This is a genomic window from Zwartia panacis, from assembly GCF_030410395.1.
GTDB lineage: Bacteria > Pseudomonadota > Gammaproteobacteria > Burkholderiales > Burkholderiaceae_B > Zwartia > Zwartia panacis.
Window position 1 is genome coordinate 57,672 of sequence record NZ_JAUHHF010000003.1, and the last position, 230,686, is coordinate 288,357.

Here is a 230,686-nt window from a genome sequence, read left to right on the forward strand (position 1 = left end):
CTGCGCCCACAAGCGCCCTCCCTGCTCTTACTCGTGATTCATCACTTCGCGATCGATGGCGTGTCCTGGCGCATCCTGATGGAGGATCTCGCGACCTGCACGCTCACACCCGGCGCGTCCCTGCCCGCGCGGACTATGTCCCTGCGGGCCTGGGCCGAGTCGCTCGTGCGCCAAGGCGCCGAAGGCGCACGCCGCAGCGAACAGTCACTTTGGCTCTCACAGCTCCAGGGTGCGCAAGACCTGCCCTGCGACCGCATCATCGAGCCCAGTCAAAACACCCTGGGCAGCTCCGCGCATGTGGGTGGACAGCTCAGTCAGGCCGACACGCAACGTTTATTGCGCGCACCCGCCGTCTATCACGGCGCCATCAACGACGTGCTGCTCACCGCCCTTGGCATGGCGCTTTGCCAGTGGAGTCAACAGCGTTACCAGCGCGCGCTCGGTGATCCACTGGTCGCCCTCGAGGGCCACGGGCGCGAGACCGACGAGGATCTGACACGCACGCTCGGCTGGCTCACCAGCCTGTTCCCCCTGCGCTTGCGAGTCGGTCAGCTCGACTGGTCCACGCCTGAAGCCCCCGGTCACGCCCTGCGACAGATCAAGGAGGATCTGCGCGCCCTCCCGGACAAAGGGATCGGCTATGGCGTGCTGCGTCACTTTGATCCGGAAACCAAACACCTGTTCGACGGATGCCCGCAGCCTCAGATCGTGCTCAACTATCTGGGACAGTTCAATGAAGAGAACAAAAACGATCATGAAGGATCCTCACGCAAACAACAAAAACAATGGATATTTGACCAAGGTGGATTGACCGCCTGCCAGGACGACGATGATCGTCAACGCATGCAGTTACTCGATATCAACGCAATGGTCGATCCACAGGGTTGTCTGCGGTTGAGTGTTGCATACTGCAAACACGCGCATGATGAGTCGACAATTCAGGCGTTGATTCATGCGTATACACAAGCGCTGATCACGTTGACCCGGCATTGCCTGGAAGATCCTCTCTTTAATCGTCACACACCCTCTGATTTCGAACTGATGGGACAGTCGTTGACGCAAAGCGCGCTTGATATCCTCATCAGAAAGTACCCAACGCTTGAGGACATCGTACCGCTCACGACGCTGCAGCAGGGCCTCGCATTCGAGAGCTTGTCTCGCGAGAAAAACTCAATCGATCCCTACCACGTACAGATGGTCTTCACCTTTAGTGGGGATTTTGATCTGGCGGCGATGCAACGCGCCTATCGACTTCTGATCGAGAGGCATAAGATTTTGAGGCTCGTTGTGGCACCGCCATCGACACTCGAAGCAGCAGGCGTCATCTTGGACGGATCGACCTTCAAGTGCACGATCGCGGAGTTGAATGGATCCAAAGAAGATCGCCTCGCACAGCTTCGTCAGCTCGACATCGATGCGCCCTTTGACCTGACGACCGGACCGTTATTCCGGATGCGCTTAGCCAAACTGGATAACAGAAACACAGCGCTCTTAATCTCTAACCATCACATGGTGCTCGATGGTTGGTCGACACCGCTGATGCTAAAAGACCTCGCTCGCTTTTATGAGGCCGAGCTCAAAGGCTCACCCATTCAGCTTGCCCGCGCGTTCGACTGGAAAGACCATCTTAAGTGGCTCAAACAGCAACCCGAAGACGCTGCAATCGCTTATTGGAAACAGCACCTGGCGGCAGCGGAGGATGCCGGTCAGCTCATGCTACCTCACCCGGCTTCACCAAAACCTGGGATGGGCGATCTCAGGTTACATCTGGATGCTCTGACCACCCGTGAGTTCGAAAAAACAGCACGTGATCATGGTTTGACACCAGCCTCTGCACTCCAAGGTCTTTTTGGTCTATTGATGGCGAAGATCAGTCGCACAGACGGACTTGTCATCGGGAGTGTTCGTAACGGACGTGGCAGTCAGCTCACTCAAATCGATCAAGCGATCGGACTATTTATCGAAACTTTACCATTGTGCCTGACACTCACGCCTGAGCAATCTCTGATTGACTGGCTGCGCACACAGCAAGACGAACAGGCTCAGCAAGATGCACACGGCCATCTGGGTCTGGCTCGTATTCAAAAACTTGCTGGTCACAGTCAGTCGAACGGACCATCGTTATTTGAAGCGCTCTTCATTTTTGAAAATTACAATTCAGGCAATCTCGGCGTCGGCGAAGAGTCAACACAAAATGGCACGCTGACCCAGACAGACTCGCAAGGTATCGATGGTACTCACTACCCGGTCTCACTGATCGCAGTTCCAGGGCAAGAGCTTCTTTTGAGACTGACCTATGACGAGAAACGTCTGGATCAGCCTAATGCTCATTGGATCATCGAACGCATTGCGTATCTTGTTCAAAGTTTCGCGCAACATAAAAATCTCGCTCTAGCCAACATTCCTTTGCTTAGCGCAGATGAAAATGCAGCCTTGCTCAAACGTTGCGTTCAACACATTGGCTTGGCGCCTCGCGACAAAACCTCACCCGTGCTGTTTGCGGATCGTTTAGCTGAGCTAGCCGTTCGATACGCCACGCAAACAGCGCTGATTAATCAACAACAATCCAGGGAAGATACATTCAGTTATGCCGAGCTCTTGGGGAAATCAGCGCAACTTGCACGGATATTGATTGAGCAAGGTATTGGCCCAGGCTCTCTTGTTGCGATTTTGCTCAGTCGCAGCCCACAGATGCTGACCACTTTGCTGGCGGTTCAACAGACTGGTGCCGCCTATTTACCACTTGATCCAGAATACCCCGCAGCTCGCTTGCAGTATATGTTGGCGGATAGTCAGGCAGAGTGTCTGGTCACGACAACGAAATTGTCGGAGTCGGAATCCTTCAAAGGCCATTTGAATTGCCCACTCACCATACTGCTGGATCAGCCGATGTTGATGACAAGAATGTCTCGACAATCGATCCAACCCATTACACAACAAGAGCGTACAGTCCCTGTCGATCCAGATCATCTGGCCTACGTCATCTACACTTCGGGCAGCACAGGCAAACCGAAGGGCGTCGGTCTGACGCACCGAAATTTGGCGATCTTTTTAGAGTCTGCCCAGCGTGTCACGCCAATTTCCAATTCGGACAGATTACTGGCCATCACGACGATCGGTTTTGACATTGCAGCTCTGGAGCTCTATTTGCCCTTATTGCATGGCGCAACCATTGTTTTACTCAGTCCGGAGGAAACCAAAAATCCAGCGGCGCTTCGTCAAGCGATCGATCACCATGCCGTCACCATGATGCAAGCCACCCCTTCTCTTTGGGATCTTGTCGTCAGTGAAACTAAGGAACAACATCCCGCACTGAGAATGCTGGTCGGCGGTGAGGCCCTTTCGTACCGGCTGGCACAAACGATGCTCAGGTTTGGGCATTCTGTCACCAACATGTACGGTCCGACCGAGGCGACAGTCTGGGCGAGTACACAAAAGGTTTCCCTCGAAGTATTCAGATCTCAAACATCACCGGCACCTATTGGTCAACCCATGAACAACTATGCCATGTTTGTTCTGGATGACAGCCTCGCTTTGGTGCCCGATCGCGTAGTGGGAGAGCTTTACATTGCAGGGCCTGCGCTTGCCCAGGGGTACGTCAACCGACCCGGGCTGACTGCGGAACGCTTTATCGCCAATCCTTTCGGTCCCGAAGGAACCAGAATGTATCGCACAGGCGATTTGGCCCGATGGGGAAGCGATGGCAATATCGAATACATCCGTCGTGCGGACCAACAAATCAAGATTCGCGGCTTCAGGATCGAGCTCGGTGAAATTGAAAACGCCCTATCCACGATTGAAGGGGTCAGCCAGGCAAGCGTTCAAGTCAAGGAAGTCTCTGGGGAAAAGCGACTCGTTGCTTACGTTGTCAGAGGTCAGACTTCGACGATTGACAAAGAAATCACACAATCGAACCAAGAACAACTTGAGAACTTTAATACAGTTTGGGATGCGATTTATCGGGACAAGGCTGGACCCAACTCAGCAGAATATGACTTTTCCGGATGGCTCAGTAGCTATGATGGTCAGCCTATTGATCCCGTCGAAATGCATGAATGGCGAAACCTGACGGAACGCAGGATTCGTGAACTGGAGCCGCGCCATATTTTTGAAATCGGCTGCGGTGCAGGCCTGCTTTTGCTGCCTATCTCGCGTGCGATTGATCATTACACGGCGATTGATTTCTCGAGCGTGACCATCGCGGCGCTTGAAAAGCAGCTTGCTCCTTTAGGTCTCAAGAATGTCTCATTGCATCATCAGTCTGCCGACATTCCCTTCCCTAAATTCAAACAGCCCGTCGATACGATCGTCATCAACTCTGTGGCCCAATATTTTCCGAATGTCGACTATTTCCTAGAAGTTCTTGGTCGATGCGTGCACGAACTCAGCAATGGCGGTCAGATCTTTGTCGGCGACGTATGCATGCTGAATCTGCTCGAATTAAGGACCGCTTCAGTTGAGTACTTCAAAGCGGATTCCGAAGTGACTGTTCATGTGTTGAGGGATCAAGTGCAACGCCGCCTTGAAGCGGAAGAGGAGTTGTTACTCGATCCTGCGCTCTTTGCGAAACTCAAGCATCGCTTCTCGGAAATCAGCGACGTAGAATTCACCTTGAAACGCAGCATCTACGCCAACGAGATGTCCCTTTTTCGCTGCGATGTAGTCATTCACGTGAATCAACGTTCACCCCATCGCGATATACCCTCAAACGAACAGACGCTTGATGCGCGAATGACACCACTCGGCATTGAAGATTTCGCCAAACTTCTGGAGGGACGACCCGACCGCTTATGGGTCAAAGGCATCTCAAATGGAAAATTGGTGCGAGACCTGAATATTGTGTCTCGACTCAGGGATCGCCAAGAGCAGGATACTGTCCTCAAAAAATCCAGCATGCTTCACGATATTGAGCTTGCGTCTCAAGGAGCACTACTGCCCGAAGCGCTCTATGAGCTGGCTGAAAAGCTAGGCTATTGGGCAGGACTCATGTTCTCCTCGTCCAATCCCGAACAATGCTTTGATGCTTATTTTGTCAAGCATAGTCTTGCACCAGGGTTAACCGGCATTCCTTGCAATATGCTCTATGCAGGCGACCAATTGGCGCAGCGCCCATGGACAGAGCTCGCCAACCAACCCACTGTTCGCGATATGAATCGTCTATTCATCGCGCATCTGAAAGACACACTTTCGGCCTCCTTGCCAGATTACATGGTGCCGTCCAATTTTGTCGTGTTAAGCCGTATGCCTGTGACCCCCAATGGCAAACTCGATGCGCGCGCCCTTCCGGACCCGGAAATCGCAGGATCCGAAACCTATCAAGCGCCTCAGAGTGATACGGAAATCATCCTGTGTGAATTGTTCTCGGGATTGACCGGCGCGAACCGAGTGGGTATCCATGACAACTTCTTCGCACTGGGTGGACACTCGCTTTTAGCGATGCGATTGGTTTCTAAAGTCCGTGAGGCCTGCGGTGTAGAGCTGCCGATGCGTGCACTCTTTGAGCACCCCACACCTGGACAACTCGCACACGTCATCGAAACCGGACAAACACGCCCCTACACTCCCTTGGTGCCTTTACGTAAAACCGGCTCACAGCCCGTGCTGTTTTGCGTACACCCAGCAGGAGGCAGTGCCAGCGTTTACGGTAACCTAGCTCAGGCGCTGGGGGCTGACCAACCCGTCTGGGCGCTGCAAGCCAAAGGATTGGAAGCGGGTGAAACACCGCACACTTCGATGCAAGAGGTCGTCAAAGTTTATGTCGCAGCCCTACGTGAAGTCAGTCCGCATGGACCTTACCGACTGCTTGGCACTTCTCTCGGAGGGACGATCGCGCACGCGATGGCAGCAGAACTCGAACGCCAGGGATGCCTCGTCGACAAACTGATTCTTGTCGACACCGCCACAATCTCCAGCAGTACCCTCAGCGCGGATCCAGACGAACGGGCGCGCCAAATTGTGAGCGCAATCGCACAAGATGCGGGCATCGAACAAGCCGCATTCGCTTCTGAAGAGGGTTTACTCTTGCAAATCAGAGACCATATGGCCTCAGTCAACATGATTCCCGACGAAATGCCCCTGGACTGGTTCAAACGAATGCTTGATCACTCCGTTCAAGCAAGCAGTCTGACCGCGCATCACGTCCTGCCAGTCGTTCAGGCACCCATCTTGCTGGTGAAGGCCACCCTCGAGGTCCCGCCTGAAAATCCAGCAGTTTTCGACTGGTCGCCTTATACGACAAATCAGGCTCAAACCGTCGATATTCCCGCCAGTCACTCGGATATTCTGTGGCGACAAGAGACGCTGGTTTCGCTTGCAACGGCAATTAATCGCTACCTTTCCAACCCTTAGACCCGCTTTGTTCAAAGCATTTTTAGGAAGATCGGCTGACGCACCCAAAATGTATCAGCCGATCGTTCGCAAGCCCTTGTTTTGCAAGTAATTGAGAGGTGTCCCGGCGGATTAATCATTAAGCTCTAGGCTCTCGACGACGGATACTGATGTTTATGTCTAGCCAAAAAGATTTGGTCGCACCAGCTGACCCATTGAATTTAGAAAACTATCAGCCTGAGCGTCCTGACTGGACGATTGATCAGGGATGGGAACGATATACGGACCAAGAGCATGCGACCTGGCGAACGCTCTATCAGCGCATGACCAAGCTCATGAAAGGACGTGCCTGCGAGCTGTTTGAGCGTGGCATCAAAGAGCTGCCGATGGATTCAGAACAAATCCCCAATTTTGTCGAACTCTCCGAGCGTCTGTACAAGCATTCTGGCTGGACAGTTGTGGCTGTTCCGGGGCTCGTGCCTGACAATGTGTTCTTTGAACATCTGGCTAACCGTCGATTCCCCTCTGGATGCTACATCCGTAGACCACACGAAATGGATTACCAGGAATATCCGGATGTTTTTCACGATATTTTTGGTCATATCCCGCTGTTGATGTACCCCCTGATGGGCGATTTCATCCAAAGCTGCGGCAAAGCCGCCGTTAAAGCTCACCAGCTGAATCAAACTGATCTGCTCGAGCGCATCGCTAGGCTCTACTGGTACATCGTCGAAGTCGGGCTGGTGCAAGAAGAAGATGGCCTTCGTAGTTTCGGTGCAGCCATCGCCTCTTCCGAAAAAGAAATTCTCTTTGCTCTCGAAGACCGATCACCCAATTTAGTCAAGTTTGATGCAAGACGCGTCATGCGCTCTGAGTTCTGGATTTACGATTTGCAGCAAACATATTTTGTCCTGAACAACATGAATGATCTTATCCATATTGCACAGCTTAATCTTGAGTCGCTCGCCGCTGAGTTAGCCGGCACACCAGACATCGAGTTAGGTGAGATCACCGATGAGGATGCAGTCATCCAATGCGGCACATTGCATTATCACGAACAAAAACAACCTCAAGCAACCGCCGCCTGAGTAGACACGTCCAATAGACTGGATTACGAAATCATGACACTGACAGCCAATCAAATTGACGCCTACGAGCGGGACGGATACTTTGTCCAGCGCGATGCGCTCAGCCAAGAAGAGGTAGAAAACCTTCTTGCATGCACGCTGGAGTTTCAGACTCAGTCCTACCCTGGGCATGTCCTGGAAAAAGACGGCAAAACATATCGCGCCTTTCATGGCTGCCATCTTTACGATGAAACCTACAGTGACTTGATACGCGCGCCTCAGTTTCTGACGCCTGCAAAACAGCTCCTGAAAGATGAAGTCTACATTCATCAACTTAAAGTAAACGTCAAGCAGGCCTTTTCCGGAGAAATGTGGCCGTGGCACCAGGACTATATCTACTGGAGAAACGAGGACAACATCCCGACAGCCAACATTGTCAGCGTCATGATTTTTCTGGATGACATTGATGAATTCAACGGACCACTATTTTTCATTCCTGGCTCTCATCTCATTGGCTGTGTCGATACTCCCAAAGCCCCTGATGCACCCGCAGGCTGGGAAGGCAACGTCAGCGCATCTCTTACTTATCAAATTGATGCGCCTCTCGTTACGAAGCTTGTTGAAAGAGGTGGCTTGTTTTCAGCGACCGGAAAAAAAGGGACCGCGGTTTGGTTCCACGGAAATCTTGTGCATGCTTCCCCGCCAAACATTTCACCGCGAAACCGCCGAATTGCGATTCTCACCTACAACGCAGTCAGCAATACACCTATCACGCAGCCTAAAAATCTCAGACCAGAATTCCTCAACGGACGCGACTACCGCCCCCTTGTGGCACTAAACACCGAACAACTCGCCGTACCCGCTTGAGAAATATGATTCATCCTCCACAAAGTTTTGCACATTCAAGGCACGATTCCATCGAGCGTATTTCGGTCAATTACCTCACGCCTGAGATATTTTTCAACGAGTTTCAGCGTCAGAATAAACCTGTGATCCTGACCGATGCGTTCAGTGACTCAGTCCCAGTCGATGCCGAGAAATTAATGTCTCTCGTAGGCAGTATGGAAGTGCCTGTGCGGGTCTATGGTCCTGATCGCTTTCAGACACCCAAAGCAGAATGGAAAAGCTATTGCGAAATCCGCAAGATGACCGTCAGCGAATATTGCGAACTTCTCAAAAATGGCATTGCAAAACGCGACAGTATTTATCTTGCGATGATCGATATGGGCAAGACCCCCTTCCGACGGGTAGTCGGACCAGGCATCGATTTGATCGCTGAAAAGACCGGTCTGCGCCGACAACTGCCCAACGACGTGAACGTTTGGGTTGGACCGGGTGGGCACGTCGAGCCCTTGCACTACGATGGCCAAGATGGCACCCTGTCACAATTTCGTGGCACCAAACGTGTTTCATTATTTCCCCCTAGCATTCAAGAGGGGCTGTACCCTTTCGAGATGTCACATGGCGGACTGACACCAAATTTTAGTCAGGTATATATTGATCGTCCGGATTTTGACCAATTTCCCCGTCTGCGTGCGGCACTTGCAGAACGACGCATGGTTGACTTAGCGGAAGGTGAAACGCTTTATATGCCAGTGGGTTGGTGGCATGAAATCGAAGCGCTAGGCAACGACTACATCTGTTCAGTCAATCGCTTCTGGAAAGTTGATCCCATATGGCGTTACAAAGAAGCCCCTCAAGCGGCATATCTGTACGGAATGTCGCACCTGTTCCGCCTCAAACAGCGGATCAAGCGCTTCTTCAACTAATAATTATGCTGGCAGCGTGACGTCCGCGCTGCCAAACAAACGTTCAGCCTGCAAACCCAGATCCCGACATGCGTCGACGAGCATCCTTGCGTTCACAGCGGGCACTGTATCCTCCGAAGGATCAATACTTGTTATGTATTGAAGCCACGGTTCAGCCCCCATCGCATAAACATAAACGCGTTGGCTACCCAAACTTTTAACAACTTTGACCCCACGTTCTGCATCTGACCCGTTAAGGCGTCGAGTCTGATCTTTTTTACGATCAACTGCTACTGGAAGTAAAGGTCCATAAATCCAACTGAAAGGTGCACCCTGACACTCCTGACCAATGAACAAAGTCTCGATGGGACCAAAGATCTGTTTGAGATGTTCATACATCAGGGGTTCGAGGTTGTTGCTATCGGCTGCAAAAAGCAAATTTTGCGTGCCAGCTCTAACCAACCAAGCTGCTTTGGAACGAATATCAAGATCTCCGTGCTCCCCAAGAAACGGCAAGGCTGTGATTTGCATTTTGCCGCTTTCAACACTATCTAAGGAATCAAGTTCGATTACTTTTTTAAATCCAATAGACTCAAGCATGAGTTTTAACGATGGGTCTGCAAGCCCTCCACCAGCACGAGGGACAATAATCGTATCGATCTTGTAGCGCAAAGCTAACAGAGTCTCCAATAGGACATGGTCAGCATGATTGTGTGTCAGCACAACAAAATCAATACGGCTTGGCAGGTCTCTCAACACTAAACGTTCAATGCCGCCATTCGTGTCGTAAGCAACAATTGGGTCCACAAGTACATTCGTTCCATCATCTGCTTCGACCAGTACGCAGGCATGTCCAAAGTAGCGCCAACGGGTCCCGCCCTCATGCTTGCGTTCGACAACGTCAGGCACCTGATTCGTCAGAAAATCCAGAAACTTCTTATCAGTAACCCCTGCTCGCGCCAAACGCTCCATCACTGAGTCAAGAGGTTGTGGCGTAATACGCAAAGCCGCCAGATAGTCGTATATTTCGTCACTAAAAGGTTGTATCAGTTCTACGGCATCAGAACGTGACAAGCGCGGTGTGCTGAACACGAAGGCGCGATTATCTCCGTTCGCCTGATAAATCAGGGCAGACTGCGAGGCAGGATTGTAGGCTGGACTCTTGTAGAGCAGCGGCTCAATCACACGCAAATCAGGATGACCTCCCAAGGTGTAATACAACTCGACGTACCCCCTGACCGGTGCGGGCAAAGTTTCATAAAACTTCTCGATACTGAATCCGTCAGCTTGCTTTAAAAGGTTGCGGTAAGCAGTACGTAACGCTTCGCCAAACTCGATCTGCTGAGCCTGACGCTCTTTGGTTCGGGCAATCAAATCACGCACTTCATCAACAGCGCTTGCCGGAAGATCGACAAAAGGCCCACCACGCAGGTTTGGGTTTTGACAAGCCGCAGCATGAACGTCCGGAGCGTTGACAAAAGACTCGAGTAAAGTCAAATGCCTATAGGGAACATTCAACGCAGCGGTCGCAGGTGAAATCAGATGCGACCAGGCATACCACCTCTCAACCAAAGGCTCGATCACCACATCCGCTTTTAAGATCACTAATTCAGACATTCTTTTTCCATTCAAAAATTCAGGGTTCAATATCCACTGCGATACAAAGTTGATATCCCACGCCCCAGACTGATTTGAGCGCAACATCCGAGCCTGGCTCAGAGATCTCGCCAAGCTTGCGCCTCAAGCGACTCACCAGACTTTCCAACGCACGCTTTCCCATGTCTTCAGATCCGGAGCGCTGACTGAGAATTTCAACAATGACTTCATTTTCCAGCGTATGGTTGGGCGCCTGAATGAGCCCCACCATCAACACTTTTTCGCTGTTGGTCAGTATGGCGCGCTGCCATTCAGCGGGCCCCGTGATCGATCTGTCTTTGAGTCTGAGCTTCCAGCGTTTATTCAGCACACCCATATTGAGCCGACGCATCAGACTATGGAGGCCAGCGGTCAGCTCCTCGGGTGAGACAGGTTTATAAAGGTAAATATCCGCGCCAGACTCATAGCCCTTGACCCGATCGGCAGTCGAGCCACGTGCAGTCATCATGACAATCCCAACCTTGGGAATACTGTGACGAATCCGTCTGGCAATGCTCAGTCCGTCTTCACCTGGAAGCGTCAGATCAAGAATGAATATATCGATGGGTTCCGTGATGAGCAATTCATCGAGGGACTTTCCGTTTGCGACACCAAACACCTGGAAACCCGTCTCTTTGAGATGATAGAAAATCTCCTTGCGTAGCAAGGGATCATCTTCAACCAAAGCGATGCGGACATCGTAATTAGACTGACTCATTGTGTGCCGGACGAGGGTGTATCCAAGTCCAGCATTCTAATTGTCAGGATCGTATTTCCAATGCAAACCTCTCGCAGAAGCTCTCACTGAAGGATCATGACCAGTATCGACGCCATGATCATCGCAATCAGGCCACCTCCTACATAGAGGCCATAGAGTCGTCCGCCACTCACGAAAGCCAGCACGGCCTTGGCAAGTGAGGCCGAAGCCAGCACGATCCATACACCCCATTGAGCCGCTTGGGGTTCAAGCCCTCCGGTCGAACTCAACTGAGCAATGCTTGCCGCAGCAGCCTGAAGCTCGACCAAAGCGACTAAACCTGCCGAGATCAGTGCTCCGGCTTCACCCAGAAACTCGCGTAACCCAGCCGTCATGACAATCACCAAGGCGATGATGGCGGCGATTGATATGGCATGCGTCAGCTTGAACGCACGGGCACTCACTGCTTCGGGCAACACCACGCGATGACCGTCTTTTAATAGGCACAGCAAAGCTGCCACGATCAGCACACCCGCACTCACGGCGAGGACGATGAGCATGTCATTCAAGAGCTCGGGCGCGGCCGCAAAAAGAACAGCCGCCATCAAGAGTAGCGACGCCAGATTCGCCAACAACGCCCCCGCGCTGGTAACAGCCGTCAGCACAGGAGCTTCTTTGGCCTGCATACCAAACGACGCAACGGCCAAAGTCGAGGAAACAAAACCAGAAAAAAATCCAGCGATAGGCAACCCGAGCTGGGCCCCAGCAGCACGTTGCGCAATGTGTCCAATCATGCCGACCGCCATGACGAGCACAACCAGTCTCCAGACCATATGCAAGTCCAGTACGCCCCAGGGATCGAGTGGCTGTTGCGGCAATAAAGGCCACACCACCACCGCAGCTGCCGCAAGCATCAAGGCATCTTCAAGCTCATGATCAGTGATGAGCTCTCGTGTCAGATGCTGTAACGGCTTTTTGACATACAACAAGATGGCAACCACAACGCCGAGCGCAGAAGCCAGGACGCGCTGATCCCTCGCTAGGCCGCCCAGTACAAAAGTCAGGACGATGGCGACCTCACCCGTCATGCCTGGGTCCGCATCCGAAGTTTTAAGATAACCAATCACTGCCAGCGCACCAATCGCAAGCAAGGCGGCGACAAACGCCCATGAACCCAAACCCCAGGTCACCGCTCCCAGCAGTGCGATCAGGGCATGCGTTCGCGTCCCGGCTTTGGCCACTGTCAGCAAATGAGCGCGCTCTCGCACGACACCGATTAACATTCCCAGACCGAGTGCAGTCACCAGACCTCTTAGTGCCTCATCCCAGTCCATACAACACCTTTATCAGCGTTATTTGGGATCGCAAGCGTAATTTTTTAAATTTTGTTCGACACTTCTTGGATTGATCGGCTGCCATTGGCTATAGACCTTTTCAGTCTTGACGATTTCACCGCTTGCCATGCGCTCTTCGTGAAAATCGATTGTGTAAGTCCGCACCCGATTGTCGCGGCAATTGTATTGAGCACGAATCAGCACAGATTGAAAAACGACGCCTTGCTGATCACGCATTTTCTGCTTGTAATCCAAGAGCTCAGCGACGTTGACGAAAATATCGGTGCGAACAATTTCACCTCGCTCTGTGTAGGTCACCATTGAGGTGTCTTCGTGCAAACTCAGCCATTGGGCCTGAGCGGCACCTGCAAGGAAACCAAGCCCCAACAGGGCGTATTTGAAAAATGGCTTCAAACCAGGAATGTTCATCATTGGCACCTGCCCCTATGGGCGTTGATCCGAATTCGATTCTTTGATTTGAAGTCTTTTTATGATCGACCCGGGGAGTAACCCCTGTCAAAGAATGGCATTACCAAGCCATTCTTATATCACGACCAGTATGTTCTCAGACAGCCTTGGACTTGAGGACCGTTTTTTGCTGCATGCCTCTTTGAACCACCATGAGGTGCGAGGGCAAGAATAACTGCTTGAAGTCGGCGCAAAATGAGATCCATGCCATCACTCCTTCAATCAAACAAACACTCTTCGATTCTAACTGCCATCACGCAAAACATATATATATTCCAACGAATATCTGCACCATAAAACTATTAAAATTCTTTCAAATGGTAACAATTAGTTTTGACAAACCAATTTGCTTGGTACGCATCTACAAGATCAATGACTCGAGGGGACTAAATATATGAACCAACATGACTCAAACCAAAGTACCGATCAGCAACGTTTCAAACGAATCCATCTCGATGAGATGACGCCTGATCAAAAAATCTATTTCAATGGCCTGATGTCTGGCCCTGTTTCTGGAACAGGCAGCAAGGGCGTCGTTCAAGGTGCGACAAGTCTGGGCGCACCATTCAATGTGCTTTTACGGAGTCCTGTACTCGCTGAGCGTTTGCGCAAAGTGGGTGAATATCTCCGCTTTGAAAGCAGCATCCCCAAACGGCTCAACGAATTTGCCATTCTCGTCACTGCACGTACATGGACCGCACAATACGAATGGTACGCACATCTTCGCCTAGCCATCAAGGAAGGTTTAAACCCGGAGCTCGCCACAGATCTTGCACAAGGAAAGCGTCCTAAAAATATGCAACCGGACGAAGAAGCTGTCTACAACTTCTGTCACGAACTACACACCACGCATCAAGTCAGCGACGCACATTACAAAGCCGTTCTTGACTTGTTTGGCGAACAAGGCGTTGTGGATTTAATGGTTGTCAGCGGCTATTACGTGATGGTGTCGATGGTGCTGAACGTCAACCGCACGCCATTACCAGATGGCGCGGTGCCGATCCCGGAGCTCTAAAGACCAGCAAGTATCCCAATTGCTCTCATTTAACGTGATCTACAGGGAAACCTGCATTGAGCTACACGTTATTTTGGGTTATCTTCGATCAACATGACTCTAACCGTGAAAAGGATCGTGATGAACCTTTCGGTTAGAGACTCAAGAAAAAACGTTTCGGAGATGTCAATGAAGCTTATTAAAACTCTTGCCCTGAGTTTTGCAGTGGTTTGCGCCGGTGCTGCGCATGCACAAAATTACTCGATCGCGACTGGCGGAACTGGCGGCGTCTACTACCCCATGGGCGGCGGTCTGGCATCCGTACTGACCAAGAAAGTACCCGGCATGTCTGCCACAGCGGAAGTCACTGGCGGTTCCGTCGACAACTTGAAGCTGATCGGCTCAGGCAAACCTTACATGGCCTTCACCATGTCCGATGCGGCCAAAGACGCACTCGATGGCAAAGACAAGTTCTCCGGTCGTAAAGTCGACGTCAAAACACTCCTCGTCCTGTACCCCAACCGCATGCATGTTGTGACCACAGAAGCCAGTGGCATCAAGACAATGAAGGACCTCAAAGGCAAGCGCGTCAGTACTGGCAGTCCAGGAAGCGCCACAGAAGTGATGGCTTTCCGTTTGCTCGAAGCATCAGGGCTGGATAAAGATAAAGACGTGAAACGCGAGCGTCTTGGGGTCGCAGAATCCGTCAACGCTGTTAAAGACCGCAAGATCGACGCGTTTTTCTGGGTCGGTGGTCTGCCCACCGCCGCAGTGACTGATTTGGCGAACACCCCCGGCACGAAAATCGTCATGATTGACCATGCTGATGCCGTGGACGCCATGAACAAGAAATATGGCAACCTGTACTTTAAAGACACCATACCTCAGTCGACCTACTCAGGCATGGCAGGTGATAACAAAAACGCTTCAGTTTCAAACATCTTGGTCGTCAACGGTCAGATGCCCGAGGAAGAAGCCTACAAAATCACCAAAGCCGTTTTTGATAACAAAGAAGAATTGGTTCGCACACACCGCGAGTATGAAAGCGTGAAACTGGAAAATCAGAAAGCTGCGGCTACGCCTCTGCCTTTCCATCCTGGTGCATTGAAATATTTCCAGGAAAAGGGTCAGAACGTCAACTAAAGATGTTCTATTAAGACCTAATGCCCTCCCTTCAGCAAGTACGTGATCGCGCGTACTTGCTGAAATTTTTTATCCAACACAACTATAAATAGAACCAGGTAGAACCATGAGTGAGTCGTCCATCGATCGCGCCACCCAACAAAAACTAGATGAACTCATCCGCCAGGAAGAAGGCGATGCAAATGATTATCGAGGCTGGCTCGCGATATTTTTAACGCTTTGCGCAGTTGGCATGTCGGTCTTTCATTTGTACGCTGCGTACGAGATCGTGCCCACACAAGTATTGCGTACGATTCACCTTGCAATGGTTTTATTTTTAGTCTTCCTGACTTTTCCTATCACCGCGCGTTTTAAAAATCGGCTGATGTGGTGGGACTTGATCATCGCCTGTTTTTCGATCTTTGTGGCGTTTTATATTTTGAACGGTGGCGACGACTTTACTGATCGCAATACCGAACCCCTGCCTCTCGATATCGCAATCGGCATTGGTTTGATTCTGATGATTCTTGAAGGCTTGCGTCGCACCAACGGCATGGTTCTCGTGACCGTGACAGTCCTCTTCATACTTTATGCGTTGTTCGGCAATTACCTTCCCGCCCCCTGGACGCATAAAGGTTACGACATCGGTCGCTTTGTCGGTTTCATGTACATGACCCTCGAGGGCATCTATGGGACGGCGCTGGATGTTTCAGCCACGCTCATCATTCTGTTCACTATCTTCGGCGCATTTTTACAGTTCACTGGCGCGGGAAAATTTTTCATCGACTTTTCCTTTGCCGCCATGGGTGGCAAATCTTCAGGAGTGGGTCGCACGATTGTGCTCTCATCGTTCTTGCTAGGCGGTCCCTCGGGCTCGGGGGTCGCCACGACTGTGACAGTGGGCTCTGTCGCCGCACCGATGCTGGACAAGGTGGGATACGACAAAAATGCCGCGGGTGGCTTGCTCGCCGCAGGCGGCTTGGGCGCCATCATCTCCCCTCCAGTCTTGGGAGCTGCCGCTTTCCTGATTGCTGACTTCCTTAAGATCTCCTACCTTGATGTCTTGTTGATGGCGTGTATTCCGACCATCTTGTTCTACCTTGGTTTGTTCATCATGGTGGAAATCGACGTGCGCAAATATGGCATGAAAAAAATGTCATTTGCTGCAACAGAAAGCGCATGGTCTCTCACCAAAAAATATTGGTTCCATTTCTTTTCGCTCATCTCGATCGTCGTCTTCATGATGATCGGCTTCTCGCCCATCATGTCCGTTTTTTGGGCCACGATCGTCTCTGCTGCCACCAGCATGCTCAGACGCGATACGGCGATTATTTCTTATGACTGGTTGCGTGGTCGCGAACCTTTTTTCAAAGGCTTCTATCAATCCAATCTCGTGAAAGCGCTCGCGAATGGTTCGACTGGCGTGTTGTCCATCGCGGTTACATGCGCAGGCGCAGGCTTGATCGTCGGCACCGTCACCCTGACTGGCCTTGGCTTGAAATTCAGCTCGATCGTCATCGAGTACGCAGGGGGCTCCTTGCTCTTGACGGCGATCTTCACGGGACTAGTCGTGTGGGTGGTTGGTCTGGCCGTGCCTGTGACCGCTTCATACATCATCTGCGCGGTGATCGCGGCCCCTGCACTGATCAACTTGGGCGTACCGGATTTTGCCGCGCATATGTTCATCTTTTATTACGCGGTGTTATCCGAAGTTTCGCCTCCGACCGCACTGTCGCCTTTCGCAGCGGCAGCCATCTGCAAAGGGGATCCTTACAAAACCACACTACAGACATGGAAATACGTTGCCCCTGCGATTCTGGTGCCTTTCATGTTTGTGCTGGGCGATGAAGGTACCAGTCTCTTATTGATGGGCTCCACCAAAGCGCTGGCCAATGCCGACTGGATGCAAATTGGGTGGATCACGTTCACAGCAGCCGTAGGTGTGGTGTGTCTGGCAGGCGGTCTGCAGGGCTGGTTCATCGAAAAGACGCACATGCTTGAGCGCACCATCATGGTCATCGCAGGCGTTGCCCTGACCTATCCAGACAACTGGGCGGACTTGGTGGGTTTTGCCGGCTTTATCCTAGTGTTGATCACCCAGGTGATGAGACATAGAAAAAATGAGCGGCTAGCGCCTAGCTGATCTGCTGGGTGAGCATCCCGCTCAACTCAAGCCTAAAGTACGCTCGACGCCCCGGACTAAATTCAATAGCCGGGGCGCAAATTTTTCAGTCAGTGTTTTCTCATCCATTTCGTATGTCGCCACGGTTAAGTTGAACGCAAGTGGCACACCGTTGTAACGCGATGCCAAAGGCACTGCCACAGCAGCCAAGGTAGGCTGCCACTCACCCACAACGGTACAAAAACCAGACTGTTTCATCTGTTTGATCGCCTGCTCGGTGGGAGCAAGGCATTTCTCATAGTCCTGAGGATGGACAGATTTCAGTCCACTGTAAATATACGCACGTTCCTGTTGAGTATGACCGTAGAGCAGTGCGCGTCCCATGGCAGTTCTGAGCAGAGGTCTAGTCGATCCGATTCCTGGCTTAGTGAAATTACTTTCATGACCCACCACCGTCTCCACATACACCACCTGCAAGCGGTCACGCATCCCCATCGACACGGGACCATTTGCCAGACACGCCAGTTCCATCATTTCCGGGCCGGCTATCTGACGGATTGCCATTTGAGACAACAGTGGATACCCGAGCGATAAGACAGCCGCTCCCAGAGCATACTTACCGGAAGCTTTATCCCGCCTCAAGTAGCCCAGCCCCATGAGGGTATAGGTCAGGCGCGTAATCGTAGGCCGCGCGAGAGACAGCCGCTCAGAGAGCTCCTTATTACCCAATAAGGCCTCGCCCTGTCCAAAACAGCCCAATACGGCGAGACCATTAGCAAGCGTAGAAGCAAATTGCGGCTGCTGTTGCAGCATTTCCATATCCAAAAAACCTGGATCACGGCTCTCAAGGGTTTCTTTGGGGCTTCTCATCCGTATTCATCATTTGAAAATCATTTTTCTCATTGACATTGTATCTTTGTATAAACATAATTAATTACAACTATTCGGTTATTAATTCAACTATTTGGAATTAAAGATGCATAAGAAAATTCGTCCTGTTGGATCCACTGAACCACTCTTCTCCTTCGTTGTCGTTGCGGACACGCATGTCAACGAGAGTGACAACGTCTGTAGTTCGCCTTTTGAGACGAATCATCTGGCCAACGAACGCGCCCGCTTTGTGTTCGAGGATATCGCGCAGATGGAGCCTCAACCGAAGTTCGTGATCCACCTTGGCGACATCGTTCACCCCATGCCTGCCTTACCTACATTCATGCAAGCCGTCGATCAATTCAAACAGATCAGCAGCCAATTACGCTGCCCTCTGCATGTCCTGCCCGGCAATCACGATGTGGGAGACAAACGTATCGACTGGATGCCTGCAGACCAGATCTGCGAGCCTCATCTCGAGGCCTATAGAAAAGCATTTGGCAAAGACTATTACAGCGTCGATGTGGAAAATATCCGCTGTGTGCTGATCAACTCACTCTTGATTAACTCTGGTCTGGCCGCTGAAGAAGAACAAAAAGCATGGCTTGAGGAGCAAGTCAATTCCGCACAAGGCAAAAGAGTGTTTCTGTTCATGCACTACCCACCTTTTGTTTATAGCGAAACCGAACATGGGAGTTATGACAACCTGGATGAGCCTGGACGGTCTTGGCTGGTGAATCTGATGAAAAAGTCCAATGTCGAAGCCTCTTTTGCCGGACATGTCCACAACTTCTGGTACGAACAGCTCAATGATTCAAGCTTTTACATGCTGCCCTCCACCGCCTTTCTTCGTCACGACTACTCAGAGTTTTATCGCATTAAACCCGAGGTTGAATTTGGTCGCGGTGATGTCGCAAAATTTGGCTACTTCATCGTAGATGTGTTCGCTGATTGCCATATCGCTTACCCAGTCCGCACCATGGGCGTTCGTACGAGTGCCTCAACGCAAGACAAGAAAAGCTCCATTCAATACCTGACCAACCCCAAAAGTTCACACTTTAACAACGTAGGTGTCGAACTCCGCCACACATGGACTGAGGTCGCACAGATTCCCGCAACAGGCGGCGTGCAAGAGTTTGGTCGAAAATCCGCACGTAACGACTACCCCTTACTCGCCCTTTGGGAAATGGGTGCCAGACTGTCAAAAGTAACCGATCAAGATGCTCTTGATATTCAAACGAATCGCCGCATGCAACTACTGGCGAAAATGGGACATCGTTTTTTGCTCACAGCGTTAGGCACACCCAAGACAAGCCTGATAAGCGCGAATCTCGAAGCGGCGGGCGTGACTGGGATCGAAACCAATCTGAGCACAGCCAGGTTCCAGAGTGATCTGGAGAGGCTCAAGGCCTTTAAAGATAAAACAAACATAGACATTTACTGGTGCAAGATACACACATACGATGACTCTCATTATGACGGCAAGCATTTCAGCCATTTCGTTAAATCTGGATTCACCATAGGCGACCTCACGACTCAGGCTTCGCTCATCAAGGCAGCGCTTACCACCAAAATAATCAATGGCATTACCGTACGCGTCGAGCACGACCAGGACCTGTTAACAGTCGCCCCCTTACTGAACACTTTTGCAAAAGAGTATCAATGCAAGATTGTTGCTTCGCTCAAACTCAGCGGACCGAGTATCGCTCAATCAAACGATGATGAGGCAGCATTGATAGAAAAAGTCTGCCTCGCAATGCTGTATTCAAAAGGCCCAGAAGCGATTCAATACATCTTCGACACATTCATGGATGTCGACAGAGGCTACTACCCAAGACGCGCGTTCATCGACAGACAATTTAACCCTAACGTTGCAGCACATGTCTTTGCGCATATCAACTCAATTTTTTCCAACACCAGAAAAATCAGCATCGATACTTCTCGCTCTAAAACTGGCTCGCATATTGTTTTTAAGGCGGATGATCAAGAGCACCAGATTCATTTTGGCGATGCAAGCACACTCGCTGCAACACGCAGTCAGCTCAAGAATGTGACAAACGTCATCGATCTCACTGCAAACGGCAGAGAGCAAATATCCACGCTCGAAGATACAACCACCTCGCTGAATTCAATCCAGACTCATCCTGAAATTAATGCTGTGTTGTTTAGCCTCAAATAACCAACAATTGGAGTATTAGCATGAAACTGCGCCTCTCCCTCCTGAATTTACTGCTGACTATCACAGCACTATGTATCGTCCCGCATGCATTTGCAGCTTATCCCGATAAACCCGTCAAGCTGCTGGTTGGTTATGGTCCGGGCGGCGCAACTGACATCATCGCCAGAGTGCTGTCAAAGTACCTTTCCGACAAATGGGGTCAGGCCGTTGTCGTTGAAAACAAGCCCGGCGCGAGCGGCATGATCGCAGCCAGCGAAGTTGTTCGAGCAAGCCCCGATGGCTACACCTTGTTGCTTGGTTACACGCCAGAGGTGTCTATCAACCAACTCGTTTTCTCTAACATGCGTTACGATCCAATCAAGGATCTCACACCGATCTCACTCGCAGCCGAAGCACCTCTCGTTCTAGCTGTGGGTGCAAAGCTTCCAGCAAAGTCCCTTAATGAAATACTGGATAAAGGCAAAAGTTCGACGCCTCTAACATATGGCTCACCGGGAGTCGGTGGTCAACAGCACATGGCTGGAGAAATGCTCGGCGGCGCTACAAAAATCTCGCTGACGCACATTCCCTACAAGGGAACCGGACCGGCTGTCGCGGCACTTGTCGGCGGACAGATCGATCTCTTTTTTGCAACCACGCCACCCCTTTTAGGTCAAATCCGGGCCGGCAAGGTCACTCCCATCGCCGTTGCAGGAAGCCAGCGCGAAAAATTACTTCCGGATGTGCCAACCTTTGTTGAACTGGGCTACCCCACAATACAGCTCACGAACTGGTTTGGTGTCTTTGGACCACGTCAACTGCCTTCACCCGTTCTTGAAAAAATCACAGCAGATGTGACTGCAGCATTGAAAGACCCCGCTGTGGTTAAGCAACTTGAGGATCAAGGTCTGACACCACGCCCCATCTCTGGCTCCGAATTCGCTCAGTTTATCGCCTCAGAAATGAGCAAGTACGCTCCAATCATCAAATCGGCCAATATTCAGGCTGAATAGGCTGAGTGAGGATTTTCTGTGGGGCACCAGATAAGCCTGTAGAACGGCTAAACTAGGTGAAATTTTGGAAATGGCGTTAAGTTGCCTTTTCCACCGCCCCACAGAAACACACCCATTGCAGCCTTTTGAAGAATAAAACCCCTACCAGCACCTCTGAAATCCATGCCTTGAGTGCCGTCGAGCAAGACGAAGCACCAGACTCGCTGGAACAGGCGGAGTTTGAACTCCTGATCGAACAAGGCAAGACACTCGCAGCCAAGCTCGAGGCGCTTAAAGTCCTCATTGATCAGCATCGTCGTCTCTACAACAGTACTGTTCCCGTTTTACAAAAGAAACAAGATAGCTTGCGTCGCGCGATGGTCTTATGGTTGGATCAGCGTTTAAAAGGCGAAGGCTTGACTGCCCGTCACGAACGTCAGATCAAACGCTTGATCTGCCATATCGCCATGGAGTTCGCACTGGCCGGGGATCGCGTCATGCGCGCCCTGCATGACGTTCATAGCGAGGAGTCTTTGGCGGATATTGAACGTGCTCAGGCCGCCGAGGCGCAAGCCTATCTCAAAGAGGCGATGGGCGAAGAGTTTGGCGAAGATCAGGTTTTTGAAAATCTGGACGACGTCCTGCATGCGAAATTCGACTTTATGCGCAAAGAAGCCGAGGCACGCGCACGCAATCGTGAGGCGCGTCGGGCTAAAAAGAAAAAAATGTCGCTGGCTGATATGCAGGCAGCCGATGATGTCGAAAGCGCCTTGCGCAGCCTTTACCGTAAATTGGCCAGCGCCCTGCATCCGGACCGAGAGAGCGACGAAGAAGCTCGATCCTATAAAACCAAATTGATGAGCGAAGCGAATACGGCTTACGAACGTCGGGACCTTCTGGCGCTCTTGGAGTTGCAAACAAAAGCCCAGCTTCCGGAGGCTACGCTGACCTCGGCGCTGGCACGTAAAAAACTCGCCGCCCTAACCGATTTGATGCGGGAACGCTTGACCGCCCTGCATCGCGAAATTCGGGACATTGAGCTGCAAGCCACGGCAGAGTTTGTCTTACCTGCCTCCATGACTATTCATGAGGCCTCACTCAAACACCATCTCAATAGCCGCAAACGCGAAATGCTGCTTGAGCTCAGACGCTTGAATGAAGAGCTGACAAGCGTTAAAACAGACGCTGGCCTCAAACGCTGGCTAAAAGAACAAACATCAGACTTAAAAGACTAAAGGAGTCGAGACATGTCCTTGCAGTTTTATTACTCTCCCCTGAGCTGCTCATTGGCCACCCACATCGTGCTCGAGCACCTTGGCGCGGATTACGAGGCCCACCGACTCAACTTGCGTGATAACGATCAAAACAAGCCCGAATATCTGGCGATCAATCCAAAAGGACGTGTACCAGCTCTGATCACCGACCGAGGGATCCTAACAGAGACCCCTGCATTGCTTTTGTATCTGGCGCAGCTCTACCCCGCCGCCAAGCTCGCCCCGCTTGACGATCCGTTTGCTCTAGCTCAAATGCAGTCCATCAATAGCTGGTTTTGCTCAACCGTTCACGTGCACCACGCCCATGGCGCGCGTGGTCGCCGCTGGTCCGATGACCTCGACGCGCAAAAATCCATGAAAGCCAAAGTCGCCCAAAACATGACCGATTGCGCGACCCTGATCGAACGCGAGATATTGCGAGGTCCCTGGGTGATGGGCGAGCAATTCACTGTCGCTGATCCCTATCTGTTCACCATGACGAGCTGGATGGCTGGCGATGGCGTGGACATGAGCCAGTTTCCAAAGCTATCTGATCACCACAAACGGATGCTGGAGATCCCGGCTGTGAAAAAAATCGCGCCATTGCACGGGATTTAAACCAGTCTCCTAGCGATTATTCTGTTTTTTCCAGACCTCAAAATCTTGCATCGTTTGGGGATCTGTTGCGGGATACAACCCCAAAATTGAACGGCCCGAGGCAACGGCTGCGGTCACGAAATCCTCGAACTTTGTCATTTCCCAGGCCTGCTCAGCAAGCTCGTCGGCAAGATGGGCAGGCAAGACAATCACCCCGTCACCATCACCGACAATCACGTCACCCGGAAACACAGGAGCATCTCCACAACCGATCGGGACGTTGATGTCGATCGCCTCATGATGCGTCAAGTTTGTCGGAGCAGAAGGTCGCTGGTGATAAGCGGGTATCCCCAGCACCGCAATCTCAGCAGAGTCTCTAAAGCCCCCGTCCGTCACAACGCCCGCGGCACCCTTCGCCATCAAGCGTCCGACAAGGATACCGCCGGCCGATGCCGCACGCGCGTCTTTGCGACTATCGATCACCAATACAGCCCCCTTTGGGCACTCCTCGATCGCTTTGCGTTGTGGATGGGCGCGATTCTGAAACACCTCGATGCCGTTGCGATCCTCCCGCGCAGGCATATAGCGAAGCGTAAAAGCCTCCCCCACCATATTTTGAGTCGACACCGATAAGCGCTGCACATTTTGAATGAACTGGTTACGCAATCCTCGCTTAAAGAGCAGCGTGGCCAGCGTGGCCGTGCTGACACCCATCAATTTTTCTCGGGTTGAAGCTTTCAGATTCGACATGAACTATCCCTGTTAGTACTAACGATAGGTTGTTTGATGCAAACTGACCCATTACTATAACACTAATATATTAGTGTTATAGCCATGCCTAACACCATTCAACTTGATCGCTATCGTCAGGCAGCCCCTCAACTCTACGAGGTGCTCAGGGCGCAAATCATTTCAACTGAACTCAAACCCGGAGATGCCCTCTCACGCGCTGAGCTGGCGAAACAGTTTGGTGTCAGCCAGACACCTGTGCGCGATGCGCTGATGAGGCTTGAGCAAGAAGACCTCGTCAACGTCTATCCGCAAGCCGCTACCCGTGTCAGCAAAATCGATCTGCATTCGGCGAGACAGGCGCACTTTCTGCGCAAAGCCGTTGAGCTCGAACTCGTGCATGAATATGCGATTCAAAAAAATGCGGAGGTCCTCGCAGACCTCAAAGAAGCGCTGAGCCGATTGAAGCAATGCGCACACACACAGCAAGTCGAAGGTTTCATTCAGGCTGATCACGACTTCCACTACACCCTCTATGCCCACGCCGACCTGCTTGAGACTTGGTCGCTTTTACGAGCGCAAAGCGGACACATTGACCGCCTCAGACGCTTGCATTTACCCGAGGGCGGCAAAATGCAACAAGTCATAGATGATCATCAAGAGATCGTCTCCGCGATTCAGTCAAGCGATCCCGTTCGTGCTCAGCAAGCAGTTCGCCACCATCTGAGTGGCACACTCAAGCACGCCGAGCAAATCAAGCAAGCTCATCCCGATTACTTCTAAGTATCGACTCTATTATCCAGAGCGCTTCATGAAAAAAACCGCAACAGAAAAAGATTTGATCAGAGCGGATTACACCGCTCTCACTGAACTGACTCAGAGGCTATTTGAATGCGTGGGTCTGAAAGCCGATCGCGCCGAGTCAGTCGCGCGACTACTGACACTCACGGACATGATGGGACGCCCGACACATGGGTTGACACAATGCAAGGCCTATCTCAATGAGTTAGAAAAAGGGGGCATGTCGACCCATGCTGAAATTGAAGTCGTGCGCGATACGGGTTCGACCATGGTCTGGGATGGTCACTACCTGCCCGGTCTATGGCTGGTCGAGCAAGCCATGAATCTCGCATGCCAGCGTGTCAAGCAACATGGCGTCGTGACACTCTCCATCCGAAAAAGTCACCACATCGGCTGCCTGGCTGTTCTGATCAAACAGGCTGTGGACAAGGGGTATTTCGTCACACTCGCCTCTTCGGGTCCACACGGAAAATATGCCGCACCTTTTGGTGGCACACAATCCCTACTGAGTCCGAACCCGATCGCCTGGGGCATTCCCTCTCGACGCGAACCCGTCCTAATCGATATGACCGCCTCGGTGACGACTGTCTCAATGACGCGTGAAAAGGCGCAAGCAGGTGAACTGTTGGATCACCCATGGCTGCTGGACAGTGAAGGAAAACCGACTCGTGACCCACGTGTCATGGAAATGGTAAAACCCGCCGGCAGTCTGATGTGGCTCGGAGGTATGGAAAGTGGCCACAAAGGTTTTGGGCTCGCGCTCATGGTCGAAGCATTGACGCAAGCGTTGAGTGGCCACGGCCGCATGGATGCCCCGAAGCGCTGGGGCGCCAGCGTCTATCTTCAACTAATCGATCCCAATGCATTTGCAGGACATCACGCGTTTTGCGATCAGATGGATTTTTTAATTGATGCCTGCCACGCAAACACGCCAGCCAATCCCGAAATGCCGGTTCGCTTACCCGGAGAACTCGCCAATCAACGCATTCAACAGGCGATGGAGCTCGGGGTTCCGATTACACGCCAAACCCTCGAGCAACTTCTTGCTGCCGCAACGAATTATCACCTCAGCACTGCAGGACTTTCCCAGCCTTAGTATCAAAACAACAAGGAGCAACAAGCATGTCAACCGTCCAAGAAATCGCACGCGCTCAACACCCAGCCCGGCGTGCCGTGCTGTCTGGCGCGCTCAAGGCCGTCACACTCCTCAGCGCGCTGCTTGCTTCAGGTTTGAGTTTGCCCGCAGCTGCTCAAAACAATGCCGCTGCGGCCTTTCCAGATAAAACCGTCCGCATCATCGTTCCATTTCCTGCCGGTGGCGCCTCAGATATTCTGGCGCGCCTTGTTGGCAAGGAGCTCGGAGATCTTTGGAAACAACCCGTGGTGATTGAAAACAAACCCGGCGCATCGGGACATGTCGGAGGTCAGCAAGTCGCGACCGCCAAGCCAGATGGCTATACCCTTCTCGTTGCGGACATGAGCATTTTCACCATGACGCCCAGCCTGATGGACAAAATGACTTACAACCCGGCCAAAGATCTGGCCCCCGTGGCCATCATCGCTTATTCGCCTCACATCCTAGTCGTCAGAAACACGCTGCCTGTCAAAAATTTTGACGAATTCATCGAGTACGCAAAAAAGAATAAAACGCCATTAAGTCTAGGTGTCACGCTGGGCACATCCACCCACCTAGCGGGGATCGTGATGAGTAAAAATCTTGGCTTTGATTTGAACTTTATCGGCTACAAAGGCGGCGCACAAGTTGTTGCTGACCTGGCGGGGGGACAAATTGATTCAACGCTCAACAGTTTCCTGGCGACTTATCCCATGGTGAAGGCAGAAAAATTCAAACTGATCGCTGTGGCCAGCCCCAAGCGATTCGGTCAAATTCCGGACACGATGACCATTGCCGAAAAAACGGCCGGATTTGTGACGGGTTCTTTCCAAGGCATGATGACTACAGCAGGAACCCCTCAAGCCGTGATCGATAAAATCAATGCCGACGTTCAAAAAGTGATTGCCTCGCCCGTCTTGCAAAAAAGATTCGAGGAACTCGGCTCCGAACCAGTGCCCTACTCTGCGCCAGAGGTATCGAAATGGCTCACCGAGCAGACAGCTTTTTGGAGCAAAGTCATCAAGGACAACGACGTAAAACTGCAATAATCATTTAAAACAATTTTCGGAGACTTACACATGAGCCACACAAACCGTCGAAACATCCTGCTCGGAGGCGCGGCACTCGCAGCCACGAGTATTTTTCCAAAACTCGCACTCGCTCAGTCCAACAACTATCCTACGCGCCCCATCACGTTCATCGTGCCTTGGCCTCCCGGCGGCACAGCAGACGCCACGATGCGCGCCCTCGCCCAGGCCTTGACGCGCGAACTCGGTCAAACTGTTGTTGTGGAAAACAAAGCAGGCGCGGCAGGCATGATCGGCGCAAAAGCACTTGCGACGGCCAAACCCGATGGCTATACGATTGGTCAGATTCCTCTCTCGATCACACGCTTTTCGCAACTCGGTTCGGCTCAAATTGATCCCGCAAAAGACTACACCTATCTGGCCAGAACCTCAGGCCAGACCTTTGGTATCGTCGTGCGCCCTGAGTCGCCTTTTAAATCGCTGAAAGAACTCGTCGAGTTCGCTAAAAAGAACCCTGATCAACTGACCTATGCGACCTCAGGCATCGCCGGGCAGACACATGTCGGCATGGAAGAATTCGCCATGGCGGCAGGCATTCAATTACGTCACATCCCCTACAAAGGCGGCGCACCCGCACTGCAGGCATTGTTAGGCGGCCAAGTCGACATGCTCGCGGACTCGAGTGCCTGGGCACCTCAAGTCGAGGCCGGTAAGCTTCGACTTTTGGCCACCTGGGGAGAGGATCGTCTCAAACGCTTCCCAAACGTCCCCACCCTCAAAGATCTTGGCTACCCCGTGGTCACAGACGCTCCCAACGGTGTGGGTGCTCCAGCCGGACTGGATCCCGCAATTGCCAAAAAGCTCGGAGAAGCGCTCGCCAAGGCAGTCCAGAGCAAAGAGTTTCAAGAGGCCTGTGATCGAATTGATGCGCCCGTGCTCTATTTGAATCCCGAACAATATCGCGCCTACATTATGGAAATATATAAAAAAGAGGGCATCTTGATCGAGAAACTCCAACTCAAGAAACTTCTGGCGGGTTAATCACATGACTGCATCACCCTCTTCTTTGATCCGCTTACATCCCTCGGACAACGTCCTGATCGCCCGTGAACCCCTGACCCTTGGCGCACAAATCGCGCACAATGACCAGACATTCAGACTTCGGGCCCAGGTACCCGCAGGACACAAAATCGCGGCATGTGCCATCGCAAAAGGTGAGACTGTACGCAAGTACGACACACCCATAGGCGTGGCGACGCGTGACATCGAGGCGGGTGATCATGTGCATAGCCACAATATTGCTTTGAGTGATTTTGGACATACCCATGAGTTCGGGCGCGATGTCATCCCCGTGGACTATGTGCCCGAGAGACAGCGTGCGACTTTTATGGGCATCAAACGTCCCGATGGTCGTATTGCCACACGCAACTTTATTGGCATCCTATCCTCGGTCAATTGCTCTGCCACTGCGATCCGCAAAATCGCTGAGTGGTTTACACCTGAGCGGCTGGCGCCATTCCCCAATGTCGATGGTGTAGTCGCCTTTCCACAAACAACAGGCTGTGGGATGTCTTCGCCAAGCCTTCATTTTGATGTCTTACGCCGGACGCTAGCGGGCTACGCGCGTCATCCCAACCTGGCGGGTGTCTTGATCGTCGGTCTTGGCTGTGAGCGAAACCAGGTCGCCGATCTGGTTGGCTCGCAGCAACTCGACATCGGACCGACTCTCCAGACTCTCGTCATGCAAGAGGTTGGCGGCACCCGCGTCACCATCGAAGCAGGTATCCAAGCTATTCAAGCAATGCTGCCTCAAGCAAATGCCGTCAAACGCGAGCCTTGCAGTGCCAGCCATATCAAAGTCGGTCTCGAGTGCGGCGGATCGGATGGCTTCTCGAGCATCACCGCCAATCCCGCACTCGGCGCAGCCATGGATATCCTCGTCAGGCATGGTGGCACTGCCATTCTCTCCGAAACGCCCGAGATCCATGGCGTGGAGCACATGCTGACACGTCGCGCGGTATCGCCCGCCGTCGGACAAAAACTCCTCGATCGCATCTCTTGGTGGGAAGAATACACACGCGGACAAAATGGACAGTTCAATGGTGTAGTTGCCCCAGGAAATATGCAGGGTGGTTTGGCCAATATTTTTGAAAAGTCCCTTGGGTCCGCCATGAAAGGCGGCAGCACCCCCCTGCAGCAGGTCTACGAATACGCCGAACCCATCGATCAATCCGGCTTTGTCTTTATGGATTCTCCCGGTTACGATCCCTGTGCCGTCACTGGCCAGATCGCCAGCGGCGCCAATATCATCTGCTTCACGACCGGCCGAGGATCAATGTTTGGCTCCAAGCCCTCACCGACGATCAAGCTTGCAACGAACACGCCGATGTTCAAACGACTCGAAGAAGACATGGACATCAACTGTGGCCGTATTCTCGATGGTGAGCTCTCTGTGCAGGAAATGGGCCAAGTCATTTTTGAGCATATTCTGGCGACCGCCTCTGGAGAAAAATCCAAGAGTGAGTTGTTAGGTCTGGGTGATAATGAGTTTGTCCCCTGGCACCTGGGGATTGTGAGCTAAAAGTACTGCTAAGCAACTGAAAACTCAGACTGAGGACATAACAATGATGCAATTAACCCGTCAGTGGTGGTCTTCAATTCTCCTGAGTCTGGGAGCTTTGTTTTTAGGCACTGCCCAGGCAGAGGTCACTGTTGTCATGATCAGACATGCGGAAAAACCTGCCGAAGATCTCGGTCAACTCGAGTGCAAAGGACTCAATAGAGCGTTAAAACTCGGCCCCTTGCTCACCTCGCGTTTTGGCAAAGCCGATATCGTGCTCGCACCTAATCCTGCCGTCAAAATGACAAAGGGCTCATCCGCCTGGAATTACGTTCGACCACTCGCCACCATTGAACCATACGCAATTAGAAATGGACTCCCCGTCAATACAGAATTTGGCTGGAATGACCCCGCGGCTGTCGTGAATTTTTTACTGGCGCGCCAGCAAGGTCTTGTGGTCGCGGCGTGGGAGCATCACATCATTGGTGAAATCGCCAATCAGCTCGTGAAACGGCTGGGCAGCGATCAAAAAATACCTGAATGGCACGGCGATGACTTTGACTCGATCTTTGTCTTTAAGATTGATGCCTCAACATCGCCAAAACCGACGCTGATCTCCTTTGCAAAACTACAGCAAGGGTTGAATGGTCAATCATCGAGCTGTCCGCAATAACTAACAGTCATTCTGCTGTATCAGCAGCAGCCGCTCATCAATTTTTGATGGCGACGCCCATTGTTGCAAAATACTTTTTGTACCATTCGGTTTCAGCTTTCAGCTGAGCGGCCAGCGCCTTGCTATCCTTGAAATCGAACGGCAAGTAGTTGCGTTTGAGCATTGCTTTGAACTCATCAGACTGTACAACTTGAGTGAAGGTATCCTCAAGTTTTTTGAATACATCGGGAGGCAAGCCTTTGGGTACCGCGACAAAAATTCCCACATCAGGCGGATAGTCCCAGTCGCAACCGATATCTTTGAGCCTCGGAACATTGGGGAAATTTTGATCTTTCTCGCGTTGAAAAATAACGAGTTCGCGTAAGACGCCATCGTTGACGAGTGGTAAATGAGAGCCCGAACCTGCGGTGAAATCAACGTGATTACCCATCAGCATGGTGTTAGCCTTGGATCCTCCTTGCGTCGGGATCATCTTGAAATCGAGTCCCTTGCATTTCATGAGTGCCGCCACACCCATTTGCTGTGAACCCACCGCGATGCCCCCTGCTCCCGCCACCGCATATGACATACCTGGCTTGGACTTAGCATGCGCGATGAACTCATCGATTGTTTTCCAGGGTGAATTGCTATTCACAACAATCGAACCATTATGGAAATAGCTGTACTGCAACATACCGACGACATTCTTCGGATCGTAGGAGACCTTCATGATCATCGGACGGCTGGTGATCGCAGCCGTAGAACCAACCAAAACGGTATAACCATCCGGCTTTTTCGATGCCAGCAAACCGGTCGAAACCGTACCGCCACCACCCCCTTTATTTTCCACAGTGATCGGTACACCAAGAATTTTTTCCGCGCCAGCCGCCAATGTTCGCGCAGAAATGTCTGTGGTTGCACCCGCCGCATAGGAAACAATCATCGTGATGGGTTTGTCGGGAAACGTCTGAGCCTGAACAAGCCCCGTCGTGACAGTGGATAGGATGAATGCACCCAAGCCCATGGTTTGCCTGATAGTCATTGAAGTCTCCTGATAATTTTTATAAGAAGTAATCAAGCTTTGACCTACTGTAGAACAAGCTGCCCTCTGCGACAAGCATAAGTCATGCAGATGGATTAGCATTGAACAAAATTCAAACAACACCTTCGGAGACGTCATGAAAGCATTCGAGTTGCGTTACAAATTATGCAAATTACTTAGCTTTTCTGCGCTGTTATTTACCCTGTTACCTGCGTCCTCACATGCACAGCCTCAGCCTCAAATCAACAAACCCATCCGTTTGATTGTCCCCTACGCGCCTGGTGGAGCAACGGATGCGCTCGCGCGTTTGGTCGCACCCTATGTTGGAGAGGAGTTCGGCCAACAAGTGGTGATCGAAAATCGCCCAGGCGGCGGCAGCACGATCGGTACATTGGCCGTGGCTAAAGCCGAGCCAGATGGTTTGACGATCGGCATGATTGATGCCGCCTTCATCACCAACCCAAGCCTGATTGCCAAGCTCCCTTATGACACGCTTAAGGATTTCGCACCGATTGTGTTTGTCGCGACATCGCCGCTTGTGCTGGTGGTGAACCCCTCAATACCCGCCCAAAACGTTAAAGAGTTTGTGGCTTATGCCAAAGCCAATCCTGACAAGGTCACCTTCGGCTCTGCGGGTCAGGGCACTGGTGTGCACCTTGCCGCCGAACAGTTCCGGGCACATGCTGGCGTACCGATGCTTCACGTACCATTCAAAGGAACCGGCGAAGCGGTCACGCAACTTGTAGGCGGTCAGATCACGGCGATTTTCTCGACACAAACAGGCGCAAAATCCATGATCGATGCCGGTCGCTTGCGAGCGCTCGCCATCACGAGCCAGAAACGCAGTGACCTGCTGCCAAATGTGCCGACATTCGCCGAGTCTGGCTACAAAGACGTTGATGCCAGCACGATCAACGGTCTAATCGCACCCAAAGGTACACCTGACGCATATATCCAGCGTGTGAATGCCGCCATTAATCGGGCGCTTAAAAATCCGGCTTTGATTGCAAGACTCGACCAACAAGGATTCGTGATTGCGGGTGGAACGCCCCAACAATTTGCCGAATGGATTCCGAAGGAAATCGGCAAGTGGGGGAAAATCATCAAAGACGCCAACATCCAAGCTCAATAGGCACATATTATGACCATACGCAGTGTTGATACGATCGCCTTGAATCTCCCTTTTGAAATCTACGGTCCACGCCCTAAATTTGCAGGGCTGGATCGTTCGATGGAAATCCTTTTAGTACGTGTCGAAACAGACTCCGGTATCGTGGGTTGGGGAGAAGCGTTTGGCTACGGCATCTGGCCCGCCACGCGCGCAGCGATTCATGCCATGGTCGCACCCCTGGCAATCGGTCGTGACGAACGCGATATCGGCGCACTCATGAACGACTTGAATCGTAAACTGCATATCGTCGGACGCACAGGCCCGCTGGTCTATGCACTCGCAGGCCTGGACATCGCACTGTGGGATATTGCCGGCAAGGCTGCCAATCAACCTTTGCATGCCCTATTGGGCGGTGCGCACCATCACAAACTCCCCTGCTACGCGAGCTTGATGCGCTATACGGATCCAGCGCTCGTCGCTGAGAACTCTGCCCGCGTCGTCGAGCGCGGCTATGGTGCGGTCAAACTTCATGAGCTTGGTGTCGAGCATATTCAAGCCGCGCGCAATGCGATCGGACCTCGTATCGGTCTGATGATGGATGTGAATTGTCCATGGACGATCGACGAGGCGCTTAAAGTTGCCGAGGCCGTTCGTCCCTACGATTTGATGTGGTTTGAGGAGCCGATCTGGCCTCCAGAGGACTTTGAAAGCTTGGCCCAGGTGCGTCAACGCAGTGGACTCAAAATTGCTGCGGGAGAAAATACAATGAGTCCAAAGAACTTTGAGCAAATGTTCAAGGCTGGTGCAGTCGATATCGCTCAGCCAAGTGTCACTAAAATTGGTGGTGTCTCAGCCATGATGGAAGTCATCGGTTTGGCCCGCAAACATGGGGTGTCGATTGCACCGCACTGTCCGTACTTTGGGCCTGGATTACTGGCCAGTATGCACATCACCGCCACCCTGGCCGAGCCCACCATGATCGAATATTCATTTGCTGACCTGGGTGCCAATCCACTGGGCGACGCCATCGAGGTCAAGAATGGCTTTTTAGATGTCCCGACAGGACCAGGACTTGGCAGGGATCCAGATCCGGAGATCCTTAAACGTTTCAGTGTTTAAAGGCGTAAAAAAAGAAACCTGCTCTCGCAGGTTTCTCTTCACTTAAAAAGTCGCTACCAGATAGCAGCAATTAATTTACTCAACTTTTGCGCCAGAGGCTTCAACAACTTTTGACCACTTGGCTGTTTCCGCGGCAATGACTTTTCCGAAATCCTGAGGTGTTCCAGGAATTGGCACACCCCCCAATTCAGCCAAACGTTGCTGCATTTTTGGATCTGCTAAAAGTTTGTTCACAGCGGCATTAATTTTGTCGATCGCAGCCTGAGGTGTATTTTTAGGCATACCGATACCAAACCAAGCTGTTGCTTCGTAGCCAGGAACGGTAGCGCCCACAGTTGGAAGATCAGGCATGGAAGGCTCGGCGGCAGCAGAAGTCACTGCCAGCGCACGAATACGGTTGCTCTTGATGTGTGGAACCGATGATGGCAAATTATCGAACAGCACATCAACCTGACCCGCAGTCAAATCAATCAATGCCGGACCCGCGCCTTTGTATGGCACGTGCAGCATATTGCAGCCGGTCATGAATTTGAAGAGCTCACCGGACAAGTGCACCGAGGTGCCGCTACCCGAAGAGGCCATATTCACCTTGCCAGGATTGGCTTTGCAATAAGCAATAAACTCAGCCACAGTTTTCGCCGGGACAGAGTTGGAAACGACCATCACGTTCGGCGTGCGAATCAGACCTGCAACAGGCGCGATATCGCGAATGAAGTTATACGAAAGTTTCTTGTAAAGCGATGCGTTGATTCCGTTTGCGGGATTCACCAGCAACATCGTATAGCCGTCTGCGGGGGAGTTGATCACAAACTCAGTACCGATATTGTTTCCGCCGCCTGGCTTGTTTTCCACGATCACTTGTTGACCAAGGGACTCTGACAAACTCGCCGCGATGATGCGAGCCAACACGTCAGTTGTTCCACCTGGTGGATAAGGGACAACCCAACGGATGGGCTTGTTTGGATATTCCTGCGCGAAGCTCACGCCGCAAGCTCCGGCGAAAATGACACCAATCATGGCAAAGATACGAGCAATACGAAGCATTCAGATCTCCTGTGATTTTTATGAGCGAATGGATACGCCGTGCAACATCGTACTGGGTTTTTATCAATTTGAGACCCTTTAAAACTAAATTTTTCTTATTCAGATCACATACCCCTACTCAACACACACCATTCAACGAAATATCCCCACCCTCAATCATCCCTTCGCAAAATACGAAGACCTCCGTCCAAACAACAAATGGACGGCCCCGCCCAAGCTCGGTAAATTTTGAGCATGGAAAATATTCAAACTTCGCACACCACTGCTGCCCCAACAAGCGCAGGACCACTCGTCGGGGTCAAAGTCCTCGAACTGGGACAACTGATCGCCGGACCCTTCGCAGGCAAAACACTTGCGGATTTCGGCGCCGAAATCATTAAAGTCGAATCACCCGAAGCGGGAGACCCCTTGCGTAAATGGCGCCTCCTGAAAGAGGGAACCTCGATTTGGTGGCAGGTACAGTCACGCAACAAGCGCTCCCTAGCGTTGGATTTGAGAAGCCAGGAAGGCCAGGATATCGTGCGCCGTCTGGCCAGCGAAGCCGACGTGCTCATTGAAAACTTTCGACCTGGCGCCATGGAAGGATGGGGACTCGATCCCGAGGATCTGTTGAAAGCAAATCCTGGACTGATTGTGCTGCGCGTCAGTGGTTACGGTCAGACTGGCCCCTACAAAAATCGACCCGGCTTTGGCGTCGTGGCCGAGGCCATGGGTGGCTTGAGGCATCTAACCGGAGAACCCGGCCGCGTACCCGTCCGGGTCGGCGTCAGCATCGGCGACACCCTGGCAGCTTTGCATGGCGTGATCGGTATCCTGCTCGCGCTGCATCACAAAAAGAATACCGGCGAGGGACAAATCATCGATGTTGCCCTCTACGAAGCAGTCTTTAACTGCATGGAAAGTTTGCTTCCCGAATACAGCGCCTTTAACGCCATCAGAGGCGCGGCTGGAAGTGCTCTGCCAGGCATCGCCCCGACCAACGCCTATCTGTGTCGTGATGGTGGTTACGCACTGATCGCAGGCAATGGCGACAGTATTTTTCGTCGTCTGATGATCATGATCGGACGTCCCGATTTAGCGCAGGATCCATCTTTGGCTAATAACGATGGTCGCGTGGCCCGGGTACAAGAGCTCGATGAAGTGATCGGCGCATGGACGATCCAGCGCACCGTGGACGAAGTCCTTCAGGCGCTCGAGGACGTCAGTGTGCCCTCAGGTCGTATTTACACCATTGAAGATATCGCCAAAGACCCTCATTACCTGGCTCGTGGCATGCTCGAATCGATCGAACTCAACGATGGCAGCAAAGTTCTGGTGCCGGGCATTGTCCCCAAACTCTCGAAAACGCCCGGTCAACGTCACCGTCTCGCCCCCTCTCTGGGTCAAGACTCAGAAACCATCCTCAAAGAAGTCGGTCTGACGGACCACCAGATTCAGCAACTGATCGAGCGTGGCGTCGTCAAGGGAACAAGCTAAGGGAGAAAAAGCGAAGAGAACAACCAAAGAGAACAGGTAGAATGAATCTTAACAAGACATTCTTCATACGGACGGAGCATGAAAAATCCTCCTGCGAACCCTGCAAATCGAGCGCTCTCGTCCGTCTCCTTTAATCTCACCCGCTTTGATTTACTCTCCATTCGACTGGCCGTTTCTTGCGCCCAACATGGCAGCCTGACCGTCGCGGCACGCGAATGCAACATCGCACTTGCCGCAGCGAGCCGTCGCATCAAAGAACTCGAAGCAGGCCTGGGCCTTCCTCTCTTTGAACGCCGTCCGACAGGACTGATTCACACTTCAGCCACAAGTCCTTTTCTCAAGCACGCCTGGGAAATGCTGGGTGCCCTCTATGGCTTGGAATCTGAACTTTCTGATCTCAAGGAGGGAATTTCAAGACATATCAAAATTTGCGCGAGCTCAGCCGCGATCAACCAGTTTTTACCCCCGTTGTTGGCGAACTGGCAAAAAAATCATCCTCAAGTCCAAATCGATATTGAAGAGCAAGTTTCTGCTGCCGTTCTGATGCGTGTCCTTGAAGGACGCGCCGAAGTTGGCGTATTTGTCGAAGGCCCTGAGACACACGGTCTGCGTACCTGGCCATTTCGCGAGGATGAACTGGTTGTGGTCTGTTCACGCGCCCATCCTCTGGCTGCCACGCCTGCACGCACGCGTCTGGATTTTGATTCATTGCTGAGCGAGCAATGGATCAGCTTGGGTTCGGGTGCCGCGATGCTCCACGAGCAACAGCGAGCCGCCATGACGCTGGGTAAACCCCTGAAGATTCGCATGTATCTGCGCAGCTTCGATTCGATCTGCCACATGGTCGAAGCCAATCTCGGTATCGCATTACTGCCCAAAACAGCCGTGGAGCCAAATCTTAAAACGATGAAACTCGCGTGGAGAAAGCTTAACGATCCGTGGGCAAAAAGAAAGATGCTGTTGGCGACCGCTCCCGGACCACAAACACCAATCGTGCAACGGTTGATCGAGTTTTTAGGTGAGTCCGCACCATGAGGTCAAAAAGCTGTAGGAGCAAAAGCAGCAATAGCAGCAATAGCAGCAGCAGGCTTGCGGCTCTCGTACTTGCCTCTGTCCTTTTCACCCTCGCCCTTCTGCCAGTGCTGACTCGTGCGCAGTCATCAAATACATCATCCTGGCAAAACATCACTCAACCTTTGGGCACTCTACTCATCAACCCACCCCAAACCGCTCTGCAAGTCAATCAGTACCTCAGCAGTCTGGATCCTAACATTACCCCTGCCACTTATCCTTTTGACGCAAGTACTGATGTCACCAAAATCCAGACGAGTCAGATGCTTTATTTTGTGCGGGTCTACAACGAAGCGTCCGGCTCCTATCCTGTCGGCAGCTGGATCATGCGCGCCTCGCAAGCCAGAGGACTGACACCCGCTCAAATCCGCAACATTCAGGCTCTCCCTGCGCTCCCGGCCAAATTCACACTCGTCAAAGTACCCGCCGGCATCATCATGTACACGGGCGTAGCCGCTCCTATCGCAGGCTGGGGCGATGGCGGCGCGACTCAATCCAAAATGATGGGACCGCCTTTTGTACCCCGATCCAATTTCATCAACCAGCAATTGATTGGCGATTGTTTTCTCTGCTATCGAACGCTGGCACCCACCGGAAATGCCCATCAGATCGGTGCCGCACTCGATCGCGGAACACCCCAACCCTATTCGAATCTCGATACGCTCTACGATAATCTGGATCTCCTCTACGCACCTGAGACTGCCGGACAATTTCGTACTGCGCTCAACGCGCTCTCGGGCGAAGCCGCCACCGCGACCCAAAACATCGCGCTGGGCAACACTTCATCCTTTGTCGACGCGATCCGTCAAAATACGTTCAACTGGCTCTTGCGACCGACCGGCACAGACAACATGCTCAGCACATCAAACTCTGCTCTGTGGGTGAACTTAAAAGCAAACAGCTCGCTACTCAGAGGCGACAATGACACTGCGAGCGTCAACGCCTCTGGTGTCAGTCTGCAAGTCGGTCTCAACCGAAAAATTAGCCAAAATTTTTTGGCGGGCGTTGCTTTGGGTGGCTCTAACTCGAGCTTCTCAGTCAACGAACGTGCGAGTCATGGAACGCTCAACGCCTTCAATGCCGCGATCTACGGCATCGCAAAAAGTGACAATGTCTACGTCTCGGGCACACTCGCCTACGCATTTTCCGGTAACGATCTCAATCGGGACGTGATCGTCAACGAACTCTTCAATCAACTCAAGGGTAGCTTTAACAGCCAAATCCTGAGCGCACGCCTTGAAGCTGGATACCTTGCCCGACTCGAAAATATCAATGTGACACCCTATGCGGCCATCGAACCGGGTTGGCTCTGGCAAGGCAGTTTTAACGAAAGTACGCGCGGCACTCAAACGCCAACGGTGAATCTTGGTCTGAACTATCAGTCTCAACAAATCACGTCCGTGCCCTTAACCCTCGGCCTACAACTCGACTCTGCACACGTTTTGAACAACGGCTGGACCCTGCGCCCGTCCATGCTCGTCGCCTGGATTCACAATCTCAACCCAACACGGCAGGTCGATGCGTCCTTGCAAATGCTTCCCGCACAGAGCTTCACCGTCTATGGGGCCTCAGCGCCTAAAAATGTCGGACGTTTGGTACTTGGACTTTCGGGCACTCATCAGGCAGGCGTGACAAGCTATCTTGCTCTCGAAGCAAACGTTTCCAACCAAGGCCAAGCGCTCGGCATCAAAGCGGGCGTGAACGTGCGGTTTTAATTTTCCGAATTAATACGCCTAATACGCCTAATATGCCTAATACGCCTGCTCCAACAATGCCTCATACAAGTCCACCGTCATGACACGCGGGTTGGTCTTGTTCGCGTTATCCAGCATCGCCGCATGCGCAATTCCTTTCAGCCTGTCTCGGGTTAATCCAAGATCTCGCAAACGTGGTGGTATGCCAAGCTCACTCACCAAGCCGGAGATTTTTTCTGGCAAGTGTGCGACTGACGAGGCTCCACACAATTCAGCGATCTTGTGGGCTTTATCACCCAAAGACTCAAGATTCAAACGCAACACATGCGGCAGCAAAATCGCATTCAAGGTTCCATGGTGATAACCCAACGCCCCTAAAGGATGCGCGCAAGCATGCACAGCGCCCATGCCTTTTTGAAAACACAATGCCCCCTCTAGAGAGCCCATCATCATGTGCCAGCGCGCTTGCCGATCATCACCGTGTTTCACCGCCTGACGAATATTGGAAAATATCCTTTGCATACCATCGACCGCGATCGCATCCGCAGGTGGATTCACCGTTGCTGAACAATAGGTTTCCACACAATGCGCTAACGCATCCATGCCCGTTGTCGCTGTCACGAGCGGCGGCAGGCCGAGCGTCAACTCCGGATCGCATAACGCCGCAGTCACGATGGCGGGACAGCGAACACCCGCTTTGATGCCATGATCAAAAATGATCACCGCAGATCGCCCGACCTCGCTACCCGTTCCTGATGTCGTAGGTATCAAAATCAAAGGTGGTGTTGGACCCAGTGGCAACTCATCGGGATTACGGTTTGAATAATTCCACAAGGGTGGTGCATGCGTGGCCAATATCGCAATTGCTTTGGCCAAATCCAATGCCGCGCCACCACCAATACCGACGACGCCATCACATCTATAGGCATGAAAAGCCCGGGCACCCGCAATCGCAGAAGCTTCGGTTGGATTGGGCGGAACTTCACTAAACAAAGCCTGCGTCAAACCGGGCTCAAGCGACTCTGTCGCCTGCGCGAATACGCCCGCTGCGATGACGCCGCGATCAGTGACAAATAACGGTTTTGAACATTGCGCTGTCGCCATGACCTGCGGTAACAGCTTGCGTGCGCCAAAATCAAAATGAACAGGGGGACCAAATAGAATCAGGCTCATACAATGCGCACAATCTGTTTGCCAACGTTGGCGCCGTTGAGCATGTCAATAAAAGCTTGCGGAGCATTTTCCAGCCCCTCTGCAACCGTCTCGAGATGTTTCAGTTTCCCGGCACTGTAAGCCTCCTGAATTTCCCTGGTGGCCTCGGGCCACAGATCACGATGGTCGGACAAGACAAATCCATGTAACGACACCCGCTTGTTAAAAAACTCGCGATAGTTTTTGATCCCGTAAAGTTCAGTCGCGTTGTATTGCGATACCGTGCCACACAATGCCACACGGGCTCTTAAATTCAGCAAGGTCAATACATAATCGGTAATGGGGCCACCCACATTATCAAAATAAACATCGACACCACCAGGGAGGGCTTGAGCAAGATTTTTCTCAAACTCCGGGCTCTTGTAGTCGATACAGGCATCGAATCCCAGTTCTTTCACTACGATTTCACACTTGCGCGCTCCGCCTGCGATACCAACCGCCCGACAACCCCTCAACTTGGCTAACTGACCGACCACACTCCCAACAGCTCCCGAAGCCACCGAGACTAAAACAGTCTCACCGGCGACAGGTTTACCAAACGCCATCAATCCTACCCAGGCAGTCAACCCAGTCGAACCCAGAGCACCGAGAAAAGCGCTCAGTGGTTTAAAGCTTGGATCGATCTTCTGTAGCTCTTTCACGGGGGCCGCACTGACATCCTCCCAACTCATGCGGCCAACGACCCAGTCACCCACCTGAAGGCTATTGTCCAGACTTTGCACAACCTGACCAATGGTACGGCCCACCATCTTTTCACCAATTTGCATCACAGGTGCATAGGAGTCTTTGGCCTCCATCCGCATCCTGATGTAGGGATCAACGGACAGGTAGTAGTTGCGGATCAGGACTTCGCCTGTTTTGATCGTTGGAATCGGACCCGACTCGAGCTTGAAACAATCAAGAGTCGGCATGCCCTCCGGACGCTTTGCATAAAGAATTTGACGATTCACTGCCGGAAGAGATGACATGACGTGTGCTTAACCCAGAGAAATATTGGCTGTACGGATGAGTTTTTCAAGAGAGGTTCTTTGCGCTTCGAGCCAGCTGGAAAACTGTGCAGGCGTGTTGACAACCAAAACCATCCCTCGGGAATCGATTGTTTTAATCACCGCAGGTGATTGTGCTGCTTTGGTTGTGGCAGCTTGCAAACCATCAATCGCCTGAACAGGCGTTCCTTTCGCGGCAAAGAATCCAAACCAGTCATCCATATCAAAGCCGGGATAACCTTGCTCGGCAATCGTAGGGATATCCGGATAACTCTTTGTCCGCTCCAGACTGGTCAAACCAAGAATGCGCGCCTTGCCTGCCTGAACTGCACTGATTGCTGTGGACAACGTCAATAAGGTCGAATCAATCTGTCCGCCCATCAGGTCACGTAAGGCATCCGCACCACCCCGGTATGGGGTGTGAATCAGCTCAATACCCGCAACCTGTTGAAACATCGCAATCGCCAAATGACCCATGCCACCTGATGGAGGTGTGCCACAGGTCACTTTTTTAGGATTGGCTTTCGCATACGCAACAAACTCTTTGAGGTTCTTAGCGGGAAAATTCTCCCTGACTGCTAGCACCTGCGGAACGCGTACCGCCAGGGACACAGGCACAAAAGACGTTTTATAATCAAAGGCGATGTTCTTGAGCAAAACGGGATTGGTCAATTGATTGGCGGCATCCCATAAAAAGGTATAACCATCCGCAGGCGCCTGAAGCACAGCTTGCGCGGCGATCATCGCGTTCCCGCCGGTTCGGTTTTCGACGATCACGGATTGCCCGATCACCTCGCCCAATGCAGCACAGATTGCTCTGGCCGAAGTATCCGCTGCACCTCCTGCTGAAAAAGGGACAATGACTCGGATACTTTTGTTGGGCCAGGCCCCCTGGGCAAAGACGTTTGCTCCAACCAATGGCGCAGCGATGGCGCCGAGACCAGCCTTTAGGATCGCCCTGCGCTTAAACAAGTTTCGACGACCCAAATCACTCAAGATTTTTTTCACTATTGTCTCCAGATTAAACGATGGCGATCTAACGTCGCCTGTTTGATCCGGATACTACTACAAGGTGTTAACTCAACACCACAGGTCGATTCGATAGCTCGTTTTGATCCCCGTCTTTAATCGGAAAATGTTCCAGCAAGTGCCGTGTCACCGCTTGAATACCACTGAGCACACCGCCACGAAAATCATTCCCTCTAAAAGCAGCTTCCATCTGATGGCAGATCCGCGTCCACTCGGCATCCCCAACTTTGGCATGAATGCCGCGATCGGCGACAATCTCAACCGCGCGATCAGCCAGCAGCACGTAAATCAACAACCCGCAATTATGTTCGGTATCCCAGATCCGAAGGTTTGAAAATAAACCGACAGCACGCGCGCGTGGCGACTCGCCTCTGAACACCTGCACCGGGTCAAGTGCAGCCTCAACCGCAAATCGCAACTCACCCGAATGTCTGGTTTCACTTGCCTGGATAGCGGACTCGATCTCGCGCAACACGGCTTTAGGAAAGGCCTGCTTCAGTTGCAGCTTGGTGGTGAAAATATGCTTGAGTAAACGTTTCGTTCGCATCGCTACCATCTCCCCGAGGCGCCACCACCACCAAAACCACCTCCGCCACCTCCGAAGCCACCTCCTCCAAAGCCGCCACCAGATCCACCTCCAAACCCACCATGACTTGAACTGCGTCCAGAGCCGCGTCCTGCACCGCCACCACCGTAATAGCCGGATCCCAAGCCGCCCAAACCACCTCCCAGCAATGTCACGATGAACGCGATGACACCACCCAAAATTGCCGTCAAAAGCGCGCCAGCGATGAACCAGCCAATGATCGATACCGCGACAGCCGTCACACCTGCCCCCAAACCTCGACCGAGAATACTTCGTAAAAAGCCCCCCAGCACTAAGGCGATCACGAACAGCACAGACAGTGAGGACAAAGTGCCCTCTTGGTCAGCCACCAGCTGTCGAGCTGGGACTGGGGCAGGCAATATCTCCCCATCAATGACCCGCCCGATTTGATCCACGCCGGCGAGGATGCCCCCATAAAAATCCTGCTGCTTAAACCGCGGGATAATGGCCCCATCGATGATCCGCTTGCTCATGGCGTCGGTCAACGCACCCTCAAGGCCATAACCAACCTCGATCCGCACAGCACGGTCATTTTTAGCGATTAGCAATATGACCCCGTCATCCACCTTTTTTCGACCGAGCTTCCATTTGTCTGCGACACGAATCGCGTACTGCTCGATCTCCTCGGGTTTGGTGGTCGGCACCATCAACACAGCCACCTGACTCCCCTTGCGGGCTTCGATTTCACGAAGCTTTTGATCAAGGGTACGCAGCTGCTCTGACGTGAGTGTTTTCGTTTGATCAATCACTCGGCCCGACAGAGCAGGCACAGCGATCTCGGCCGAAACCTGCCAAGGCAGTAAAGCAGCCCACACCAACAGCAAGACGCTGCAAACACGCGCGAATCTCATCCTCCAACCGACGCGGTTCTCTTGAGAGTCGTACATTACTTTGCTGGTGCTTTATCGAAATTCACAGCTGGCGCCTTGGAAATTTCGGCTTCATTTTCAACAGTGAAGCTTGCTTTGGGTTTGTAGCCAAAAATCATCGCCGTGATATTCGAAGGGAATGAACGCACTGCGATGTTGTATTCCTGTACAGCCTGGATGAATCGATTACGCGCAACTGTGATCCGATTTTCAGTTCCCTCAAGCTGAGCACGAAGCTCCTGGAAACTTTGATTCGATTTCAATGAAGGATAGTTTTCCACCACCACCATCAAACGGCTCAGCGCACTGGTCAACTGACCTTGCGCAGCCTGAAACTTTTGAAACGCTTCGGGATCGTTGACCAGCTCAGGCGTCGCCTGAATCCCCGTTGCCCGGGCACGGGCCTCAACGACTCGCGTCAGGGTGTCTTGCTCAAACCCAGCTTCGCCCTTGACCGTGTTGACCAAATTTGGCACCAGATCCGCACGTCGTTGGTACTGATTGAGCACCTCAGCCCACGCAGCCTTGACCTTTTCATCGGCTGTTTGAAACGTGTTGTAGCCACAGCCCGACAGACTCAATGTTGCAAACAACATCAGGAGAGAAAAATATTTACGCATGATAAATCCAGTATTAAATGACACGATCGTGCCAGTTTAGACCCTCAGTCAAAAACGTCAATGACGTACACAGGTGATTGGCGTACGCTCAAGCGTTGACAGACTGCGGCAAAGGTAGATACTCCGCGTCGAGATGGCCCGTTTTCACATAAATCAGCGCACCCTCGGATTGGGTGAACGGTGCGTGCTGGCTGTAGCGAGGACTCCTGATCCACGCACCCGCCGGATAGCTTCCATGCTCGTCGTGAAACACGCCGTCGAGCACAAATATCTCCTCACCTCCCGGATGAACGTGTCGATTGAAAACAGTATCAGGCGCCCACCGCACGAGAGCTGTATTCACTCCATTAAACTCGTGCAAAGGCAGCACTTTCAGACCTGGAACCATCCCCTGGTACCACTGTGCTGTGCACGTGTCGATCCGAACGGACTGATGATCTCCCGGACAAAACTGCCAAAGCTTGACCAAGAGCAAACAACCCGTTTGGGAAGCAGGACTATGCTTACTGCCAGGGGGATTGCGCAAATACGTTCCTGCCGGGTATTTGGCATGTTCATCAGAAAAGACCCCATCCAGCACCAGGATCTCTTCACCACCGCCATGCTCATGCGCCGCAAATGCGGCGCCTGGCGCATAACGCACCACTGAGGTGGCACGTGCGACCTCACCCCCCACGCGATCCAGCATCTTGCGTTGCACGCCGGCTGCCGGCGAACCCACCCAATCCATTTGAGGGGTATGCAATACAACTCTTTGGGTGATGTCGTCGTTGATGTTCATCCTTAATATTCCACCGTTGACTTAAGTCGCAGGATATAAATTCGAAAATATACCTAACTAAATCCAGAGGAAATCCAATGCAATCAGCTGTGATTTGAGCGAAATTGGTTCTTAAACATCTTTAAGACCCCTATCATCCTTTAACTCCGCAAACTTCGCCGCCATCGTCGGATTACCCTTTGTCAACTTTTTAATCGTCACATCCTGCGCCTTGTCATTCGCAAGGCGCAGATTCCGATCCGTTCCAAGTAGAGCCTCTTTGGTCTTTTGCAGATGATCGATTGACTTATCGATCTCGTCGATTGCCTTTTGAAACTTCTGAGACGCTAAATCATAGTTTCTGGCAAAAGCGCTCTTGAAAGTCTCCAACTCGTTTTCAAAATTCGTGATGTCGACGTTCTGTGCTTTAACCAGTGCGAGCTCAGTCTTGTACTTCAGTGAGTTCATCGCAGCATTACGCAACAAAGTGATCATGGGGATGAAAAACTGGGGACGAACAATGTACATCTTGGGGTAGCGATGAAACATGTCCACAATGCCCGTGTTGTAAAACTCATTATCTGGCTCTAGAAGGGAGACTAATACCGCATATTCGCAGCCCTTTTCATTTCGATCCTTATCGAGCTCCTTCAGAAAATCCTCGTTCTTGCTTTTTGTCGCGGTACGATCACTCTCGTTTTTCATCTCGAACATAATCGAGACTATTTCAGTCCCGGACTCATCCGAATCACGAAAAATAAAGTCGCCCTTACTGCCAGTCCGCGCATCGTTATCTTTCTCGAAATACGCTCGCGGGAATGCCGTAGCGCGAATTCGGTTGAATTCCGTCTCACAGTGCTGCTCGAGTGTCTCTCCCACCATCTTCGTTGATAGGCGAGCCTTCATGTCACGCAGACGCTCGATGGCTTCATCGCGATCCTTGAGCTGCGTTTCGTATTTATCCTTGAGCGACTTTTCTGCGAGTGCCTTCTCGAGTTGCGCACGCGCCAAGCCGCTCCTGAGCTCATCGCGCTCTTTCTCGACGCTACTGAGCGCTTGGACAATTGCAAGTTGCTGGGCCATCGCACCTGCCTCGAGCTTTGATTTCAGCGTCTGGATTTCTGCCTCCTTGGCTGCTGCCGCTTGTTGCGATGCATTCAACAACTTGGCCTCGGCCAGCGCAATCGCGTTACGCTTGTCCTGCTCGGCCATCTCGAGCCGCTCATGCAACTGCTGCTCAAACTCGCCATCGCGAACTTGTTTCAAAATATCGGCGTAGCCCGCCTCATCGATTTTGAACGCCTTGCTGCAGTGGGGACAGATAATTTCATGCATAAAAAAAAGCCTTTTACTAGCTTTGAATTGTTTTTAATAACTGCTGCTCGAAGGCACGGATATCTGAGAGACCAAGCAAATCATTCGTTTGTTCTAAAGACGCCATCTGATTGACCCAGTCTCTGGAGTCACCCTTTGCCTGCAAGTCTTTTAAGAATCTCCCAAGAACACCAATCGTCAGTCTTACAGTACTGCTCGGAAAAAGCGCGATGGCATAACCCATTTGTTCTAGCTCTTGAGCAGAATGGAGAGGGGTTAAACCTGTCTCCGACATGTTGGCAATTAAGGGTCCGGGTAAAGTGCGACCAATCAGTTCGAGCTCCTCAGTAGACTGAGGACCATCGACAAACAATATATCCGCACCTGCATCCTTAAAAGCCCGACAACGCTCAAGAGCCTCATTCATACCCATCGGACCTCTCGCATCGGTTCTCGCCACGATGAGAGTATCCGCATTCTCGCGAGCAAGCACAGCAGCCTTGACCTTTCTAATGGCGATATCTCGAGGTTCAACAATCTTGTTATCCATATGACCGCATTTCTTTGGCCATGCCTGATCCTCAATCTGTATAGCAGCCACACCCAGCAACTCCATACCTCGGACGGTACGGACAACGTTCGCAACGTCACCATATCCAGTGTCACAATCCACAATGAGAGGGATGCTAGTCACCCTTCGCATCGACAGAACTGCCTGCTCCACATCTGCGTAAGCAATCAAACCAATATCCGGCTCAGCGTAACGGGATGCTGCTGTGGCATACCCACTGACATAACCGGCCTCGAAACCTTGAGCCTCAATTAACCTGAGCTCAAGCGGAGAGCCGCCACCTGGCACCACCAAAATCTTAGATTGGGAAAGTCTGTTTCGGAGTGTTCGCGCTGACATTTTTAAGATTCCTGAATGATTTTTTTAAAAGTGTACAACACTTATGTTGTATATTATTGTCTAAACATTGATACAGCGCCTTCACTTAATGTCCTCCACTCCCACCCTCATTCGAACAGGCAAAACGATCAGTCGCGTTGTGTCCACACTCAAGGAGCAAATCCTGGATGGTCGGCTTGCTCCCGGCCAGAGATTGATTGCAAACGACCTACTTGAGGAACTCGGAGTTAGCCGTGGCTCCTTGCGTGAGGCTTTTCGTCAACTAGATGCCGAGAGACTCATTAATCTGACCCCAAACAAAGGGGCGATTGTGCGCAAACTCAATATCGCCGAGGTCAACAAGCTTTTTGAGATCAGAATTGCACTCGAGGGTTTCGCTGCCAGATTAGCAGCCGAAAAAATTGACCTGAAAGATAATCGCAAACTTTTTATCGACGTACTCGAGAGAGGACGCAGACATCAACACAATCCGATTTTTTCAGAATTCGTGATCGACAATCGCGATTTCCATCAAGCGATTGTGAACATTTGCGAAAACGATGAGCTCGGCAAACTCATCGACAAATACCAACTCCCTGTATTCATGTTGCAACTCAGACAAGTCATGAGCAAAGAACAAATTATTAAAAACGCACTCAGTGAACACGAAGAAATTGCCAGTGCCATCCTCTCCTCCTCGCCAGAAGCTGCCTATGAAGCCATGAAAAAGCATCTTTTGCATTCATCGCAACTCATTCTTGGATCCTTATGAGCCAATCACACCCTACGCCTGCAGCATTGACGATGACTGAAAAAATCTATGCTGCCCATAGCAACGATAAAAATGTGCGTGCTGGTGACATTGCGATCATCGTGCCAGACGTTGTCCTTCTTAATGATACAAGCGGGACGATTACCACGGCTCAGCTGAAGATGATGGGCATTAAACAGATCGCGAATCCGGACCAGGTTGTTGTAGTAACGGATCATTTTTATCCACCCAAGGATGTCACGAGTGCAAATTCAGTACGCATGCTTAAAAATCTCTCGCACGATATGGGAATCAAACACCTATATGATTCAGGACGTGGTGGAATCGAACATGCTCTCCTTCCTGAGATCGGTTTAATTGGACCAGGAGGTCTAGTCTTTGGCGCAGATTCGCATACCTGCACTGCGGGTGCTTTAAATGCATCAGGCATGGGCTTTGGATCGACTGACCTCGCAGCAGTCTTAGCCACTGGAGAGCTATGGGTCAAGGTTCCTCCTTCCATCCGTATTGAACTGACTGGCAAACCCAATCCATTCGTGACAGGTAAAGACATCATTTTGTCGATCATTGGACAGATTGGTTGCGATGGTGCGTTGAACGCCGCACTAGAGTTTGGCGGTGCAGGCCTCTTTCATCTAAATATTGACGAGCGCTTTGCAATCGCAAATATGGCCGTGGAAGCAGGTGCGGAAACTTGCGTATTTGAATTTGACGAACAAGTTCAGGCATATATTGAATGTTCTGGGTGGCAAGAACATTCACCTGTTTATCCGGATAAAGGAGCCAGTTACCAATCCGTCATATCGATTGCGCTAGAGACAATCCAACCTGTACTCGCAGCCCCACCCTCTCCTGATCATTGCAAACAGCTCAAGGATCTGCTTGGTACAAAAGTCAACCAAGTCTATATCGGCAACTGCTCAAACGGCACAATGACAGATCTCAGGCAGGCAGCAAGCATTCTTCGCCATCATGACGTTAAGGCCGAGGTCAGACTCATCATCGTTCCCGCCACTAACAAAATATATCGTCAAGCGGCCCAGGAAGGGCTACTGGATATCTTTGCCAGAGCAGGTGCATTTGTCTCCATGCCGACATGTGGGGCTTGCTTTGGAGGACACATGGGAATTTTGGCGGCTGGCGAAACGGCCATCGCAACCACCAATCGAAATTTTCGAGGAAGAATGGGCCATATAGATTCGCAAGTATTTTTAGCTAATGCATGGATTGCTGCGGCTGCAGCAGTCAAAGGAGAGATTTACGATCCGGCTCGCCTTTTGAAGGAGGTGTCAATATGACTCAGACCGCAACGGTTCATCGTTATGGAAATGACATCAATACCGACTTGATTTTGCCCGGACAATATCTCAATCTATACAAGCCTGAAGATCTGAAACCACATTGTCTCGAGGGAATCGATCCTGATTTCAAAACCCGTGTAAAAGTTGGCGACATTATCGTCGCAGGTAAAAACTTTGGCACAGGATCGTCCCGTGAACATGCACCGATCGCCATTAAAGCATCAGGAATTGCGTGCATTGTCGCCACAAGTTTCGCAAGAATTTTTTACCGCAATGCTATTAATATTGGATTGCCCGTATTTGAATGTCCGGAACTTGTTGATTACGTAAAAATGGGTGACAACATCACTTATGACATATCAAAAAGTGTTTTCATCAAAGATACGCAATGTTTTCAAGCTAGACCATTTCCCTCCATCATTCATGAAATTCTTAAGGCAGGGGGATTAGTGCCTTACATCAGTCAAAGATCTATTCAATAATCGCTTCAACATATCAATGATTTAGCAGCATCCATTTTAAAAGTTCGCAATCAATGCGGCCCACTCAAGGAGACATCCATGCTGAACCCACTCATCAAGAAAACACTTCAGAGTCTGACACTTGCAATCGGAATGACCATGATGGTAGCAAGCAGTCACGCGCAATCTCAAGGTAACTTTCCTAACAAACCGATTCGACTAATCGTACCCTTTACACCAGGTGGAGTGACTGATACGAGTGGCCGCTTGATCGCTGATCAATTATCCAAACGCATTGGTCAACAGGTGATCGTAGAAAACAAACCAGGCGCCACAGGTAACATAGGTTCTGCCCTAGTTGCTAATTCAGAACCTGACGGATACACCCTTGTTTATGGTTTTGACGGCACGATGGTTGTTAATCCCCATATCGCTACCAGTATGCCCTTTGATCCCATCAAAGACTTCACGCCAATCGGGAAAATTGGAGAGACAGTACTAATTCTTGTGTCCTATCCAAAGTTTGAAGCGCAGACTCTCAAAGATATTATTGAGCTCTCCAAACAACCCGGTAAAACAGTGACATTTGGTTCGTCTGGAATTGGCAGTCCGCAACATGTTGGAATCGAACTCTTAAATCAAAAAACCGGTGCAAAACTTGTTCACGTTCCTTACAAAGGAGGTGGCCAGGCAATGATTGATGTCCAAGGCGGCAACATACCCCTTGTCTTTACTGCCGTAGCGGGTGCCTATCCTCACATCAAAGCGGGTCGTATCAAAGCCGTTGCTGTTTCAAGTGAGAAGCGAGCCCCGTCATTACCAGACGTTCCAACTTTTATCGAAAGTGGAGTGCCTGATTTTGTTGTAAGCGGATGGGTCGCAATATTTGCACCCGCAAAAACGCCTAAATCCGTGGTCACCTACCTAAATAACGAACTCAATGCTGTATTGAAAATGCCCGATGTAGTTGCCAAACTTGAACAAATGGGAATTACTCCGACACCTTGGACACCCGAAAAATTCGCAGCCGAGGTCAAAGCGGACTATGAACGCTATGGAAAGGTCATCAAAGAAGCCGGGATTAAGGCCAACTAAATAATCGGACAATCTCTCTATGAAACATTCACTACGCAAACGACTGACTGAGCCAGGCCTGATCACTGCCCCTGGCGTCTATGAAATGGTATCTCTCAGGCTTGCTGACCAATTTGGTTTTGATGCCCTTTACATGACTGGATTTGGTACCGTTGCTTCATACCTCGGCTTGCCGGACGCTGGACTGGCTACCTACACCGATATGCACAACAGAGTTTCAGCAATGGCCAGCATGGCATCGGCCCCTCTTATTGCTGATGGTGATACAGGTTATGGAGGCTTATTAAATGTTCAGCATACTGTGAGAGGATATGAATCGGCAGGAGCAGCGGCTATACAGCTTGAGGATCAGGAATTTCCAAAAAAATGTGGTCATACTCCCGGAAGACGCGTGATACCCATGAAGGATATGGCGCAAAAAATTAAAGTCGCCTCAGAAGCTCGTCAAAATAAAGACTTCCTGATCATTGCTCGTACAGATGCGAGGACCACTCTTGGGCTTGACGAAGCACTCAGGCGAGCAGAGGCTTATGCGAATGCTGGTGCAGACCTGCTGTTTGTAGAATCGCCAGAGTCACTCGAAGAAATGCGCATCATCGGTGAAAGATTTGACTTACCGTTAGTCGCAAATATGGTCGAAAAAGGAAAAACACCTATCCTGTCGAAAAAGGAACTCGAATCTCTGGGTTTCAAACTCGCCATATTTCCTGTGACAGCCTTACTGGCTTGTGTACAAACGATGACAAATGTATATCAACAATTCAAAACAGATGGTTCATCTAAAAATGGGACAACTGAGCTCGCAGATTTTTCAGATCTCACCAAGCTGATGGGTTTTGAATCAGTATGGGATTTTGATCGCAAACATCAAGAATAAAATATTAAGCTTTCACCGGTAATTCAAACCAAGTCTGCCCTTCGTCACAATGAATCGTGATTTTGGGTGGGCGTCCATGCGGGACTTGAGGGCTATGGCCCTCATCACTGCCTGCAAGAGAGATTCGAATTCGACTTCCCTCTTCGAATCTCCAGGAAATCGGTAACAAAGCAAAATGTAAAATCGCCTTTTCACCGGGCTTCAGTAGCCGTTTGGATTGACGGTCAAAAGAACCATAAGGCCAACTGGCCTGATAGTTAGGATCCCGACCCACACCGTCTCGATGCAATACGCGCATGATTCCTTCCGTGACATATCGCGCGGTCCCATCTGACAACACTTCAGACACATACAAATAAATCGCTGCATCACTCTCCGATGCAGTGAGACTCAAGTGCGCTGTGACATGCCCCGTCAACTCGTAGGCACGCTCCAGAGGCTGTGTTGTAAAAGCAAGCATGTCCGACTGACGCTGAGTCCAATCAGGATAGTAGTCCTCGACACCCACTGCGCCCAATCTCTCATAGCGCGTGTTGGAACCTGTCGAGACAGAGAAATCAACCTGATAACTCTCCTGACCATTGGTTTGGGTCACATCTTGCGTCAAGACCCCGCCTTGGCTGGCGAAAAGCCTCTGAGTTGACGCGTACGCAGGCCAGCTGTCACTCTGCTGCCACTGCTCCGCGTGCATCGTAAAGTAATGCACAGGCGCCTCAAACTCCAGACCCGTAGCCATTCCACATAAGTAATGATCAAAGAAACGCAACACTTCGGCCAACACAGGAAACTGCGCTTGAGCCTGTTCGCGCCAAGGTGAAACATTCGAGCGCGCGCCGTGATCCCATGGTCCTAGCAGCAAGCGGTGCGGCTGCCGTGTCAGCGTCAAATATCGACTAATTGCCGAATTGCTGTACCCTGCTCCATCTAGCCAACCCGAGATGGAATAGATGGCAACATCTTCCGGGATCAACTCTGAGTAAAAGGCGGGGCTACAAACCTCAAGGCTCAGTTCAGGGTCATGCAAAAAAGCATCATCCCTGAAAGGGACTTCTCTGGCCATTTCACCCAAATCACAATTACTTTTATGTTGCGTGATTGCCTGCGCAAGAGCAGTGCCATCCACGTCATTATCAACCGCTTGCGGTCCAGCCAAGAGCGGACTGCCATAATAGGCAAACTTGCTCAGCGTCTGGCGATCATCCTGATCCAGACTCAGCATCAGCTCGTTATAACGTCCCGCCCAAATTGAAGACAGCACTCCGCCAACGTAGAGTTGGTCTTTGTAGATATCACTGACAGCAAACAATGGCGCAATCGCTTTGACAGCTGGATGCCGGGTACTCGCTAAAAAGATCGCGGCTGCGCCCAGATATGAGATACCGGTTGAGCCAATCACCCCATTACTCCAGGACTGCTCGACGATCCACTGGGCGATTTCATAGCTGTCGTCGCGCTCTTTGGGAGAGCGCAACGCATCGCGCGTACCAAAGCTCGCCCCTGTTCCTCTCACGTCAACTACGACCAATGCATAGCCTCTTGGAACAAACATATCACGATATTTTCCACAGTTCGGACTGGGATCGACGTCAGACTGTTTTGTCACGAATCGACGATAGTAAGGCGTGAAAATGACGATCGTCGGCCATGTCGAACCGGTACGCCCCGAATCCTCTTTGATCTGTGGGAGATACACATCCACGGCAAGTCGGCAGCCATCCCTCATCTCGACATATTGTGAAAATGGTTTTGTGGGTATACCGAACAGAGCTGGGCGTTGTTGAAGGTACTTGCTGGGGCTTAGACGCCACGCCGCGGTTTGAAGATCGTGATCAGACATGACTTTCCAGAAAAAAAGGGGCACTTGCGCGCCCCTTTGATCAAATGCGCGGGTTAAGCGCCAGCTTTAAATGACTTGTTCCAGTAATCTAGGCAAGCCACTTTGCCATCCACAAGATTTTTCGAATCATAGGCAAATACGCGCTTGAGCTCACTATCCGTAAAGCTCACGCGATCGCGCAAATCAGGTGGCATTTCAGCATTGCGAACAGTCGGTGCGTAGCCCATTGCCTTGGCAAACTCAACCTGACCCTTTGGATTGAGCATCGTATTCAAATAATTGAATGCACCAGGTTTGTTGCGCGCGTTTTTAGGGACTGCACCTTCAAACGTTACAGCGACTGCGCCTTCTTTGGGAATCACAAAACCTAGTGGAATACCGGCATCTTGCCATTGCAAGGCACGTGCTTTCCACATACAAGTCATCCAGATTTCACCAGACTTCAACGCGGCTGCAACGGCCTCGTTTGATGGGAAAATCTTTGGGTCGTTTTTCTTGATCTCGGCTAAAAACTTCATACCGGGCTCAAAGCTTGAGGTATTTCCTTTGTTAGCCAATCCGGCAAACAGTGTGTTCGCGACAAACAAAATATCCGAGAAACCGACGCGACCCCGGTATTTTGGATCCGTCGCAACACTAAAGCTATCGGGAGGAGTAGGAATTTTTTCCTTGTTGTAAACAAGAACCATGGCACTGAAGATATGTGGAATCGAGTAGCCCGTGTTGAATTGCTCGAAAATGTTGGCCAGATTAGGAATCGATTTGGTGGAAACTGGCTCCAGGACATCCATCAGAGACACGTCATACATATCGACATCCTGCAGCAAACACACATCCATCGAACCACGACGCGAGGCGCGTTCAGCGCGGACCTTGGTTGCTCGGGCGACGGCGTTGCCCGTATCAAAAACCACTTTTGAATCCGTTAAGGGATTGACGATTTTTTGCAGCAGGTTTTGATAGTCACCACCCCAAGTACCCACCACGACGCTATTGTCTTGGGCGAACACATTGCTACTCACCAGCGGCATCGCGGGTGCCAGCATGAGTCCGGAGGCTGTTTTTAGAAAAGTGCGTCGTTTTGCATTAGGATTTTGCATGAGTACTCCTTTGGGTAAAAAGACGAGATGAAGCAGGAACTCCGAACTTTCGTTCCGAGGGTGCGATCAATGACTGCAAATTAACATACGGATGAGGTAACTGCGAAGCAAGATCCTCAGCGTTTAAATCTCTGGTGATCACGACGATAATATTCGGAGATTGTCTGTGCTGTGGCATTCTGCGTGGCATGCCATAGGTTGTCCCCACGCTTTGCACCAAAATAGGATCTTCACAATCCTCGACGTGCACAAGCGCCTTGACACGCAGCAAACTCTCGCCGCAGACCCCCGCCAGATCATCGAGCCAAGAGGAGAAATCCTCCCAGTCGATCGCCTCGACGATACTGGCCCGCATGACATGAATCCTCGCATGCGCAGCCTCAGGCTTGTAAAGACTGAGCGCGCGCACAGTCATATCGAGCAAGTCCGAGCGATCGGAACCACCCGAGGAAGCATCCTGCGAGATCAATGCCTCGCTCACTAATATCTGGCGATCACGTCCAGACACAATACGGGCAAGCGGATTAAGCGCCTGGGCTCGATGCTCTGCGTCCTTGAGCGCCTCGTCGTTTAGCAAGTCAGACTTGGTCACCACAATGCGCTGTGCTGCCGTCAACTGCGCCGCTGCTTCTTCGAAATTATCCTCATGCAAATTGTCCTGGCTTGCATCGTAAGTCGAGACCACACACACGCGTAGATTACGTGTGGATAACGCAGGATCGGCAAGCGAGGCCAAAATCGGCCCGGGACGAGAAATCCCACTCGTTTCTAAAATGACGCGTCTGAGAGGCGGCGCACCCAAGGGACGAGGGGCATCGAGCAGCTCTGCCACCGTAATCACCAGGCTACTGCGCAGCGAACAACACACACAGCCATTGGATAAAAGCATCGTACTGCTTGCGTCACCCGCATCCGCGATCAACGCGCCATCCAGACCGATCTCGCCGGCCTCGTTGACGATGACCGCCGTGTCTTTGAGAGACTCTTGCTTGAGCAAGTCCACCAGCAGCGTCGTTTTGCCGCTGCCAAGAAATCCGCACAGGACGATGAAATCAACGACGGGGGGGCCGATCTGCATTGTCTTCCTTCCAGCTTTCATCGACCATATGCTTGACTTGTTCCAGTAGCTCCTGGGTGTCATAAATCATGCCTGCGCGGATCGTATAACGCAGACTGCGATGCCATTCCGCTTTTCCTGTTTCATCATTCAAGCGAATCGCGCCGGTTCCGTACATCAACTTGAAATCCTCCAGGGGGTTCAAGTCATGGACCAGCAAATCGGCGCGCTTACCGAGGTCGATCGAACCTGTGTCGTCCTCAATCCCCAACAGTTCAGCCCCCTGGGAAGTCGCACTTCGCAAGACCTCAAGTGGATGGAAACCAGCCTCCTGCAAAAGTTCGAGCTCGCGGATCAAGCCAAATCCGTAAATCTGGTAAATGAAACCCGAATCACTGCCCGCACACACGCGACCACCCAGATTTTTGTATTCATTCACGAACTGCATCCAGATTTGATAGTTCCGTTTCCACTCAACTTCGTTGGCAACACTCCAGCGATACCAGTAGGCTCCATGACCGCCTCGCTGAGGCTGGAAATATCGCCAGACTGATTTCCAGCTGTAGTCACCATGCCAGTCAGCCCGACGCGCGCGCATCAAATCCCGATTGGCATCATAGATATTGAAAGTCGGTACAAAGGTATGACCCAGCTCGAGGAATTGATGCAAAACATCGTTCCACTTCTGGCTCCCGGGCGCGGCCGCCTGAGCGAACATTTGTCCAGACACAGAGAAACGGAAGTACTCGTCGCCATAGTTATAGTCAGTCGGGAAGTTTTGCACCACCCTGTTCTCAAAAAGAGCCTCGGGAATCCCGTAATAATGTTCTGAACTTGTCAAACCCCAGCGAGCCGACGTCAGCGCATTCACCTGCGTGACAGCCATTTGCGCATGATGGCACCCCGTTTTAAGTCCTTGCTCTTTCGCCTCATCCAGAGCGGCTTGCATGATCTTGGGTGGTGCGCCGAAAAACTTGATTCCGTCTGCTCCCCTCGCCTTGAGTTTACGCACCCAGTCGCGCGCCTGCTCAGGAGTGAAGATCGTTTTGATTCGCTCATTGACCGCCGGAAAATATGAATGCAAAACCATACGTGGCGCGGCGATTTCATTGCGCTCGGCCGCCTCACGCTGCTGCAGCATGTAGCCGAGTCCATTCATGGAGCCCATTTCCCGTACCGTCGTCACACCATGTGCTAGCCACAGTTTATATACATAATCGGCGGGCGGGACTGTTCCGCTCATCGCGTGCCATGGCGTTCCCACATGACTATGGCAATCGATCAAGCCTGGTGTCACGAACTTTCCATGACAGTCGATTTCATGGTCGCCGGGTGCAGGACGGATTTTAGGATTGATCGCTTTGTGTGGCGTCCCCACTAGCTTGAGCTCGGTGATACGACCATTTTCCACGACAATATCGTAAGGTCCCGACGGAGGAGCACCCGTGCCGTCAATCACAGTCGCTCCACGCAACACCAGACGCTTATAGGGACCCGCGCCAGCATTGCGCGAAGTTGCAGCCGTCGCGGGAAACAAACCTTTCGGCTCGTTCATCAGACGCGCTTCCTCACCCACGTCAAAATCTTTAATCAAACTTGTGTCAACCATGTGCGCTCCCAATATATTTATTATTCAAATTCATCGACTATTTACCCAATCGCCATCAAAGTCGCATTTCCGCCGGCTGCCGCTGTGTTATTGCTGATCGCTTTTTCGTGCAACAGGATCTCGATCCTGTAGTGTTCAAGCATTTCCAGTTGTTCGGTCGAACGACTATGAATCGGAATGAGCGGCCCTGACCGTCTCCATAAACGTTGTACGAGCGCGAGCAACGTATCTCTATCACCCTCGAACAATACGGCCTCGAAAGGCAGTTGATCAAGTTCAGCTTGTTCACAGATCGACCACTCTCGCGTATCTTGACGACGCATTTCTCGCCAGCTTGCGATCGCAGGGGTATTCAACCAGATTGGCTTGATCCCCACACTTGAGGTGATCGCACTCTGGTGCTGGATACCAATTTCGGTCGAGGCCACACAAAGCACGACAGACTTAGGCTGCAGTTGATAAGTATTGCGCTCACCGGTTGGCCCTGACAAGGTGTACTCAGAGGCGCGGTCAGGGTTCTGCTCAGAAGTCAAAGCTTCCAGGAAAACAGGGGGCTTTTGCAAAGACGCCAAGAGGCGCAACACATATAGCGGACCTCCCGCTTTAGGCCCAGTTCCTGACAGTCGATTACCACCGAAAGGCTGAACACCTACGACCGCCCCCACCATGTTGCGATTGATATAAACGTTACCGGCACAAGCATGGTTGATGACTTGCTGGACAGTTTCATCAAGCCTCGTGTGTATACCCAGCGTGAGACCATAACCGAGACGATTAATCGCATTGACTAACGTATCGAGCTGTTCACGTCGATAGCGCACAATGTGTAAAACGGGTCCAAAAATCTCTCTTGATACATCTTCAACTGCAGGCACTTCGACCAAGGTCGGTGGGACAAACCATCCAAAGTTCGTATCAGACTCCAATGCAGTTTGAAAAACCTGACGACCTTGCCTCTGCAACTGATCTAGATATTGATCAATGGTGCTTTTTGCCTGACGATCAATGATCGGTCCCACATCGCAACTCAGTCTGTCGCAATGACCGGTTCGAAGCTCGACCATCGCGCCGCGCAACATATGCAACAAACTATCGGCGATCTCTTCCTGGATGCATAGCAGTCTCAAGGCCGAGCAGCGCTGTCCCGCAGAATCAAAAGCGGAGACCAGCACATCATTGACCACTTGTTCGCACAGCGCCGAAGAGTCCACCACCATTGCGTTGATACCACCGGTCTCGGCGATCAATGTCACAGGCTCGCCACGCGCATCCAGTCGCGTGGACAAGGTACGTGCAATCGCCTGCGCAACGTCTGTCGATCCCGTAAAAACGACACCTTGGATACGGGAATTCTCAACAAGACCTGCCCCAAGCTCCTCACCTGTCCCGAGCAAAAGTTGCAAAGCCTGTGAGGGAATCCCTGCGCGATGAAGGATCTTGACCGCAGCGTGCGCGATCAAACTGGTTTGCTCAGCAGGTTTGGCAATCACCACATTACCTGCAGCCAGAGCGCCTGCGATCTGACCAACAAAAATCGCCAAAGGAAAATTCCACGGACTGATACAGGCCACGGGCCCCAACGGCGCATGCGGATTGCCCTCCAAATGCTCACAGGCCCAGGCAGCGTAGTAATTCAGAAAATCCACCGTTTCGCGGATTTCGGAGATTGCATTGGGAATCGACTTGCCCGCTTCTCTCACCAACATCGCGATCAACGTGCCTGACTGACTCTCAATTGATTTGGCCGCCATTTGAAGCGCCTGTGCCCGTTGCCGGGCCGGCGTGGCTTGCCAGACCGCTTGATATGCGGTCGCAATCTCAAGCGCCTGCTCGACGTGAGAGCGTTGCGCGAACATCACCTCTCCCACCACATCTCGCTGTTCAGCAGGATTTAAGACATTTCTGGCGAGCGTCTCTTGCCAGACGACTTCGCACGTACCGACCAGCGACGAGGCTCTCCAAGAGGTCAGCCCAACATTGATCAAATTCGCGCTCAGGGAGCCGAGCCTCTGCTCATTACTGAGATCAAGGCCCGACGAGTTAGGGCGACCAAGCGACACAGCCGAATCAGACTTCACATACAGATTTGCAGGCAGGGGAATTCGAGGATGCGCCATACCCGGGGGAGACACCGCACGGGTCAACTCGACAGGATCGGTAATCAACTCTTGCACCGATGTGCCTTCGTCGTGGATTCTATTTACAAAAGAAGTATTGGCACCGTTTTCCAGAAGCCTGCGCACCAAATAAGGCAGCAAAGCCTCATGTGTCCCGACCGGGGCATAAATCCTGCAAGGTCGGTCTAATCCGCCCTCGGATACAGGTTGACAAGCGAACTCATACAATGGCTCACCCATACCGTGCAGACATTGAAACTCATACTGGCCACGATAATAGTTGGGACCCGCCATGTGATAGATAGCTGCCACCGTCTGCGCATTGTGCGTCGCGAATTGCGGAAACAATGCATCGGGGGCTTCCAACATTTTTCGGGCACACGCCAAATAGGAAACATCGGTATGACTCTTGCGTGTGTAAACAGGATAGCCCTCCAAACCATCGACCTGAGCCCTTTTAATCTCCGTATCCCAATAAGCACCCTTGACTAGTCTGATCATCAGGCGACGTTTGTGTCGTCTGGCCAGATCAATCAGATAATCAATAACGAAAGGCGCCCGCTTTTGATAGGCCTGCACCACAAAACCGATACCATTCCAATTCTTTAAAGCAGGATCGTCACAAACCGCCTCGAGCAAGTCCAGCGACAGCTCCAGTCGATCAGCTTCCTCGGCATCAATATTCAGACCAATGTCATACTGTTTGGCCAAATGCACCAGTCTGGATAGATCTGGCAACAACTCATTCATCACGCGGTCACGCTGAGCCCTGCTGTAGCGGGGATGCAACGCGGAGAGCTTGATCGAGATCCCCGAGCTTTCGTAAATCCCTTTTCCTGCTGCGTTCTTGCCAATTGCATGGATCGCCTGCTCGTAGAGCTGAAAATATCGGCGTGCATCTTCGCGCGTCAGGGCAGCCTCTCCCAACATATCAAAGGAGTAACTAAAACCCTTTTTCGCGAGACGCTCTCCATGGTTGATGGCCTCAGCGATTGTCCTGCCCGCGACAAACTGCTCGCCTAACAAACGCATGGCGATATTCACGCCCTTGCGGACCAGCGGCTCGCCGCCGCGCGAGATCATTCGTGTCAACGCATTGGAAAGGTGCTTTTCGCTGCTGACGGTCACCAGCTTGCCTGTGATCATCAGCCCCCAGGTTGCAGCATTCACAAACAATGAAGGCGATCCACCCGTATGCGCGCGCCAGTCACCTTGCGAAATCTTGTCGCGTATAAGGGCATCGCGCGTAGACAGATCCGGGATCCTCAAGAGCGCCTCAGCGAGACACATCAAGGCAATCCCCTCTTGAGAGGACAACGAAAACTCTTGCAACAACGCTTCGACACCGCTGCGCTTGCGAGTATTGCGCAACGCGAGGACAAGGCGGCTAGCCGTCTTGCTCACCGCAACAGGATCCGTGCTTTGTGCAAGCTCCAGCAGCATAGGCAGACATTCGGTTTCCGGACGGCGATAAGCAGACGTAATCGCCGCACGCAATACCGACTGCGCCTGAACGTCCTGGGCAAACTCGACGAAGGGCAACAAGCTCACAGGGTGTGATTCCAGCACCCCCTCTTCACCAACGCTCACCGAGTCACTTTGGATCAATTCAGGCGGAATCTCGCCACGCTCGATACGCTCGACATAGCTCGTCAGTGCTTGTTTATGCAACCAATGCGGTGTACGCGACACCCTTAGTGCAGCAGTTCGCAAACGCTCGCGCAGCGCCTCGTCGACTTTGACCCCTATTGTGACGCTGGCCATTTGAATTTCCGGCTTAGAGACGGTTCACAAAAATCTGTCCTTCTTTCATCACCAGGGGAATATGATCTCCCTGACCCAAGAGACAGTTCACATCGCGCGTCGGATCACCATCCACGATCAAAATATCCGCAAAGGCACCCACTTGCAGTCGGCCGAGCTTACCCGTCATGTTCAAGACTTCGGCGGCGATCGTGGTGGCACTTCGAATCACCTCAATCAGAGGCATGACCTCCGAGCGAATCCGGAATTCTTCGCTTTGCAGCCGCTGTGACGGCCCCAACAAGTCGCTACCATAGCCAATCTTGACACCCGCCTGACGATAAATTTCCAGCGAGCTCAGACCTGCCGAGCTGACCTCGGAAATTTTCGCGACGCTGTCGGCTGGCAAACCATACTTCTCACCTTCAAGACTCAACGCTTCGTATGTAATCAGGGTTGGGACCACATACGCGCCGTGCTCATGCATCAGTCGCGCGGTCGGTGCGTCGATCAAATTACCGTGTTCGATCGTTCTGACACCGAGCCTGATCGCGCGCGAAATCGCCTCAGGCGTGTACGAGTGCGCCATCACATAGGTTTGCCTCGCGGTGGCTTCTTGCACCATGGCAGTGATTTCCTCCTCGGAATAGCCCCAGGAAGCAATCGGATCCGTCGGCGAAGCCACACCGCCCGAAGCCATGATTTTGATCTGATCCGCGCCCATTTGAAATTCCTGGCGCACCGCCTTCCTGACCTCATCCACGCCATCGGCTACACGACCGATATCACCCGCCCGGAAACAGCAACCACAGAAACTCATGGGCCGAAGATGATCAGAGCGAGGCCGAGGATCTCCGTGTCCCGCGGTCTGACTGATGGCACGACCGGAAATGAACAGTCTCGGTCCATTCAGCGTGCCCTCGTTGATCGCGCACTTGAGTCCCCAGCCTGCCCCGCCGGCATCGCGCACAGTGGTAAAGCCGCGCTGGAGCATGCCCTGAATAATTGGAACGGCCCGCATCATCACCAACGCGTCAGGCAATACACCTTGCGTACTCAAGTTCAACTGGGTCGCAAGCACATGCACATGCAAGTCGATCAGCCCGGGCATGATGGTTTTGCCTTTCACATCAATCTCTTGAGCGCCTTTGACCTTGATAGGCGTCGAGGAGATTTCGCGGATCACACCATCTTCGACGAGCACATCGTGCGTGCCCTGCAGCTCTGAAGCCAATGGATCAAGCAGATTGCCATTGCGAAAAACAATTAAATTTTTACTCATGAGAAATAGTCTCCAGACATATTCAGGACGTCATCGTTCTGACGTAGCGTCGGTGAATGAGCCAACTCGAGGTCAGCGCAATGGCCATGGTGGCAACAACAAGAATCAGCGCCATGCTCGACCCGAAAGGCCAGTTGGAGGCTTTGGCTATTTGACCGTAGAGCGAGGGTGCCATCATGGTGATACCGCTCCCCCCCAGCAAAACCGGTGTTGCGTAGGCGTTCATACACAAAATGAAGACCAGCATCGTGCCCGCGGCGACACCCGGAGCGGCAATTGGCAACACCACTCTCCAGAATGTGGTGAATTGGTTCGCACCCAAGTTTCGGGCAGCTTCTTCCACCGCGAAATCCATACCTTCGAGCACACTCTGCAAGGTCAGGATCATAAATGGCAGCACCACCGCTGTCGTACCAATGACGACCGCCAAAGGCGTGTAAAGTAATTTGATGGGCTGGTCGATGATGCCCAACCAAATCATCAACGCATTGGCAGCGCCCGCGTTACCGAGCACCACCATCCATCCCGCCGCGCGCACCACATTACCCACCATCAAGGGGAACACCAGCAGGATAATCAGAATGCTTTTGAAACGGGTTTGTGTTTTAGCTAAAAAATACGCCACAGGAAAACCCATAAGCAAAGACAGGCCCGTACATATTGCTGCAACTGTCAACGTATCCGTGAACACCTTGCGGTAGTAGGCATCCGTGAAAAAGTTGATGTAGTTTTGAAGGGTGAACCCTTCTTTCATCATCGTACGGGGATCGAACTCGTTAAAGCTGTACCTGAACATCAACAGGATGGGTACCATGATGATGAGCAACACCACAATCGACGCAGGAAAGGCGAGCGAAACGCCCAGCCTTGAGGAGCCGGAGGCGGCCACGGGCTGGCTCATGCGCGATCCTTATCGGTGAACACCACACAATCCGAGCCACGGAAATTAGCGTACAAAACGCTACCCGGCTTGAGAGCCTCTCCTCTTTGATAGGCCTGAGTATTTTGCAAATGACAGGAGACTTTCTGACCAACCTTATCCATCAGTGTCACGTCGATATTGGCCCCCAGATAGGCCACAGACTGGACGGTGACGTGCAGGCTGTTATCGAGCTCCGGAGAGGATGAGAGCGAAATACGCTCAGGCCGCACGCCCACGCATTGTGCCCGATCACTCAAACCGGATACCTTGAGTTGGGTGCCAGCCTTGGTTTCAAAAGTCGAGTCCGCGACAGGACGACCTTCAAAAAAACTCATCTTGCCCAGAAAATCGGCAACAAAAAGATTAGCTGGTTTTTCATACAACGCATCAGGCGTGCCGAGCTGCTGGACCTTGCCGTCATGCATGATGGCCATACGATCTGATAACGCCAGCGCCTCTTCCTGGTCATGCGTGACAAAGACCGTCGTCAACCCAAGCCTCTGCTGCAAGGCGCGAATCTCCTCGCGAACCTCGACTCGCAACTTGGCATCCAGATTCGATAGCGGCTCATCCAGCAGAAAGACCTTGGGCTCAATCGCCAAGGCTCTGGCAATCGCCACACGCTGCTGTTGACCGCCGGAAAGCTGGCGCGGATAACGATCACGGTATTCGGACATCCTGACCATATCCAGGGCCAGATTGATGCGGCGGTCACGCTCGACCGCATCGATCTTGCGCATTTCCAAACCAAACGATACGTTGTGCGCCACAGTCATATGCGGAAACAAGGCATAGCGCTGAAACACCATGCCCGTATTGCGCTTATGCACAGGCAGCGTTGTGACATCGGTATCACCGATCAAAATGCGACCCGCAGTCGGATCGATGAAACCGGCAATCATCCTCAGCGTTGTGGTTTTACCGCAACCGCTTGGTCCAAGAAAAGCGACCAACTCGCCGTCATCGATGTCCAGAGAAAAGTCTGACACAGCAACTGCTGAGCCAAACTGTTTGCGTAAATTTAAAAGTGAGACCTTGGCCATGATGCTTAAACGACTTGACTGAGTTTTACAAACCGATCGGTAATCAGCATGATGATGCCGAGCAGGACGATTTGAACGGTTGAAACGGCCGCGATGGTCGGATCAAGATTGAATTCAAGATATTGCAAGATGGCGATCGGCAAAGTCGTTTTGCCAGGTCCCACAAGCGACAGCGATACTTCGAGGTTTTCAAAAGAAACAATAAAACTGAACAAGGCAGCCGCCACGATCGCGGGCCGAAGCATCGGCAAGGTGACGCGCAAAAACGCCGTGCGACCATTAGCGCCAAGATTGCGTGCGGCCTCTTCGATCGATGGATCCAGCCCATGCATGCTCGCCGACACAAGCCTCACCGTCCACGGAATCGTCAAACAAATGTGCGCCAGCACGAGCCCCGTCAACGTGCCCACCAGATCCCGGTCAAAGAAATTTTCCGCGCGCAGATAAAACAAATAGACCGCAATGCCAGTCACGATCCCTGGCATCAGGAGTGGCGACAACAAAAGTGTGTTGGTGTACTTACTGCCTGTGAACTTGTAGCGAATGATGCCGAGTGCCGCGATGACGCCCAAGCCGACACCAAAAAACGCCGACACCAGCGCCACTTGCAGACTAAAAATAAAACCATTCACAAAGGCCTGGTTTTGCCAGGCATTGGCATACCAAGCCAAGGTGTAACCAGACGGTGGAAAGTACAGAATGGCGTCTTTGAAAAAGCTCAGCCACACCACAAAAATGAGCGGGCACAGCATGATCGCGTAAACCAGAAAAACAACTCCCCGCAGTATCAGTGTGCTGAAGGGGATGCCATGGCGACCAGAATGTGTAGAAGTCACGATTCGTTGAAACTTAGTAATGGTGAGCTTCGATCCTAGGCGAGTTGTACCTTTTGCAGGTATTGGGGTTAACCCTTTGTCTCGCCTTCGGTTTGAATAAACAAACAAGTTATTTGTTAAGTGTTACTAATCCCCGCTTCCTTGATCAACTTCTCCCAGCGAGCCATTTCCTCCAGCACCATCTTCTGGGCTTCCTCGCGACTACTGCCCACCGCATCAAGGCCCTGCTTGCTCAGCTGCTCCTGAGCGGCAGGGGATTTCACCACCGCGACGATTTCCTTGTTCAACTGATTCAAAATATCATTCGGTGTGCCAGCCGGTGCGGCAAAGCCGATCCAAAAGCGCATTGCCATGCCTGGCAGGCCGACATCCACTGCGGAGGGCACATCCGGCAAAGACGCCGAGCGCTGCGTATCCGTCACGAGCAAGGCGCGCAACCGACCAGACTTGATCGATGGCAGGACCGTCGGCATCGAAGACACGAGCGCCTGCACCTGACCGCCCAACAAATCCGCCAGCACAGCACTTGCACCTTTATAGGGCACGTGCGTGAGATTGATCCCCGTCAAACTTTTGAGTAACTCGCCGCCCAGATGCGTGTTCGTCCCCACACCTCCGGAGCCGAAAAACATCTTGTTCGGGTTTTTCTTGACCAGCGCGACAAACTCTTCAAAGTTTTTGACTGGCAAGTCAGCATTCACAACCAACACATGCGGTACTGAAGCCGCGATTGTGATCATGGAGAAACTTTTCTTTGGATCAAACTGGAGATCCTTGATCAAACCCGCTGCGATCGAAAAAGAAGTTTCAGCCGTCAACAAGGTATAGCCATCAGGATTTGCCCGAGCGACCGCATTCCAGCCAATCGTACCGCCACCGCCGACGCGATTTTCCACAATCACAGGTTGCTTGACGCGGTCCGTCAGATGCTGCGCCACGATACGCGCCACGATATCCGTGCCACCACCCGCAGAATACGGCACGATGATATTGACTGGTTTTCTGGGGTAGCCGTTATCTGCCCACGCCACTCCCGTCATGCTGAGTGCGCCGAGTGAGGCCAGATAGTGATTAAATTCTCTGCGTTTCATTTTTATCTCCCAATTATGATTGATATCAAACAGACAACCAGACAGGCTCGCCCTTGCCAAAATCTGGTGCGGGCCTCGCCCATCGAGGTGCTGTTTCTGTCATCTTTAAAACAGGTCCCAGCGTCAACATCTTGCCGTGATTAGAGGTATCCGTTTTAACGTAGAGTTTTTCAACCTCTTCCGCCGCCAGACGGTCTGGCGCAGCATCAAAGCTCTCGAGCAGACCTTGACGCTGAATAAACATCGCGGACTGACAAAGCGAAACATTGACCTCGTAGCTGCCGCCCTCTTTGGCACGGCGAGCCAGTGCAAGCATGACTCCGATCGCGCCCAGATAACCTGTCAGATAATCACACATTGGCGCAAATACCAGCTTGGGTTGCCCCGCGCCAATCGCTTCTCCATAGGTATGACAGACACCCGTGACAGCTTGTGCGATTTGCTCCCAGCCGGCACGGTCTTTGAAAGGCCCGCCACTCCCAAAACAGCTCACTGACAAATGAATCAAGCCGGGGCAAAGATCAAACAGTTGCTCGCGCCCAAACCCCTTTTTCGTCAAAGCGCCTGGACGATACCCATCGATCACCACATCGGCCGTAGCCACCAGGTCACGGAAAATGGCGGCTTGCTCAGGGATCTCAAAATCCAGAAAACAACTCCGCTTGCCATGACTGGTGTCACGCACGTGCTCGGCAACCTGCGGCAAATGTGGCGCGGTTACCATCAAGACATCCGCGCCATGCTCGGCCAACGTCCTGCCAGCGATCGGCCCCGCCAGGATGCGTGTCAAATCCAGCGTACGCACCCCCTCCAGCGGCCGAGTTGCGCTTGATAAAGCTTTAGGCGCGCTATCTCTGACCTTTCGAATCTCAATGACTGGGCGAGCACTCAAGTATTGTCCCTGAGGGTGTGCCAGCCACTCTGCCGGAGTGCGAATCAATCCGCCACATGCACGGGCATCCGCGATCGCCTGCTCGAGCTCCTCGCCATTCCACTTCCCAACGCTTGAGGACACGCCTTCAACCGAATGCTCGCATTGCAAAACGCCCAACACCTTGGGCGTCAAACTTGGCAAATTCAGATGAGGCAGAAACCATCTGCCGTCCTTGGTCGGCCAAGGTTGAGTCGTCGTCAACATTTTTGCCATCATGTCCGACGGGGCAACTGAAACATACTCACCCTCGGAGTTTTGCTTGCGTGTGTAATCCACCGTGCGCAAAGAAGCCGCTGCATGACCCACGTAAATGGCCAACCCTTGCCTCTTGCCATGGCGAAGTTCCCAGAGGTCATTAGCTGCGATACCGACCATGGAGAGGGCTGCCGCGACCGTTTCACCCACACGGAAAGGTGTCTTATAAAACGGATCCGCGCCTGATAGCTGAAGAGTTTCGCTGGGCGCAGCGAGAGCTCTCACGCTCAGAAGCTCTTGAAGAGCTGAGCTAAAGCCTTGCGGCTTGTTTGTTAAATTTAAGTTAGAACCTTTCGACGACACTTGTCTGCTCCATTTTTGGTTTTTAGCTCTATCCAAGCTTGAATTGAGGATATCACTTTAGTTGTTAACCCAACCGGAGATTTGGAATTGGTTTTGCTTCATTCACAAACATCACGCTTGCGCCTCAAAATCCTCGACAGTCGACTCTCTTTGTTTCTCGCAAATCCTCACATATTTACCTATTTGACAACCTGCAAACATCAGGAACATAATCGGATGAAGGTCTAAGTTTTTTAAGTAAGTGACCTTTCGGCAACTATGCAGTTCCTTATCGCAAATACATAAAAATATTGACCTAAAAAAGGTCAACAACTGGAGACTAAATCATGTTGCATCGCAACGGCATCACTTCGTTTGTCCTTAAAACTTCTTTGATCGCTCTGGCTCTCGCCGCCTCCAGTGTCACTCAAGCGGAGACCGGCATCACTGACAAAGAAATCGTTTGGGGCAACTCATCCCCGCTGTCAGGTCCTAATGCCGGATACGGCCCAATTGGTCGGGCTCAACGTGCTTGCTTTCAATACATCAATGATGAACTGGGCGGCATCAAAATGGGTGACGGCAAAACACGAAAAGTGAAATACGTTATGTACGACGACGCGATGGAACCCGCGCGTGCCTTGCAAAACGCAAGAAGACTGATTAGCCAAGACCGCGTATTTGGCGTCTCAGGTAACGCAGGGACAGGCGCGAACCTGGGTGCAAGGCCTTTCTACAACTCAGAAAAAGTCCCACAAGTCTTTATATTCACAGGCGGGCCCATGTTTGGCGTAAAGGAGGAAGTTGAAAAATTCCCTTACACCATTCCAGCACTTCTCGCGTACAACACTGAGGCTGTCCTTTATGCCGCTTTCATCAAAGACAAATTTCCAAATGCAAAAATCGCTTTGCTCAATGACGATAGCGGTGGCCCATTCTTTTCAAAGGCCTTTGTTAAAGCAGCAAAGGAAATGGGACTGAATATCGTCCTGCATGAAGAACACTCCTACAGCGAACCGACCATCGATGCCAAAATCGACAGACTGGCAGCATCCGGAGCGGATGTGTTTGTGGACATCACGACGCCAAAATTTGTGGTTCAAGCACTCAAAAGAATGGATGCAATTAAATGGAAACCTGCACACATGATTTGGGGAGTAGGGTCGAGCATTGGTGGCGCTCTAGTCCCAGCAGGCCCGGAGATTTCAAAAGGTATTTATTCTGGTCTCTGGTTAAAAGATCAAGCTGACCCAGCTTATGCGAACGATGCTGACATGAAGCTCTATGTTGAAAAGCTTAAAAAGTATGAAAGCGGATTAAATCCAGCAGATCAAAACGCAGCGGTGGGCTGGTTTGTGTGTAATGCGGTCAAGAGCGTTCTGGAACAAACAAAAGAACCAACTCGTAAAGCTTTTATCAATGCCGCACGCAGCATGAAACAAGTGAAGGTACCTCTTTTGCTGGAAGGGATCACCCTTAATACAAACGGTGCCGTTGATGGCTATCCAATCGAATCCATTCAAATGGGTCAGTTTGATGGCACCAAGTTCGTTCCAGTCGGTGCGATTATCAACTACGAGGGTAAAACACCCGGACCTTGATTCATGAATATGAGACTTTAAAAATAATCATTTATCAATAAACGCTATTAATAATAAGCAGGATTTTCAATATGAAGCAAGAAATCACAGCCTATCAAATGTTAATCGATGGGAAATGGGTCAACAGTCTCGAAGACGATTGGATCAACGTTGAAAATCCTGCCAAAAAATTAATCTTTGCAAAAGTACCGCGCGCCAAAAAGGCTGATGTCGATTTGGCTGTAGCGGCTGCCAAGAGAGCATTCAAATCCTGGTCAAAAACCACCGCCGCAGAAAGAGGAAAAATCCTCTATCAAATTACGGATTCCATTGAAAAGAACAAAGAAAAACTCGCTAGACTGATCAGTAGTGAAAACGGTAACGCGCTCAGAACCCAAAGTCGCGGTGAAGCCGCACTCACGGTAGAAATATTCCGTTATGTCGCGGGTTTGAGCCGGGAGATCAAAGGCAAAACAACATACCTAAGTCCGGATAATCTGGACTATACGCGCCGCGAACCCTATGGCGTTGTCGGTGCGATTGTTCCCTGGAATGCGCCACTTATGCTGGCATCATTAAAAATCGCTCCCGCACTGATGACAGGCAATACGATGGTGCTTAAAGTATCCGAAGAGGCGCCCTTGGCTGTGCTTGAGCTCGCACGAATTTGTAGTGAATTTTTACCTGCCGGGACATTGAATGTGATCAGCGGCACAGGCCTTGAGTGCGGAGCCCCCCTTGTTGAACATCCGGATGTTCCAAAAATCTCATTCACCGGCTCGACAGCCGTGGGCAAGTCAATTCTTGCAGCAGCAAGTAAACGCGTTGCGGCAGTGACTCTTGAGCTTGGTGGCAAAAGCGCGCAGATTGTTTTCCCGGATGTTGATATCGATTACACAACGGATGGCGTAATCACAGCCATGCGCTTCTCTAGACAAGGCCAATCATGTACGGCCGGCTCACGTCTTTTTCTTCACGAGTCCATCGCGGAAAAATTTCTTGAGGTCCTCAAAACCAAACTAAAACGTTTGCGTGTAGGCGATCCTTTAGCCGAGGAAACGGACGCAGGTTCAGTCGTCAATGCCAAACAATACGAAAGGGTTTCCTCTTATATTCGGGAAGCCATTGAATCCAACCCCGAATCTTTAATTCTTGGAGGCCTTCCCCCAGCGTCGGGCCCATTGTCTGAGGGTTATTTTTTTGAACCAACCGTATTTTTAAATTTACCAGACACTGTTCGACTCACATGTGAAGAAGTCTTTGGTCCGGTGTTATCTGTCTCTACCTGGAAAGATGAGGACGAAGTGATTGCACGGGCCAACAACTCTGACTATGGACTCGCAGCATTTGTCTGGTCTCGCGCAGGCGCGCCTGCCATCCGGATGGCGCACGGACTAGAAGCTGGCTGGGTACTCGTCAATCAAGGCGGCGGTCAACAAATTGGTCACTCTTATGGAGGAGTTAAACAATCAGGTGCGGGCAGAGAATTTTCTCTCGAAGGGATTCTTGAAAGCTATACAGATATCAAGCAGATATCAGTCAATCTTGGTGATCACGGCTATCCCCGCTAAAAATATCGGCATTGCATTTCTTGAAACTTATTCGATTGGATCATCCATGAGCCCTAAAAAATATAGAACACATCAGTCAATTGGTTTTATCGGTCTAGGCATGATGGGTAGTCGTATGATCGGCCACCTCAAAGGCTATGCCAAAGAACTACTCATCATGGATGTGGATACTGTTCGCGCGCAAGAGGCAGCTACGCGTGCAAATGGTCGATCAGTATCTTCGGTCAATGAAATGGCGAACGCTGATATTGTTGTGTTGATGCTTCCAAATAGCAAAGTCGTAGACTCCGTTGTCAGAGGCGAACAAGGCAAGCCAGGATTAATCGACCTTTTAAGTACTGGCGCAATGATCATCGATATGAGCTCGTCCACGCCGAGCAACACGATTGAGAACGCAGCACTCGCCGCCCAAAAAGGATTGCTCTACATGGATGCGCCTGTATCAGGCGGACCGACAGGAGCAGAATCAGGCAAGCTTGCCATCATGGCCGGAGGCACCGAAGAAGATTTCTTGCATGCTAAGCCTTTGCTTGACCGCATGGGAACAAACGTCATACTCGCTGGCGCCGTCGGATCGGGTCACGCCGTTAAAGCGTTAAATAATCTGCTGTCCGCAACCGTGCTCGCTGCCACTTCAGAGGTTTTTGCAGCGGGCGAAAAATTCGGACTTGATCCCGAAGTCATGCAAAAAATTATCAACGCCTCCAGCGGCGGGAGTTTTGCTACAAGCCATACATGGCCCAAAGCGATCTTACCTAAAAGCTACGATTTCGGTTTCGCCCTTGCTTTGATGCATAAAGACGTTGGTATCGGCATGTCCCTGATCGAATCGACTGGAATCAAAACTACGCTGGTCAACGCAAGCGCGAAAATGTGGGATAGAGCGCTCAAAGCCTCACAGCCAGGCGCAGACATGACCGAGATTACACGCCAAATACAAAAGGAAGCTGGACTGTGACAGCTCCCCCGAAACTTGTTGTCAGTGATCTGTCACTACGGTTCGGCGGAATTGTTGCGCTGGATAGCTTGTCATTTTCGGTCACTGAGGGCACGATCTGTGGACTGATCGGTCCCAATGGCGCAGGTAAAACAAGCTGTTTTAACTGTATCAGCAGGTTATATACCCCTTCTTCGGGGAAAGTTATTTTTGACGGTGAAGACATCACACGAGTCAAACCTAAAGATGTTGTTTCGCTGGGGATTGCCAGAACTTTTCAAAATCTGGCTTTGCTTCCATCTATGACCGTACTTGAAAATGTCATGCTGGGCGGACATCATTACGAAAGAACTAGCTTGTTAAAAGCCCCGTTCGTACCACAGAGCTTGCGGTCAGAGGAAGCATCACTGAATCGGTATGCCCACGAACTGCTTGAGCGTCTGGGCCTGTCTCATCTGCACAATCGACGTGTCGATGACCTGCCATATCCTACGTTAAAAAAAGTAGAGTTGGCCAGAGCACTTGCTGCGAAACCCAGTTTTTTGATGCTGGATGAACCCGCCGGAGGTCTATCTCATTCAGAGGTTGATGATTTATCCGAAACCCTTGTCCGCATTAGACAAGAGTTTTCTTTGACGCTTCTCTTGGTCGAACATCACATGGGCATGGTGATGAAGGTCTCAGACAACATAGTAGTGCTGGATTTTGGGCACAAGATCGCTGACGGCTTACCCGCTGAAATTAAAACCAATCCCCGAGTCATTGAAGCCTACCTGGGCAAGCCTAAATGAAAAATGTTCTGGAAGTTAATAATCTCAAGGCTGGCTACGGGCGCATTAGCGTGCTTCAAGGTATCTCACTCGCAGTCAAAGACGGTTCAATCGCAGTATTGCTGGGCGCCAATGGAGCAGGTAAAACGACTACTCTTCGTGCGATCAGCGGACTACTTAAGAGCGAGGGAGAAATCTTACTCGATGAACAAGATATCAACGGCAAATCCGCCGATAGTATCGCGCGCATGGGAGTTGCACACGCTGCAGAGGGTCGAGGAACCTTTACCGATCTCACTGTCGAGGAAAATCTGCGCGTTGGTGCCTTCAGGAGAAAAGATAAAGCGGAAATCTCCCTCGATCTGGAAAAAATGTATGGCTTATTCCCGAGACTGCGTGAAAGAAGAGCCCAAAAAGCCGGTAGCCTGAGTGGTGGCGAACAGCAAATGCTGGCTGTCGGCCGCGCGTTGATGCTGCGCCCGCGCGTCATGCTTTTAGACGAACCCTCCCTTGGGTTAGCGCCCGTGATCATTAACACACTGTTTGAGACGTTTTCGCATGTGAATAGAGAACTAGGCGTGAGCATGCTGATCGTCGAGCAAAACGCCAATCTAGCCTTACAAATCGCCCATGATGCCTACGTGCTTGAGTCAGGCTCAATCACGCTGAGTGGTCCCGCAAAAGAAATCGCTTCACTTGACGGTATTCGTGCCGCATATTTGGGAGATTGAGATATGCAATATTTCTTCCAGCAACTTTTGAATGGCATTACCTCTGGCGCAGTTTATGCGTCACTAGGCCTGGCACTTGTTCTGATCTACCGCACAACAAACATCGCTAATTTCGCTCAAGGTGAAATGGCGACATTCTCTGCTTTCCTTTCATGGCAGATTACTCAGTTTGGCGTCCCGATCGCCTGGTCCATTCTATTGGTCATGATCATCTCCATTCTGATTGGAGCAGTCGTTTATGCCGTGATCGTAAGACCGGTGCAACATAAAGACGAGATGACCATCATCATCGTGACCCTAGGACTATTTCTCGCGTTCAATAGTGCCACCGGAGCAATATGGGGATTCATGCAAAAATCCTCCCCGAGTCCTTTCCCGACTACCTCCTGGACGCTGGGCTCTTTGAGAATCTCTGCCGAGCTCCTTAGCTTTGTCGGGGTGCTGATCGCGGTATCGGGAGGCCTATATTTATTGTTTCAAAAGACCCGACTCGGGATGGCCCTGCGTGCTGCAGCTTCCAACGCTCAATCAGCGCAACTTGTAGGTATTCCATATACAAAAATGATGATCTTTGGTTGGGGGATGGCCGCAGCGCTCGGTGCAGTTTCAGGCGCACTAGTGGCCTCACGACTCACTCTTGATCCCAATATGATGGCCGATGTCATCATCTATGCATTTGCCTCTGCAGTCGTTGGAGGGATGAGTAGCTATGTCGGCGCGGTAGTTGGTGGAATCGTCGTGGGTGTATCTCAAGCATTCTCGACCGCATTTTTACCTGGCCTGGGTGCTGATCTTCAAATCATCGTCCCACTACTGCTGATTGTGACGGTCTTGATTATCAAACCTGAAGGTCTGTTCGGCAAAACTGTAGCGGCGAGGGTCTGATGAGTGCAAAACGTATAGTTGGTCTGATTTTCGCCGCAATCCTAATCGCAATTCCTCTGACCGTTCCGGGCTACCTGACCTTTCAGCTCAGTGGAGTCATGGCCTATGCGGTTGCTGCAATCGGTCTGAACCTCATTACTGGTTATGCCGGTCAGATTTCTCTGGGACATAATGCCTTTTTCGCTTTAGGTGCCTACTCGGCGGCCTTGAGCATGACGTATTTCAATGTTCATTACATGACCTCCATCCTGATTGCCGCCGTTGTCAGTTTTGTGGTCGGCTATCTATCGGGGTTTCCGGCGCAGCGCTTGAGAGGACTTTATCTGGCACTGATCACCCTGGTGCTGGCAGTTTCCGTATCGCCAGTCATCAAACATTTCAAATCCGTCACTGGAGGCATGTCAGGCTTATCGATTGAGCGTCCAAGCCCACCGGAATGGCTCAATCTGACTCGAGATGCCTGGATTTATTACACCGTTCTGTCGGTCACTGTTTTATGCTTTTATCTAGCTCGAAACTTTGTAGCCGGCAGCACAGGACGTGCGTTGACCGCGGTGCGTTCCGCGCCTCTTGCCGCCTCTGCGATGGGTGTCAACGTGAACGGCTATAAAGTTTTGATTTTCGGCCTTGGATCCATGCTGGGTGGTATAGGTGGGGCTTTGTTTAATTTCTCGATCGGCTTCATCGCACCCGACTCTTTTAATTTACTTCTTTCAGTCAGTTTTCTTGCGGCAATTGTAGTGGGAGGACTTGGCACCATCTGGGGCGCGGTCGTTGCAGGCCTGTTTTTACAGTTTGTACCCTCCTATGCCTCAGATCTGAGTGAAGCATTATCAGGTGCAGTTTATGGAGGCATTTTGATTATCTGCATGTTTTTTATGCCTAAAGGAATAGTCGGCACTCTGATTGAATGGAAGCAGTCTCGGGCGGAGAGAAAAGGTTCAGTTCAATAATAGAAACGATATATTTCTCTACTCAATCCTGACAAACTTAAACTCAGGTACGTTCTTATCCAGCATCAAATCAATCGCCCCCGCATTCGGCTGATGAAAAAAAGGTCTGCGGGGAAAAATCCGGTCATTGACCCAGTGCTGCGACCAACCCTGGGTCGTGACAACACACTCGCGCATCAAATCACCCTCAAAGGCAATCGCACGGCGTCCAAGCTGCTGGCAACCTGTTAAAAAAATATCCACATACGACTGCACAATCGGAAACCGCTCAGTCGCAGGCATCACCGCTTCGGGTTTATTGACGTAAATCCAATACTGCCCTTGCTGCACGGATGAACCGTCCAGCATACGCATCTGAGCAGGCTCTACGCCAACCCGGCAATACATTTCCTCCCGTGCATCCGTCGCCGTGATATCCGCAGCATTGAATACGCGATACACAGTCGCCACCATCTTGGCGTCTGGCACGATCGTCACCCCTAGGAAGGTTGTACTAAAACCGACCTCTCCACCTCTGGCATTAAAAGCCCTCTGAAAACCCGTCACCATGACTGGCAAAGCCTCACCAGTGTTGGGGGCCGTTCTGCGCCTGGAAGCATCCTCCATCAAGCTGCCGTAGCCTACTGTGTATTGAGGCTTGCTCGAATCGACAGCAGGATGACAGATTTGAGATTGCGCAGCCGGTTGCATCGCCGGGTTGACAGACTTTGCCAGCACAATGAATGGGAAACTCAAAAAAACTAATAGATGTAGGGTACGCATGATTTTCGTCAGTTTGATTAATTTTCCTAAGATACCAGAATCAAAACTGTTACCCTTTTGAAAACAATCAAATGGAATCAAACAATGTCAAAACTGATAACTACACTCGCACTCGCCTTTTGCCTGACGGGTTGCATGGCAACTTATGGTGGTAAGGACCCCGTGTCTCAAGAGGGCCAACTGGTGCGTTACACCTACCAATATGAAAATCAAAAAACAAATACGACAGATGCCGTTTATCGCAAGCCTAGTGCTCAAAAAAATGAAAAATTACCTGCCGTGATTATCTTGCATGACGGTGGCGGGTGGTCCACAGGGAGAACACGCCAATATGGAGATTTATTCACCACGAACGGCTACGCAACACTTGAGCCCAGATTATTTAACGATGAAAAATCACCGCGAACCTATAAAAAAGATCTCGCGAGTCTATATGCCGCGCTCGATTACCTCGCCGCTCAACCAGATGTCGATCCAAATCGTATCTACGCGCTGGGTATGTCATCCGGAGCAATCTTGACGATACTCGCCAAGACACAGATGGCCAAAGACTCCTTTGGCAAGTCGAGCGCCTCTTTTAAAGCACTGGCTGCTTTTTACCCGGTTTGCTGGTTTTTCTCTGACATCATCGATGGAAAGTCTGTCCGTGCCTTTACTGATTTTTCAGCGAACAATCTAAAAAGCTGGCAATCTATGCCAATCAAACTATTCATCCCTGAGTTTGATGATTATGAAGACAAAGACTCAACAACCTGTGCAAACTTTGTCGCAAAAATCCCCAGTAAACAGTCGCGCGATACCTTTTCAATCAAGATGTACCCAAAAGCCACGCACGGATGGGACCACGGAAAGACTTATTCATTTCAAACATGGTCAGCCTGCAAAGGTAAAGGCTGCATCAATACCAATCAATCAAATCCAAATGTGACTAGCGAAGGTTACAAAGATGTTTTGGAGTTTTTTGATTCTCATAAGTAACAAATAATCAAGTCAACCCCATCGTCCTCTCAACACTGCGCACAAGATTGAGTAACCTGGGTCCCACATCATTTTCAAGTTGATTTGGGCCAAGACGAAAAGCCGGAATTCCGCAATTAAATGCAAAAGACTCACCATCAACTTTTGCTAAAACAGGAACACCCACAGAGCGAGTTTCTTTGACGAGACCTTTTTTAGCAAAACAAAACCCCCATTTATCAAACTGCTTGAGAGCCTCGGACAAATTCGTTTGGACCTCGGCACCAGAGAAATGCTCTAGACCCGACAATTGATCCATGAGCTCTTGTCTTTCATTGGGAAACAAACCGCAGAGATAAGCTCGACCCATGGCTGTGACTAGCAGTGGTATCCGCGCACCAATACCCGCGACAACAGGCGTCACAGAGGTCGCACTGGCACAGCTTTCAACAAATAGCATTTGAGTGCCGTGCCGCACGCCCAGTGACACCACACCTCCAACCTCGTTAGCGAGTTCCTGCATGAGAGGTCTCGCGATCTGGCGAATCTTCATATTCGCCAGAACAGGATAAGCAGCGGTCAGTATCGAAGTCCCAAGCGTGTACTTGGAGAGTGACGCTACGTATTTGATATAACCGAATTTGGAGAGCGTGTAGGTAATCCGGGAAACGGCGGGCTTGGATAAACCTGTAATCTCAGCAATTTCCTTATTTCCCATGAATTGGGAGTTTTTATGCTTCAAACACTCGAGGACTTGCAATCCTCGGGCAAGGGTGGCGACTAAATTAGGATCCCGAGTGACATCAAAGCCCCTCATATCCGTAAATGAATCGTTAATGACACGTTTTCTAGCCATTCAATAAAGACCTGTATTACCGTGGTTGATGACGCAACCTGAATTTTTACAGGTCGAAATTATTGACTACTTTGCCAAACCAAGCTTGGACAACACAGATTTTATACTTGCATATTCTTGATCAAGTAGCGCTCTCGTTTCTTTGGGCCCATAGAAGAATGGTTTCCATTGATTCTGCTCAAGAAATGTCTGCCATTCCTTTGAGTCATTGATCTTTTGAAGTGCTTTTGCCCAAAATTCAATTTGGCTGGGAGTCATATTTTTAGGGCCCATCACACCCTGAACTGAGGATGTCGAGACATCAACGCCTTGCTCTTTCCAAGTTGGAATATTTGAAAGCGCACCTCCCATTCTTTCGGGAGAACCGATTGCAATGATTCTGAGCTTGTCATTTTTAAGTGCATTAATAAGATTAGGAGTTGTCGCCGCAACAACATCAATATGCCCACCAAGCAATTGTGTGATTGAAATCCCGGATGACTTAAAGGGGATCACACTTAAATTTTCAATTGCCACCCCAGCCTTTTGCAATGGGGACGCAATACCTACATGAATATGGTTTCCGACTGAAGTTGCGACACCTATATGCAGTTTGTTTGGATTTTCCTTCATGATTCGAATAAGGTCCGCACCATTTTTAATTGGTGAATCAGCACGCACCACTACACCCACATATTCCCTGAAAAGAAGCGCAATAGGCGTGTAATCTTCATAACTTCGATTTAACGAACCTAAGATGTGATTATTGATTATTGAGGTTGTGAGCGTCATCAAATAGTTGCCGTCACCAGGATGCTGATCAAGAACATTGAGACCCACAGCGAGATTCCCGCCAGGTCTGTTAGTGATTACAAAATTCTTGACAATATTTTCTTTTGCTAGCAAATTTTGAAGCTGTCTTGCCGCAGTATCCAAAGCGGCTCCCGCTCCGGCAGGCACAATAAACTCAACAGTAGAAGTTGGTTGCCACGATGACTGAGCGTGGATCGAGGTTGCTGCAATCAAACCACAAGCAGTAATAAGCATTTTAAGCGCTATCTTTTTCATAATGTCTCCCTATCGTTACTGTTAGGTTTACTGTGACGTAAAAACAATTCCATGCTTGGAAAGCTCTGCTATGTCTTCCCTTTTCATTCCAAGTTTTTTCTGTAGCACTTCCGCAGTATCTTGTCCGACCACGTGCCCAGCATGTCTGATCTTGCCCGGCGTATCAGAGAGTTTCGGGACGATTCCCATCATCGTTAACTCACCTAATTTTGGATGTGGAACTTTGACCAACATTTCGCGTTCTTCAAAATGCGGATCATGAAAGATATCTTCCATCGTGAAGACTTTTGATACAGGTACCTCGGCTGCGATTAAACGAGTCTCTATTTCCGCAGCCGTATAACCAGACGCCCAGTCCTCAACGATCTTGTTCACTTCCTTGACCCTCGCCGCTCTGGCCCGCTGGGTGGCATAACGTTCATCGCTGATAAGCTCCGGTTGTCCCATCGCTTTTGCCAAACGTTGAAAAATCACGTCATTGTTCGCTGCGATCAATACATAGCTTCCGTCCTTCGTTGGATAAAGACTATTCGGTGCGGTGGACGGTAGATTCGATCCCACGCGTTTAGGAATAATTTTTAAACGATCGTAGGCTGGCACATGGGGCTCCATCATGCTGAATGCTGATTCGTACAGAGTGGTATCTACAACCTGTCCTTTGCCCGTTTTTTGACGCTGCAAAATCGCCATGAGCGCACCAAATGCCGCAAACACTGCCGTATGCTCATCTGTAACAGCCAAAGCCACGCGCGCGGGAGGCCTGTCAGGATCTCCCGTCATGTGCCTGACACCCGCGACAGCTTCGCAAGTCACGCCATAGCCCGGCCTATCTTTGTAAGGCCCTGTCTGACCGTAACCACTGATGCGAACCATGACAAGACCTGGGTTGTCCGCCGACAAGGTCGAATAGTCCAACCCAAGTCGCTCCAGTGTTCCCGGACGAAAGTTTTCAACAACGATATCGGCCTGAGCAATTAACTTCTTGACTAGATTCTGTCCCTGCTCGGTTCTGAGATTAATAGAAACAGATTGCTTGTTACGCAGAATAGTGGTCGCATATAACGAAACACTTCCATCATGACTTCCCATATTCCTAACAGGGTCACCCTCCGCAGGTTCGATCTTGATCACCTCCGCGCCAAAATCCGCCAACAAACGCGTACAGGCAGGCCCCGCAATCGTCGAACACAGCTCGATAACCGTGTACCCACTCAGTGGCGCCTCGTTATCAGTCGTCATCATTTTTGAGTTTCCAATCATCTAACGCATGGGTCGTTGTTTGGGACCCAGCTGAGTTCTGTTCAATTCGTAGGCATCTTCTATCCAGTCACAGAGCAAGGCACGCGTCTCAGAGGGTTTGATGATGTCAACGATTCCAAATTTTTCCGCCGTTCTGAAAGGTGACGCCAGCTTGTGATAGTAGTTTTCAAGCTCCTGTCGCTTTGCTTCAGGATCTTCAGCGGCTTCGATTTCCCTACGGTAGGCGGCAGCGACCCCCCCTTCCACAGGAATCGATCCCCAGATCGCCGAAGGCCATGCATAGCGCAAGTTCAAGGACTGTCCATTCGGACCGAACTTAGGACCATGCAGGCCACCTCCGACCCCAAAAGCGCGTCTAATAATGATTGAGATCCAAGGAACGGTTGCCTGCTCAATCGCGCCTGCCGCACGATAGGCAATCGGTACTGTGCCTGCACTTTCGGCTTCGAGTCCGATCATCAACCCTGGCTGATCTGTAAAGTTCACAATTGGAATATGAAACGTATCGCACAGATCTACAAAGCGCTCGATCTTCATCGCGGATTTGTGCGTCATCGCTCCACCCATCACCATGGGGTCGTTCGCCATCACACCCACCGGATATCCGTTGAGACGCGCTAAACAAGTCAGCGTCGATCCCCCGAATAATCGACTCATTTCAAATAAAGAGTCTTTATCGACAATCTTTTCAAGTATTTTTCTGATCTGATAAGGCGTTCGTTTATTTTCCGGAATGGCGTCATCCAGCTTTTCATCCATCCGCCATGGATCATCTGAACACTCCGTCACAGGAGGTACTTGCCAGACATTGCGTGGCAGATAAGACAGGAACTTTTGAATTTGCTCGAATGCGTCTTCTTCAGATTTGGCAATGTTATTGACGGAACCCGCCTTCGCGGCAACCTTTGCGCCCCCGAGCTCTTCTTTGGTCACCGTCTGGTTCAATCCCTGCTTAACAACTGGCGGTCCCGCAGCGAACACCTGACCGACATTTTCAACGATGACTGAAAAATGCGCGCACGAGACCTTCACTGCCCCCAGTCCTGCGCAAGCACCCAGCGCCGCACCAACAACGGGCACAGTACTTAACAAGGGGATGACAGGCCATGAAGGGTATCCGGGAATTTTCGTCGATTGCTGCTGTTCGATCAGTCTGACGCTACCACCCGCCGTATCGACCATCCGAATTAACGGCATACGAAATTGATACGCCATCCTCTCAGCGTATAACCATTTATCTGAAACCGTAGCCTCGCTTGAACCCGCGCCGATTGTGTAATCGTCCCCGGAGATCATCACCTTTCGATTGGCGATCCTGCCTGTTCCTGTCACTGCATTGGAGGCAATGAAGGAAATTAAATTACCTTGCGGATCATATTTTCCCTTTCCAGTCGTCATCCCGAATTCACGAAACGTCCCCGGGTCTAGAAGTTTTTCAATCCTCTCCCTGACGTTTAATTTACCGAGCTCTTTCTGACGCGCCAACCTATCTACGCCACCCATTTTGCGCGCCGACTCTCTGCGTAGCTCGAGTTCGGTGTATGCAGCTTCCCAGCTCATTTTTTGTCCTCCAATTATTTTTTCATTATCAGCTCAAAAACAGTAAAATACAAATATAAGAATTAAATTCCTATATTTGGAATTTAATATTGATCGAACTAATCCCTTAAAAACCTTATTTTTGAATCGTTTGGAAACTAGGTGAGACAGATGTTCAGCAAAGTGATGGTAGCCAACCGAGGCGCAGTTGCAGCCCGTGTGCTGAGAGCCCTGAGGGATTTAGGCATCAAATCTGTCGCCGTTTTCTCTGAAGCTGATCAAGATCTACCCTACTTACAACACGCAGACGAGACCTATTTGCTCGGACCGGCAAATCCACGCGACAGCTATCTCAACCAGGATGCTTTGATCAAAATCCTGCTCGAATCTGGTGCAGACGGTGTACACCCTGGCTATGGGTTTCTGGCTGAAAATGCGAACTTTGCGAGCCGAGTCATTGAGACGGGTGCGACCTTCATCGGACCAAGCCCACAGTGGATCGATGCAATGGGTCACAAAACCCGTGCACGCTCATTAATGGCATCAAACGGACTCTCAATGGGAGCGAGTTCAGAACTCTTGAGCGGAGACCTTGACGAAGCTCTATGCGAGGCCGAACGTATCGGGTATCCCGTTCTCGTCAAACCTGCGGCAGGTGGTGGTGGTATCGGCATGATGGCTGCGCACAACCCTGACCAATTAGCCAAGGCTCTAGAAAGCGCGATCTCCTTGTCAAAGCGCAGCTTTGGGAGTGCAGAGATCTATCTAGAAAGGCTGATGACCAAACCGCGTCATATTGAGTTTCAACTCCTGGCAGATCGCGAGGGTAACGTGCGACATCTTTTTGAACGCGACTGTTCGATACAACGCCGACACCAAAAGGTCATCGAAGAGTCCCCCGCACCTCAACTACCGCGTGCGATGTTGAACACAGCTGGAGACGATATTGCCGCAGTGATGCGAAAACTGAAATACGACAACATCGGAACAGCAGAAACACTTTATGCGGGTGGCTCTGACTTTGCATTTCTCGAAATGAACACCCGCTTGCAAGTCGAACACGCCGTCACAGAGGAAGTCACAGGCATTGATGTTGTTTGCGCACAGATTCGCTTGGCTGCAGGGGAATCTCTGTCCAGTGTCCTGCCTGAAAAAATATCGATTTCTGGACACGCAATAGAGGTCCGCATTTACGCCGAGGATCCAGTCAAATTTTTCCCATCACCTGGTCTTTTGAAAGCCTTAACATTTCCAAAAGATCAAGGCATCAGAGTGGAGACAGGATATGCAGAGGGCAGTCTCATCACGCCTTATTACGATCCTTTGATCGCTAAACTCATCGCCCATGCGCCAGATCGACATCAAGCGATCAACAAATTAATCGACGCACTTGATCAAACCGTCATCCAAGGTGTGAAACACAATATACCGTTCGTACGTATGGTTTTAGATAGCGAAGAATTTAGATCTGGAAATATTCATACCAGCTTAGGTACAGACCTGATTGCGAGAAATTCTGTCAAACAAGCGTAAGGTATCTTTGAAAATTTTTATTAAATTAATATAGATTCGTTAACAAGGAACTTAAGATGACTCGCAAGGAAATTACTTCGGAAGTAACCGGAAAAGTTTGGAAGATTGTGGCTGCGCCGGGCTCCTCTATGGCGGAGGACGAAGAAATTATGATTCTTGAGTCTATGAAAATGGAGATTCCCGTAGTGATGTCCGAAGCGGGAACCTTACTGGAAATTCTCGTTGCCGAAGGTGATTCTGTTGAAGATGGTCAAGTTGTAGCTATTGTTGAAATCTGATGCAGTCTTAACACTGTGAAATATTAGTCTGATCGTATTAGAATTCAGCAGTACTGGACAATTAGAAATAAGAGAAAAAAATGCAACCTGCACGTGCGATCTACCTTGTATTGGATATGCAAAACGACTTGGTTCATGCGGATGGGCCAAACGGTAAAAGCCCGCTCGGCGAACAAGTACGCAAACGCGATCTGATTGCCAAAACCGCCCGTACCATCAAGAAAGCCAGAGAGGCTGGTTTGTTAATTGGTTTTGTTCGGGTGGGCTTCACAGCAGGCTATCCTGAATGCCCCATCAACTCCCCCGTATTTTCCGCCGCACCTGCAAACGGTCTTTTCAAGCTCGGTGCTTGGGGTACTGAGATTCACCCTGACCTCGAACAACGCGAAGGTGACATACAAGTCACAAAGCACCGTGTGAGCCCTTTCTACGCTACTGGACTTGAGGCAGCCTTGCGCGCAAGAAATGTGACCAAAATTTATTGCTCAGGTGTTTCAACACAAGCCGTTGTCCAGGCGACTGTCCGTGATGGCCATGACCGTGACTACGAAATGATTGTGCTCGAAGATCTGAGCTGCGCACACAGCGACCAAGAGCACGAGAACTCAATGGGCAGCCTCGCTCGTTTCTGCAAGGTCGAGAAATCGGATCAAGTTATTTTTTCCAATCCGTAACTTTCTAAGCTTTCATGTGCTCAGTGTTTTGATAATAAAAATACTGAGCGTCGACTTAACACTCGCGTAATAGTTTTCCATAACCTTGTATTGGATCAGCCACATTGGATTGGCGTAGACAATGCCAAAGCATAGCCTGATTGCTTGTGATGACCGGCGCTTGCAGCAGATCCTCTAGTTCATCGATGATCGACAGTACGCGGATATTCGTGCAACTTAAAAAATATGCATCGGCATCGGCGCGCCTCATACTGAGTGCTTTGTCGCGCCATTCTTGTGGTGTGATGCTGGCAGTAGAAACTGTTGAAGGTAGATTTAAACCAATCTCATCCAGTACCTTAAAGCCAAAATGATTTAAAAACCTGACCTCAGAATCATTCACGGATTGTTGATATGGAGTCAGCATGACAATTCGCCGCGCATGCAATGTATTGAGAGCGGCGACCAGGCCTTGTGATGTTGCAATGGCTTTCTTATTCGCTACTTTTTCAATGCGCGCGACAAGTTGATCTCCCATCGCGGGATCTGAGGTCGACACCGCTGTGCAATGAAACACGATGACGTCGATAGGCGCAGCGCCCAACAGCTGGGCAGCCTCCTCTGCTCCCTCACTCATTTGCCTAAGATCTTCGGGGTTTGTACCGTGCAACTTCAGGCGGGTAGTGTGAAACGAAACACCATCAGGAATAATCGCTTGAACATCCGCTTCAGCCACTACGTTGCGATTAGGCAAAATCATGCCCACTCGCAGACGCTCACCGTAATCAGGGAAGCGCTTTGGGGTCAACATACACTTAGCCCTTTGAAAGCCATCGGGCTCACTCCATCAATTGAGCTGGATATTAGCAATCTTGATGACCTCCGCCCAAGTTTTGATTTCAGCATTGAAAAATTCCTTAAACATTTCAGGTGTCCCGCCCTGGGGCTGGGCACCCAATGACTCCAAGCGTTTGGACACCTCAGGCGAAGAAATTGCCTGATTAAACAAGGAATTAATCTGCTTCACAGTGTTGCTTGGAATGCCTGCTGGTCCAATGACTCCCCACCAGACAAACACTTTGAACTCGGGGAGACCTTGCTCGGAGAAAGTAGGGACATCTGGCAAAGAACTGGAACGGGTCGGACTGGTGATACCAAGTGCACGCAGCTTTCCTGAGTTGATGTGTGGTGTTGCTCCCAGTTGATTGTTAAAAAAGAGCTGGATTTGACCACCCATCAGGTCCGTATACACTGCCGCACCACCTTTGTAGGGAACATGAACGCCATCCATTCCCGTCTGACGCTTAAATAACTCAAAAGCCAAATGCTCTGCAGTTCCACTTCCACCAGAGCCAACATTAAAACTCCCTGGCTTGGCTTTCGCCTGAGCCAAAAGTTCACTGACATTTTTAGCTGTAACCGTAGGCGCAGCAAGGAGAACCATCAGCACCCTTCCCACCAGCACAATCGGCGTCAAGTCCTTATCTGCATCATACCCAGGGTTGGGGTATAGACTTTTATTTACAGCATTCGCATTCGAACCTAGTAAAAGCGTATAACCATCAGGATCGGATTTAGCAACGTATGATGAACCAACATTACTCCCTGCTCCGACTCGATTTTCGACGATAACAAGTTTGCCAAGCTTTGTAGAGATATAGTCTGCCAATGTACGCGCGACTACATCAACTCCCCCACCAGGCCCATAGGGCACAATCAGTTTAATTGGCTTAGTTGGATAATCCTGGGCGCTGACAGCACCAGCCGCGAAAACGGACGACAGCAGAACGAAACCAAATGCCACAACGGCACGACGCGACACACTAAATTTCATATTAAGTCTCCAAAATTCTTTTTTATTGCTAGTCACATATTTATTTAGAGAGGGTTTAAATAAACCCTTGTGCTAGCTTTCTGTATTCAAATATATTGGGTGCATACTCCACTGTCAATCAATAAAATAAAGAACCTCTTGATGACGCCCATATCCCCCTCACTTCTGTTCAATCCTTTCGAGCTCGCAGGCAAACGTTTGCGAAATCGAATTGTGCATGCCTCGATGACCACACTAACTGTTCGCAATGGATCCGTCGCTGAGGAACAAATAGCGTATTTCGAAAATCGGGCGCGTGGTGGAGCAGCAATGCTGATCACCGAGCCACTCTCGATGTCGCCGATGCAAGCAGTTCCAACCAAGACGCATGTTTTCAATCCCGACAACGCTGTGGGCCTCACACGCATGGCAAAAGCAGTTGAACAGCATGACTGCCGACTCTTGGGTCAGATTCAAGATCCGGGGCGGGCCAGACATCATGCAGGTCGGCATCTGAATGCGATTGCGCCTTCAGTATTACCCGATGATATGAGCTGGTCAGTGCCACGCGCTCTAACCATTGAAGAGATCGAGAAGTTTGTCAGTGACTTTGCCGAGAGCTCTGCTCTGTTGCAATCTTACGGTTTTAGTGGCGTTGAATTGTCATGTGGACACGGCCATTTATTTCATCAGTTCATGTCGCCGCAGTCTAACGTGAGAGTCGATAAATATGGTGGCAATTGGATCAATCGATGCAGATTCATCAGCGAAATTGTGACTGCTATTCGTAAAAAATGTGGCGATGATTTCATTGTCGGACTCAAGCTCCCTGGCGATGATGGTTTACATGGCGGAATTGGTCCCGAACAAGCGATCATTATTGCGAAAATCTTGACTGCAAGCCGAGAAGTTAGTTACGTATGCTTCGCCCAAGGCACACACGCTAACTCGCTTGAAATGCATATCCCCGATCGATTCGGACCACGCACTCCCTATCGTGAAATGATCAAAACATTAAAACAAGCGATTCCGGAAACCCCAGTCATATCACTCGGTCGAATTAGCGACCCAGCCGAGGCTGAAGCCATCTTGGCTTCAGGAGAAGCAGAGCTGATTGGAATTGGACGTGCCCTGATCGCTGACCCAGCATGGCCACTCAAAGTCGCACAATCGCGTATCAATGAAATTCGCTATTGTCTGGCATGCAATACGTGCTGGGACACAATCATCACCCGACACGAGCCACTCGCATGTGTCAATAATCCCAGAGTCCGGCAAGCCGACGAAGTTGATTACTGGCCAAGCAAAACGACCAACACCAAGCGCGTCACCATCATAGGCGCGGGCATCGCGGGAATGGAGGCTGCCTGGATCGCCGGTGCTAGAGGACATCAAGTCACCGTGCTCGGCTCCGGCGCCCAAATCGGAGGTAAAGCTTGGCTACGCTCACATTTTCCGGGTGGCGAGGAGGTCAGCAGCGTCTATGACTACCAAACTATCGCCGCGATGCGCAGCAATGTACAGATCGAACTAGGTCTCACAGCGACCGTCGCAGACATTCAAGTCCTGAATCCAGACGTTGTGATCCTCGCAACAGGTGCGACGATGATTCTTCCTTCCTGGTTGCCAACCGACGTGCATGACGAAGGATTTGTCGTTGATCTGCGAGAGACGATGACGGGACTGCTGGGAGTATCTTCGAAACAACCCGGTACCGCAGTGATCTTTGACATGGATCACACCGAAGGAACCTATGCGATGGCAGAACGACTGTATGAGCTGTTTGAACATGTTGCGATCTTGACACCTCGCCATTCACTCGCGGACGACATGGCTGTTGTGACACGTCAAGGGGTGCTGCGACGCTTGTACACGAAAAAAATTGAAATTCATCTACTTGCATTACCAGTGTGGACTCACGAAGTCGAAAATGGCATTCTTACATGGGAGCATGTCATCACCCACGAGCGACATCAGATTAATAATGTTGCATTGATCACATACTCCACACCGCGGAGCAGAAATGATGAGCTTGCAGAACCATTAAGGAAACTTGGTATTGATGTAGTTTTGATAGGCGACTGCAAGTCACCTCGAGATATGATCGCCGCAACCTCAGACGGACATTTAGCTGGTCATCAGGTTTGATTAAGGGTGTGGTTTAGATTCAAACCTAATACCGCTCCCGCATCCTCTCAATCATATCCCTCACCTTATCTCGCAGGGTCGGCGGAGCGATCACTTCAACATCGCTCCCCTGGCGCAAGATATCCTGGATCAACTCCCAGTCTTCGCCATAGGGGACTTCTAGTTGGTACGAGCCATCGGGCAACATGGTGCTCACCTGATCAGGATGCCAGATTTCATTGGCTACCCATTGTGCACGAAAGGGAGTGAACTTGAGCGTCGCAACCTGTCGTTGCTTGCCATTGAAAATGCCATAACTTGATTCAAACACTTCACGCAACGTCGCCGCATCGATCTCCTGCGCAGCCTCCTCAAGCAAATCCACCGAACGGAGTGCATCGACTGCAAAACTGCGAAGCCCTTCTCTCAAATGACAATATGCATCGAAATACCAGTTGTCCCGGTAGTACACCAGATGCTGGGGCGAAACGGTCCGCTCGCTGACAGTACCCTCCTGGCGAGAGTAGTACTTGATCAGTAAACGTTTCCGATTGATCAGAGCTTGCGCCAGTATTTGAAAATACTCGCTCACGACCTTGCGTTGTCCCATCGGGATGATGCGAATACGCGCTGAGGCTTCTTTGGCACTACCCGTCCCTTCATCTAGCAAGCCTTCCAACCTAGACTTAAAAGGCAAAATGTGCGGTGCCAATAACCCTCCAGGCTCGAGCTTAGAGATCATCTCCAGCATCGTCAGGACTGAGTGAATCTCTTGTTCGCTAAACCAGACACCCGGCAGCTCAAAAGTGCGTGCATTGCTGGGCTGCTGCGTCAGTGCATACCCACGCAAGCTTGAGTTCCAGGCAAATGGGATGCCAAGCCGATCACGCATGTACGCCAGATCACGATTGAGCGTTGCACGTGACACCTCGAGCGTCTCAAGCATCTGCCGCATCGTGACCGAGGGCTGGGCCATCAGCATCGTTTGAATCTTGTAAAAGCGTTCAGTGCGATCCATGAGGCTCCAATTCCACACGTACAGTTTGAAACCTAATTTACACGTTTACGGGTGCTCTTTTTTCAGTTTAGGCGTGATTTAAAAAAAGAAAAAACAGTAGCATCCAGTGAGACACCTCATTGGTTCAACATCTAACAGCCACAGAACTCTTTCCGCCTCCGAGCTCAAACCTCACCCCCTCCGGACGTATTGTTGCTTCATATAGAAATACCTCTGCGGAGTTCTTGCTGCATTTCATGACGACACTCACCTGCTGCGGATTTTCAACAGTCATACCCATGGTTGAGCACATCATCTCCATCGGTTGAATGACTTCAAGCGCCTGAACTTCTAATCCCATGAACTCTCCACCAAAAGCCTGACTCATTTCTCGAGTTTCCTGACAGGTCAGTCCCGGGACAGAAAACTTTCCCCGCAACTGCGCTGGTATCGTTCGTGCAGAGACTGGAGGTCTATTTTTTTCAAGGCTCTTTAAATTTTGAGTAGCCTCTGGAAAACCATACGTCGATGCATTTTGAAAAAGAACTTCGGCAAGATAAATGTTGCGAGCCACTCCCTTGCCGTCGCGATACAACTCACCTAAATTATTCAGCGCACCCAGATTGTTCAGGTCACTACCCTTGCGGTAGGCTTCGATCGCCTCTGTCACGTTATTCACTTTTTCCAGAGCGCGACCATATTGAAACCAGAGTTGCCCGTCTTTAGGGGCTACAGTCACTGCCGCCTTGCAGGCAGCCACTGCCTTGGCTCCGTCAAGCTTTGCATAAGGGACGCCCGGCCCTTTACGATCCGGATCAGCCGGAGAAGCAGCCAGTGCGTGACAGGCAGCGGGTTGCGCATGTGCAATATCTGACATCACAAGAAATGACGTCACAGCGGTGATTAGCAATGATTTCATATTCAGGGTTCCATTGTTGTTAGAAATATTACCCTTAAATCGACAATGCTTTCCAAAAAAACAATTAATCATAAAAAATCTGCGATCTCAAATCTCTTTGCACCACCGCATGTAACTTTCTAATCACTTGATAATCATTCGGTTGGCAGACCATACTCGGGCGTTGCGCCTGAACGACGCGCTGAACCGTCAGGACTTGTCCGCGCAGGCGATATGTGGACTGATAAAGCAAACCCGACTCATCAAAAGCTGCATCCGCCGGTATTCGAGTGATCTTTGCCTCAGATGGAAACTCCACTTCATACGTTTCCTCATAACGATAGGACCGACACACAAACGGAAACAACACTCGCTCTTTAGGTCGATTAAAGCTCAAACGATTGATAAAAGACGGCGTTAAACCTACAGGCACGCTGAGCGCCCCTGGTCCGGGAAAATTAGCGACTGGATCGAGTGTGAAGCTGCCCCGATTGGTAAAAGGCGTATCCAAATCTCGAGCATCTGAGGGCGTGTAATGTCCCTCCCCCGACTGCCGATTCGCAGACAAATTCGACTGCGCAAGCCTTTCCTTATACTCCCCCTCATGATCCATAAAGCTCAAGCGCGCACTGTAATCCGCATAACCCGCGTACTCCGAATACACCGTCCCTGTCATCTGACCATCGGCTTGAATCTGAATATGCGTGAGCGATTTGATCCAGTTGGTTAAGGCGTCAAGCTTGGGGGTGCGCCCCAGACGATTCAGTGCAGTCAAGACAGTAGGCTTGTCCATGACACTGATTGGCAAAATACCAAAAGGCGCGAGCTCAGCCGTCGGATCAAGATACAGATCCCATTGCGGGATATAGGTGATGACATGATTAAACGGGCTGATGGATCCTAAGCGCGGCATCTCATACGCGCTGCCTGAGTTGATCATCGCCGTCGAAGCTTCAATCCCTTTTGCGGCAAGCAATGCAATCAAGAGCGTCGTCTTGTCCTTGCAATCGCCATAGCGATTGCGGATCACCTGGTCGGCAGGATTAGGCACCACACCGCCCGAGCCAAGAAATATCGCCACATAACGAATCTCTTTGGAGACCCAGTGATACAAGGCCGCGGCTTGCGCTTTTGGATCATGTATGCCAAAGGTTATCTCATCGGCCAGCTTCTGCACCTGCATCGTGACCGCTGTCTTGGGGGCCGCGGACTGCTCATACACCTGACCAACTGCCAAGGGGCTCACAAACGTAGATAAATGCAGATAGGGTCCGAAATCACTCGCCGAAACCTGACCACTCTCGGCGTGCTGGATCGCTGCCTGGCTATAGGTATAACGATAGCGTACCTCGCCATTAGGACTGTCAGACAGTCGACCACCCTCAAATCCACGACTATCCGCGAGAATGTGGATGGCAGGGTCATGCGAAATATTGAACTCTAGCTGACCATATTCAACAGATGTCCCCAATGATCTGCGAAACATAAACTGTCTTGGAAAAAGTGGCGTATGCGTTTTACGCAGCACCGTTGAGTGCGCACGCGCTCCAACATTGATCTTGGGAAAAATCACCACCTGAGTCTTGCGAGAGGTAAACATCGCCGCCCCCTCGGAGCGTTCTTCATCGACGACTCTGATCGCATCTGCCGCCACAGGGATTCGTTCACCCGAAGGCAGTTCGGTGAACGCCTCAAGCACCTCCACAGTCTGTCGGTCGCTGTAAAAGTCCACGTCATCCTGACTGACCAACTCAATCGCCGCTGGGGACTTAACCCGCGTGACACTCTCGATCTTCTCGTGAAAAGTACCGTCGGCCCGCACATGAATCGTGATGACCTGGCGCTCAATGGCATAGAGACTCTTGTGTGGCTCTTGGGTCTGAGCGTGCGCATGCATGGAAACAAAAAATAGCGCACAAACCGTTTGCAGAGTCAAAGCTTTAAACATGCCGTTCACACCATTTATTCAATTGCAATACCTGCGACATCCACGATACACGTTTGCACCGATCTTTTGCCACTTTAAAAAAGATATTTAAAAAGAAAACAAAGTCGCATCTGATGAGACACCCGGCTGCTTAACCTAATACTTCGCACCCCAATTCCCTCCACACATCACAACAACAAGACAGGCAAAAAAATGAGCATCTCCAGACTGTTATCCCTCTTGGCCATACTCGGGGCTTCGCTCCTGCTGGGCGGCTGCGCCTCTATTACTGGCGGCACACAACAAAGCGTATCCGTTGAAACCAGACAAGACACCGCTCAAGTATCCGGCGCAGCCTGTGAGTTGGTGAATGCAAAAGGTAAATGGTTTCTCACCTCCCCTGGCTCGGTTCAAATCCAACGCTCCAACGATGACCTTCAGGTCACCTGTAACAAGGCCGGCCTCGAACCCGGACGAGCCTCCGTCACCTCGATCGTGAAACCGGGCATGGTAGGTAACTTTTTCTTTGGCGGAATCATCGGCGTCGCGATCGACCACGCATCGGGCGCAGCCTATGACTACCCCAACATGATTCAAGTCATGATGGGACAAATGACCAAAGTCGGCTACACCGAAGGACATGCGACAACACACACCACAGCTACGCCCGCCGGCTCTCCCTCAGGAGTTACAAAAACCAGCGTCACCCCTGCAGGCACCACGACTACCGAAACATTGACATTAACGCCAACAGGCACTGTCGCCAGTAGTACGGCCACCTCATCAGCCACCTCATCAGCCACCTCACCGGCCAGCGCGCCACAGGCGACAGCTCCCCCAGCGAGTACCGCTGCAGCAGCCAATCCACCCGTCGCACCCGTTTCCCTCGATGCCGCCAAAAACCAATGCGTGGAGCTTGGCATCAGACCTCAGACCGAAGCCTTTGGACAGTGCGTGATGAGGATTGCGAAGTAGTCAGCGCTTTAGCACTCTATCGCACACATCACTAAAGCCAGAGTCTTTTTCATGTTGGATCTCCTGTTTTGGAGATGATGCGCGACTTACTGTCTCACTGGGTGACACAAACTGCAGCACACCCATTTCAAAATCACATAAAAGACTACCGCGATGCGAGATTTAGCTATTTAAACGTAGCACGGACCTTCAATCAAAGGATGTGACTTGATGAAGTCCATATCCAGCGTTAAGCCATAACCTACACCTTCTGGAGGAGAAACACATCCGTTTGAGTCCAATTTATAAGCGACTTGACCCGCAAGATGGTCTCTAAAAGGATTTAATCCAGTGACATCGCCTTCGAAATAACCGGGATTATCCACGCCGCATAACAAATGCAAACTACAAGCCATATTGATTGCTGTTGCTGATGTATGTGGGTTAACAGTCAATTTTTTTGCACCTGCCATTGCTGCTATACGCATTGTTTCCGTTATGCCACCTGTTTTAGATAAATCAGGCTGAAGATAACGCACGCAATTGTCTTCAATCAGCGTATCGAATTCGTAACGAGTGTAGTGATTCTCTCCTGCAGCCAAGGGAACATTGCTCATCTTTGCCAATGTTGCGTAAGCATGACGATCCTGAGGTGGAAATGGCTCCTCAAGCCAGGCAACCTGAGCTTCAGCAAATGCTGGCAGCACTCTAGCCGCAGCCTCCAGCGTGTAATTTGTATTTGCGTCTGTCAGGATCTCAATATCATCTCCAACAGCCTTACGCACAGCCTGTACTCTCGCGATATCCTTCTTGGGTGTATCGCCCATTCGTAGCTTCAGCGCTCGATAGCCATCACTGATATAACCAAGCGCCTCCTGAACCAAACTCTCTGGCTCTTGCCAACCCAGAGCAATGCCGCCCGCATAGGCTTTGATCGGTTTCGAGGTGCCACCTAACATCCGATAAAGAGGTTGATTCGCTTGTTGACAGCGGATGTCCCAAAGAGCTTGGTCAAGTCCACTTAATGCCAAAACGGCAGCAGCGCCCATGCCATGGCTTGCAATCTGCATTTTATAGACGCGCGCCCATACTCCGTTCACGTCTGTCGCATCCATTCCCAACACCAATTCAGACAGTGTTGTATCAATGAGCTTGGCAATTGCGCCCGGACAACGCCCGTGATGTGATTCGCCCCAACCGGTCAATCCCTCGTCAGTATCGACTCGTATCAAGACAGCATCACGCTTGACACTACGTCCGATACCCAATGTGACTGATTTGTTGGCGGGTACAGGGAAAGAGATTGGAACTGCTTGTATACGTGTGATTTTCATTTGAAATTAGTCCTTAAATACTTCAGGATTGACAACATTTTTGGGGCGTTCATTTTTTAATAACGCCAACATTGTCTGAACTGCACCCTCACTCGTCACGAAAGAGCTACTTTCCGTGATGCCTGCACAATGAGGCGTCAACATCAAATTAAGACAATCAAAAATTTGCTCTGTACCCGTCAGAGGCTGCTTATCGAACACATCCAGTAAAGCGCCGCCCAAACGCCCCTCTCGAAGGGCAATCACCAACGCATCCGTATCAACGACTGGACCGCGCGACACATTAATCAAAATCGCACGTTTTTTCATCGTGGCGATTGTGCTGTGGTCGACAAGATTTCTGGTTTGATCAGTTAAAGGACAGGCCAAGACAACAGCATCGGACTGAGCAAATAACAATTCCTTATCCGCAGCAATCACACCCTTAGGCAATGTTTCAGGACGACGTGTCAGGCCAAGAACTTTCATGCCGAGGCCTTGCGCCATCGAGGCGATCAATGAACCGATTGATCCTACGCCGACAATGCCTAAGGTGCTCGCTCCGAGCTCCAAATAATGATCGGCTGCGGGCCGAGCTTTAGACCAGCCATCTTTTCTCAGTGAAGCATCCATTCCTGCCAAGTTGCGTCTTAAAGCAAGCATGCCAGCGATGCAATACTCCGCGACCGCTTGAGAATTACAACCGGGTAAATTCGCGACCGCTATCTTTTTTTCTGTGGCAGCCGGAACCGGAATCATATCCAGACCCACTCCGTGTCGCACAACTGCGCGCGTCAAGGGAGCATCTTCAAAGATGTCAGGAGGCAATTGATTTCTAACAATGACACCATGAACATCTCGAATGAGTCGCTTGTAGGTCGAGGCTTGGGTGTCAGGTGCAATCACTATGTCGCATTGTGATGCTAATAAAGCCTGCATATCCGGGTGGATAGGGCTAGTTAGCAATACTCGAGCGCGCGGATTATTGTGCTTCAAAGAACGGCACTCCTTTTTTTATTGGATTGACCAACTGTCCTAATCCCTCCAAAGAGACTGTTACCTGTTGTCCAGGCAAAAGCCAAGCCTGAGGTGAGTGCGTTGAAGCCCCACCTCCCGGAGTTCCGGTGGCGATCACATCGCCTGGTTCCAGTGGAAAGCGATGGGAAATCCACGAAATGAGTTGAGGAATACGAAAAACCATATTTTCCGTGGAGCCATCTTGAAGCAAACGGCCATCAACCTCTAGTTTGATTCTGATTCGATGCGGATCCACAATCTCATCTGGAGTAGCAATCCATGGTCCCAGCGGAGCTGTAGCAGGTAAATTCTTGCCACGCAGAAAATTCCCTCTATCCCGTTTGAGTAAACCTGATCCACTTACATCATTGTGAATGGTGTATCCAGCCACAAAGCCCATCGCCTCGGATTCTGAGACACATATAGCCCGGCGTCCTATGATGGCAGCAAGTTCGCCCTCGTAAGCCACATCACCCACATCAGGCGGAATCAGTATCGGCTCATTCGGACCGATGACCGTTTGCCCAGAACGAAAGAAAACGACAGGTTCAGCTGGTGGTGGCATACCTCTTTCAGCTAAAGCATCGCGAAAGTTAAATGCTGCACCCATGACTTTTCCTGGCCTTTGTAACGGAGCGAGGAGTTGTGCTGAATTCAGCTGCACAAGCGCTTCATTGGAAAAACTATAGGATTGAATACGTGACTGCCAAACAAGCAAGCCCGCCTCGATCATCGCAAGCAGACACGCAGGGGTAGAACCCATCAGATCAACACACGCTTCGTGTCCCAAATCCAGAATCTGATCTGTATCAGGCAAGAGCACGCCAGCGCGAGGGATCATCGCATGTTTACCAGCACCACCACCAGATTTCAAAACAAAGGTAACAAACCGCATAAACAATATCCTTGGGGCTTATAAAAAATTGAGATGCCTGTGTATTTAGGCAACGCGATACTTGTTCAATATTTCGCGATTAATCTCAATTCCTAATCCCGGACCTGTTGGAATTTGAACAACACCTTTGTTTTGAACGATTGGTTCGACAGACAAATAGTCACGGAAAGGATTTTCACATTGCTCAAACTCTAGCAATGGAGGAAAGGGTCGGTAGCTTGGTGGCTGGTCAGGCAACGCACCTAAAAAATGCAAGGTTGCGGCTAGGCCAATCGCAGAGCCCCAAGCGTGCGGCACACACTCAACACCATGTGCACTGGCCAATGTCGCAATCTTGCGGCATTCGCTGATCCCTCCTGCAGCGCATACATCCGGCTGAATAATATCCATGGCCTTTCGAACAACGATATCTCTGAATCCCCAGCGAGTAAATTCATTTTCACCCCCGGCTACAGCCATATCCAAAGCCCTAGTTACTTCGACATAGCCATCAAGATCCTCTGGCGAAATAGGCTCCTCGAACCACTCTACACCCAGTTTTTCAAGTTCTCTGCCCAGACGGATAGCCTGCGGAACCGTAAAACAATGATTTGCATCCACCATCAGACGAGCTTTATCTCCAAGTGCTTGGCGGACGGCAGCCACACGCTCGATATCAAGCTTCATATCCCCTAGTCCGATTTTCATCTTGATCGCGGTGAAACCCTCTTCTTGATATCCCTGCGCTTCTTCAACAGCCTCCTCGATCAATCTATTCATATCAATGAAATAGAGTCCCGTGGCATAACAATTCACCTCTGTTCGGAAAGAACCCCCGATCAGCTTATGAATAGGTTTACCCACTGACTTGCCAATGATGTCCCATAGCGCAATGTCAATGCCACTCATTGCACTGGTCACCATCCCTTTTCCGCCATAATCTTTGATACGGTTATAGAGATATTCCCAAATCACCTCGACATCAAACGCATCGCGCCCGATGATATGGGGTGCTAACTGCGTTTCAATGAATGCGCGTGCAACTTGAGAAGGCCCATAACACTCACCCCAACCAACGATGCCATCGTTGGTCTCAATTTCGACAATACAAGATCCTCGCGTCTTATAAAGCCACCCTCTGGACGAAGTGAAAGGGCGCTCGACTGGGGCCGCTACGACATGACAAGTCACTTTTTTAATAATACTCATGAGTTCTTTTTTTCCGTGATTGGTTCTAAATTCTGTGTCAATTTATTTCTTTTGATTGGCGAATACTTTTTCCCCAACCTCCACGAGAGCCGCCGTCACTCCAACAACCTCTTTGTTCAGGGCTTCTCCAGTTAGATTGTCGACCACGGCACTGCCCTCGGCCGACAGTTTCTTAAATCGTTCGCTCTGAATTGCTTCGCTGAACATCGCAATCAAACGATCTTGAACGGCCTGTGGAGTTTTTGCTGGAGCGACCAAGTAAGCCATCTGGACGAGAGGTCCATAAGGAAACACGTCATAGCCCTTGGACTTGAAAGTTGGAACATCTGGCATCGCCTGTAAAGGCTCATTGGCAAATACACCCAGTGCCCGCACAAGCTTGCCATCAATTTGCGCCTTACTCTCCGAAGGCTTGAGGACTGCTGCATTAATCTGACCACCTGCCAGATCTGCAATCACGCGTGATCCGCCTGTGTAAGGCGCCACAATGATCTCGCTCCCCGCAATACGGCCGGTCATGAGAGCAAAGATATGATTCAAATTATTGCTGCCAGGTGTACCAATCGATACTTTGCCCGGGTTCTTTTTAACAAATGCGATAAATTCATCCAGATTTTTATATGGACTGTTGTAGGGCACTAAAAGCAGCAGAGGATCGGTTGTGACTCTTGCGATTGAGGCAAACTCACTATTTCGCAAGGGAGTCAGGTTTTGAGCAATCAATGCCAAGGTTGAACTCGTCCCCATGCCAATTGTGTAACCATCTGGCTCTGCCCTGGCGACTCGTGTCATACCGATTGATCCTGTCGCGCCTGGTACGTTTTCCACCACAACCCTGATTCCCTTCTCGCCGAGAATGCTCGACAAGGCTCGCGCAGAAATATCATTTGAGCCACCCGCATTCCATGGCACGATCAGACGAATCTCTCTGCTCGGAAAAGTATTTTGCGCAAGAACAGGTGCCGCAACGGTCAGTGCAACCAATGATCCGACTAACGAACGGGCAATGCGTGAAAAGATGTTCTGTTTCATTCCAGCTGTCTCCTGATTCATGAAATTAAATTTCTCTATTTGTTATTTGTTATAACATACAACATTTGTGCAGTCGATGCAATTGCATTTGAATAAACCGCTTAAGTTATTTTGTTTGTCTTTCCATCAATAGAGCATAGACATCTGCTCGAGCACTTTCGATGTCTGCATGAATCGCAGCGGCGGCCTGATCAGCATCACGCCTTTTCAGTGCGTTCAGTGCATCCACATGGTGTGAATAGCGTTTCAATCCTGGCTTGTATTCTGGCAGTGCAAGATTCAAAGTTGGCCCGCATCTTAGCCAGGCGCCTTCAATCACATCCTGAACGATGGGCAACTGGCTGATTTTGTAAATGCCGAAATGGAATCGATTATGTGCAGCAAGATACTTTGCACCCTGAGCAGTCTCAATCGATTTTTTCATATCGAGCATCGAGCGCTCTAACCCTTCAAGCTCTTCAGTTGTCGCCAAACGGGCAGCAGCCGCAGTAGCCATAGGTTCGAGGTTTGCTCGTATTGCCATCAGCTGATCAAATTGATGCGCGTCCAACAAAGGAACAGTGGCCCCACCGCCTTGCCCTACACCCCCACGATCCAGCACCTTTTCAGCAATCAAGTGATTCACAGCATCACGGACAGGCGTCAAACTGATACCAAGCTCATCAGCCACATCCCGCAAAATGATCCGAGCACCTGGGGCATAACGCCCTTCAAGCAGCGCCGCTTTGAGAGTCAAGTAGGCCTGATCCCAAAGGGTTCGACGCTCGATAGGCTTTAGAGACTTGGGACGAATCATGGATTAGACCGAGAAGATTTGATCGGATTGTACTCAGATGATTCAAAGCAGCGCTAGTTCTATTCAGTTTGAGCCTCTAGCCTTATCTCCTCATGCCTGCATATATCAATTAGATTTTGCGTGGCAGGCGAAAGCGTTTTATTTTCCATCGTAATAGCACATAGCACCCGAGAAAAAGCTCCATCCGAAAATGCGATCTCAGTCACTTCTGAGGTTTTGTAAGCTTGAAATAATGAACGGGGAAGTATTCCAATTCCATGACCCGCAGCGATAAAACTAACCATTGAGCTGATACGCTCTACTTCGAAAACAGGTGTGATTTGATAACCGCGAGCCTTGTAAGCCGACTCAATCAGTTGTCGGACATTGCTATCAGCCTTCAGGGATATGTGAGGATATTGAGGAAGTTGGGACCATTTCACATTTTTGTTTTTGATAAGTGGATGTTTGATCGGGCAAATTAACACGAGCTGATCAGTAAATAATGGCTCTTGTTTGAGATCTTTAGCTGTTTCTTTTTTAGGAGCAAAAGCTACGTCGACCTTCTGACTCCTAAGCATTTCAATGCATTGTTCAAATAGCTCTTCGTAAAGAGTAATTTGAATATCCGGGTAAATCTTGGTGAATTTCTTCAGAGCTCTAGGCAATAACTTTGCCATCACGGAAGGGGAAGCCGCGATAGAAATTGCCCCCTGTCGTCCCTCGACGAGTTCGGCAGTTTCGCGCATCGTTTGATCAAATGATTCCAACAGTTTTTTCGCCATTGGAAGAAAACTCAACCCTAATTGAGTGAGCGCAACGCTTCGCGTATGGCGATCAAAGAGACGTCCCCCAATGGATTGTTCTAGCTGTTGCACAGCGGTACTAAGGGCTGGCTGTGAAATATGAAACGCTTCGGAGGCCTTGCTAAAACTTAATGAGTCAGCCACGGTGATAAAGACCTCGAGCTGACGAATGGTCAAATGTCGACGTGATGTATTTATTTGCATTATTTATATATATATAAATAATAACTATAAAATTTAATAAATATAACACTATGCTTACTCAAAAAAATCGATCATTAAAGTGATCGTCACTACCTCAATGGAGACTAAAAATGAATCAAACAGTTGCCTCGCGCGAAACTATAAAAATTACGCCACTCGACGGAGCACTCGGTGCAAACGTAGAGGGTGTTGATTTTTCAACGCCATTAAATAATGCAGATCGCGAAGCAATTGAGAAAGCTTGGGCTGACCACTTGGTACTACGCTTTAGGGGCGTCGGCAAACTTTCAGCGGACGAATTGATTATGTTTTCTAAAAACTTTGGTAGTTTGGATGCTCGACCCATCAGTACTTCAGACAGAAATCCCTATTTTGAAGTTGATAAGCCAGAAATAACCATTATTTCTAATGTGTTGATGGACGGAAAACCGATTGGTGGACTTGGTTCATATGAGGCTGTATGGCATTCAGATATGACATATGTCGATCAGCCACCAAAAGGGAGTTGTCTCTATGCCGTTGAGATTCCACCAAGCGGTGGTGATACATATTTTGTAAATATGTACGATGCTTATGAAACGCTCAATTCTGCAATTAAGGAAAAGATCAAGAATCTGTTTTGCATTCACGATGCCAGTCGTAATAGCGCCGGAGAATTAAGGAAGGGATTCAAAGACAACGATGACCCAACACAAACTGTCGGTGCCCGTCATCCCTTAGTGCGCCTTCATCCAGTCAGCCAACGTCAATGTTTATTTTTAGGTCGTCGAAGAGGTGCTTATATCCCGGGCTTATCTTTATCGGAAAGTGAAGATTTATTAAATCAATTATGGGAGCATGCGACGCAGCCTAAGTTTGCATGGGGCCAACAATGGAAACTTGGGGATATGGTCATGTGGGATAACAGGTGCACGATGCACCGTAGGGAGGCATTTGACACATCGAGCAGGAGATTGATGTTGCGCACTCAAATTTCGGGTGAAAAAGTCTTGGCATCTTGATTCATTCGATCACAATGTGATGGGTAGCGAAAATGATAAATCGTTTGAATAAATTTATGATGTTGTGTGGACGAGCTGTCACGACAGCTTGTTTTGTGACGATGTTAAGTATGACAGTTCAGGCTCAATCTTTTCCTTCTGCACCTGTGACTTTTATAGTTCCTGGACCAGCCGGTAGTGGGACTGATCAGATTGCAAGACTTTTGGCTGATCAGTTCACGAAAATTTGGAATCAGTCTGTCGTAGTAGAAAACCGCGCAGGAGCTTCAGGTTCGCTAGGAGTACAAATGTTAATGCGTGCTAAACCTGATGGCTACACCATCATGATTGGTCATGTATCGACTCATGGTATCGTGCCTGCGCTTCGTAAACCCAAACCTTATGATCCATTTACTGACTTTGCACCGATCGGCGAGATTGGTTCCTCGTCCAATATCCTCGTTATTACACCGGATAAAAATATTAAGACTCTAGATGAATGGGTTGCGGCATCTAAAACGAAAAATAGTGTTTCGTACGGCTCGCCAGGGATAGGCTTGTCTCAGCACTTTGATGGTTATTCTTTCGGTAAAAAATTTAATGTAGAAGTTCTGCATATTCCATACAAAGGCACAGGACCTGCGGTGAACGATTTGCTTGGTGGCAGGATTGACATGATGTTTGTGACTCCTCCAGCTGTGATGCCCTTGGTCAACAGTGGCAAACTTGTAGCGTTAGCGCAAACCTCTGAAACTCGCCAGATGGCATTTAGCAACGTCCCAACATTTAAAGAGCTTGGTTATGATGATTTGATCAATAAAACTTGGTGGGGTTTGTTTGCACCGCTAGGAACGCCCAGAAATATCGTTGAAAAACTCCATGAATCACTTTTGAGCGCTCTCCAAAATGATTCCGTTCGTAAGGGGTTAGAGTTGCTCGTTGTTGATCCAGCCCCACCAAAATCATCCGCAGATTTTGGTGATTTCGTTCGCAAGGATTACCAGCGCTGGGTAGATTTGGTTCAGCAGTCAGGAATCACTGTCAACTGACTCACCGATATTACGAATGTCAATGACCCAAATATTGTGTTGCGTCTGTACGTGGGTCAAAAACGCATTGCCATCACGCAGCCGTTGCTGTACTTCATTGGGTATGTTTAAAAATATTTACAGGTACTTATCAAGTCTCAAACAATCCTATAAAATCACTCCAAGACATTCAGATTTGGGCTGACGCCCATGCCAACCTGCCCTCCCGGGCAAGGTGGATCGCCGAGAGGCAATGTGACCGGAAACGGTAACTAAGCGGGATGCGTCAGCCCTCTTCTACAGAAGAGGGCTTTTTGTTTTGTACGGGGGATTTATATCCAACTTGCCAACCCGGGCGTCTTGCCGAACTGGCTAAACAGGAGATCGTGATGACTGTGCACGTGCAATTATTGTCGGCCTTTATTCGAAAAGCCGATATCGCCGCCCATTACCCAGGCGGCTGTGAAACCTTTGAGCGGCGACATACCTTGGGCGAGGGTGATGCGTATTTGTATCGCTTGATATCGATGAGCAGCTCGGAGCTAGCGAAGCTCATTGATGAGATTGAACAATGCGGTTTCGACATCGAGCAGTTTGTAGCCATCGCCGATATGTGGGCGGGTCCATTTAAAGAGATTCCAAATATTTGTTTCACTCAAGTCGGTCACGACTTTCCCCCTAAATGGATCGCTGCGGCAGCACAGGAGCATAATCATGACTAAAACCGCTCCCCCAAAACCTATCCCCGCGAGTGCCTTGGAATATCGTCCACGTGATTATTTTGGACGCTACGACTTGCAGGTAGAACTCCTGAGTACGGTCAAAGGTCGGGTTAGACGTTCTTTGATCAAACACTCCGTGAGCGGGTGCTATCGTCATGTGCGTAACGGTCGCTGAATCCGACTAATGGCATTCATCAGAATGGGAGCGAATTTCTTTTCATATTCATTCGCACCCCATTCCCACGCTGACCCTGAAATATGAATCGCGGCAAAAGGTTTTCCATCGTCGGACAGCACTGCGGCGCCCAGTGCTATTTCCCCGTGAATAAATTCATTGACGACCAGCGCATAACCTTTGCGACGGATTTGAGACAAAACAGTTTTCAATTTGTGATGATCCGTCACCGTGTCCGGCGTATAGGCATGGAACTCCTTTCCTTTTAACCATGCCTCCAATTCGCTCGGCCCAAGCGAGGCCAACGATGCGCGTCCGCCTGCGGTACAAAAAACAGGCACCCTTCGACCCACAAGAGAGGCCTGATATTCCTGCGTCTTGGTCTGGTGTCGCATGACGTGAACCAATTCATCGTTCTCAATCAGGGAAAGACTGATTCTTTCTCCCGTTTTTTCACAGATGTCCAGCAAGAGGGGATTAACGGATTCGACGAAAGCATTGGTACGTAAATAGTCGAAAGCCTGATTCAGCACCTTTTTACCCAGACGATAACGACGGGTCTGAGAATTTTGTTCCAGCACTCCCAGTTCACAAAGCGTGTGGGCGTAGCGTTGCGCCGCGCTCTTATCCATCCCGCTCAGCTGGACCATTTCCATCAGACTCAAGTCGTTCGCTGTATGCCGAAAACAATCCAGGATGGAGAACGCTTTGGCGACAGAGGCAACAAATAACGGTGACGTTGACATGAAATTGAGAGCCTAGGTTGATTTGATTCAACAAAATACGATTCAACAAAATTTGACAGCTGGATGACAAAAAACAAGAAACAGATTAATGTTCATAATCAGATTAAATAATACAAAGTATTGTATTGCAATACTTTAAAACACCCAATTTAAACACCAGTCGAGGACGCGCGTGATGCAAAACTCAAAAGCAGTCGAATGGATTGATTCACAGCAGACCGCTATGCTGTCATTGCTCGAAGAGCTGGTGGGCATTGACTCACACAGCTACTACAAAGAGGGTGTTTCCCAGGTTTTTCGCAAACTTGAGTCTTTTTTCAAGACCTTCGGATTGAAAACCGAATCCCATTTTGTGCAGGGAGTCGAGGCGGCTCTGTCCGTGACCATCAATGCTGGTGCGAGCCTTGGCCGCCCCGTTCTGCTGATGGGGCATTGCGATACCGTCTTTCCAAGGGGAGAAGTCGCCAAACGTCCGTTCCGCATCGAAGGCAATCGAGCGTACGGCCCGGGCGTTGCGGACATGAAAGCGGGCGTCGTCATGAACGCCTTCATCATCGCCGCGCTTGCCCAGTCAGGACATACGACCACCGAAGTATCCGCACTATTCACATGCGACGAGGAAATCGGCTCGCCCCTGAGCAAAGAGGTCATCGAGGCGTTTGCCCGCAAAGCTGCTTTTGTCTTCAACGGCGAACCAGGGCGCCCCTCGGGTAACGTCGTGACAGGACGCAAGGGCGGTATTTTTCTCGAGATGGATGTCCAGGGTAAAGCCGCGCACTCTGGGGCCAATTTTTCGGAGGGCATTAATGCGATCTCGGAAATCGCGAACAAAATCGTGGAGCTCGACAAGCTCACAGACATTGATGAGGGATTAACCGTCAGTGTTGGATTGATTTCAGGCGGTCAGTCTGTCAATACCTCAGCCCCTTCCGCCAAAGCAGCTATCGATGTGCGTGTCAAAGATCTGGCACAGCGCGAACACGTCATGAGCCGAATTCAGTGCATTTGCAATAAAAACTTCATCACCGGAACACTGTCCAAGCTGAGCGTCATGGGTGAATTCAAGCCATTCGTCCCGACCGCAGCCTCGCAGAAACTCTTCGAACTGTACCGGGACACGCTCAAGGATATCGGCCATCGCACAGATCAGGAATTTAGCGGCGGATGCGCAGACTCGGGAGTGACCTCCAGTCTCGGCGCGATCACGCTATGCGGAACCGGACCCGTGGGTGGCAAATTTCATACCCAGGACGAATACACCGAAATCGATTCCTTTTTGCCCCGAGCAAAAGCAGTGTTGCTGACGATTGGCAAAGTCCACGCCGCACTGTGAGAGCGACTGATATCAACACATGCCATCAGCTATCAGCAGTCACAAATTTTTAATACCCCTTCTATCTAAATTAAATATGAAACACAATTTTGCTTCTCCCCTTCGTTCTTTATTCAAAACCACCGCAGCAATCTGCCTGACAGGCATGGTCGGCTTAAGTCCCGCTCTGGCAAACGACTATCCAGGATCTCGGCCTGTGAGCCTGATGGTCCCCTATCCTGCAGGTGGTCCCAGCGATGTCAGCGCACGCATACTGAGCGAGCCGATTTCCAAAGCCTTGGGCGCACCCGTGATCGTTGAAAACCTTGGTGGAGGCACGGGAACCATTGCAGCCTCGAAAGTGCTCAATGCCAATGCGAATGGACGCATCTTTTTTCAGGGCACTCAAAATGAACTGATCATTCCCCCACTCACCAATAAAGCGATTCGCTATCAGCCCGATGAGTTTGAAAGTGTTCAGCCGATCACTGTGACACATCTTGTCTTGTTGGTACGCAAAGACCTGCCCGTCAACAACACAAAAGAGTTTATTGATTTAGCGGCCTCCCGCAACAAATCAGATTCACTGACCTATGGCAGCGTGGGTGTCGGATCCCTCTATCACCTGATTACCGAACAGATGGGGAAAACACTCGGCGTGACTTTCACTCACATCCCTTATAAGGGTACGGCGCCAGTCGTGCAGGATCTGGCCAGTGGACAAATCGATTTTTCCATCATGCCATTTCAGGCATCCATGCTGGAAATGATTAAAACAGGTCGCTACAGAGCGATCGCAGTGCTCTCCAAGGACAAACCCGCAGTCCTCGCGAGCATTCCCAGCATTACTGACACGCCCAAACTCGAAAATTTCGAATACGCCAGCAATGCAGGATATTTTGTCAAAAAAGGCACGCCCGAAGACATCAAGAAAGTGTTGAACAAGGCCATCAGCTCAGCGCTGACCAATCCTGAGGTTATTAAGTCCCTCGAGGCTGACGGCCGTAACGTCGCAAAGCCGATGAGCCTTGAACAGGCGAACGCTTTCTATGAAAACGAAATCGCCAAATACAAAGAGATGATTAAAGTGACAGGCTACGTCCACACGAACTAAAGCGCAGACAAAGCGAGTACGTATACGTTTTGTAGCGGCGATCAGATCAGGCACCCGTTAACAAAGCGGGATGCCTCACTCTGCCATCTAGCTTGCAGGTTGAATCTTGTCTTGCGTTTTAGTGTCAAAGTCGCTGGCGTCATGGCGTTCACGCAGCTGTTCTGAAGGCTCGCCATGCATACGATTGACCATGCGACCGCGCTTCACTGCGGGCCGGCTGTAAACAGTCTCGGCCCAGCGTTGAACATGCTTGTAGTCTTGCACGCTTAAAAACTCGGCCGCCCCATATAACCAACCCTTCACCAACCCGCCGTACCATGGGAACACCGCAATATCAGCGATCGTATAGTGATCGCCACCCAAGTACTCACTGACGGCAAGGCGACGATCCAGAACGTCAAGCTGGCGCTTGGTTTCCATCGTAAAACGATCAATGGCGTACTGAAACTTAGCTGGCGCGTAAGCGTAGAAGTGACCAAACCCGCCACCCAAATAAGGCGCACTACCCATTTGCCAGAACAGCCAGTTCAAGGCCTCAGTGCGGGCGGCACCCGATTTGGGCAGAAAAGCCTGAAATTTGTCAGACAGGTAGAGCAAGATCGAGCCGGATTCAAACACGCGCACCGGTAGCTCGCCACTGCGGTCCATCAGCGCTGGGATTTTTGAGTTTGGGTTGATATCGACAAAACCCGAGCCAAACTGGTCACCATCACGGATGTTGATGAGCCAAGCATCATACTCAGCGCCTACGTGCCCCAGCGCCAGTAACTCTTCGAGCAAGATCGTGACCTTGACGCCATTAGGCGTGCCCAACGAGTACAGTTGCAGAGGGTGCTTGCCAATTGGCAGTTCTTTGTCGTGAGTCGGCCCGGCGATCGGCCGATTAATATTCGCAAAGGCGCCGCCGCTGGGTTGATCCCAAGTCCAAACTTTGGGGGGGACGTAATCTTTAGAATCTGTCATTGGGTCTCTTCACTTGAGTCAATTGTCCATCCATGCGGTGTACAAAGATGGCGTTACTAAGCCATATAGTACGATCAGAAATCAATCAATCCAATGTAATATTTACCTCTGCAGTGATCTTAGCCCAGCGCTCGCGCTCCTCAGCTGCGTATTTTGTAAATTCCTCTGAGGTACCGCCGATCGTAATGGCGCCCCTGTTCAAGAACTCCTCCTTAAACTGAGGATCGTTCAGGAGCTTGAAGCGTTATTACTTGATTTTGAAGAACGATCCGGAACAGACCCGATTCTCAATCCAGACATCAACGAACTCAGACGCAAATTAAAGATTAAGAAACGCTGCACCATGCAGGTTATCTCTAGATGACAAGGCAAACAGACTCGCCAACTTACGCGGGTAGAAGGTGGCACGATGCAACAGTTAGAAACAAAAAATAGTCCTCAAAGCCAATCACTTTGGATGTCGTTAAAACTAAAATTCCACATGAATCACGCCCGATAGGTAGCACTCCATGGAAACTAAATTGGCAAAACTTGAAGCCATCATCCCTACCCTCGCCACGCGCGAAGATTTGGCAAGGCAAACAACAGAAACCATGGACCGCATAGATCGCTTAGTTGCAGGATTAAGAACCGATCTTGACCGTAAATTTATTCTATGTATGAGCATACAAATCACAACTCTATTCGCCATCGTTGGCCTGCTTTCAAAGATCGCTAATATTTTTTAGCCATAGCTGCCTGCAATTCAATGTACTCCCAGGCCTGTCTGCTGCGGCCCGCTGGCGTGTTGATCACTTATTCAGCTGCAAAGAATTTTCACCGTCAGTGAGCGATTGAAAACCCATACCTTTTATTTAATAAATGTATTGCTGACTTATATGCACCATCGGACCAAGTGGAGCGCTGCGGATTGTAGCTCTCGCCTGCTAGAGAAACATTTTCATCGCCGAGTGGCTGCACTGCCCAATTAAAAATATCACGTGTTGAAAACGGATATCCTGCACGTATGTAGTACCAACCATCAGGCCATTCCCAATAGAAGGTTTTGCTTGCTTTCCCAATTTCAACCGGCTGTGTCACGCCGTTATTGGCAAACAAATGTTCGAGGCCTTTTTTAACTTCACGCTCAATTGATTCAAGACCTTCGGAGGCAAGTGCTCGCCATTTCTGGACACACTCAAGACTATCGCTGTAAACAGACCGAATCACATTTTGATTGGCTGCGTATGGCTCCTGAGGTATTTCAATCGAATTAATACAACTGTCCGTTGTCCAAGCGCGCCATACTTTTTTGTTGTCCTTCATACCTCGGATATTGAGCCACCAAGGATTGTCATACCATTGTGCGACGGTGACGACATTGACACCAACTAATGATTGATATTGTGGTTGCGACTGAATCGCACGAGCGATATTTCCTTGGATATGATCAAACGCCTTTGGAGGAACGCTAATCATCACATGCGAACTTGTCACACGATGCTTGGTTGTGATTAAAGAATAGCGGTTTGATTCTTTATCAATACTTTTAACAGGTTCTTCCAGGTAAATACGTACGCCACTTTCTTGCGCTTTGCGAGCGAGTCCTCGCACATAGGCAGACATTCCGCCTACCGGATAGGACGCCTCACAGCAAACATCGATGTCCTCTTCCAGAAAATCAAGATAGCCTTTAGCACTTAACGAGTATTCGTAATCGCTACGAAATCGGCTCATATCTCGAAGATATTCATAGCCATTATTCCCAAGAACACGCGTCGCATAAGATTTAAAATCAGGAAATTGATCGATATGCTTGCGGTGCTCACTCTCAAGCAAACGCCGCAGCAGCTGTGTCGGCGCATCCCCTTTCTCTTGGTCAAACTCAATTCCTGGATATAAAACTACAAAATCATCAGGATTCGTTGAATAAAGGCCGCGGGCAAAAATGAGCTCTTTCTCAAGACTCGGTTTTTCTAACTCGATTCCGAGATCGTGAGCGAGTTTAAATAAGACATCTTGCCCCTCCATCACACGGCGACCACCAACCGCAATCAGAGGTCCTTGGAGTTGATTAAGATCTTTCCCAATATCGTAAATACGCCCACCTAAACGATTTTCTTTTTCGAATAAACATACTTTGTCTTTGTAGAGAGGCCCTAACTGGTATGCAATATATAGACCTGCAGGTCCCCCCCCAATAATGCTGTAGTCGCAATCCAGGGCTGGTAATGGTTTTTCAGAGTCTTTTTTACCAATGTCTCCTGCTTGAGAGATCAAACTCAAGCAGGAGAGCACATAGAAAAGGATCCAAACAGAAAGTTTCTTGATTTGCATTGCAATATGTCTAATCATGCCTATCGAACTGGTACCAAACCGCCCGCGATTGCTAGAAAGATCCATCAATCCAACGTAATATTTGCCTCTGCAATGATCTTGGCCCAGCGCTCACGCTCCTCAGCTGCGTATTTTGTGAATTCCTGTGAGGTGCCGCCGATCGTAATGGCGCCCCTGTTCAAGAACTCCTCTTTAAACTGAGGATCGTTCAGGATCTTGACTGTTTCTGCATTGAGCTTAGCGACGATATCTGGTGGCGTACCTTTGGGAGCAAACAAGCCAAACCAGCCACTGACATCAAAGCCTGGCAAGCCAGCCTCGGCAAGCGTTGGTACGTCAGGCAAGAGCGGTGAACGCGTTGCGGACGTGACACCTAGAGCCGTTAGCTTTCCTGATTTAATCAAGGACAAACAAACTGGCAGGTTACAGAACATCATTTCAACGCGACCGCCAATAATGTCGTTAATCACTGGCGTTGTGCCCTTATAGGGGATGTGCACCATCTCTACACCGGCCATCTTCTTATAAATCTCACCGGACAAATGCATACTACCGCCCGCACCGCTTGATCCGTAATTAAAGCTCTTCTGCTTTTGGAGTGCGAGGAGCTCTTTAAGATTCTTGGCAGGCACATGCGATCCCACGACCAGTACGTTGGGCACGCTAATCAGATTCGTGATACCAACAAAGTCACGTTGCGGATCATATTTAATGTTTTTATGTAGCAACACGTTGATCGAGCCAATGCTTGTCGCACCCACCAATAGGGTATAGCCGTCTGGAGGTGCCGAGGCAACAAAGGCTGCGCCAATATTGCCGTCTGCACCCGTTTTATTTTCTGCGACAACGGGTTGGCCCAAAGCAATAGAGAGTTTATTAGCGACAGTACGCGTCAAAATATCCGTGAGCGTACCCGCTGCAAAGGGCGCAACAATCGTGATGGGTTTATTTGGGTAGTTGGCGGCTTGCGCTTGCGCAAACGAATGTGGCAGTAAAGCCAGTGCGGTCAGGCTGCTCAAGCCCACCGTACGGAGCGTTGTAAAGAGGTTTTTTTTCATGTTGATCTCCCGTTCAATTTTTATAAAAGATGAGTGAACTTTTTTACAAAGTTTATATAACTTTGACACCCTCTTCCTTTCCTGAGATCTTACTTCCAAGTTGGGGCAATTTCCTAAAATTTTGAATAACAAATACCGATAAAATTGCTTATGGATATCTATTACCTACCCGGGCGAGGCGGTCGGCTTGAAACAGGCCTAGGCGAAGCACTTCTCTCACGGGGGCTGAACCTCTCCGGGAGAGAAACCCTTGGTGCTTTCGCGAAACTCAGCTTTTCGGAACAAATCGAGCACGTTGCGCAAGATCTCAAGACACACTTTTGGCACGAAAACGCCTTGGTCGTCGCCAACTCTTTTGGAGCTTATCTTTTTTTGCATGCTCAGACATTAATGCCCCCCTTCCCAGGAAGAGTGCTTTTACTCTCCCCGATCGTGGGAGAGTTTGCAAATAGTGAATCACAAACTTTTTTCGTCCCACCCAGAGCGCGACAACTTATGGAGTTGGTTCAGGCCGGTAAATACCATGCCGTCAAACAATGCGAAATCCATGTGGGCGAACTTGACTGGCAAAGCAATCCCGAAAATGTCCAAGCTCTAGCCACACACATGACATGGGACGTCACGGTCGTCCCTCAGGCGGGACACATGCTGCCTAAAGCCTATGTTGGAGAATTGCTGGATCGATGGATTGGTTGACATAAAAAACGTGATGCCTAAACCTCAGCGGCGCCACCCCGCAGTCATAAACCGATCAATCCGCCCATCCTTGCAAAACGCATAGCCCCAAATCAACTGACGTCTGATCGGATTCGGCCCCACAGACTCAAACAAGTGCACAGTCTCGTCAGGCTGTAGCCCATCGCGAAACTCGACCCACAAGGCATTTAAATGTCCAAACGGGAAATTCGGAGCAGCCCCCATTGGATCCATCACCATATTGGTTTGCTCGATCTCGGGAATCGTCATCTTCCTGATCAAGGCATCTTCTTTTAGGACAAACTCTTTAGCCTTGGCGCGTTGCCCACTAACAGCCTCAGCATCTTTCTTTTTGAAAATCTCAACAATCTTGAAACCGATTGCGACTGGCCATAATGACCAGCACAATCCTAAAATACAAATATCGATCTTTAGTGCATTTCATCCTTCTCTTTAGGCTCCCACGTATGAAACAACCGAGCTAGCGCCCGATTATGAAAATCACTTAAGAACCTTCTCCGAGCACTCACAGTCGCCCCTGTTTGGTTCATAAGCATCTCCCGCAAAGGATGATGACTAGCGATCAAAAAATTGTTTCTAGTCTCCAATCTCTCTAACAAGGCAATCGTAGGGATTCGCGCAAACTTCCCACCTACACCTGCATTACAGTCGGCGCATGCAAGTACTAGGTTCCAAACACCGTCGATGAGCTCAAACGATTTCTCTCGACTCAAAACATGCGGAAAGAAGTGATCCACTTCGGTTTCGCGACCAGTCGTGATATCAATCTCACGACGACAATAAAAGCATTTACCCTTCTGGTAGCCGTTTAACGCACCTCGAGCACTGGTAACGGTTTTTCTGCGGTTCGTGCGGTCAAAGGTAAACAACATGCTCTGCTCGGCATCGTGCTTGATATCAATCAGATGAGGTGCCACGCCCATACCCCAAGCCGTTTCAACAAGATTCCACCGAGACTCGACCTCGACTCCTAGATTCTGCGTATGAGTTCCCTCCATCAACGCAGAAAACTCATCCGTGATACGGATTCCGTTGTTACTGGCACGCTCGTCGATAAAGAAGCGTTTTTGTGTATCTCCTGCCCCCACGACATGGAAAGCATCGATCACGTTTACAAAGCCTCGACGAACGGTCTCTTCGACTAGTTTTGTCTGGTTTGGATCCTCCACCCCATACCGACGGCAAGCCTCTAAATATTGGCTCGACGCTGACACTGCTTGCTTGGGTGCAAGCTTGAGATGCGTAACGATATGCTGGGCAAAGGTTGGAGCAAGGTCTGACAGCTTAATTAGCTGACCCGCCTGAGGGTTAAGCTCTAAGAGAGACTTCGCTAACGCGAATTTGTACGAAGCGGAGTTTCTCCCGAATAAAATAATCCCTCGCCAGTAGTCTTCGAGTGTTGGAGCGATGGTGATAAAAGGTTGCATGAGCCTGAAGCGGTAACATTTGTAACTAACATGTTTCAAATGTAACCAAATTCTGGCTGGCTGGCTAAGTCCTTGGAGTATTTATGGCAGGCGTTCCTTACTACGATGTGCATGCTCAGCAGTTAACTGAGCAATATGAGTCTTTGGAGGCTCACGCTGTGCACCACTGGCTCTTGGATTTATTACCAACTCGCGATAAGGCAATGGCGCTGGATGTGGGGGCTGGCTCTGGCCGAGATGCGGCTTGGCTGGCCGATCGTGGATTTAACGTATGGGCGGTTGAGCCTTCTGCGGGGATGCGTCAAGAGGCGCAAAAGCTTCATAGCGGAGCTGCTATCACTTGGCTTGACGATCAATTACCTAGTCTTGAAAACACGCTCTCGCATGCGGCTACCCAAGGTGTTTCTTTTGACTTTATTTTGCTGAGCGCGGTTTGGATGCATCTGGCGCCAGCGCTCAGGCCAAAGGCCTTTGAAAACCTCATGCATTTGCTTGCCGCAGAAGGAGTACTGGCCGTGACCTTGCGCTGCGGACCTGCACCTGTCGAACGTGAAATGTACGAGGTCTCTGAACAAGAAATTCGCCAACTATCAGAGAAATACGGAGCGACCGTACTGAGATGTATCTCAGCACCTGATCAAAGTGGTCGCCCAGAAGTTAGTTGGATTCAGATGGCTTTACGAAAAGACTCGTGACACTTATCACCCAAAAATATTAAACATCCCCAGTAAGCTCATCGCACCTAATTGCATCTTCACATACAGTTTCATCTTTTGATCCATCGACTGCTGGATCTCGGTTGTTTTAAGTTTCAACGCTTCGATCTCTTTTTCTAGCCGTTTAATCGCCTGAGCATGCTCTTGCTCCAGTGCGTTCTGCTCAAGATGTATAGGTTGTGGATCAATGGCAGCAGCAGTTGCAAACTTTGTCGCGGGCGCTGTTTCTGTGGATGATCTGGTGGAGACTTTAGTTGCGGATTTGGTTTTTGGAGCAGGTTTCTTTGTTTCTGTGTTTTGCATAGGGATGTTCAGTGTTGGTTAGGGCTGAACATGGTATGCAGAGGGGACTTCTTTCGGAGAGTGATTTCACGCGCTTATCCAGTGCGACTGATACTTATAGTATCCGTCCGGTAAACGCGCTCCACAGGCGCACCATGGCATAGGTATCAAGCTTGCAATAGTCAAGCAGCTGTCGCTCGATCTCGGCTTTGCGTGCGGTTGTTGTGTAGGGTGCGATGGCTTCAGCAAAGGCGTCCATGGCCATGCCGCCGTCTTGGACGCCTTCGAGTTTTTCGTAATTAAGCTCTGGGGGTGGACAGAGTGCGGGCAAGACGGCTTTGATGCTCCAGCTACCCTGTTGGCTGGGATGGTAGTAATGCTCCCGTGCGATAGGCAATAGATCGACCACGCGTGCATTGAGCGCGAGCAAATCTTGGGAGAGTTGCGGAAATCTCTCGGCGAGCTCGCGGATGCGGGTCATTTCAAAGCCTGCGTTGTACACAAAAATCGGGATGGGCTCGCGACAGGCTGCGATCAGGGCCTCGGCAAAGGCCTTAGAGGGATCGTTGCCGGAGAGGTCGATAAAGGCCTGCTCAGTAAGCTGTGTGTTGGACTGGCGATGAACGCTAAACTGAAACGGGATATGCTGATAGGGTCGCGTACCCGGCCAGATCGGCACGGCAAACGAGATGGTTTCAAAATCCAGAAAATACGCCGGCAGCGTGTGCGCAGCCAGCGCCTGTGCTGCACTCGCTTGATCAAAATACGCCTCTTTCGCAAGAGTCGCATTTTTAACGCGCTGTTGTTTGTCGCTCAGCAAGTGATCAGGAACGTCACGTAGCTCTGTGATGCCCGTGTTTGCGATGAGCGTGGTCAAGCCTTTTTTCAAGGGCTTGGGTAGCCAGGCAATGGGGTGTTCAGCTTGAGGTTCTTGGCTCTGGCAGTGTGCGTAAAATCCGCAAGGATAAGGATCATGGCAGTGCTTGCTGGTCGTAATGGCGGGTGCCGTGGCTTGGGCGACGATGCTTTGCGCGGCTTCGATCCAACGTTCGACTTCTGCACCCCGGGCAAAGGCCTCGTCGGTCAGGTCGTTTTCTACGAGCAGGCCTTGATAGTCTCCGTCGCCGGGATAGGTCCAGGTGTTGTCAATATGTGCGAGTGCGATAGCGGTCAGGGGCACGCCTGCCGCGCGGGCGACAAAAGCTTGGATGGCAACGTCATCGCGGTGGTAGTCTTTGACGGAGGTCGAGGATTTGACCTCGACCATGCGCCAGGCGCGTAGGGGTTGGGATTGGGGGTTTTGTACCGGCAGCATCACATCTGCAAACGCCATCGCCCCCTCGGCGGCAAAGCCGGCTTCAAAAATGGGATTTGGCGTGTCGAGCAGAGACATGCTGAGTGAGAGCGCGGCATCAATGCCCTCGGCAAAGGGCTCGATGACCGTGCCCTGCCCTGTGGGGTCATACAGCTGCTGGGCAATCTCTCCGACTTGATGTCCAGTGTCAAAGTTTTTCTGGGAGGCCGCAGTGTCTGCGCGTAAGTCTGGGTGATGAACTTCGAGCCACACGCGCTTGGGGCACTGCCGATAGGGCATTAGTTTTGACTTGGACAGTGGGCGCATGGGTGTTCTCCGATACTGCTTTGATGACTTGCCAAGAGCACCGAATGCGAGACTGCTCTAGAGACTCTCACGACCTAAGCCAGTATCGCGAGAGAGTTGAGACCTCCCTTTGGCACGCGCAATATTACCTAGCGCTTTGGCAAGAAACGCGGCATCATCTCCTGCTTCTTGCAGACAGGCTTCAAAATACATTGCCATGTCCTGTTCCGTTTTAAGGTACTCAGCGCTATCCCATTTGCGAACTTTGAGGGTGTTCATTCGTTACACCTTAATTTTTTGTGCAGTTGCAATAGTTGCCATCCTCGGTGCAGTCAGTGCGGAGGCTATACTGCCGCCAATATTAAGTGTCCAACCTCTGCTTTGGTCGGACGAATCTTTATTTCAATGTTGTAGCCTAATCGTGTCAGGCAATCCATCAGTTTGCGTTCAGACAGATTGGTGAAGTCGCCCCGCATCATGTCAGAGACCTTTGGTTGGGAAATGCCCATCCGCTTGGCTGCCTCCTGTTGTGTCAGGCCACGACTTTTCATGGCTTTTCTGATTTCAATCACCAAGCCCGTTTTAATCTTGAGCTTTTCAGCATCAACTAGGCCAAGATCAGCAAACACATTGGCAGAGCCATGATGCACTTCAACGCCGCTAACAAGTCGAGTTTTCATTTCCGTAACTCCTTTACGTACGCTTCGGCAATTTTCAACCTGGCGTGGATGATGTCCATGTCCTCTTTCGGCGTGGAGATACCGCGCTTGCTCTTTTTTTGAAAGCAGTGAAGGACAAACACTGCTTCAGTAAACTTAACTGTGTAGACGGCGCGGTAGGTGCCGCCGATATCATCTTCCAGTACCTCAAGTACGCCTGCACCACCAAAGCCCTTAAGTATTTTGGCTGCATCATGCTTGTCGCCAACTTGAGCTAGCGACAAAGCAAAGCCGAAAATTCGCCTTACATCTGCAGGCAAATCCAACAAGTCTTTATAGCTGCTGCCGATCCATTCGAGCGGTTTTTCTTTCGTAGACATGACTAAATATATATGAAATGGTATAAAAAGTCAATCAAAGATGTCGCCTTCTCAGACGATATTCATGACCGCATGTCCCTATTCATGCGCGTAAATACGTTATGTTGTGATCTATCCAAAGAGGAGTCCGCTATGGCTGTCCTTTACCCTTCCCTGCCGCCGGCGATACCGATCAATGGCTTACAACGCGAGGTTGATGTGCTGCGGATGCTTGAGCAATCACTCTCCCAAGGGTATGAGATTTTTCATAGTGTGCCGTGGCATTCGGTGCACGAGGGGCGTGACCGGCATGGTGAGATTGATTTGGTGGTGCTGGGGCCGACGGGCAATATCATGTTGCTGGAAATCAAGTCCGGTACGTTGAAACTGATCGACGGGGTGATGTTCAAGCTCTACAAGGATGGCAGCAAGGACGTGGGGCGGCAGCTTAGGGTTCAGCACGCCGCGATGGTCAGTCGCTTGCAGCAAGCGGGCCTGCGCGCGGTAGTCACTAATTGTCTGGTGTTGCCGGACTTTAGGGTAGAGGGGCAGCACGTTTTGAGCATCCCGCCTGAGCGGATTGTCGATGCGACGGGGTTTGCGCAGCTGGGTTCTTATGTGATGGAGGCGCTTTCTAGTGGTGGTGGAAGTGCTGGAGGGAGTAGCTTGATTAAAGCTGAGCCTAGTCCGCTCACCGCACTACGGCAATTTCTCTGTAATGAGTTTAAAGTCACGCCCGATCTGCGAGTCTTGGGTGCGCAGCTGCGTCAGACCACCCTGCGTCTGGCCGATGGTCTGGCGACCTGGGTGCCGCGAATCGATACGCCCTCGGGTGTCTTGAGGATCCAGGCGACGGCGGGCTCGGGTAAGACGCAACTGGCCTTGCGTTTGTTACAAGATGCCGCCGCAACCTCTCAGCGCAGTCTCTATGTTTGTTACAACCGCGCGTTGGCAGATCACATCACGCAACTCGCCCCCACGCGCGCCCACGTCGCAAGTTTTCATGAACTCTGTGTGGACCATCACCGCAGGCATGTGGGTGAGCCGGATTTTGGCGCCCAGGGCTTGTACGATCAGTTGAGTGCTGAGTACAAGGCAGCAGTCGAGGCGACTCCGGAGATGCAGGGTCGCTATCAACTGATCATCATCGACGAGGGGCAGGATTTTGAACCGGACTGGGTGGCGAGCTTGCTGCCGCAACTCTCGGAAGACGGTCGGATTTATTTACTCGAGGATGCAGCACAACGCCTCTATCCGCGCGAAGAGTTTGATCTGTCGGATGTGGTGACAGTCCACTGCCAGGACAATTTCCGTACTCCCCGCCAAATCTGCCAGGTCCTCAACGCGCTCAAGCTCTCGCAAGCACCGATCGAAGCGCGCTCGGCCTATGAGGGCGAGGTGCCCAATTTTCACACCTACACGACCGAGGCGCAGCTGCGACGCCAAACTGAAACCGCGGTGAAACATCTACTGTCGCTCGGTATCGCGCTCTCCGACATTGCCTTGGTGAGCTGGCGCGGACTGACGAACTCGGTCTTGATCCAGACCCCAGCCCTGGGGGACTGGTCGCTCAGACGCCCCACCGGTAAATACTCTAAGTCCGGGGACGCGCTCTGGACGGAGGGCGAGTTATTGGTGGATTCGGTCTATCGCTTCAAAGGCCAAAGCGCTGCCGGGATCGTGTTGACCGAGGTGGATTTTGCGGCGCTCGATGAGGGCGTGAAACGGAAATTGTTTGTGGGACTGACGCGAGCGCATATCGCAGCAGAGGTGGTGCTAACCGAACGTGCGGCTGGGGAGTTGATGGGAGTGTTGTAGGGGGACATGCAGAGGGGAAGACGGACATGTCACTATCGAGTAACAACCCGATAACTTGTATGGATACAGAGTAAAAATCACCAAGTTCGCAGCAAAATTCTTGATTAGCGAACATCCACTGTCACAAGGACTCTAACCCGCTCTTGTTTCTGAGTCTTAGACAAAAACAACATGACACGTAGAAACTCACCCAATGCCATCAAAACACTAGATGACCTTAGTGCACTATCCAGTATCGTGGTGGATAAACGCTTGGGCAAACGGGCTTCAGCAAAAAAGAGCAGGCGTAATCGCCATTACGAAAAGCAGTTCATCAGAAATACCCTTGCGCATCATTTGACTTAAGACAACTCTGAACAACAGTCGGACGCGTGACGCAATCAAAATGAACAAAGCTGACTTTAAAATCTTATTTGTCTGCATGGGCAACACCTGCCGGAGTCCCATCGCAGAAGCTGTTTTTTCAAAAAAGCTTGCTGATAGAGATATCCTGCACAGGTTCAAAATTGACTCAGCGGGAACGCATAATTTTCATCCCGACACACCACCAGATGAACGAAGCCAGAAACATGCACTCAAGAGAGGATACGATCTTTCAAACTTGAGGGCTAGACCAGTTATTGAACGTGATTTTGAAGAATTCGATTTGCTTTTGACGATGGATTGGGATAACCGTGTGTTGCTGGAGGAAATGTGTCCTGCTTCACATCTTTATAAAATTCGGGGTTTGGCTGAGTTTTTGCAAACAACTCAAGCATCTGTCATACCTGATCCTGACTACGGAGGGGATCAAGGGTTTGAAGATGTACTGGATTTGATCGAAGAGGCTAGCGAAGGGCTGATGAAATTCTCACTTCACAAGATAAAAGCATAAAGAAAATCAGCGCAGCAGTCATTGCGTTGACAGATGCTGATACCTGCTTGTCACAATAGCAAAATGTATCTACAATGTATACACTTGTTAGGAGTGCTCGCATGGACGCAGTAATTCGAAAATGGGGAAATAGCCCCGCCCTTCGCTTGACAACAGCCGTATTAAAAGAGGCCGGACTTCAGCTCGAAGAAAGAGTGGACCTCAGGGTGTCAAAAGGCCAAGTGATCATCACAGCAATAGACAAAGTCGAGTACGACCTAGATATGCTTGTGGATGGCATCAATGCTAGAAATACCCACGGTGAAATCAGCTTTGGTGCCCCCGTCGGCAAAGAGGCGCTCTAATGCCGCGCGTTTATGTTCCAGATGCAGCTGATGTCGTTTGGCTAGAATTTGATCCGCAGGCAGGGCATGAACAAGCCGGACACCGACCAGCACTTGTCATCAGCCCTGCAACCTACAACAGCAAAACAGGTCTCATGGTCTGCTGTCCGCTGACCTCTAAAATTAAAAACAATCCCTTCGAGGTAGTGACTCAGATTGACGGCGTCGATTGCGCAGTTCTGTCAGATCAAGTGAAGTCACTAGACTGGAAGGTCAGACGTGCGAAAAAGAAAGCCATCGTTCCTCCAATGGTCATGCTGCATGTCAGAGCGAAAATCAAAGCGTTATTAATGATCAAATAAATTCTCAACCCACTGAGGATTCCAAACAACCTCCCAGAGGTGTCCGTCCGGATCCTGGAAATACCCTGAGTACCCACCCCAAAATGTGTCATGTGCGGGCTTGACGATAGTCGCCCCTGCCGTGGCAGCTTGAGTCATGACTGCGTCCACTTCGGCTTTTGAGGATACGTTGTGACCCAAGGTCATCTCGGTGGGGCAAGAACTGCCTATTGCGATCCCAGTATCCTGGGCGATACTCGCCCTGGGCCAGAGCGCGAGACGAAGACCCGGCTGCATATCAATAAACACAACAGCACCATGCTCAAACTCTTGGCCAATGATGCCCTGTGTAGGAAAGCCGAGCCCGTCGCGGTAAAAGCGTAGCGACACCTCGAGATCCTCGACGCCGAGCGTGATCACTGTGATGCGTGGTTTCATTGGCTGACTCCGTTCGGTGCATGACTAAATACGAATAACGAGCTTGACCGAATCTGTCAGTGTATTTCAGATCACGCTGTGATCCCTGCGCTTGAGATCATTGCACTTGCCGGGAGCCGTCACAAAACCTTCACACAACAGTAACCCAACGTACATCTAGCCTCTTTAAAGTTGCTTTCAGTGCTCTCAACTGGAATCAACGATGACATTTTCACTTCCCCGTTTAGCCAAATACCTCACGCTGGCATTTGCCGGCGTCACATTGACCGCTCAAATCGCAAACGCGCAATCCGCTGTGCCGGACAATCGTCCAGTCGTACGTGTCGCGGTTCAGCAGATTTCCAATAGCGGCGCGCTCGATCCCTTACGCGAACAGAGTAACGTCGGGACACGCGTACTGCCGATGATTTATGCCGGTCTGATCGAGCTAGACACCACCGGAGACCTAAAACCCAAAGCCGGGATCGCCGAATCCTGGAAGCGCATCGACGATCGCACGCTCGAGTTCACGCTCCGTCCTGGTGTGAAATTTCACAACGGTGATCCTGTCACAGTCGAAGACATTGCCTTCAGTTTTAGCCCTCAGCGCATGTTTGGCAATACCAAGCCCAGCATAGGCGTCGCAACGGCAAAACCTGCAGCAGCAGATGCCGCAGCAAATGAACCCACCTTTGCCACCGGCCCCACACCTCCAGCCGAAGTCGTGGCGGTCGCACGCAACATCTGGCCTTCGTTGATCGGCGTTGAGATTGTCGATGACAAAACCGTGCGTTTGGTCAATGCCTTGCCAGACTTGACGCTTGAAGGTCGTCTGGCGCGCCTGGGCTCCGAGATCATTTCCAAAAAGGCCTATCTGGCGGCCAAGGACTGGAACACCTGGGCGCAACAGCCCATCAGCGCGGGTCCTTTCAAGGTTAAAGAGCTCAAGCAGGATCAGTCCTTGGTGCTGGTTGCCAACGACGACTACTTTGGTGGCAAACCCAATGTGCGTGAGATCCGCTATACGGTCGTACCTGAGGTGTCCTCGCGCATCAATGGTTTGATTTCGGGTCAATATGATTTTGTGACGGATATTCCACCCGATCAGTTCAAGCTGATTCAAAACAATCCAAAATTCGAAATCTCTGGTGGCCCGGTGATGAATCACCGCTTGGTGGTGTTTGATAAAACGCACCCAGTTCTGGCGAATCCCAAGATCCGCCAGGCCATGTCGCACGCGATTGACCGCAAAGCCATCGTGGACGCGCTGTGGGGTGGCAAAACCACGATTCCGGCTGGTTTGCAGTGGGAATTCTACGGCGACATGTACATCAAGGATTGGGAAGTTCCCAAATACGATCCTGCCCTGGCTAAAAAACTGTTGAAAGAAGCCGGCTACAAAGGCGAGCCGATTCCTTTCCGCACCATGAACAACTACTACACCAACCAGACACAGACCGATCAGATCATGCTCGAGATGTGGAAAGCGGTGGGTCTGAACGTTCAGATGCAGATGGCGGAAAACTGGGCACAGATTTTTGAAAAAGGTCCAACGCGTGGTGTGCGCGGCTGGTCCAACTCCGCGCCCTTTAGCGACCCAGTCGGCTCAATGGTCAACCAGCATGGTCCGAATGGCCAGCAGCAGCGTATGGGTGAGTGGAGCAACGACGAATTCAACAAACTCTCTAACGTGCTGACCTCCTCGGTCAATCCGCAAGAGCGTCGTGAAACATTCGCACGCATGCTTGTCATTGCCGAACGCGAAGACCCGGCTTACACGGTCCTGCATCGTACCGCCGTGTTTTATGCCAAGCGTAAGGATTTTGGGTGGAAACCTTCGCAAACGTTCTTGATGGACTTCCGCGCGGACAACCTTCAGCCTCCAAAATGATGTTTGACAGAAACCCAGTCAAAAAACAGACTCCCGAGACGCTCTTGAGCGTCAAGGGTCTGACCATCGCGTTTGCCAACGGTATCGAAACGCGCAAAGTAGTGCACAGTGTCGATCTCGAGATTAAAAGAGGGACGGCGCTGGGGATTGTGGGTGAATCTGGGTGCGGGAAAAGCGTCACCTGGATGGCGATGCTGGGTCTTCTAGGGCCCAAAGCCCGTGTCTCGGGGAGCGCCAAGCTCTCTGGACAGGAGCTGATCGGCATGGACGACCGCCGACTCTCTGAAGTCCGTGGTGGCAAGATCGCCATGATTTTTCAGGATCCAGCCTCTTGTCTGAATCCCGTGCACCGCATTGAAAAACAGCTTGCCGAAAGTTTGGCGCTGCACAGGGGGCTCCATGGCGACGAGGCGCGCCGAGTTTCTCTGGATTTGCTCGATCGGGTGCAAATGCCCAATGCCAAGCAACGCCTGAGCGCTTATCCGCATGAGCTTTCTGGCGGCATGAATCAACGCGTCATGATCGCGATGGCGCTGGCTGGCGAACCTGATTTACTCGTAGCTGACGAACCGACCACGGCGCTTGATGCGACCGTGCAGGCGCAGATTCTGGATTTGTTGAATCAGTTGCGCAAAGATTCCGATATGGCGCTGGTGCTGATCTCCCACGATCTGGGCGTGATCGCCGAGGCCAGCGAACGCGTCGCCGTCATGTATGGTGGCCGAATTGTCGAGCATCTGCCCACCGACGATTTGTTCACTCGAGGTCATCACCCCTACACCAACGGACTCTTGGCTGCGATGCCTTCGCTTGAGTCCGAACAAACCTCGCTCAAGGCGATTCCGGGCCAGGTCCCCACCGCCGGCACGGCCTTTAAAGGTTGCAGCTTTGCGCCACGCTGCGATTTCACCCGTGACGACTGTCATCGCATCCTGCCCGTTCTGCGCAGGGTCCATGCCGATCATCGTGTGGCGTGCCACGTAGAGAGAGCAGCATGACACCTTTACTCAAGGCGACTCAGGTCAGCCGCAACTTTAGCGTCAAAGACTCCAAAACCAGGTTTGCCAAGCCGCGCATCCTGCGTGCGGTCAATCAGATCTCGCTTGAACTCAACGCAGGCCAAACACTCGGTCTCGTCGGGGAGTCTGGCTGTGGCAAATCCACCCTCGCCCGCATGCTGATCGGTTTACTTCCGGCCTCGAGCGGGGAGATCACGTTTGCGGGTCAGCCGATTCAGGCTAAACGTAATGCGCACTGGCGCGCGCAACGCCGGGACATGCAAATGGTTTATCAGGATCCGTTAGCAGCTCTCGATCGTCGTCTCAAGATTGTCGATCAAGTGCTAGAACCTCTCGTGATTCAAAACCTTGGCGATCGTGCTACGCAACTGGCTGCCACCCACGAGGCGCTCGAGTCCGTGGGTATCGGCGAGGATCTTTATGGTCGCTATCCCCATGAGCTCTCGGGTGGTCAGCGTCAGCGCGTAGTGATGGCGCGAGCCCTGGTGCTCAAGCCTCGTTTGCTGGTCTGTGATGAGCCTGTTTCAGCACTCGATCTGTCGATCCAGGCGCAAGTCATCAACCTTTTGTCCGACCTGCAAAAAAGTCGCAACCTAGCCATGCTCTTTATCAGTCACGACTTGCGTATCGTGCGTCATATTTGTGATGACGTGGCAGTGATGTACCTCGGGAAAATCATCGAACAAGGCCCTGCGGAAAAAATCCTCTCAGAGCCCGCTCACCCCTATACAGCCGCGCTGATATCGGCGGTATCTCATCCGAGTGGCGCACGTGGTACGAATGGCACTCTTGGGGCAACGGGTGCCACCGAGCCACGCAAACGGATTTTGCTCACGGGCGAACCGCCTAATCCGATTGATGTTCCGACCGGATGCGCGTTTCATCCTCGCTGTCCCAGCATGCTGGCACGCTGCAAGACTGAGACGCCAATTAAAACGATGCTCGACGGTCGACACGCTGTCGCGTGCCATCTGCATCAAGGTAGCGCGCCGCTTGTCTACGTCCCGTTGGCCACTGACTCCCTACCCCCATCACCACTCAAAGCTGCAGCCTGATGAATTATTTACTGACTCGGGGCGCGCGCTCCGGACTCACTGTTTTACTCGTCGTCACCTTCACCTTTTTTATCCTCCGAATGTCTGGCGATCCAGCCATGATGATTCTGTCCGCCGATGCGCCACCTGAGGCCATCGAGGCCTTTCGCAAAAGTTGGGGACTCGACGCGCCACTCTCTCATCAATACTTTGGCTATCTGGGCAACATTCTGGCCGGCAATTTTGGCGTTTCGATGCGCAATGGCGCCTCGGCCATGTCGCTGGTCCTAGAAGCGATCCCAGCCACGCTCGCGATTACCCTGCCCGCCTTTTTATTAAAGCTTTTACTCGGGATTCCTGCCGGCGTATTTGCGGCGTTTCACCGCAATACCTGGATTGACCGCTTGATCATGAGTTTTTCTGTGGCGGGTCATTCGATGCCGAGCTTTGTCTTGGGTGTGTTGATGGTGTTGATCTTTGCGGTATCCCTTGGCTGGCTCCCCAGCGGTGGTTACGCCTCGTGGGGGCATGCCGTTTTACCCATCATCACGCTGTCGATCGGCGGCGCAGCGGTGCTCGCTCGCTATACCCGCTCGGCCATGCTCGAAGTGTTGGGTCAACCTTACATCCGGGCGGCTTCGGCCAAGGGACTGAGCTGGCGTCATGTCGTGATTCGTCACGCCCTGCCGAATGCGGCGGCACCTATTTTGACAATCACGGGTTTGATGCTCGGCGCGCTGATCGCCGGTGCGGTCGTCGTTGAGAGCGTATTTTCCTGGCCCGGAGTGGGTCGACTCATCGTCTCGGCAGTCGCCAATCGCGACCTCGCTGTCGTCCAGGCAGCCTTGCTGTTGGTGACCTTCAGCATGGTGGGCGCCAATCTGCTGGTCGATGCGCTCAACCTGATGATCGATCCCAAGATCCGGTCCTCGAAATAGGAGCATCGCATGAGCACAATAACGGCTATCTCGACATTTACATTCAAAATCACCGCATTGTGCAACAATCTGCTTCGGTGTCCGACCATCGTGTTGATTGGCTGGATCTGGCTCGCAGTGATGTTGTTCATTGCTCTGTTTGCGGAGATATTGACTCCGTATGCCTACACCGCACTCGATTTATCGGCCAGGCTTCAGCCCCCCGTAGGCTTCGGCGGACAGATCAATCACCTGCTGGGAACCGATGAGCTTGGACGGGACGTCATGTCTCGACTCGTGACCTCGATCCAGATGAGCTTGCTGATTGCCTTTGCCAGCACCTTGATTTCCGCGACGATTGGTTTGACGCTGGGCTTTCTGGCGGCACGCTTCAGAGGTTGGGTCGAGCAAGCCGTGATGGTGGCGATCGATTTCCAGGCCTCGATTCCGTTTATGTTGATCGCACTCGCGGTTCTGGCGTTTTTTGGCAATACCCTGGTCCTGTTTATCTGTCTGATGGGTTGCCACGGCTGGGAACGCACCGCGCGGATCACCCGCAACCTCACCGTTGCCGCGGTCGAGCAAGGCTATGCCAATGCCGTTCAGGCTCTGGGCGCAAGCACCTGGCGCATTTACTTTCGCCACATCCTGCCCAATATCGCCAGCACCTTGATCGTCAGCATGACGCTGACCTTTCCTGAGGTCATTTTGCTCGAATCCGGCTTGTCCTTTTTAGGACTTGGCGTACAAGCCCCCCTGACAAGCCTGGGCAACATGGTGGGATATGGACGCGAATACCTGCAATCCGCGCCTTGGATCCTGTTGGCTCCGGCGGCAGTCATTGTGCTGACCACGCTTTCGATTTCTCTGGTCGGCGACTGGGTACGCGACAAGCTCGACCCGACCCTGCAATAAATACCGCTATTCATTTTCTTATTTGGAACTGGACTCATGACACGCACTAAAAAAAATGTACTCTTGATCGTGGTCGATCAATGGCGAGGCGATACCCTGGGCAAGCTCGGACACCCGACTGTCAAAACGCCCAATATCGATGCGCTCGCCAACGAAGGCGTGACCTTTGCCAAGCACTACACGCAAGCTGTCCCGTGCGGTCCTGGTCGCGCCTCGATGCTGACCGGTCTCTACATGATGACGCACCGCGCAGTGCAGAACACCATTCCACTGGATGCGCGCCATACCAACATCGCCAAAGAAGTCCGCAAAGCAGGCTATGAGCCCGCACTGGTTGGCTACACCACTACGACACCCGATCCGCGCGAGACGGCCCCTCAGGATCCGCGTTTTAAAGTGCTCGGCGCGGACATGGAAGGCTGGAAGCCCGTCGGCTCCTGGGGCCTGAAAATGGAAGCCTATTTTGCCTGGGTCAAAGCCAAAGGCTTTCCAGTACCCAAAATCCCCACCAATATCTGGCTACCCAAAGGTCAGGATGAAAGCGATATTGGCGCGACCGCCAAGCCCAGCACCATCCCGGCTCACCTGTCGGATACATCATTCTTTACCGACCGCGCCTTGGAGTACCTCAAAGGCACCGAGGGCAAGCCCTGGTTTCTGCACTTGGGTTACTACCGCCCGCACCCACCCTTTATCGCCCCAGAGCCCTACAACTCGATGTACGCCCCCGAAGACTGCCCTCCGCCCATTCGTGCGGAGTCCGTCGACGCCGAGGCGGCGCAGCATCCCATGCTGGAGTTTTATCTCAAGTCGATCGAACGTAAAAAGTTTTTTGAACACGGCCAGGGTCTGGGCGCCGACATGACTGAAAAAGAAGTCCTGCAGATGCGCGCGACCTACTATGGACTGATGTCAGAAGTCGATGCGCACGTCGGTCAAGTCTGTGACTATCTGAAGCAAACGGGTCAATGGGACAACACCCTGGTGATCCTGACGAGCGATCATGGTGAACAGCTCGGCGACCATCATCTGCTGGGCAAGCTCGGTTATTTCGACCAGAGCTTTCACATCCCCATGATCGTGCGCGACCCAAGCGAGTCGGCCAACCTCACCCGCGGGAAAATCGTGCGCCATTTCACCGAAACGGTCGACACCATGCCGACCATTCTCGAATGGATGGGCTTACCTATCCCGCGCACCTGTGACGGGGAATCGCTCCTGCCCTTTATTCATAGCGCAGAAGCGCCTGCCAACTGGCGGACCGAAGTGCATTACGAGTTTGATTTCCGCAATATTTATTATTCCAAGCCAGAGGATTATCTCGGACTGGACATGGACGAGTGCGCGCTCTCCGTCATCCAGAATGATCGCTACAAGTATGTCCACTTTGCCGCACTCCCACCGCTGCTGTTCGATCTGGAAAAAGATCCTGGTCAGTTACGAAATGTCGCCGAGGATCCCGCCTACGTCAAACCGTTGCTGGAGATGGCGCAGAAAATGTTGAACTGGCGACTCAAGCACGCCGATCGCACGCTCACTGGCTATGCCGCCACACCTGAAGGGTTGACCTCAAGACTATGAACCACCTCGCTCCCCTTTTATTTACCAAAGAAGCCGTCGTGTTCGACCTGGACGGCACGCTCATGCACACAGAGCCTGAAATCCGCATGGCGATCAATGCGGCCTTGGTGGACTGTGGCTTTCCGGAAATCGATCCAGAGATGGCGTTGCCTAATTTGCATGGCCCCTCGAGAGAAGTGCTGGAAAGTGCCGCCGCCATGGTCGACGTACCCAGTTCCTTCGTGCCTAAGCTACAGGAAGCCTATATGCGGCATTACAAGCAACAGGCACATGCACACTCTAGGCTCTATCCTGGCGCTCTCGAGCTGCTGGAACATCTGCGCGATCATGATTTCAAGCTCGCGGTCTGCACAAACAAAGTAGAAGCCAACGCGCGACATGCACTGCGCACAGTCGGGATCATTGACTTTTTTGATGTCATCACGGGAGGGGACACGACAGCGCATGCCAAGCCTCACCCACTGCCCCTGTCGCACACGCTCAAACAGATGGGGGTCGCACACGAATATGCCGTTCTCATTGGCGACACACATGTCGATGCGCGCTGCGCCGCGCATTGCAATGTCGACTTTATCTTGCACCAAAATGGCTATGGAGCGCCCAGCGAACCAGAACACAAGATCGCCGGGCAATTCAACACATATGGTGGAGTATTTACTTAGTGGATGAACTGCGTCGATTCACTTAATCGATGAGTTTGCCATTTTCACGAAACGGATAGGGGCCTTCGTATGGTCCGACAAATGCTAGGTGTGTCACCAGCCCTTCCGGAGGTGACCATCCAAATACGCGGAAGGCCGGCGGCTCCAGCATCCAGGTTGACGCTGCGTCTGTTGTAAGGTTAAGCGTCACTTGATGAGCTGGCGAAGGGGTCGTACTTGCAATCGTTCCCGCGAAACGCACATCAATCGCACGATGCAAGTGCCCGCAAATGATCCGCTCGACGTTAGGATGACGTGAGATGATACTCTTGAGTCTTTCCACGCCTCTCTGAACACCGATTTTATCCATATGACCGATCAAGGTCGTAAATGGCGGATGATGCATTGCCACGATCACAGGCTTGCCAGCGTTTTTATCCAACGATTTCTCAAGCCAATCCAGTCTTTCATCGCAAAGTTCTCCCCCACTTTCACCCAACACGCACGTATCGAGTGTCATTAAGGTCAAAGGTCCAATGTCAACCTCGTACTGCACAAATCCAGATTCTCCCAAGTAGTCGTGCGCGGGAAAAGCCGCACGCAATCCGTCTCGATCGTCATGATTTCCAGGCAGCAGGTACACCGGCATATCAAGAGGAGCGATCAACTCTGCCAGATGTCGATACTCTTGCTCGCGACCAAAATCCGTCAAATCTCCCGTCATTACGACAGCCAAAGGTTTTTGTTTTAGAGACAAAATAGATTGCACTGCGTTTCGCAAGTAAGGTGCGGTATCCAGTCTGTTATAAGCCAAGCGTCCCGGTTCGCGGATATGGGTGTCTGACAATTGAACAAATGTAAAGGACATTAAGCCTCCGTGGCACGCATGAAAGAATGAGGATGAAAATCGACTGAAACTGTGTCACCTTGCTTGAATAAAGCATCGCGTGGCGCATCCACGACAAACGGCTCTTGGCCATCCATAGCGATGCGAAATTGCAAACGATCACCGCGAAAGCTGCGGTGCAATATCTTCCCCACCGCGCGATCGGGTCGGTAATAATCGATGACAATATCTTCTGGTCGAACAAGTAAATCTTGACCCAGGTAACCAGGCGCACTCAGTACAACGGTACCAAGTTTAAGGATTCCACTATTTACTTGCTCTAAATCTCGGCGAAGCAGATTGACCCGACCCAGAAAATGAGCCACGAAAGCATGTGTAGGATTCCGATACAAAGACTCCGGATCACCAACCTGAACAATCTCCCCTGCCCGCATCACAGCCATGCGATCAGCAATCGCCATCGCTTCTTGCTGATCGTGCGTCACATAGACCGCAGTCATGCCCAATCGACGCAGTAACTCGGCCAATTCATCGCGCAAAGTATCCTTGAGCTTACTATCCAGTGCGGTTAAAGGTTCATCCAACAGTAATATTTTTGGCTGTGCAGCGACTGCGCGTGCGAGTGCGACCCGTTGCTTTTGTCCACCTGAGAGCTCGGCAGGTCGTTTGTGTTCATGCCCTCCAAGGCGAACCAAATCAATCAATTCACCGACGACTTGATTTCGTACAGAAACATTTACACCTCGGACTTTCAGGCCATATTCAATATTTCTTTGAACAGACATATGTGGGAACAGCGCGTAATGCTGAAAAACCATTCCGACCCTTCGTTCCTCGATGGGTCGAGAGGTCACGTCTTGCTCACCAAACATGATCCGACTGCCCTGGTCCGCGACTTCAAGGCCCGCCAAGATGCGTAACAAAGTCGTTTTGCCGCAGCCAGACGGGCCAAGTAAGGTCATGATTTCGCCCGGCTCCACACGTAGATTCGTGCGCTTCAGACCGCGCGTGCCATCAGGGTAGGTTTTGGCGCAATCCGTGACGGACAAGGCGATTTGTTCAAGTTCCATAATATTTTTGAGTTAGATTCGCCACTACATTGAGTAGCCAAAGAAGCGGTAAAACCACCAAAAAGAACATGAGCGTGTAAGCCGATCCGATTTCAATCCGCATAGAGGCGTAACTATCCGCCAAACCGACGGGCAAGGTTCGGGTCAAAGGGGTATGCAGCAGCCAAGTCAGATTGAATTCACCGATAGAAAGTGTAAACACCATGAGACCTCCCGCAACGATTGAGGGCAGGACCACAGGCACTAAAACCGTCAGGAAACGCGTCACAAAGCCCGCACCCAAAGATCTTGCAGCCTCTTCGATCGAGGCAATATCTGAACGCTGAAACGCGGCACTTACGGTGCGCACCATAAATGGCAACGTAAAAACCATATGCCCGACCAAGATAAACGCATAGCTTTGACGAAAATCTCTCCATTCACCGTACGTCAGAATCAAGGCTAAACCTGTCGCTAAACCAGGCACGGCCACTGGCAATGTCAACACCTCTTCGAATGTGCGCGCCCATCGACTCCGCGTTCGCGCCAAAGCGTACGCACACGGAACGCCTATGAGCGCATTTCCAATTACGCAGCTCGTCGCAATCAAGACCGATGCTGAAACAGTCGAGCCATAGTGACTGAAGACATGTATTAGCCACTCAAGCGTCAAGCCGCTTTCCAATCCACGGCTGTATTGCTGAAGGAACGCAGCCAAGATCGATAACACCATCGGGCTGAGCATAAAGATCATCACAGTCAAGGTAATCGTCGCTAAAACCGGAGATCTGGACTTCATTTAATAACATCCGTCAGATTCATAGACTCAAACGCCCACCGGTCAACCGTCTCACCAAGAACAATGACAACCAGGTAAAAAATCCTAAACTTAATGACAGAGCAGCAGCCAATGGAAAATTGGCGTAATTTGTAAATTCGTTATATATGGTGATTGGCAAGACTTCGAATTTACTGGCAAGGGTAAATGCCGTACCAAACGCTCCCATTGAGGTAGCAAATACTATTCCCGCGCTCGCCAATGTTGTGGGCATCAACTGTGGCAACCACACGTCCAAAAGCAATTGGAATCGACTCGCTCCAAGAGATCTCGCAGCCTCTTCGATAGATTGATCCATACTTTGGGCAGCGGCTGTATAGCTTGCAACCACGCGAGGCAGGGAAAAATACAGATATGCCAAGAACAAACCCATCAGGCCATATGCGAAAGTGATGCGACCCAGTCCGATACTCTCAAAGAGGTCGGCAACTGCACCTTGTCTTCCACCCAACAAAATAATAAAAAAACCGACGACCACTCCAGGAAAGGACAGCGGGAGTGTTAATAATGACAGTAAAAACCGACGACCGATTACCTGTGGTTTAGCGAGATATAGGCCGACCGCCAATCCGAGCGCCAGCGTTGTCACAGTGACGACAATGGATAGTAGTAAAGTGTTAACTAAGCTACTCGCGTAACGAGAGTCTGTCAGGATAGCGAAATATGTTTCCCAGCCATTTCGAGCTGGCAACACAATCAGTTGCGTGACAGGCAATAACCAAAATGCAGCGAAAAAAATAAAAACGGGCACCATACATGCTGTGAGCGCCCGTCTTGACTTGACCTGTGAAGGCATCGTTAACGCACTTGTTTCAGATAGGTATCTGAAAATGTTTTCTGTACGCTCGCCATCTTGGCATAATCCACTGCGACGGCTCGCTTGTATTCTGATTCTGGCAAGAATCTTGATTGGGCTTCGGCTGACATGGCTGAAGGACGAACAGGACGTAGGAACGCATTCGCCCAAAGTGCTTGACCAGCATCAGAAAGCACAAAATCAAGCACCTTCTTGCCATTCTCTGGATTTGGTCCCTTATTGACCAGACTCATCACATAGGGAACGACAACAGTACCCTCTTGAGGAATCACAAATTCGACATTAGCCTTATCCTTGTACTTGGCACGGTAGGCGTTAAAGTCGTAATCAAGCAAAATAGCAATTTCGCCTGACAGCACACGAGCGTAAGAGGTTTGCTTAGGAACGATTGGATCATTCTTTTGCAGGGCCTTGAAATACTCGATCGCAGGTCCGAAATTATCCATGGATCCACCTTTGGCTTGGTTGATAGCAACCGCGCCGACATAGCCCACGAAAGCAGAAGCAGGATCCAGATATCCCACCAAGCCTTTGTACTCGGGTTTGAGCAGGTCTGCCCAAGACTGTGGCACTGGCTTACCCTTTAATGCGTCCTTATTCACCATGAATCCAAGCGTGCCCGAATGGATAGTGAACCAGTTACCTGCAGGATCTTTCAAACCATCGGGAATTTGCTCCCAGCCCGCCGGACGATAGCCGGTGACAACACCATCTTTGGCTGCTTGAATACCAAAAGTCACGCCAAGATAAGTCACATCGGCAACTGGACTATTTTTTTCAGCAATCAACTGTGACAACGATTGACCAGAGTTTTTATTATCTGGCGGTACTGTAATTCCGGTCTTTTCCTTGATCGCTTTAATCTGCGTACCCCAGTCGGCCCACTCGGGAGGACAGTTATAGCAAATAGCAGTCTGGGCAGTGGCCGCACCGCCAGAGATCAGAGCAACAACTGTCAGAAGGCTGCGTAGCGCAGCGAGTGTTGAACTCGACATAGTCAATCCTTTTTGATTGGGAAAAAATCAATAATGAGCGAATAAATAGGCAAGACTTTTAAGCTCAGTCCACATTAACTTTCGCGCGCTCAATAACTTCAGTCCAACGCGCCCTTTCAGACGAAATCAATGAATCGAACGCATCGCCAGCATCTGATCTGACTTCGGCTCCATTTTTAGCGAATGAATCACGTACCTTTTGATCGAGAAGCGCTTGAGCAGTTGCTTTTTGAAGTACATCGATGGTCTTGAGCGAAGTTCCCTTCGGAGCCATCAGTCCATACCAAGACTCAACAACAAAATCATTCAGGCCCGCTTGAGACATCGTCGGAACATCCGCTACAGATGCATTACGTTCCGCACTTGTAATCGCCAGAGCGTTTAACTTGCCAGATTGAACGTGTGCGAGTGCGAGAGGCATGTTTACGAATGCGAAATCAATTTGACCACCCAGTAAATCGGTTACTGCTTGAGTAGCACTTTTATAGGGAATATGCACTACATCGATTCCGGCCTGCATTTTCAGCAACTCGCCCGAGAGGTGATTGGATGTGCCATTGCCGAATGAGGCGTAGGAAAGCTTCCCCGGAGAACGCTTAGCAAACTCAATCAATTCCTGGAGGCTCTTAACTTGCAATCGCGGTCCGACAACGAGCAAATTCGGCACGGCAGCGATGAGCGAAATCGGAATGAAATCGCGCTTTGCATCGAAGGGGAGCTTGGGAAACAGGACAGGATTGATAGCGTGCGTGCCTGTCGTCGCGACGAGTAAGGTATAACCGTCAGGTTTAGACTTGGCTACGTAATCGGAACCAAGATTTCCGCCAGCACCAACACGGTTTTCCACCATCATGGGTTGTCCGAGATCTTGACCCATTTTCTCGGATAGCACGCGCGTCAAGATGTCGACCCCTCCGCCTGCTGCGAATGGAACGACTAGCTTGACTGGATGATCAGGAAAGGGCTGGGCGGATACCGTAGCCGCAGGTATGACTCCACCCAGCGCGGCAATTAAACATTGCCTGAAAAATCCAACTATGCGCATTTCCACACCATTTCATCATCAAAGTAGAAGCATGATGCGTAAGCAACATTACACTGTGATGCAAAATTGATGGCATTTATATGACAACGCGCATGTCATCGATAAGCTTATTTTTTAGGGCGTCCAGCCTGTAGCTTAGTCAGTGCAGCACGGGCGGCATCAAGCTGTGGAATCGTGAGGTTTTTCAACAAACCCACACCAATTCGCAGCAATTCACTTTTCTTTATTTCAATACCTGCTTTCAAAGATGCTTTTTTAAGATCCTGAAGAATCTGGTATTCATTACCGGGCATCGTAAAGCTGTCGCGAACCAATTTCACTTTTTTTGATTTCTGAGCAGGGACGGCCTCAACGACAGGCGCTCGAACTACAGCTGGTACAGTCGCTTTGTTTGCTGACGGTTTTTTTACAACAGCCTTTTTAACCGCTGCCTTTTTAACTGTCACTTTTTTAGCTGTCAGTTTTTTAGCGACCGCTTTTTTAGCAGTTGCCTTTTTAGCAGTTGCCTTTCTTGGACTAACTTTTCTCGCTACGACTGGCTTGTCAGGAACTGTCTGAGCAGCGACTGACTCCGCAGCTGGCACGTTATCTACAACTGGGTCTTTGGTGTCACTTTCCATTTCGAATTAAATCCTTGTTAAATCCATTGATTAAGGTATAAACGATTTATAATATTTATATAATTTAATTCATTTAATGAATGATCGCAATGACAAGGCTAGTGCTCAACACCAACAAGCTTGTTTGATCATTTGGTACATAAAGATAAAAACTGAACATGAATCTACTGTGTAATTGAAAATTACCTAGTAGATTCAAGCCAGTAAAGTCTTTAGAAGGTGCTGAACAACCAAACCTCATACCAAAAAGCCAAGCAATGTGGACATTCGCCGTCACTCCACACTAGCATCCAACACTCATCTGGTGCATTCTGGAGATCAATATGAAAACAGAAGCAAAAGCCACCAAGAAGTCGAGTATCAAAACCTCTGCCCTATTAGCGCTCGAAGGCGGACTCCCCGTACGCACCGAGCCTTTGCCCTGGGACTACCCCGGTGCCAGTTTTATCGATGAAGAGGAACTCGAACTTGTCACAAGCGTAGTCAGAGCCCACAGCCCTTTCCGATTTTATGGACCGCAAGCGCAACACATGGTCGACATGCTCGAACATGAGTGGCGCGAGACGTTTGGCCATCGATACGCCCTGGGAGTTTCCTCGGGCACAGCCGGACTGACGGTATCGATCGCAGCACTGGGACTCGGACCTGGCGACGAGGTGATGGTGCCGGGATACCTCTGCATGAGTGGCCTCGCGGCAATCGTACGCGCCGGGGCGATTCCCAGGCTCGTCGATATCGATGACACCTTTTGTATGTCGCCTGACGACCTCAAGGCGAAAATCACGCCACGGACCAAAGCGGTGATCTACAACCATATGTGTGGTGCGCCAGGTCACATCCAGAAGATCGCGGAACTCTGTAAAAAGTGGCATCTTTCACTGATTGAGGACTGCTCACAGGCGGCAGGTGCGAGCTTCGAAGGCACACCTGTCGGACGCTTTGGCGATATCGGGGTGTTTAGCTTTCAACTCAATAAAAACATGACCTCTGGCGAAGGCGGGATGGTGGTCTGCCAAGATCACGCGCTGTTTCGTCGTTTGCTTGCCCTGCATGATCTCGGCTATCCACGCACACTCAACGGCGCGCTCGATGCCTCGCGCGAACATGAGCAGCTTTGGGGAATGGGTGCGCGCATGGCCGAGCTCTCAGGTGCGTTGGCGCTTGCGCAGCTACGCAAGCTCCCACAGATCACAAGTGCGATGCGCAAAGCAAAGTGGGCGATTCGCAAAGGACTCGCAAAAACGCCTGGCCTCACCTTCAGAGAAGTCCCAGACCCGGCGGGTGACAGCGGAGCTTTTTTATTGCTGTTACTTGAAAACGCGCCGCGCGCCAAATACTTTACGGACGCACTGCGCGCCGAGGGCGTCTGTGGTCCGCCCGGCAGCGTTCCTTGCGTGGCCTTGAGCGAACGCAGTCTGCACTGGTACTGCAACATTCCGAGTCTGGTACACAAACGTTCCAACAGCCGCGAGGGTTTCCCCTGGACACACCCCGACAATGCTTTTGCGTACGACTACAGTTACTGCAAAGGGACTCTGCCAGTGTGTGATGACTATCATGAGCGAACGGTCGTACTGACGATTGCGCCCACCCTCAAGGATCAGGATATCAAAGACGTGACTGACGCCTGCCAAAAGGTTGCACGGGTCGTTCAGAGCAATTGTTTGCGCCAGTGATGAGCGATTTCTGTTCGTGTCGCGATCCAAATGCGGGGATCACTTTTAATAAACCGCAAAATATCTCGCAGAGCATTGATACGTCCGGGGCGACCGACAATCCTTAAGTGCAAACCAATCGTTAGCATGGATTTGGACTGCCAGCGCTCGCCCTCGTCTAATAATCTTTGAACAGTCTCAATGACATAGTCAGAAAAATCCTTAGCTTGAACAAAAGCTGGGGACTCCCCAAAGAATCGCATGTCATTCGTATCAAACTGGTAGGGCAATACAAGCATCGGCCCCTGCTCACCCTCTAACCAAAAAGGCAACTCATCATTATAGGCATCACTGTCATAGAGCAGACCCAGCTTGGCAGCAAGTGCACGTGTATGCAATGTCGGTGTGGATTTGCAGTGCCAACCTGTCGGACGCTGTCCCGTCGCAGCTTCGATAGCATCGAGCGTACGCCGCATCATCGCCTCCTCTTCCTCAGGTGACATGCCCGCTGGAGATTGCCACAACCATCCATGTGCGCACAGGTCGTGACCGCGTCCGACTGCATCCTGTAGCAACTCAGGCGTGCGTTGAGCGGCGCGCCCACATACGTTCAAGGTCACCTTGACATCTGCCTCGTCTAATTCGCGCATCACACGCCAGTACCCGAGCCGTGAGCCAAACTCAAAGTGCGACTCTCTGCAGAGGTCAGGCTGAGAGACAACTTTACTTGTGACCTCGTGCATAGGCTCATTCGAGGGGTCGCCATCCGCAAGGCTCAGCTCTGCACCCTCTTCAACATTCACCACGAGATTAATCGCCACACTCGCGTCACCCGGCCATTTGGGATCGGGACGCTGATCTCTATAGCCATATAAATCTCTGCGATCCATGTCAAGCTCCCGATATGGAGGGTTGATACAAACTAGCAATATTGACGTCGACGCCACTCAAGATGCGATTTCTGGGGCGCGCGAAACTTCCCTGTCTCTGTTTGGATGGCTGCATACGCGCTACGGTCAGAGCCTGCAGCGCTGCTGCCTGCATAGGATCAACTACCGGCACACCGACTGCGTCAGAGACGAGTCGCGCATAACCCGCAAGCACTGCACCACACAAAATGATGACATCCGAGCCATCTTGTTGCACAAGCTTTTCAGAAGCAAGGATCAAGGCCTGAGCGACTTGGGGATCTGCATCTGTCACGCTAAAAGCACTCGGCATTTCGATCGCCCGCCATTTCGATACACGTGATGCAAAGCCATAGGATGCCGTCAACTCCTCGTAAACAGGCACCATCGAGGCACCAAGTGTCAGACAACCGATCTTGCCGCCAAGCATGCCCGCCGTCACCAAAGCCGCTTCGGCCATGCCCACCACGGGTATATCCAGCATCTCACGCAAAGCCATTAATCCTGTATCGATCGACACGCCCAGCACCAAGACATCATGTCCATTCTGATGCGTGGCGGCCAGTCTAAGCATCTCGGCAAGCGCAATCGCGTTTTCCGAACGGCTACTGATGATAGCGGGACCCGTTTGAGCGGTATACGCATGAATAGTCGCTTGCTCCCCCACCACGAACTGAGCCTGTTCCAGTAGCCGTTGAGTCACATGCTCACTGGTGTTGGGGTTGATGAGCAATATATTCATCATGATCGTTTCATTCTTCAGAAAAAATTTTAGCGAGGTCGACCTCTGAGTCGGCAGGCTCTAGATTTAGACTACCCTCAATATGATTAAGGTGCTCGAGCATGAGACGCTGGCCACCTTCAACATCACGCTTGGAGATTGCCTCGACGATTAAACTGTGCTCATCGGCCAGACAACTCGATGCAGTCGGCGCGTCATACAAAATAATAATCAGGCAGGTCAAGGTGGAAAGTTCACGCATTGTGCGCGCGAGCGCCTGATTCCCTGCCAGCTCGGCCAAGAGAGTGTGAAACTCACCCGAAAGACGCACAATGAGTCTTTTGTCTTCACGCCTTCTGGCCTCGTGCTCCAGCGCGCAATGCTGGCGCAAACGCTCGATGCGCTCGGGCGTCAAGTTTTCAATCAATCTGCGGACAAGTTCTGGTTCGATCAGTCGCCTGGCTTCAAAAACATGCAGCGCCTGCTCAATTGTGGGTCGCGCGACATACGCACCGCGCTGCGGATACAGATCTACAACCTGCTCGTGCGCAAGTCGCGCCAGCACTTCACGCACTCTGGCGCGACTCACTTTAAAGATTTCAGCAAGCCGCTCTTCAACGAGCTTTGTTCCAGGATGCAACCGATGCTCCAGGATGGCGACATAAATCTTTTCATACATTTCGTCTTGCGTGTTTTCACGCTTTAACCGAGCAGAAACCTTTGACTGCATGTAATTCCTTTTTATATTCGAAACGGAACTATACCCAGCTAAACAACTTTCCCCACCCTTTGATTTCAGCTGGGTTGACACCTACCTTGCGAAGAGCACCCCACACTGTCGTACTGACCGTATCAAGCAACACTGCTGAGCTTTTTTGCTCAAACGCATCAGCAAGCTGCGCGGCTCGCAAATTCGTGCAGTAGGTGACGATGGCTTCAGGTTTGGCCTGACTGACCGTCTGCAAATCTTTTTCTATTGTGTCTGGCTCAACCAGTGCAAAATCATAATTGACTGAGATGTCGTGATGGACTTCACTGACGACCTCGACACCTGCGGCCGCGTATTGTCTGACAATTTTCTGCTGAACATCCTCCGTGTAAGGGCTCACAATACCCAGACGCTTGATCTTCTTCAGAGCTATCAATTCATTTAAAGCCAATACAGCTGTCGATGCGGGTATACCCGTGCGTGCGGTAATTCTCTCGCATAGCGAAATATCTTTTTCAAATCCCATCCAGCCCGCCGAGGTACCGCTCCAGGTAATCACATCGGGTTTAGCGTCGGCCAACATCTCAGCTGCCGCCAGGATATTGCTGTCATCAAACTGCCCAAGCGCTTGATCTGTAAGAGAAATATTCGTGACTCGAAAACGGGCGAAGTGAGCATGCACATTAGGCAATTCCCTCAGGATCGCATTTGTCAGGGGCTCAAGAGCCGTATTGGACGAAGGTGTCAACACACCAATTCGGATCACCTTTTGCATACTCAGTCCTTTTTACTGTTGACTTTAATGTCTACGTCATTGTAAACATTATGTAACAACCAATATATCAATAATGATAAATGCTGGCACGTGTTTTGCTTGAGTAAACACAAGCAAGTGATGTGCCAGCCGAGACAACGTAGTTCCTTCTAATGAGGGAAAGTATGAGCAAGCATCAAAGCGCGATGTATGCACTGATGTTGACAATTGATCGCCCCAAGTTGGGGCAATACGCTTTTAACGCACTGAAATTGGAGCATGTTTGATATGAGTCACGTACTCGACTTAATCATCAAGAACGCAAAAATCGCGACGGCATCGGATGTTTTTATGGCGGATATTGGTATCAAGGGTGAGCAGATCGTGATGATCGGCAGCCACCTGCCAGAGGCAAACAAGACAATCGACGCCGCAGGTCGGGTGGTGACTCCCGGGGGGGTGGATGCGCATTGCCATCTGGATCAGCCGATGCCCGCTCCTATCAAAATGGCCGATAACTTTGAAACTGGGACGCGCTCGGCTGCGTGCGGTGGAACCACCACCGTCATCCCTTTCGCAGCGCAGGAAAAAGGGCAATCCCTGCGTGACGCTGTCAAAGAATATCACCGACGCTCCGACGGTCGAGCGCACGTTGATTACACCTTTCATCTGATCGTGAGCGATCCAACTCCCACCGTCTTGAATGAAGAGCTCCCCGCACTGATTGCAGAAGGCTACACCTCGTTCAAAATCTACATGACCTACGACGATCTCAAGCTCAACGATGGGCAGATCCTCGATGTACTGTCCGTGGCCAAGCAGCATGGGGCGATGGCCATGATTCATGCGGAAAATGCTGACTGTATCGAGTGGCTGACCCGCAGGCTTGAGGCTGCAGGTCAAACTGCGCCTCGCTTTCATGGGCATTCCAGACCCATGCTGGTCGAACGCGAAGCGACCCACCGTGCAATTGCGTTATCTGAACTTGTCGATGTTCCGATACTCATTGTTCATGTATCTGGACGCGAAGCTGTTGAGCAAATTCGCTGGGCGCGTAGCCATGGCCTTCAAATTTTTGCGGAAACCTGCCCCCAGTACCTATTTCTGACCGCAGCAGATTTAGGCATCGACAATAGCTATCTTGGTGCCAAGTGCATATGCAGTCCACCACCAAGAGACCAAAAAAATCAGGAAGTTATCTGGAATGCGCTAAGTGATGGCCTGTTTTCAGTATTTTCCTCAGATCACGCGCCCTTCAATTACGAAAGTCCTGAAGGTAAAAAACCGGGTGGTCAAGAAGTTGCGTTCAGGCACATTCCAAATGGAATACCCGGACTTGAAACACGTTTACCCCTTTTGTACTCCGAGGGCGTGCTCGGCGGTCGTATTTCTCTCACCAAGTTTGTCGAGCTGACCTCCACCAATCCGGCCAAGGCTTACGGACTTCACCCCCTCAAAGGCACCATCGCACCGGGCTCTCACGCTGATCTCGTGATCTGGGATGAAAAACCCATCACAATCCAAAACAGCGCTTTGCATCATGCAGTCGACTACACACCTTACGAAGGGATTGAGCTCAAGGCCTGGCCGGCAATGACACTGAGCCGCGGTGAGATTGTCTGGGATGGCCAAAATTTCCACCCACGTCTTGGCAAAGGACAATTTTTGTCTTGTGGCAAGCCGACTTTGATGACAACAGGTCGCTAGGTCAAAGTCATGCGTATCCTGCTCATTAATCCAAATATCTCCCAAAGCGTCTCTGATCTCATTGACACTGAGGCCAAGCTCACAGCAAGCGCTGAAACGCAAATTCAGACAGTCACAGCCCCCTTCGGTGTGGCGTATATCGAGACCCGCTTTGAAGCCATGATCGGCGCCTATGCCGCCGCACAGCTTGCCGGCGATCATGCAGGTGAATACGATGCATTAGTTGTCGCCGCCTTCGGTGATCCTGGTATGGAAGGCCTCAAGGAGGTGTTGCCCTGTCCAGTGGTAGGCTTGACTCAAGCAGCGCTGGCAAGCGCCTGTCTGCTCGGCAACAAAATTTCAATTGTTGCGATTTCAAGACGGATCAAAGCCTGGTACGCCGAGACAGTAGCCTCTTATGGATTAACTGAACGACTGGTCAGTATTCGGAGTCTCGAAGAACCCCTCCCGAACATCGGTTCAGTTCAACAAGACAAAGCTGCCAGTTTGTTGACAGCCGCCAATCTGTGCGTCAGTGATGATGGCGCAGATGTCATTATTTTGGCGGGAGCACCCTTGGCTGGACTGGCTCGCAGCCTCGCTGGCCAACTGCCTGTTCCCGTCGTGGATGGTGTCTCAAGTGCCGTCAGACATGCAGAGACTTTAGTTCGCCTGAATGCCGGTCAAACGCGCACGGGAAGTTTTGCGCCGCCCCCGCTCAAACCCAATGCAGGACTCCCCCAATCAATCGCGACACTGCTCGCGAATGGTCATCAACGCCTTTAACCCTGAAAAGGAAGCATCATGAAACAGAAAACACCCCGCACCCTCCTGAGCACTGCAATCGGGACACTCCTGTTAGCAGCGACCTGTATGCAGGCGAACGCGCAAGACAAATTGCAAATAGCAGGAAACTTTGCAACCTCCCATCCAAGTAGCGTTGCAGTTGATAAAGTGTTTAAAGATGAGGTTGCACGCCTGACCAACAATAAACTTCAAGTGGATGTGTTCCCCGCCATGCAACTGGGTGGCGCGAAAGAAAACGTCGATGGCGTACGCGCTGGAACACTTGGTATGACCTGGGTGGGCGCATCGTTCATGTCACGAATCGCACCCGAAATCGAAGCAGTGAGTTTGCCCTTTGTTTTCAAAAATCGGGAAGCGGCCTACCGAGTCATTGATGGTCCCGTGGGTCAGGCAATCGATCAAAAGCTGCTGGAAAAAGGCTTTGTCGTGCTTGGCTGGATGGAACTCGGAATGCGCAATATCACGAACAGTAAGGGTCCAATCAAAACTGTAGACGATCTGAAAGGCATGAAAATACGCATGCAACCCAATGAAACGCACTTGGCTTCTTTCCGTGCACTGGGTGCAAACCCTGTTGCGATGGATGTCAAAGAGCTTTACTCCGCACTTGAGCAAAAGGTGGTCGATGGTCAGGAAAATCCATATACCGTGATCGATGCCAATCGCTATGCTGAGGTACAGAAGTATCTGTCGAACTCCTCGCATTTCTTTGATTTCATCGTCGTCGTTGCAAGCAAACGCGTATTTGACAAGATGAGTCCTGCCAATCAAAAGGCCGTTCGCGAAGCGATGGCAAAGACGGTCGCATATCAACGCAGCCTGGCAGCAGAAAACGATCTCAAAGCACTCAACAATCTCAAAGCAAAGATGACCTACACAGAAATCCCACCTGAGACTTTTGAGCAAATGCGCAAACTCACAGCACCAGTGATCGAAAGCGTCAAAAAACGTGCGGGTGCCGATCTGGTCAATCAAGTCATTGCCGAAACATCCAAATAAATAACCTCTGTTCTGGACTGCCCAATGATGAATTCAATCCCAGCTACCTATGACACCACAACCCCGTTGGGTAAATGTTTTCGAGCTTTAGATTTGATTTTGATTTGGGCAGTGATCCTGATATTTGTATTCATGGTCGGCATTGTCTCTGCACAGGTGGTCATGCGATACGGCTTTAACGTATCAATTGACTGGGCTGAAGAGTCTGGCCGACTGGCATTTGTTTGGGTTGTATTTCTGGCTATTCCGCTGGCGGCGTCTCAAGGTGCACATATCGGCATCAATCTGTTTGTGGATAAGTTTTCACCCGCGAATCAACGCATCGTTCAAAGAGCCTCCGCGGCTTTATGTGCCGCGCTTTCTTTTGCGATCGCCTGGTCATGCATTGAGTTGTGTAAAGACCAATGGGATGAACAAATGGCAACAATTGACATCAGTGTCGCCTACTTTTTTGTCGCAGTCGGACTAGGAATGCTATGCACAGGATTGCACATGGCGCGCATCGCCATCACCGGCGAAATTCATCAACAGACAGGTGACGCAGAATGAGTACCTTAGTGGTTATCGGCTTTATGCTCATCGCCCTGATGGGCCTGCCAATCGCTTTTGCAATGGGTTTGAGCGCAATCGTTGCAATTTGGCTTTCAGGCATCGATATTTCCATCATTCCTCAGCGAATGATGTACTCGGTCAACTCATTTCCCTTGATGGCAATTCCATTTTTCATGCTATCGGGCGAGTTGATGATCAAAGCAGGGATCATTGAGCGTCTCATTTCTTTTGCAAACGCATTAGTGGGTCGTGTTCGTGGAGGTCTGGCACATGTCACGATGCTGTCGGGTGCAGGCCTAGCGACGGTATCAGGCACTGCAGTATCAGACGCAAGTGCTTTGTCAGCAATTCTGGTGCCCTCGCTTTCCAAAATCTATGACAAAGGTTTTGCTACCGCAATTGTCGCGGCAGCGGCCAACCTTGGCCCGATCATTCCACCTTCGGCTGCAATGATTGTCTATGCCTTTATGGCAGGTCCGTCTGTATCTGTTGGAGGCATGTTCATGGCGGGTGTCGTTCCGGGCTTGTTAATCACCATAGGCTTTATGCTGTTATGCAGCTGGATCACATCAAAACGTGGCTGGAGTACGACAGGTGAGCCGTTTCAGTTCAAAAGACTATTCATAGAATTACGTCGCTCTGCGATTGTATTGTTTATGCCACTGTTGGTCATCGGAGGCATCATAGGCGGTGCCTTCACCGCAACGGAGGGCTCCGCGATATCTGTGATCTATGCGCTCATCCTTGGTTTTTTTATTACCCGCACACTCAAGCTATCAGACTTGCCACGCATTTTGATACGTGCAGCAATTACTACGGCTGTAGTCGGTGCCCTTATTGCTTTTGCCTCAGTCATTACTTATTTAATGACCGTAGATCTGATGCCTCAAAAACTTTCAGAACTGCTGTTTGCGGTGACAAAGGATCCTCTTGTTTACCTGATTCTTGTGGCCCTACTGCTCTTTGTTGTTGGCATGTTTCTCGAGTCCAACTCAGCTTACATCATGCTAGTGCCATTGCTTCATCCAATCGCGCTTCAATATGGCATCGATCCTCTTCACTTTGGATTTTTATTTGTCCTGAATCTCGTGATTGGAATGTTGACGCCACCTGTCGGTGTGGTTCTCTTTGTTGTATGTGGTGTCACAGGTGTTCGCATGCGCGAGCTCGTTGCAAATATCTGGCCATTTGTCGCGTTGATGTATGCCGTTCTATTTCTTTGTATGTTTTTTCCAGCGATTGTCACGACCCTGCCCCGAAGCATGGGTTACTGACAATTATTTTTATTTTTACCGGAGCACATGATGTCATCAATCAAGCACTATCTTGCCCCTTTCATTGCACCAATTGCACTCAGTGCCCTCATGCTTTCGGCACCAGCCATTCAAGCTCAAAACATCACGCTTAAAGTTATTGGTCAACCATTGGCAACAGGTAATATTCAAAAGAATCGTGAGCAGCCATTCTTTGAACAACTTGCTGCCAAAACAGGTCTACCAATTACTGTTGAATATAAGCCACTCGACACCCTTGGCATCAAGGACACCGAACAACTTCGCATCATGAAAGCAGGTTTGTTTGATATGGTTTCTCTACGATTTTCACAAAACTCGCGTGATGAACCCGCACTCATCGGAATGGATTTGGTAGGAGGAAGTCCTGACTATGAAAAAAGTCGAAAAGTAGTCGATGCCTGGTTACCCATTCTTGATGCACGCTTACAAAAACAGTTTGGCATCAAGCTTCTGGGTCATTGGCCTTTTGGACCACAAATGATTTTTTGTAAAAAGCCAATCACACAATTATCTGACGTCAAAGGGATGAAAATCCGTGTCGCAGATCAGAGTATGGCTAAGTTTTTAGAATTAGTGGGTGCAACGCCAGTTCCAATGGCCTTTACGGAAGTACATCAAGCACTATCCTTAGGGGTAATCGACTGTGCAGTGACAGGCCCTAGTTCTGCTAATTCAGCAGCTTGGTCAGAGATTGTCACTCATCAATTACCCCTTGGTTTCCAAATGAGCATGAACGGATATGGCATATCACTTAAGACTTGGAATCGTCTTAAGCCAGATCAGCAAGCCAAACTCCAAGCTGCGTTTACCGAGCTGACTAATGATATTTGGAAATACTCCAAAGAGCTGTCAGATGACGCTTTGCGCTGCAATGAAGGTTCTGATCCTTGCACCACAGGGAAAAAATATAAAGTCAAAACAGTCCCTGTCTCTGAGGCGGATATCAAACTCGTAGGCACTGCTATCGACAAAGTTTCCTTCCCAGCGTGGGCACCTGTCTGCGACAAAACGAACCCTACCTGCTCGGCCGATTGGAAAAAAACAGTTGGACCGATTGTTGGTGTGAAATAAGCTAAGGCGTCATGATGAAAACACGGCTTGAAAATATTCTGGGCATTCTGTTCGGGACTATATTTATGACACTTGTTGCGCTCGTCACTGTCGAGACGATCGTAAGAAAGTTATTTAATGTTTCTCTGCAGGGCGTAGATGAACTAGGAGGCTATGCATTGGCCATCGGGTCAACCATCGCTTTTAGTCTAGCCGTGTTTGGACGCAATCACATCCGTGTGGACGTCTTGCATCAACATTATCCAGACTGGCTGAAGGCCTTAATGAATTGGCTTTCAGCCTTCAGTTTGGCAGCATTTGCAGTTTTTTTATGTTGGGTTGCCATTCAAGTTTTACTCGATTCCGTGACCTACGGCAGTACAGCCCAAACCCCATGGGCCACGCCACTGATTTATCCACAATCTCTTTGGTACGCAGGTTTGGTGACATTTGCCATCGTTTCAGTTTGCTTTGCTGCGTGGGCAACTTATCTACTCTTGACCGGAAAGCAACAAGAACTCATCCAAGAGTTTCAACCTAAAAGTGCAAAAGAAGAGCTTAAAGAAGAACTTGATGATTTGGCACAACGTTCAAATCTGGATGAAATCGTGAGCAAGCCATGAATCCAACACTGATTACACTCGCTTTTTTAATCATGGTATTCATGATGATTGCAGGGATACCCATTGCGGTATCGATGGCACTAGTTGGTATCATTGGCGGCATCGCTGTCTATGGAATGCCATTCATGAATTCAATTGCCCCAGTGCTATGGGGTGTCCAAAATGAAAATCTTCTAACCTCAATTCCGCTTTTTGTACTTCTGGGTGAACTCTTATTACGATCAGGAATAGCTGACCGTATGTATCTCGCTCTTTCAGCATGGTTTGGTCGCCTCCCAGGAGGATTGCTTCATACAAATATTGGCAGTTGCGCACTCTTTGCAGCGACATCTGGCTCATCCGTCGCCACAGCCGCAACAATTTCAACTGTGGCATTACCTTCACTGATGAAGCGCGGTTATCCTATTAGGCCTTCACTTGGAACAATCGCTGCAGGCGGCACACTGGGAATTTTAATTCCACCAAGCGTCAATATGATCATATACGGATCATTGACTAACAATTCGATTGGAAAACTTTTCGTCGCAGGCATTATTCCCGGTCTTTTATTGACGGGAGCCTTCATGCTTTACATTGCCATCACAAGCATCCTCAGCGGCAATACGCTTCGAGAAGAGAAAGTCAGTTTTAAAGACAAGCTTATTGTTTCTCAGCACCTCATCGCACCTTTAATCGTTTTTGGTGTGGTGATGGGCAGCTTGTACTTTGGCATTGCGACTGCGACCGAAAGCGCTGCATTAGGTGTAACAACCGTACTTTTCTTTGTGGTGAAATCAGGCCGATTAAGTTGGCCTCTCTTGCGTGGTTGTTTTATTTCCACTGCCCGCGTTTCAGGCATGATCCTGCTGATCATCGCTGCTGCGTTCATCTTAAATCTGACCATCAGCTTGACCGGTGTCGCTGAAGTGATGACAAAGTGGGTCACAAGCCTTGGACTTTCACCTGTAGGATTGATCCTTGGTTTAATTTTGTTTTATCTGATATTGGGAATGTTCATGGATGTGTTGTCCATGATGGTCGCGACGATTCCTGTCACCTATCCGATTGCGATCGCGCTAGGAATTGATCCAATCTGGTTTGGTATTTTTGTCATCCTGATGTGCGAACTAGGTTTGATCACGCCGCCTGTGGGCATGAATTTATTTGTTGTTCATGGGATTCGTTCGGATTCAGGCGATATCAGTGATGTGATGTGGGGTGCCCTGCCATACGCCGTGATCATCATCCTGTTTACTCTTTTCCTGATGGTCTTCCCGGAAATCGTAACGTGGTTACCAGGGAAAATGTAACGAGCTAATTGTTTTGTATTCATAAAAATGAAATATTACCTTCACAGAATTGTCATTTAACCAAACCATAATTCTCTGGTCTTCCACTTTATTTGTATGTGAGCGCGCGGTCTTCGCGCTCACTCAAATCAAAAATGAAACCAGAGAGTCTTGGTAGCAATCTATACCCCCCCTTATCGGCAACTGCCATTCAAACCCAGGCACTTGAAGTCATTTATCCGAATGGCTACAAGGCCTTGCACAGCACCACACTCAAGATTGCCCAAGGTTCCTTTGTCGTACTGCTCGGCACCTCCGGAGCGGGAAAATCGACGTTGCTGCGTTCACTCAATGGCCTAGTTGAGCCCTCTAGCGGCCATGTTAGCGTCGAGGGACTGGGTGATTTAAAGGATCCAGCCATTCTCAAACGCCATCGCCGACAAACGGGCATGGTGTTTCAGCAGCACCATCTAATCGGTCGCCTGAATGTGTTGGACAACGTTTTATTGGGTCGTTTAGGCTATCACGCTGGCTGGCGTATGTTCACCCCATGGACGCGAGCCGAGAAGGAACAAGCGCTGGCGGTGATTGAGCGCGTCGGATTGCTCGACCGTGCACTGACACGCGCAGATCAACTCTCCGGTGGACAACAACAGCGGGTAGGCATGGCACGTGCCCTGATCCAGCAACCCAAAATCTTGCTCGCCGACGAGCCTGTGGCTAGCCTCGATCCCAACACTTCTGTGCGCTTGCTGCAATCCATGCACGATATTTGCAAATCCGATGGTTTAACAGCTGTCGTCAGTTTGCACCAAGTCGATCTCGCCAGACAGTTTGCGGATCGGATTATTGGTCTCAAAGGCGGCGCGATGGTCTTTGATGGTGCGCCCGAGCTGCTGACCCCTGAACGCGCCGAAGCCCTGTATCAGCACGTCAGCACATCGCCTTCCCCCACTGATGCGACCAGTCGCGTCAAACCTTCTTTCCAAGAATTATCACTATCCGGAGTCTGAATATGAGTCGTCGTTCCTTTTTATCCGCAGGTGTTGTGCTGATGTGCATGATGGCCAACCAAGCCTACGCCCAAGGTCGCGACCCCTCCACGTTGCGCGTGGCGCTGTTACCCGATGAAAACGCCGCGACTCTGATCCAGAACGCGCAACCCCTTAAAGCCTATCTTGAGCGCACTCTCAACAAAAAAATCGAAATCATCGTGACGACTGATTACTCGTCCATGATCGAAGCCATGCGCTTTGGTCGCATCGAAGTCGCATACTTTGGTCCTTTCTCCTACGTGTTGGCCAAATCACGCGCCCCCGCGATTGAACCATTTGCCGTTGGTGTCGAGCGTGGCGCCCCGACTTACAACTCAGTATTAATCGCCAATGCCGCAGGCGACGTCAAAGCGTTGGCGGATATCAAAGGTAAGCCCTTTGCCTTTGGCGACCAGGCATCCACCTCCAGTCACCTCGCTCCCCGCGCCTATTTGCTCAAGACCGCGCAACTTGATGGTGAAAAAGACTACAAACCTGTATTTTTAGGCACCCACGATGCAGTCGCTCGTGCGGTCCAAGCTGGGCAAGTACCTGCTGGCGCGCTTTCCAAACCGATTTTGGATTCATTGATCGAAAAAAAAATCATCGATCCTTCGAAAATCGTTCAAATTGGGTTGTCTGATCCAATCCCCAACTATCCAATCGTCATGCAAGGCAACCTAACCCCTGCACTCAAAGAATCCGTGCGCGGCGCCTTCCTCGACATGAAAGATAAAGAAGTGCTCAAATCGTTTCGCGTCGAGGGGTTTGTCGCGACCGACGACAAATCCTACGACGTGTTGCGTGACACAGCGACCGTCCTGAAACTTGACTTGGGCAAGATGAAGTAATGCAACCCAGCGTCTCTATACTTGCCTCGTCCTATTCGACAATCCTCACTCAGGCGCAAGTCTCCGCACAACGTCAAAAGCGCATTGTCATCGCAATCCTCGCGCTTTGTGTTGCGGCTTTGTGGATCACTGGTTTTTTTGATCCCGCGCGATTTATCGAGGGCGGTCCCGCTATCGCTCAACTTGCGTCCGAAATGGTGCCACCGGACTTCACACGCTGGCATCACTGGCTCAAACCATTGCTAGACACACTGGCGATGTCGATTGCCGGTACTGCTTTGGCAGTCTGCTTGTCCCTGCCCCTGGCACTTCTTGCCGCGCCCAATACGACGCCTTTTCCACTAGTCGCGAGACTCGTGCGGGTCGTGTTGGCAGCCATGCGCTCGGTTCCTGAAATCATTTTAGGCATTCTGTTTGTCGCAGCAGTGGGGTTTGGTGCTCTGCCCGGTGTACTGGCTCTGGCACTCCACTCGGTCGGCATGGTCGGTAAGTTTTACGCAGAGGCCATTGAGCACGTAGATCCCAAGCCTCTCGAGGCCGCACGTGCAGCAGGCGGGAACGGGTTTCAGGTGATTACCCATGCCGTGTTACCTCAGGTGCTTCCACAGCTGACGGACATCACCATTTACCGGTGGGAGTATCACTTTCGCGCCTCAGCAGTATTGGGGATTGTCGGTGCGGGAGGCATCGGATTTGAACTGATGGCAGCGCTGAGATTAATCAAATACGACGAAGTCTCCGCGATCCTGCTCACCATTCTTGCCTGCGTGGTGGTAGTTGATGGCATCGGTGGCGCACTACGCAAAGCCCTCAAATAACCTCTGCCCTCAAATCTGAAAGCATGTCTGAAAAAATCGTTGTCACGAATCGTATTCACTCTGAAGTACGCGCACGCCTTGAACAACTTGGCCATGTCGTCGTCAATCCATCCATCGAACCCTGGTCTCAATCCGTTTTATCCGAGCAACTCAAAGACGCCACGGCCATGATGGGGTTCATGACCGACTGCGTGGATGAAAAACTTTTAAAGCAAGCACCGTCACTCAAAATCGTGGCCTGTGCGCTCAAAGGTTTTGACAACTACGATATCCCGGCGTGTACTGCACGAGGAATCTGGGTCAGTATTGTTCCAGACCTGTTAACCGAACCCACTGCCGAGCTTGCTGTTGGTTTGGGAATCTCTCTCGGACGTTTTATCCTGCAGGGTGATCACCTGATGCGTACGACCGCCTTTAAGGGTTGGCGTGCCCAATTGTTTGGTCAAGGCTTACACAACTCAGTTGTCGCGATTCTTGGACTCGGGATGGTCGGTCAAGCGATCGCTCAGCGCCTTTCAGGCTTTGGCTGCAAACATCTCCTCGGGGTTGATCCGCTCAACACCATGGCCGGGGTGATCTCTTGCAACCTTGAAGAAGCCCTCACCACTGCCGACTATGTGTTTGTGGCGATCCCGCTAACAGACAGCTCAATCAATATGCTCAATCATGAACAACTGGTTTATTGCAAACCAGGTCAACTCATGATCAACGTCGGACGAGGGTCGGTCGTCAATGAACAAGCTGTAGCCGATGCACTTGAACAAGGTCGTCTTGCAGGCTATGCAGCCGATGTATTTGCCTGCGAAGACTGGGGTCTGGAAAATCGACCACACCAAATCGAGCCCAGACTGCTTGCACATCCTAATACAGTCTTGACGCCACACCTGGGTTCAGCAGTCAGTGCGGTCAGGCTGGCGATTGAGCATCGGGCGGCGGATAACATCATTGCGGCACTAAGAGGCGAAGTCCCGCCTGACGCGATGAATCAAGACGCTATGTCTGTGAGCGCTGTTTGAAATTACGCTATAAAAAGCCGAGACTTTAGATCAACCCGCCATTAGGCTGAATGATCTGACCATGAATCCATGAGGCCCGACTCGAGGCCAGATAAGCCACGACATCACCCACCTCGTGCGGCAGACCGATGCGGTTGAAGGGACTCGCGGCGGCCGCGCGTTGTTTGGCTTCGTCGGTCTTGCCTGAATGAAAGAGGTCAGTATCCACCGCGCCCGGCGCGACGGCATTGACGCGCACACCGCGCACAGCCAACTCCTTGGCCATCGAGCGCAATAGCCCCTCGACCGCCGCTTTGGTCGCCGTATAGGCACCACCGCCCGGCACGGCATTGCGCACCATCGACGTTGTGATCCCGATGATCGTGCCACCATCCTGCACTTCGCGAGCCGCCTCTGTCAGCACGTTGAACGCACCAAACACGTTGACTTCCATCAGCTCGCGGAAATTGTCATGACTGAACTGGCCGATGGGTAAATAGGGTTTGTTGATACCTGCGTTGGCCACGACGACCTGAGGACGCGTACCGAAATCCTTGGCTGCATGTTCAAAGACTTGTTTCACAGCAGCAGGGTCACGTACATCCGCCGCATAGGCTTTAATCTGACCCACTTTTTCGAGCGCCCTAGCCTCGTCGGGCTTGGTTACATAGGTGAACGCCACGCGAAAACCATCACGTGCGAGTGCATCCACACACGCTGCACCAATGCCACGTGAACCGCCAAAAACAATGGCTAGGGGTTGAGTCATTTAAACCTCACGCAAGTGGCACGCCACCATGCGTCCGGAGGGCAAAATAGTTTGCTTGGGCTCTTTAGTTTTACAGATATCGATCGCCTCGGGGCAGCGCGTATGAAAATGGCAACCGCTTGGACGCTTGACGGGGCTTGGCACATCGCCTTGCAATACGATGCGAGTCGTCTTTTTTTCCGGATCGGGCACGGGAACGGCAGACAGTAGCGCCGAAGTATATGGGTGCTTGGGATCAGAAAACAACTCAGTACGATCCGCGAGTTCAACGATTCGTCCAAGATACATCACGGCCACGCGATGCGTCATGTGCTCGACAATCGCCAAGTCATGACTGATAAACAGTAAGGCCAGCCCTAATTCTTTTTGCAGATCCTGTAACAAGTTCACGATCTGGGCTTTAACAGATACGTCGAGCGCGGAAACAGCCTCATCGCAAATAATGAGCTCGGGCTCGGCGGCCAGTGCGCGGGCGATACAGATACGCTGGCGCTGACCACCTGAAAACTCATGCGGCCAACGCTCGCCAGCATCCTTGGGCAGACGAACCTTGTCGAGCAAGTACACAACGCGCTCTTTGATTTTCGCTTCGTCACTCTCGAGACCAAAGTTGCGAATCGGCTCGGCAATGATGTCATGCACGCGCATGCGTGGATTCAGACTCGAAAACGGATCCTGGAAAATCACCTGGATACGCTTGCGAAGCGGACGCAGGGCACCGGCCGACAGATTGTCGATACGCGTGCCGTCGAGGATCACCTCTCCTGAGGTCAGTTCGAACAAACGCAAGATCGAACGACCCACGGTGGACTTACCACAACCAGACTCGCCCACCAGCGCCAGGGTCTCGCCTTTTTTAACGGAAAACGACACACCGTCCACAGCGTGAACATGGCCCGTCACCTTGCTGAACAGACCGGTTTTAATCGGAAAGAATTTTTGAATCTGACGGACTTCGAGTAATGGCACTGCAGCGGACGTAGACATTCGGTTAACCTGATTCGATTGAGTCATGAGCAAAAGTTAGTCATTGGCGAAAGCCACTTCGCCTGCGAAATGGCACGCGACTTGATGACCACCTTCTCTGATTTGCATGGCGGGCGCGATATCATGACAAGGTCCTTTTGCCAGAGGACACCGCGAAGCGAACACGCAGCCTTGAATCTTGTTTTTCAAACTCGGCACAAGTCCTGGGATCTCTCTCAAACGCGTCGAGTGACCCTCGAGCGATGCACCCAGCTTAGGGACCGCGCCCAGCAAGCCCTGAGTATAGGGATGCAAGGGGTTGGCGAACAATTCTTTGACAGGCGCTTCTTCGACCTTGCGTCCGGCATACATCACCATGACGCGCTCGGCGACTTCGGCCACTACGCCCAAATCGTGTGTGATCAAGACAATCGCCGCGCCAATCTTGTTTTTAAGATCGGCCATCAAATCCAGAATCTGCGCCTGAATCGTCACATCCAGTGCGGTGGTCGGCTCATCCGCGATCAAGAGCTTGGGATTGCAAGCAAGGGCGAGCGCAATCATCACGCGTTGACGCATACCGCCCGACAACTGATGCGGATACTCATCCAGACGACGCTCAGGCTCAGCGATGCCAACAAGATTCATCAGCTCAAGCGCACGCGCATTGGCTTGCTCGTCGCTCACCTTCTGGTGCAAACGCAGAGTCTCGCATAACTGGCGCCTGATCTTCAACACGGGATTCAGGCTGGTCATCGGCTCCTGAAAGATCATCGAAATCGCATCGCCACGGATGGCGCGCATTTCTTTGTCCGACATTTTGAGGAGGTCTTTACCCAAAAACTTGATCGAACCGGCAATCTTTCCGGGAGGCTCAGGAATCAAACGCAAAATCGACATCGCAGTCACAGACTTGCCGCAACCGGACTCACCCACGATGGCAAGTGTCTCACCCTCGTTCACGACAAAACTCACGCCATCAACCGCACGGTTGATACCGTCAGGGGTACGGAAATGCGTCTGCAGGTTTTCAACTTCTAATAAGGCCAAGAGAGTTCTCCAATCAGCTTGTTTTCGACTTGCGAGGATCGAGCACGTCACGGAAACCGTCACCCATCAGGTTGACAGCCAGCACGGTGAGCGACAAGAAAACCGCTGGGAAAAAGATGATGTAAGGCAAGATCTGGAAAAGTGTCCGACCGTCAGCCATGATGTTGCCCCAGGAGGGGATGATTGGTGGCACACCCGCGCCGATAAACGACAAGATCGATTCAGTAATCATGGCCGAGGCACAGATGTACGTCGCCTGAACAGTCAGGGGCGCCAGAGTGTTGGGCAAAATGTGGCGCCAGATCAGCATTGGCATGCGGCAACCGCAAGAAATCGCGGCATCGACATAGGCTTGCTCTCTGAGCGACAGCACCACGCCTCGCACCAGACGTGACACACGCGGAATCTCGGCGATCGTAATCGCGATCACCACGTTTTCCACACTTGCGCGGGTCAATGCCATCAGGGCAATTGCCAACAGGATTGGAGGAATCGACATCAGACCGTCCATCACACGCATGATGATGGCATCCGCGCGACGGAAAGTACCTGAGATCAAACCAATCACCAGTCCGAACACCGAAGCCAAAAAGGCCACGGCGAAACCAATGGTCAGAGATACCCGGGCGCCATACATCACGCGCGAGTAAATGTCTCGTCCGAAAGCATCGGTACCAAACCAGTGTTTTGCGGAAGGTTCGAGGTTGCGATTGCGGGGGGCCAACTCAGTCGGATCGACCGTGCCGAGCCACGGCGCGAACACTGCGATGAACAGCATCACAAGCAACAAGCCTGCGCCAAAAGTAATCGTCGGATTATTCAGCAGGAAACCAAAGAAGCCCTTACGCTGGCGTCGGGGTTTCAGCAAATCCGGTAAAGCGGGAGCAGCAGCAAATTGAGTCATCAGTAACGAATCCTGGGATCAACGATTGTGTAGATCACGTCAACCGCAAGGTTGACCAACACGTAAACAAAGCTGAACACGACAACGAGTCCCTGAATCAGCGGATAGTCGCGGCGCACAATCGCATCGATAGTCAAACGTCCCAAACCGGGAATCGCAAATACACTTTCAGTCACCACAGCACCGCCGATCAGCAAAGCAATACCGATACCGATCACGGTCACCACAGGGACCGCCGCGTTCTTCAGCGCATGAACAAACAAAATACCAGGCTGACTCATGCCCTTGGCTTTGGCTGTGCGAATGTAATCCTGGGACAATACCTCGAGCATCGTGGCGCGTGTGATGCGCGCAATCAGCGCGATGTACACGAAACCCAAAGCGACCGCCGGCAACACCAAGTGCTCGAACCAAACGCCAAAGCCCTTGGTGTACGAAACATAGCCTTGCACCGGAAACCAATCAAGCTCGAGAGAGAAGAAAAAGCTCAAGAGATAACCGACAACAAACACCGGAACAGAAAATCCGATCACAGAGATCGCCATGACACTACGATCGATCCAGGTACCAACCTTCCAGGCAGCCAAGACACCAATCGGCACAGCGATACCCACGGCGAGGACCAGCGTCAACACCATCAATGACAATGTCGGCTCGATGCGTTGACCAATCAACTCACTCACAGGGATGTTTGTGAACATCGAGACACCGAGGTCTCCGCGCAAGAGATTAAAAAACCATTCGGAGAAGCGAACAAGAAAAGGTCTGTCCAGACCCAGGCTCGCTCTGATTTTTTCTACGTCAGCCGGGCTGGCTTGATCGCCGGCAATCACGACCGCCGGGTCGCCCGGAGCGATGTAAAGCAGGCTGAACACAAACAGGGCCACTATTAGCATGACCGGAATGGTCGCTAATACCCTGCGAACAATATAACTAAACATGGTGATGGAGTTTCCGTGCTACTAGGTTGAATCCGATACTACAACAGCTCAGTCAGATCGGAGCGCACACATGAATGCATGCGCTCCGGCTCTGAACGACTCAAACCAGCATTAGGTTTTCTTTACACCGTTGAACCAAGGCAATGGGCCACCGACAATGCCGGTGACGTTCTTGCGCCAAGCTTGATAGGTATAGAAGAAGCCTGTCGGAATGTAAACGACCTCGTCCATCGCAGCCTTGTTGATTTTCGCAAAGGCAGCTTTTTCTGCGTCAAGCGTCGAGGCATCAAACCATTCGTCGATATTTTTCTCGACAGCAGGCACGTTCGGCCATCCAAACCATGCTTTCTCACCGTTCGCACGCACGCCGATGTTACCAGCGATCGTGGCGCAGTCAGCGCCTGCGTGCCAGGTGTGGAACATATTCCAACCGCCTTTACCTGGCTCGTTTTTCGATGCGCGACGCTGACCCACCGTACCCCAGTCAGTGGCGACGAAATCGACGTTCATGCCCAAGCGCTTGAGCAAGTCGGCGGTGATTTCGCCCTGGGCTTTGGTCACGGCATTGTCTTGAGCAACCAGACATGTGACGGGCTCGCCTTTGTAGCCAGATTCGGCCAACATCTTTTTAGCCAGCTCCATATTGGGGCCGTTCTTGAGGACTTCTCCACCATTTTCTGTATAGAGTGATGTGCCGGGGGTAAAGAAGCTTGCGGAATTTTTCCAAAGCTTGGTGTCAGAACCGACCACCGCGCGCATGTAATCCTCTTGACTCACCGCCATTTGAACTGCACGACGGACCTTTGGATTATCGAAAGGCGCGAAAAGGTGGTTCATACGGAAGGAGCCAATATTACCCAGCGGATCGGCAATATCGAGGGCGATGTTGCGGTTACGACGCAGCAACGGCACCAGATCTGGCAGAGGTGTTTCCCACCAATCCACTTCGCCACTCTGCAAGGCAGCCGACGCTGTCGCGGGGTCGGGCATGATGATCCATTCGATACGATCGAAATTGATCTGTTTGCCGCCAGCCATCCAGTTGCCTGGTTCTTTACGTGAGTTGTAACCATCGAAACGCTCGAACACAGCCAAGGCGCCTGGCTTGAACTCTTTGCGCGAAAACTTCATTGGACCCGAGCCGATGTAATCATCGATCTGCTTGAATGGGTCGGTCTTGGCAAAACGCTCAGGCATGATGAAGCAAATCGGCGTGCCAACTTTGCCCAAAGCCAACAGCATCTTTGGAAAGGGTTTGCCAAGAATCCACTTGAATGTCGAATCATTCACCACGGACAATTCTTTCTGAACGGCGCGAATCATCAAGCCCATTGGATCGCGTTGGGACCAACGGTTGATACTGGCCACTGCGTCGATGGCGCGGACAGGCTCGCCATCATGGAATTTCATGCCGGGACGCAGCTTGAACGTCCAGGTCAATCCATCGCTGGAGACCTCTTCGCTCTCGATCATCTGGCGCTGCGGAACCAGCTTGTCATCCATGCCATACAAAGTGTCCCACACCAGCTGGGCGCCGTTACGCACCACGTACTGTGTGCCCCAAATTGGGTCAAAGTTCGCCAAGTTGGACTGTGGCACGAACTTCAGCACCCGCGAGGATGACTGAGAAAACGCAGGTGCGCCAATCATGCCAGTCGCTGCCAAACCCAAGCCAGCTGCGCCCTTCAGTAAATCACGTCGATTTAGATTCATATAAGACTCCAGATAAATAGAAACGTGCAATATCTCTGAAAGCAATTACCGTGCCACTTAAAGTAATTGGCTTTAGACCAACTTTTAGAACAATGAAAAAGAATTCGTACCCACAAAGAACTTAATGAATAACTCCCGAACTTGTACCATAATGGTGCAACTTACAACACTCAAGTTATCCCTCATGAAATGTGATCTCCTCCTGAAGAACGGCGTCGTCATTGATGGTACGGGTAATCCCCGATATCGTGCGGATGTGGCAATTAGCAACGGCAAGATCACCGCGGTCGGTCCGAACCTCCAGGTTGAGGCCTCGACAACGGTCGACGTGGATGGTCAGACAATTTCACCAGGTTTCATCGATGTGCATACGCACGACGATCGTTTGGTGCTGGCCGACCCCTCCATGCAACCCAAGGTCAGTCAAGGTGCGACCACCGTCGTCACCGGTAACTGCGGGATCAGTCTTGCACCACTTGGACGCACCAATCCGGTGCCTCCCCTGAATCTGGTGGCGGATGAGTCCGAGCAACGTTACGGCACATTCAAGGAATATTTCGAGGCACTGGAAAAAACACCTTCTTCCATTAATGTCGCCTCCTTGGCTGGACACACGACGCTGCGTGCCGTCACGATGCAGGATCTGAATCGTCCGGCCAACGATGCCGAAATCGCAAAAATGCAAGAACTGGTGCAAGAGGCTCTTGATGCAGGTGTGGTCGGGGTCTCTACCGGGCTTTACTACGCCCCTGCTCAGGCCGCTACTGCGCAAGAAATCCAGGCGGTGTTTGAACCATTGCGCGGCACCAACGCCCTGATCGCCTCGCATATCCGCAACGAGGCTGAGCACGTTCTTGAGTCCATGACCGAGGCGATGTCGATTGCCAACGCACTCGGTGTGCGACAGGTGATCTCGCACCACAAGGTCAACGGACGTGCCAACCACGGCCGCTCGACGGAAACACTGGCGCTCATCGACAAAGCCCTTGCGAACAGCGATGTCTGCATGGATTGCTACCCTTATGTCGCGTCATCCACTGTGCTGCGCCAGGATGCGGTCGAACAAGCCGCGCGCACGCTGATCGCTTGGTCAAAGGCCAAGCCTGAAACGGCCGGCCGTTATGTCGACGAACTGCTCAAAGAACAAAGCCTGGGACTGACCGAGTTTCTGGCGACGCTTCAGCCTGCCGGTGCGATTTATTTTTCCATGGACGAAGGTGATGTTGAACGCATCATGGCGCATCCTGAGACCATGATCGGCTCGGATGGCTTGCCGCACGACACTTTCCCGCATCCACGCCTGTGGGGCGCTTTTCCGCGTGTGCTGGGACACTACACCCGTGATCGCAAGATTTTTTCCCTGGAAACAGCGATCTACAAAATGACAGGCATGCCCGCCGCGAAATTCGGTCTCAAAGACCGTGGCGTCATTGCCCCGGGCTATGCCGCAGATCTGGTGGTGTTCGACCCCCAAGAGGTGCGCGACTTGGCGACCTTTGCCGACCCCAAGCGCCCTGCTGCCGGCATCCAGCGCGTCTACGTCAATGGCGTGGCGAGCTGGAGAAATGGCGCTTCGACGGGTGCTCGCGCGGGTCAGGTTTTGCGCAGAGCTGCTGCGTAAAAAAAAACCGTGTTCAGTCTGACTGAACACGGTTTGAAAGACGCGACTCTGAGATCTCTTATCAGGCCAGCAAAATTTCCTGGGTCATGCGTTCGCGCAAGCGATCCATAAAGCCCAGACATTCCTCAAGCTGGCTGATCTCGATAAACTCGTTGGGTTTGTGGGCCACTGCGATGTCACCAGGTCCCACGACAACGCAAGGCACCCCTGCGCGGCTGAGCCAACCTGCATCCGTCGCGAAAGACACGCGCCCCAACATGTTGTTGCGCGCGAGACTCGTGCCCAGATAGGTGATCGGCGCGTTCTCGTCAGTTGCCAGAGGTGCCGAGTTAGAAATGGTTTCAAAAGAAATATCGGCCTCTGCCGAGATCTTGCGCATCTCGGCTTTCAGCGACTCGGCATACTCCTGAACCTGACGAATCAGCTCGTCAGAGTTGCCTTGGGGTAAGGTGCGGCAATCAAAAATAAACTCACAGTCCTTGGCCACAATGTTGGGCGCCGTTCCACCGTGAATCACGCCAGTCTGCATGGTGCTATGTGGCGTTTTAAACATCGGATCAAAAGGCCCTTCCTTTTGAATCTGCACGGCCATATTGCGGATTTTATCGATCAGACGGGCTGCATATTCGATCGCACTCACCGCCTCAGGCGCCATCGAAGAATGCGCCTCGAGACCGCGTACGCGACAACGCGTCACCCGCATCCCCTTGTGCCCAGTCATCACCTGCATACGGGTAGGTTCACCCACAAAGCACCCCGCAGGATGGATGCCAGCCTGCGCGAGATCCTTGATGAGCGTCTGGACTCCGATGCAACCCACCTCTTCGTCATAGGTCAAGCCAATATTGAGTGGCTGCTTGAGATTGCTGTTCATGAATGCGGGCAGCATGGCCAGCGAAGCCGCGATGTAGCCTTTCATGTCGACCGCGCCGCGGCCGTAGATCTTGCCGTCGGCAATGTGGGCTTTGAAGGGATTGGTATCCCAAGCCTGACCGTCCACGGGCACGACGTCAGTGTGGCCGCACAACACGATACCGCGCCCCTTGGGATCGCCAAGTGTTGCGAACAGGTTGGCTTTGCGCTTGTCAGCATCATAGGACAGACGCACAGCCAGACCTAGGGACTGTAAATGATCTCGGACGTACTCAATCAAACCGAGATTGGACTCGCGGCTGGTGGTGTCAAAACCCACGAGTGTCTCAAGGAGGCTAATCGTTTTCTGGACGGTCGGTGAATAAGTCATAGGTTGCTCGGTTGGGATGCCAAATGGCCAAAGGGCGAATGTTTTCGCCAACAAAGGTTTTTTTATACCATTGTCTGAGTGCGATTCGTCATACTGCTCTGCACAATTAAAAAAAAGGTTCCAGATCGTCTATCCTAGAAAAAATCAATTAATCACTTTTGGATAAGTTCACAATGAATGCCCAGATTTTGAAAGGCGATGGAGTCGCGCTCTACACTAACCCTGTTGCAAGCGCTGCCGATGACGATTATGGGCAATTCAGAGCGACCATTTTGCACAAGCTGGGCTTTGATGCCGCCGAAAAAGAAATCTCCGGCTGGCCAGGATATTCCAGCACGACTTTGCACGCCTTGCCACATCTGGCCAATAAACTCGGTATCGCCGAGCTGTATTACAAAGACGAAAGCACACGCTTTGGTCTCAAAAGTTTTAAGGCACTTGGCGGAGCCTATGCCGTCTTTCGCCTGATCCAGAAAAATATCGCCGCCCAACATCACGGCCATCTCGCCTCGCCTGAGGAAATCCTGTCTGGCAAATATGCCGACATCATTTCCAAGATGACCGTCACCTGCGCGACTGACGGCAATCACGGCCGCTCGGTGGCCTGGGGCGCTCAACTATTTGGATGTCGCTGTGTGATCTACATACACGCCACCGTGAGCGAAGGCCGTCGTGCCGCGATCGCGTTTTATGGCGCGGAGGTCATTCGCGTGCAGGGTAATTATGACGACTCCGTGCACCATGCCGCTGAACAAGCGGCAGAGCATGGCTGGACCGTGGTCTCAGATACGACGTATGAAGGCTACCGTGACATTCCGATTGACGTGATGCATGGCTACGGTGTGATGTCCCGAGAAATCGTGAACGAACTGCGCGACCACCCACCTACGCACGTCTTGGTTCAGGCTGGTGTGGGTGCGCTCGCAGCATCGGTCTGCGCAACCTTCTGGCAGGCCTGGGGTGCTAAACGTCCACAATTTGTCATCATCGAACCGGAACGTGCGGATTGTTTCTTTCAAAGCGGTCAGGTCGGTCATCCCGTCGTCGTCACGGGCGATCTGGATACCGTCATGGCCGGTTTGGCCTGCGGCGAGGTATCGCCTGTCGCCTGGGATATATTGAAAAACGGCATTAACTGCTACGCCACCATCGCAGACAAGTATGCACTCGAAGGCATGCGTGTCTTTGCCAACCCCATTGCCGATGATCCAAAAATCGTCTCCGGCGAAACAGGCAGCACAGGTCTGGGCTTGTTAATGGCAGCCCAAGGCAACTCGACTCTTTGGAAAACACTTGGCCTGGATTCAAACTCTCGGGTGTTGTTGATTGGCAGCGAAGGTGATACTGATCCGACGATTTACAAAGAAGTGGTGGGCAAGACAGCGCAAGAAGTATTAGCTCAATAGCGGGCGACCATCATGCAGACCATGAACATTAACGGCCCTCGCCTGCTCGCTCAGCTTCAGACACTGGCGGCGATCGGACGCACTGAAACCAATGCCTGTTGTCGTCTGGCGCTGACCGATGAAGACAAACAAGGCAGGGATCTCGTCGTAGGATGGATGAAAGATCTCGGGATGTCGATTTCTGTCGACCCTATCGGTAATATTTTTGGCGTGCGTCCTGGCTCACAACCAGAGCTCGCGCCCGTTATGACCGGTTCGCACATCGATACGGTGCGCACTGGTGGCGCCTACGATGGCAACTACGGCGTACTGGCAGGACTGGAGGTGGTCGCGACCTTGAACGATGCCAGGCAGAACACTGAACGATCGATCGTCGTCGGCATCTTCACGAATGAAGAAGGTGCACGCTTCGCTCCGGACATGCTGGGCTCACTGGTATACGTGGGTGGCATGCCGCTAGATGAAGCATTGGCCATCAAAGCGATTGACGGCGCTGTTTTGGGCGAAGAGCTCAAACGCATTGGCTATCAAGGTACTGCAGCGCTTGGTGTGCATCAGCCTCATGCGTTTGTCGAGCTGCATATCGAACAAGGTCCTTTGCTCGACGCGGATGGTATCAAAATCGGCGCAGTTGAAAATCTACAAGGCATCTCCTGGCAAGAGCTCACCATCGTGGGCCAGTCCAACCACGCCGGCACCACACCCATGCGCTTGCGACACGATGCAGGCTACGCCGCGAGTGCCATCTCGACCTTTGTGCGTGACCTCACACGCAAAATGGGTGGGAATCAAGTGGGAACTGTCGGCCATGTCGTGCTGACACCCAACCTGATCAACGTGATCGCGGCACGTGCAACGATCACGGTCGATCTGCGCAACACGGATGAACAACTGCTGCAACAAGCCGAACAAGCCCTGAATGAGTTTCTGAAATCACTCTCTGAGTCAGAGGGCGTCACCATCACGTCAAGACGCCTTGCGCGTTTCGAGCCCGTGGTGTTTGATGCCGCGCTGACAGACCGCATCGCACATCACGCCGAGGCTCTGGGCCTCTCGCACCAGCGCATGACCTCTGGCGCCGGACATGATGCGCAGATGATGGCCCGTATTTGTCCAACTTCCATGATTTTTGTCCCGAGTGTGGGTGGCATCAGCCATAACCCGGCCGAACACACGGAACCTGACGATCTCATCGCAGGCGCGAATGTTTTGTTCGCCACTCTGACCGAACTTGCTAACCAGGAGTCCAATCCATGACCCGTATCGTGACCGTCGGGGCTGCTCAGCTCGGCCCGATTCAACGCGCGCATTCGCGCAAAGAAGTGGTGGCGCGTCTAATCACTCTTTTAGAGCAAGGTGCGCGCCATGGCTGCGATCTGGTTGTTTTTCCAGAGCTTGCGCTGACGACATTTTTCCCGCGCTGGTACATGGAGTCGCAGGCCGAACTTGATGCGTACTTCGAGGCGCAAATGCCCGGCCCCGAGACACAAGCTCTTTTTGATGTCGCGCGCAAACTTAAAGTCGGCTTTTATCTCGGCTATGCAGAGCTCACAGAAGAACAAGGTCGCACACGTCGTTTCAACACCTCCATTCTGGTCGATCAGACAGGTACGATCGTCGGCAAATACCGCAAAATTCATTTGCCTGGTCACGCCGAGCACGAGCCTTGGAGACAGTTTCAACACCTCGAGAAACGCTACTTCGAAACCGGCAATCTGGGCTTTCCTGTTTTCCGCGCGTTTGGCGGGATTATCGGCATGGCGATCTGTAATGACCGCCGCTGGCCTGAAACCTATCGCGTGATGGGTCTACAGGGTGTTGAGATGATTTTGATCGGCTACAACACGCCCGTACACAATCCGCCGGCACCTGAACACGACAACCTTTCCCATTTCCATAACGAGCTTGTGATGCAGGCAGGCGCGTATCAAAACGGCTCCTGGATTATTGGCGTGGGCAAAGGCGGCTGTGAAGAAGGCGTCGATCAAATCGGCAACTCCATCATCGTCGCCCCATCAGGCGAGATCGTCGGCGCTTGCAGCACCCTCGGTGACGAGTTGGCGATCGCGCGCTGCGATCTGGATCTGACCTTGTCTTATAAAAACTCGGTGTTCAATTTCGCCAAGCACAGAGAGCCACACGCTTACGGCATGATTGTCGAACGCAAGGGCGCGATCATCGAGGTTTAGTTTTTTAATGTTCAAAGTCGGCGCTCTGCGCCACCGAAATTTTCGGATACTCTGGATCGCCACGCTGCTGTCCTCGACAGCACGCTGGGCCGATCTTGTCGTGGTGGGTTGGTTGACGCTTGTGTTGACCGACTCTCCCCTAATGGTCGGGATCGTCACGGGCTGCAAAATGGCCGGCTATTTGCTCGCACCCATGATGGGCGTACTGGCCGACCGCATGGATCGACGCAAGCTCCTCATCATGGCCTCACTGATCAGCGGTGGCGTGACACTCACCATGCTGGTGCTGTTGCTGACCGACTCATTGAGCATCGGCCATCTGATTGTCCTGTCACTCATCAGCAGTCTTACGTGGGCACTCGATCACCCGACGCGCCAAGCCTTTACTCCGGACCTCGTGGGCAAAGACGATCTCACCAATGCCGTCGCGATGAATGCGGTGGCGACAGAAATGACTGTGGTCATCGGACCCGCTTTTGGCGGTCTCTTGATCCCCGCTTTTGGTATGAGCGGCGCCTACGCTTTGATCGCATTCATCTATTTATTGGATCTTGGCGCACTGCTGCGTCTAAAACATGCCAAGCATCCGATCGAGCAAGCACCTCCCCGCAAGCACGAACCGCCTCTTAAAAGTCTGATTGCAGGCTTTCATTATGCGTGGAGTCACCAGACTGTCTTCGTGCTGCTTCTGATCGCTTTCATGCTCAATTTTTTTGTCGCGCCCTATCGCTACTCCTTTCTGCCTCTGTTTTCCCGCTACGTATTGGATGCGGGTCCAACTGGCTACGGCATGTTGACCGCGACAGCAGGACTCGGCGCATTGACAGCAGGATTATTGGTCGTCTCCTTGGGCAACTTCAAACGTCGCGGGTTGTTTGTGGTCATAGGCGGCTTACTCTGGCCGGCCACTCTATTCATGTTTTCCCTCTCAGACTCTTACTACCTGTCTTTGGGCATTGTGTTTTTTGCAGGCCTGGCTCAAGCCATCACCTGGACATTGATCGCCACCCTAATCCTGAGCAACACCGCCCCAGAAATGCGCGGCCGAGTCATGGGGCTACGAACCGGTGTTGTCATCAGCCTGCCATTTGGCAATCTTTTCGCCGGTGCCGTGGCGGAAAGATTCGGCGTCCAAATCGCGCTGGGCGCCTACGGCATTTGCGCCGCCGCACTGATGGTTTGGATTATTCTGAAAGTGCCTGCTTTGCGAAAATTACAGTAGCCGGGCCGTTATAACAATTGTTATAATTTCCTTTCGATAAGGATTCCTCATGACAACCACGCTTAAATTGACCAACATAGGCAACTCAGTCGGTGTCATCCTGCCTAAAGAGATATTAACCAGGCTAAGGGTGGAAAAAGGTGACTCCCTTTACGCCATTGAAACGCCCACAGGAATTGAATTAACAGCCTACCGGCCTGACTTTGCATCACAAATGGATGCCGCCGAGCAGATCATGCGCGACAACCGAGATGTTTTAAGGAAGCTTGCTAAATAATGCACGCGCCTGTTTGGATTTTGCCTGAAGTGGTCCTAGCCATTCATAAACGACAGTTGGCGGAGCACGGGGGTTCAGAGGGAGTCAGGGACTTGGGACTGCTGGACTCTGCACTTGCACGCGCACAAAATTTATTTGTTTACTCTAACGGTGAGGCCAACCTGCCGCGATTAGCTGCGGCTTATGCCTTTGGCATCGCAAGAAATCATCCCTTCGTCGATGGAAACAAGCGAACTGCTTTCGTGATTTGCATACTATTTTTAAAACTGAATGGGTGCACGATTGAAGCAACTCAAGAGCAACTTTATGAAATATTCATATCTCTCGCCAACGGTAGTCTGACTGAAGATGAGCTCTGGCGCTGGATAGAAGGTGCTGTAATCAGTACCAAAAAAATAGTTTTACACGAACCAAATTAAATTTTTTACTTTTACATCAAATCATAACGACTAGGGCAAAAAAATGAAGTCATATTGGATGCAAACAGTTGGCAACAAGACTGTGTTGGAGATGCGTGATATTGAGCGCCCCGCACCAGGTCCACTACAAGTGCTCGTGCGGCTGCACGCGGCCAGCTTGAATCGCGGTGAATTCGTCATCGGCCATGGTCTGCACAAAGGTGGCCAGGCGAGCGCAATTGGCATGGAAGGTGCCGGTGTGATCGAAGCACTCGGATCGGAAGTCAAAGGCCTTAAAGTCGGCGATAAGGTCATGGGTCGCTGCCGTGGCGCCTTTGCTGAGTACGCAGCCATGGACGCAGTCGAAGCCATGCTCATCCCCGCGACCTTGAGCTTTGAACAAGCTGCCAGCGTCCCGCTCACATTTCTCGTCGTTCACGACATGCTCTCTCTCCAAGGCAAACTCCAGCCCAATGAGTGGCTGCTTATTCACGGCGTGTCCTCAGGCGTCGGAGTCGCTGCCTTGCAAACTGCCAAAGCCATGGGCGCCAAGGTCATCGGCACCTCTGGTTCGCCAGAAAAACTCGCCCGACTCAAGGAGCACGGCCTAGATGTCCCACTGTGTCTCAGAGGTTCGGGCTTCGAGGAAACTGTGATGAAGGTCACCGAAGGTAAAGGCGCCAATCTCGTCGTTGATACTGTCGGCGGTTCTGTCTTTGCTGAAAGCATTCGCTGCATGGCCTTTGAAGGTCGCTTCGCGATGGTGGGCTACGTCGATGGCGTATTGTCAGCTGAGCTCGACTTGCTCGCACTGCATTCCAAGCGCTTGCGGCTCTTCGGTGTCTCCAACAAACTTCGCTCACCTGCCCAACGCGCAGAGTTCTTGCCAGAATTCAAAGCCGAAGTCATTCCTGCTATTGCTGATGGTCGCATCAAACCACTCGTCGATCAGGCGTTCGCATTTGACCAGCTTGAGCAAGCAAAAGAAATGATGGAAACCAACAAACACGTTGGCAAGATCGTGTTGCGCATGCCTGTTTAAGTCTTTTGAGGTCTCCATACTCGTTGACTAAAGCTCGTCAAACGCTTACAACGAATATGCTACCCGCGGCGATAGATCTTGGGAGCAACACATCCACGCTGGAGACATCATGCAAACCCTTTCTATTCCTCTAATTAGCCGTTTTTTTGCCTATGTAATCACCGGGCTAGCCCTGGTGACGCTCGCCGGTTGCGCCACACAAACTGGCTCATACGGACCTAAAATTTCTGTCGCTGCGAACGAACAAATCGTGACAGAGGAGTTCATGGTACCCAGCGGCGATCCAGGGATCAGCCTATACGTTCGTAACAAACGCCTGAAATCTACGACAAGTTTCAGCAAAGACAATGTCGTGCTTTTCGTGCATGGTGCAACCTATCCGTCTGAAACTGGCTTTGATCTTCGTCTAGATGGGTTGTCATGGATGGATGTCATGGCGCAGCAAGGTTATGACGTGTACATGGTGGACATTCGGGGGTATGGAAAATCAACACGCCCTGCCATCATGGATCAACCCGCTTCCCAAAACAAACCTTTCGCCGACTCTGATACAGCCGCGAAAGATTACGCCGCCGCAGCCGATTGGGTGCGAAATCGCCGGGGAATCGATAAACTGAACGTGGTCGGTCACTCGTGGGGCACCGTCATCACTGCACTTTACACGACGCGCCATGCAGATAAAGTCAATCGCCTGGTTCTGTTTGCCCCTGTCTGGCTGCGTAAAACAGCCTCACTGACCGATTCGGGCGGTGCGTTAGGCGCCTATCGCACAGTCACAATCGACGCCGCGCGCAAACGGAAAGAGACAGGACTTAAACCCGGTCAAAATCCACAGCCTCAAGCTTGGTTCGAGGCATGGGCCGCTGCGACGTTTGAAAGCGATCCTGTCGGCAAAAATGCCAATCCAAAATATGTTCGTGCCCCAAATGGCAGCGTGCAGGATAGCCGTTTGTACTGGAGCGCTGGAAAACCTGTTTATGACCCAAAGCTTATTACGGTCCCAACCTTGCTGATTTTGGCCGAATGGGATGCTGATACGCCTCCATACATGGCCGAGACACTTTTCCCTCTTCTCACAAATTCCAAAAACAAAAAACTCGTCATACTCGGTGAAGGCACCCACGGAATCATGAATGAAATTGAGAGATTCAGTCTATTCAATGAGGTAGATCGTTTCTATAAGGATGGTCAAGCTAAGTAACTGAATTCACACTCGATTCATACGCAATTCATAGGATCAAAAAAAGCGCCATACTGAAAAAATGGCGCTTTTTTTCCTTCAAGAACACGACTCTCTATTCAAGCACGATATTCGCGTCCTTGATTACCTTGGACCATGCTGCAGTGTCGTCCGCCATACGTTTCACGAAATCTGCGGGTGTCCCACCTACTGCGTCAATACCCATCCCGGCAAGTTGTTCACGAATCTTAGGATTATTAGCTGCGACATTAAACGCAGCATTCAGCTTTTCAACTATCGGGGCAGGTAATCCTGCAGGTCCAAGCACGCCAAACCAGGTCAAGGATACAAACCCTGGAAGTTGTTCAGAAATCGCAGGTAATTCAGGTACGAGCGGAGAACGTTCAGCGGAAGAAACGCCTAAAGCACGAACTTTGCCATCACGGACGTGTGGATATCCGGCTGAAAAGCTATCAAAAATCACATCTAGACGCCCCGCAATCAAATCAGGCACTGCCAGTGCTGTACCTTTATATGGGACGTGAGTCATCTTCGTGCCAGACAGAGCCTGAAAGCGCTCGCCGGACAAATGAGGAATCCCGCCAATACCCGCCGAACCGAAATTCAGTTTGCCAGGATTGGCTTTAGCCATCGCAATAAACTCCGACACAGACTTCGCAGGTGACGACAAAGGCACAATCATGATCGAAGGCGAGTGCACAAGGTAGATGATCGGCGTAAAACTCTTCACTGGTGAATAGGGTGTCTTAGGGTTGAGCAGTGGCCCGATGACGTGCGTACTATTTGTCGTCATCAAAAGCGTGTAACCATCAGGCTCGGCTTTCGAGGCAAGGTCTGCGCCAATCATGCCTGCGGCGCCAGCCCGATTTTCAATGACGATTGGTTGACCGAGCTGCTGCGAGACTTCCTGAACAAACACTCGGGCAACGTTATCCGTCCCTCCAGCAGGCGGAAAAGGCACGATTAACTTGATCGGGCGATTTGGATATCCTTGGGCGAACGACACGGACGTTAATGTCGAAAGTACCGTGAGAATAGAGATTAAAAAATATTTCATGAGCATCTCTTTGAGTGGTTCATTTTATTGAAGGGCTGCACGTTGAACAGAAGCAATGTAAATTCCGGGAATGTGAAAAATTTACAGGGAACGAACTCTCGCCATGCCAGCATCTACGACCGCGCAGTTTCATCTCACCCGCGCCACATCGCCTGCCCCCATTCTGACACGTCAGAACATTCTCAACAATCCAGGGTTTGGAAAACACCATTCTGATCATATGGTGGCGATAGACTGGGATGTACACCAAGGGTGGTATGACCATCGAGTCGTTCCTTATGCACCGCTTACTTTAGATCCTGCCTCACTCGTATTGCACTATGCGCAAGCAGTTTTCGAAGGGCTGAAAGCCTACCGGCATCCGGATGGCTCGATCTGGACGTTCAGACCTGAAATCAACGCACAACGCTTGATCAACAGCGCCGAACGCCTTGGATTACCTGAGCTTCCCAAGGAACTGTTTGTTCAATCCCTAAAAGAACTTGTTCAAGCCGATCGCGATTGGGTACCAAGCGCGCCAGAAAGCAGTCTTTATCTTCGTCCCTTCATGATCGCGAATGAAGCATTCCTGGGTGTCCGCGGAGCGGATCAGGTCGCCTACTACGTCATCGGCAGTCCAGCGGGACCATATTTCGCAAGCGGAGTCACGCCAGTTCCTATTTGGGTATCGACGCAACGCACTCGAGCCGCAAGAGGCGGCACAGGCTATGCGAAATGCGCTGGCAACTATGCGGGCTCTCTTGCTCCACTCAAGGAAGCGCGCCGCAACGGCTGCCCTCAGGTTCTGTTTCTGGACGCCGAACACGGCGAATACCTCGAGGAACTGGGTGGAATGAACATTTTTGTCGTACAAAAAAATGGAACTTTAGTCACACCCTCACTTTCCGACAGTATCTTGCCCGGCGTCACCAGAGCAAGCGTCATTGAGCTGGCCCGCGCCAATGGTCACCACGTCGAAGAGCGTCCCATCAGCATCAACGAGGTGCGGGATGGCCTGTCCTCTGGACAGATCACTGAAATGTTCGCCTGCGGCACTGCAGCACTTATTTTTCCAATCAGTGTATTAAAAAGCGAACTCTTTTCCTATGGCAACGAATCACAGGTAGCAGGCCCGGTGACATTGAGTCTGCGTAAACATCTCACTGACATCCAGCATGGATTAGCCCCCGATACTAGAAAATGGATGGTCAGGTTAGTTTGATCGACGCACTACTCTTGAGAAAATGCAGCAATACAATCCTCGTAGGCAGGATCGCTGGAGATAAAACCACCGTTTCTCATACTGAGTTTCAATCGATCATATCCAACCCGCGTGACTGTTTTTTTGCAAAACCACAGACCCGCTTTTTTGTAGCGCTCCATTGCCTGGACCAAAATATCGGGCGCGACATGGGGATAAAAAGGTGTGATTAACGCCGCGAGCTCTTGCCCGGAATGTTGGGCAATCCAAGGACCCATTTTTTCAATTGCCCGAATCATCGCCTCAAACGCTGCCTGCTTCTGAGCGATGATTTTTCTTGTGGAAATAAAAGTCGTGTAGGCAGTTGGGCCGCGACTATTCGCAGCGTGGAGCACCTGCCCCGCACCGGAGGCAACAGTCTGCGAAACAAATGGTTCGAAATATTGTGCGTAGTCAATCTCTCCGGCCTTCAACGCCTCAAGATTCTGTCCCATTGAGTTTTTCTCATTCACGATCAGCGAGCTGATTGAAATACCCTCGTCGCGCAAATCCTGTTGCAAGCATAGCCAAGGCGTTGGAACTTCCGTCACCACTCCAATTCTTTTACCCACGAGATCGGTCAGACGAAATGATGATTGTCCGGGTCGACCAACGATAAAAAACGGATCCTTGCCAACCACTTCACAAAAGGACAACAGCGCATTCTCCGAGTCTGGTTCCTGATCACGCTGTTTGATCACACGCAAAGGCCCACCCCAGACCACGTCAATACTTCCTGCCAACATGTCCGCTATCCCACTTCCTGGAGAGGGGGAATCGATCAACTCAATTTCAATACCTTCTTGCTTAAATAAACCAGAGGCGTACGTAGCATAGAAGGGAGCATAAAAAACAGCCCTGAAATTTTCAGCAAGTTTGATTTTCATGGATATTCCGATGGATTTGGAGATACTATCAACGCGATTACATCACTTTTTCAAGTTCTTTTGGGAGCACGGTTCAGATGTTGAAATCACATAATCGTTATGACTACTCCGCCATTACAGATCGTCCAGACTACAGTTGGCCGGGAGGCAAGCGCTTGGCGATTCATTTCAGTCTGAATGTCGAGCATTTCGCTTTTGGCGAAGGACTCGGCAATGATTATGCTGTCCCACATCCACAACCCAACTCGCGCAGTTTTGCATGGCGAGACTATGGCAATCGGGTCGGTGCCTGGCGCTTGCTGGAACTTGCGAACGATCTCAACTTTCCTTATGCGCTACTGGTCAATACCGAGCTCTATGACTACTGCCCAGAAATGATCAAGGCTTTTAGTCAGCGTGGAGATGAGATTGTCGGTCACGGCCGGACAAATGCTGAACGTCAAGTCGACATGAACCTCGAAAAAGAGCGTGCCTGCATCCGCGAAGCGGCTCAAACGATCCTGAAACACGAAGGTGTGGCACCTAAAGGATGGTTAGCCCCCTATATTTCCCAGACTTATGATTCGCCTGACTTGCTGAAAGAACAAGGCTTCAAATACATGATGGACTGGCCACTCGATGACCAACCCGTCTGGTTTCGCACCAAGCACGGCCGACTATTGGCCATCCCCTATTCCCATGATCTGAACGACTCAATCGAATGCGTTTCGCGTCGCACCCCGGCACAACTATTTTGTGAAAATCTGATCGATCAGTTTGATGAAATGCTTGAGGAGTCGGCCAAGCGCCCCCTCGTCATGAGTGTTGTGCTGCACAGCTTCATTTTGGGACAGCCTTATCGGCTGCGGCAATTGCGACGAGTGATGCAACACATTTTGGCTCATCGAGACCAAATCTGGCTCGCGACGCCCGGACAAATCTACGATCACATTAACAGCCTGCCTGACGGGGTTGTGCCAGGCAGCACCTTCAAATAAGATTTTCACACGAAATCACTACCGGATTAAAACCATGCAAACCCGTACATTCATTAAAGTTGCCGCAGGCTTCGCCTGTGCCGCGGTGATTCCTTTCGCCTCTTTCACTGCACAAGCTCAAACCAACTTTCCAGACAAGCCCATCACCTTGGTTGTGACGGTTCCCCCTGGCGGTGCCGCTGACTTTGCCGGCCGCACCATGGGAGAAGCGCTTTCCAAACAGATTGGACAGCCAGTTCTGATCGAAAACAAAGCTGGCGCGAGCGGTACGATCGCCACAGCCTATGTCGCCAAAGCACCGGCTGATGGCTATACCTTGCTGCAGGGCGCTATTTCAACGCATGGAATTGGTCCGCATTTTTATACAAAGACTTCGTATGATGCTTTAAAGGACTTTATGTCTTTGGGTGTGATCGCAGAGTTTCCACTCGTGCTCGCGGTCAATGCGAACCTGCCGGTGAACAATCTTCAAGAACTCATCGCATTAGCCAAACAAAAAGACGGCAAGATGAGCTTTGCGTCAGCAGGATCCGGAAGCGCGCCCCACCTGACTGGCGAACTATTTCAAACTGAAGCGGGCATCAAAATGCTGCACGTCCCCTACAAAGGTTCCGCCCCCGCTGTCGTGGACGTCGCGGGTGGTCAAGTCGACATCATGTTCGACGGTTTCCCTTCATTGATGCCACATATCAAGAGTGGAAAACTGCGCGCCATCGCTGCAGTCAGCCCCACGCGTAATGCGCTGGCTCCGGATTTGCCAACATTTACAGAGCTCGGCTATCCCAAAATGATTTCCTCACTTTGGTACATGCCCATGGTGCCTGCTAAAACTCCCCAAGCCGTTGTCGATCGTTTAAACAAAGCGCTCGTCGAGGGTCTCAAAGGTACAGACGCGCAAAAACGTCTTGAGGCAGGAGGCGCTCAGATGGTCTACGGCACACCTGCACAAACTCAGGCCTACATTAAAAGTGAATATGACCGCTGGGGTGTTGTCATTAAAAATGCAGGAATTTCAACTTCAAATTGAGCCTCGACTCGAAAAGTCCCCACCGACCAGCCACGCTAAGCACTCGACATGAGAACTGATTGTTTTCGTCATTTTTTGTGTGTGGCGTGGTTGCTTGCACTGTTTGTATCACCCACTGCTCAAGCCCAGTCCAGCCAATGCGGGTTTATACAAAATCCTGATGAACAGGCTTACTGTCGGGCCATCAATGGTGGTGGCTCAGGTCAGTGCGGCTTTATCCGCGACAACGATCTTCAGGCGCGCTGCCGCGCAGAAACAGGTGGTGGCTCGAGTCAGTGCGGCTTTATCAGAAACCCAGACAAGCAGGCAGCCTGTCGCGCGAGTACGCAAAAAAGAAGCAGCGCATCGAGCGGGGCTTCCGGTCAATGTGGATTTATTCAAGACCCGGACAGACAGGCCTATTGCCGCGCCACGACTGGAGGTGGTTCTGGACAATGCGGTTTTATTCGAAATAACGACCTGCAAGCCATGTGTCGCGCCGAGACTGGCGGCGGCTCCAGTCAGTGCGGCTTCATTCGCGACCCTGATATGAAAGCAGCTTGCAGAGCCAAAACCAGATAAAAAGATCAAAAATTTTCACATACTGCTGGAGACTAAAAAATGAATTTCTTACAAAAAAAACTACCCGTCCTCGCCTCACTGGTGATGGCATCATGCGCAGCCAATATTGCGGTCGCTCAATCGAACGACTATCCAAACAAGCCCATCAAAATTATTGTCGGTTTCACCCCAGGAGGCAGTACTGACGCAGTGGGTAGACAGCTTGCCAACTCATTCACCAAAATTCTTGGTCAATCTGTCATCGTTGAAAATAAACCCGGCGCCAATGCCAACCTGGCCACAGATTTTGTGCGTCGCGCCGCACCTGATGGCTATACGATTTTTTACACCTCCATCGGACACGTCACCAATCCTTTGATTTATAAAGAGGCGAAGTACGATCCTGTGAAGGATTTCACGCCCATCGGCCAGGTACTGGCTGGTCCGAATGTGTTGGTGATCCCCGCCAACTCCAGGTTCAAAACACTCAAAGATCTGATCGATTACGGCAAAGCCAATCCAGGCAAAATCAACTTTGCGTCCTCTGGCGTGGGTTCTTCGGTTCACTTGTCCGGGGAGCTTTTTAAACAACTCTCCGGAGTGGATATGGTGCACATCCCCTACAAGGGAACTGGTTCACTTTTACCCCACCTTATGTCCGGCACCGTCGATCTGGCCTTTCCTAATCTTCCAACGGCAATCCCTCTGATCGAACAAGGTCAACTGCGGGCGCTTGGCGTGACGACGAACACCCGCTCAAACGCTGCGCCCAAGATCCCCACCATCGCCGAAGGTGGTCTACCGACCTACGATATGTCTACTTGGTATGGCCTTGTTGGACCGGCTAATCTCCCACCCGAGATTCAAAAGAAACTCAGCGATGCTCTCATGAAGACTCTGAATGATCCAGAGTTCAAGGAGCGTCTGATTGCCTTGGGAATGGATCCAAGACCCTCCTCGCCTCAAGACTTCGCCAAATTTATTCAAGGCGAATCGGCGAAGTGGAGCACTATCCTCAAGGATATGAACTTCAACACAAACTAGATGCCTTGACCCGAAAAAAAGCCTGCTTCCAGCAGGCTTTTTTATGATTGAGATGCAAAACGATCAATTGAATTAATTAATCTTCACACCAGACTCTTTGATGATCCGGCCCCAATTGGCATAATCCTTTGCCACAAAAGCACCAAACGCAGCTGCAGTGCCGCCTCCCGGATCCACTCCGCCTGCTTTCATTCTTGCGATCACATCAGGTGAGGCCAACACCCGATTGAGTTCTTTGTTCAAAATCTCGATCGTTGCGGGTGGCGTACCGGCAGGTGCGAAAAGCCCCGTCCAGATACTGAAATCCATACCCTTGGCCACAGTCTCATCCAGAGTTTTTACATCGGGAAATTCAGAGGATCGTTTAGCCGACGACACTGCGACCGCCACAAGCTTTCCACTCTTGGCGTGCGGAGCCAAAGATGCAAGCGTTCCGATATAAACATCAACCTGACCACCCATCACATCGACAATCGCAGGACCGGCGCCTTTATAGGGTACCTGTAGAAGATTGATATCGGCACGCTTTTTAAAATCCTCGCCAATGATATGGCCGAGCGTCCCGAGTCCGGCTGTTCCCCAGCGCAAGCCCTCTTTTGTCTTACCTTTGGTCACGAGATCCTGGGGAGTTTTAATACCCGACGTAGGCGAAGAGCCGATACCTGCCGGAGTCACAGAGACCTGAATAACAGGCGCAAAACTCTTGACGCTATCGTAAGTCAAATTATTGAAGAGCCAGGGACCCAACATCATGTTGTCTGTCTGGCCCATCACAAGCGTATAACCATCCGCTGGCGCTTTCGAGGCGAATTCGATCGCAAGATTGCCACCCGCGCCGGGCTTGTTTTCAACCACGACTTGCCAGCCTGTTAATTCGCCTAATTTGGCGCCCACGATACGGGAGACAAAATCGGTTCCACCGCCTGGAGGAAACGGAACGAGGATTTTGATTGGTTTGTCAGGAAACTTTTGCGCCGAGGCGACCAAGGGTAAAGCCGATAGAGACAGCGCCACCACAAGAGCCGATTTAATCAATCGATTCATCACTTTCATTGTCTTCTCCGTATGTTTTTATAGGCCGGCTCACACAAACAAACATATCCCATCATCTATCGATGCAAGTAGCTTCCGACCACATTAGGTCAGGGATCCTGAGATGTCAAGCCTTTGAATGTTGACCACGAACTCAAGACTACTTCAACGAAGCTCCGGAAACCCGAATGATCTCCGCCCAGCGGTCAGTTTCTTTATCAATAAAAAGTTTGAATTCTTCGGGACTGTTCGAAACAGGTATGAGACCCAATCCATTGAAGCGAGTCTGAACCTCCTCTGAGCGCAAGGCCTTGATCAACGCAACATTGAGTTTATTGACAATATCTGGAGGCGTTCCTGCCGCGACGACAACACCATACCAATTGTTGATGTCATAGTCTTTCACACCCGCTTGTGTAATGGTCGGTACATCCGGAAAAAGTGGATAACGTTCTTTGCTGAGGATTGCCAGCGGTCTAATCCGTCCAGACTGTATATGACCGATACTGGCGGATATGGTCATGAACTGTAATTGCGTGCGTCCAGCCACAAGGTCAGCCAAGGCGGGTGCGCCACCTTTATATGGAACGTGTGTGATCCTGGTACCCGTGCGCATTTTAAAGAGCTCACCCGCGAGATGATCAGCGCCTCCATTGCCGGATGAACCAAAAAATAATTTGTCAGGATTCGCTTTTGCATAAGCAATCAACTCATCCACGGTATTTACCGGAATGGAGGGATGAACACCAAGGATTTGAGGTGCTTGGGCCAATAGGGTCACAGGCGCGAAATCCTGTTTTGGCTTGAAGGGGAGCGAATCGTAAAGAGAGGGATTGATCGCCATCGGTCCCGTATACGCCAGCAGCATCGTGTAGCCATCTGGCGCTGACTTGGCGACCGAGTCCGTACCAATGTTACCGCCAGCCCCGGCTTTATTTTCAACGATGACGGGCTGTCCGAGTATGGCAGTGAGTTCTTTGGAAATCAGCCGCGCTGTCGTATCGGTCGCGCCACCTGCCGCATAAGGCACAACGAATTTGATTGGGCGGTTAGGGAATACCTCTGCCGCCAGCGCACCAAAGGTGAGCATGGAAATGCAACATCCAAAGAGCATCGTCGCAGCCGAATGAATAAAATTTGCAGCCTCGAATCTCACTCGCATAGCAATAGGAAACATGTCTCCTCCTTTGAAAACCATTTAAAAAGTCGCTTTCTTTGAGCGCTTCCTTCATACTAACAATTACCCTGACTAAACTGGTAAATTGATTAAGTTCTGACCGCTGTCAATCCAAACACTCAATTCTCTTTATACGGTGGGAATTCAATGAAAAACAGATTTTTTATCGCCTCACTCGCTTTATTTTCAGCATTTTTAGGTTCAGCCCAGGCCCAGTCAGCTCCCGCTCAAACTTGGCCAACTCAGCCCATCCAGCTCATCGTTCCCTTTCCTGGTGGAGCCAGCACGCTTGATGCAGTCGTGCGCTTGGTCGGTGCTGAGGTCAGCCGTGAATTAGCGACGCCTGTCATTGTTGAAAACAAACCCGGCGCAGGCACCGTCATTGGAGTCGATGCGGTCGCCAAAGCAACCAATCGCCACACCTTTGGCGGCGTGGCCAACAGTTTTACCGTCAACCAGACACTGGTCAAAAATCTACCCTATAAAACCCTGGATGATCTGGCACCCGTCATTTTGCTCGCTAAAACGGCTAACGTTCTGGCGATCAAACCAAGTTTAGGGATCAATAACCTTCAGGAACTCATCGCCTACGCCAAGAAAAACCCTGGCAAGCTGTCCTATGGTTCCTTCGGTAATGGCACGACCCCCCATTTCGCGGGTGAAATGCTCAAGTCGATGGCTGGCATCGATATGGTGCATGTCCCCTACAAAGCACAAGGCCCAGCCTTGACCGATTTGCTCGCCGGAAATATTGATCTGATGTTCGGTAATTTGCCTGACTTCATGCCCCATATCCGTAGCGGAAAAATCAAAGCACTCGGTACAACCTATCTGACTCGTGCCCCGCTTGCACCCGAGATCCCCACGATCGCCGAACAGGGTTTGCCCAATTTCGAAACAGACTCATGGTATGGAATCATCGCGCCCGTCTCCACACCCAAGATCGCGATCGATACGATGAATGCCTCCTTTAACAAGGCGCTTCAAGATCCGGCCGTCAAAAGAAATCTGGCCGAGCGTGGCATCGAAATCATTGGTGGCACACCTGATGCTTTTGGCAAACATCTTCGTGAAGAAGTGGCGAAGTACGCAGGCATCGTGAAATCTTCCAATATGAAGATTGATTGAGTCGGTGGTAGTCACTTGGCCTTACCCCAAGTTCATCGCACACCGTGGCGCTGGGACATCCGCGCCTGAGAACACTTTAGCTGCATTCCAACTCGGCTATGACGCCGGCTTCAGGATGTTCGAATGCGACGCCAAATTGAGCGCCGACGGTGTTGTATTTCTTTTGCATGACGCCACACTGGATCGCACAACAAATGCCCGAGGAATGGCGCACACTTACAAATGGGATCAGCTCAAGGAGCTAGACGCAGGCAGCTGGCATAGCAAAGAGTATGCTGGTATCGGTCTGGCGACACTTGAGCAACTCGCCCACTTTTGTATTCAAAGAAACTGCCAGCTCAACATAGAAATCAAACCTTCACCGGGGTTTGATTTCATTACGGGAGAACGCGTCGCGCAAGAGGCTCGTCGGCTTTGGAGTGGACAGTCTGTCCCACCACTGCTGACCTCTTTCAAACGAGAGTCACTGCGCGGCGCACTTCAATCAGCGCCTGAGCTCGTCAGAGGATTATTGATGCATGAACTCGCTTCGGACTGGCGAGAGGCTGTAGGATCACTACAATGCCAGGTAGTAGCCTGTCACTTTCCCATTTACAACCATGCATTGATTGAGCAAATCCGCTACTTGGGCCTGGGTTCCCTGGCCTATACAGTGAACGATGCGGATACCGCAACTTCGCTCTTAAGCATCGGAGTCGACTCAATCGTGACCGACAATTTAGCCTATGCCACATGACGTCAATCTAATTGCCACGATCGCCGCAGGTTTCGGCCTGGCAATGATTTTCGGCTTCATCGCGGCCTACCTGCGCATGCCTCCGCTGGTCGGCTATTTAGTCGCGGGTATTTTGATCGGCCCCGCAACGCCAGGATTTGTTGCGGACATGAGCCTGGCCATGCAGCTCGCAGAAATCGGTGTCATGCTACTGATGTTTGGGGTTGGCTTGCATTTTTCTCTGACTGACCTGATGGCAGTCAAGCGTATCGCCATACCCGGCGCAATCGCTCAAATCATTGTTGCCGTTTCTCTAGGTGCAGCGGTTGCCTTAATCTGGGAGTGGAAATTAACTGAAGCTATTTTGTTCGGTCTCTGTCTGTCTGTTGCCAGTACCGTGGTTTTATTGCGAGCACTTGAAGCCAAAGGCATTCTGAAATCCGTCACGGGTCAAATTGCGGTGGGATGGCTAATCGTCGAAGACCTTGTCATGATCATGGCTTTAGTGCTGCTTCCGGCTTTGGCAAACTTCACCTCGACAGAAGGCACAGAAATCGCGACTGAAGCCTCACGCAAAGATCTATTGATTGCAATCGGCTGGACACTTGCCAAGGTTTCCGCATTTATCGCTCTCATGCTGGTCGTTGGGCGACGCGTCTTACCCCGCGCACTTTGGCTAGTGGCGCGTCTTGGTTCACGCGAGCTCTTTACTCTGACGGTACTCGCATGCGCGCTAGGCGTTGCTTTTGGGGCCGCCAAACTCTTCGACGTCTCGTTCGCACTAGGCGCTTTTTTTGCTGGGATGATGATGCGCGAATCAGAATATAGCCATCGCGCCGCAGAAGAGTCTTTGCCCCTTCGTGATGCATTTGCTGTTCTGTTTTTTGTATCGGTCGGCATGCTGTTCGAACCCAGTGTCATCTGGACACAGCCCCTCAAGCTACTCCTTGTCGTCCTGATCATCGTTTTCGGCAAGACACTTGCCGCAATCGCGATCGTATTGCTATTTCGTTACCCCCTGCATACTGCACTCACGGTGGGAGCAAGCCTGGCGCAGATTGGGGAGTTTTCATTTATTTTGGCGGGTCTGGCGATCTCTCTGAAACTCTTACCTATGGAAGGACAGAGTCTGATCTTGGCAGCTGCCTTGATTTCCATCGCCTTAAATTCTGCCTTGTTTAGCGGTATCACCCCCTTGCACGCGTGGCTTCTTAAAAAATCCGCGATCGCGAGAAAACTTGAACTCAGGCACGATCCTTTAACAGAACTCCCGATGTCCACTCCACAAACCTCCCTGACTGGACAAGTGGTTTTGGTTGGCTACGGACGTGTTGGACAACGTATCGCGATCGCATTACGTCAGCACAATATCGCTTTTGTAGTGGCCGAGGAAAATCGAGCTATTGTCGAGGCACTTCGCGACGAAGGCGTGTCCGCCGTGAGTGGAGACGCTACAACCGCAGAGGTTTTAATCCAGGCCCACATTAGTCGCGCAGCCTTGCTCGTGATCTCAACACCAGACACGATCGCCGCAAGAAAAATGGTTGAAATCGCCCGCACCCTGAACCCTGCTGTCAACGTGCTTTTGACCGCGCACAGCGAAGAGGAAGCCAGACTCATGGAAGCCGAAAGTCTCGGAACCGTTCTATTGGGCGAAAATGAACTAGCAAAGGGTTTGACAGCCCACATTCTCGACAGATTCGGCGTCAAAAATACCCATTCAATCAAGAATTCGCATACTTGAGCAATAAACTCAGTACTCTGGCGATATTATTGAGAGGACGTTGGAGACAGGTCGGGATGAAAACTTTAAATCTATCAACTATCAGAGAAAATTTAATCCTGTTGGGCTTATTGGTGCTGAGCACGTTCAGTGCGCACGCAGCTTATCCTGAAAAACCCATCACGTTAGTTGTCCCTTATGTGGCAGGAGCGAGTACGGATAGTTTAGCCAGATTGGTCGGTGAATCTGTCGGTAAACAGCTCAAGCAAGTAGTCGTAATTGAAAATAAAGTTGGGGCTGGTGGAACGATTGCAGCAGATTATTTGCGACGTCAAAAACCGGATGGCTACACATTCATGCTATCGACAGACAGCATTTTGGCGGTCAGCCCTGCTTTGTACAAATCAGTCCCTTACGATCCTCAAAATGACTTCACGCCTCTCACGATAGCGGTCAATGCGCCTCTTGTACTCGTAGTCAAAAATGATTCGCCCTTCAAAAACGTCCAAGACCTGATTGCTTATGCGAAAAACAATCCAGAAAAACTGAACTATGGGTCCGCAGGTGTTGGCACCTCTCAGCACATGTCTGGCGAACTGTTCAAATCAATGGCCGATGTGAAAATTATTCACGTTCCTTACAAGGGGGGCGGACCCGCCATGAATGACTTGCTCGGCGGACATATCTCAATGATGTTTGTACAAACGGCATCTGCGGAAGCTTTAGCTAAAGCGGGAAAAATACGCATTCTCGCGACGGGTAGTCCCAATCGCGTACCAACTTTCCCCGACACTCCCACCTTCGACGAACTAGGCCTCAAAGGCTACGATTCAAACACCTGGTATGGATTTAGCTTACCCAAGGGAGTCAATCCCGAAATTGTGAAAGTCTTGCATCAAGCAATCGCAAATGCCTTGAACACCCACAAAGATTTACTACTCAAGCAAGGTTACGTCATCGTAGCTAGCACCCCGGATGAAATGGCGAGGAGCATCGCCATTAATGGTAAAAAGTGGAGTGATGTCGCGAAAGCGGCTGGCATTTATCAACAGCAGTAATAGCGACTTTATCAGTGAAAAAAATGACACAAAACAATGCTGGCACAACCGCGACTTCAGTTGGTTTAGTTGGTTTAGGTGCAATGGGACGCGGCGTTGCTCAGAACATGCTGACAAAAGGCTTTGCAGTGATGGGCCGTGATGTTAATCCCGAGTCTTTGAAATGGTTAGAGTCAGTTGGCGGCACCGCATGCCAAGATGCGAGCCTGATGGCAAGCAAATGCCAGGTCATCGTGAGCTTTGTCGTCAATGACAAGCAAACCGAAGAAGTTCTATTTGGTCAGAATGGTTTAGCGGCTGTCATGCAGCCAGACTCCGTATTTATCGCCTGCAGCACCCTACCCCCGCAATATGTTAAAGATCTGGCCACACGTTTGGCGGAAAAGAGAATCCACTTGATCGATTCACCCGTCACAGGCGGGAAAGTCGGTGCTGAAAAGGGTTCACTGACAGTCATGATTGCCGGAGAACAAGCGATTTACGAACGCGTCAAACCCGTGCTTTCAACTTTCGGCGCCAAACTTTTTTTTCTGGGCACCGAACATGGCAAAGGCAGTCAGATGAAAGTCATCAACCAGCTACTTTGCGGAGTCCACATCGCAGCGGCAGCCGAGGCCTTGGCCATGGCGCGTGAAAATGGCTTACCCATGGAAACGACGCTTGAAATCCTCAAGAGCGGTGCTGCCTCATCCTGGATGCTGGGTGATCGCGGACCTCGGATGGTCACGGAAAAATACGACGACGTCCTGTCCGCAGTCGATATTTTTGTCAAAGATTTGGGGCTTGTGCTTGATTCAGCAAGACAAAGCACTTTTGCCGCGCCGATGGCGCATGCCGCTTTCCTGCAATTCATCGAAGCCAGCGGCCATGGCATGGGTCGTCTCGATGATGCGGCCGTCATCAATAACTATAAAAAATAATCAAGCCTGTCAGGCAGGTGACACGACCCGCCTGAACACGCTTATTTACTGAAGCGTGATTTTGTTTGCTTTGACAACCTCGCGCCACTGATCAAGATCGGAAGCAATAGTCTTTCCAAACGCTGACGCAGTTGTCCCCTCCGGCTCAAGTCCGCTCTCGCGCAATCTTGATGCGATCGCAGGAATCTGGAGTATCCGAATCATCTCTTTTTCAATGCGGGCGACAATCTCTGGCGACGTTCCTGCTGGCGCCATCAAGCCCCACCACGGATTGACCTCAAAGCCAGGTACGACCTCCGCAACCGCAGGCACATTTGGCAAAATGCTTGAGCGCTTAACCGTCGTCACTGCAAGCGGAATCAAACGGCCGGCATCAATGTGAGGCTTGGCAAGGGAAATATTCACAATCCCGATATCGACCTGTTTACCCAAAAGATTCGTGATGACAGGCGCCGCGCCTTTGAAAGGAATATGCAACAAATCCACATTACCTTTGAGTGCGAGCAACTCCCCCGCAAGGTGAGTCGTACTGCCAGGACCGACTGAGCCATAGGTCACTTTGCCTGGATTAGAGCGTGCATACTGCATCAACTCTGGAAGAGTTTTCGCTACAAACTCCGGGTGCGTCAAAATTACTAACGGGCCCGAAACCAGTTGAGTAATGGGGACAAATGCCTTTAATGGATCCTGAGTCGTCGCAGGGTACAGGACGGGATTCATCGCAATCGGACCGAGATTGGCAATCAGCAGCGTATACCCGTCAGGACTGGCTTTTGCGACGACATTGGACGCAAGCGTTCCGTTGGCACCTGCCTGACTTTCAACTATGATGGGTTGACCGAGTGCTTGTCCAAGCTGATCAAACATCGGTCTGGCGATCGTGTCTCCAAAACCGCCGGGGGCATAAGGATTGATCATCCGGATGGGTTTGCTTGGCCAAGTTTGTGCGAAGGATGTACTTAGTAATAGTGCACCAATCGCAGCAGCAAAATATCGTATTGTTTTATTCATATTGTGAGTCTCCTAAATGCCTGCAATCACTGATGAAGTCGAATATGGTGCGCGAGGAACGCTAGGTTTACTTGTCCCCCAGGCCAACACCACTGCTGAACCCGAAGTGCAGGCGATGCTTGATACGGATATTGCACTACTGACTGGCCGTCTGACAAGCCCGCAGCCCGAGATGAGAGAGCGCCTTCAAGACTTCTTAAGTGGGATGGACGGGTTTATTTCCACATTTGCCAACGCACCGCTCAGCGGTCTGGGGTTTTTGATCACCGGATCCACCTATCACTTTACTCCCGCTCAAGAGGATGCGCACTTCGAGCAATTAAGCACGCGCTATGGGTATCCAATCGTATCCGCTGCGCAATCCATCCGTCGCGCTTTTACCTGTTTGGGTGCCAAACGTATTGGACTTGTGAGTCCGTACCCGGAATGGTTAACTGAAAAAAGTGTCGCATATTGGAAACGCTGCAATGTCGAGATTTGTGCGGTTGAGGCTCCTGAAACACCAGGAGGATTTCACAACATATACATGATGCGCAATGATTCAGTGTTGAGTGCTGCTAAAAAATTGTTGAAACACAAGCCAGATCTGATTCTTCTCGCGGGTGCGGGGATGCCTACACTGGGTCCCATCATGACGCTCGCGGATCTGGGCATGCCTGCAATCTCGTCCAATTTCTGTATGGCCTGGCAAATCAATCAAATGGCCAAAGGTGCGCTCGACCAAACCGTGGCATTAAGAAAGTTACTGGAAAAGGATGCCATGTGGCGTCAAAGACTGATTGAACGCTTTCCGGGCGTGCAGCCAAAATAAAAAAGAATAGGAAATCACACATGTTTTCACGTCGATATTTCACACGACTCATCCTTGGAGTCGTTTTTGCAAGTAGCTTTGTCTTACTTGTTGAAAGTTTGAAATCAGTTCATGCCCAAGACTACCCCACACGTCCCATCACTCTTTTGGTCGGCTTTTCAGCAGGTGGTCCGACCGACAGTGCAGCCAGAGCCGTTGCCGAGCAGATGGGTAAAGAACTTGGTCAACCAGTTATCATTTCCAACAAACCCGGTGTAGGAGGCTTGATCGCGGCTAAAGAAATGATGGCCTCTAAACCCGACGGTTACACTTTATTTTTAGCTTCTAATTCTTTTTTCAGTCACGGACCCGCTCGCTACGAGTCGGTCAGCTACGACTATGACCGCGATTTCACACCTGTCGGTGGTGTATCGGGCTATCCACACATTCTGATCGTGGCAAGTAATAGCAAGTTCAATACAGCCCAAGAACTGTTCACCTACGCAAAAGCAAATCCAGGAAAACTGAATGCCGCCAGCGTTGGTTTTGGTAACGAAATCGCACTTGCCTGGATGAATGGTCTCGGGCAAATGGACTTGGCACAAATCCCGTACAAAGGTGCCGCAGCTGTCATCAATGATTTGAGTGCAGGCAGGTTGGATCTGGCTCTCGTTGCCCCTTCAGTCGCCTATCCGTTAGTGGATAGCGGTCGGGCCAAAGCCTTAGCCACAACGCGCAAAACACCGATCACTGACCAGCGCAAACTGGTCAGCATCAATGAAGCGGGTCTGAAGGGTTTTGATTTTTATGTCTGGAACGGTATCGTTGCACCAGCCAACACACCTAAACCAATTTTGGAAAAGTTAGGTACAGCTCTACAGAAAGCACTCAAGCAGCCATCACTCGAGCGTCAATTCGAAACCGCATTTTTAAACGTCGAACCGATGACCGACCAGCAGCTGACTGAGGCTTTCCGCACGGAACTTGCAACCTCGAAAAAAGTCCTCAAGGATGCAAACATCCCTTTACTCAAACAACAATAATTACTTAGGCGCTCTGAACATTGCGCAGATCTTGTTTCCTATTGGATCCCGCAAATAAGCCAGATACATTTTTCCTGCAGGACCTTCACGGTAACCGGGTGGATCCTCACAGCTGACTCCGCCATTTGCCACACCAGCAGCATGAAACGCATCGACCTGTTCCACGGATTTAGCTAAAAAGCCAATTGTTCCGCCATTCGCAGCGGTCGCTGGTTTTTTATCCAAAGGCAAGGTGAAGGCAAATACCCCTGTCGGTGTTCTGTAGAAATATCGAATATCGCGATTGAGAGCGCCTGGCGCAATACCCAGAGCCCCTAACGCTGCATCATAAAACTTTCTAGATGCTTCGAGATCATTCGCACCCACCATGACATGACTAAACATATTATCTCCAGAGGAATGACTAAAAAATAAAATGAAAATCTGTAAGCTTAGGTAGGATATTAATGTTTTATATTGCTTATAGTTGCAATACCCAGGCCGGAGCCGTAACGAAATCACTACTTTTAGATCGATTCCTCAGACATGCAAACGCGGAGCGCATCTGACCTCGAAGGCGTGAGCTACAACTTTTTGCTGGTTCCAATGCAAAGCGAGCGCGATATTTATTTGTGTATCAATCGCTTAGAAAACTCTATCGGCTCGATTAATCGGCACCATCACAATCCGCCAGCCCGGCTGCGCAGAAGCTGGCCTGGCAACGTGCCTGTTGCGATTCCATTCTCAAAAATTGTTTCGCCATTGACCAGGGTCGCGACATAACCATCCGCACGCTGCACCAAGCGTCTTCCGCCGGCAGGCAGGTCAAAAATCATCTCAGGACAATACAAGCGAAGCTTGTCAGGATCAATAATATTGATATCCGCTTTCATGCCAGGTTGCAGCACGCCTCTGTCATTCAGGCCATAAATACGCGCGGTGTCCATTGTTTGACGCTTGACCATCAACTCAAGCGAAAGCTTAGGCCCTCTTGATCGGTCACGGGTCCAGTAACTCAGCATAAAAGTTGGCATGCTGACATCGCAGATGTAGCCACAATGCGCGCCGCCATCCGAGAGGCTATTGACGGTATTCTCGTGCTGCAACATCTCATGAAGATGATCTAAATTTTCATAGGAATAGTTGAACGACGGATAGTAAAGAATGGCTTTTCCATCTTGCTCCATCATCATGTCATAAATGATTTCCAGAGGAGAGACGCCCGTTCGGGCAGACACCGCCGCGACGCTCAGCTCAGGCAAGGGCTCGTAGTCCGGATTGTCGCCCAAGGGATAAATCTTATTAAAGCTACTGAACAATGTCGTCGCTCTTCGGTCAAGCAAGCCAGGCTTTTCATACAACATCCGGCTTCGAATCTCAGGCTTGCGAAGCTGCTCGATCATTTTTTCAAAAGGCAATTGTTGCAATTCTTTGAACGTCTGATGTGCCATGAAGGGTTGCAGACTGCTTCTCCAAGAAAACAGAATGCCTAATGGGCGGCCGCTGATCCCCCCCATTAAAGGCACATTTTCTTTTCTGGCCTGCTCTAATTTTGCTAATAAGCTTTTCCAAATATCCGGAGCAGCATCAGTCTGTTGAAGGTTGAATAGCACCGGAAGATGATTAGTTTTTGCCAAGGCGTTCAGCCATGGGATTTCCATCTCCATGGCCGGATGATTGGCTGTCATCTGAAACACACCATGTCCCGCTTCGCCCAGTACCGTTCCCAGCGACATCAGTTCTTCTTCTGTTGCAAATGTCCCTGGAGGATACTTGCGCTCATCATATTTATGAAGAAATGTTTTGGATGTTGTAAAACCCATCGCTCCGGCATCCATCGCTTGCCTGACCAAGTTCCGCATGGCCAAAAGGTCGGCAGGATTCGCCTCATCGTGATTGATTGCGCGTTCTCCCATCACATAGGCACGTACCGCTGAATGAGGTACCTGAGCTCCAATATCCAAGGCTTTGGGCTTACGCTCAAGTGCATCCAGGTATTCGGGAAAAGTTTCCCACTCCCACTGAATACCCTCTGAAAGTGCCGAACCAGGTATATCCTCGACACCTTCCATTACCTTGATCAACCACTCTCGACGATTCGGTTTGACTGGGGCAAATCCAACACCACAATTACCCATGATTGCGGTCGTCACACCATGCCAGGTCGAGGGACTTAAATACGGATCCCATGTCGCTTGACCATCATAGTGGGTATGTATGTCGATCCAGCCGGGCGTCACCAGACACCCTTCAGCATTGATTTCTCGTCGGCCCTGACCGATTTTTCTACCCACCTCGGTGATACGACCGTTACTTACAGCGATATCGGCTGTAAAGGCGGGTTTTCCGGTTCCATCCACCAAAGTGCCACCACGAATCACAAGCTCATGCATAGTCAATACCCTTTGAATCAAACCCACGTTATTGCAGACGGATGCCGGCTGCTCGAATCACTTCGCCCCATCTGTCGTAATCGTTGCGTACGATTTTGGCGAACTCTTTAGGACCCGCTCCGCTCACCTCGTTTCCACCATTCTTGATGTAGTCGAGAATCTTGGGAGTATTCATTGCGTTGCGAAAAACCGTCGCTATTTGATTGGCAATTTCAGGCGGTGTATTGCCTGGCGCAAAAATTCCTTGCCAGCCGACAATATCCAAACCCGCCAGACCTTGTTCAGCCAGTGTCGGCAAATCAGGCAACACACTCAATCGCTTGTCAGTGGCAGGTCCGAGTAACTTGACTTGACCCGCGCGCCATTTTTCAACTGCAGTCGCTGTACCGTCAAAATATATCTGAACTTCTCCTGCCATCAACGCGCGACTGGCATCTGCAGTCCCTTTGTACGGAACGTGCACGATGTCAATTCCGGCTGCGCGCTTGAGAATCTCTCCATTCAAATGCGAGGTGGATCCCATGCTAAAAGAGCCAAAATTGACTTTCCCTGGGTTCGCCTTGGCATAACTGATCAAATCCTTTGTCTGGCTGAATGGAGCATCTTTATTCGCGGTCAGAACAGTTGCAGAGCGCACGAGCTGGATGATGGGCGTGAAATCCTTGAAAGGATCGTAGGGGAGTTTTTCGAAAAGATGGGGATTTTGAGTGTGCGTCACCACGATGGTGTAAAGCAGGTAATTTCCATTGTTCGGACTTTTAGCGATTTGTTGTGCACCGATCACCGTTCCCCCGCCTGGCTTGTTTTCAATAATCACCGTTGCGCCAGTTTGATCGGTGACCTCTTTTGCCAGCATGCGCGCCAATGCGTCAGATCCCGATCCGGCAGGAAACGGCACGACAAGAGTGACGGGCTTATCCTTAGCAGGCCAGCTGGGCTGAGAGGCCACAGCGGCATTCACCATGGAAATACTCGCCAGCGCGCCTAACAAGCTGGCTACTACGCGTATCGATATCATTTTTCTCATTACGTCTCCTGTTCGGTGGCTGTTTTCGGTCGAATCAATGTTCAATCCGTCTGGTAGCTCTTTTAAATTCATGAAAACACGAATATTGAAACCGACTTTAGGCTTGCATTTGATTTAAATCAAATGCATATTAGGCATACTGTTAATGATAAAAACTCATGATGCTTACACTGCGTGCACTCAGACATTTCGTTGTGACTGCTGACGAACTTCATTTTTCAAGAGCTGCAGCGCGTCTGCACCTCACTCAATCGGCGCTGAGTCGCAGCATCCAGTCTCTCGAGGGTGCCCTGGGCTTAAAACTCCTTGATCGCACAGCCTCAAGCGTTCTCTTAACTAAATCCGGAGAAACAGTCTTACTTCGAGCTAGGCAGGTATTGGCTCAAACGCAGACGCTTGAACATGAAACACACATGATTCGCGGCCTAGAGAGTGGTGAGGTCGCGATGGGAGTTGGCGTCTTTCCGGCAGCCACTTACCTGCCTCCACTGCTCACGCAATTGGCAAAAGACTATCCGGGCATCAGCATGCGAGTCGAAATTGAAAGCTGGAAACGCCTGCTGGATATGCTGGAGCGTCACACACTCGATTTTGTGATCGCCATTACCCACAGCTTGCCACCATCCGCTGAATTTTCAGTCATCAAACTCCCATCACAACATGGGGGTCTATTTGTCAGGCAGGGGCATCCCCTTCTGACTGCATCCCGTCGTATCCTCAGAAAAGATCTCTCAAAGTACCGTCTGGCTGCCACTCACCTACCCCCTCGGGCGCGTAGCCTTCTAGCCAAGCTATGTGGCGATACTGAAGGGAATCATTTACCCCTCGCCCTCGAATGCAATAGCCTTGAAGCACTTCGTAACGTAGCACTCAGCACTGACGTTGTTCTTTTCTGCACACGCGAAGTCATTTCCCAAGAGCTTGCCAAAAAGCAATTAGTTCAACTACCTCTCAAATATCCTGCAGGTACAGAGCTCAGCTGTAACATCATTTTCCATGCAAACAGAACCCTATCCCCCGCCGCTCTGAAGGTGGTGGAATTAATCAAAGCTTGACGCTATTGTCTTCTGATCACTTTAAGTCATTACAGATCAAGACAGCTTGATGATGATCGCATGAGCGATGTCGATAAAAAAAACGCCGACCATCGACACGATCAGGAATGCCCGCCAAGAAGGATCATGTTGCTCATTTTGAGATTGATAAGTTTGGAGCCGAACACTTATCAGGTTAGGATGTGATTTTCGCAATCACATGCATCATGCATTGCACAATATGTTGCCAGGAAAATAACCTTCAATGACTTTCTCCAAAATATTCAAGGGTGTTTTTGAATCAGACAAGAGCGCAGGCATTCTTTTGATGCTCAGCACACTCATCGCACTGACTATCGCGAATAGTGCCCTGCATCCAGCGTATCTTGAATTTTGGAATACGAAAATTCTTGGGCTAAGCGTCGAGCATTGGGTCAATGACGGACTGATGGCGATATTTTTCTTTTTGATCGGGCTTGAACTAGAACGTGAGGTGTACAGCGGAAAATTATCAAATTTCCGAGATGCCCTGTTACCGATGGTGGCAGCCTTTGGTGGCGTAGCGATTCCCGCAATCATTCATTTCACGCTCAATCGTGGAGCACAGACACAAGCCGGACTTGGCATTCCGATGGCGACTGACATTGCCTTCGCGCTCGGCGTGCTCGCCATACTCGGTAGCCGTATCCCAGCATCGCTCAAGTTATTCCTGACAACCTTGGCTGTCATCGACGATCTGATCGCGATCATTGTGATCGCTGTTTTTTACACCTCGAATTTGTCACTCCTCTATCTCGCTGGCAGCCTAATCGTATTTGGGATCCTAATCTGTCTGAATCGCATCTGGCGCATCATGAATTTGACCCTCTATCTAGTGGGTGGGGTCATCATGTGGTTTTTGATGCTTAAATCAGGCGTGCACGCAACCGTTGCAGGCTTGCTTCTCGCCTTTGCCATACCATATACAAGTCGATCCAAAGATATCCCCTCCCCATCTCAGCGACTTGAGCATTTACTCCACAAACCAGTGGTCTTTTGTATTCTGCCAATTTTTGCGCTGGCAAATACAGGTGTGATTATCGGGACAGATGCAATGCAAGATCTCATGACAGACAATAGTCTCGGGATTATTGCGGGGCTTGTTCTCGGAAAGCCGATCGGCGTCACGATGTTTTGTCTCTTTGCGGTTTTGTTAGGTCTCACCAAGCTACCTTCGGATCTTCAGTGGAAACATATCTTCGGTTCAGGTTTGCTTGCCGGCATTGGCTTTACGATGTCAATCTTCATTACGAACCTTGCCTTCTCCGACCAGGCGGAAATGATCAATTCATCCAAGTTTGCCATTTTGGTGGCTTCGCTATGCTCGGGAGTGCTGGGGTATATTTGGCTGATGTTTGCAGGTAGACCCGTTCTTCACACCGACGCGAATAGCTAAAACTCGCCTTCAAACAACGGCAGTATGATGATTTAAATGCTGTTTCTGCAGTTCCCTGATGCAAGAGATCGCTCATGACTCGTTTCTCCTTTCTGATTTTCTCGCAAAAAGCTCTCCAGAGCCTTTGCTTGATGATGACCTGCTTATTTCTTCCGAACCTGGTATCCGGACAGATTAGCTTGCCAGGCATCCAGCCCAAGCAGCCGTCTATTCAAAGTGAAACCGGAATCCCGGAGCAGCGTGCGAAAGTAGAATCCCAGTTAGCCGAAACTCAGCGGCAGCGTGATGCCAAACTACCGAATAACCATGATTTGCCGAATGCTGACGCCGTAAGTCAGGCTGACAAGCAACGGTTATTGGATCGACTCGCCTTCCTGCAAGCTGAAAGAATCAAAAAACTCGATGAGCTTGCCGCTCTACAAAAAGCTCCACCTCCGCTTTTGTCAAGCCTACCCCAGGTCCAAGCACTCGGTGACTTCCCTCCCTATTCAGCCATCGCTGTCGATGCCTTGCGCGACGAACTAGACGGTCAACTAGACAAACTTCAGGGGTTGCTCAGCGGTCTTCAAATTAGGGAAGTAGAAAAGCAGACTCAACTTGAACAAAAGCGTCGCGCCGATGAAGCACTGCGGCTCAGCCAGGATCGTTTTGCCAATGCTCGTGGCGAAGAGCCCAAAGCTCAGGCGAAGTTGGCGCAAGAACAGGCTGAATTGCGTCAACGAGTTGCCGAATCTGAACTGGCGGTGCTATCCATAGACGAAGATCTGCTTAAGCTCAAAGCGTCGCAAATGCGCGTACTCAGTGATGAGCTCACACGCGTGGTAAAGAAGGCTCTTGCCGCTCAGCAATTGACCGAAACCGATCTGAATGCCCAACGCACTCGCATGACTGCCTTGCGCAAACGACTCAGTCAGGAAACAGCCAAAGCAAACGAGCGCAGGCGCAATCACGAAAGGGAGCGCACCAAGCTTTTGGCTAGCTCCCCCCTGCCCGATAGCAAGGAAGGACAGCGACTGTCCGTGCTGGATCAGGCATTGATCACTGACGGCATTATTCTGGATGGCCTCAACGCACTAGAAACACTGACTCAGATCGTCTATGACGCATGGGAGAAGCGTTATCTGATTCTCTCGGGAGGGAATTTAGAACAAAGGAGGCAGGCGCAAGCTTCCCTGGATAAAATCTATCAAGGCTTGATCAATCGAAAGCGCTTGTCACAGGAACAGCGTAACTCCGCACAGGCTGCCATTCGCGAGCAGGAAACACGAGTAGCCAATATTGCTCCAGATACAGCTGAGCACAATCAGGCGAAAGAGCTCCTGGCGCTGTTCAATGAAAGAGCTGCCATGTACGACAGACTTGAACTGGCTGCCAATCGCTTTGAACGACAGTTAGCAAGGTGGAGCGATGACACTGCTCAAGCCACAAACGCTTCGCTCAGCCTAAAGGCCAATCAAGTTGGCGAGCGTATTTTTTCGACAATTCAAAGCTTTTGGCAATTCGAATTATTTTCAGTAGATGATGTATCTGAAATAGATGGTCGAAAGGTGACAGTCAGCTATGGCGTGACCCTTGGCAAGAGTATCGTAGCGATACTGCTGTTTGTCCTTGGGTACTGGTTATTTTCCAAAGTATTGCAAGGCCTACAGATATTTCTGGTGCGTCGCTTTGGAATTAGCGATCAGTTGGCATCCGTCATCCGCCGCTGGGTCATGATTTTATTGGCAATTGGTCTAATCGTATTCGTGCTGAATCTCGCGCGCATTCCTCTGACGGTCTTTGCCTTTATGGGCGGTGCGCTGGCCATTGGCGTCGGCTTCGGCACGCAGACCATCATTAAAAACTTTATCAGTGGCATCATTATCCTGTTCGAGCGCAAGGTACGTGTCGGTGACATCATAGAATTGGGTGGCACAATCGGGCATGTCACAGCAGTCGATATGCGAGCAACCACTATTCGCGGCTTCGATGGTGTCGAAGCCTTGGTGCCCAATTCCAGTTTTCTTGAAACTCAAGTCACCAACTGGACGTATTCCAACCAGCAAATCCGCCGGGAATTGAGGATTGGCATTGCTTACGGTGCGGATACGAGAGTGACAGAGCAATTATTGTTAACAGCTGCTGCTAACCACCCAAGCACCCTCAAAACGCCTGCTCCTGAGGTCTTTTTTGAAGACTTTGCAGACAATGCACTTATCATGGTCCTTGTTTATTGGGTTGAACTCGGCCCAAAACTCGCGGCACGTAGCGTCGACAGCGATCTGCGTCACGCAATTTATCAACAACTTACTGAGGCGGGCATAGCAATCCCCTACCCACAGCGCGATGTCCATCTCAATGTGACCGCGCCATTACCAGTCAGCGTATCGCGACAGGCAAAAGAAATCTGACCTCAAGCCAGCTGCCCAAAAGAACATTTTTTTTAAACGCTATCGAAGGCGGTTGATATTTTGCAAAGAGTTATGCCGGATAAACCTGAGCTAAAAGCGCAATGCCCCTATTAATAGGGGCAGTTCAGGATCAACCAAAAACTTTTTGGCCCGCCACCCATGTTTCAGATACTTTAATCGCACTGATCACACTCACTTCCGTCGTGAAGGGATCTTTTTCTAAAATAGTAAGATCTGCTTCTTTACCCTGTTCGAGGGTGCCAAGCATATGCTCCATACCAATATGCCGAGAAGGATTGATTGTGATCGCGCGAAGAGCAGTATCCAAGTCCACTCTTTGGTCAGGTCCCACGACAGAGCCATCGGCGACACATTGGCGCATGAGTTGTATCTGTACGTGTCGTAAAGGACTCAATGGCATGCCTGCAGCGGGGTTATCTGAATGAACTGAGTAGTGAAGACCAGCTTTATGGGCAGCTGCGCATGGCACCATAAATGCAGCTCGCTCTGGTCCAAAAATTGAGTCTCTATACGCGGCACCATACAAATAGACGAAATCGGTCATAAAAGTCAGCTCATAGCCGAGCTTTTTGATTCGCTCAAGTTGATCTTGACGCACCATAGTCGCATGCTCCAGACGCATCAGGCCCATGGCAGGATTCGCACCATACACAGCTTCAAGAGCATTGAGATACTCCTCGATCGCAGCATCCCCTTGGCAATGCGCTAACATCGTCCAATCAGCCGCCTTGGCCTTTTTGCAAATCTCAGTCATTTGAATTTGCGTATAGCCTAACGTGCCCTTTTTATCGGTATTCAGATAGGGCTTCGATTGCGCGGCAGTCTCACCTTGGTTTGAGCCATCAACCCAGCATTTCATGCCATACAAAGAAAAACGGCTATTTGGCAAGATGCGCGCCCGATTTGCTGGGCCAAGAGACGTATATTTTTTACTCTCTTCTACAGCTTCTGAGCTGAAGCTGGCGCTCATCCTGATCGGCAAGAAGTTAGAAAGCTTTGCGAGAGACTCCACCCATTGAGGCTTGACAGTTCCCGGCTCGTGCAATGTCGTCAAACCTGATGCAGCAGCTTGTTTCGCATATTGCACCACCGCCTTCTCAAGCAATTCAGGGGATGGTTTAGGCACAGCGAGATCGGCAAACTTCATCAAGGCAGGTTCGTTATAAATCAAGCCATTCAATTGGCCATTATTATCACGCCCAAAATATCCGCCACCTGGCAGCATACCGACGTTTTGCGGAATATCTGCCTTTGAAAAAGCCAACGAATTGGCGGCCCCGACGTGACCATTCACATACAAGATAAAGATGGGATGGCTCGTCGAAATCTCATTGATTTCAGCCATCGACCAGTCTCCGCCTTGGAGCAGATTGTCATAAAAGCCGAAAGCCAACCACTGACCTGCCGGCGTTTTAGCCACGGTTGTTTTTATGAATGACTTGACTTGGTCTTTCGTTTTGTATTTTGCAAAACCTACATTGATCAGCAACTGATCAAACAAGCTGCTGAGTACGACATGATTATGTGGATCAATAAACCCAGGAAATACCGTCCTACCGTCTAAGTTGACGATCGTTGGTTTATTTTTAGTCAAGCTCATGATCTGATCAAGCGAGCCTGCACCCAAAATCTTTCCATTTCTAACTGCCAGGGCCTCGACTTTTTGAGCATTGCCCGACATCGTATAAATTGAACCATTACGGAATACCGTATCAGGACGCTCGATATCCTGAGCATTCAAACTGGCATGAAATGCAGCTGTTATGGAGCCGGCGCCGGTAAAAAGCATCAGCTTTCGGCGTTTGTCTGAAAAATTAGCAGTCAAATGTTCTGTAAACGCAGATTTTCTACACCACATGCACATAGCGGGAACTCACACATAATTTTGATTAAACGGTTTAGCTAGAAAGCTAAAACATCGCTAAGCATATGATGTCAAAGACTCGACAAGGATACCTACCAATCCCTACAGGGGCGTCATGATCGTGACCCACTCTCCTGTGCATCGCAATGGAAAGAATTGACCATTGAAGAATCTCGCCTAAAATTATTCAGACATGAAAAAATTGACAATAATATTTTTTTTAATACTGGCGAACTTTCTTGGTTCACTACCTGCCTATGCAAAAAACTCAGACCAATACCTCCTGAGTCAAGCTTATTTTGAAGACAAAAGCAATTCACTCTCAATCTCACAAATTGAGCAAAAAGAATTCATTCCCTATCAAGAAGCCCTGACAGGCGGTTATAAAACGGGAACGTTTTGGCTGAAGTTAAAAATCGCAGCAAACTCACAGCCACTTATACTCAAAATCAGACCTGTTTTTATTGAAGAAATCGAGCTGTTCGATTCCGCACTCCCACAACAAAAGCCCTTAGTGGGAAACAAATACCCATGGAAAGCTTCCGATATCGAAGCTGTCAGCTATAACTTCGAATTAGCACCTCGACCGGCAGAGCGAGAAATTTACCTCAGGATTAAGTCCGTCCGCAGCTATCTAGTCAATGCTGAAGTCATGCCGCTTGCTCAATATCAAAAAAGCGATCGCCAAGAACTTCTGGTCTATGCAGCATATTCGACACTGACACTGCTGATCGCATTGTGGCTACTCATCAGCTGGGTGTTACATCGCGAGTTAGTACTAGGAATATTTGCTGCTCAGCAGATCTTTGCGTTTCTACACACGTCATTGCATGGCGGAATATTTAAAATCCTTTTCGATGATTATTTCGATCCGATTAGGATGAATAGTTTTTTTAGTTTCCTTGTCGTGACCTATCCACTCTTTGGAATTTTGGCCAATAAATTTCTATTGAGAGATTATGGACTTAAAAAATCGTTTAATGCCGTCTTTAACTTATTGCTCTTTTTTTCATCTCTGATCATTACACTCAATTTCTTGACCAATCAGCCTCTCACATTTAATTTGAATAGCCTTTTAGTTTTCATCACTATTTCGTTCTTTCTTATTTCCTCACTGTTTGGAGTGGATATTAATCAATCTACTTTAAAGGCTGATGCCTTACCAATCAATGTATTACGTATTTTTTATTTTTTCAATTTAGCGCTTTGGACGATCGCAATCTTTTCTCTTCAAGGCTGGCTTCCAGGAGGAGATCTTGCTTTGCATTCACTGCATATCTACAGCATGGTGAGCGGATTGGTATTTTTCTTTTTGCTTCAGTACCGCGCAAAAGCATTATTAAAAATTGAGTCAAGCCGCACGATGGCACTCAAATCAGAGGCGGATCACGAACGGAAGCAACGCGAAGAACAATCCATGCTCATGGCCATGTTGTCTCATGAGATCAAGACTCCGCTTTCTGTCTTAAAACTTGTCGTGGATGAAAAGGTTTCAGGCTCTGATCTCGAGGGTCATGCAAACCGCGCTGTGAACAACATTAACTTTATTATCGAACGCTGCCTTCAACTCGGTAAAATCGATGCAAAGTCGACGCAAGTTCACAAAAAAACATTCAGACTAGATGACTTTATCAACAACTTGCTTTACCAATTTAAAACTCAAAGCTATACATCCCTCACCTGCCATGAAAATCCAATCGTGCATACAGATCAAGATATCTTGCGTATTATCGTCTCAAATATCTTAGAAAATGCCATCAAATATTCACCTAAGGCATCACAGATTTATATCGAAACAAGTGCTCAAGATATCAACGGTACACCCGGCGTACATGTTCAATTCATCAATGATGTGGGTTCAATGGGTGCGCCAGATCCTCAGCATGTATTCAAAAAATATTACAGAAATTCCTCGGCTACTAAAATAAGCGGTTCAGGACTAGGTCTCTATCTTGTTTACGAACTGATGCAGTTAATCGGCGGTCTCGTTTCGTATCAATTTCAACAGAATAAAGTTATTTTTAAATTATGGATACCCTCCTGAAAGTTGCGTTGGTAGAAGACAATGATGATTTTAGAGACCTTCTTAAAAGAGATATTTCCAAGGCCGGCTTTACAGTCCACGCAGCCGAGTCCGCAGAGGAATTGGATGATCTCGTCACACATACCCACATAGACCTTCTGATCCTAGATCTTAATCTTCCGGGTGAAGACGGTCTGAGCATAGCGAGACGATATAAGCGTTCGAATCCAGACCTGTACATCATCATGCTGACCGCTCGCGGCCGAGAATTGGATCGTATTAATGGATATGATTCTGGAGCAGATGTTTACCTCACCAAGCCGATATCGAGTGCTGAGCTGATGGCTGCCATAGGTAGTGTTTCCCGACGCTTATTGAAACAATATGACAGGCAAGATTTGATTCTTAACCCGCGTATGATGAGCTTGACGGGTACTAAAACAGTCGAGTTGAGTCGACAAGAAATAGTGATCTTAAAAGCACTCAATGAATCTCCAAATGGAAATCTTCCTTATTTCAGATTATTGGAACTTTGCGGTGAAATTGAGATGCATGAGCAATCAAAAGCCGCACTCGAAGTCCGTGTGGTTCGTCTTCGCAAAAAGCTCAATGATGCCGGAATTGAAGGTAAAGGGATTCGCGCCATTAGAGGAGAGGGCTACCAGTTATTGTCGCGCATCAAAATTATTTGAAATCACCAATACCCAGGAGTGTAGGTTTTTGTAGGTAATGAAAATCTGTCTCGTTTAATGTTCATCAACTTTGTTTAATGAACATTTAATCGTGGAAACATGAAAACTCACCTACTTGCTTCAGGTTTTTTATACAGCTTAATTTCATGCTCAGCGTTAGCACAGCCCGCTAATACTGCAACAAGCGATCTGGCAAAAAAACTAACCAATCCTGTCGCATCGTTGATATCCGTTCCTTTTCAATACAACTACGATGCCAATATTGGATTAGACAAAAAAGGAACGAGCAATAGCTTGGTCGTTCAGCCAGTCGTCCCCCTTAAGCTCAATAACAACTGGAACTACATTGTTAGGCCAGTCATGACCTTCGAGTCACTCAATAATGTCAATGGATACAGCGGCACAGGGGCCGGCCCTATCGTTGTAGAAACTTTTTTCTCACCCGCCGCTTCAAATGGATTGATATGGGGCGTTGGTCCTGTTGTCAGCACCCCATCGCTCTCCGGTTCGAATTTCGGCACCTCTCAAACAGGCGTCGGCTTGAGCGCTGTTGGTTTGGTGATGAAGTCACCATGGACGGCAGGTCTACTCACATACAACACATGGAGCGCTGGAGGAAGCGCGGTCAATGGCACGGCTAATAATCTGTTCTATCAGCCATTTATCTCTTACGTTACTCCAAGCGCCTGGACCTATTCGATCAACACCCAGTCTACTTTCAACTGGGATGCGCGACGGGCAGAAAACCCCTTGAATGCAACTGTTTCTAAACTGGTCAAAATCGGCGAAGTACCTGTCTCATTTCAAGTAGGCGCACGTTATTACTTAAGCAGCGTCCCGGGAGGCCCCTCTGGCTGGGGGGGTCGAGCAAGCATGACGTTCATTTTCCCAAAGTAAAACTATCAAAATTTTCAAAATACAAATAGACGGTCAGTGAGTGATGGGCATTTCGTAACAGAAATCCTCATTTTTATTGTTGATTTAGCTAGGAATGCACTAAATGAAATTTCCCCTTGCCTTACTTTTGACTGGACTCATGACGGCCCAATTTGCCAGTGCGCAGCCTGCTGCTAGCACGCCAGCAAGTTCATCCCCAATAAAAGACCAATGGAGTTACAGCATCACCCCTTATGTTTGGGCGCTTGGCATTAGGGGGTCGCTATCCCATAATAATTTATCAACAGGTCAGATCAAGCTCACTCCAGGCGACCTCTTATCTGATATCAAGATGGCAGCCATGATTGTCGCTGAGGCTCGGAGCAATAAATTTGGCGTCTATCTGGATGCGATGTATGGAGATCTTGGTAAAAACTCCTCTGCCGTGATTGGACGCGCGGATCTAAACGCCAATACGACTGCCAAGCTTTCAATGTTTACCCTCGCACCAAGTTTCAATCTATACAGTTCGAAAACTTCATATGTAGATGGATTGATCGGTGCAAGATATCTTTGGCTCAATGCAAGCACTACGATTTCTGATCCAGCGTTCGGCCTATCGTTCAAGCAGACCAGCACACAAAATATCACTGCCGCGATTGCTGGACTCAAGGGCAGATGGAATCTGGGTGAATCAAACTACTTCGTCCCTTTTTATGTCGATGCTGGCGGTGGGCAAAGTTCAAGCTTTACCAGCCAAGCATATCTGGGAATGGGTCGCTCATACGACTGGGGTGATGTGTCACTTGTTGCTAAAAACGTCTACTACCAGTTTAAGCCTAACAATACAAATGTTGACTTAAATATGTTTGGCGCTGCTGTTGCAGTAACTTTTAAATTTTAAATATTTTCTGTTGATACAGTGTGCTGAAATCCCTTAACTCATAATTTCGTCTATTGGAATAGATATGAACTACAAATCAATCTTCAAGACTCTTCCCATTGTTTCGCTTTACTGCATGTCTAATTTAGCGTTAGCAGAAATACAGATTTTGAAGGCCTCAACCATTATTACGATGGACGATAAGAATCCACGTGCTGAGGCCATTGCCTTTGATACCGTGACAAAAAAGATTACCGCTATTGGGTCGCTCCAGAATGTACGTGCCAGTGCACCTAACGCAAAAGTACAGGATTTAGGTTCTACCGTACTCATGCCCGGCTTTATTGATCCGCACAATCACCCGATTCTGTCGGGCATTACGACACAAGCTCCCGCCTATTGGATTGCACCTTACGTTGGCGCGAAAACATGGGCAGATGTCCAAGCAACCATAAAAAAGGCGGACGCAGAAGCTCCAGCCGGCAGACCTTTGGTATTCAATGGCCTAGACAGATTGTTGCAAGAGGCTCCTCTGCCAACACGGGACATACTGGATCAGTTAACGCCAAGCGGTCGTGCAATCATCGTGATTGATAATTCTGGGCATGCGGTTTACTTCAATACTGCAGTCGTCAAAATTTTAGGCTGGAAAGATGACAAGCCGCCTGTCAACCCAGTGGGCGGCAGCTATGGTCGATTTCAAGACGGCACCTCCAATGGCGTTGCCAATGAGTCGGCTGCATTAATGGCAGTGATTGGCCCGATCCTTCCCAAAGCAATACCCCACATTTTGCTCTCCAGCGCCAAGTGGTATGCGTATATGGCCTCAATGGGCATCACCTCAACATCGGAGCACACTTACAACACCGGCATGTACAAGGGTTACGAGGCATTAGCATCAGTCCCGGACAGCCCAGTAAGAATGCATGTTTATCATATGGCCATTGAGCCAGATGCAGCCGCGAAAGTGACATGGCCTGATCCCAGCATGGTTCGTAAAAATGGCATCAAGCTGTGGGCGGATGGAAGCCCATGGCTGGGAACTGTTGCACAGAGTTTTGGTTATTTAGATAACGCCCGAACCAAACAGGCGAATATTCTTCTGGGTCCACTGTTCGAAAAGGGCATGAATTACACGCGCGCGCAGCTCGACCAATTGCTCGATCAATATGCGCCTATGGGCTATCAAATGGCGTTTCATTGCAATGGCGACGTTGGATTTGATGTGGTGCTCGACGCCTATGAAAATGCTTTAAACAAATACAAGCTGATTGGAACCGATCACCGCTGGCGCGTTGAGCATTTAGGTGCTGCACGGGCAGATCAATTTCAGCGCGCTGAACGACTTGGGGTGACTGTTTCAATGGCGCCATTTCAGTACATCTATTGGGGTGATCTGTTAGACGGAACGATGTTTGCGTCTCAATACGGGGCTCAATGGCAGCGCGTGGGTGATGCGATGAAAATGAAAACACGCACCACATTTCACAATGATGGAACGGTCTCTCCCCCAGATACTTTAAGAAACATTCAGCGCATGGTGACGCGTACCACTGATTCGGGCAAGGTTCATGGTCCCAATCAGGCAGTCACCCTGGATGAAGCGCTTAAAGCATCCACGATCAATGGCGCCTATCAACTCAAACGCGATCAAGAAATTGGTTCGCTTGAAGTCGGTAAGTATGCTGATTTAGTAGAGCTGTCGGCCGACATTACTGCTGTGAATCCAAACGAGATTCTCGAGAAAGTGAAAGTCCAAGGGACATGGCTGGGTGGTAAGAAGATTGATATTAAGAAATTTATAGAACAAATTACTGCAATTGATCCCACGGAGCATAAAGACTTGGCAAACTCAGCTATCAAGAATTTTCATCGCCATTGATCGGAGTTTTACTAAATTCAAAACCATCTTTGTGAACTGCACCCTAAAAGTTGGACACCCATCCAACTATTGGGGTGTTTTTCAAATACCCCTGTGATAGCTCAACAAAAAGCCCATCCTTTTGAGATGGGCTTTTTATTGGTATTTATGACTCCCCAAGCTGGGCTCGAAGCAGCGACCTGCGGATGAACAGCGTAGGCAGCTTAAAATTATCTTATATTTTTCAATAACTTACTTATCAATTATGTGACCGTGCAATGGAAAGTGTAACGATAATAAAAAGAACACATCACTTTCGCCCATAGGTTCCGTCGTGATCCGCACAAACCAATAAAACGCGCAAAAACTGTCCGTCTCGAAAACCCAAATCTCGTGAAGACTTACTTAAACGAAACGAATAAATCGAATCCACGCCACGCGGAGGTGTCACGCTATATATTTTTTCCCAATGTAAACCTTTATCCGTATAAACCTGTTGCCATGTGAGTTTGGTGATTTTTTTTAGCATCGCACGTACTCGCTCAGCCTCGTCTGCCACCAACTCAAACCATGATTCCTGAAATGCAGGGTTATTTAAATCAAGCTGAACGAGCTTTACGCTTGACATCCTGCTTCCTCGTTACAAGCTTATCTGGATCAGATGCCTCTGGAGCATGTTGAGATACCCATTCAATAGCGCGTGCAACACGCTGTTTGATCTGTGGATTTTCAAGCCAAGCCTCGTTATCAGGCACAATCCTGGCTGTTTTAATAATCCATACACCTTCTGCCGGCATTTCTACCAACACTTGGCGGCCGGCATACTCCTTACCTAAGGAAATTTGTCCACTCGCCCCGACGCTCTTAACCATAGGTGGGACTGCTAAAGCGTGCGCCATATTTACACCCCATTATATTTTCATGCAATAGTGCATTCATGCGGCATGATAGCACGAATGCATGAAATATGAGTCACGCATGCTTGTGCGAAAAATAACGAAACTGATCCACACTTATCTAGATCTAAAATCAAGATCAAATCTTGAGACCATAGGTTTAATTCAAAAAAAAACAGCCCGAAGGCTGCTTTTTCATGTACTTGGCTCCCCGAGCTGGGCTCGAACCAGCGACCTGCGGATTAACAGTCCGTCGCTCTACCGACTGAGCTATCAGGGAATAGTCTGAAGGGACTAAAAAATACTAAATACATACGCTCTTTGGAAGAACCTCAGAGCATCTGAAATTAGCTTTTTATTCACCATTTTTCAAACACAAAAGATTCTAGCATAAATTGGGAAAAATAGTGCCGCGCCTCCCCCCGGAAGGTGGACTAGACCCACACTACGAAGTTAACCTTCTTGGTGAACTGACTTTTTCAACTGCGAACCAAAGGTTCAATGAAATGCTAATCAATTGCGTGGTGTACCAAGACGGTCAGAAAGTTGCCGATATAGACGTTGCGGATATCAGTGAATGGATGACCAAGCCAGGGTGTTTTATTTGGGTCGCCATGCGCGATGCCACGCTAGATGAGCTCAATCAAATGCAAGAGGAGTTTTCCTTGCATCCATTGGCCGTTGAGGATGCGGCCAAAGGACATCAGCGACCCAAGATCGAAGAATACGGAGATACCGTCTTTATCGTGATGCAGCTTCTTGAAAAACGCGATGAGGACTTGCATGTGGGCGAGGTCGCGATATTTGTGGGTCGCAATTTCATTTTGTCTGTCCGTAGAGATAGTCAGCAAAATTTTCTGGGCGTTCGCGAACGATGTGAGCGTGAGCCTGAGTTGCTCAAGCTCGGCTCAGGCTTTGTCTCTTACGCCTTGATGGATGCTGTCGTAGATCGCTATTTTCCGATTGTGAACGAACTCGAAGCAGATCTTGAGGAGGTTGAATCACAGATTTTCAATGAAAATTCAGCACGATGGAATATTGAACGTCTCTATGCGCTCAAACATCGAAGCTCGACCATCCGACACGCGGTCGTGCCATTATTGGAGGTTGCCGGCAAACTGCACGGTGGTCGCGTCCCTGCCCCGTGTATGAACAGCAAAGAATATTTCAGAGATGTACATGACCACTTGGAGCGTATCAATGGCGCAATCGACGCCGTTCGCGACACGATTGCGACAGCCATCCAGGTGAATTTATCTCTGGTCACTATTGAAGACTCGGCCGTCGTCAAGCGACTGGCTGCCTGGGCCGCCATTTTTGCGGCCTCAACCGCCATGGCTGGCATTTGGGGAATGAACTTCGAGGGCATGCCCGAGTTGAAATGGGAATATGGATACCCATTTGCGCTCGGAATGATTGGCGCGACTGCGTGCGTCCTCTTCTGGCAGTTCCGCAGACGTGGATGGTTATGAGGTTTTTTTAAACCTTATTTGACCGATTTTCTAGGCGGCAGACCCGTATGTTGGGTCAGCATACGTCCGGATCGGACGGGCTTGGCGACTGTTTTAGAAACCGTTTTGGAAACGACCCCTGCAGCCCGAACAGGCTGCCCGGACCTCACTGGCTGAGCCGTTTTCACGCCTTTAGGAACACTGGCCTGCGTGCTGTTTTTGCGACGCACGCTGGTGTAGCTACCGTCCGTTTGAGGCTGATGAAAAGGAATCAAATGCTTTTTCCCGTTACCGATCAGGTCCGCGCGGCCCATGGCCTTGAGGGCTTCGCGCAGCAAGGGCCAGTTGTTTGGATCGTGATAGCGCAAAAAGGCTTTGTGTAGTCTGCGACGTCGATCACCACGCACGATATCGACGGTTTCGCTCTCGCGCGTAATACGCCCCAGAGGGTTGCGACCCGAGTGGTACATCGCCGTGGCCGTTGCCATCGGACTTGGATAAAAAGTCTGTACTTGATCTGCGCGGAAACCGTGGCTCTTGAGCCACATGGCCAGATGCATCATGTCCTCGTCAGCGGTTCCAGGATGCGCAGCAATAAAATATGGCACTAGAAACTGTTTCTTCCCGGCTTCCTGACTGAACTTGTCGAACAGCTGTTTGAATTTGTCGTAGCTACCAATCCCAGGCTTCATCATCTTGGATAATGGGCCCATCTCGGTGTGCTCAGGCGCGATCTTGAGATAGCCTCCCACATGATGGGTCACGAGTTCCTTGATGTACTCGGGGGACTTGACTGCCAGGTCATAACGCAATCCTGAACCGATCAGGATTTTTTTCACGCCTTTCAATGCGCGGGCGCGTCGATACATATGAATGAGCGAGCTGTGATCCGTGTTCAGGTTTTGACACACATCCGGATACACACAGCTTGGCTTGCGACAGGCGGACTCGATTTCAGGACTCTTGCAACCAATCCGATACATGTTCGCAGTCGGACCGCCCAGATCTGAAATCACGCCGGTAAAGCCAGGCACCTTGTCGCGGATGTCTTCGATTTCACGGATCACGGAGTCTTCGCTGCGGCTCTGGATAATCCGGCCCTCGTGCTCAGTAATCGAACAGAACGTGCAACCACCAAAACAACCGCGCATGATGTTGACGCTAAACCGAATCATTTCCCACGCGGGGATCTTGGTGGCGCCATCATGACTACCGTTTTCATCCGCGTAAATCGGATGCGGACTGCGCGCGTAGGGAAGATCAAAAACCAGATCCATTTCTGCGGTGGTCAGTGGAATCGGCGGAGGATTGATCCAGACATCGCGCGCGGTTCGACCCTCGCCGTGCGCCTGGACAAGCGCGCGCGCATTTCCGGGGTTGGTCTCCAGATGTAACACGCGATTGGCATGGGCATACAAAACGGGATCGGATTTGACCTGCTCGTAGGAAGGCAGGCGGATCACACTTCGATCACGCGGCGGGACCTTGAGCTTGCCTTTGGTCTGCAGGGAGGGATTCGGCTGAAAGAGCAGTGGTGACTCGGTTTTAGCGGTGGTTTTAGCAGCGGTTTTGGCAGCGGTTTTAGAATTCACCTCGTCTGCAACGGCGCGTGCCTCATCGTTTCGCGCACAGCTTTCACCCTGCTCGAGCGCCTGCTCGCTAATCATCAGATATGGATTGACGTGAGCCTCAACCCTGCCCGGCGCATCCACACTCGTCGAGTCGATCTCAAACCAGCCCTCTGGGGTTTCACGCCGAACAAAAGCCGTTCCCCGAACGTCAGTAATATTTTGTACGGGTTCTTTCGCCGCCAACCGATGCGCGATTTCGACAACCGCACGCTCGGCATTTCCATACAACAGCAAGTCGCACTTGCTATCCACAATGATCGAGCGGCGAACCTTGTCGGACCAGTAATCGTAATGCGCGATACGGCGCAGCGAGCCCTCTATGCCACCTAAAACAATCGGCACGTCTTTATAGGCTTCTTTGCATCGCTGGGTGTAGACAATCGCTGCGCGATCCGGCCTTTTGCCACCCACATCACCGGGGGTGTAGGCATCATCACTACGCATTTTGCGATCAGCCGTATAACGGTTGATCATCGAGTCCATGTTGCCCGCAGTCACGCCAAAAAACAGATTGGGCTTGCCGAGCGCCTTGAAAGGCTCAGCGCTTTGCCAGTCGGGCTGGGCGATGATACCCACCCGGAACCCCTGATTTTCCAGCATCCGGCCGATCACGGCCATGCCAAAACTTGGATGGTCCACATACGCATCGCCCGTCACGATAATGATGTCGCAACTGTCCCAGCCGAGCTGGGTCATCTCATCGCGACTCATCGGTAAAAACGGGGCCACGCCAAAGCGCGCCGCCCAGAACTTGCGATAGCTGCTCAGGGGTTTGGCGTTGCGGGGAAAGAGGGAAACATCGGCATAAGTGGTCATATCCCTACTATTATCCGGGTAATCCCCCGTATCAACAAGGTTCGCCTCAAGAACTATAGGGTCATCGGACACCTTGAAGCCTTGCGAAAGAGCAAAATTGCTCGATAAAACCCCTAAATCCGCTCTGATATAATTTTGGGCTGATGCCGATGTAGCTCAGTTGGTAGAGCAGCTCATTCGTAATGAGAAGGTCGACAGTTCGATTCCGTTCATCGGCACCAATAAAACAAAAAGGTCGTAGAGCTAAGATACTCTGCGACCCTTTTTATTTGTCTGCATAAAAATTACTTGATATTACTGCAGCCATTCTCCACAGGTTTACCTGCGATACGATCCTTGACCCACTCGAGATACATAGGCGCCGATACACCAGGGGTTGTAAAGTGCGTCTGCTCACCCGGTAACTGAATTCTCGCTACGTTCGCGCCTATTGAGCACATCTGCTTTTGATAGATTTCATGCATCACTGGGGGCACAGTGACATCTTTTGTTCCCCAGTAAATCACGACAGGTGCCACAGGTTTGACTGGCTTAACGCTTCCATCAACAAAGGCCTGGATCCATGCCAAGGTGTTGCTTGCCTGTGGCTTCAACAGTGATTTGTAACTGTCTCCGTAAGCATAGTTAAACGAATCCGCCATGACATGCACACACTTATTGCTGGATAGTTGATCCGCAACCTTGGCACCCTCTTCAGTCAGCACGTCTGTCAATTTGAGATGAGGATATGCAGCCTGAGTGCCCCAGAGTCCCATCATAAAATGGGTGAACAAAAATACATTCGGTACGTTCTCAGCGACAAACTCCTTCATGAGCTTATCCGCTCCAGCTTGGTCAATTTGAGATTTTGGAAGCACCGCAGCTAGGTCCTCAGGTGCCAATGCGACAAATCCAAGATACTCCAAGTTGTCCGCCGCCGTACCTTGCTGAGCTTGATATTCCGGCAAACTTGCTGCTGCAATCGTGGCGCCACCTCCCTGCGACCAACCATAGAGAAGCGTCTTCTTACCCGCACCAAGTTCTGGCATCGAGCTCGCTGCTCTGGCGGAATTAATAACATCTCTGCCATTTGTTCCCGCTACGGCATATTGATGCTTGCCGCCACCGCCCAGTCCTTGGTAGTCGGTCGCCACAACAACGTAACCTTCATTAATAAACTCCTGACCATTTGGAATGCCAAAATCGGTCCAAGAATTTCCGTTCATTAGAAAATACTGATTGAGGGGACGTGTTGGATCAATCACTTGTGATGGACCACAATTCTGAGCCGAGCCGGTAGTGCCGTGTGCCCAAGCAAGAATATGTCTACCCTCTTTGGGAGCAGGCCCTACTGGAGCAATGACCAACCCTGTCGCAATGGTCTTGCGTCCTGCGACATCAGAGGAAATGTAGGCGATCTTCCAGGCTCTCGCGCCTTTGAGCGAGGTTTTAATTTCCTCCTTATGAATCACTTGTCCCAATTTTCCATCGGGAGTCATTCGCGCGACTGATTCATAAAATGGAGGCAAAGGAGGCTCTGCTTGACTGGCTGAGGTAAACATCACCGAAGAACCCATGACCAACATCAAGAAACGAATCGAATTTTTCATGAAAAATACCACTCAGGTATGTGAATGACCAGAACGATCCAGATTGTAATAGTGAAACATAGAGAGCAGGCTGTTTCTATCGAATCACTAATCCTTGAGTATTCATCAATACCTCTTTGATCGCGTCATGATATTTTCCATATCCCGAGCATCTGCACAGATGATCACCCATGCTATCCATCACGGTTTGATTGAGATCGGAATATTTGACAGGATTTCTCTTAAGCTGATCCATCAACAGCGTGATGCCCATCAAAAATCCCGGTGTACAGTAGCCACACTGAAACGAGAAATGACTCAACAACGCTTGCTGCTGGACGGACAAAACATCTCCTGACGACAATCCTTCGACAGTCATGATGTTCATCCCCTGTAGACCAACAGCAGGCATCAAACATGCTTGCATTCTTTGCAGCCCCTGGTCACCGGACGCACTTACCGCGACCGTACAGGCTTTGCAAATACCGATCCCGCAAGAGACTTTAGTCCCGGTCAGTCCAAGCTTCTCGTGCAAAAAATCAGCCAGACTAATGTCAGCATTGGCTTGTCCTTGAACGTCCTTACCGTTGACTTTCAGTTGAATGTTGATTTGAGTCATGTCGATAACGCTTTTTTAACGTCCGCTTGTCTGATGGGTAATGATTTAAAGCGATATTGAGTGGCATCCGCCAGAGCATTCACAATCGCGGCAGAAATGGGATTAAAAACGACTTCGGACATGCCTCTTGGCTCATCCCCCTGCGTTGCGTCAAGAATATTGAATTTCGCGACACCCACAGCGCACTCTCTGGCGGTGGGTAATTTATAAAGGTGCAAATTGAATTCGCCTTGCCCGGCAGACTGGTTATCAAGGGAAAGATCTTCGGTCAAGGTTTGACCAATTCCCATCGCAAACGCACCCAGCATCTGCCCTTCGACGATCTCTTTTTGAATCGGGGGTCCACAATCCAGAAAGGTTTCCGCATCCACAACCCTGATCTCACCGGTTGATCGATTCACGGTCACCGACACAATCGCGGCATAGGAAGACATGCGATTCGCATCACCATTCAAAGAGCGTAATGGAGAATATTTAACACGTGTGCGCGGCACGGCTACATACTGATTCGCTCCTCGACGTATTGATAGCGCATCAATCTCTGTGTCATAGGATCGCTGAGAAAGCACAAAAGAAGCTTCTGCCCAACTTTCCCGATAATAACCATGCACGAGCGCACCGGTCATTAAATCGTTCTGGTAGGCTGCAGCAGCAAGCTGTGCGAATGAAAACTTGCGACCATCCTTGTAATTGAATCCATTGGCATCGAACGAATAATCGTCTGAGCGCGATTGCGCATCTGCAGCAGGGATTCCAAGCAATAGAAAAGCTGCAGGGATCAATCCAAAATCACGAATGACTTTTGCTGCTTCAAGCACTGTGTGCCTGAGATGATAGGCCGATGTACTTGCCGCACTCGATATCACCAGTGATGGCGTCCAAAACGGATTCAAAGATAATTCGCCTTGCTCCTTTTCACTCTTTGCAGGAGTCGTCACTAAATTGAGTGCGTCAAAATAGTCTGTCACACCGATTTGAACTTCATCGGCCGGACGACCAAAAATGGACGATATCGATAGAGACAGAGTCGTTGCCGAGCCATTGCCCATATCAACGCTCGGTGTGTAAAGCTTGATCATGCCGTTTGGAGAAATCTCAACTCCGGCAAGACATCCATTCTCATGCTTTCCAAAGGTCTTGAACGCCGCAGCAAATCCAGTCCCATAAAGGATCTCAGAATTGCTTTTCTGCTTTTTATGACTTGCACGATCACGCCAAAGCGATGACTGACGCGCTGCCGTCAGCACTTTTTGCGCATGCGTCGGAATGACAAGCTGGACACCCGTCTGTGTATAGGGGTTTCCTGGTAGACAGTTTTTCAGCCTGATCTCGATTGGATCCATCTTGAGCGCTTGCGCAGCTTCATCAATCAGACACTCAAGGGCGAATGAAGACTGAAATGATCCAAAGCCTCTCATGGACCCAGCTGGAATATTCTTACTAGCGTTTGCGACAGCATCGATCTGGGAGCGGGGGAAATGATAGGCACCTGAGGCGTTTCTTGCTCCGACACTTTGCACGGCGAAACTATAGTTATTTTGACCCCCCCCATCCAAGGTCATTTCTGATCGTAGATATTGAAATTGTCCGTTCGAATCCACTGCCATGGAGATGTCTGTTTTCGAAGCATGTCTTTTCAAACCGCCTTGAAACTGATCTGAGCGAGTATGAACGATTCGATGGCTCACATCCGGCTCAGCCAGCGCGGCTATCGCCAGATGCAATGAAAAATCAGAACTGTCCTTACCGCCAAACCCCCCGCCAAGAAAACAGCAATGAACAACAATACGTTTAATCGGGGGAGTATTAGCCTTGGAAAAGAACGCCTCAATCGCGACCGCATCCTCTTGGGGTGACTGCGTGCCTAAAACGAGCGACAGCGTCTGACTCTTGCTGTCATACCATGACAATCCGTTTTCAGGCTCCAGGAACATGGGATCAACAGACTGTGTAGAGTAGGAAGACTTGAGCTTGAGCCAACCAGACTGATCCAGTTCATCTTGAATTTTTTGGCTGTAGCGATTTGTCAGGGCCTGATATCTATCTTTAGCCAGCAAGGCAGCAGAGGTATCGGTGAAATCAGTGCCCGGCACATCTTTCATAAATGAAAATTCGGGTTCCCGTCCTTTCCCCTGATAAAAAACAAAGCTGCTCGATCCGTAATTAGGCTCTGCCAATTGCGGTGAGTTGCCCTCATACTGGATATAGCGCTTAAGTTCGGGGAGTTTTGACTTTACCGCCAAAAAGTCATCGACACTTTTGAAAGAAATCAGTGCAATTGGCTGTCCAAAATAAGCGGGACTAGCCCCTGGAGACACATAAAATTCAGGCTTTAAAAAGGGAGGAGCACCCAAACATCCCCATTGATTCAGATCTTGCCCCGTCACCAGTTTGAAATCGCCATACTGCTGCCGCATCTGCTCAAGATCGAGACCCTTGTAGACGAGGTCGACTCTGGGCGCCCGGAGAATGACACCACGCCTTTCATTGGTTGGCCAGCCAGGAAAATCTTTTGCGCGAAAATCAATGGCATAAATCTTTCCACCTGTTGCCTTGATCCGCCCCTCATACAACTGTTTACCCGCCAAACTCTGGCTCGCCAGTGCTGCCTGACCTGGCAATGGAGATGAAAAGGCATTTCCAGGATTCAGGTAACGGATAACGATCGCAGCCACACCGGTGCGATAGCTTGTCTTGAGAAATTCTCTTCTATTTAAGATCATCGAGAGTTTTAGCTCCAGGACCTGGGGTGACTAAAGCAGGCCATTGTTTGGATCCGAATGGTACTAAGGGGGGCAGAAATGCTTCACGACCTCGTTTTTGCATTTCAGCAATGATTGCTTTTCTGGCATCCCCACCCATCAGCTCATAATCCATCAACGACTTATTCCCGAAAAAAACATCCCCGGTAATACGATCCGAAGCAATGCGGGAGACAGCGGTCAACATATCCTGTGGAGTCGTTGTAAAGGAGGTGGTTTCGATTAACATTAATCTGTCATTGATCGCTTGCGGACCAAAGTATTGAGCTAATACGCTAAATAATATGTTGTTTTGCCGGGCGACATAAATCGTGTTGCTGGCACCGTAGGTTTTATCCCAATCATTGCCTAGATCAGCTTTCCATTTATCCAGTACGCCCATCCAGTGTTGGACTTGCGTTTGCGCAGCCCAGCCGATAATCAACTTTAGATCAGGGCCGGTCTTTCTGGCAAAGTCCTGCAAATCCTCTGGGCTCAGTTGATTTTTCGACAAACACAAGGTCAGATAATCACTGTTGGCTTTAAGAATATTCCTGACGACAGGTCTCCAGGATTCGTTCATTTCAACTTGACTCAAACTCGCCAAAGCTTTGTTTGTATCAGTGAGGTAAGTTTCTAAAGGCGCCTTCCATCCCATCGAATCTTTTTTATTTAAATATTGCAAAACGATCTGAGAAATCGCCATTGTGCTGTGCCCGGTCGACTTCAGTATCTGATAGATCACTGGCACGGAGGGGGCATGCTCGACTTCCTTTCCAGGCCGATAGAGCATCATTTTTCCACCAGTACCCGAGAAAAGTCCAAGGATCAATGGATGATTGGAAAGGAAGCGTGTCTGAAAGTCTCCTAAAGCCTGTTCATAGAGTGTAAACATGCCGACATTCAGTTCAAGAATGCTATTTAACGCTGCATCCTTCGACGCTTGAGTGTTGGCAGGCGTTTCTGTTTTTGCGGCATGCGCAGTAACCGAGTTAAACAGCATGACGCTAGCGATCGTAAGCGTCAAAAAACTAGATTTTTTCATTTGTACGTCTTTGCCTGATTGGTGGCTTCAGTCCATTTAGCGCGAAACTCTTGCGGACTTACTGCAGCCTCGAAATGTCCATTAGGACCACCAAGCTTTTTGAAGATTTCAGGATAGACCATGTACAGCGCAGCGGACTGATCCCATAACAATGATTTACCGCCGTAAATCTTGTTTGGCCATGTGTCGAGATTCCAACTATTGGTGTATCCAAGCAAGACCTGTTTCAGCGTATTGGGCAATCCCTCTGAATGAAGATTCTTAACCATCTCAAGAGTGGGTCCATACACCGTACCTTTGCATGCCCCTTGATTGGGGGTGGTGTCACACTTGGAACGTGGGACATCCACATAGGTATATTTGTATTTAGGTAATTGCTCGTAAAAGACTTTCTTGCAAGCAGGCATGTCGTACTCGCAATTGAAAGAGAAATTACCGGGTCGCTGTGTCGTATCGCCCTCTAAAGCCTTACCCATGATCACGACATGATTGATTTTGGATTCGATGGCAGGACTGTAATTCACAAAAGAGGAAAACGTTCCAATGATCAACACATCTACCGTTTTACAGTTGGAAACCGCTTTGACGACTTGATTTTTATAATCAGCTTGCACGCCGGCAGGAGGCATCCCTGAAACAGTAAAGTTATTGATCCGGTTCATCAAATCACGATACTGTAGGACAAACTGTCCCCATTCAGACACAATCTTCTTTTCATCAAGATGGGTGCTTGCGCCGATAATCACGGGAATATGTCTCTGATTCGGCTCGGCAATGAGTCGGCTCAACGCTGCAGCACCTAACTCAGGTTTTGTATAGCCTTCAGAAGTGACAAAAGCCGCCACATGCTTGTTACCGATCACGAGCGGAATCGCCATCATGTCGTCGATATCAAAGTCCGTATCCACCAGCACACATTGATTGACCGAAGCCGTACTTTGCGTATTTCTTTCATCGACGCTCGCACAGCCGTGCATCAAAATTGAGACGAATGCGAGGCTGAGCCAAACGAGGGGCCTAAAGTTATTCTTTGCTATAAATTTCATGATCTCACCAGAACCTATCGTGTGCAATATTCGCAAACTAAACGTCAAGATCCTAACAAAGTTCGATCATTGCAAAACCGACAAATAACGACATCCAAGGGCCTGAATGCCAAGCGATTCAAATCAGTCAAAGATTCATTGATTGACGCTCAAGCTTGAGTTCAACAATATGCAGAAGCTTGTTGATCTTATCTTGGACAGTCGTAGAAGCCTCGTCCACAAGCAGCTTGAGTGCCCGGTTATTCAGCATGACCACCTGTTTGGCATAGCGAAGTTCAAAATTAGACTCGTGACCAAAAACAAAGTGAGCGGTTTCAATGTAACTATTGATATCACGAGTATGGGTGAACACATCTTCAGCACATTGATACGCGGTCACCAACGTTGGATTATCCCGATACTGGATGAGTGTCGCTTGCAGTTTTTTTAATGTTTCAGCACTCTCTTCGAGTAATTCAAGTTTGGAATTACCTGTTCCAAAAATAAAGCGCTGACAAATATAAAAAATCGATACGCCCACAAAAACGCCGATGACTCTGTCCATCACAAAGGACGTCGGTGCAAAAGAGGTATAGGGCATATTCATGTAGGTATAGCCCATGCACGTGCAGATCGTGATGATCACGATAAAGTACTTGTATGGCCGGGTGACCATGAAACCCGCTATAAGTGCGATAAAAAATGCGACGACAGGCAAATGCGAGGGATTGAATCTTAAATAGTATTCAAGACAGAACGCCACCAAAACGCCAGCTAAGGTACCCAAAAATCGATCTCTGCCCTTTTGAAAGCCAAGAAATGTGCTGAGAGGTCCTGCGGCTACCAAGGTCGAATAGACCACCCAAATACCCTGCTCCCAGTTGGTGAGTACAAAAAATAAAAATGAAATGCCAACCATGATCGTGATCTGGTTGACGCGTGTCCGAGTCGCTACGCTAGACATTGGTCATATCCTTCGATCATGCGATGTAAGGCTTCATGCAACGCCTGATTGGACACTTGCAGCTGACTCAGCTGATCGTCTATATCGGAAAACTCTTTATTGTGACTCACCGCAAGTATGAGCGACTTGATCAGGGAACTCACAAGGCGTTGCTCTTCTTCACTTGATGGATTGAGTTTGGAACATCTCAATTTGGTGCATTCATGTTGAAATTTTATGATCGACTCGTATAGAACCTGGTAAGTCTCGGGCAGTAAAGGCAGCTTTGAACGCATCATGGACATGGAACCAAGGACGATGGCCTCACTATTTTTAAAGTCCTTTGTTCCAATTCTTTTTGCATCATTCTCCAAAACTCGAATGAAAGCGCTTTTAAATATGTTGGGCGAGAAGTTCGGAAAAAAAAGGACTGTGATCGCTCCTACAAAAGCAAACTCAACATAGTAGAAGTAGTTGTTACCCACCGCGTTCAGATTTGTGCCTGCGCCGCCTGCCAACTGCATCAGCCCCCAAGTGATCATCATGACAGGAATAGCCGCAGTTTTGGGATTGATCGCCATAAAACGCAAAGCGAAATATGTGAAAGAAATCACCAGCAGAAACAAGCTCAGCTTGAAATAAGAAAACAGACCAAACAACATACTCGGAATCGCGAGAATGAATACGACACCGAATAATGTGCCAAGTTTTTTAAGTTTGGAATGAGTGGGCAACATCTCAGATGCAGCCGTGCCCACGATCGTTGTCAAGATAAAGGGCACTGAAGAGGAAGGCGCCATCAAAAAGGCGTTACAAAGAAAAAGCAAAATCGCCACCGTACCCATTTTGAGGGCAAGGGTGCGGCAGATCCAAAAAGGATCATAGGGATCTAAAAATCTATTGCTAATTGTGAAGCCGGACATACGCGCTCATGCCATTAATAAGCGGATATTTCTCGTCCACATCGTTGATTTTGATGATGACGGGTAATCTTTGTGGCAGCAATAACCATTTGTTTTCAGTCGCAACGTGTGGGGAGCCGGACAAAGGTGTATTCATTTGTCTCGAAACCCCAAAAGGATTCGCCACGACAACACCTTCAAAACTTTTTTGTCCCAAATATATTCTCGGATAAATGGTTGCCCGATCGCCAGCTTTAACGCCTGAAAGTTCGGTTTCCTCATAATTGGCCTGAATGTATGTTGCCCCATCATTGATCAAGGTAAACATCCCGCTGACTGAAGAAACATGGGTGCCGATCCCGAGAAAAACGTTTTCAATGACGCCATCCACAGGAGCGATCACAGAGGTGTATTTGAGTTCTGTCTCAGCGTTCAGCATGGCCGCTTTGAGAGCGTGCACTTGTTTTTCTTGCATCTGCACCTGCAGACGATCAATATCGATTTGTACTTTTAAAGATTCAACCTGATTATTCTGAGCCTTGATCTTGTTTCTTAGATCCGACATATCAATTTGTGGCACACCCGCCCTGACACCGGGATGATCTTTTGCGTTGAACTGTCCTCGAAGCGTATCCAACGCAGCCTTGGCCGCCAGGAGATTATTTTCCGAAACCTTGATCTTCTGAACGGAAACTTCATGAGAGATCAATGCTTGTTCATACTGGGCCACAGCCGACTGCAGCTTGTGCTCATAACTGGTGGGATCAAGCTTCACCAGTACATCCCCCGCTTTCACGCGCTGGCCATTTTTGACATGTACTTCTGTGACAACTCCAGAAACCCGGGGAGCGATAGGCGTCGACAGCTGAACCACGAAACCATTGTCCGTAAAATGAAAAACACCCAACAAATAATATCCAAGTATCACAAGACCACCGATCAAAAATACGATGGTGGTGAATTTTGGTTTTTGCATGCTGGCCCGCTTGACGTTATTTTTGGGTGTTGTCACGACTGATTCCTGCAATGGATTGATTTTTTAATCTGTACTGTTGTTGTCCATAGGTCGCGCCGCCACCCATACTTTGATAGAGCTTTGACAAAGAGATAATCGTTTGCAGCTTGGTCTGGACAATCGCCATATTGGCCTGATCAAATTGTCCGACAGTTTGCAAATATTGAGTTTCAGAGAGCAAACCATTTTTGAGCATGGCTTGATACGTCTTCATATTTTTTCTGGAGTTTGCAAGAGCATTTTCTTGTTTAACCAGTGATGTTTTTTTGGCTTCAAAGTCCGCGAGAGCATTATCAACTTCTTTCATGGCGTTTTCGACCACGCTAAAGTAGCGAATGATTTCGCCATCGTATTGCTTGTTCGCAGAGATCACTTTACCGATGAACTGTGGATCAAGCGTCCAAGTTAAAAGTCCTAATTGCACGGTTTCTGTCAATCGCTCTCTTGTACCATTGACATTCGCCGATGCGTTCAGGCTCGCCCCAGCCCAGGTGAGCGTCGGAGCAAATAAACTGGCTGTCGCGGAGAGACCGTAGTCTGTCGCTTGGATTTTTGCTCTCGCAGCCGCGACGTCAGGACGAGAAGCCAACACCGAGGTCGGCGTATTGCCTGGGGCAATGGAGTCCAGTTTGAGCGTGCCAAATCTTTCACTGGGAGTGAAGTGAGTCAGCGGTCGCCCTACCAGCGTTAAAAGAGCATTTTTAGCTGCGATTTTATTGGCATGATTGGTTACGACTTGAGCGTCGATTTTCTGGAGATAAGAATCTTGCTCATTTGTTGAAACTTCTGTGTTCAATCCCCGCAGCGTCATAGAACGCGCGGTACTAAGTTGAGCGCTTACATTTTTTTTGAGCGCATTCAGAATATTTTCTTCTTCGATACAAGCCAATAAAAGAGCATACGAAGAGACAACCTGAGCAGCGATCGACGCTCTCATGGCCAGGAACTCAGCCACGCTGATCTCTACATTTTTTTCCGCTTCTTTGGTTCGGCTGGGCAACTGAATCACGTTGACCATCCACGTCGGCAAAAATGCTAAGAAACTGCCTGTTCCAGCCAAAGGCATTGGCAGATTGGGCAACAGTACAAGACCATTACTTCGAATCGGCCCTGCCATGATGCTCAGGCTGGGCAGCCAACCTAGTTTGACAGTGTCCAGAGAGCTTTGGGCGATCTCTATATTCTTGCGTGCAATTGAAATTTGCTTATTATTTTCCAAGGCTTCGGACACAAGGCTGTCCAGCTCTTGACTACCCACTTCTTTCCACCAGGGATTTTCAGGAAGGTTTTTTTCTGGAGCGCTAGTGTTGACAATCGAAAATGACTGGGGTGCTTCAGCAGTCGGCGTATCGCCATGAAACATACAGCCGGTCACTGATAATGCTGAGAGTATGGCAACCAATACCGACCTGTAACGCATATGTTTATGTTAATTTGACTGAGGGTTAATTATTTTTAAAAAATCGCGCCAAGCGGGAAAGGTCTGGAAACCTGATGATTTTCAAAATTGAAATTATTGTACAAGATTGGTTTGTTCCATCAGAACCAACCAATTTGCCGCTCTGGCCGTAGCCTTTAGATTTCGAGAGTTCCATGCAACGTTGCCCCTGGTGCGAAGGGTTTGATTTATATCGGCATTATCACGACACAGAATGGGGTGTGCCGCTGCGTGACGATCGCGCCTTGTTTGAGCTCCTGATTCTTGAAGGTGCCCAAGCAGGACTTTCGTGGTCGACGGTACTTAAAAAGCGGGAACACTATCGTCAAGCTTTCGATGCTTTCGATCCGGCTCGCATCGCCCGCTATGATGATAAAAAAGTTCATGCGCTCTTGAATGATCCAGGCATCATTCGCAACAAACTAAAAATCTCCGCCGCCATCATCAATGCAAAGGCCTATCTGGCACTCACGCGCGATGGACAAACTTTCAGTGATTTTTTATGGCAATTTGTCCGACACAAACCGCTTCAAAACCATCGTGAATCGCCCAGCGATGTTCCAGCCAAAACGCCCGAGTCTGATGCGATGAGCAAAGCATTGCAAAAGCTCGGGTTTAAATTTGTCGGCTCGACGATTTGTTATGCCTTCATGCAGGCCTCGGGGATGGTCAATGATCATTTGGTGAGTTGTCACCGTCATTTGCCAGTCACCCGTCTAGCCTAAGACCGTTTCTAGTCAAGAGATGGCGCATACCCAAACGGCTGATTCGGATTTTCGGCCGTTTCGACCCATACACTTTTAACTTGGGTATATTCCTGTAGCGCCTCGACACCACTCGAACGCCCATGTCCACTGGCATCGTAGCCTCCAAAAGGAGAGGTAACATTAATCACTTTATACATATTGATCCAAAAGGTGCCCGCCTTGACTTGACCCGCGACACGAAAAGCGCGCCCAATATCCCGGGTCCATACCGCACCCGCCAACCCGAAATCGTTGTCGTTCGCGATTCGAATCGCCTCCTCTTCCGTGTCAAACGGAATGGCGACCACCACCGGTCCGAAGATTTCAGTCCGCGCCACAGCCATCTCGTTTGTCACGTTTTTTAAAACGGTCGGTCGAACATAAAAGCCGGATGACTGCAGCTTTTCAGATGCTTGTCCACCGACGATTTCAGCGCCCTCACGCACACCCGTTTCAATCATGTTCATGATGTGCTGATGCTGCTTGGCATTCTGTATGGGACCAATTTCTGTTTCTGCTAAAGCGGGCTCGCCTACACGTATCTTGCTTGCCCCATCAGCGACCATTTTGACAAACTTTTCATAAATCCCCCGTTGCACCAGAAGACGTGAGCCCGCCACGCAACTCTGACCGGCACTCCCAAAAATCGCCGCTTGCGCACCGATACAAGCACGTTCCAAATCCGCATCATCAAAAACAATGTTGGCCGACTTTCCGCCCAGCTCCAGCACGCATGGAATGCCCCGCACAGCTGCTGCCGCAGCGATTTTTCCGCCCGTTGCGGGTGAACCCACAAAGATCACTTTTTTGACTGCTTTGTGATTCAACGCGGCTTGACCAACAGTATGGCCATATCCGACGAGGATGTTGATGACACCTTTTGGTATACCTGCCTGCTCAGCCAGTTTAGCGACAGCAAGTGAACTTAAGGGGGTCAACTCTGATGGCTTGAGCAGCACCGCGTTTCCCATGCATATCGCGGGCGCGATCTGCCATCCACAAGTGAACATCGGGGCATTCCACGGGGTGATTTGCAGAACGACGCCAAAGGGCTCACGTCGGGTGTAATTCAAATGACCGCTTGGCACAGGAATCACGTGTCCATAGAGTTTGTCTGTCCAGCCGCCGTAATACTCAAACATCTCTGCGACGCGAAGTGCCTCGCCGCGACAATCGCGAATCGGCTTGCCGGCCGAGATCGACTCGAGTTGGGCAAGTGGTTCGATATTTGCGCGCAGCAAGCGACCGACCTCTTGCATCAGCCTGCCTCGTTCTGCATGGCTCAGCCTTGCCCACACTTGTTGTCCGGCCATCGCCGCGATGCAAGCTTGTTGTGTGATGCTTTCTGAGGCATCGTTATATTTCAAATAGACATCACCTGTCGCAGGATTGATCAGACTGATTTCACTGCCGTCCCCAGGAATCATTTCTCCGGATACATATGAACCGACGAGTCCTTTCGGGAAAAAGACTTGATAGGCCTGGAGTAATTGCTGTGTTTGCGTTGCACTCATGCTTGTTCTCTATCAATTGAATTTGAATGCGATCAAGCCTGATCGCGTGTTCCAAGTTCGACGATTCTGTTGAAGTCCTCTTCATCTGCAATAGACTGGGCACTCAGCGCCCATAGCTCGGCGACCTTTGCAGCCATCGGCAAATCCATCGCAAGCGCCGAAATCAGTTCCTGAGAGAGTCGAACGTCCTTGCGCATCAACTTCATCGTAAAACCAGAGTCAAACTTGCCATTCATAATCCAAGTGGGATAACTATGTTCGGTGATAAAGCTTCGACCAGAGCCCGCATTAATCCCTTGGAGCAACTGTTCAGTCGGTACACCCGCTTTTTCGGCCATCCTCGTGACTTCGCCTGCGATCAGCAAATGCGCCGCGGCAAAAAGATTGTTCGCGATTTTGGCAACATGTCCGGCACCGATCTCGCCTACATGCACACGTTTAGCAGTCATGGCAGCGAGTACGGGCTCAGCTTCGGCGAGATCCTCCTTGGCACCTCCAATCACCATCGCCATCGTGCCCGTGATCGCACCCTTGGGACCCCCACTCACAGGCGCATCCAGCATTCTCATCCCCGCGCGCCTCAGATTTTCGGCAAGTCTGCGTGTCGTCTCTGGATGTGAGGTCGAGGTATCGACCACGAGCAATCCGGGTTTGACATTCGCCAAAATCCCCCCAGATCCAGTCACCACATCCTCGACAATCGCAGCTGTGGGTAGGGACAAAAGCACGATGTCGCACTCGGCGACAACCTCTCCAATCGTTTCCCTGACTGAAATGCCCTCCTTGGACAAGGCTTCTCGCGTCGTGATCGCCACGTCGGTGCCCACCACCTCAAATCCTTGCCGCTTGAGGGTCAACGCCATCCCTCGACCCATATTCCCCAGACCAATCAGTCCAATACGCTTAAACATTCGCGAATTCCCCCTCAAAACGACAGCGTCCCATAAGCAAGATCCTCAAACAATAGCAACATCCGTATAATTTCGTTGCTTTTAAGTCAACAATTGAAACAAATTAATCATCACCTCAATCGAGCCTGCCATGAACATTGCGATCGACGATCGACGCGTCAGATATTTCTTCGAGGCGGTCACCTGCGGCTCAGTCAGAGCGGCCGCGGATAAACTGGACATGAACCCATCTGTAGTGAGCAGGCAAATCGCACAGCTTGAAAGCGAGCTAGTCGTCACGCTGATGGAGCGCCTTGGCCGAGGCGTCAAAGCGACTGAAGCCGGTCAAATATTGATCGATTACTACCGCCAGCATCGTTCACATCAAGATGATGTGGTCACCAAAATTCAAGAGCTGCGCGGCCTGAAAGATGGCCATATTGATCTGGTGCTTGGAGAGGGATTTGTCGGCGATTTGATGGGCCCGCCTATTCAGGAATTTTGGGGACGTTATCCCGGGCTGTCCATCACAATGAATCTCGCCGGCACGAATGATGTGTTGCGTCAGGTATCAGAGGACCTTGCCCACATCGGGCTGGTTTACAACCCGTTTCCGTCGAAAAATATTCGTTCACGCGCGGCTGTCAGGCAACCACTTTGCGCCATCATGCCACCGGGCCATCCGCTTACACGACAAAAAACTAGACCAAAGCTCTCTGAGATCTGTGACTGCCCTGTCGCTTTAATGCATGGCTCTTATGGAACGCGTCAACTCATCGCCATGGCTGAGCAAATGGACCAGATTCGGCTCGTACCCAGGCTGATGACCGACTCGATTTCAATCTTGAAACATTTCGTGAGAGCCGGTCTTGGTATCGGTCTGCTGCCGGAGTTTTCAGTGACACAAGAAATCCATGCGGGCGAATTGATTGCCCTGGAGGTTGATCATCCAATCCTTTCCAACGCCGAGGCTCATATTGTTACCAGACTTGGCCGCCAGCTTCCCATCGCGGCGAATCAATTACTGATACATCTCATCTCGAGTATGCAGGCATTCAGAAAATGATCATCAATAACGACCAATAACGACAATGCAGGATCAGTCGAATCAAGACCTGATCCCACACACTAAACTTGTTCAGAAGATTGTATTGACACACAGGAACAAGAAAGTGATGAAGACGACAAGAAAACATTTAACTATCACGACCATCGTTCTGGTTACCCTTGCGCCAATGATCGCCACGGCAAATTCCGGTAACGGAATTAACCCATTCCAAGGGTTTTATGGTCAATTCTCGACGGGCTATGAATCCAACTCGTTTACAAACACATCTTTACGTTACACAAACGTCAGCCCCCCTGAGTATTACAGCAGCGGCACCAATATCGCCTCCAACCAAACAGCTTCAGGCATGCCGCTTGTTGTTGGTATGGGCTACAACTTTTCACTCAATGAAAAATGGATATTGGGCATTGGCGCGGACTATTCATTTCTTGCGCAAACCACGAGTAAGTTCTCAGCTAGAAATCCCGCTTTCATACAGTCCACACCTGCGGTTGGGCAGCAACTGAAAGCCTCAGATCGTTTCAATGTGTTTTTAACCGCCGGCTACGCATTGACCCGGCAAGATCTGCTTTACGCAAAAGCAGGGTATTCGAATCAAAATGTCCAGTTCACACGTCCGGCCCAAGATTCGGCAACAGGTCTGACCGCGACCTCGAATCAGGGTGGGTACATACTGGGACTGGGTTACAGAAAAGCGATCGAGGGTGGGTTGTACGTCTATGCCGAAGCGAACTACATGAAGTATTCAAGCGCCTCCCTCAATGGTTCGCTCTCAGGCCAAAGTGGTGAAGACACTGTCATCACAAATATCAGCCAAAACCCCTCCGCGAGCGCCATGACGGTCTTAATTGGTCTAGGATACAGGTTCTAAAAACTCCAGGTTTTATTTGATCTCTATGCGTTCAGATCTTGCCATTGCCCAAGCCGCCAATAAAACACCGATTCTCAAGCTCGCTCCCGCCAAGGCAGATATCCCGGAGGACGCCTTAGAGCCCTTCGGAAGATATAAAGCCAAGCTCTCGCTGGACTACATCCGCTCACTTCAGAACCGTCCCAATGGCAAACTGATCCTGGTGACGGCAATATCCCCCACCCCGGCGGGAGAAGGTAAAACAACGACTACCGTCGGTCTTGGCGACGCACTGAACCATATCGGCAAGCGCGCCATGATTTGTTTGCGCGAGCCCTCGCTTGGACCGGTTTTCGGCATGAAAGGCGGTGCTGCGGGCGGCGGGATGGCGCAAGTCGTCCCGATGGAAGATATCAACTTGCACTTTACGGGAGATTTCAACGCCATCGCATTGGCCAACAACCTCCTGGCTGCGCTGATCGACAATCACATTCATCACGGCAACAAGTTGCAATTTGATGTCAGACGCATCACCTGGCGACGCGTCGTCGACCTCAATGATCGCGCTTTGAGGCAAATTGTTGTGGGTCTGGGTGGCACAGCCAACGGTTTTCCACGCGAAGATCACTTTGATATCGTGGTCGCCTCAGAGGTCATGGCGATTTTCTGTTTGGTCAATAACTTGCAGGACTTGAAAGAACGCCTGGGCGATATCGTGGTCGGGCATTCTTTATCCGGCAAACCCATCCGGGCGCGCGACCTACAAGCTCAAGGTGCGATGGCGGCTTTGCTCAAAGAAGCATTGGCACCAAACATCGTTCAGACACTTGAAAATAATCTGGCGTTGGTCCATGGCGGCCCTTTCGCCAATATCGCGCACGGTTGCAACTCTGTCCTGGCCACGTCAACGGCCCTCAAACTCGCAGACTATGTTGTCACTGAAGCGGGCTTTGGCGCGGACCTCGGTGCAGAAAAATTTTTGGATATCAAATGTCGAAAAGCAGGTTTGACACCATCGGCCGTCGTACTGGTCGCCACCGTGCGCGCCTTGAAATATCATGGCGGTGTTGAAGTCAAAGACGTTGGCGTTGAAAACCTTAAAGCACTGCGCGCGGGTCTCGTGAATCTCGAGCGCCATATCCACAACATCCAGCACAACTTTGGCCTGCCCTGCGTGGTCGCGATCAATCATCGCACTGAGGATACACCTGCGGAAATTGCGCTCCTAAAATCCACCGCGGCTGCGCTTGGTGTTGAAGTGGTCCTGGCAGAACACTGGGCCAAAGGCGGACCAGGCGCAGCAGATCTGGCGCACGCCGTCGTCAAACTGTGCGAGCAACCTAATCACTTCAAATTCTTATACGAGGACGACGCTTCGTTGCTGGAAAAGGTGGGCACGATTGCCATCAAAACCTACGGCGCTGACGGTATCTCCTGTGACGCCAAGGTTAGAGCCCAGTTTGCACAGCTCGAAGCCGATGGGTACGGCCATTTGCCTGTGTGTATCGCAAAAACTCAATATTCGTTTTCTTCGGATGCCAAATTACGCGGTGCGCCAAGCGGTCACACGCTGGTCATTCGTGAAGTTCGGCTCGCCGCGGGTGCAGGCTTCGTCGTGGTAGTCTGTGGCGACATCATGACCATGCCTGGCCTGCCCGTCATACCCGCTGCGAACGGAATCGACATCAACGAAAACGGAGAGATCACCGGACTTTCCTAAGGATAGAGACTTCCGGAGGAGCGCGCGAGCTCACGATAAACATTCGGCAACACCACACCCCTCTCCCGCAGCACCGATGAACGGATTGCCACGTCAAAATCATTCGGTTTTTCAACAGGAGGGGGGGATCGATCCAGACCTGCGTCGAGCCACTTCAACGACATTTCCATCGCTTTACGTCCAAAAACCTCGCCTGGCATGGCGATGGCAAGACCGCCACCATAACGGACATAGCTCAGGCGCACGCCGATCGATAATGGAGACGCATTAGCCTGCGTCCAGGCCACGATCTCCTTTTCAGGCATGTATTCTCCACCACGCTCTTTTTTCAACAGATCAGTGGTCAGAACAATCAAAATATCGGCTTGACTCGCAGGACCCTTGATAAAGGCCTGCCAATCCTTGAAATCATCGACCAGTGCGACAGGTCCCAAAGTATGGGGGCCCCAGTCAGCGGTTTGAATAATTTTCATCTCGCTGCGACCCGTCACATCGTTGATGCCGATTGCCGCCACCTTCAGGGACTCTTGGGGCTTCAGTACTTTCATGAGTTCAACGATTGCCGCTGTGGGCATATCCTCAGAGACGCCTGTCGCACGCGTCGCGGACGAATACCCATAGGACTCCGGAGACTGCAACATTGAAGTGAAGACGACGGGTGGTCTGCGAGATGGATCAAGTTTGCTTGTCACCAGACTGTTCGTCTCGTCATCCACAGAAATTAAGATACTAGGTTTTTCCCTCTCAATGGCCCGAACAGCCGAAGCAACTGCCACGTGTAACTGTTGCTCGGAGTATTCATTATTCATGTCCATGTAGTGATAGGTCACCGCAACGGGGCGCCTGTTACTCACCAAACCTTTCTTGATGCCCGTCTCCACCCGTATGGACCAGTCGGCTGTCGGATTAAGGGGAAACAACACCAGGATCCTGGGCCTGTTTGTCGTGGAGAGAAAGACCCAACAGAAAAAGGCAAATACAGTCAGGGCAACTAGCAGACGCAGGTGTATCTTTTTCATATCAGAGACATCCATGACCAGAATGGGATCGCCGCCAAGACACACAGCACACGCGCTAGGTTCATGATCATGTTGTGACGCATGAACTGTGCATGGTCATAATCCGCCACAGACTCTGAGCTCCAGATGATCAGATAAATTGAGTTTTGATAGCGAAAAAACCAGATATCGCTGAATATCGCGGTCATAAACACGCAGATCCATGGACTGTAGCCCTGAGAAATCGTGACAGGCAATAAAATCACAAAGCTTAGCAACATCCCGGCAGCCACTGGAAACGCGAGTCGCAATACGAGTGTCGTCGTCAAGGTCGCGAGCGTATAGAGGACAAAACTTCCATCCACGAACGAGTACAACTCACTCATTGCCCGGGCGAGCTGCTGGTCCAGACCCAGATGCGCCATCGTTCTCATCATGCTGTCCATACTCAGCATGAAAAAAATCATGGGCCAATCCATCGATTTTTGAAAGTCAGTTTTACTGAAGGCACCTACAACAAGCAACAGTAAAATCGTCAGACCGGCAATACTCGGCGTATTGACATGGTGCAGGCCGCTCGTCAGAGAACCAACAAAGAAAAACACAAACGCCAGACCCGCGATTCGCTCTTTTTGTGTCAATCCGCCCAGCTCACTGAGATGTTGCGCCACCGTTTGTTTGGATAACTTCTGTGCACTGTCGACTGGGAACATCACACGCATCGAGACAAGATGCATGATCAGTAAAATGATCATTGGCACGCTGGCCGCAACGATCCAAAATACACCTAGATACTGGTTTTGCAGGTGCAAAGGCAGCATACTCAGCGCAGCAATACTGGCAGACTTGCTGTTGGAGAGTGCGGTCGAAAACAACATCGCTCCCCCATAGGTCGCCGCCATCAAGGAAGTGATCCCCAGCCCTCGTTTGGAGAGTTTGAGCGCATCACTGATTTCCTTGAAGAGGGGCAGCATCAAGGTCACGCGACTATTGCCAGACGGCGAGACAAAAGAAAGCAATAGTCCGCAACAGACCAGAATATTTTGTTGCCAAAACAATCGATCCGGGACCTTTAAAAGAAGATTCAGGACAAACCGACGACCCAAGCCTGAAGTAGTGATGACCGTCGCCAGCGCAAACACACCCATCAGTGTCAGCAGGCTCGGGGAGGCGAGCCCCGAGAGGGCGATCGGCGCAGGCGCAAGACCGAAAAACAAGGACGCAAACATCCCAAGCATGGGAGGGATGTAATCGTCCAGCAAATTAAACAACCACATCAGAATCACCACGGACAATATGGCGACAAACAATGCGGCCTGAACAGTCAATTCATAAAAAATTCCCGTGAAATAAAGCGCTGGGGGAATAATTAAAAGCGAAGACCAGCCTACAAGCTCGCGAGCAGAAGCTTTTTCATTGGAATCCAGACGATTCATATATTTTTTGTAATTTTTTTACAAAGATGCGAAAAATAGTATTTCAACGAATCGGAAATTGGATGTCATCATAAACGAGCGCTCCCGATCTTTCCATGAGAAACTAGCGTGTGAGTCCGTCCACATCCCATCGACGATCATCTTTTGAAATCATGAAAATGCTTATTTCTGTCTCGTCAGCGCTGTCCCGCATTTTTCTGGGAGCCCTTTTGGTGGCTGGTTTGGCGATTTCAGTCACGGGTTGCTCCACGGCCCCACCCGAGGGCCTGACCTCGGTCACGCCCTTCGATGTCAACCGCTACCTGGGAAAATGGTATGAAATTGTCCGTCTCGATCACTCTTTCGAGCGCGGCCTGACCGATGTCAGCGCGACTTATTCACTGAAATCCGATGGCAGCCTCGAGGTGATCAATCGTGGCTTTAATACTAAAAAAGATGAGTGGAAATCAGCCACGGGACGCGCCCTGTTCACTGGCAGCCAAAATCAAGGCTCTCTCAAAGTCTCATTCTTTGGTCCGTTTTACGGTGGTTATCATATACTCGCCCTCGATCAGGCGAACTATCAATGGGCGCTTGTCGCGGGGCCAGATCGCGACTATTTATGGATACTGGCTCGAAGCAAGGTTCTCGCTCCCGCCATCCGTGAGCAACTCGTCGCAGAGGCCAAGAAAATGGGGTTTGCGACAGACAAGCTGATCTGGGTAGAGCACAACAGGACAGATCACTAAAAACCAGGGCAGCCACTCGTATGGACAGTTTTAAAAACGAAGTGCGCGACCACGTGGTTGCACTGTACGAAACAGTTCGCGAAGAATTACAAAGCTGTTGGCAGTTCGCACGTGAGGCTTGGGTGCTCATCGTATTGCTTCTTGCTGCGATCGGCACCGTCATCTGGCTGGCGAAACCCGCCCCCCCGACACACGTTCTCATGGGAACCGGCTCGGCAGGCGGTTCCTACGAAGAGCTTGCAAAACAATATGCCGAATACTTCAAAAAGAATGGCGTCACCCTCGAGCTCGTCCGCACTGAAGGCGCCGAAGAAAACATCAAGCGACTCAAAGACCGCGATGATCGTCTTCAGGCCGCGTTTATTCAGGGCGGATTGCTGACGAGTCGCGAGGAGGCCAAGGGGCTTTTATCTTTGGGGAGCGTAGGCTATGAGCCCCTTTGGATTTTTTACAGAAGTGACCTGTTGCTTCCGGATGAGAAACAACACATCAATTTTCTCTCACAACCCATTTCTATCGGCACACCCGGAAGCGGGACCTACCTGCACGCCACGCGCCTGCTGCAGCTCAATCATATTGAGCTGTCCGACAACTTTAAACTACTCTCCAACGAAGAAGCCGTTGAGGCTTTCAAAAACGGAACGATTCATACTGTCGTGATGGTTGACGGACTCGAGTCAAAAAACGTGCAAGCGATGATCAATGATCCGCGCGCACGGCTGACTGGCTTTCATCGCGCCGAGGCCTTTGGGCGCTTATTCCCCATCTACCACGTTCTTTCCATCCCCGAGGGCTCACTCAATCTGGTGCGAAACGAACCTCCACAAACCATTCAAACGATCGCACCCACCACCAATCTCGTCATCGACCCCAACATGCATCCTGCCATTCAGTTACTGTTTTTGCAGGCAGCTGAAAAAATCAATGGTGGTCGCTCCTTTTTCGCGAGCTATGGAGAGTTTCCCGACTACAAAGAGTCCATCATCGAAGAAAGCGACGTGGCAAAAAGCTTTTATAAAAATGGTGCACCACGTTTGTTGGAGTACATGCCATTTTGGCTCGCGGAGTTTTTAAACCGCATGCTGATTTTATTGTTGCCGCTAGGAGCTTTTGCCTACCCGATCATCAAATCGATGCCAGCCTATCGCCTGAGTCGGGCGCGTTCACGCATCAATGAGGTTTATGGCGCCCTCAAGCTGTTCGAACAAGAGCTCGAGACAAACTATGATCCCGCCCAACACGACGAATATCTGAAAACGATCGACGAGCTCGACAAACGCGCACAGAAGCTGCGTGTGCCACGCAGTATTGTTAGCGACTATTACTCACTGCGCACCACGATTGATTTCGTTCGCACCTTGATCGAACGCCCCGTGCGCAAAGGCGAGGCTTGACACATGACGCTTGGCGCGTGATGCAGTGATCAGGTCTTGCGCGACAAGCCCTTGGGCAATGGGAATGAAACGTTTTCGTGTAAGCCATCCATCGTGCGCACAGAAACGGCACCAAGCTCTTTAAGCCGATGAATGACCTGCTGCACAAGCACCTCAGGCGCAGATGCTCCAGCAGTGATTCCGATTCGCTGACGTCCCTCAAGCCAGGCTGGATCAATCGACTCTGGCCCATCGATCAAATAAGAAGCGATGCCCATGCGCTCGGCAACTTCGCGCAGCCGATTGGAGTTGGAGCTGTTCGCGCTTCCTACCACCAGCACCAAATCTGAGGCAGGCGCGAGAATCTTGACCGCATCCTGACGATTTTGGGTGGCGTAACAAATATCACTTTTCTTGGGCTCTTGGATGTGCGGAAAGCGCGCGCGCAGGGCTTGGGCTACTTCAGCCGCATCATCCACGGAAAGCGTAGTCTGCGTCACGAATGCCAGCTTGTCCGGATTGGCAACCTCCAAAGCTTGCACATCGGCTGTCGTCTCCACGAGGTACATGCCTTCATTGGACTGACCCAGCGTGCCCTCAACTTCAGGGTGACCCTTGTGTCCGATCATCACGATTTCGCAACCCGACGCACGCATGCGCTCGACTTCGACATGGACTTTAGTTACCAAAGGACAGGTAGCGTCAAAAATCTGCAACCCGCGTTGCTCGGCCTCTGCTCGCACAGCTTTGGAGACACCATGAGCCGAAAACACAACAATGCTGCCCTCAGGCGCTTCGTCAAGCTCATGGATAAATACAGCACCTTTCTGGCGCAGATCCTCGACCACGAAACGATTATGAACAATTTCATGACGCACGTAGATTGGAGCGCCATGCAGCTCAAGCGCCCTTTCGACGATATCGATCGCACGATCCACACCCGCGCAAAATCCGCGTGGTTGAGCCAGAAGAATTTCCGCACCGGCGCCCTGCATCACAACACTCCAAGCAAATCGATATCGACACGCAACGTCAGTCCCGCCAACGGATGATTAAAGTCGAACAGGGCCGAATCTTCGCTAATTTCTTTGAGCACACCCGAATAACGCCCTCCGTTAGGGGCGGTGAACTCCACCATGTCACCTGGATTAAAAGCGGCATCTTCACCCGCGTGCTGATCCAACATGGCGCGCGAAACGCGCTGAATCAAATCTGGGTTGCGGTCGCCATAGGCCTGCGCGGGAGCTAGGGTGTAGCTGAAACAATCCCCCTCGGGATGACCAAACAAAGGAGCTTCCATGCCAGGGGACCACTGACCACTTCCGAGCTGCAACGTCGCGGGTCGACCATCAAACGTATCGATAAAGGTGGATCCTGCAGCGGGACCATCCTCGATCACGATGCGATAGTGGAGCGTAAGGTATGAATCCGCACGGACAACCGGCAGAGTATTGGGGGCCTGATCAGTCAAAATCTGTCACCGTAGAGGGCTTGGCTAAAAGCCTATTTTAGAGCCTTCCCGATGACACTGCGTGAACAACTCCCACCCGACCAGCGGCCCCGCGAAAGATTGCTTCGACATGGCGCGAATAGTTTGACGAATGCCGAGCTTCTGGCGCTAATTTTTGGCACAGGCACAC

General features: G+C 50.6%; 211 protein-coding genes, 2 tRNA genes, 1 pseudogene and 1 riboswitch (2 of these 215 only partly in view). Of the genes and pseudogenes, 111 read left to right on the plus strand and 103 right to left on the minus strand.

Translation table 11 applies throughout. From position 1 onward, the window contains the following. The 4 genes from QWY30_RS05060 to QWY30_RS05075 all read left to right on the plus strand — a co-directional run. Positions 1-6,348, plus strand: partial view of a non-ribosomal peptide synthetase gene (locus QWY30_RS05060; RefSeq protein ID WP_290238814.1) — the 3' portion only. 12,999 nt of this gene lie to the left of the window's left edge; the window shows 6,348 of its 19,347 coding nt (coding positions 13,000-19,347); its start codon lies off the left edge, out of view; the stop codon is at positions 6,346-6,348. Positions 6,349-6,503: 155 nt separating this feature from the next. Continuing rightward, a complete protein-coding gene (phhA, locus tag QWY30_RS05065; RefSeq protein WP_290238816.1) occupies positions 6,504-7,415 on the plus strand; it encodes a phenylalanine 4-monooxygenase in 912 nt (303 codons plus the stop codon). A 33-nt stretch (positions 7,416-7,448) separates the two neighbouring features. Beyond that, a complete protein-coding gene (locus QWY30_RS05070) occupies positions 7,449-8,261 on the plus strand; it encodes a phytanoyl-CoA dioxygenase family protein (protein WP_290238818.1) in 813 nt (270 codons plus the stop codon). A 5-nt stretch (positions 8,262-8,266) separates the two neighbouring features. Beyond that, on the plus strand, positions 8,267-9,163 hold the full coding sequence (locus tag QWY30_RS05075; RefSeq protein WP_290238820.1) for a cupin-like domain-containing protein: 897 nt from the start codon (positions 8,267-8,269) through the stop codon (positions 9,161-9,163). A gap of 3 nt (positions 9,164-9,166) precedes the next feature. On the opposite strand, the gene QWY30_RS05080 is transcribed toward QWY30_RS05075, so the two are convergent. The 4 genes from QWY30_RS05080 to QWY30_RS05095 form a co-directional block, all read right to left on the minus strand. Next, entirely contained in the window at positions 9,167-10,759 is a 1,593-nt protein-coding gene (locus QWY30_RS05080; RefSeq protein ID WP_290238822.1) for an MBL fold metallo-hydrolase, read from the minus strand. Between the two features lie 19 nt (positions 10,760-10,778). Further along, positions 10,779-11,495 (minus strand): response regulator transcription factor, encoded by a 717-nt coding sequence (locus tag QWY30_RS05085; protein ID WP_290238824.1) that lies wholly within the window; start codon positions 11,493-11,495, stop codon positions 10,779-10,781. Positions 11,496-11,578: 83 nt separating this feature from the next. Continuing rightward, positions 11,579-12,808: an MgtC/SapB family protein gene (locus QWY30_RS05090; protein WP_290238826.1), complete on the minus strand. Its 1,230-nt coding sequence runs from the start codon at positions 12,806-12,808 to the stop codon at positions 11,579-11,581. Between the two features lie 18 nt (positions 12,809-12,826). Next, on the minus strand, positions 12,827-13,240 hold the full coding sequence (locus QWY30_RS05095) for a surface-adhesin E family protein (RefSeq protein WP_290238828.1): 414 nt from the start codon (positions 13,238-13,240) through the stop codon (positions 12,827-12,829). Between the two features lie 430 nt (positions 13,241-13,670). On the opposite strand from QWY30_RS05095, the gene QWY30_RS05100 reads away from it, so the two are divergent. From QWY30_RS05100 to QWY30_RS05110, 3 genes are all read left to right on the plus strand, one after another. After that, the gene (locus QWY30_RS05100; protein ID WP_290238830.1) at positions 13,671-14,291 is read left to right on the plus strand and encodes a carboxymuconolactone decarboxylase family protein; all 621 of its coding nucleotides are present in this window, start codon (positions 13,671-13,673) and stop codon (positions 14,289-14,291) included. Positions 14,292-14,459: 168 nt separating this feature from the next. Beyond that, a complete protein-coding gene (locus QWY30_RS05105) occupies positions 14,460-15,413 on the plus strand; it encodes a TAXI family TRAP transporter solute-binding subunit (protein WP_290238832.1) in 954 nt (317 codons plus the stop codon). 106 nt (positions 15,414-15,519) lie between these two features. Then, complete coding sequence (locus QWY30_RS05110; protein ID WP_290238834.1) at positions 15,520-17,535, plus strand: TRAP transporter permease; 2,016 nt, start codon at positions 15,520-15,522, stop codon at positions 17,533-17,535. 21 nt (positions 17,536-17,556) lie between these two features. Here QWY30_RS05110 and QWY30_RS05115 read toward each other — a convergent pair whose 3' ends face one another. Continuing rightward, positions 17,557-18,384, minus strand: a complete 828-nt coding sequence (locus QWY30_RS05115; RefSeq protein WP_290238836.1) for an IclR family transcriptional regulator — start codon at positions 18,382-18,384, stop codon at positions 17,557-17,559. Between the two features lie 106 nt (positions 18,385-18,490). Here QWY30_RS05115 and QWY30_RS05120 point away from each other — a divergent pair, with 106 nt between their 5' ends. From QWY30_RS05120 to QWY30_RS05135, 4 genes are all read left to right on the plus strand, one after another. Continuing rightward, complete coding sequence (locus tag QWY30_RS05120; RefSeq protein ID WP_290238839.1) at positions 18,491-20,563, plus strand: metallophosphoesterase; 2,073 nt, start codon at positions 18,491-18,493, stop codon at positions 20,561-20,563. Positions 20,564-20,583: 20 nt separating this feature from the next. After that, positions 20,584-21,555, plus strand: coding sequence for a Bug family tripartite tricarboxylate transporter substrate binding protein (locus tag QWY30_RS05125; RefSeq protein ID WP_290238841.1), 972 nt, complete (start codon positions 20,584-20,586; stop codon positions 21,553-21,555). Between the two features lie 125 nt (positions 21,556-21,680). After that, entirely contained in the window at positions 21,681-22,769 is a 1,089-nt protein-coding gene (locus tag QWY30_RS05130) for a hypothetical protein (protein ID WP_290238842.1), read from the plus strand. A gap of 12 nt (positions 22,770-22,781) precedes the next feature. After that, positions 22,782-23,405 carry a glutathione S-transferase family protein gene (locus QWY30_RS05135; protein ID WP_290238844.1) on the plus strand — a complete coding sequence of 208 codons (624 nt, stop codon included), beginning with the start codon at positions 22,782-22,784 and terminating at the stop codon, positions 23,403-23,405. Positions 23,406-23,414: 9 nt separating this feature from the next. On the opposite strand, the gene QWY30_RS05140 is transcribed toward QWY30_RS05135, so the two are convergent. Further along, positions 23,415-24,134: a ribonuclease activity regulator RraA gene (locus tag QWY30_RS05140; protein ID WP_435433368.1), complete on the minus strand. Its 720-nt coding sequence runs from the start codon at positions 24,132-24,134 to the stop codon at positions 23,415-23,417. A gap of 84 nt (positions 24,135-24,218) precedes the next feature. On the opposite strand from QWY30_RS05140, the gene QWY30_RS05145 reads away from it, so the two are divergent. The 6 genes from QWY30_RS05145 to QWY30_RS05170 are packed head-to-tail and all read left to right on the plus strand — an operon-like array spanning position 24,219 to position 30,289. Then, positions 24,219-24,896 (plus strand): GntR family transcriptional regulator, encoded by a 678-nt coding sequence (locus tag QWY30_RS05145; RefSeq protein ID WP_290238846.1) that lies wholly within the window; start codon positions 24,219-24,221, stop codon positions 24,894-24,896. Between the two features lie 28 nt (positions 24,897-24,924). After that, a complete protein-coding gene (locus QWY30_RS05150; protein WP_290238848.1) occupies positions 24,925-26,010 on the plus strand; it encodes an Ldh family oxidoreductase in 1,086 nt (361 codons plus the stop codon). A 26-nt stretch (positions 26,011-26,036) separates the two neighbouring features. Further along, entirely contained in the window at positions 26,037-27,077 is a 1,041-nt protein-coding gene (locus QWY30_RS05155; protein WP_290238850.1) for a Bug family tripartite tricarboxylate transporter substrate binding protein, read from the plus strand. A gap of 30 nt (positions 27,078-27,107) precedes the next feature. Next, the gene (locus QWY30_RS05160) at positions 27,108-28,097 is read left to right on the plus strand and encodes a tripartite tricarboxylate transporter substrate binding protein (RefSeq protein WP_290238852.1); all 990 of its coding nucleotides are present in this window, start codon (positions 27,108-27,110) and stop codon (positions 28,095-28,097) included. Between the two features lie 4 nt (positions 28,098-28,101). Further along, positions 28,102-29,637 (plus strand): UxaA family hydrolase, encoded by a 1,536-nt coding sequence (locus QWY30_RS05165; protein ID WP_290238855.1) that lies wholly within the window; start codon positions 28,102-28,104, stop codon positions 29,635-29,637. A gap of 43 nt (positions 29,638-29,680) precedes the next feature. Continuing rightward, positions 29,681-30,289, plus strand: coding sequence for a histidine phosphatase family protein (locus QWY30_RS05170; protein WP_290238856.1), 609 nt, complete (start codon positions 29,681-29,683; stop codon positions 30,287-30,289). A gap of 37 nt (positions 30,290-30,326) precedes the next feature. Here the strand turns inward: QWY30_RS05170 and QWY30_RS05175 are convergent, their stop codons facing one another. Continuing rightward, positions 30,327-31,310: a tripartite tricarboxylate transporter substrate binding protein gene (locus QWY30_RS05175; protein ID WP_290238858.1), complete on the minus strand. Its 984-nt coding sequence runs from the start codon at positions 31,308-31,310 to the stop codon at positions 30,327-30,329. A 136-nt stretch (positions 31,311-31,446) separates the two neighbouring features. Between QWY30_RS05175 and QWY30_RS05180 the strand changes: the two genes are divergently transcribed. Both QWY30_RS05180 and QWY30_RS05185 read left to right on the plus strand, forming a co-directional pair. Next, the gene (locus QWY30_RS05180; protein ID WP_290238860.1) at positions 31,447-32,442 is read left to right on the plus strand and encodes a Bug family tripartite tricarboxylate transporter substrate binding protein; all 996 of its coding nucleotides are present in this window, start codon (positions 31,447-31,449) and stop codon (positions 32,440-32,442) included. A gap of 9 nt (positions 32,443-32,451) precedes the next feature. Further along, positions 32,452-33,540: a mandelate racemase/muconate lactonizing enzyme family protein gene (locus QWY30_RS05185; protein ID WP_290238862.1), complete on the plus strand. Its 1,089-nt coding sequence runs from the start codon at positions 32,452-32,454 to the stop codon at positions 33,538-33,540. Between the two features lie 75 nt (positions 33,541-33,615). Here QWY30_RS05185 and QWY30_RS05190 read toward each other — a convergent pair whose 3' ends face one another. Further along, on the minus strand, positions 33,616-34,584 hold the full coding sequence (locus tag QWY30_RS05190; protein ID WP_290238864.1) for a Bug family tripartite tricarboxylate transporter substrate binding protein: 969 nt from the start codon (positions 34,582-34,584) through the stop codon (positions 33,616-33,618). Positions 34,585-34,818: 234 nt separating this feature from the next. Here QWY30_RS05190 and QWY30_RS05195 point away from each other — a divergent pair, with 234 nt between their 5' ends. The 3 genes from QWY30_RS05195 (at position 34,819) to QWY30_RS05205 (ending at position 38,846) form a co-directional block, all read left to right on the plus strand. Continuing rightward, the gene (locus QWY30_RS05195) at positions 34,819-36,060 is read left to right on the plus strand and encodes a CaiB/BaiF CoA transferase family protein (RefSeq protein WP_290238866.1); all 1,242 of its coding nucleotides are present in this window, start codon (positions 34,819-34,821) and stop codon (positions 36,058-36,060) included. 78 nt (positions 36,061-36,138) lie between these two features. Next, positions 36,139-37,095, plus strand: coding sequence for a LysR family transcriptional regulator (locus tag QWY30_RS05200; RefSeq protein ID WP_290238867.1), 957 nt, complete (start codon positions 36,139-36,141; stop codon positions 37,093-37,095). A gap of 161 nt (positions 37,096-37,256) precedes the next feature. Next, positions 37,257-38,846 carry an autotransporter outer membrane beta-barrel domain-containing protein gene (locus QWY30_RS05205; RefSeq protein WP_290238869.1) on the plus strand — a complete coding sequence of 530 codons (1,590 nt, stop codon included), beginning with the start codon at positions 37,257-37,259 and terminating at the stop codon, positions 38,844-38,846. A gap of 36 nt (positions 38,847-38,882) precedes the next feature. Here QWY30_RS05205 and QWY30_RS05210 read toward each other — a convergent pair whose 3' ends face one another. The 9 genes from QWY30_RS05210 to QWY30_RS05250 form a co-directional block, all read right to left on the minus strand. Beyond that, entirely contained in the window at positions 38,883-39,998 is a 1,116-nt protein-coding gene (locus tag QWY30_RS05210) for an iron-containing alcohol dehydrogenase (protein ID WP_290238871.1), read from the minus strand. After that, positions 39,995-41,005 carry an NADP-dependent oxidoreductase gene (locus QWY30_RS05215; RefSeq protein WP_290238873.1) on the minus strand — a complete coding sequence of 337 codons (1,011 nt, stop codon included), beginning with the start codon at positions 41,003-41,005 and terminating at the stop codon, positions 39,995-39,997. Before QWY30_RS05215 ends, QWY30_RS05210 begins: the two co-directional genes overlap by 4 nt. Positions 41,006-41,014: 9 nt before the next feature. Then, positions 41,015-42,031 (minus strand): Bug family tripartite tricarboxylate transporter substrate binding protein, encoded by a 1,017-nt coding sequence (locus tag QWY30_RS05220; RefSeq protein ID WP_290238875.1) that lies wholly within the window; start codon positions 42,029-42,031, stop codon positions 41,015-41,017. A gap of 67 nt (positions 42,032-42,098) precedes the next feature. Then, positions 42,099-42,599 carry a TPM domain-containing protein gene (locus tag QWY30_RS05225; protein WP_290238876.1) on the minus strand — a complete coding sequence of 167 codons (501 nt, stop codon included), beginning with the start codon at positions 42,597-42,599 and terminating at the stop codon, positions 42,099-42,101. A 2-nt stretch (positions 42,600-42,601) separates the two neighbouring features. Then, positions 42,602-43,510, minus strand: a complete 909-nt coding sequence (locus tag QWY30_RS05230; RefSeq protein WP_290238879.1) for a TPM domain-containing protein — start codon at positions 43,508-43,510, stop codon at positions 42,602-42,604. Positions 43,511-43,545: 35 nt separating this feature from the next. After that, on the minus strand, positions 43,546-44,148 hold the full coding sequence (locus QWY30_RS05235; protein WP_290238881.1) for a LemA family protein: 603 nt from the start codon (positions 44,146-44,148) through the stop codon (positions 43,546-43,548). An 88-nt stretch (positions 44,149-44,236) separates the two neighbouring features. Next, positions 44,237-44,929, minus strand: coding sequence for a cupin domain-containing protein (locus QWY30_RS05240; RefSeq protein ID WP_290238883.1), 693 nt, complete (start codon positions 44,927-44,929; stop codon positions 44,237-44,239). Between the two features lie 111 nt (positions 44,930-45,040). Next, the gene (locus QWY30_RS05245; RefSeq protein ID WP_290238885.1) at positions 45,041-46,243 is read right to left on the minus strand and encodes a DUF2130 domain-containing protein; all 1,203 of its coding nucleotides are present in this window, start codon (positions 46,241-46,243) and stop codon (positions 45,041-45,043) included. Positions 46,244-46,259: 16 nt separating this feature from the next. Next, positions 46,260-47,132 carry an isocitrate lyase/PEP mutase family protein gene (locus tag QWY30_RS05250; RefSeq protein ID WP_290238887.1) on the minus strand — a complete coding sequence of 291 codons (873 nt, stop codon included), beginning with the start codon at positions 47,130-47,132 and terminating at the stop codon, positions 46,260-46,262. 88 nt (positions 47,133-47,220) lie between these two features. Here QWY30_RS05250 and QWY30_RS05255 point away from each other — a divergent pair, with 88 nt between their 5' ends. The 5 genes from QWY30_RS05255 (at position 47,221) to QWY30_RS05275 (ending at position 51,617) form a co-directional block, all read left to right on the plus strand. Then, positions 47,221-47,883: a GntR family transcriptional regulator gene (locus tag QWY30_RS05255; protein ID WP_290238889.1), complete on the plus strand. Its 663-nt coding sequence runs from the start codon at positions 47,221-47,223 to the stop codon at positions 47,881-47,883. Next, complete coding sequence (locus tag QWY30_RS05260) at positions 47,880-49,181, plus strand: aconitase/3-isopropylmalate dehydratase large subunit family protein (RefSeq protein WP_290238892.1); 1,302 nt, start codon at positions 47,880-47,882, stop codon at positions 49,179-49,181. Before QWY30_RS05255 ends, QWY30_RS05260 begins: the two co-directional genes overlap by 4 nt. After that, complete coding sequence (locus QWY30_RS05265) at positions 49,178-49,666, plus strand: 3-isopropylmalate dehydratase small subunit (RefSeq protein WP_290238893.1); 489 nt, start codon at positions 49,178-49,180, stop codon at positions 49,664-49,666. The genes QWY30_RS05260 and QWY30_RS05265 overlap by 4 nt, the downstream gene beginning before the upstream one ends. 78 nt (positions 49,667-49,744) lie before the next feature. Then, entirely contained in the window at positions 49,745-50,740 is a 996-nt protein-coding gene (locus tag QWY30_RS05270) for a Bug family tripartite tricarboxylate transporter substrate binding protein (RefSeq protein WP_290238895.1), read from the plus strand. Between the two features lie 19 nt (positions 50,741-50,759). Continuing rightward, the gene (locus tag QWY30_RS05275; protein ID WP_290238897.1) at positions 50,760-51,617 is read left to right on the plus strand and encodes an isocitrate lyase/PEP mutase family protein; all 858 of its coding nucleotides are present in this window, start codon (positions 50,760-50,762) and stop codon (positions 51,615-51,617) included. 4 nt (positions 51,618-51,621) lie between these two features. Here QWY30_RS05275 and QWY30_RS05280 read toward each other — a convergent pair whose 3' ends face one another. The 11 genes from QWY30_RS05280 to QWY30_RS05330 form a co-directional block, all read right to left on the minus strand. After that, entirely contained in the window at positions 51,622-53,454 is a 1,833-nt protein-coding gene (locus QWY30_RS05280; RefSeq protein ID WP_290238899.1) for a CocE/NonD family hydrolase, read from the minus strand. 53 nt (positions 53,455-53,507) lie between these two features. Further along, positions 53,508-54,554, minus strand: a complete 1,047-nt coding sequence (locus QWY30_RS05285; protein ID WP_290238901.1) for an ABC transporter substrate-binding protein — start codon at positions 54,552-54,554, stop codon at positions 53,508-53,510. After that, on the minus strand, positions 54,541-55,632 hold the full coding sequence (locus QWY30_RS05290; protein WP_290238902.1) for a CobW family GTP-binding protein: 1,092 nt from the start codon (positions 55,630-55,632) through the stop codon (positions 54,541-54,543). The genes QWY30_RS05285 and QWY30_RS05290 overlap by 14 nt, the downstream gene beginning before the upstream one ends. Beyond that, positions 55,607-57,220: an amidohydrolase family protein gene (locus tag QWY30_RS05295; protein ID WP_290238903.1), complete on the minus strand. Its 1,614-nt coding sequence runs from the start codon at positions 57,218-57,220 to the stop codon at positions 55,607-55,609. Before QWY30_RS05295 ends, QWY30_RS05290 begins: the two co-directional genes overlap by 26 nt. Positions 57,221-57,261: 41 nt before the next feature. Continuing rightward, entirely contained in the window at positions 57,262-61,101 is a 3,840-nt protein-coding gene (putA, locus tag QWY30_RS05300) for a trifunctional transcriptional regulator/proline dehydrogenase/L-glutamate gamma-semialdehyde dehydrogenase (RefSeq protein WP_290238904.1), read from the minus strand. Positions 61,102-61,114: 13 nt separating this feature from the next. Then, positions 61,115-62,362 carry a metal-dependent hydrolase family protein gene (locus QWY30_RS05305; protein WP_290238905.1) on the minus strand — a complete coding sequence of 416 codons (1,248 nt, stop codon included), beginning with the start codon at positions 62,360-62,362 and terminating at the stop codon, positions 61,115-61,117. 22 nt (positions 62,363-62,384) lie between these two features. Beyond that, complete coding sequence (locus QWY30_RS05310) at positions 62,385-63,263, minus strand: ABC transporter permease (protein ID WP_290238906.1); 879 nt, start codon at positions 63,261-63,263, stop codon at positions 62,385-62,387. Then, on the minus strand, positions 63,260-64,273 hold the full coding sequence (locus QWY30_RS05315; RefSeq protein ID WP_290238907.1) for an ABC transporter ATP-binding protein: 1,014 nt from the start codon (positions 64,271-64,273) through the stop codon (positions 63,260-63,262). The genes QWY30_RS05310 and QWY30_RS05315 overlap by 4 nt, the downstream gene beginning before the upstream one ends. Positions 64,274-64,332: 59 nt before the next feature. Beyond that, entirely contained in the window at positions 64,333-65,163 is an 831-nt protein-coding gene (locus QWY30_RS05320; RefSeq protein WP_290238908.1) for an ABC transporter permease, read from the minus strand. 116 nt (positions 65,164-65,279) lie between these two features. Next, positions 65,280-66,254: a Bug family tripartite tricarboxylate transporter substrate binding protein gene (locus QWY30_RS05325; RefSeq protein ID WP_290238909.1), complete on the minus strand. Its 975-nt coding sequence runs from the start codon at positions 66,252-66,254 to the stop codon at positions 65,280-65,282. Between the two features lie 25 nt (positions 66,255-66,279). Beyond that, positions 66,280-67,668: a CoA transferase gene (locus tag QWY30_RS05330; RefSeq protein WP_290238910.1), complete on the minus strand. Its 1,389-nt coding sequence runs from the start codon at positions 67,666-67,668 to the stop codon at positions 66,280-66,282. A 404-nt stretch (positions 67,669-68,072) separates the two neighbouring features. Between QWY30_RS05330 and QWY30_RS05335 the strand changes: the two genes are divergently transcribed. The 7 genes from QWY30_RS05335 to QWY30_RS05365 all read left to right on the plus strand — a co-directional run bounded on the left by QWY30_RS05335 (position 68,073) and on the right by QWY30_RS05365 (position 75,152). After that, positions 68,073-69,326 carry an ABC transporter substrate-binding protein gene (locus QWY30_RS05335; RefSeq protein ID WP_290238911.1) on the plus strand — a complete coding sequence of 418 codons (1,254 nt, stop codon included), beginning with the start codon at positions 68,073-68,075 and terminating at the stop codon, positions 69,324-69,326. A 71-nt stretch (positions 69,327-69,397) separates the two neighbouring features. Further along, positions 69,398-70,876 (plus strand): aldehyde dehydrogenase family protein, encoded by a 1,479-nt coding sequence (locus QWY30_RS05340; RefSeq protein WP_290238912.1) that lies wholly within the window; start codon positions 69,398-69,400, stop codon positions 70,874-70,876. Positions 70,877-70,922: 46 nt separating this feature from the next. Then, a complete protein-coding gene (locus QWY30_RS05345; RefSeq protein ID WP_290238913.1) occupies positions 70,923-71,834 on the plus strand; it encodes an NAD(P)-dependent oxidoreductase in 912 nt (303 codons plus the stop codon). Continuing rightward, positions 71,831-72,604, plus strand: coding sequence for an ABC transporter ATP-binding protein (locus QWY30_RS05350; protein ID WP_290238914.1), 774 nt, complete (start codon positions 71,831-71,833; stop codon positions 72,602-72,604). The genes QWY30_RS05345 and QWY30_RS05350 overlap by 4 nt, the downstream gene beginning before the upstream one ends. Continuing rightward, the gene (locus QWY30_RS05355; RefSeq protein ID WP_290238916.1) at positions 72,601-73,314 is read left to right on the plus strand and encodes an ABC transporter ATP-binding protein; all 714 of its coding nucleotides are present in this window, start codon (positions 72,601-72,603) and stop codon (positions 73,312-73,314) included. The genes QWY30_RS05350 and QWY30_RS05355 overlap by 4 nt, the downstream gene beginning before the upstream one ends. A gap of 3 nt (positions 73,315-73,317) precedes the next feature. Beyond that, positions 73,318-74,199, plus strand: coding sequence for a branched-chain amino acid ABC transporter permease (locus QWY30_RS05360; RefSeq protein ID WP_290238918.1), 882 nt, complete (start codon positions 73,318-73,320; stop codon positions 74,197-74,199). Beyond that, on the plus strand, positions 74,199-75,152 hold the full coding sequence (locus tag QWY30_RS05365; protein WP_290238920.1) for a branched-chain amino acid ABC transporter permease: 954 nt from the start codon (positions 74,199-74,201) through the stop codon (positions 75,150-75,152). Before QWY30_RS05360 ends, QWY30_RS05365 begins: the two co-directional genes overlap by 1 nt. An 18-nt stretch (positions 75,153-75,170) precedes the next feature. Here the strand turns inward: QWY30_RS05365 and QWY30_RS05370 are convergent, their stop codons facing one another. Further along, positions 75,171-75,914 carry a gamma-glutamylcyclotransferase family protein gene (locus QWY30_RS05370; protein WP_290238922.1) on the minus strand — a complete coding sequence of 248 codons (744 nt, stop codon included), beginning with the start codon at positions 75,912-75,914 and terminating at the stop codon, positions 75,171-75,173. 84 nt (positions 75,915-75,998) lie between these two features. Here QWY30_RS05370 and QWY30_RS05375 point away from each other — a divergent pair, with 84 nt between their 5' ends. Then, entirely contained in the window at positions 75,999-76,892 is an 894-nt protein-coding gene (locus QWY30_RS05375) for a dienelactone hydrolase family protein (protein ID WP_290238924.1), read from the plus strand. Between the two features lie 7 nt (positions 76,893-76,899). Here QWY30_RS05375 and QWY30_RS05380 read toward each other — a convergent pair whose 3' ends face one another. The 4 genes from QWY30_RS05380 to QWY30_RS05395 all read right to left on the minus strand — a co-directional run bounded on the left by QWY30_RS05380 (position 76,900) and on the right by QWY30_RS05395 (position 81,594). Beyond that, a complete protein-coding gene (locus QWY30_RS05380) occupies positions 76,900-77,727 on the minus strand; it encodes an IclR family transcriptional regulator (protein ID WP_290238925.1) in 828 nt (275 codons plus the stop codon). A gap of 66 nt (positions 77,728-77,793) precedes the next feature. Further along, the gene (locus QWY30_RS05385; RefSeq protein WP_290238927.1) at positions 77,794-78,774 is read right to left on the minus strand and encodes a Bug family tripartite tricarboxylate transporter substrate binding protein; all 981 of its coding nucleotides are present in this window, start codon (positions 78,772-78,774) and stop codon (positions 77,794-77,796) included. A gap of 27 nt (positions 78,775-78,801) precedes the next feature. Further along, complete coding sequence (locus QWY30_RS05390) at positions 78,802-80,016, minus strand: CaiB/BaiF CoA transferase family protein (protein WP_290238929.1); 1,215 nt, start codon at positions 80,014-80,016, stop codon at positions 78,802-78,804. A gap of 18 nt (positions 80,017-80,034) precedes the next feature. Beyond that, entirely contained in the window at positions 80,035-81,594 is a 1,560-nt protein-coding gene (locus QWY30_RS05395; protein ID WP_290238931.1) for an acyl-CoA carboxylase subunit beta, read from the minus strand. Between the two features lie 150 nt (positions 81,595-81,744). Here QWY30_RS05395 and QWY30_RS05400 point away from each other — a divergent pair, with 150 nt between their 5' ends. The 3 genes from QWY30_RS05400 (at position 81,745) to QWY30_RS05410 (ending at position 84,058) form a co-directional block, all read left to right on the plus strand. Beyond that, positions 81,745-83,106 (plus strand): acetyl-CoA carboxylase biotin carboxylase subunit, encoded by a 1,362-nt coding sequence (locus QWY30_RS05400; protein WP_290238933.1) that lies wholly within the window; start codon positions 81,745-81,747, stop codon positions 83,104-83,106. Positions 83,107-83,162: 56 nt separating this feature from the next. Next, entirely contained in the window at positions 83,163-83,384 is a 222-nt protein-coding gene (locus QWY30_RS05405) for an acyl-CoA carboxylase biotin carboxyl carrier protein subunit (RefSeq protein WP_290238934.1), read from the plus strand. Between the two features lie 80 nt (positions 83,385-83,464). Then, positions 83,465-84,058 carry a cysteine hydrolase family protein gene (locus tag QWY30_RS05410; protein WP_290238936.1) on the plus strand — a complete coding sequence of 198 codons (594 nt, stop codon included), beginning with the start codon at positions 83,465-83,467 and terminating at the stop codon, positions 84,056-84,058. Between the two features lie 55 nt (positions 84,059-84,113). Here QWY30_RS05410 and QWY30_RS05415 read toward each other — a convergent pair whose 3' ends face one another. Both QWY30_RS05415 and QWY30_RS05420 read right to left on the minus strand, forming a co-directional pair. Beyond that, positions 84,114-84,848: a maleate cis-trans isomerase family protein gene (locus tag QWY30_RS05415; protein ID WP_290238938.1), complete on the minus strand. Its 735-nt coding sequence runs from the start codon at positions 84,846-84,848 to the stop codon at positions 84,114-84,116. 36 nt (positions 84,849-84,884) lie between these two features. Further along, complete coding sequence (locus QWY30_RS05420; protein ID WP_290238940.1) at positions 84,885-85,871, minus strand: Bug family tripartite tricarboxylate transporter substrate binding protein; 987 nt, start codon at positions 85,869-85,871, stop codon at positions 84,885-84,887. Positions 85,872-86,012: 141 nt separating this feature from the next. On the opposite strand from QWY30_RS05420, the gene QWY30_RS05425 reads away from it, so the two are divergent. Further along, complete coding sequence (locus QWY30_RS05425; RefSeq protein ID WP_290238943.1) at positions 86,013-87,998, plus strand: oxidoreductase; 1,986 nt, start codon at positions 86,013-86,015, stop codon at positions 87,996-87,998. A gap of 25 nt (positions 87,999-88,023) precedes the next feature. On the opposite strand, the gene QWY30_RS05430 is transcribed toward QWY30_RS05425, so the two are convergent. From QWY30_RS05430 to QWY30_RS05440, 3 genes are all read right to left on the minus strand, one after another. Continuing rightward, positions 88,024-88,995, minus strand: a complete 972-nt coding sequence (locus tag QWY30_RS05430) for a helix-turn-helix transcriptional regulator (protein WP_290238945.1) — start codon at positions 88,993-88,995, stop codon at positions 88,024-88,026. Positions 88,996-89,119: 124 nt separating this feature from the next. Then, on the minus strand, positions 89,120-89,893 hold the full coding sequence (locus tag QWY30_RS05435; RefSeq protein ID WP_290238946.1) for a tetratricopeptide repeat protein: 774 nt from the start codon (positions 89,891-89,893) through the stop codon (positions 89,120-89,122). A gap of 64 nt (positions 89,894-89,957) precedes the next feature. Continuing rightward, complete coding sequence (locus tag QWY30_RS05440) at positions 89,958-91,820, minus strand: DUF3857 domain-containing transglutaminase family protein (protein WP_290238948.1); 1,863 nt, start codon at positions 91,818-91,820, stop codon at positions 89,958-89,960. A gap of 192 nt (positions 91,821-92,012) precedes the next feature. On the opposite strand from QWY30_RS05440, the gene QWY30_RS05445 reads away from it, so the two are divergent. Next, complete coding sequence (locus QWY30_RS05445) at positions 92,013-92,774, plus strand: hypothetical protein (RefSeq protein ID WP_290238950.1); 762 nt, start codon at positions 92,013-92,015, stop codon at positions 92,772-92,774. A gap of 170 nt (positions 92,775-92,944) precedes the next feature. On the opposite strand, the gene QWY30_RS05450 is transcribed toward QWY30_RS05445, so the two are convergent. The 7 genes from QWY30_RS05450 to QWY30_RS05480 form a co-directional block, all read right to left on the minus strand. Beyond that, positions 92,945-94,087: a mandelate racemase/muconate lactonizing enzyme family protein gene (locus QWY30_RS05450; RefSeq protein WP_290238952.1), complete on the minus strand. Its 1,143-nt coding sequence runs from the start codon at positions 94,085-94,087 to the stop codon at positions 92,945-92,947. Positions 94,088-94,093: 6 nt separating this feature from the next. Continuing rightward, a complete protein-coding gene (locus tag QWY30_RS05455; RefSeq protein ID WP_290238954.1) occupies positions 94,094-95,062 on the minus strand; it encodes an NAD(P)-dependent oxidoreductase in 969 nt (322 codons plus the stop codon). Next, positions 95,049-95,978 (minus strand): fumarylacetoacetate hydrolase family protein, encoded by a 930-nt coding sequence (locus tag QWY30_RS05460; protein ID WP_290238956.1) that lies wholly within the window; start codon positions 95,976-95,978, stop codon positions 95,049-95,051. The genes QWY30_RS05455 and QWY30_RS05460 overlap by 14 nt, the downstream gene beginning before the upstream one ends. A 45-nt stretch (positions 95,979-96,023) precedes the next feature. Beyond that, entirely contained in the window at positions 96,024-97,166 is a 1,143-nt protein-coding gene (locus tag QWY30_RS05465) for a mandelate racemase/muconate lactonizing enzyme family protein (protein ID WP_290238958.1), read from the minus strand. Positions 97,167-97,208: 42 nt separating this feature from the next. After that, positions 97,209-98,198, minus strand: coding sequence for a Bug family tripartite tricarboxylate transporter substrate binding protein (locus tag QWY30_RS05470; RefSeq protein ID WP_290238959.1), 990 nt, complete (start codon positions 98,196-98,198; stop codon positions 97,209-97,211). Between the two features lie 106 nt (positions 98,199-98,304). Then, positions 98,305-98,994, minus strand: a complete 690-nt coding sequence (locus QWY30_RS05475) for a GntR family transcriptional regulator (protein WP_290238961.1) — start codon at positions 98,992-98,994, stop codon at positions 98,305-98,307. 59 nt (positions 98,995-99,053) lie between these two features. Then, positions 99,054-99,983, minus strand: a complete 930-nt coding sequence (locus QWY30_RS05480; protein ID WP_290238962.1) for a LysR family transcriptional regulator — start codon at positions 99,981-99,983, stop codon at positions 99,054-99,056. Positions 99,984-100,093: 110 nt separating this feature from the next. Here QWY30_RS05480 and QWY30_RS05485 point away from each other — a divergent pair, with 110 nt between their 5' ends. The 4 genes from QWY30_RS05485 to QWY30_RS05500 all read left to right on the plus strand — a co-directional run bounded on the left by QWY30_RS05485 (position 100,094) and on the right by QWY30_RS05500 (position 102,888). After that, the gene (locus tag QWY30_RS05485) at positions 100,094-100,984 is read left to right on the plus strand and encodes a TauD/TfdA dioxygenase family protein (protein ID WP_290238964.1); all 891 of its coding nucleotides are present in this window, start codon (positions 100,094-100,096) and stop codon (positions 100,982-100,984) included. 32 nt (positions 100,985-101,016) lie between these two features. Continuing rightward, positions 101,017-102,012: a Bug family tripartite tricarboxylate transporter substrate binding protein gene (locus tag QWY30_RS05490; protein ID WP_290238966.1), complete on the plus strand. Its 996-nt coding sequence runs from the start codon at positions 101,017-101,019 to the stop codon at positions 102,010-102,012. 160 nt (positions 102,013-102,172) lie between these two features. Further along, positions 102,173-102,277, plus strand: a riboswitch (SAM-I-IV-variant riboswitch). Next, positions 102,273-102,713: a hypothetical protein gene (locus QWY30_RS05495; RefSeq protein WP_290238968.1), complete on the plus strand. Its 441-nt coding sequence runs from the start codon at positions 102,273-102,275 to the stop codon at positions 102,711-102,713. Its footprint overlaps the riboswitch before it by 5 nt. Then, positions 102,706-102,888 (plus strand): hypothetical protein, encoded by a 183-nt coding sequence (locus tag QWY30_RS05500; RefSeq protein ID WP_290238970.1) that lies wholly within the window; start codon positions 102,706-102,708, stop codon positions 102,886-102,888. Before QWY30_RS05495 ends, QWY30_RS05500 begins: the two co-directional genes overlap by 8 nt. Here QWY30_RS05500 and QWY30_RS05505 read toward each other — a convergent pair. After that, a complete protein-coding gene (locus QWY30_RS05505; protein WP_290238972.1) occupies positions 102,867-103,634 on the minus strand; it encodes an IclR family transcriptional regulator in 768 nt (255 codons plus the stop codon). The genes QWY30_RS05500 and QWY30_RS05505 overlap by 22 nt on opposite strands. Before the next feature lie 175 nt (positions 103,635-103,809). Here QWY30_RS05505 and QWY30_RS05510 point away from each other — a divergent pair, with 175 nt between their 5' ends. Continuing rightward, on the plus strand, positions 103,810-104,967 hold the full coding sequence (locus QWY30_RS05510; protein ID WP_290238974.1) for a M20 family metallopeptidase: 1,158 nt from the start codon (positions 103,810-103,812) through the stop codon (positions 104,965-104,967). 76 nt (positions 104,968-105,043) lie between these two features. Continuing rightward, positions 105,044-106,060: a Bug family tripartite tricarboxylate transporter substrate binding protein gene (locus tag QWY30_RS05515; protein WP_290238976.1), complete on the plus strand. Its 1,017-nt coding sequence runs from the start codon at positions 105,044-105,046 to the stop codon at positions 106,058-106,060. Positions 106,061-106,147: 87 nt separating this feature from the next. On the opposite strand, the gene yghU is transcribed toward QWY30_RS05515, so the two are convergent. Further along, the gene (yghU, locus tag QWY30_RS05520; protein ID WP_290238978.1) at positions 106,148-107,023 is read right to left on the minus strand and encodes a glutathione-dependent disulfide-bond oxidoreductase; all 876 of its coding nucleotides are present in this window, start codon (positions 107,021-107,023) and stop codon (positions 106,148-106,150) included. A gap of 509 nt (positions 107,024-107,532) precedes the next feature. On the opposite strand from yghU, the gene QWY30_RS05525 reads away from it, so the two are divergent. After that, a complete protein-coding gene (locus QWY30_RS05525) occupies positions 107,533-107,751 on the plus strand; it encodes a hypothetical protein (RefSeq protein WP_290238981.1) in 219 nt (72 codons plus the stop codon). Positions 107,752-107,845: 94 nt separating this feature from the next. On the opposite strand, the gene QWY30_RS05530 is transcribed toward QWY30_RS05525, so the two are convergent. Both QWY30_RS05530 and QWY30_RS05535 read right to left on the minus strand, forming a co-directional pair. Next, positions 107,846-109,339, minus strand: a complete 1,494-nt coding sequence (locus QWY30_RS05530) for an FAD-dependent oxidoreductase (protein ID WP_290238982.1) — start codon at positions 109,337-109,339, stop codon at positions 107,846-107,848. Between the two features lie 65 nt (positions 109,340-109,404). Beyond that, the gene (locus QWY30_RS05535) at positions 109,405-110,397 is read right to left on the minus strand and encodes a Bug family tripartite tricarboxylate transporter substrate binding protein (protein WP_290238984.1); all 993 of its coding nucleotides are present in this window, start codon (positions 110,395-110,397) and stop codon (positions 109,405-109,407) included. A 150-nt stretch (positions 110,398-110,547) separates the two neighbouring features. Between QWY30_RS05535 and QWY30_RS05540 the strand changes: the two genes are divergently transcribed. Further along, positions 110,548-111,093: an alpha/beta fold hydrolase gene (locus QWY30_RS05540; protein ID WP_290238986.1), complete on the plus strand. Its 546-nt coding sequence runs from the start codon at positions 110,548-110,550 to the stop codon at positions 111,091-111,093. A 24-nt stretch (positions 111,094-111,117) separates the two neighbouring features. On the opposite strand, the gene QWY30_RS05545 is transcribed toward QWY30_RS05540, so the two are convergent. Both QWY30_RS05545 and QWY30_RS05550 read right to left on the minus strand, forming a co-directional pair. Continuing rightward, a complete protein-coding gene (locus QWY30_RS05545; RefSeq protein WP_290238989.1) occupies positions 111,118-111,501 on the minus strand; it encodes a hypothetical protein in 384 nt (127 codons plus the stop codon). A 23-nt stretch (positions 111,502-111,524) separates the two neighbouring features. Further along, positions 111,525-112,541, minus strand: coding sequence for an HNH endonuclease family protein (locus tag QWY30_RS05550; RefSeq protein WP_290238990.1), 1,017 nt, complete (start codon positions 112,539-112,541; stop codon positions 111,525-111,527). 83 nt (positions 112,542-112,624) lie between these two features. On the opposite strand from QWY30_RS05550, the gene QWY30_RS05555 reads away from it, so the two are divergent. Next, positions 112,625-113,236 carry a class I SAM-dependent methyltransferase gene (locus QWY30_RS05555; protein ID WP_290238992.1) on the plus strand — a complete coding sequence of 204 codons (612 nt, stop codon included), beginning with the start codon at positions 112,625-112,627 and terminating at the stop codon, positions 113,234-113,236. A 6-nt stretch (positions 113,237-113,242) separates the two neighbouring features. On the opposite strand, the gene QWY30_RS05560 is transcribed toward QWY30_RS05555, so the two are convergent. From QWY30_RS05560 to QWY30_RS05580, 5 genes and pseudogenes are all read right to left on the minus strand, one after another. Further along, on the minus strand, positions 113,243-113,560 hold the full coding sequence (locus QWY30_RS05560; protein WP_290238995.1) for a hypothetical protein: 318 nt from the start codon (positions 113,558-113,560) through the stop codon (positions 113,243-113,245). A 94-nt stretch (positions 113,561-113,654) separates the two neighbouring features. Continuing rightward, positions 113,655-115,160: a DUF2779 domain-containing protein gene (locus tag QWY30_RS05565; protein ID WP_290238996.1), complete on the minus strand. Its 1,506-nt coding sequence runs from the start codon at positions 115,158-115,160 to the stop codon at positions 113,655-113,657. Positions 115,161-115,220: 60 nt separating this feature from the next. Then, a pseudogene (locus tag QWY30_RS05570) lies at positions 115,221-115,418 on the minus strand (addiction module antidote protein); the annotation flags it as partial. A gap of 65 nt (positions 115,419-115,483) precedes the next feature. Then, complete coding sequence (locus QWY30_RS05575; RefSeq protein WP_290238998.1) at positions 115,484-115,819, minus strand: helix-turn-helix domain-containing protein; 336 nt, start codon at positions 115,817-115,819, stop codon at positions 115,484-115,486. Then, positions 115,816-116,178 (minus strand): type II toxin-antitoxin system RelE/ParE family toxin, encoded by a 363-nt coding sequence (locus QWY30_RS05580; RefSeq protein WP_290239000.1) that lies wholly within the window; start codon positions 116,176-116,178, stop codon positions 115,816-115,818. Before QWY30_RS05580 ends, QWY30_RS05575 begins: the two co-directional genes overlap by 4 nt. 132 nt (positions 116,179-116,310) lie before the next feature. Between QWY30_RS05580 and QWY30_RS05585 the strand changes: the two genes are divergently transcribed. The 4 genes from QWY30_RS05585 (at position 116,311) to mazF (ending at position 119,534) form a co-directional block, all read left to right on the plus strand. Continuing rightward, entirely contained in the window at positions 116,311-117,975 is a 1,665-nt protein-coding gene (locus QWY30_RS05585) for an NERD domain-containing protein (RefSeq protein ID WP_290239001.1), read from the plus strand. A gap of 385 nt (positions 117,976-118,360) precedes the next feature. Beyond that, positions 118,361-118,849, plus strand: a complete 489-nt coding sequence (locus QWY30_RS05590; RefSeq protein ID WP_290239004.1) for a low molecular weight protein-tyrosine-phosphatase — start codon at positions 118,361-118,363, stop codon at positions 118,847-118,849. Between the two features lie 101 nt (positions 118,850-118,950). Next, positions 118,951-119,193, plus strand: coding sequence for an AbrB/MazE/SpoVT family DNA-binding domain-containing protein (locus QWY30_RS05595; RefSeq protein ID WP_290239006.1), 243 nt, complete (start codon positions 118,951-118,953; stop codon positions 119,191-119,193). Further along, entirely contained in the window at positions 119,193-119,534 is a 342-nt protein-coding gene (mazF, locus tag QWY30_RS05600) for an endoribonuclease MazF (protein ID WP_290239007.1), read from the plus strand. The genes QWY30_RS05595 and mazF overlap by 1 nt, the downstream gene beginning before the upstream one ends. Here the strand turns inward: mazF and QWY30_RS05605 are convergent. Continuing rightward, positions 119,520-119,951 (minus strand): VOC family protein, encoded by a 432-nt coding sequence (locus tag QWY30_RS05605; protein WP_290239008.1) that lies wholly within the window; start codon positions 119,949-119,951, stop codon positions 119,520-119,522. The two genes, mazF and QWY30_RS05605, sit on opposite strands and share 15 nt — an antisense overlap. 202 nt (positions 119,952-120,153) lie before the next feature. On the opposite strand from QWY30_RS05605, the gene QWY30_RS05610 reads away from it, so the two are divergent. The 7 genes from QWY30_RS05610 to QWY30_RS05640 are packed head-to-tail and all read left to right on the plus strand — an operon-like array spanning position 120,154 to position 127,949. Next, positions 120,154-121,821 carry an ABC transporter substrate-binding protein gene (locus QWY30_RS05610; RefSeq protein ID WP_290239009.1) on the plus strand — a complete coding sequence of 556 codons (1,668 nt, stop codon included), beginning with the start codon at positions 120,154-120,156 and terminating at the stop codon, positions 121,819-121,821. Then, complete coding sequence (locus QWY30_RS05615; RefSeq protein ID WP_290239010.1) at positions 121,758-122,819, plus strand: ABC transporter ATP-binding protein; 1,062 nt, start codon at positions 121,758-121,760, stop codon at positions 122,817-122,819. The genes QWY30_RS05610 and QWY30_RS05615 overlap by 64 nt, the downstream gene beginning before the upstream one ends. Then, positions 122,816-123,895 (plus strand): ABC transporter ATP-binding protein, encoded by a 1,080-nt coding sequence (locus tag QWY30_RS05620; RefSeq protein ID WP_290239012.1) that lies wholly within the window; start codon positions 122,816-122,818, stop codon positions 123,893-123,895. The genes QWY30_RS05615 and QWY30_RS05620 overlap by 4 nt, the downstream gene beginning before the upstream one ends. Next, complete coding sequence (locus tag QWY30_RS05625) at positions 123,895-124,812, plus strand: ABC transporter permease (RefSeq protein ID WP_290239014.1); 918 nt, start codon at positions 123,895-123,897, stop codon at positions 124,810-124,812. The genes QWY30_RS05620 and QWY30_RS05625 overlap by 1 nt, the downstream gene beginning before the upstream one ends. A 9-nt stretch (positions 124,813-124,821) precedes the next feature. Next, positions 124,822-125,706 carry an ABC transporter permease gene (locus QWY30_RS05630; protein ID WP_290239016.1) on the plus strand — a complete coding sequence of 295 codons (885 nt, stop codon included), beginning with the start codon at positions 124,822-124,824 and terminating at the stop codon, positions 125,704-125,706. 36 nt (positions 125,707-125,742) lie between these two features. Continuing rightward, on the plus strand, positions 125,743-127,287 hold the full coding sequence (gene pehA, locus QWY30_RS05635; protein WP_290239018.1) for a phosphoric/sulfuric ester hydrolase PehA: 1,545 nt from the start codon (positions 125,743-125,745) through the stop codon (positions 127,285-127,287). Beyond that, a complete protein-coding gene (locus tag QWY30_RS05640; protein ID WP_290239019.1) occupies positions 127,284-127,949 on the plus strand; it encodes an HAD family hydrolase in 666 nt (221 codons plus the stop codon). Before pehA ends, QWY30_RS05640 begins: the two co-directional genes overlap by 4 nt. A gap of 22 nt (positions 127,950-127,971) precedes the next feature. Here the strand turns inward: QWY30_RS05640 and QWY30_RS05645 are convergent, their stop codons facing one another. From QWY30_RS05645 to QWY30_RS05675, 7 genes are all read right to left on the minus strand, one after another. Further along, entirely contained in the window at positions 127,972-128,796 is an 825-nt protein-coding gene (locus tag QWY30_RS05645; RefSeq protein WP_290239021.1) for a phosphodiesterase, read from the minus strand. Beyond that, a complete protein-coding gene (locus QWY30_RS05650) occupies positions 128,796-129,845 on the minus strand; it encodes an ABC transporter ATP-binding protein (protein WP_290239023.1) in 1,050 nt (349 codons plus the stop codon). The genes QWY30_RS05645 and QWY30_RS05650 overlap by 1 nt, the downstream gene beginning before the upstream one ends. Then, positions 129,835-130,623 carry an ABC transporter permease gene (locus QWY30_RS05655; RefSeq protein WP_290239025.1) on the minus strand — a complete coding sequence of 263 codons (789 nt, stop codon included), beginning with the start codon at positions 130,621-130,623 and terminating at the stop codon, positions 129,835-129,837. Before QWY30_RS05655 ends, QWY30_RS05650 begins: the two co-directional genes overlap by 11 nt. Before the next feature lie 19 nt (positions 130,624-130,642). Further along, positions 130,643-131,458, minus strand: a complete 816-nt coding sequence (locus QWY30_RS05660; protein ID WP_290239028.1) for an ABC transporter permease — start codon at positions 131,456-131,458, stop codon at positions 130,643-130,645. A gap of 2 nt (positions 131,459-131,460) precedes the next feature. Continuing rightward, complete coding sequence (locus tag QWY30_RS05665; RefSeq protein WP_290239029.1) at positions 131,461-132,474, minus strand: ABC transporter substrate-binding protein; 1,014 nt, start codon at positions 132,472-132,474, stop codon at positions 131,461-131,463. 64 nt (positions 132,475-132,538) lie between these two features. Next, on the minus strand, positions 132,539-133,519 hold the full coding sequence (locus tag QWY30_RS05670) for a Bug family tripartite tricarboxylate transporter substrate binding protein (protein ID WP_290239031.1): 981 nt from the start codon (positions 133,517-133,519) through the stop codon (positions 132,539-132,541). 107 nt (positions 133,520-133,626) lie between these two features. After that, on the minus strand, positions 133,627-134,139 hold the full coding sequence (locus tag QWY30_RS05675; protein WP_290239033.1) for a hypothetical protein: 513 nt from the start codon (positions 134,137-134,139) through the stop codon (positions 133,627-133,629). 323 nt (positions 134,140-134,462) lie between these two features. Between QWY30_RS05675 and QWY30_RS05680 the strand changes: the two genes are divergently transcribed. Next, the gene (locus QWY30_RS05680) at positions 134,463-135,815 is read left to right on the plus strand and encodes a DegT/DnrJ/EryC1/StrS family aminotransferase (RefSeq protein ID WP_290239035.1); all 1,353 of its coding nucleotides are present in this window, start codon (positions 134,463-134,465) and stop codon (positions 135,813-135,815) included. Here the strand turns inward: QWY30_RS05680 and QWY30_RS05685 are convergent. From QWY30_RS05685 to QWY30_RS05700, 4 genes are read right to left on the minus strand one after another with little or no spacing between them, the layout of a single operon-like run. Further along, positions 135,791-136,684, minus strand: coding sequence for a polysaccharide deacetylase family protein (locus tag QWY30_RS05685; RefSeq protein ID WP_290239037.1), 894 nt, complete (start codon positions 136,682-136,684; stop codon positions 135,791-135,793). The genes QWY30_RS05680 and QWY30_RS05685 overlap by 25 nt on opposite strands. A gap of 1 nt (position 136,685) precedes the next feature. Beyond that, a complete protein-coding gene (locus QWY30_RS05690; protein ID WP_290239040.1) occupies positions 136,686-137,447 on the minus strand; it encodes an aspartate/glutamate racemase family protein in 762 nt (253 codons plus the stop codon). A gap of 7 nt (positions 137,448-137,454) precedes the next feature. Continuing rightward, the gene (locus tag QWY30_RS05695; protein ID WP_290239041.1) at positions 137,455-138,153 is read right to left on the minus strand and encodes a GntR family transcriptional regulator; all 699 of its coding nucleotides are present in this window, start codon (positions 138,151-138,153) and stop codon (positions 137,455-137,457) included. Positions 138,154-138,181: 28 nt separating this feature from the next. Continuing rightward, the gene (locus QWY30_RS05700) at positions 138,182-138,907 is read right to left on the minus strand and encodes a maleate cis-trans isomerase family protein (protein ID WP_290239044.1); all 726 of its coding nucleotides are present in this window, start codon (positions 138,905-138,907) and stop codon (positions 138,182-138,184) included. Positions 138,908-139,174: 267 nt separating this feature from the next. Here QWY30_RS05700 and hydA point away from each other — a divergent pair, with 267 nt between their 5' ends. The 12 genes from hydA (at position 139,175) to QWY30_RS05760 (ending at position 150,885) form a co-directional block, all read left to right on the plus strand. Beyond that, positions 139,175-140,593 carry a dihydropyrimidinase gene (hydA, locus tag QWY30_RS05705; protein ID WP_290239046.1) on the plus strand — a complete coding sequence of 473 codons (1,419 nt, stop codon included), beginning with the start codon at positions 139,175-139,177 and terminating at the stop codon, positions 140,591-140,593. A 9-nt stretch (positions 140,594-140,602) separates the two neighbouring features. Continuing rightward, on the plus strand, positions 140,603-141,358 hold the full coding sequence (locus QWY30_RS05710) for an aspartate/glutamate racemase family protein (protein ID WP_290239048.1): 756 nt from the start codon (positions 140,603-140,605) through the stop codon (positions 141,356-141,358). A gap of 18 nt (positions 141,359-141,376) precedes the next feature. Further along, positions 141,377-142,378: a TRAP transporter substrate-binding protein gene (locus tag QWY30_RS05715; protein ID WP_290239050.1), complete on the plus strand. Its 1,002-nt coding sequence runs from the start codon at positions 141,377-141,379 to the stop codon at positions 142,376-142,378. A 24-nt stretch (positions 142,379-142,402) separates the two neighbouring features. Further along, positions 142,403-142,927 carry a TRAP transporter small permease gene (locus QWY30_RS05720; protein ID WP_290239052.1) on the plus strand — a complete coding sequence of 175 codons (525 nt, stop codon included), beginning with the start codon at positions 142,403-142,405 and terminating at the stop codon, positions 142,925-142,927. Further along, positions 142,924-144,204: a TRAP transporter large permease gene (locus QWY30_RS05725; protein ID WP_290239055.1), complete on the plus strand. Its 1,281-nt coding sequence runs from the start codon at positions 142,924-142,926 to the stop codon at positions 144,202-144,204. The genes QWY30_RS05720 and QWY30_RS05725 overlap by 4 nt, the downstream gene beginning before the upstream one ends. A 30-nt stretch (positions 144,205-144,234) precedes the next feature. Further along, positions 144,235-145,296 carry a TRAP transporter substrate-binding protein gene (locus QWY30_RS05730; protein WP_290239057.1) on the plus strand — a complete coding sequence of 354 codons (1,062 nt, stop codon included), beginning with the start codon at positions 144,235-144,237 and terminating at the stop codon, positions 145,294-145,296. 14 nt (positions 145,297-145,310) lie between these two features. Then, positions 145,311-145,898 carry a TRAP transporter small permease subunit gene (locus tag QWY30_RS05735; protein ID WP_290239059.1) on the plus strand — a complete coding sequence of 196 codons (588 nt, stop codon included), beginning with the start codon at positions 145,311-145,313 and terminating at the stop codon, positions 145,896-145,898. Then, the gene (locus QWY30_RS05740) at positions 145,895-147,187 is read left to right on the plus strand and encodes a TRAP transporter large permease (protein WP_290239061.1); all 1,293 of its coding nucleotides are present in this window, start codon (positions 145,895-145,897) and stop codon (positions 147,185-147,187) included. Before QWY30_RS05735 ends, QWY30_RS05740 begins: the two co-directional genes overlap by 4 nt. A 134-nt stretch (positions 147,188-147,321) precedes the next feature. Next, positions 147,322-148,179 (plus strand): phosphonate ABC transporter ATP-binding protein, encoded by an 858-nt coding sequence (gene phnC, locus QWY30_RS05745; RefSeq protein ID WP_353958796.1) that lies wholly within the window; start codon positions 147,322-147,324, stop codon positions 148,177-148,179. Between the two features lie 2 nt (positions 148,180-148,181). After that, positions 148,182-149,051 (plus strand): phosphate/phosphite/phosphonate ABC transporter substrate-binding protein, encoded by an 870-nt coding sequence (gene phnD / locus QWY30_RS05750; protein WP_290239063.1) that lies wholly within the window; start codon positions 148,182-148,184, stop codon positions 149,049-149,051. Further along, positions 149,051-149,869, plus strand: coding sequence for a phosphonate ABC transporter, permease protein PhnE (gene phnE / locus QWY30_RS05755; protein ID WP_353958797.1), 819 nt, complete (start codon positions 149,051-149,053; stop codon positions 149,867-149,869). Before phnD ends, phnE begins: the two co-directional genes overlap by 1 nt. A 23-nt stretch (positions 149,870-149,892) precedes the next feature. Then, a complete protein-coding gene (locus QWY30_RS05760; protein ID WP_290239065.1) occupies positions 149,893-150,885 on the plus strand; it encodes an NAD(P)-dependent oxidoreductase in 993 nt (330 codons plus the stop codon). A gap of 25 nt (positions 150,886-150,910) precedes the next feature. On the opposite strand, the gene QWY30_RS05765 is transcribed toward QWY30_RS05760, so the two are convergent. From QWY30_RS05765 to QWY30_RS05790, 6 genes are all read right to left on the minus strand, one after another. Then, positions 150,911-151,633 carry an SDR family oxidoreductase gene (locus tag QWY30_RS05765; RefSeq protein ID WP_290239068.1) on the minus strand — a complete coding sequence of 241 codons (723 nt, stop codon included), beginning with the start codon at positions 151,631-151,633 and terminating at the stop codon, positions 150,911-150,913. Continuing rightward, the gene (locus QWY30_RS05770) at positions 151,634-152,620 is read right to left on the minus strand and encodes an ABC transporter ATP-binding protein (protein WP_290239070.1); all 987 of its coding nucleotides are present in this window, start codon (positions 152,618-152,620) and stop codon (positions 151,634-151,636) included. A gap of 36 nt (positions 152,621-152,656) precedes the next feature. Beyond that, the gene (locus QWY30_RS05775) at positions 152,657-153,649 is read right to left on the minus strand and encodes an ABC transporter ATP-binding protein (RefSeq protein WP_290239072.1); all 993 of its coding nucleotides are present in this window, start codon (positions 153,647-153,649) and stop codon (positions 152,657-152,659) included. A 13-nt stretch (positions 153,650-153,662) separates the two neighbouring features. Continuing rightward, positions 153,663-154,553 carry an ABC transporter permease gene (locus QWY30_RS05780; protein WP_290239074.1) on the minus strand — a complete coding sequence of 297 codons (891 nt, stop codon included), beginning with the start codon at positions 154,551-154,553 and terminating at the stop codon, positions 153,663-153,665. Then, a complete protein-coding gene (locus QWY30_RS05785) occupies positions 154,553-155,494 on the minus strand; it encodes an ABC transporter permease (protein WP_290239076.1) in 942 nt (313 codons plus the stop codon). The genes QWY30_RS05780 and QWY30_RS05785 overlap by 1 nt, the downstream gene beginning before the upstream one ends. A gap of 111 nt (positions 155,495-155,605) precedes the next feature. After that, positions 155,606-157,207, minus strand: a complete 1,602-nt coding sequence (locus QWY30_RS05790; RefSeq protein WP_290239078.1) for an ABC transporter substrate-binding protein — start codon at positions 157,205-157,207, stop codon at positions 155,606-155,608. Between the two features lie 184 nt (positions 157,208-157,391). On the opposite strand from QWY30_RS05790, the gene QWY30_RS05795 reads away from it, so the two are divergent. Then, on the plus strand, positions 157,392-158,828 hold the full coding sequence (locus QWY30_RS05795; protein ID WP_290239080.1) for an N-acyl-D-amino-acid deacylase family protein: 1,437 nt from the start codon (positions 157,392-157,394) through the stop codon (positions 158,826-158,828). 61 nt (positions 158,829-158,889) lie between these two features. On the opposite strand, the gene argE is transcribed toward QWY30_RS05795, so the two are convergent. Beyond that, positions 158,890-160,071 (minus strand): acetylornithine deacetylase, encoded by a 1,182-nt coding sequence (argE, locus tag QWY30_RS05800; RefSeq protein ID WP_290239083.1) that lies wholly within the window; start codon positions 160,069-160,071, stop codon positions 158,890-158,892. Between the two features lie 173 nt (positions 160,072-160,244). Between argE and QWY30_RS05805 the strand changes: the two genes are divergently transcribed. From QWY30_RS05805 to QWY30_RS05840, 8 genes are all read left to right on the plus strand, one after another. Further along, positions 160,245-161,477 carry a diaminopropionate ammonia-lyase gene (locus tag QWY30_RS05805; protein ID WP_290239085.1) on the plus strand — a complete coding sequence of 411 codons (1,233 nt, stop codon included), beginning with the start codon at positions 160,245-160,247 and terminating at the stop codon, positions 161,475-161,477. A gap of 12 nt (positions 161,478-161,489) precedes the next feature. Next, positions 161,490-162,734, plus strand: a complete 1,245-nt coding sequence (locus tag QWY30_RS05810) for a Zn-dependent hydrolase (protein ID WP_290239087.1) — start codon at positions 161,490-161,492, stop codon at positions 162,732-162,734. After that, positions 162,731-163,666 (plus strand): N-carbamoyl-D-amino-acid hydrolase, encoded by a 936-nt coding sequence (locus QWY30_RS05815; RefSeq protein WP_290239090.1) that lies wholly within the window; start codon positions 162,731-162,733, stop codon positions 163,664-163,666. The genes QWY30_RS05810 and QWY30_RS05815 overlap by 4 nt, the downstream gene beginning before the upstream one ends. A 7-nt stretch (positions 163,667-163,673) precedes the next feature. After that, positions 163,674-164,888 (plus strand): MFS transporter, encoded by a 1,215-nt coding sequence (locus QWY30_RS05820; protein WP_290239091.1) that lies wholly within the window; start codon positions 163,674-163,676, stop codon positions 164,886-164,888. A gap of 49 nt (positions 164,889-164,937) precedes the next feature. After that, positions 164,938-165,165, plus strand: a complete 228-nt coding sequence (locus QWY30_RS05825; RefSeq protein ID WP_290239092.1) for an AbrB/MazE/SpoVT family DNA-binding domain-containing protein — start codon at positions 164,938-164,940, stop codon at positions 165,163-165,165. After that, complete coding sequence (locus QWY30_RS05830) at positions 165,165-165,584, plus strand: type II toxin-antitoxin system death-on-curing family toxin (protein ID WP_290239093.1); 420 nt, start codon at positions 165,165-165,167, stop codon at positions 165,582-165,584. Before QWY30_RS05825 ends, QWY30_RS05830 begins: the two co-directional genes overlap by 1 nt. A gap of 43 nt (positions 165,585-165,627) precedes the next feature. Beyond that, a complete protein-coding gene (locus QWY30_RS05835) occupies positions 165,628-166,605 on the plus strand; it encodes a quinone oxidoreductase family protein (protein WP_290239094.1) in 978 nt (325 codons plus the stop codon). A 109-nt stretch (positions 166,606-166,714) separates the two neighbouring features. Then, positions 166,715-167,806, plus strand: a complete 1,092-nt coding sequence (locus QWY30_RS05840; protein ID WP_290239095.1) for an alpha/beta hydrolase — start codon at positions 166,715-166,717, stop codon at positions 167,804-167,806. Positions 167,807-167,900: 94 nt separating this feature from the next. On the opposite strand, the gene QWY30_RS05845 is transcribed toward QWY30_RS05840, so the two are convergent. Further along, positions 167,901-168,863 (minus strand): Bug family tripartite tricarboxylate transporter substrate binding protein, encoded by a 963-nt coding sequence (locus QWY30_RS05845; protein WP_290239096.1) that lies wholly within the window; start codon positions 168,861-168,863, stop codon positions 167,901-167,903. A gap of 103 nt (positions 168,864-168,966) precedes the next feature. Between QWY30_RS05845 and QWY30_RS05850 the strand changes: the two genes are divergently transcribed. Continuing rightward, a complete protein-coding gene (locus QWY30_RS05850; protein ID WP_290239098.1) occupies positions 168,967-170,064 on the plus strand; it encodes a branched-chain amino acid aminotransferase in 1,098 nt (365 codons plus the stop codon). An 8-nt stretch (positions 170,065-170,072) separates the two neighbouring features. On the opposite strand, the gene QWY30_RS05855 is transcribed toward QWY30_RS05850, so the two are convergent. Next, the gene (locus QWY30_RS05855) at positions 170,073-170,969 is read right to left on the minus strand and encodes an ABC transporter substrate-binding protein (protein ID WP_290239100.1); all 897 of its coding nucleotides are present in this window, start codon (positions 170,967-170,969) and stop codon (positions 170,073-170,075) included. A 77-nt stretch (positions 170,970-171,046) separates the two neighbouring features. On the opposite strand from QWY30_RS05855, the gene QWY30_RS05860 reads away from it, so the two are divergent. The 4 genes from QWY30_RS05860 to QWY30_RS05875 are packed head-to-tail and all read left to right on the plus strand — an operon-like array spanning position 171,047 to position 174,557. Further along, positions 171,047-171,946: a polysaccharide deacetylase family protein gene (locus tag QWY30_RS05860; protein ID WP_290239102.1), complete on the plus strand. Its 900-nt coding sequence runs from the start codon at positions 171,047-171,049 to the stop codon at positions 171,944-171,946. 34 nt (positions 171,947-171,980) lie between these two features. Further along, complete coding sequence (locus tag QWY30_RS05865) at positions 171,981-172,973, plus strand: Bug family tripartite tricarboxylate transporter substrate binding protein (protein WP_290239104.1); 993 nt, start codon at positions 171,981-171,983, stop codon at positions 172,971-172,973. A 48-nt stretch (positions 172,974-173,021) separates the two neighbouring features. Next, positions 173,022-173,534, plus strand: coding sequence for a hypothetical protein (locus QWY30_RS05870; RefSeq protein WP_290239106.1), 513 nt, complete (start codon positions 173,022-173,024; stop codon positions 173,532-173,534). A 39-nt stretch (positions 173,535-173,573) separates the two neighbouring features. Then, positions 173,574-174,557: a Bug family tripartite tricarboxylate transporter substrate binding protein gene (locus tag QWY30_RS05875; RefSeq protein WP_290239108.1), complete on the plus strand. Its 984-nt coding sequence runs from the start codon at positions 173,574-173,576 to the stop codon at positions 174,555-174,557. 72 nt (positions 174,558-174,629) lie between these two features. Here QWY30_RS05875 and QWY30_RS05880 read toward each other — a convergent pair whose 3' ends face one another. Further along, positions 174,630-175,610, minus strand: coding sequence for a Bug family tripartite tricarboxylate transporter substrate binding protein (locus QWY30_RS05880; protein WP_290239110.1), 981 nt, complete (start codon positions 175,608-175,610; stop codon positions 174,630-174,632). 139 nt (positions 175,611-175,749) lie between these two features. Continuing rightward, on the minus strand, positions 175,750-176,766 hold the full coding sequence (locus QWY30_RS05885) for a Bug family tripartite tricarboxylate transporter substrate binding protein (protein ID WP_290239113.1): 1,017 nt from the start codon (positions 176,764-176,766) through the stop codon (positions 175,750-175,752). 147 nt (positions 176,767-176,913) lie between these two features. Between QWY30_RS05885 and QWY30_RS05890 the strand changes: the two genes are divergently transcribed. From QWY30_RS05890 to QWY30_RS05910, 5 genes are read left to right on the plus strand one after another with little or no spacing between them, the layout of a single operon-like run. After that, positions 176,914-177,894 carry a Bug family tripartite tricarboxylate transporter substrate binding protein gene (locus tag QWY30_RS05890; RefSeq protein ID WP_290239115.1) on the plus strand — a complete coding sequence of 327 codons (981 nt, stop codon included), beginning with the start codon at positions 176,914-176,916 and terminating at the stop codon, positions 177,892-177,894. Positions 177,895-177,898: 4 nt separating this feature from the next. Further along, positions 177,899-178,630: a glycerophosphodiester phosphodiesterase gene (gene ugpQ, locus QWY30_RS05895; protein ID WP_290239117.1), complete on the plus strand. Its 732-nt coding sequence runs from the start codon at positions 177,899-177,901 to the stop codon at positions 178,628-178,630. After that, positions 178,620-180,353 carry a cation:proton antiporter domain-containing protein gene (locus QWY30_RS05900; RefSeq protein ID WP_290239119.1) on the plus strand — a complete coding sequence of 578 codons (1,734 nt, stop codon included), beginning with the start codon at positions 178,620-178,622 and terminating at the stop codon, positions 180,351-180,353. The genes ugpQ and QWY30_RS05900 overlap by 11 nt, the downstream gene beginning before the upstream one ends. A gap of 56 nt (positions 180,354-180,409) precedes the next feature. Continuing rightward, positions 180,410-181,390, plus strand: coding sequence for a Bug family tripartite tricarboxylate transporter substrate binding protein (locus tag QWY30_RS05905; RefSeq protein ID WP_290239121.1), 981 nt, complete (start codon positions 180,410-180,412; stop codon positions 181,388-181,390). A gap of 23 nt (positions 181,391-181,413) precedes the next feature. After that, on the plus strand, positions 181,414-182,310 hold the full coding sequence (locus QWY30_RS05910; protein ID WP_290239123.1) for an NAD(P)-dependent oxidoreductase: 897 nt from the start codon (positions 181,414-181,416) through the stop codon (positions 182,308-182,310). A gap of 45 nt (positions 182,311-182,355) precedes the next feature. Here QWY30_RS05910 and QWY30_RS05915 read toward each other — a convergent pair whose 3' ends face one another. Beyond that, a complete protein-coding gene (locus QWY30_RS05915) occupies positions 182,356-183,321 on the minus strand; it encodes a Bug family tripartite tricarboxylate transporter substrate binding protein (RefSeq protein WP_290239125.1) in 966 nt (321 codons plus the stop codon). Between the two features lie 16 nt (positions 183,322-183,337). Here QWY30_RS05915 and QWY30_RS05920 point away from each other — a divergent pair, with 16 nt between their 5' ends. Together QWY30_RS05920 and QWY30_RS05925 are read left to right on the plus strand one after the other, a co-directional pair. Next, entirely contained in the window at positions 183,338-184,132 is a 795-nt protein-coding gene (locus QWY30_RS05920) for a maleate cis-trans isomerase family protein (protein ID WP_290239127.1), read from the plus strand. Between the two features lie 20 nt (positions 184,133-184,152). Continuing rightward, on the plus strand, positions 184,153-185,154 hold the full coding sequence (locus QWY30_RS05925) for a Bug family tripartite tricarboxylate transporter substrate binding protein (RefSeq protein WP_290239129.1): 1,002 nt from the start codon (positions 184,153-184,155) through the stop codon (positions 185,152-185,154). On the opposite strand, the gene QWY30_RS05930 is transcribed toward QWY30_RS05925, so the two are convergent. The 3 genes from QWY30_RS05930 to QWY30_RS05940 form a co-directional block, all read right to left on the minus strand. Then, entirely contained in the window at positions 185,155-185,538 is a 384-nt protein-coding gene (locus QWY30_RS05930; protein ID WP_290239130.1) for a VOC family protein, read from the minus strand. 275 nt (positions 185,539-185,813) lie between these two features. After that, entirely contained in the window at positions 185,814-187,526 is a 1,713-nt protein-coding gene (locus QWY30_RS05935; protein WP_290239132.1) for an N-acyl-D-amino-acid deacylase family protein, read from the minus strand. Between the two features lie 28 nt (positions 187,527-187,554). Then, positions 187,555-188,553 (minus strand): Bug family tripartite tricarboxylate transporter substrate binding protein, encoded by a 999-nt coding sequence (locus QWY30_RS05940; protein ID WP_290239134.1) that lies wholly within the window; start codon positions 188,551-188,553, stop codon positions 187,555-187,557. A 158-nt stretch (positions 188,554-188,711) separates the two neighbouring features. Between QWY30_RS05940 and QWY30_RS05945 the strand changes: the two genes are divergently transcribed. The 3 genes from QWY30_RS05945 to QWY30_RS05955 all read left to right on the plus strand — a co-directional run bounded on the left by QWY30_RS05945 (position 188,712) and on the right by QWY30_RS05955 (position 193,412). After that, positions 188,712-189,608 (plus strand): LysR family transcriptional regulator, encoded by an 897-nt coding sequence (locus tag QWY30_RS05945; RefSeq protein WP_290239136.1) that lies wholly within the window; start codon positions 188,712-188,714, stop codon positions 189,606-189,608. 244 nt (positions 189,609-189,852) lie between these two features. Further along, complete coding sequence (gene nhaA, locus QWY30_RS05950) at positions 189,853-191,022, plus strand: Na+/H+ antiporter NhaA (RefSeq protein ID WP_290239137.1); 1,170 nt, start codon at positions 189,853-189,855, stop codon at positions 191,020-191,022. A 74-nt stretch (positions 191,023-191,096) separates the two neighbouring features. Then, complete coding sequence (locus QWY30_RS05955; RefSeq protein WP_290239139.1) at positions 191,097-193,412, plus strand: mechanosensitive ion channel domain-containing protein; 2,316 nt, start codon at positions 191,097-191,099, stop codon at positions 193,410-193,412. 130 nt (positions 193,413-193,542) lie between these two features. On the opposite strand, the gene QWY30_RS05960 is transcribed toward QWY30_RS05955, so the two are convergent. Beyond that, a complete protein-coding gene (locus tag QWY30_RS05960; protein ID WP_290239142.1) occupies positions 193,543-195,033 on the minus strand; it encodes an amidohydrolase in 1,491 nt (496 codons plus the stop codon). 457 nt (positions 195,034-195,490) lie between these two features. Between QWY30_RS05960 and QWY30_RS05965 the strand changes: the two genes are divergently transcribed. The 5 genes from QWY30_RS05965 (at position 195,491) to QWY30_RS05985 (ending at position 201,653) form a co-directional block, all read left to right on the plus strand. Beyond that, positions 195,491-197,341 (plus strand): sensor histidine kinase, encoded by a 1,851-nt coding sequence (locus QWY30_RS05965; protein WP_290239144.1) that lies wholly within the window; start codon positions 195,491-195,493, stop codon positions 197,339-197,341. Further along, positions 197,326-198,012 (plus strand): response regulator transcription factor, encoded by a 687-nt coding sequence (locus QWY30_RS05970; RefSeq protein ID WP_290239147.1) that lies wholly within the window; start codon positions 197,326-197,328, stop codon positions 198,010-198,012. Before QWY30_RS05965 ends, QWY30_RS05970 begins: the two co-directional genes overlap by 16 nt. 99 nt (positions 198,013-198,111) lie before the next feature. Next, a complete protein-coding gene (locus QWY30_RS05975) occupies positions 198,112-198,909 on the plus strand; it encodes a transporter (protein ID WP_290239149.1) in 798 nt (265 codons plus the stop codon). A gap of 103 nt (positions 198,910-199,012) precedes the next feature. Beyond that, positions 199,013-199,792 (plus strand): hypothetical protein, encoded by a 780-nt coding sequence (locus tag QWY30_RS05980; RefSeq protein WP_290239151.1) that lies wholly within the window; start codon positions 199,013-199,015, stop codon positions 199,790-199,792. Between the two features lie 64 nt (positions 199,793-199,856). Further along, the gene (locus QWY30_RS05985) at positions 199,857-201,653 is read left to right on the plus strand and encodes an amidohydrolase (RefSeq protein WP_290239154.1); all 1,797 of its coding nucleotides are present in this window, start codon (positions 199,857-199,859) and stop codon (positions 201,651-201,653) included. Between the two features lie 289 nt (positions 201,654-201,942). On the opposite strand, the gene QWY30_RS05990 is transcribed toward QWY30_RS05985, so the two are convergent. The 3 genes from QWY30_RS05990 to QWY30_RS06000 all read right to left on the minus strand — a co-directional run bounded on the left by QWY30_RS05990 (position 201,943) and on the right by QWY30_RS06000 (position 202,808). Continuing rightward, entirely contained in the window at positions 201,943-202,260 is a 318-nt protein-coding gene (locus QWY30_RS05990) for a hypothetical protein (RefSeq protein WP_290239156.1), read from the minus strand. Next, complete coding sequence (locus QWY30_RS05995) at positions 202,232-202,504, minus strand: hypothetical protein (RefSeq protein WP_290239158.1); 273 nt, start codon at positions 202,502-202,504, stop codon at positions 202,232-202,234. Before QWY30_RS05995 ends, QWY30_RS05990 begins: the two co-directional genes overlap by 29 nt. A 228-nt stretch (positions 202,505-202,732) precedes the next feature. Further along, positions 202,733-202,808: transfer RNA gene (locus QWY30_RS06000), tRNA-Asn, on the minus strand. A 226-nt stretch (positions 202,809-203,034) separates the two neighbouring features. Between QWY30_RS06000 and corA the strand changes: the two genes are divergently transcribed. Next, entirely contained in the window at positions 203,035-204,000 is a 966-nt protein-coding gene (corA, locus tag QWY30_RS06005) for a magnesium/cobalt transporter CorA (RefSeq protein ID WP_290239160.1), read from the plus strand. Between the two features lie 14 nt (positions 204,001-204,014). Here corA and QWY30_RS06010 read toward each other — a convergent pair whose 3' ends face one another. After that, the gene (locus tag QWY30_RS06010; protein ID WP_290239161.1) at positions 204,015-206,426 is read right to left on the minus strand and encodes a YgiQ family radical SAM protein; all 2,412 of its coding nucleotides are present in this window, start codon (positions 206,424-206,426) and stop codon (positions 204,015-204,017) included. A 145-nt stretch (positions 206,427-206,571) separates the two neighbouring features. Between QWY30_RS06010 and QWY30_RS06015 the strand changes: the two genes are divergently transcribed. Continuing rightward, a tRNA-Thr gene (locus tag QWY30_RS06015) sits at positions 206,572-206,647 on the plus strand. Between the two features lie 63 nt (positions 206,648-206,710). On the opposite strand, the gene QWY30_RS06020 is transcribed toward QWY30_RS06015, so the two are convergent. The 9 genes from QWY30_RS06020 to QWY30_RS06060 all read right to left on the minus strand — a co-directional run bounded on the left by QWY30_RS06020 (position 206,711) and on the right by QWY30_RS06060 (position 217,704). Continuing rightward, the gene (locus QWY30_RS06020; RefSeq protein WP_290239163.1) at positions 206,711-208,015 is read right to left on the minus strand and encodes a lipase family protein; all 1,305 of its coding nucleotides are present in this window, start codon (positions 208,013-208,015) and stop codon (positions 206,711-206,713) included. Between the two features lie 76 nt (positions 208,016-208,091). Then, positions 208,092-208,613: a (2Fe-2S)-binding protein gene (locus QWY30_RS06025; protein WP_290239166.1), complete on the minus strand. Its 522-nt coding sequence runs from the start codon at positions 208,611-208,613 to the stop codon at positions 208,092-208,094. After that, positions 208,610-211,336: a xanthine dehydrogenase family protein molybdopterin-binding subunit gene (locus QWY30_RS06030; RefSeq protein WP_290239168.1), complete on the minus strand. Its 2,727-nt coding sequence runs from the start codon at positions 211,334-211,336 to the stop codon at positions 208,610-208,612. The genes QWY30_RS06025 and QWY30_RS06030 overlap by 4 nt, the downstream gene beginning before the upstream one ends. After that, positions 211,323-212,399 carry a hypothetical protein gene (locus QWY30_RS06035; RefSeq protein ID WP_290239170.1) on the minus strand — a complete coding sequence of 359 codons (1,077 nt, stop codon included), beginning with the start codon at positions 212,397-212,399 and terminating at the stop codon, positions 211,323-211,325. The genes QWY30_RS06030 and QWY30_RS06035 overlap by 14 nt, the downstream gene beginning before the upstream one ends. Next, a complete protein-coding gene (locus QWY30_RS06040) occupies positions 212,396-213,445 on the minus strand; it encodes a nucleoside hydrolase (protein ID WP_290239172.1) in 1,050 nt (349 codons plus the stop codon). The genes QWY30_RS06035 and QWY30_RS06040 overlap by 4 nt, the downstream gene beginning before the upstream one ends. A 127-nt stretch (positions 213,446-213,572) precedes the next feature. After that, positions 213,573-214,388: an FUSC family protein gene (locus QWY30_RS06045; RefSeq protein ID WP_290239174.1), complete on the minus strand. Its 816-nt coding sequence runs from the start codon at positions 214,386-214,388 to the stop codon at positions 213,573-213,575. Next, complete coding sequence (locus QWY30_RS06050) at positions 214,376-215,290, minus strand: hypothetical protein (RefSeq protein WP_290239176.1); 915 nt, start codon at positions 215,288-215,290, stop codon at positions 214,376-214,378. The genes QWY30_RS06045 and QWY30_RS06050 overlap by 13 nt, the downstream gene beginning before the upstream one ends. Beyond that, the gene (locus tag QWY30_RS06055) at positions 215,271-216,281 is read right to left on the minus strand and encodes an HlyD family secretion protein (RefSeq protein ID WP_290239178.1); all 1,011 of its coding nucleotides are present in this window, start codon (positions 216,279-216,281) and stop codon (positions 215,271-215,273) included. Before QWY30_RS06055 ends, QWY30_RS06050 begins: the two co-directional genes overlap by 20 nt. Next, positions 216,262-217,704: a TolC family protein gene (locus QWY30_RS06060; RefSeq protein ID WP_290239180.1), complete on the minus strand. Its 1,443-nt coding sequence runs from the start codon at positions 217,702-217,704 to the stop codon at positions 216,262-216,264. The genes QWY30_RS06055 and QWY30_RS06060 overlap by 20 nt, the downstream gene beginning before the upstream one ends. 173 nt (positions 217,705-217,877) lie before the next feature. Here QWY30_RS06060 and QWY30_RS06065 point away from each other — a divergent pair, with 173 nt between their 5' ends. Then, complete coding sequence (locus QWY30_RS06065) at positions 217,878-218,447, plus strand: DNA-3-methyladenine glycosylase I (RefSeq protein WP_290239182.1); 570 nt, start codon at positions 217,878-217,880, stop codon at positions 218,445-218,447. An 8-nt stretch (positions 218,448-218,455) separates the two neighbouring features. On the opposite strand, the gene QWY30_RS06070 is transcribed toward QWY30_RS06065, so the two are convergent. Both QWY30_RS06070 and QWY30_RS06075 read right to left on the minus strand, forming a co-directional pair. After that, the gene (locus QWY30_RS06070) at positions 218,456-219,982 is read right to left on the minus strand and encodes an aldehyde dehydrogenase family protein (RefSeq protein WP_290239185.1); all 1,527 of its coding nucleotides are present in this window, start codon (positions 219,980-219,982) and stop codon (positions 218,456-218,458) included. A 32-nt stretch (positions 219,983-220,014) separates the two neighbouring features. Beyond that, positions 220,015-220,911, minus strand: a complete 897-nt coding sequence (locus QWY30_RS06075; RefSeq protein WP_290239186.1) for an NAD(P)-dependent oxidoreductase — start codon at positions 220,909-220,911, stop codon at positions 220,015-220,017. 112 nt (positions 220,912-221,023) lie between these two features. On the opposite strand from QWY30_RS06075, the gene QWY30_RS06080 reads away from it, so the two are divergent. The 3 genes from QWY30_RS06080 to QWY30_RS06090 all read left to right on the plus strand — a co-directional run bounded on the left by QWY30_RS06080 (position 221,024) and on the right by QWY30_RS06090 (position 224,511). Continuing rightward, entirely contained in the window at positions 221,024-221,938 is a 915-nt protein-coding gene (locus tag QWY30_RS06080; RefSeq protein ID WP_290239188.1) for a LysR family transcriptional regulator, read from the plus strand. A 109-nt stretch (positions 221,939-222,047) separates the two neighbouring features. Next, positions 222,048-222,812 (plus strand): outer membrane protein, encoded by a 765-nt coding sequence (locus QWY30_RS06085; protein ID WP_290239189.1) that lies wholly within the window; start codon positions 222,048-222,050, stop codon positions 222,810-222,812. A gap of 25 nt (positions 222,813-222,837) precedes the next feature. After that, the gene (locus QWY30_RS06090; RefSeq protein WP_290239191.1) at positions 222,838-224,511 is read left to right on the plus strand and encodes a formate--tetrahydrofolate ligase; all 1,674 of its coding nucleotides are present in this window, start codon (positions 222,838-222,840) and stop codon (positions 224,509-224,511) included. On the opposite strand, the gene QWY30_RS06095 is transcribed toward QWY30_RS06090, so the two are convergent. Further along, on the minus strand, positions 224,508-225,530 hold the full coding sequence (locus tag QWY30_RS06095; RefSeq protein WP_290239193.1) for a hypothetical protein: 1,023 nt from the start codon (positions 225,528-225,530) through the stop codon (positions 224,508-224,510). The two genes, QWY30_RS06090 and QWY30_RS06095, sit on opposite strands and share 4 nt — an antisense overlap. Continuing rightward, entirely contained in the window at positions 225,527-226,945 is a 1,419-nt protein-coding gene (locus QWY30_RS06100; RefSeq protein WP_290239195.1) for an SLC13 family permease, read from the minus strand. The genes QWY30_RS06095 and QWY30_RS06100 overlap by 4 nt, the downstream gene beginning before the upstream one ends. A 158-nt stretch (positions 226,946-227,103) precedes the next feature. Between QWY30_RS06100 and QWY30_RS06105 the strand changes: the two genes are divergently transcribed. Both QWY30_RS06105 and QWY30_RS06110 read left to right on the plus strand, forming a co-directional pair. After that, positions 227,104-227,673: a lipocalin family protein gene (locus QWY30_RS06105; protein ID WP_290239518.1), complete on the plus strand. Its 570-nt coding sequence runs from the start codon at positions 227,104-227,106 to the stop codon at positions 227,671-227,673. 20 nt (positions 227,674-227,693) lie between these two features. Next, on the plus strand, positions 227,694-229,067 hold the full coding sequence (locus QWY30_RS06110; protein WP_290239197.1) for a TAXI family TRAP transporter solute-binding subunit: 1,374 nt from the start codon (positions 227,694-227,696) through the stop codon (positions 229,065-229,067). Between the two features lie 29 nt (positions 229,068-229,096). Here the strand turns inward: QWY30_RS06110 and ispH are convergent, their stop codons facing one another. Further along, entirely contained in the window at positions 229,097-230,041 is a 945-nt protein-coding gene (ispH, locus tag QWY30_RS06115; protein ID WP_290239198.1) for a 4-hydroxy-3-methylbut-2-enyl diphosphate reductase, read from the minus strand. After that, complete coding sequence (locus tag QWY30_RS06120) at positions 230,041-230,517, minus strand: FKBP-type peptidyl-prolyl cis-trans isomerase (RefSeq protein ID WP_290239200.1); 477 nt, start codon at positions 230,515-230,517, stop codon at positions 230,041-230,043. The genes ispH and QWY30_RS06120 overlap by 1 nt, the downstream gene beginning before the upstream one ends. 51 nt (positions 230,518-230,568) lie before the next feature. Between QWY30_RS06120 and radC the strand changes: the two genes are divergently transcribed. Next, positions 230,569-230,686, plus strand: partial view of a RadC family protein gene (radC, locus tag QWY30_RS06125; protein WP_290239203.1) — the 5' portion only. Its footprint extends 560 nt past the window's final position; the window shows 118 of its 678 coding nt (coding positions 1-118); it begins with the start codon at positions 230,569-230,571; its stop codon lies beyond the right edge, outside the window.

Bases quoted from the DNA above. Each gene is read 5' to 3' on its own strand.
- phhA (WP_290238816.1), top strand. From the start codon at position 6,504: ATGTCTAGCCAAAAAGATTTGGTCGCACCAGCTGACCCATTGAATTTA.
- QWY30_RS05070 (WP_290238818.1), top strand. From the start codon at position 7,449: ATGACACTGACAGCCAATCAAATTGACGCCTACGAGCGGGACGGATAC.
- QWY30_RS05075 (WP_290238820.1), top strand. From the start codon at position 8,267: ATGATTCATCCTCCACAAAGTTTTGCACATTCAAGGCACGATTCCATC.
- QWY30_RS05080 (WP_290238822.1), bottom strand. From the start codon at position 10,759: ATGTCTGAATTAGTGATCTTAAAAGCGGATGTGGTGATCGAGCCTTTG.
- QWY30_RS05085 (WP_290238824.1), bottom strand. From the start codon at position 11,495: ATGAGTCAGTCTAATTACGATGTCCGCATCGCTTTGGTTGAAGATGAT.
- QWY30_RS05090 (WP_290238826.1), bottom strand. From the start codon at position 12,808: ATGGACTGGGATGAGGCACTAAGAGGTCTGGTGACTGCACTCGGTCTG.
- QWY30_RS05095 (WP_290238828.1), bottom strand. From the start codon at position 13,240: ATGATGAACATTCCTGGTTTGAAGCCATTTTTCAAATACGCCCTGTTG.
- QWY30_RS05100 (WP_290238830.1), top strand. From the start codon at position 13,671: ATGAACCAACATGACTCAAACCAAAGTACCGATCAGCAACGTTTCAAA.
- QWY30_RS05105 (WP_290238832.1), top strand. From the start codon at position 14,460: ATGAAGCTTATTAAAACTCTTGCCCTGAGTTTTGCAGTGGTTTGCGCC.
- QWY30_RS05110 (WP_290238834.1), top strand. From the start codon at position 15,520: ATGAGTGAGTCGTCCATCGATCGCGCCACCCAACAAAAACTAGATGAA.
- QWY30_RS05115 (WP_290238836.1), bottom strand. From the start codon at position 18,384: ATGAGAAGCCCCAAAGAAACCCTTGAGAGCCGTGATCCAGGTTTTTTG.
- QWY30_RS05120 (WP_290238839.1), top strand. From the start codon at position 18,491: ATGCATAAGAAAATTCGTCCTGTTGGATCCACTGAACCACTCTTCTCC.
- QWY30_RS05125 (WP_290238841.1), top strand. From the start codon at position 20,584: ATGAAACTGCGCCTCTCCCTCCTGAATTTACTGCTGACTATCACAGCA.
- QWY30_RS05135 (WP_290238844.1), top strand. From the start codon at position 22,782: ATGTCCTTGCAGTTTTATTACTCTCCCCTGAGCTGCTCATTGGCCACC.
- QWY30_RS05140 (WP_435433368.1), bottom strand. From the start codon at position 24,134: ATGTCGAATCTGAAAGCTTCAACCCGAGAAAAATTGATGGGTGTCAGC.
- QWY30_RS05145 (WP_290238846.1), top strand. From the start codon at position 24,219: ATGCCTAACACCATTCAACTTGATCGCTATCGTCAGGCAGCCCCTCAA.
- QWY30_RS05150 (WP_290238848.1), top strand. From the start codon at position 24,925: ATGAAAAAAACCGCAACAGAAAAAGATTTGATCAGAGCGGATTACACC.
- QWY30_RS05155 (WP_290238850.1), top strand. From the start codon at position 26,037: ATGTCAACCGTCCAAGAAATCGCACGCGCTCAACACCCAGCCCGGCGT.
- QWY30_RS05160 (WP_290238852.1), top strand. From the start codon at position 27,108: ATGAGCCACACAAACCGTCGAAACATCCTGCTCGGAGGCGCGGCACTC.
- QWY30_RS05165 (WP_290238855.1), top strand. From the start codon at position 28,102: ATGACTGCATCACCCTCTTCTTTGATCCGCTTACATCCCTCGGACAAC.
- QWY30_RS05170 (WP_290238856.1), top strand. From the start codon at position 29,681: ATGATGCAATTAACCCGTCAGTGGTGGTCTTCAATTCTCCTGAGTCTG.
- QWY30_RS05175 (WP_290238858.1), bottom strand. From the start codon at position 31,310: ATGACTATCAGGCAAACCATGGGCTTGGGTGCATTCATCCTATCCACT.
- QWY30_RS05180 (WP_290238860.1), top strand. From the start codon at position 31,447: ATGAAAGCATTCGAGTTGCGTTACAAATTATGCAAATTACTTAGCTTT.
- QWY30_RS05185 (WP_290238862.1), top strand. From the start codon at position 32,452: ATGACCATACGCAGTGTTGATACGATCGCCTTGAATCTCCCTTTTGAA.
- QWY30_RS05190 (WP_290238864.1), bottom strand. From the start codon at position 34,584: ATGCTTCGTATTGCTCGTATCTTTGCCATGATTGGTGTCATTTTCGCC.
- QWY30_RS05195 (WP_290238866.1), top strand. From the start codon at position 34,819: ATGGAAAATATTCAAACTTCGCACACCACTGCTGCCCCAACAAGCGCA.
- QWY30_RS05200 (WP_290238867.1), top strand. From the start codon at position 36,139: ATGAAAAATCCTCCTGCGAACCCTGCAAATCGAGCGCTCTCGTCCGTC.
- QWY30_RS05210 (WP_290238871.1), bottom strand. From the start codon at position 39,998: ATGAGCCTGATTCTATTTGGTCCCCCTGTTCATTTTGATTTTGGCGCA.
- QWY30_RS05215 (WP_290238873.1), bottom strand. From the start codon at position 41,005: ATGTCATCTCTTCCGGCAGTGAATCGTCAAATTCTTTATGCAAAGCGT.
- QWY30_RS05225 (WP_290238876.1), bottom strand. From the start codon at position 42,599: ATGCGAACGAAACGTTTACTCAAGCATATTTTCACCACCAAGCTGCAA.
- QWY30_RS05230 (WP_290238879.1), bottom strand. From the start codon at position 43,510: ATGAGATTCGCGCGTGTTTGCAGCGTCTTGCTGTTGGTGTGGGCTGCT.
- QWY30_RS05235 (WP_290238881.1), bottom strand. From the start codon at position 44,148: ATGCGTAAATATTTTTCTCTCCTGATGTTGTTTGCAACATTGAGTCTG.
- QWY30_RS05240 (WP_290238883.1), bottom strand. From the start codon at position 44,929: ATGAACATCAACGACGACATCACCCAAAGAGTTGTATTGCATACCCCT.
- QWY30_RS05245 (WP_290238885.1), bottom strand. From the start codon at position 46,243: ATGCATGAAATTATCTGTCCCCACTGCAGCAAGGCGTTCAAAATCGAT.
- QWY30_RS05250 (WP_290238887.1), bottom strand. From the start codon at position 47,132: ATGTCAGCGCGAACACTCCGAAACAGACTTTCCCAATCTAAGATTTTG.
- QWY30_RS05255 (WP_290238889.1), top strand. From the start codon at position 47,221: ATGTCCTCCACTCCCACCCTCATTCGAACAGGCAAAACGATCAGTCGC.
- QWY30_RS05260 (WP_290238892.1), top strand. From the start codon at position 47,880: ATGAGCCAATCACACCCTACGCCTGCAGCATTGACGATGACTGAAAAA.
- QWY30_RS05265 (WP_290238893.1), top strand. From the start codon at position 49,178: ATGACTCAGACCGCAACGGTTCATCGTTATGGAAATGACATCAATACC.
- QWY30_RS05270 (WP_290238895.1), top strand. From the start codon at position 49,745: ATGCTGAACCCACTCATCAAGAAAACACTTCAGAGTCTGACACTTGCA.
- QWY30_RS05275 (WP_290238897.1), top strand. From the start codon at position 50,760: ATGAAACATTCACTACGCAAACGACTGACTGAGCCAGGCCTGATCACT.
- QWY30_RS05280 (WP_290238899.1), bottom strand. From the start codon at position 53,454: ATGTCTGATCACGATCTTCAAACCGCGGCGTGGCGTCTAAGCCCCAGC.
- QWY30_RS05285 (WP_290238901.1), bottom strand. From the start codon at position 54,554: ATGCAAAATCCTAATGCAAAACGACGCACTTTTCTAAAAACAGCCTCC.
- QWY30_RS05290 (WP_290238902.1), bottom strand. From the start codon at position 55,632: ATGCAGATCGGCCCCCCCGTCGTTGATTTCATCGTCCTGTGCGGATTT.
- QWY30_RS05295 (WP_290238903.1), bottom strand. From the start codon at position 57,220: ATGGTTGACACAAGTTTGATTAAAGATTTTGACGTGGGTGAGGAAGCG.
- putA (WP_290238904.1), bottom strand. From the start codon at position 61,101: ATGGCCAGCGTCACAATAGGGGTCAAAGTCGACGAGGCGCTGCGCGAG.
- QWY30_RS05305 (WP_290238905.1), bottom strand. From the start codon at position 62,362: ATGAGTAAAAATTTAATTGTTTTTCGCAATGGCAATCTGCTTGATCCA.
- QWY30_RS05310 (WP_290238906.1), bottom strand. From the start codon at position 63,263: ATGAGCCAGCCCGTGGCCGCCTCCGGCTCCTCAAGGCTGGGCGTTTCG.
- QWY30_RS05325 (WP_290238909.1), bottom strand. From the start codon at position 66,254: ATGAAACGCAGAGAATTTAATCACTATCTGGCCTCACTCGGCGCACTC.
- QWY30_RS05335 (WP_290238911.1), top strand. From the start codon at position 68,073: ATGTTGCATCGCAACGGCATCACTTCGTTTGTCCTTAAAACTTCTTTG.
- QWY30_RS05340 (WP_290238912.1), top strand. From the start codon at position 69,398: ATGAAGCAAGAAATCACAGCCTATCAAATGTTAATCGATGGGAAATGG.
- QWY30_RS05345 (WP_290238913.1), top strand. From the start codon at position 70,923: ATGAGCCCTAAAAAATATAGAACACATCAGTCAATTGGTTTTATCGGT.
- QWY30_RS05355 (WP_290238916.1), top strand. From the start codon at position 72,601: ATGAAAAATGTTCTGGAAGTTAATAATCTCAAGGCTGGCTACGGGCGC.
- QWY30_RS05360 (WP_290238918.1), top strand. From the start codon at position 73,318: ATGCAATATTTCTTCCAGCAACTTTTGAATGGCATTACCTCTGGCGCA.
- QWY30_RS05365 (WP_290238920.1), top strand. From the start codon at position 74,199: ATGAGTGCAAAACGTATAGTTGGTCTGATTTTCGCCGCAATCCTAATC.
- QWY30_RS05370 (WP_290238922.1), bottom strand. From the start codon at position 75,914: ATGCGTACCCTACATCTATTAGTTTTTTTGAGTTTCCCATTCATTGTG.
- QWY30_RS05375 (WP_290238924.1), top strand. From the start codon at position 75,999: ATGTCAAAACTGATAACTACACTCGCACTCGCCTTTTGCCTGACGGGT.
- QWY30_RS05380 (WP_290238925.1), bottom strand. From the start codon at position 77,727: ATGGCTAGAAAACGTGTCATTAACGATTCATTTACGGATATGAGGGGC.
- QWY30_RS05385 (WP_290238927.1), bottom strand. From the start codon at position 78,774: ATGAAAAAGATAGCGCTTAAAATGCTTATTACTGCTTGTGGTTTGATT.
- QWY30_RS05390 (WP_290238929.1), bottom strand. From the start codon at position 80,016: ATGATGACGACTGATAACGAGGCGCCACTGAGTGGGTACACGGTTATC.
- QWY30_RS05395 (WP_290238931.1), bottom strand. From the start codon at position 81,594: ATGAGCTGGGAAGCTGCATACACCGAACTCGAGCTACGCAGAGAGTCG.
- QWY30_RS05400 (WP_290238933.1), top strand. From the start codon at position 81,745: ATGTTCAGCAAAGTGATGGTAGCCAACCGAGGCGCAGTTGCAGCCCGT.
- QWY30_RS05405 (WP_290238934.1), top strand. From the start codon at position 83,163: ATGACTCGCAAGGAAATTACTTCGGAAGTAACCGGAAAAGTTTGGAAG.
- QWY30_RS05410 (WP_290238936.1), top strand. From the start codon at position 83,465: ATGCAACCTGCACGTGCGATCTACCTTGTATTGGATATGCAAAACGAC.
- QWY30_RS05415 (WP_290238938.1), bottom strand. From the start codon at position 84,848: ATGTTGACCCCAAAGCGCTTCCCTGATTACGGTGAGCGTCTGCGAGTG.
- QWY30_RS05420 (WP_290238940.1), bottom strand. From the start codon at position 85,871: ATGAAATTTAGTGTGTCGCGTCGTGCCGTTGTGGCATTTGGTTTCGTT.
- QWY30_RS05425 (WP_290238943.1), top strand. From the start codon at position 86,013: ATGACGCCCATATCCCCCTCACTTCTGTTCAATCCTTTCGAGCTCGCA.
- QWY30_RS05430 (WP_290238945.1), bottom strand. From the start codon at position 88,995: ATGGATCGCACTGAACGCTTTTACAAGATTCAAACGATGCTGATGGCC.
- QWY30_RS05435 (WP_290238946.1), bottom strand. From the start codon at position 89,893: ATGAAATCATTGCTAATCACCGCTGTGACGTCATTTCTTGTGATGTCA.
- QWY30_RS05440 (WP_290238948.1), bottom strand. From the start codon at position 91,820: ATGTTTAAAGCTTTGACTCTGCAAACGGTTTGTGCGCTATTTTTTGTT.
- QWY30_RS05445 (WP_290238950.1), top strand. From the start codon at position 92,013: ATGAGCATCTCCAGACTGTTATCCCTCTTGGCCATACTCGGGGCTTCG.
- QWY30_RS05450 (WP_290238952.1), bottom strand. From the start codon at position 94,087: ATGAAAATCACACGTATACAAGCAGTTCCAATCTCTTTCCCTGTACCC.
- QWY30_RS05460 (WP_290238956.1), bottom strand. From the start codon at position 95,978: ATGCGGTTTGTTACCTTTGTTTTGAAATCTGGTGGTGGTGCTGGTAAA.
- QWY30_RS05465 (WP_290238958.1), bottom strand. From the start codon at position 97,166: ATGAGTATTATTAAAAAAGTGACTTGTCATGTCGTAGCGGCCCCAGTC.
- QWY30_RS05470 (WP_290238959.1), bottom strand. From the start codon at position 98,198: ATGAAACAGAACATCTTTTCACGCATTGCCCGTTCGTTAGTCGGATCA.
- QWY30_RS05475 (WP_290238961.1), bottom strand. From the start codon at position 98,994: ATGATTCGTCCCAAGTCTCTAAAGCCTATCGAGCGTCGAACCCTTTGG.
- QWY30_RS05480 (WP_290238962.1), bottom strand. From the start codon at position 99,983: ATGCAAATAAATACATCACGTCGACATTTGACCATTCGTCAGCTCGAG.
- QWY30_RS05485 (WP_290238964.1), top strand. From the start codon at position 100,094: ATGAATCAAACAGTTGCCTCGCGCGAAACTATAAAAATTACGCCACTC.
- QWY30_RS05490 (WP_290238966.1), top strand. From the start codon at position 101,017: ATGATAAATCGTTTGAATAAATTTATGATGTTGTGTGGACGAGCTGTC.
- QWY30_RS05495 (WP_290238968.1), top strand. From the start codon at position 102,273: ATGCGTCAGCCCTCTTCTACAGAAGAGGGCTTTTTGTTTTGTACGGGG.
- QWY30_RS05500 (WP_290238970.1), top strand. From the start codon at position 102,706: ATGACTAAAACCGCTCCCCCAAAACCTATCCCCGCGAGTGCCTTGGAA.
- QWY30_RS05505 (WP_290238972.1), bottom strand. From the start codon at position 103,634: ATGTCAACGTCACCGTTATTTGTTGCCTCTGTCGCCAAAGCGTTCTCC.
- QWY30_RS05510 (WP_290238974.1), top strand. From the start codon at position 103,810: ATGCAAAACTCAAAAGCAGTCGAATGGATTGATTCACAGCAGACCGCT.
- QWY30_RS05515 (WP_290238976.1), top strand. From the start codon at position 105,044: ATGAAACACAATTTTGCTTCTCCCCTTCGTTCTTTATTCAAAACCACC.
- yghU (WP_290238978.1), bottom strand. From the start codon at position 107,023: ATGACAGATTCTAAAGATTACGTCCCCCCCAAAGTTTGGACTTGGGAT.
- QWY30_RS05525 (WP_290238981.1), top strand. From the start codon at position 107,533: ATGGAAACTAAATTGGCAAAACTTGAAGCCATCATCCCTACCCTCGCC.
- QWY30_RS05530 (WP_290238982.1), bottom strand. From the start codon at position 109,339: ATGCAAATCAAGAAACTTTCTGTTTGGATCCTTTTCTATGTGCTCTCC.
- QWY30_RS05535 (WP_290238984.1), bottom strand. From the start codon at position 110,397: ATGAAAAAAAACCTCTTTACAACGCTCCGTACGGTGGGCTTGAGCAGC.
- QWY30_RS05540 (WP_290238986.1), top strand. From the start codon at position 110,548: ATGGATATCTATTACCTACCCGGGCGAGGCGGTCGGCTTGAAACAGGC.
- QWY30_RS05550 (WP_290238990.1), bottom strand. From the start codon at position 112,541: ATGCAACCTTTTATCACCATCGCTCCAACACTCGAAGACTACTGGCGA.
- QWY30_RS05555 (WP_290238992.1), top strand. From the start codon at position 112,625: ATGGCAGGCGTTCCTTACTACGATGTGCATGCTCAGCAGTTAACTGAG.
- QWY30_RS05560 (WP_290238995.1), bottom strand. From the start codon at position 113,560: ATGCAAAACACAGAAACAAAGAAACCTGCTCCAAAAACCAAATCCGCA.
- QWY30_RS05565 (WP_290238996.1), bottom strand. From the start codon at position 115,160: ATGCGCCCACTGTCCAAGTCAAAACTAATGCCCTATCGGCAGTGCCCC.
- QWY30_RS05575 (WP_290238998.1), bottom strand. From the start codon at position 115,819: ATGAAAACTCGACTTGTTAGCGGCGTTGAAGTGCATCATGGCTCTGCC.
- QWY30_RS05580 (WP_290239000.1), bottom strand. From the start codon at position 116,178: ATGTCTACGAAAGAAAAACCGCTCGAATGGATCGGCAGCAGCTATAAA.
- QWY30_RS05585 (WP_290239001.1), top strand. From the start codon at position 116,311: ATGGCTGTCCTTTACCCTTCCCTGCCGCCGGCGATACCGATCAATGGC.
- QWY30_RS05590 (WP_290239004.1), top strand. From the start codon at position 118,361: ATGAACAAAGCTGACTTTAAAATCTTATTTGTCTGCATGGGCAACACC.
- QWY30_RS05595 (WP_290239006.1), top strand. From the start codon at position 118,951: ATGGACGCAGTAATTCGAAAATGGGGAAATAGCCCCGCCCTTCGCTTG.
- mazF (WP_290239007.1), top strand. From the start codon at position 119,193: ATGCCGCGCGTTTATGTTCCAGATGCAGCTGATGTCGTTTGGCTAGAA.
- QWY30_RS05605 (WP_290239008.1), bottom strand. From the start codon at position 119,951: ATGAAACCACGCATCACAGTGATCACGCTCGGCGTCGAGGATCTCGAG.
- QWY30_RS05610 (WP_290239009.1), top strand. From the start codon at position 120,154: ATGACATTTTCACTTCCCCGTTTAGCCAAATACCTCACGCTGGCATTT.
- QWY30_RS05620 (WP_290239012.1), top strand. From the start codon at position 122,816: ATGACACCTTTACTCAAGGCGACTCAGGTCAGCCGCAACTTTAGCGTC.
- QWY30_RS05625 (WP_290239014.1), top strand. From the start codon at position 123,895: ATGAATTATTTACTGACTCGGGGCGCGCGCTCCGGACTCACTGTTTTA.
- QWY30_RS05630 (WP_290239016.1), top strand. From the start codon at position 124,822: ATGAGCACAATAACGGCTATCTCGACATTTACATTCAAAATCACCGCA.
- pehA (WP_290239018.1), top strand. From the start codon at position 125,743: ATGACACGCACTAAAAAAAATGTACTCTTGATCGTGGTCGATCAATGG.
- QWY30_RS05640 (WP_290239019.1), top strand. From the start codon at position 127,284: ATGAACCACCTCGCTCCCCTTTTATTTACCAAAGAAGCCGTCGTGTTC.
- QWY30_RS05645 (WP_290239021.1), bottom strand. From the start codon at position 128,796: ATGTCCTTTACATTTGTTCAATTGTCAGACACCCATATCCGCGAACCG.
- QWY30_RS05650 (WP_290239023.1), bottom strand. From the start codon at position 129,845: ATGGAACTTGAACAAATCGCCTTGTCCGTCACGGATTGCGCCAAAACC.
- QWY30_RS05655 (WP_290239025.1), bottom strand. From the start codon at position 130,623: ATGAAGTCCAGATCTCCGGTTTTAGCGACGATTACCTTGACTGTGATG.
- QWY30_RS05660 (WP_290239028.1), bottom strand. From the start codon at position 131,458: ATGCCTTCACAGGTCAAGTCAAGACGGGCGCTCACAGCATGTATGGTG.
- QWY30_RS05665 (WP_290239029.1), bottom strand. From the start codon at position 132,474: ATGTCGAGTTCAACACTCGCTGCGCTACGCAGCCTTCTGACAGTTGTT.
- QWY30_RS05670 (WP_290239031.1), bottom strand. From the start codon at position 133,519: ATGCGCATAGTTGGATTTTTCAGGCAATGTTTAATTGCCGCGCTGGGT.
- QWY30_RS05675 (WP_290239033.1), bottom strand. From the start codon at position 134,139: ATGGAAAGTGACACCAAAGACCCAGTTGTAGATAACGTGCCAGCTGCG.
- QWY30_RS05680 (WP_290239035.1), top strand. From the start codon at position 134,463: ATGAAAACAGAAGCAAAAGCCACCAAGAAGTCGAGTATCAAAACCTCT.
- QWY30_RS05685 (WP_290239037.1), bottom strand. From the start codon at position 136,684: ATGGATCGCAGAGATTTATATGGCTATAGAGATCAGCGTCCCGATCCC.
- QWY30_RS05690 (WP_290239040.1), bottom strand. From the start codon at position 137,447: ATGATGAATATATTGCTCATCAACCCCAACACCAGTGAGCATGTGACT.
- QWY30_RS05695 (WP_290239041.1), bottom strand. From the start codon at position 138,153: ATGCAGTCAAAGGTTTCTGCTCGGTTAAAGCGTGAAAACACGCAAGAC.
- QWY30_RS05700 (WP_290239044.1), bottom strand. From the start codon at position 138,907: ATGCAAAAGGTGATCCGAATTGGTGTGTTGACACCTTCGTCCAATACG.
- hydA (WP_290239046.1), top strand. From the start codon at position 139,175: ATGAGTCACGTACTCGACTTAATCATCAAGAACGCAAAAATCGCGACG.
- QWY30_RS05710 (WP_290239048.1), top strand. From the start codon at position 140,603: ATGCGTATCCTGCTCATTAATCCAAATATCTCCCAAAGCGTCTCTGAT.
- QWY30_RS05715 (WP_290239050.1), top strand. From the start codon at position 141,377: ATGAAACAGAAAACACCCCGCACCCTCCTGAGCACTGCAATCGGGACA.
- QWY30_RS05720 (WP_290239052.1), top strand. From the start codon at position 142,403: ATGATGAATTCAATCCCAGCTACCTATGACACCACAACCCCGTTGGGT.
- QWY30_RS05725 (WP_290239055.1), top strand. From the start codon at position 142,924: ATGAGTACCTTAGTGGTTATCGGCTTTATGCTCATCGCCCTGATGGGC.
- QWY30_RS05730 (WP_290239057.1), top strand. From the start codon at position 144,235: ATGTCATCAATCAAGCACTATCTTGCCCCTTTCATTGCACCAATTGCA.
- QWY30_RS05735 (WP_290239059.1), top strand. From the start codon at position 145,311: ATGAAAACACGGCTTGAAAATATTCTGGGCATTCTGTTCGGGACTATA.
- QWY30_RS05740 (WP_290239061.1), top strand. From the start codon at position 145,895: ATGAATCCAACACTGATTACACTCGCTTTTTTAATCATGGTATTCATG.
- phnC (WP_353958796.1), top strand. From the start codon at position 147,322: ATGAAACCAGAGAGTCTTGGTAGCAATCTATACCCCCCCTTATCGGCA.
- phnD (WP_290239063.1), top strand. From the start codon at position 148,182: ATGAGTCGTCGTTCCTTTTTATCCGCAGGTGTTGTGCTGATGTGCATG.
- phnE (WP_353958797.1), top strand. From the start codon at position 149,051: ATGCAACCCAGCGTCTCTATACTTGCCTCGTCCTATTCGACAATCCTC.
- QWY30_RS05760 (WP_290239065.1), top strand. From the start codon at position 149,893: ATGTCTGAAAAAATCGTTGTCACGAATCGTATTCACTCTGAAGTACGC.
- QWY30_RS05765 (WP_290239068.1), bottom strand. From the start codon at position 151,633: ATGACTCAACCCCTAGCCATTGTTTTTGGCGGTTCACGTGGCATTGGT.
- QWY30_RS05770 (WP_290239070.1), bottom strand. From the start codon at position 152,620: ATGTCTACGTCCGCTGCAGTGCCATTACTCGAAGTCCGTCAGATTCAA.
- QWY30_RS05780 (WP_290239074.1), bottom strand. From the start codon at position 154,553: ATGACTCAATTTGCTGCTGCTCCCGCTTTACCGGATTTGCTGAAACCC.
- QWY30_RS05785 (WP_290239076.1), bottom strand. From the start codon at position 155,494: ATGTTTAGTTATATTGTTCGCAGGGTATTAGCGACCATTCCGGTCATG.
- QWY30_RS05790 (WP_290239078.1), bottom strand. From the start codon at position 157,207: ATGAATCTAAATCGACGTGATTTACTGAAGGGCGCAGCTGGCTTGGGT.
- QWY30_RS05795 (WP_290239080.1), top strand. From the start codon at position 157,392: ATGAAATGTGATCTCCTCCTGAAGAACGGCGTCGTCATTGATGGTACG.
- argE (WP_290239083.1), bottom strand. From the start codon at position 160,071: ATGACTTATTCACCGACCGTCCAGAAAACGATTAGCCTCCTTGAGACA.
- QWY30_RS05805 (WP_290239085.1), top strand. From the start codon at position 160,245: ATGAATGCCCAGATTTTGAAAGGCGATGGAGTCGCGCTCTACACTAAC.
- QWY30_RS05810 (WP_290239087.1), top strand. From the start codon at position 161,490: ATGCAGACCATGAACATTAACGGCCCTCGCCTGCTCGCTCAGCTTCAG.
- QWY30_RS05815 (WP_290239090.1), top strand. From the start codon at position 162,731: ATGACCCGTATCGTGACCGTCGGGGCTGCTCAGCTCGGCCCGATTCAA.
- QWY30_RS05820 (WP_290239091.1), top strand. From the start codon at position 163,674: ATGTTCAAAGTCGGCGCTCTGCGCCACCGAAATTTTCGGATACTCTGG.
- QWY30_RS05825 (WP_290239092.1), top strand. From the start codon at position 164,938: ATGACAACCACGCTTAAATTGACCAACATAGGCAACTCAGTCGGTGTC.
- QWY30_RS05830 (WP_290239093.1), top strand. From the start codon at position 165,165: ATGCACGCGCCTGTTTGGATTTTGCCTGAAGTGGTCCTAGCCATTCAT.
- QWY30_RS05835 (WP_290239094.1), top strand. From the start codon at position 165,628: ATGAAGTCATATTGGATGCAAACAGTTGGCAACAAGACTGTGTTGGAG.
- QWY30_RS05840 (WP_290239095.1), top strand. From the start codon at position 166,715: ATGCAAACCCTTTCTATTCCTCTAATTAGCCGTTTTTTTGCCTATGTA.
- QWY30_RS05845 (WP_290239096.1), bottom strand. From the start codon at position 168,863: ATGAAATATTTTTTAATCTCTATTCTCACGGTACTTTCGACATTAACG.
- QWY30_RS05850 (WP_290239098.1), top strand. From the start codon at position 168,967: ATGCCAGCATCTACGACCGCGCAGTTTCATCTCACCCGCGCCACATCG.
- QWY30_RS05855 (WP_290239100.1), bottom strand. From the start codon at position 170,969: ATGAAAATCAAACTTGCTGAAAATTTCAGGGCTGTTTTTTATGCTCCC.
- QWY30_RS05860 (WP_290239102.1), top strand. From the start codon at position 171,047: ATGTTGAAATCACATAATCGTTATGACTACTCCGCCATTACAGATCGT.
- QWY30_RS05865 (WP_290239104.1), top strand. From the start codon at position 171,981: ATGCAAACCCGTACATTCATTAAAGTTGCCGCAGGCTTCGCCTGTGCC.
- QWY30_RS05870 (WP_290239106.1), top strand. From the start codon at position 173,022: ATGAGAACTGATTGTTTTCGTCATTTTTTGTGTGTGGCGTGGTTGCTT.
- QWY30_RS05875 (WP_290239108.1), top strand. From the start codon at position 173,574: ATGAATTTCTTACAAAAAAAACTACCCGTCCTCGCCTCACTGGTGATG.
- QWY30_RS05880 (WP_290239110.1), bottom strand. From the start codon at position 175,610: ATGAAAGTGATGAATCGATTGATTAAATCGGCTCTTGTGGTGGCGCTG.
- QWY30_RS05885 (WP_290239113.1), bottom strand. From the start codon at position 176,766: ATGTTTCCTATTGCTATGCGAGTGAGATTCGAGGCTGCAAATTTTATT.
- QWY30_RS05890 (WP_290239115.1), top strand. From the start codon at position 176,914: ATGAAAAACAGATTTTTTATCGCCTCACTCGCTTTATTTTCAGCATTT.
- QWY30_RS05900 (WP_290239119.1), top strand. From the start codon at position 178,620: ATGCCACATGACGTCAATCTAATTGCCACGATCGCCGCAGGTTTCGGC.
- QWY30_RS05905 (WP_290239121.1), top strand. From the start codon at position 180,410: ATGAAAACTTTAAATCTATCAACTATCAGAGAAAATTTAATCCTGTTG.
- QWY30_RS05910 (WP_290239123.1), top strand. From the start codon at position 181,414: ATGACACAAAACAATGCTGGCACAACCGCGACTTCAGTTGGTTTAGTT.
- QWY30_RS05915 (WP_290239125.1), bottom strand. From the start codon at position 183,321: ATGAATAAAACAATACGATATTTTGCTGCTGCGATTGGTGCACTATTA.
- QWY30_RS05920 (WP_290239127.1), top strand. From the start codon at position 183,338: ATGCCTGCAATCACTGATGAAGTCGAATATGGTGCGCGAGGAACGCTA.
- QWY30_RS05925 (WP_290239129.1), top strand. From the start codon at position 184,153: ATGTTTTCACGTCGATATTTCACACGACTCATCCTTGGAGTCGTTTTT.
- QWY30_RS05930 (WP_290239130.1), bottom strand. From the start codon at position 185,538: ATGTTTAGTCATGTCATGGTGGGTGCGAATGATCTCGAAGCATCTAGA.
- QWY30_RS05935 (WP_290239132.1), bottom strand. From the start codon at position 187,526: ATGCATGAGCTTGTGATTCGTGGTGGCACTTTGGTGGATGGAACCGGA.
- QWY30_RS05940 (WP_290239134.1), bottom strand. From the start codon at position 188,553: ATGAGAAAAATGATATCGATACGCGTAGTAGCCAGCTTGTTAGGCGCG.
- QWY30_RS05945 (WP_290239136.1), top strand. From the start codon at position 188,712: ATGATGCTTACACTGCGTGCACTCAGACATTTCGTTGTGACTGCTGAC.
- nhaA (WP_290239137.1), top strand. From the start codon at position 189,853: ATGACTTTCTCCAAAATATTCAAGGGTGTTTTTGAATCAGACAAGAGC.
- QWY30_RS05955 (WP_290239139.1), top strand. From the start codon at position 191,097: ATGACTCGTTTCTCCTTTCTGATTTTCTCGCAAAAAGCTCTCCAGAGC.
- QWY30_RS05960 (WP_290239142.1), bottom strand. From the start codon at position 195,033: ATGAGCTTGACTAAAAATAAACCAACGATCGTCAACTTAGACGGTAGG.
- QWY30_RS05965 (WP_290239144.1), top strand. From the start codon at position 195,491: ATGAAAAAATTGACAATAATATTTTTTTTAATACTGGCGAACTTTCTT.
- QWY30_RS05970 (WP_290239147.1), top strand. From the start codon at position 197,326: ATGGATACCCTCCTGAAAGTTGCGTTGGTAGAAGACAATGATGATTTT.
- QWY30_RS05975 (WP_290239149.1), top strand. From the start codon at position 198,112: ATGAAAACTCACCTACTTGCTTCAGGTTTTTTATACAGCTTAATTTCA.
- QWY30_RS05980 (WP_290239151.1), top strand. From the start codon at position 199,013: ATGAAATTTCCCCTTGCCTTACTTTTGACTGGACTCATGACGGCCCAA.
- QWY30_RS05985 (WP_290239154.1), top strand. From the start codon at position 199,857: ATGAACTACAAATCAATCTTCAAGACTCTTCCCATTGTTTCGCTTTAC.
- QWY30_RS05990 (WP_290239156.1), bottom strand. From the start codon at position 202,260: ATGTCAAGCGTAAAGCTCGTTCAGCTTGATTTAAATAACCCTGCATTT.
- QWY30_RS05995 (WP_290239158.1), bottom strand. From the start codon at position 202,504: ATGGTTAAGAGCGTCGGGGCGAGTGGACAAATTTCCTTAGGTAAGGAG.
- corA (WP_290239160.1), top strand. From the start codon at position 203,035: ATGCTAATCAATTGCGTGGTGTACCAAGACGGTCAGAAAGTTGCCGAT.
- QWY30_RS06010 (WP_290239161.1), bottom strand. From the start codon at position 206,426: ATGACCACTTATGCCGATGTTTCCCTCTTTCCCCGCAACGCCAAACCC.
- QWY30_RS06020 (WP_290239163.1), bottom strand. From the start codon at position 208,015: ATGAAAAATTCGATTCGTTTCTTGATGTTGGTCATGGGTTCTTCGGTG.
- QWY30_RS06025 (WP_290239166.1), bottom strand. From the start codon at position 208,613: ATGACTCAAATCAACATTCAACTGAAAGTCAACGGTAAGGACGTTCAA.
- QWY30_RS06030 (WP_290239168.1), bottom strand. From the start codon at position 211,336: ATGATCTTAAATAGAAGAGAATTTCTCAAGACAAGCTATCGCACCGGT.
- QWY30_RS06035 (WP_290239170.1), bottom strand. From the start codon at position 212,399: ATGAAAAAATCTAGTTTTTTGACGCTTACGATCGCTAGCGTCATGCTG.
- QWY30_RS06040 (WP_290239172.1), bottom strand. From the start codon at position 213,445: ATGAAATTTATAGCAAAGAATAACTTTAGGCCCCTCGTTTGGCTCAGC.
- QWY30_RS06045 (WP_290239174.1), bottom strand. From the start codon at position 214,388: ATGTCTAGCGTAGCGACTCGGACACGCGTCAACCAGATCACGATCATG.
- QWY30_RS06050 (WP_290239176.1), bottom strand. From the start codon at position 215,290: ATGTCCGGCTTCACAATTAGCAATAGATTTTTAGATCCCTATGATCCT.
- QWY30_RS06060 (WP_290239180.1), bottom strand. From the start codon at position 217,704: ATGCGTTACAGGTCGGTATTGGTTGCCATACTCTCAGCATTATCAGTG.
- QWY30_RS06065 (WP_290239182.1), top strand. From the start codon at position 217,878: ATGCAACGTTGCCCCTGGTGCGAAGGGTTTGATTTATATCGGCATTAT.
- QWY30_RS06070 (WP_290239185.1), bottom strand. From the start codon at position 219,982: ATGAGTGCAACGCAAACACAGCAATTACTCCAGGCCTATCAAGTCTTT.
- QWY30_RS06080 (WP_290239188.1), top strand. From the start codon at position 221,024: ATGAACATTGCGATCGACGATCGACGCGTCAGATATTTCTTCGAGGCG.
- QWY30_RS06085 (WP_290239189.1), top strand. From the start codon at position 222,048: ATGAAGACGACAAGAAAACATTTAACTATCACGACCATCGTTCTGGTT.
- QWY30_RS06090 (WP_290239191.1), top strand. From the start codon at position 222,838: ATGCGTTCAGATCTTGCCATTGCCCAAGCCGCCAATAAAACACCGATT.
- QWY30_RS06095 (WP_290239193.1), bottom strand. From the start codon at position 225,530: ATGAAAAAGATACACCTGCGTCTGCTAGTTGCCCTGACTGTATTTGCC.
- QWY30_RS06100 (WP_290239195.1), bottom strand. From the start codon at position 226,945: ATGAATCGTCTGGATTCCAATGAAAAAGCTTCTGCTCGCGAGCTTGTA.
- QWY30_RS06105 (WP_290239518.1), top strand. From the start codon at position 227,104: ATGCTTATTTCTGTCTCGTCAGCGCTGTCCCGCATTTTTCTGGGAGCC.
- QWY30_RS06110 (WP_290239197.1), top strand. From the start codon at position 227,694: ATGGACAGTTTTAAAAACGAAGTGCGCGACCACGTGGTTGCACTGTAC.
- ispH (WP_290239198.1), bottom strand. From the start codon at position 230,041: ATGCAGGGCGCCGGTGCGGAAATTCTTCTGGCTCAACCACGCGGATTT.